Genomic DNA, 223,501 nt, shown 5'->3' on the forward strand with positions numbered 1-223,501 from the left:
CCGACTAAATGGTCAATACCGCTAGATCAGCCTCTTCGATGGGGGCGCAGCAAGACGCGGCCCTTCGTATCGGTTTCGAGCAGCATTTGGGTGCGGCGAACTGGCGAACGCTTAGTTGATCTAAATCAACAGGGTCTGTAGAGCACTCGTCTGCCCGAGGACCCGACTAAGGCGCGTACTCATGGCGTCAATGAGTTCACAGTCCGAGCACCCGCTGCGCGATCGCCACCACCTCGGAAGCCGCGATATCCCGCATGCAACGGTGGTCGTTCATCTTGCAGATCGTGCTCTGGCAGGGCTGGCATGAGAGCACGCTCTTGTCCTGGACCACGGTCGCGGCGAGGCCGTTGAGGGGGGCCCAGAGATAGGGGCTGGTCGGGCCGAAGATGCCCATGGTGGGCGTGCCTAAGGCGGCTGCGATGTGCATCAGGCCGGAATCATTGGAGATGGCGACGCCGGCCGCGGCCATCGCCAGCACGCCGTTGCGCAGATCGTTGCCGGTGAGGTCCCGCACGCCCGGACCGCCCGCGGCGGCGATCTCCTGGGCCAGCCCTTTTTCCGCGGGGCCGCCGACCACCCAGACCTCCAGGCCGCGCTCGGCCAGCAGGCGGGCAGCTTCCGGATAGTAGGTCCAGCGCTTTGAGACGCCGACTGAGCCGGGGGCGAGCGCGACCGCCGCCCCGGCGCTGAGGCCATTGGCCTGCCGCCAGCGGACGATGTCCTCGGCCGAGACCCGCAATTGCGGCACCGGCCATTCCGGGGGCAGGGGGGCGCCATCGGGCTGGGCCAGGGCGGCGTTCTTGTCGATGAAGCGGGGCAGCTTCTTCTCGCCCCAGCGCCAGCGATTGAGCAGGCCGAACCGGAATTCGCCGACGAAGCCGACCCGCTCGGGGATGCCGGCCAGCGCGGGCGCGATGGCCGCCTTCCAGGTCCGGGGCAGCACCAGGGCTGTCCCGTAATTCCGCTCGCGCAGGAGCTTCGCCAGGCCGAACTGGCGGCCAACGGCGAGCCGGCTGCGCGGCAGGTCCCACACGATGCCATCGCGCACGCCGGGCATGTAATCGACCAGGGGGGCGCAGAGGGAGGTGGTGAGGAGATCGACCGGCCGGTTGGGCCAACGTTCGTTCAGGACCCGGACAACGGTGTGATTCCGGACGAAATCGCCGATCCACATATAGGGGATGATCAGGATCGGGCTTGTGTCGCTCCGATCTGCATCTCGGCTAAATTGCGAATCTTGGTTCATTCGTTAATAGGACCGGGAACGCGCTGTTGTGGCGGTTCGGTTACCCGCTCCGGACCTGCAGGTAAAGCCGGGACAGCGCCGACCCCAAAACCGCTTACACTTTGGTGGATCATGCGCTAGGGCAGGACCGGGCCGTGAAAATCGGGCAGGGCAAAACCTGGCAGGGTAGGTGGAATGTTGCTGGTGACCGGTGGGGCCGGTTTTATCGGATCGAATGTCGTCGCTGCGCTGAACGAGGCCGGTCGCAGCGATGTCGTCGTCTGCGATCTCCTCGGGACCGAGGGCAAGTGGCGAAACCTCGCCAAGCGCCAGCTTGTGGATATCGTCCCGCCGGCCGAGCTGCTCGACTGGCTGAAGGGCCGCAAGCTCGACGCCGTGATCCATCTCGGGGCGATTTCCGAGACCACCGCGACCGACGGCGACCTCGTGATCGAGACCAATTTTCGCCTGTCGATGCGCCTGCTGGACTGGTGCACGGCGGATGCGGTGCCGTTGATCTACGCCTCGTCGGCCGCAACCTATGGCGATGGTGCCGACGGCTTTGACGACGACGCCTCACTGTCGGCACTGAAGAAACTGCGGCCGATGAATCTTTACGGCTGGAGCAAGCACCTGTTCGATCTCGCCGTCGCCGAGCGCGTCGCGCGCGGCGAGAAGCTGCCGCCGCAATGGGCCGGCCTGAAATTCTTCAACGTGTTCGGCCCCAACGAATACCACAAGGGCTCGATGATGAGCGTGCTGGCGCGCCGCTTCGATGATGTGAGGGCGGGCCGTGTCGTGCAATTGTTCAAGTCGCACCGCGAGGGCATCGCCGACGGCGATCAGCGCCGCGATTTCATCTATGTCGATGATGTCGTCCGCGTCGTCATGTGGCTGCTTGCGACGCCGTCGGTATCCGGACTCTTCAACGTCGGTACCGGCAAGGCGCGCAGCTTCAGGGACCTGATGCTCGCTGCCTATGCGGCCCTCGGCACCAGGCCCAACATCGAATATGTCGACATGCCCGAGCAGATCCGCGGCAGCTATCAATACTTCACCCAGAGCGAGGTCGATCGCCTGCACCGCGCCGGCTATAACGGCGGCTTCACGACGCTCGAGGATGCGGTGAAAGCCTATGTCGGCGACTATCTCGACCGGCCAGACCGCTTCCGCTGAGGCTTCAAGGACCATGCCGACGCCCATTCTCGATTTCGACGCCCTCGCGCAAGCCATCTCAGGCCGCACGGTGCTGTGCATCGGCGACATCATGCTGGACGAGTTCGTCTATGGCGAGGTGTCGCGGATCTCGCCGGAAGCACCGGCGCCCGTGATCGCCGCCCAGCGCAGCGAGATCCATATCGGCGGCGCCGGAAACGTCGCGCGCAATATCGCGTCCCTCGGGGCGCGCTGCATCTTTGTCGGCCTCGTCGGCGAGGACGATGCGGGCAAGCGGCTCGAAGCGGCACTTGCGGAGCATGCCGGCATCGAAAGCGCGCTGGTGTGCGATCCGTCGCGGCCGACCACGCGAAAAGTCCGCTTCGTCTCCGAGCATTTTTCCACGCACATGCTGCGCGCGGATTGGGAGCAGGCGGTGCCTGCCTCCGACGACATCGAGACCAAGCTGATCGACGCAATCCTGCCGCAGATCGCGCGCGCCGACATCGTGCTGCTCTCCGACTACGCCAAGGGCGTGCTGACCGCGCGCGTGATCCGTCACACGATCGACGCCGCGCGAACGCTCGGCAAGCCCGTGATCGTCGATCCCAAGAGCCTGAACTGGGCGATCTATCGCGGCGCCACGCTGCTCACGCCCAATCGCAAGGAATTTTCGGAGGCGACCCGCAGCCGCGCCGACACGCCGCAGAGCATCGTCGATGCCAGCGAGGACGTGATGCGGCTCGCCGATTGCGAGGCGATCCTGGTCACGCAAGGCGAGCACGGCATGACGCTGGTGCCGCGCAATGGCGAGGCCGTTCATGTTCCGGCTGTCCCCGTGAAGGTGCGCGACGTCTCCGGTGCCGGTGACACCGTCGCCGCCGCGCTTGCGGTGTCGCTCGCGGCGGGCGCGGACTGGGACACGGCGTTGCGGATGGCCAATGCGGCCGCTGCCGTCGCCGTCAGCAAGCAAGGCACGGCCAGCGTGAGCGCGGCCGAGCTGCGGCGGAATATCCTGCCGCACGCTTATCTCGCGGCTGAGGAGAAGATCGTGCTCGAGCCTGATACGCTCGACGCACAGCTCGCGGAATGGCGCCGGCAGGACCTGCGCGTCGGCTTCACCAATGGCTGCTTTGACATCCTGCATCCCGGCCACGTCAAGGTGTTGACCGCGGCGCGCAGAGCCTGCGATCGCCTGATCGTCGGCCTCAACAGCGATGCCTCGGTGCGGCGGTTGAAGGGCGCCGATCGCCCGGTTCAGGACGAACGTGCGCGTGCGGAAGTGCTCGCGGCGCTCGAAGCCGTCGACCTCGTCGTCCTCTTCGAAGAGGATACGCCGATCGATTTGATCACCCGGATCAAGCCGAGCGCGCTGGTGAAGGGTGGCGACTACACCCGCGAGCAGGTGGTCGGCCATGAGGTCGTCGAGGCCGCCGGCGGAATCGTCGTGCTGGTCGACATCCTCGAGGGCTTCAGCACGACCGCGCTGGTCCATCGCGCGCGGGGAGGGGGCAAGTGACGGACCAAGCGACGACGCTCGCCCGGGAGACGACCGGCCAGACGCTGTGGCGGCGCTTTCGCAGCCCGGCGGCGTGGTACGAGACGGCCGACCTGTTCGCAATCCTGACCGTGGCGTCGCTGCCCTGGTCGACCTCGCTCACGGCGATCTTCAACGCTGTGTTCCTGCTCTGCATGGTGCCGTTTCTCGACGTCCGCGCATTCCTGCAATCGCTGAAGCGCCCGATCGCAGCCGCGCCGATCGCGCTCGTCCTGCTCGCGCTGGTGGGCACGCTGTGGTCGGATGCGGCCTGGGGCGCGCGCCTCTATGCGGTCAATCCGACCGTCAAGCTGCTCGTGCTGCCGGTCTTCCTCTATCATTTCGAGCGCTCGCCGCGCGGGCACTGGATGTTCATCGCGTTCCTGGTGTCCTGCGCGCTGCTCTCGGTGATGTCGTGGCTGGTGGCCTTCTATCCCAACCTGACGCTCAAGCCCGATCACCTCGAGCGCGGCATCTTCGTCAAGAACTACATCGACCAGAGCCAGGAATTCGCGCTGTGCGCGGTCGCGCTCGCCTATCCCATCGTGATGCTGCTGCGCGAGAAGCGCTATTGGTTCGCGGGACTATTGATCGCGCTGGCTCTGAGCTTCTTCGTCAACATGGCCTTCGTGGTGGTGTCGCGCACCGCGCTGGTCACCGTTCCGATCATGTTCGGCGTGTTCGCACTGCTGCACCTGCGCTGGCGCAGCATCGCGATCATCTCGGCCGCTCTGCTCGCCGGCGCCGCTCTCGCCTGGCAGGCCTCGCCGCAATTGCGCAAGACCGCGGACACCTTCGCCAGCGACTACACGCGCTATGTCGAAAAGGGCGAGCCGACCTCGCTGGGCCTGCGGCTCGAATTCTGGCGGAAATCGCTCGGCTTCTTCGCGGAGGCGCCGATCAAGGGGCACGGCACCGGTTCGACGCGCGGATTGTTCGAGCAGGTCAAGACCGGCAGCGGCTACCAGGCCTCCGCCGAGGTGATCGGCAATCCGCATAACCAGACGCTCAATGTCGCCGTGCAATGGGGCGTCATCGGCATCGCCGTTCTCTACGCGACCTGGATCCTGCATCTCCTGTTGTTCCGCGGCGATGGGCTGGCCTATTGGGTTGGCCTGCTGGTCGTGGTGCAGAACGTCTTCACCTCGCTGTTCAACTCCCATCTGTTCGACTTCCACGAGGGCTGGATGTATGTCATCGGCGTCGGCGTTGCCGGCGGCATGGTGATCCGGGCCAGACGCGTCGATGCGAAGGTGGGGGAAGCTGGTTCCTGAACGGCCGCGCGGCTGGCAAGTCTTGTACTGGCAAGTCTTGTCGAGATGGGCTATCAGCGCGGTCAGGTTGCACCTAACTGGGATTTCATCGGTCGGCGGATGACGCGTCTTTCGCATCTCACCTTGCGCAATTTCCTGATCGCGCTCCACGACCTGCTGGCGACCACCGCGGCGCTGTTCGCAGCCTTCTACCTGCGTTTCGAGGGCGGCGACGGCTTCTTCGACCGTCTGCCGCTGCTGTTCCAGATCCTGCCCTACTTCCTCGCCTTCAGCGTGGTCGTGTTCTTCCTCTTCAACCTGACCACGACGAAATGGCGCTTCATCTCGCTGCCTGACGCGCTGAACATCATCCGGGTCGCGACTGTGCTGACGGTTGCCCTCCTGGCGCTCGACTACATCTTTGTCGCCCCCAACGTCCGCGGCGCCTTCTTCCTCGGCAAGGTGACGATCGTCCTCTACTGGTTCCTCGAAATCGCCTTCCTCAGCGCGCTGCGCATGGCCTATCGCTATTTCCGCTATACGCGGGTGCGGCGGCATGCGAGGGGCGAGGATGCCGCGCCGACGCTGCTGATCGGCCGCGCCGCGGATGCCGAGGTGCTGCTGCGCGGCATCGAGAGCGGGGCGATCAAGCGCATCTGGCCGGTGGGCGTGCTGTCGCCGTCGAGATCCGATCGCGGCCAGTTCATCCGCAACGTGCCGGTGCTGGGCGACCTTGACGATGTCGAGGACGTCATCGCCGACTTCGCCAAGCGCAACAAGTCGATCGCGCGCCTCATCATGACGCCGTCGGCCTTCGAGCCGGATGCCCATCCGGAAACGATCCTGATGCGGGCGCGCAAGTTAGGCGTGATCGTCAACCGCATGCCCTCGCTGGAGAGCGGCGACGCGCCGCGCCTCACGGCCGTCGCGGTCGAGGACCTCCTCCTGCGGCCGAGCGAAAAGATCGACTATGCGCGGCTCGAAGCCCTGATCAAGGGCAAGGCTGTCATCGTCACCGGCGGCGGCGGATCGATCGGGTCCGAGATCTGCGAGCGCGTCGTGGTCTTCGGCGCCGCGCGCCTCCTGATCGTGGAAAATTCCGAGCCGGCGCTCTACGCGGTCACGGAAGCGCTCGCTGCGCACGGCGCGGCGGCCGCGATCGAAGGGCGAATCGCCGACATCCGCGACCGCGAGCGCATCATCCGCCTGATGGCGGAGTTCAAGCCGGACATCGTGTTCCATGCCGCGGCGCTCAAGCACGTGCCGATCCTGGAGCGCGACTGGAGTGAGGGCGTCAAGACCAACATCTTCGGCTCGATCAACGTTGCCGATGCGGCGCACGGCGCCGGCGCCGAAGCCATGGTGATGATCTCGACCGACAAGGCGATCGAGCCGGTGTCGATGCTCGGCCTCACCAAGCGTTTCGCCGAGATGTACTGCCAGGCGCTCGACCACGATCTTGCCGCAGCCAGCGGCAGTGCCAGGCCGCCGATGCGGTTGATCTCGGTCCGGTTCGGCAACGTGCTGGCGTCGAACGGCTCGGTGGTGCCGAAGTTCAAGGCCCAGATCGAGGCCGGCGGCCCCGTGACGGTGACGCATCCCGACATGGTCCGCTACTTCATGACCATCCGCGAAGCCTGCGATCTCGTCATCACGGCGGCAACGCATGCGCTCGGAACGCAGCGTCCGGACGTCTCGGTCTACGTGCTCAACATGGGCCAGCCGGTGAAGATCGTCGATCTCGCCGAGCGCATGATCCGCCTCTCGGGCCTCCAGCCCGGCTACGACATCGAGATCGTGTTCACCGGCATGCGGCCGGGCGAGCGCCTGCACGAGATCCTGTTCGCCTCCGAGGAGCCGACCCGCGAGATCGGCGTCGCCGGCATCATGGCCGCGCAGCCGAACGAGCCGCCAATGCAGACGCTGCGCAAATGGATCGCGGCGCTGGAGCAGGCGATCGCGCGGGACGATCGAGCCACGATCAAGACGATCCTGAAGGATGCGGTTCCGGAATTCGGGTCGACCGCGGCCTGACCATGCAGTCTCAAGGCAAGATCGTCGTCGCGAGCCAGCACTATCCGCCTGATCCAAGCACGACCGCCGCGATCATGGCGGAGATCGCCTGCCGCGTCGCCGTCGACCACGAGGTCATCGTGCTGTCGGGCTCGCCCGGCGATTTGCCGGCCTCGCAAACCGGCCCGGGCAAGCCGCGCGTAATCGCCATCAAGAATCGGATGGCGGGGAAGGCCGCGCTGGTGCGGCGTGGCGCCTCCGAACTGCTGTTCGCGGCGCGCACCTTCTTCGCGTTGATCCGGGAGCTTAGGGCAGGTGACGTCGCGCTCACCGTAACCGCGCCGTTCATGCTGCCTTACGCGGTCGCGGCCGCGGCAAGATGCAAAGGCGCGCGCTCGGCGCTGATCATGCACGACCTCTTCCCCGATGTTCTCGTGATGGCGGAAATCCTGAAGCCCGGCTCGTTCGTGACGCGGACGATGCGCGCGGCCAACAGCCTGATGTTCCGCGCGCTCAATGCCGTCATCACCATCGGCCGCGATGCGGAGCGGCCGCTCTTGAGCTATTCCGGCATGACGCGGAACAAGATCCGCTTCATCCCCAACTGGGCGACGCTCGTACCCGCGGCACGTCCCCTGGCGCAGGACAATCCGTTCCGCAAAGCGCTTTCCGCGCGATTCATTGTCGGGCTGTCGGGCAATCTCGGCTTCACCCATGATCCGGAGATCGTGTTCGAGGCGGCACGCCTTTTGAAGGACGAGCCGGACATCCACTTCCTGCTGTCCGGCTGGGGCATCGGCTTCGAGCGGCTGAAGCAGTTGCAGGCTGAAGCGAACTTGCCCAATGTGTCCTTCGTGGCGCGGGTCCCGGATGCCGAGCTCGAGGCGTTCCTGGCGGCTGCCAATCTCTGGATCATTCCGTACCGGAAGGACGTGGCGGGGGTGTCGGTGCCGAGCCGGTTCTACAATCTGCTGGCGGTCGGCCGTCCCGTGGCGCTGGTCTCCGAGCCGGAGGCCGAGGCCGCGTTGACGGTGGTGGAGAACGGGCTCGGCTGGGTCGTGACGCCGGGCCGCGCCGATCAGCTCGCCGACGCGATCCGCGCGGCATCCCGCTGCGACGCCGCCGCCATGGCCGAACGCGCGGTGAAGGCGGCAGCGAGATTCGACCGGACGACCGCGATGAACGCCTATGCCGGGCTGATCGACGAATTGTTGCGCAACCCCGATCTGGCGGAGCAACGATGAACGAGCGAAAACCAGTCGTGCTGGTGACGGGGGCGAGCGGCTTTGTCGGCCGCCATGTCGCGCCTGAGCTCTCGCGCGCGGGATGGTCGGTCCGCCGCGCGGTGCGCAGCCCGGAGGGGATCGACGACGAGGTCGTGATCGAATCGATCGGCCCCGATACCGATTGGCAGGCGGCGCTCGAAGGCGTCGACGCCGTGGTCCACCTCGCCGCGCGCGTGCATCACAAGCACGAGGAGCACGCGGTCCAGCTCTACCGCGACGTCAACATCGCCGGCACGCTGCACCTGGCGCGCTCCGCGGCGACCGCGGGCGTGCGCCAGTTCGTCTTCGTCAGCACCGTTCTCGTGCACGGCCGCAGCAATGATGGCCGCACGCCGTTCAGTGAACAGGACATCCTCACGCCGCGCGGCCTCTACGGCATGTCCAAGGCCGCCGCCGAGGCGGGCCTGAGGACGCTGGCGCGCGACAGCGACATGAAGATCTCGGTGATCAGGCCGCCGCTGGTCTATGGCGCGGGCGCCAGGGGCAATTTCGCGCTGCTGACGCGTGCGGTGAACCTGGGACTGCCGCTGCCCTTTGGCGCGATCCGCAATCAGCGCGCGTTCCTGGCCGTGCAGAATCTGTCGTCGTTCATCCTGCGCCGGCTGGCTCACCCCGATCCCACGAGCAATTTCGAGATATTCCTGGTCGCCGACAGGGAACAGGTCTCGACGCCCGAATTCATCGAGCGGCTGGCGAAGGCAGCCGGCAAGCGCTCGCGGCTGTTCGGCATGCCGCCGGACCTGCTCTCAACGCTGCTCAGCGTGATGGGCCGGCAGGATACCCATGACAGCCTGATCGGCTCGCTCGAGCTCAACCTCGCCAAGGCGATTGCAACGGGCTGGCAGCCGCAGGTCTCCCTCGACGAAGGCTTGCGGCTCGCGCTGTCGGTTCAGGACGTCTGAGGGCGGGAGAAGCGGCGCAGCACGAATGCGATCGCGATTGTGCCTGCGAGAAGCGCGAGCAATGTGATCGCCGTCGAGCCGGCGTGAACGGTGACGATGGCAAGCACGGCCAGCACCAGATTGAGCGCCAACACCTCGCCGATCACGCGCGGGACCGTGAAGCCGTTGTCGGTGGCACGCTGGTAGAAATGCGTGCGGTGCGCCGACCAGAATTGTTCGCGCCGCACGATGCGGCGAAACAGCGTGATGGTGGAATCCGCGAGGTAGTAGGCCGCCAGCAACAGCGCCGCCGCCGGCTGCCCGTGCCACGCGAGTTCGAGCAGGCACCATCCAAGGAGGAGGCCAATCGGCAGGCTGCCGACATCGCCCAGGAACACCTTTGCAACCGGACGGTTGAAGGGTGCAAAGCCGAGCATGGCGCCGCACAGCGTTGTGGCGATGAGTACGGCCGGCCAGGACAGTTCGCCGAGCCATCCGAGCAGCAGGAGCGCCGCAGTGACGGGCACCACTTCCGCCACCGTCATCAGGTCGAGCCCGTCCATGAAGTTGACCAGGTTCACGAACCAGACGCCCGCGAACAGGAGGAGGCTGCGCTCCAGCGCCAGCGGCAGGGCTGGGACGATTCGCGCGGTTTCGGGCGAAGTGAACACGACCGCGCCGACGGCGGCGGCTTGCAGCACGAGCCGCACGGTCACCGGCAGCGACTTGATGTCGTCAGCGAATCCGACCAACGCGATCGCGACTGTTGCGGCAACCAGCACCGGCGGGATCGCGATGTTCGCCCAGGCCGCCCAGGCCGACGCGACGAGCAGCGTCGCGGCGATCACAGCGATGCCCGCGCCTTGCGGTGTTGGAATGCGATGCGAGGACCGCGCGTTCGGCCGCGCCAGGGCGTAGCGCTGGAGCAGGGAACGGCTGGTCCAGATGATGAGCGCTGATATCAGCGCGGCGATCGCAGCGGCAAGCAGCGAGGGCACGGCGGCGAGAGCGTCAGTGGCCGGGTTCACTCAGGCACTCCCAGCGGCGCCGAGCCTTGCGCGGCCTTTTCCGCGCTGAGGATCCAGACCAGGCCGCCGATCGCGCCGACGATGAAGAGCACGGCGCCGAACAGCAGCGAGACGTTGACGCCTTCATTGGCGGAAAGCCCGGCGAAACCGAAGGCCAGGCCCATCGTCGCCTCGCGCACGCCCCAGCCGGCGATCGAGATCGGCATCAGGGTGATCAGCATGATCGGCGGAATGAGGAGGAATGTCTGGCCGAAGCTGACCGGTGCGGCAATCGACTGCACCACGCACCACGCAATGACGACGGCGAGCACGTGAACGAGAAGCGACAGAATTGCGACGATCGGTCCGCGCTTGGCGTTGAAGATCACGCGGTTGGCAATCACGGCGCAGGCGTGGATGTGATGGGTGGCCCACCAGGTCTTCAGCCACGACCATTTCAGCGCGCCGAAGATCAGGAAACCGACGCCGCCCGCAAGCGCGGCGAAATCGACGAGCAGCAGCGCCGAGCGTCCGTGCGGATCGGTGATGAGCTCGTAACTCCAGGGCAGGCTCGCGACGACGACGATCGCCAGCGCGACGAGGCCGATCGCGCGGTCGACGAAGATCGAGTAGGTGGCCGCGCGCCATCCGGCGCCGGCGCGCGCGACCAGCCACAGCCGGACCGCATCGCCGCCGATCGCGGAGGGCAGCGTCTGGTTGAAGAAGGCGCCGATCACGTTGTAGCGCATGGCGCGGCCGAGCTCGAGCGGCGCGCCGCATTCGGCGCTGATCTCGCGCCAGCGGACCACGCCGACGAAGATTTGCAGGAACGTGACCGCGATCGCCATGGCGATCCAGAGCAGGCTGGTCGCGGTCAGGCGCGAGAACAGTTCGGACAGATCGACCTTGCGCAGCGCCAGGTAGAGCAGCGCTCCGGAAATCAGGATTTTGGCCGTCGACAGCAGGATTCGGCGCATCTCGCCCGCATGAACAGGGTTTGCGAAGATTTGAGGCAACCCGACGCGAGGCGTCGAATTCGGCCGCTTTGGTATGGTTTTGGCGCCGATCTTGCAATAGCGCTTATCTGGAGCGGTGACGAATAGCGGCGAGGCTATTGCGACGGCCTCGATACCGCGGCTAAAGAAGCGCCGCGGGGCCGGCTTGGGGATCGCGTGGCAACAGATCGCTTGGGAACAGGATGACGGATCAGGCGATTTTGGTCACAGGAGCCGCCGGGTTCATCGGCTTTCACGTCGCCCGGCAGCTCCTGGCCGAGGGCCGGCCCGTGGTCGGGCTCGACAATCTCAACAGCTATTACGATCCGGCGCTGAAACAGGCGCGCCTGGCGCTGCTTCGGAGCGATTCCCGCTTCGCCTTCGTCGAGGCCGATCTCGCCGATCGCGACACCATCGCGGCGCTGTTTGCGCGACATCGATTTGACAAAGTCGTGCATCTCGCGGCGCAGGCGGGCGTGCGCTACTCGATCGACCATCCGCACACTTACGCCGATTCCAATCTCCAGGGCTTTCTCAACGTGCTGGAGGGCTGCCGCAACAACTCTTGTCGTCATCTCGTCTACGCCTCGTCATCCTCCGTTTATGGCGCCAACACTAAACTGCCATTTGCCGTGCAGGACCGGACCGACCATCCCGTGAGCTTCTATGCCGCGACCAAGAAGGCGAACGAACTGATGGCGCAGTCCTACAGCCATCTCTACCGGCTGCCGGTCACGGGCCTGCGCTTCTTCACCATCTACGGCCCGTGGGGCCGGCCCGATATGGCCCTGTTTCTGTTCGTGAACGCCATCATGGCGGAGCGTCCGATCCGGCTCTTTAACCATGGCAAAATGCGTCGCGACTTCACCTATATTGACGACGTCACCCGTGTAGTATCCAAGCTCATCGATCGGGTGCCCGCGGATGACCCGGCTGCCGCAAATGCGCCGTCTAAGGTCTACAATGTCGGTAACCACCATCCGGAAGAGCTGATGCATGTCGTCGGGCTTCTGGAGCAGGAGCTGGGTCGGACGGCAATCAAAGAATTGCTGCCGATGCAGCCGGGAGACGTCTTGGAAACGTTCGCGGATGTCGAGGATCTGACGCGCGACACCGGCTTTGCACCGTCAACGCCGATCGCGCTCGGGGTCCGTAATTTTGTCACCTGGTATCGGGACTACTTCAAGGTTTGAAATGACGATGGACAAACGCATTATCCCCCTGATCATGTGCGGCGGCGCCGGCACGCGGCTGTGGCCGGCTTCGCGCGAGGTGCGCCCAAAACAGTTCCTGCCGCTGTTCGGCACGCGCTCGACCTTCCAGGACACGCTGCTGCGCGTGTCGGATGCCTCGCTGTTCGATCGTCCGATCGTCATCACCAATGCGTCCTATCGCTTCATGGTGCTGGAGCAGCTCGCCGAGATCGGCATCGAGGCCGACGTGCTCCTGGAGCCGATGCGGCGCGATTCCGGCCCCGCGATCGCCGCAGGCGCGGTGTTCGCGCAGAACCGCGCCGGTGACGCGATCGTGCTCGCGCTCGCCGCCGACCACGTGGTGCAGGACAACGCGGCCTTCGTCGCGGCCTGCCGTGAAGGCCTCACCGCCGCGAGCGCCGGGCGCATCGTCACCTTCGGCGTCAAGCCGGAGCGGCCGGCGACCGAATACGGCTATATCAGCCCGGGCGAGGTGATTTCCGGCGAGGTGCACGCCGTCGCGCGCTTCGTTGAAAAGCCTGATGCCGTGAAGGCGGCCGACTACGTCAGTTCGGGCTATCTCTGGAACAGCGGCAACTTCATGTTCCCGGCCACTGTCCTGCTCGACGAATACCGCAGGGTCGACGCGGCGAGCGTCGAGGCGATCTTCAATGCGGTGAGCAATGCCGGCCGCGATCTCGGCTTCGTAACGCTGGAGCCCGAGGCGTTCGGCGCGGCGAAGGCGATCTCGATCGACTATGCGGTGATGGAGAAGACCTCGCGCGCAGCGGTCGTGCCGGTGTCCTGCGGCTGGTCCGATGTCGGCTCCTGGCACGCGGTGTGGGAATTATCGGAGAAGGACGCGCAAGGTAATGCTTCGCATGGCAGTGCGGTGTTCGAAGACTCGCGCAACTGCAACGTCACCACTGATGCAGCGCTGGTCGCGCTCGAAGGCGTCGACGATCTCGTCGTGGTCGCCACCGCAGATGCGGTGCTGGTCTCGCGCCAGAAGGATGCCAACGGCCTGAAGCGCCTCGTGACGAAGCTGAAGGTGGTCGCACCGAAGGTCACCGAGGAGCATCTCAAGGTGCACCGGCCCTGGGGCAGCTACCAGTCCGTCGACAATGGCGAGCGTCATCAGGTCAAGCGCATTGTCGTCAAGCCGGGCGGGCGGCTGTCGCTGCAGAAGCACCATCATCGTGCCGAGCACTGGATCGTCGTCCGCGGTGCCGCCCGGGTGACCGTCAACGAGACCGTCAAGACGGTGCACGAGAACGAGTCCATCTACATCCCGATGGGCGCGGTGCATCGGATGGAGAATCCCGGCAAGATCATGCTGGAACTCATCGAGGTCCAGACCGGAAGCTATCTCGGGGAAGACGACATCATCCGGATTGAAGACGACTATCAAAGGTCGTAACCAGCAAGCTCCGAATCACGCGACCCGGGCCGGAAGGCGCAAGCTTTTGGCGCTAAGGCCCGGGGAACGTGTAACTTTTTGAATCAAATCGTGTCCGGTCAATTCGGCTGACATTCGCCACAAATGTGGCGCCCGTGCTAGAAGCGGCCCGGGGATTTGCGTTGAATCGGGGTTTACTCAGATGAGTTCCAAAGGGTTTGCATCGGCAAAGGCCGGCTTGCGCGTTGGCGTCGTTGGCGCAGGCGTGATGGGCAGCAACCATGCGCGCGTGCTCGCGGGTCTTCCAGGCGTCAGCCTCGTCGGTGTGGTCGATCCGTCGCCAGCGCATCTGACGCGCACCACCGAGCTTGCCAGCTGCCAGGGCTTCGAGACGCTCGACCAGCTCCTCGCCGAAGGTGTCGACGCCGTCACCATCGCCGCGCCGACCCATCTGCATCACGAGGTCGCGCTCGCCTGCATCGCCAGGAACGTTCATGTGCTGGTGGAGAAGCCGATCGCCTCCACGGTCGCGGAAGGTCGCGAGATCGTCGCCGCCGCGCAAAAGGCCGGCGTGACGCTGATGATCGGCCATGTCGAGCGCTTCAATCCGGCGGTGGCCGCCGTCAAGCAGGCGATCGCAGGCGAAGATATTCTCTCCATCGCGATCACCCGCGTCGGTCCGTTCCCGCCGCGCATGTCCAATGTCGGCGTCGTCATCGATCTCGCCGTGCACGACATCGATCTGATCCGCTGGTTCACCGAATCCGACATCGTCGAGGTGCAGCCGCAATTGTCGAGCGCGGTCGCCGAGCGCGAGGACATCGCGCTCCTGCAGTTCCGCACCGCCAATGGCGTACTCGCGCACATTAACACCAACTGGCTGACGCCGTTCAAGGCGCGCAGCGTCACGGTCGCGACCCGCGGCAAATACGTGATGGGCGATCTGTTGACGCGCCAGGTCACCGAGTGCTTCGGCTTCAAGCCGGACGGCAGCTATTCGATGCGGCATCTGCCGGTCGGCCACGACGAGCCGCTCCGCGCCGAGCTGATCGCATTCCTGAAGGCCGTCCGCAACGGCGAGACGCCGGCGGTCACCGGCGACGAGGGCGTCGCCAGTCTCGAGATCGCCACGCAGTGCCTCGAAACGCCGTCGCGGCCAGCGGCCTCGTCGGCTGCCCGCAAGGGCCCGCGCCGCGTCGCCGGCTGATTCCCTTTCCATGTCGACCGCTCAAAACCCGCAAGGCGCCATGAACCAGCATCTGCGTTCCGAACCCATTCCCTTCATCGACGTCGCCTCGCAGCGCCGCCGGCTCGGCGCCTCGCTCGATGCCGCCGTCAAGCGCGTCCTCGACCATTGCCAGTTCGTCAATGGCCCGGAAGTCGCCGAGCTCGAGAAGCAGCTTGCGGCCTACAGCGGCGCCAAGCACGTGATCGGCTGCGCCAGCGGCACCGATGCGATCCTGATGGTCATGATGGCGAAGAATGTCGGCCCCGGCGATGCCGTGCTGTGCCCGTCCTTCACCTTCATCGCAACCGCCTCGCCGGTGGCGCGCACCGGCGCGACGCCGGTTTATGTCGATGTCGATGAAGCCACCTTCAACATGAGCCCGGAGTCGCTGAAGCGCGGCATCGCGACCGCCCGCAAGGCCGGCCTGAAGCCGGTCGCGGTGATTCCGGTCGATTTGTTCGGGCAGCCCGCCGACCACGATTCCATCGCCGAGATCGCCAGGGCCGAAGGCCTGTTCGTGCTCGACGACGCCGCACAGGGGTTTGGTGCGAGCTACAAGGGCCGCAAGCTCGGCACCTTCGGGCTCGCAACCGCGACCAGCTTCTTCCCGGCCAAACCGCTCGGCTGCTTCGGCGACGGCGGCGCGATCTTCACCGATGATGACGAGCTCGCCGCGACGCTGCGCAGCATCCGCGTGCACGGACAGGGCGTGGACAAATACGACAACGTCCGCCTCGGCCTGACCGGCCGGCTCGACACCATGCAGGCCGCGATCCTGATCGAGAAGCTGAAGATTTTTGACGACGAGATCGCCGCCCGCAACAGGGTTGCGGAGCGTTACGCGCGTGGCCTGTCCAACGTTGTCACTGTGCCGCGACTGGCACCGGGCAACACCTCGGTCTGGGCGCAGTACACGATCCGTCTCCCTGAGGGCACCGACCGCGACGGCTTTGCCGCCGCGCTGAAGGCCCAGGGCGTGCCGACCGCGATCTATTACGGCAAGTCGATGCACCAGCAGACCCCCTACAAGCAGTATCCGGTCGCCGACGGCGGCCTGCCGGGCTGCGAGAACCTGTCGCAGGACGTCATCAGCCTGCCGATGCACGCCTACCTGACCGAAGCCGACCAGGAGCGAATCATCGCCGCCGTGCGCGGCGCGATCGCGGGCTGATTTCGCTGTTTTGCCCTCCTTTCCCTCTCCCCCTGTGGGAGAGGGTGGCTCGCCGCGATAGCGGCGAGACGGGTGAGGGGTCTCTCTCCGCACGGAAAGCTGGGAGAGAGACCCCTCACCCGATTGAGTTTGTATCTACCTGCGGCGTGGCCCTCTCCCACAAGGGGAGAGGGCACAGCAATGCACATCGCAAGCCGAGCGCCCGTCTTTTTTGATCACGTCAAACTTCAAAGCCTTATCGTTGGGCTGATAAGTCTCTAAAACAGACGCATGCTCGGACGCATCTTCACGGTTGGTGGTTACACGCTGCTCTCGCGGCTGACGGGATTTGCCCGCGACATCATGCTCGCGGCTATCCTGGGCGCCGGCCCGGTGGCCGACGCCTTTTTCGTGGCGCTGCGGCTGCCCAATCATTTCCGCGCGATCTTCGCCGAGGGCGCCTTCAATGCCGCCTGGGTGCCGGCCTATGCGCATGTCCATGGCGAGCGCGGGGAGGGGGCGGCAAAACTGTTCGCTGACCGCATCTTCACGCTGCTGCTGGCCTCGCAGGTGGTGCTGCTGATCGTCGCTTGGCTGTTCATGCCGCAGGCCATGAGCATTCTGGCGCCGGGCTTTTCCGAGGATGCCGAGCAGCGCAAGCTTGCGATCGAGCTGACACGGATCACCTTTCCCTATCTGCTGCTGATCACGCTGGTGACGCTCTATGGCGGCATGCTGAACGTGATGCAGCGCTTTGCCAGTGCCGCGGCTGCGTCGATCTTCCTCAACATTTCCATGATGATGACGCTGGCGCTGGCCGCCTGGTTTCCCAGCGCAGGCCACGCCGCCGCCTGGGGCGTCCTGATTTCCGGCTTCCTGCAATATTTCCTGCTCGCGGGCGATCTCGCGCGCCATGGCGGCCTGCCGCGCTTTGCGCCGCTCAAGCTCGACGAGGACGTCCGCAGCTTCTTCAAGGCGCTTGGGCCGGCGACGCTGGGATCGATGGGCACGCAGGTCGCGCTGTTCGCCGACACCATCATCGCGACCTTCCTGCCGGCAGGCGCTCTCTCGGCGCTCTATTATGCCGACCGCCTCAACCAGCTGCCGATCGGTGTGATCGGCATCGCGATCGGCACGGTGCTGCTACCGGAGATGTCGCGGCGGATCACCGCCAACGATCATGACGGCGCGATGAAGGCGCAGCGCCGCGCCTTCGATTTCACGCTGCTTTTCTCGGTGCCGTTCGTGGCGGCCTTCATCACCGTGCCCGACGCGATCATGCGTGCGCTGTTCGCCCGCGGGGCGTTCTCGAAGGCCGATGCCGCCGCCGCCGGCGCCACGCTCGCGGCCTATGCCATCGGCCTGATCCCCTTCGTGCTGATCCGCAGCGCGGTCGCGACCTTCTATGCACGCAAGGATACGGCAACACCGGTCCGCGCCTCGCTGACGGGCATCGCCGTCAACGTCGCCCTGAAGGTGGCCTTGATGGGTTCGCTCGCCCAGATCGGCCTTGCGCTGGCGACAGCTGTCGGTGTCTGGACCAATCTGCTGCTGGTGCTGTTCTTCGCCGTGCGGCGAGGCTTTCTCGTGCTGGACCGCGCGTGGCTGATGTCGCTCGCCAAATTCCTGCTGACCGGACTGATCCTCGCCGCCACGTTCTGGCTGATCGCGCGCTTCAGCGGTTCTATGCTGGGCTCGATGCACTTCCGCGATGAGCTGATGCTAGTGCTGCTGGCCGTCGGAGGCACCATTGTCTACGCGCTCGCGATCCTCGTCCTGTTCGGCCGCAGCTGGTTGGTCTCGCTGGTGCGTGGCTAGGCCTGTATCAATCCGGCGGGCCAAAGCCTGCTGCAGCAGGCGAGACACGCCGGAAGCAGCCATCACGTATATGGCTCTCCTCTGGTTCCCGGTACATGGTAACGTTTAACCTCGGTCGAGTTCGAAAGGGTGTGGTCTCACCAACGGTTATGAGATGACCAGACGGGCGAAAAAGACAACCTCGCCGCGGAAGGGGCGGGTTGGTGCTACCCTTGCGTCCCCCAGTTTGCAGGGTCGCGCGCAGGACATTGCGCTGATCGATCACCTGATCGAACGGATCGACCAAGGTGGATCCACGCTTGTTATCAGCGGTGAGCCCGGCATCGGAAAATCTGCGCTCCTCGATGTTGCCAGGCACAGGGCCGGTGAACGCGGCTTCTCCGTCTTGAGCATGACCGGCGTCCTCGCCGAAGTCCATTTGCCGTTTGCAGCACTTGAACAGGCCTTGCGTCCGCTGATGAAAGGGGCCGAGGGCCTTGTCCCTCGCCAGCGATCGGCCTTGCTGGCCGCTTTTGGCATGCATGACGACGCGGGGCCGCCCGATATCTTCCTGGTTGCGCTCGCGACGCTGTCTCTTCTGAGCGAAAGAGCGACGCGCGAGCCTCTGCTGCTTGTTGCCGACGATGCCCAATGGCTGGATCAGGCGACCTTTGAGGTGCTGGCCTTCGTCTCGCGCAGACTGAGCTCGGACCCGATCGTTCTCGTGGTCGCCATGCGCGACTACTTCAAGAGTTCGCTTGGCGACGCCTCCACCCTGAGGCTGCGCCTTTCAGGGCTCAATCAAGCCGACGCCGAGCGCTTGCTGGACGCCAACGCGCCGGGCCTTCCGGCGGAGCTGCGCAGCCGCTTCCTTCGGGAGGCCTCGGGCAATCCGCTGGCCCTTGTGGAGCTGCCCCGCGGAGAACGAGCCGCTGGAGATGCGCCGTGGCTTCCGCTGACCGACCGGCTCGAGCGCGCCTTCTCCAGTCGCTTGTCCGACCTCCCGCACATCGCGCAATTGCTGTTGTTCGTGACGGCGGAGAACGACGGGACATCGCTCCACGAAATCCTTTCCGCCGCCGAAGCCGTGTTGGGCGAGCGCGTGGGTATCGCTGCCATCGCGCCCGCGGTCGCCGCGAAGCTCATCGAGATCAACGGGACGGAGGTGAGGTTTCGGCATCCGCTCGTTCGCTCCGCCATGCACCAGGCCGCCGACCCGGCGACCCGCCAAAGGATCCACGCCGCGCTTGCTGCCGTGATTCACGGTCAGCTCGACCGCCAATTGTGGCATCGTGCCGCAGCAACGATCGGACCTGACGACGAGCTCGCCGGCGAATACGACCTGATGGCGGCTCGCGCGTTGCGGCGCGGCGCCGTGGCGATGGCGATCGAGGTTCTGGAAAGCGCGGCACGGCTGAGCAGCACGGCGAAGGCGAGAGGCGACCGGCTGTTGCGGGCAGCCGAACTCGCCGCCGATCTGGGGCAGCCGGAGCTCATGGAGCGCCTGCTGCGGCAGGCCGACATCGACGAGACGAACCAGTTGGCGCTGGTCCGGATCGCCTGGTGCCGTGAGATCAGCCAGCCCCCGGCGGTCAACGATCCAGCGAAGATTCTCGCATTGATCAGGTTCGCCGCGAAAGCCCACGCCGCCGGCGCGATCGATCTGGCCGCCAATCTTCTTTGGCGAGCCGCGCAACGCTGCTGGTGGAGCAGCGCAAGCGATGAACTCTGCGCAAGGGTTCACGATGCGGCTGCGCGGCTGGAATTGCCTGACGGGGACCCCCGCCTGATCGCGATATCCGCTTACGTCGAGCCGCTGCGGCGGGGGGCGGACTTGTACCTCAAGCTTCAGGGGCTTGCGGGAACGGCGCACAGCGACCCAACCGTTGCGAGCATCCTCGGCAGCACCGCCAATGTCATCGGGACCTTCGACATCGGCGTGAACTTTCTCGCCGAGTCCAGTGCCGTGCTGCGCATGCAGGGACGGCTCAGCGATCTCGCCCGGGTGCTTTTCGCCCAAGGGTGGGCGGAAATGGAAGTCGGTGACTGGCGGGGCGCCATGAGGGAGGCCGAGGAATCCGCCCGGCTTGCCGAAGAGACCGGCGGGCTTCCGTGGATTGCCGCAGCCACGATCTTGAAAGCCAGGCTCGCAGGAATGCAAGGCAATCTGGAGCAATCCGAAGCGTATGCGGCGCAGGCGGAAGCCCTGGCCCTGTCCATCGGCGCGAGTTTCCTGCTGGCCATGTTGCAGATCGCACGAGGCGTATCCGCAATCGGCGCGGGCCGTCATTGGGAGGCCTTTGAGCATCTGCGACGCCTGTTCACGCCGGCCGATCCCGCTTTCAATTTCGGCCTTCAGTTCTTTGGCCTCGCGGATTTCGTGGAGGCCGCCGTGTCGTCCGGTAATGCGGACGAGGCGAGCCGCGTGCTTGATGAGATCGAGCGCGCCTCGGCTCCGACGCCGGTGCCGTGGGTCGGGACGATGCTGCAATATGGCAAGGCGTTCCTCGCTGCGCCGGAAGACGCCGAGCCGTTCTTCCTGCAAGGTCTTGGACTGCAAGGTCTTGGACTGCAAGATCCTGGGCCGGCCGCGAAGAAATGGCCGTTCCTGCGAGCCCGTTTTCTCCTGGCCTATGGCGGATGGCTGCGCCGCCAGCGCAGATCCGCCAATGCGAGGGCTCCGTTGCGCGAGGCACGCGACATGTTCGATGCGCTCGGCGCTTCGCCCTGGAGCGATCGGGCCCGCGAGGAACTGCGAGCGTCGGGCGAAACCAGCCGCCGGCGAACCGAACAGGTGTGGGACACGCTGACCCCGCAGGAGCTTCACATCGCGCAACTCGCCGCCGAAGGTCTCTCGAACAAGGAGATCGGCGCCAGACTGTATCTGTCCCACAGAACCGTCGGGTACCACCTGCACCGGATCTTTTCGAAGGCCGGAATCACCTCGCGGTCCGGGCTCCGCCCCGTTCTCGCAAGCATCAGCCGCCCCGCGGACTGATCGCCGTCCCGTCATCGGACTGGTCATTTGACAGAAGCGGCAGCCCCTCCGCGCGGGCTAGCTGTGCGAGTGCGTCTACCCCCAAGCAAAAGTTGACCATGAAACTGTTCTCTTCACTCGCAATCCTCAGCCTCGGAGCAATCCTCATGACCCAAGCCGCCGATGCGGCCCCAGACGCCGGGACCGACCTCCGGATCGATCCCCAGGTTCGCGCCTTCCTGCGCGAGATCAACAAGGATCCGAGCCCGTTCTGGGAGCTGCCCCAGCCCAAGCCGCAGGACATCCTGACGGAGCTTCAGAACAAGACGCCAGTCGACATGTCGGGGGTGAACACGACCGAGCAGACCATCAGCCAGGATGGTCAGTCCGTGAAAATCTGCATCATGAAGCCCGAGCACGTGACCGGAAAGCCCGGCGTACTGCTGTTCATTCACGGCGGCGTCTGGATCGTCGGCAATTTCCAGAACCATCAGCGTCTGTTGCGCGACCTGGTGGTCGGCTCCGGCCAGATCGGTGTTTTCGTTGAGTACACGTCCCTGCCGAAGGCGCGCTTCCCCACGCAGCTCGACCAGTCCTATGCGGTGCTGAAATGGGTGGCGAGCCACGCCGAAGAGTTCGGCGCGGACGGTAGCCGGATCGCAGTGGCCGGCAATTCGGTTGGCGGCAACATGACCGCGGCATTGTCGCTGATGGCCAAAGACCGCAGCGGACCCAAGATCAGCTATCAGGTCATGATGATCCCGGCGACCGACGCCAGCGTCGACACCGCATCCTACCACGAATATGGCACGGGACGATTTCTCGCCCGCGCCTTCATGAAATACGGCTGGGATCTGTACGCGCCGGACGCAGCGACGCGCAACAACCCCTACGTCTCGCCGCTGCGCGCCAGCCTGCAGCAATTGAAGGGGCTTCCCCCGGCTCTTGTCATCACCGCAGAGAACGATCCGCTGCGCGACGAAGGCGAGGCTTACGCGCGCAAGCTCAAGGAGGCCGGAGTGTCCGTGATCGCGACCCGCTACAACGGGATGATCCACGACTTCGTCCTGCTGAACGGCATCCAGAGCGACCCCGAGCCCAAGGCCGCGATTCGGCAGATGTCGGCGGAGATCAAGGCACATCTCGCGCCTTGATCTAGCCTTTGAAGAGCAGGCGGCGACACCGTCGCCGCTTGCTACGTTTTGATTGATCCCGAACTTATGATTGCGACGTTCTCGCGCAATGCCCCGGTGACTGAATAAGTCCAGTCGGGTGGCGTCTGCAGCGACTTGCCAAGCCCAGTTTTGCGATTCTAGTCGGCTCACAGTCTCAAGGCCGACATCATGGCATCGGTTGGTACAGCCAGAATCGTCAATCTTGGTACTTTTTTATAGCCAGGCGCAACGCATCTACTCGCTACGACCGTGGATCGGAGCGAGCCCGATCCATCGGGCTTGGCGGGAGTTCCGATCGGTGCAGACAACTCAATCGCCGACACAGAGACAGGAGTTCCACACTGCCTGGCATTTTGCGGAAAGCCGGCGCGTGCGCGCTCCCTCACATTTCCACCGAAGAGACAATGACCAGGAGAAAATCTCATGAAGGCGATCGTTGTAACGGAGCAAGCCGCGGGAACGGCCGGTATGAAGCTGGTGCACCGGCCCGAGCCGCAGGCAGCGATAAACGATGTCGTCGTCCAGGTTCATGCGTCGAGATTCATCCCGACTGAGCTTGCGTGGCCCTCGAGCTGGGCCGATCGCCTTGATCGCGACCGAACGCCATCGATCCCTGGGCACGAGCTGGCCGGAGTGGTCTCTGCCCTTGGATATGGAACGACGGGGCTGTCGGTGGGACAACGGGTGTTCGGCCTCGCGGACTGGTATCGCGACGGCACGCTGGCCGAGTACGTGGCAATCGAGGCGCGCAACCTTGCGCCGTTGCCGGGCGACGTCGACTTTACCGTCGGCGCGAGCCTGCCGATCTCGGGCCTCACCGCGTGGCAAGGGCTGTTCCAGCACGGTCGCCTTCAGGCGGGGCAGAGCGTGCTGGCACACGGGGCGGCAGGTGCAGTCGGGTCCATGGTGACGCAACTCGCGCGCGCGGCCGGAGCCTACGTCATCGGCTCCGGGCGTGCGGCCGATCGTCAGACGGTGCTCGACCTCGGTGCGAATGAGTTCGTCGACCTCGACAACGACGCGCTGGAGGACATCGGCCAAGTCGATCTGGTGTTCGATGTCATCGGTGGTGACATCCAGAAGCGGTCCGCAGGACTCATTCGAGCCGGGGGAACACTGGTGTCCATCGTCGGGCCGGCGGAGGCACGGCCTTCCAACGGGCTGGCGATCGACTTCGTCGTCGAGGCTGATCGTGCCCAACTGAGTGAGATCGTCCAGCGGGTGCGGGACGGACGACTGCGGACCAACATCGGCAACGTCTCGACCCTCGACGATGCCGTCGCCGCCTTAAATCCGACCGAGCGACGCAAGGGGAATACGGTTATCCGCGTTCGTCCCTGAGCGACGCACGTCTGTTGATGCGCGCAGCCGGCCGGCTCGTCCAGGTCGGCCGGCTGTTGAGAATGTCCCCGCGGTCACCAGCCGCCCTCTCGGAGCGGCGCGCAAACGTCCGCTTCGGAATGCCCCTCGCGTAGGGGGCATGAACCGTCGCGTCGAATGAGCGAATTCGTCGGAGCGAGGGACTCGCCCTCAAGGTGCAAGTGACCTCCGCGCATCCCTTGATTTTGCACGATTGCCGTGGTATTGGCGCCGCATGATCAAATCGTCGCGCCACTTCAACCGCAACCACATGACCCGCTTCGGCTGGGCCGTGGAAGGAGTCGCGCGCTAGGAATTCGACGACGACATCTTTTCCACCAGGCCCCGCCGGCATCGGACGGGGCCTTTTGTTTGGCCACGCTCCCTGCCGGCACAACAGCAGGAGCATCCGATGCCACCTCAACAGACGAACATCTCATCCGAGATTGAGCGCGATGCCGCGAGGCTTCGCCTCGACGTCTCCATCGTCTTGAGACTGATCAAGCGATACTCGCGTGCGTTTCAGGAGCGGCGCCAGAGCCCACGCGTCTCCTTGGAGGACTTGAGTGACAGGGAGCTGATGGATATCGGCCTGACGCGCGGCGAGCTCGACTACATCACGCCCGAGCACGCTATCGATACGCTGAGAGATCGCGCCACGGATCTTTGGAGGCGGGGCGTGATATAGGTGATCAACCGTCAGAAGCGGAGATACGCTTTGCGAACAAGCGGCAGTCAGCGCGACTACTTCTTAGGAGTGCACCGCGGGACGAGTTCGGCAACTATCGTGCCATCAACCAGACCGTTCCTCACAGGGAAATGACCGGGCTGCGGCGTTTTCGTCGCATCCCGCTCTCACAGGCGAGGCGCCGGGCGAGTCTTCGCGGCCTGTGCCCGCCTAAAGCCGTTTGCCTTGCCACTTTTTCCACGGCAATATGCCCGCAAAACAACCATGAGGACGGGATAAGAAAATGGCGGCTCCCATCAAGTTCGGCGTTGGCCAAAGCGTGCTGCGCAAGGAGGATGACGCGCTCATCCGCGGCAAGGGCCGCTATACCGACGATTATGCGCCGCAGGCCGCACTTCGCTGCCTGATGCTGCGCTCGCCGCACGCGCATGCCAAGTACACCATCGATGCGAGCCGGGCCCGTACGCTGCCGGGCGTTGCGCTGATCCTGACTGCCGATGATGTGAAGGATCTCGGCAATCTGCCCTGCCTGTTCAATCTCGAGACCGATCCGTTCACCGGCCCGCCTTACCCGATCCTCGCCAAGGACGAGGTGCGCCATGTCGGCGATTCCATCGCCTTCGTGGTCGCCGAGACCATCGACCAGGCTCGCGACGCGATCGAGGCGATCGAGGTCAAATGGAGCCCGCTGCCGGCCGTGACCGGCGTCGTCAACGCGGTCAAGAAGGGCGCGCCGCAGGTCTGGCCGGATAAGGCCGGCAACGTGCTGTTCGACGTCTCGATCGGCGACAAGGCCGCGACCGAGGCTGCCTTTGCCAAAGCGGATGCGGTGGCCGAGATCTCCATCGTCAATCCGCGCGTGGTCGCGAGCTTCATGGAGGCGCGCGCGGCGGTTTGCGAATACGACGCCAAGCGCGATCATCTGACGCTGACGGTCGGCAGCCAGGGCAGCCATCGCCTGCGCGACATCCTCTGCCAGAACGTGCTCAACATCCCCACCGAAAAGATGCGGGTGATCTGCCCCGACGTCGGCGGCGGGTTCGGCACCAAGCTGTTTCCGTACCGAGAATACGCCTTGATGGCGGTTGCCGCGCGGCAGCTCAAGAAGGCGGTGAAATGGGCGGCCGACCGCACCGAGCATTTCATGGGCGACGCGCAGGGCCGCGACAATGTCACCACCGCTAAGATGGCGCTGGCCGAGGACGGCAAATTCCTCGCGATGGATTGCGACCTGATGGGCGACATGGGCGCGTATCTGTCGACCTTCGGCCCCTACATTCCGCATGGCGGCGCCGGCATGCTGCCGGGCCTCTATGACATCCAGGCCTTCCACTGCCGGGTGCGCACCATCTTCACCAACAGCGTGCCGGTCGATGCCTATCGCGGCGCGGGCCGTCCCGAGGCGGCCTATGTGATCGAGCGTCTGGTGGACGCGTGCGCGCGAAAACTCGACATGACGCCCGACGCCATCCGCCGCAAGAATTTCATTCAGCCGAAGGCGCTGCCGTACAAGACGGCAACGGGCAAGGTCTACGATTCCGGCGACTTCGCCGCGCATCTCAAGCGCGCGATGGAGATCGGCGAGTGGAAGGAGTTTCCCAAGCGCGCCAAGGCGGCCAAGAAGAATGGCCTGATCCGCGGCATTGGCCTTGCGAGCTATGTCGAGATCTGCGGCGTGATGGGCGAGGAGACCGCCAATGTGCGGCTCGATCCCAGCGGCGACGTCACCGTCCTGATCGGCACACAGTCGAGCGGGCAGGGCCACCAGACGGCTTATGCGCAGATCGTCGCCGAGCAGTTCGGCCTGCCGCCGGAGCGCGTGCACGTGCGCCAGGGCGACACCGACGAGATCGCCACGGGGCTCGGCACCGGTGGCTCGGCCTCGATCCCGTCAGGCGGCGTCAGCGTCGAGCGCGCCACGCGTGAGCTCGGGCAAAAGCTGAAGGAGATCGCGGCGCAGGCGCTAGAAGCCAGTGCCGGCGACCTCGAGCTCTCCGAAGGCGTGGTGCGGATTGCCGGCACCGACCGTTCGATGTCGTTCGCCGATCTCGCCAAGCGCGGGAGCGCCGATCCATCGAAGCTTAACGGCAGCGCGACCTTTGCCAGCGCCGACGGCACCTATCCGAACGGCACGCATCTGGCGGAAGTCGAGATCGATCCGGCCACCGGCATCATCAAGATCGTCAACTACGTGATCGTCGACGATTTCGGCAAGACGCTCAATCCGCTGCTTTTGGCGGGCCAGGTGCATGGCGGCGCCATGCAGGGCATCGGCCAGGCGCTGATGGAGCAGGTGGTCTACGGCGCCACTGATGGGCAGCTCATCACCGCGACCTTCATGGACTATGCGCTGCCGCGCGCGGCTGATGGTCCGGACTTCGTGTTCGAGACCAGCAACGTTCCCTGCACGACCAATCCGCTGGGCGTGAAGGGCGCGGGCGAGGCCGGAGCGATCGGCTCCTGTCCGGCCGTCGTCAACGCCATCGTCGACGGGCTCTGGCGCGAATACAAGATCGACCACATCGACATGCCGGCCACCCCGGAGCGGGTGTGGATCGCCATCAACGAGCACCACCGCCGCCACAGCCTTTAATCTCGAACTCGACCAAATAATCCAAAGTGCGACGATCTATCGCCGCGCGTTGGATGGAATGAACTCTGCCAAACGGTGTTGGCCCAATGTGGGGTCAGCACGATCCTGTCTCAGGGAAAGGGATTTTGCGAATGAAGCGAGTGTTGGTTGTTGGCGGCGCGCTGCTGCTCGGCATGGGCGCGGTTTGGGCCCAGCAGGACTCCGTCAAGGAGGTCCAGACCCTCATGAAGGGCAACGGCAAGAACGCCGGCGCGGTCGCGGCGATCGTCAAGGGCGAGAAGCCTTACGACCAGGCCACGGTAGACAGCGCGCTGGCGCAGTTCGCGGATACTGCCAAGAAGCTGCCGAACCTGTTCCCGGCGAGCGCAAAGGGCCAGAAGCCCGAGGGCGACTACAGCGCCTCGCCGAAGATCTGGGAGGACAAGGCCGGCTTCGACGCCAAGATCGCAAGCTTCGCCAAGGTCGTCGGCGAGGCCAAGGGCAAGATCAAGGACCTGGATTCGCTCAAGGCGACTTTTCCCGCGGTCGGCAAGGAATGCGGCGGCTGCCACGAGACCTTTCGTGTGAAGAACAGCTGACGCGGAGCCGGCAAAAAGTGAGGGCGGATGCGCACGGCATCCGCCCTTTTTGCGTTGTGTGCGGGCGCCTCGGTTGACTCGTACGCGTTTTAGGTCGGACGCGCATCTGGGCGGATCGAAGGCGAGTGCAATTGCTCAGCCGGCTCCCGAAGCTTTTCGAGCGGCAGGCTTGCGAGTCTCTTTTTTGAGTAACCACCCCAAAGCCTTGGCTGGGTTCAACCAGCGCACCTCATCGATCTGTTCGGCGAGCGTCAGCGCGTGAACGGTCAGTACCTCAATGTCCTGAGGATCGACGTCAGCCTTTTCCAGCACGTGTATGCACCGGTTGATCGCCGCCAGATCGAGCTGAAGTTGCTCGACATTGGAGTGGTGATGTTTGGCCCCCACGACTTTCCATGGTCTTCTTGCGCGCACTTTCTTCTCCCCATACGCGGGTCACGCCTTCGTGAGTGCTGTTTGTGGCGGCAACACGAAAATGGATGGACGGAATCGGGGATGTTTGCGGGCGGCCCGTCAAAGGTAGGGCCGCGGCGGGGGAGGCTCGGACCATTGCGTTGAGGTGCCTCGGTTGCCGAGGCATCGATTCGTCGAACCACACCAAAGGCAAAATTTGTTGGCGAGGCCTGGCTGATCGCTGTCGGGGCGCCACGTATGAGCTTATCTTCAACCGCAGCCGCTGCGACGTTGACGAGGGCTGTTGGATGCAGGCGTATCCGAGTCCTGCGCTTCGATCGCAGAGTTCCAATACGCGGCGAGAACTGAATCAAAACAGCGAGGCAGGCCATGGTCAAACCGTTCCCGTCGAAGACGCACATCGGCAACCATATGCTGCATCCTGAAACGCTGATGCTGACCTATGGCTATGATCCGCAATTGTCGGAAGGCGCCATCAAGCCGCCGGTGTTCCTGACCTCCACCTTCGTGTTCAAGACGGCCGACGACGGGCAGGACTTCTTCGATTTCGTCGCCGGCCGGCGCGAGCCGCCGGAAGGGATGGGCGCGGGGCTGGTCTATTCGCGCTTCAACCATCCCAACAGCGAAATCGTCGAGGACAGGCTCGCGATCTACGAGCGCACCGAGAGCTGTGCGCTGTTCTCATCCGGCATGGCGGCCATCGCAACCACGATCCTGGCATTCGTCCGTCCCGGTGACGTCATTCTGCATTCCCAGCCGCTCTACGGCGGGACGGAAACCCTGCTGACGAACACGCTTGCGCGTCTGTCGATCGGCGCCGTCGGCTTCGCCGATGGAGTTGATGAAGCGGCGGTCAGCCAGGCCGCGGAGGAGGCCATGCGCAAGGGCCGGGTCTCGATGATTCTGATCGAGACTCCGGCCAACCCGACCAACGGGCTGGTCGACGTCGCGATGATGCGCCGCGTCGCCGAAGCCATCGGAAAGACCCAGGGACACATTCCGATCATCGCCTGCGACAATACGCTGCTCGGTCCGGTGTTTCAGCGGCCGATCGAGCATGGTGCGGACATTTCCCTGTACTCGCTTACGAAATATGTCGGCGGTCATTCGGACCTGATCGCGGGTGCCGCGCTCGGCGCGAAGGCGATCGTGAAAGGCATCAAAGCGCTCCGGGGCGCGATCGGCACCCAGCTCGATCCGCATTCCTGCTGGATGATCAACCGCTCGCTCGAGACGCTGAGCCTGCGCATGGAAAAGGCCGACAGCAACGCGCGCCTCGTGGCGGATTATTTGCGCGATCACCCCAAGGTGGCCAAGGTCCACTATCTCGGCCATCTCGAACAGGCTTCGCCGGCCGGAATGGTGTTCGCGCGGCAATGCCTGGGGGCGGGCTCCACCTTCTCGTTCGACATCGTCGGCGGCAAGGACGCGGCGGTGAGATTTCTCAACGCGCTGCAAATCCTCAAGCTGGCAGTGAGTCTTGGTGGAACGGAGTCGCTTGCGAGCCTGCCTGCAACCATGACCCATTCCGGCGTTCCCGCCGACATCCGCATCAAAATCGGCGTGCTCGATTCCACGATCCGGCTGTCGATCGGAATCGAAAACCCGTCGGACCTGATCGCCGATCTCGCGCAGGCGCTGAACGCGGCTTGAGGGCGTAACCCCGACATTGCCGAACCCAAGCAACGCAATGAGGTCGGCCATGCCGCCGCTCGCGCGAGCCAAGGTGCCAAGCCGTTGGTCAGGCTGGTATCTCCCGGCAGGTCGAATGGCTCCCGACTTACGCCCCGCGCGAATGGCTCACGATGTCTCGCGGGTCGATATCGCGGCTGGAGGCAACGTAGTCTATCTCGCCGCGCGTCGTGCCGATGTCCATCAACTCCCGGTCACTCAAGCCGGACAACGTGCCGCGCAATCTTTGGCGATCGCGACGTGCCTGAAAGACATCCCAGTACTTCCGGATCAGGCTGCGGACATGCCGGGACGATATGGACGCCCGTTCCGGCCACATTGTACCTTGGATCAGGGTCATTGCGGTGCCTTCGGAGGGTGTTTTTCACCCTGAGAAGGTGCCCGAAGACCGACGCGCGTGCTTGACCGGCAGCTTACATTTTTCCTACCGGCAGCTTATTCTTGCGACGTCCAGCGGGCCAAAAAAGCCCAACCCGGTCGACCCGGAGGGCTCACCCAAGGGATTCGCACCGTGCGCTATCTCTTTGAGGAGTATGCATTCGACGCCGGTCGGCGAGAGCTGCATCGCGGAGCGGATCGGATCTCAGTTACGCCACTGGTGTTCGATCTCCTCGATTACCTGATCCGCAACCGGGAGCGCGTCGTAGGCAAGGATGAACTCATCGATGCCATTTGGCAGGGGCGCTGCGTGTCCGATGCTGCGCTGACGACCCGCCTCAACAGTGCGCGATGCGCGATCGGGGATTCTGGCGAAGAGCAGCGGCTGATAAGAACACTGCCACGCAGAGGCTTCCGCTTCGTGGGTCAGGTCCGGCAAACGCTTGCCGCCGAGGGCGCAGCGGCCGCCGACGGCGGAGCCGAGACGCCGAAACCTGCGCTCTCGCTCCCCGACAAACCCTCGATCGCGGTCCTTCCATTCGCCAACCTGTGCCCGGATCCGGAGCAGGACTATTTTGCCGACGGTATGGTCGAGGACATCATTTCGGGACTGTCGCGTTCGAAGTCTCTTTTCGTCATCGCGCGACATTCGACTCTGGCCTACAAGGGCAGGGCGATCGACGTCAAGCAGATCGGTCAGGAGCTGGGCGTTCGCTACGTGCTCGAAGGCAGTGTGCGCAAGGCCGGCAATCGAGTCCGAATCGCCGGTCAGTTGATCGACGCGGCGACCGGCCTGAATCTCTGGACGGACCGGTTTGACAGTGAGATCGAAGATCTTTTCGACCTGCAGGATCGGCTGACGAGCAGTGTCATCGGCGCAATCTCCCCGCGACTGGAGCGCGCCGAAATCGAGCGCGCCCAACGCAAGCCGACCGACAACCTTCAGGCTTATGACTATTATCTTCGGGCATTTGCCTCGTTCTTCAAATTTACCGAGGAAGCAAGCATCGAGGCTATCGAGCTCGCAAGAACTGCCCGCGAGATCGATCCCGAATTCGCGCGTGCATACGCGCTCGGCGCCCGTTGCTATGTCCTGAGGAATGTTTTCGACTGGATCACTGATGAAGCCCATGAACACAGTGAAGCCGCGCGGCTGGCGAGGCGGGCGGTCGAGCTTGACCCGAACGATCCGTCGGTGCTTGCGATGGCCGGACACGCGCTCTCCCAGGTGGCAGGCGAGGTCGAGGAAGGCGATGCTCTTCTCGTGCGCGCGATCAAGCTGGACCCAAACCTCGTCATCGCACGACATTGGAACGGTTGGAGCCAACTCTGGCTTGGTCGCGGTGACGCCGCAATCGAGCAATTCAACACCGCATTGCGTTTGAACCCGCTTCATCCGCATGGGGGCGCCAATGCCCAGACGGGCTTGGCTTACGCTCATTTTCTTGCTGACCGTCATGATGACGCCTTGGCTTGCGCGGCAGCCGCCATCAGGCTGATACCGATCTTTCCGCCTGCGCAATTCATTCTGGCGGCATGCCATGCGGCGTCAGACCGGATTGGGGAAGCCCGGCGGATTTGCGACCGTGCGATGCAACTATGTCCCAATAAGCGTATCGATGCGTACACACGGCGATACCGCCGACGGGAAGATGTCGAAAAGCTGACGCAAGCGCTCCGGGTTGCCGGCATGCCGGAATGAGCGTGCGCGGCCACCTCGCGGCGTGCGGAATCGAAAAGGCCGGACGCTCCCTCCGGCGCCCGGCCTTCGCGTACGAAGCAGCCTTGAGGTTACTTCGTCACCTGGCCGCGGATCTCGCCGCCCGGATTGGCCGCGGTGTGGATGTTGACGTAGAGCTTGCCGGCGAGCAGATCGGCGGCCTGCGCATCGGTCAGCGTTGCCGAGCCCTCGACCGGGCTGGAGGTCGCGTTCGGGATCGCGACCGCGACGCCAGCGTTCTTGCCGGCCTCGGCCGGCCCGTGGAAGTGGGCGGCTGTTGCCGGGCCGGACAGACCGGAATAGGTGACCTTCCAGGACAGCTTCTTGCTGGCGGCATCATAGTCCAGATCGGCGGTTCCGGTGCCGCTGGTGGTGGTCGCGGGCACCTCGGACTTGCCGTCGAGCGTTGCTTTCAACTTTTCGGCGCCGGCGGGGGCTGCAAAAGCTGCGGCGCCCAGCGCGACCATGGCGATGACGGTCTTGTTCATAACATTCTCCCTGAGACCTCGTTGGCCTGCCAACCTTCCAACATTGGCCGTTTCAGTTTATTCCCGTTTCCGGCCGGGGCGGGCTAAATTCTTCGTGGCTGGAGCCGCGTGGACATCGGTCATAAGTTCGCGGCAAGCAATGAATGGATCTGCATGTTGCAACGAACAATTGTCGTGGCGCTGCTTGCCGCGGTCGCTGCTGCGGGCGTCTATTGGTGGCTCAGCGCGCCGGTGGTGGCGGCCGGTGCCGCTGCCACGCCTGCCCATGTCCCCAATCTCGCCAATGGCGAGGTGATGTTCAACGCCGGCGGATGCGCGTCCTGCCATGCCGTCCCCGACCAGCCCGATCGCACCAGGCTCGGCGGCGGCGTCGCGATCAAGTCGCCGTTCGGAACGTTCTATGCGCCGAACATCTCCTCCGATCCGACCTACGGCATCGGCAAATGGACCGACGCCGATTTCGTCAACGCGGTCATGCACGGGGTCTCGCCGGACGGACAGCATTATTTCCCGGCGTTTCCCTACACGTCCTATCAGCACGCCAGGCGCGAGGACGTGCTCGACCTCTTCGCCTATCTGAAAACGCTGTCGCCCGTCGCAGGCAAGGTGCGTGACCACGACGTGCGCTTTCCGTTCGACATCCGGCGCAACATCGGCATCTGGAAATTCCTGTTTATGGACGGAAAGCCCTTCGTCGCCGACGGCACGAAGTCGCCGCAATGGAATCGCGGCGCCTATCTCGTCAACAGTTTCGGCCATTGCGCCGAATGCCACAGCCCGCGCAATGCGCTCGGCGGCATCATTTCCGGAGAACGCTTTGCCGGCGGCCCCAATCCGGAAGGCGACGGGTGGGTGCCCAACATCACACAGAAGCGTCTCGGCGAGTGGAGCGCGAAGGATATTGCCTATTTCCTCAAGACCGGCGAATTGCCCGACGGCGACAGCGTCGGCGGCGCGATGACGCGCGTGATCAAGAACACCTCGCAATTGCCGGACGAGGATCTCGCGGCGATGGCGGAGTACATCAAATCGCTGCCGCCGGTCGACGGGCCTCCGCGGCCGAAACGCAAGGAAGGCAGCTAGTCTAGGGTATGTAGCGGAAGTATGCGGCTTTTTGGGGAGGCTCAGGGAAGCCCCGGATTTCAACTAGCCGTGGTGGAGGCTTGCCTTCCATAAGTAGTATCGCAAGATCGTTAAGCACATTTCGTGTTGTGGCGAACGTGTTATGATTTAGTCCGAACAGTTCATCTCCAATTAGACTGACATCAATCGTCCAAAGTCCGGGCAAAACAACTGGCCCGGCATCAGGTACATCTCCTGCGCGCGGGATACCTCCGGCAATACGCTTCGATAGCTGCAAGGCCTTGTCGTTCTTGGATGCGTAAAGTGTAAGCCCCTTAGTGACCTTTGCAACGCCGGGAATGTCTTGAACAAACATGTCTCGGTCCACATCGGGGGCGACCATAATCAACTGCGCGATAGCCGTGGGTGATCGTGTCGCTGCGCTATTTGATAGGGCCTCAACTGCGATCAAGTTCCCCATACTGTGAGCTATCACATCGATGTTGTCATATCCGGCTTTGTAAAGATCGTCGATCACGCGAAGAAAGGCCGTGCGCGAAGCCAACGCGCTTTCTTTGTCATAGAGATAGTCCGCGATATCCCCGCGAGACGGCCATGAGAATAAGACTGTGGTGCCTCTGAACTGAAGATCCCAAGTTATCTGCGCTGCCCGGAAGACGGCGTCGCGGAATTTGGTATTGAAGCCATGGACAAACACGAGAGCCTTCTTCTTTTTCGTTGACGCTAGCGTTCTTATCCATTTCGCTTCGTCTGTTTTCTCGATGCTGCGAATAGTAAAATGCTTCGTTGGGTCAAGTGTGTCTCTTCTCAATTCAAATCCGAAGAGCTTAAGGCTCGGGGGCAATTCTATGTTTCCGATGTGGTGTCCTTCAGGCACCCGGACGCGAACGATCCCGACACTCAGATCAGGGTTGCGCTCGCCTGTGTAGCCGCTGACAGCAGCCCAGCCGTTTAAGCTGTAGACAGGAGGTCCATCGCTTGTGAATGCGGGCTGGGGATGGCCTTCGACATCGGGGGGAGCGTCCGACTGTTTGCGGTTCGTTGCATAGAAAAACTCAACGATACGTGTGTCGATTCTGGAGTCTTGAATTGCGCCGCCTTGGGTATCCGGGTCTATTTTTGTGCCGCCGGGTTTAATCGTTGGCCTGATCGGGGCTGCTATCACATCAAAAGGCGCGCGCCATGGCTCATCATCTGCCAGCGTGACGGGCCTAAACCTCTCGATAGAAATCCATTGAACTGAGTTGGAATCAGTGAGGAACTTCCAGTAACTCTCATACTGTGTATTCTGAATCAAAAAAGTCACGCTATTTGGCTCGCGCTCGCGCTCCGATGCCGATAGGCAGCCTCGTAGCCGGTCCGAAAAGCGAGCGTATCTCCCAACGAAATTTTTGGCAGCTTCCGGCTGAACAATTGCCGGCATTCGCTCTGGGGCCTTCCGCGAAAACGCTTCGCAAATTTGAAGGACGTCTCGCTCGGCGACGATCGGTTGCGCGTAGCTGCTCCCGAAGCTCGTTGCGAAAGCAATTGACCAAACAGCCAAGTATTTTAACCAATGCTGGGGCACGGCACACCCCTCAAAATGAAAATGCAAGAGACCGAGCAGGCGTTCGTCGCGGAGTTTCTCTTCGTCCAGTGGGGGCTCCCGAGCGGCCCCGCTCGGTAGTATGCAGTCGTTGTCGGACTTCGGCTGTTGAGAGTTGGGAAGGTCGGGCCTCATTGCCGCGCTCCAGCAAAGGTGTTGCAGCTCTTCACCAATCCAGTTGTGTAACCGACATCGAACCAATGATGGCGCTGCGCGGCGCTGCCATGAGTGAACGAGTCAGGCACTACGTACCCCAAGGCACTCTTCTGCAGGGTGTCATTGCCCAGTGCTTCTGTCGTTCGAATTGCCGCTGCTATGTCGCTCGCGTTGATCTTCGCTTTCTCTTTAATTTTACGCGCCCAAATGCCGGCGAGACAATCGGCCTGCAACTCGAGAAGAACTTGTAACCGGTTTCTCTCCGCCTCCGTTTCCATGCTCTCTTGGAGCTGGCGCACTTTTGGCATAATTCCCAGCAAGTTCTGAACGTGATGTCCGATTTCGTGGGCTATCACATAGGCCTGAGGAAGTTGACAGTCGGCGCCGCTCGAATCGCAGGCATTGAGTTCAGTCTGCATCTCTTGGAAGAACGATAGGTCGAGGTAGACCTTCTGATCATCAGGACAATAGAATGGTCCCATGATTTTCTCGGCTAATCCGCAGGCTGCGTAGGTGGCGCTTGTGTACAGAACGAGACGGGGTGGCCGATAAGTTAGGCGATCGGATGCGAAGATTGCCTGCCAGACCTCCTCCGTGCTGCCCAGAACTCGCGAAACGAAGAGATACATCTTGTCGCGCGGTGCACCGGTCTGGTCGCCCGACTTCGCTGGAAGCTCAGCATAAAGCCACTCGGCTTGCGCGTCATCGCTACTCGTTGTTGCCGTGAATCCTTCACCGAATAGGCGAGCCCGCATGAAGCTGCCAACCTCGATCTCTTCAGTTTGAGCCACGCCATGACGTTGGAGCGGCTGGACGGTTATTGGCTCGTGATAGCCGACCGTCATTTCCGTCGGAGGAGTAAATACAACTGAACCCGGACCAATCTTGTCGACTTGGTTACGGAGGATGGCAGCGGGGTCTATCGGTGCTGGGCGAACTGCCCAGGCTAAGCCGCCTGTGCAAAGCGCCCAGACAGCAACAGCTATCGAAACAAGCGGTCCTTTGGGCATTGCCGGCCCCCGGCGCTCACGATCCGTGCGAAAAGAGCATTCCAGGGTTGTATGTTCAATGAAATGTTTCACACTTTGCGCGCGGCATAAGTGCACGCGGTCGGGCGCCGAATTGTTCCTCCGCGGACCTAAGCGCGTGGGCTACGATGCAAAGGCCCCAACCGCTTGGAGACTATCCGTTTTTTGACCGGACATTGGCGCGATGTCGACGCGGCCGTCATCGATGAAGCGCGTTGAGCCTTGCCAGCGCAAGAGGGTGTCAGCGCTGGATGATGTGCGCGATGGTTAAAATCCGAAGAACTCACTTTGAGCACAATTGGTCCGCTGCGCTGTCTCGGAAGCGGACTTTCCATCCGGCCCTCTGTGAGTGCAAACCCTAGCTTGCGCCAAACGCCTTGAAGGTGATGATGGTGAGGGTGTCCTGGATGCCCGGCAGCACCTGCACCTTCTCGTTGATGAAGTGGCCGATGTCGGTGTCCTTGTCGACGTAGAACTTCACCAGCAAATCGTAATGGCCGGCCGTGGAGTAGATCTCGGAGGCGATCTCGGCTTCGGCAAGCGCGTTGGCGACCGTGTAGGACTGGCCGAGCTTGCATTTGATCTGGACGAAAAAAGGAACCATTGCAGTCACTCCGAAGCATATCTGGCGGCTAATAGGCCAAAACCGGCCGGATTTAGCAAGCGAACTTGCGGGCGACCGGGGTGCGCGCTAGGACGGGGCGATGGCCTCAAAAACGCGGAAAATCGCCCCATGACGACGCCTGTGGCGCTCACCATCGCCGGCTCCGATTCGAGCGGCGGCGCCGGCATCCAGGCCGACCTGAAGACCTTTGCCGCGTTCGGCGTCTATGGCGCCTCCGCCATCACGGCGCTGACGGCGCAGAACACAAAAGGCGTCACCGGCATCCACGCGGTGCCCGCCGACTTCGTCACCGCGCAGATCGATGCCGTGTTTTCCGATCTCGAGGTCGGCGCGGTGAAGATCGGCATGGTGGCGCAGGCCGCCAGCATCGATGCGATCGCAGCGGCGCTGTCGCGCTGGATGCCGGGGCATATCGTGCTCGATCCCGTGATGGTCGCAACCTCGGGCGATCGCCTGCTCGCCGCGGAGGCGGTGGAAGCACTGCGCAAGAAACTGATGCCGCTGGCGTCGGTGATCACGCCGAACCTGCCTGAGGCTGCGGCTCTGCTCGACGAGCCCGTCGCTGCAAGCGAGGCCGAGATCGAGAGCCAGGGGCGCCGGCTGCTGGCGCTGGGCTGCCGCGCGGTCCTGATCAAGGGCGGGCACGGCGAGGGCGCCGAAAGCATCGACTATCTCGTCGATGCCGAGAGCACGATCGCGCTTGCGGCGCCGCGGGTCGCCACCCGCAACACCCACGGTACGGGGTGCTCGCTGTCCTCGGCCGTCGCGTCCGGGCTTGCCAGGGGTGAGGATCTGGAGCGCGCCGTGCGGAACGCCAAGGCCTGGATCAGCGCAGCGATCGCGGCCGCCGACCGCTTCAGCGTCGGCCACGGCCACGGGCCGATCCATCATTTCCACAAATTTTACTGATCCGGGCCGCGAGCGCACCGCCCGCGGCGCGCGCGACCGCTGCCGTTAACCTGTTCGGCCATCGGTTCCGGGGTCTTGCGGAGGCGGCTACGGCGTCATGTCGCCTGATTGTCGCATGCGACTGATATTCGCGGGGAGGGCGAGGCAAGGTCTGATTCGTATCTGAGGGTGCCTCAAGGGTTCAATCTGTCATCCCCCTGTCACGGGACATTGGTTACAGGCTGGCGCATGGGAAGTTACGATGTGAGTGACGAGAGCCCTGAAAGGCGCTTTCGCACGTTGTTCATCTCCGACGTTCATCTCGGAGCCCGCGGTTCTCAAGCCGACCTGTTGCTCGACTTCCTGCGCTACCACGATGCCGACACGATCTATCTCGTCGGAGACATCGTCGACGGCTGGGCGCTGAAATCGAGCTGGCACTGGCCGCAGTCGCATAACGACCTGGTCCAGAAGCTGCTGCGCAAGGCGCGCAAGGGCGCCAAGGTCATCTACATTCCCGGCAATCACGACGAATTCCTGCGCAACTATTACGGCACGCATTTCGGCGGCATCGACGTCGTCGAGAACACCGTCCACACCGGCGTGGACGGCAAGCGCTACCTCGTCATCCACGGCGACATCTTCGATCTCGTGGTGCAGAACGCGCGCTGGCTCGCCCACCTCGGCGACAAGGCCTACGACTTCGCGATCCAGATGAATCGCTTCGTCAACTTCTTCCGGCGCATGTTCAAGGTGCCCTATTGGTCGCTGTCGCAATGGGCCAAGCAGAAGGTCAAGAACGCCGTCAACTATATCGGCGCGTTCGAGCAGGCGCTCGCCGCCGAAGCGCGGCGTCACGACGCCGACGGCGTGATCTGCGGCCACATCCACTATGCCGTGATCCGCGACGAGGCCGGCATCCGCTACATGAACTGCGGCGACTGGGTTGAGAGCTGCACGGCGCTGGTCGAGCATGACGACGGTCATTTCGAGATCATCACCTGGGCGGATCAGGCGCGGAAGCCGGCACCGGTCCCGCAGGTCGCAGCAAGGGCCGCTTGATGCGCATCCTGGTCGCGACCGACGCCTGGCACCCGCAAGTCAACGGTGTGGTTCGGACGCTGACCAAGCTCGCAGACGCAGCCAAGGGGTTCGGCGTCGAGTTCACGTTCCTGACGCCGCAATCGTTCCGCACCTTCGCAATGCCGAGCTACCGCGACGTGCGGCTCGCCATGCCGCGGCCGGCGCGAATCGCGAAGCTGATCGAGGAGGCGCGCCCCGACAGCATCCACATCGCGACGGAGGGGCCGATCGGCCTGATGGTCCGCCGCTACTGCCGCCAGCGCAAGCTGCCGTTCACGTCCAGCTTCCACACCCGCTTTCCCGAATATGTCCGCGCCCGCGTGCCGGTTCCGGAATCCCTGATCTGGCGGGCGCTGCGCCGATTTCACGCGCCCAGCCGCGCCGTGATGGCGGCGACGCCTGCGCTCGCCCGCGAGCTTGGTGAACGTGACTTCGACAACGTCGTGCTGTGGCCGCGCGGCGTCGACACCAGCCTGTTCCACCCCCGTGGGATCGACCTCTGCCTGCCGGCGCCGGTGTTTCTCTCGGTCGGCCGGATCGCGGTGGAGAAGAATCTCGAGGCGTTTCTCGATCTCGATCTGCCCGGCACCAAGGTGATCGTCGGCGACGGCCCGGCGCGGGTCGCGCTGGAAGAAGCCTATCCGGATGCGATCTTCCTGGGCGAGAAGCACGGCGAGGCGCTGGCGGCAATCTATGCTGCGGCCGACGTGTTCGTGTTCCCCAGCAAGACCGACACGTTCGGCCTGGTCCTGCTGGAAGCGCTCGCCAGCGGCCTGCCGGTCGCGGCCTTCCCGGTGAAGGGCCCTCGCGACGTGATCGGCGATGCACCGGTCGGCGCCCTCGATCATGATCTGCGCAACGCCTGCTTCGCGGCGCTCGACGTGTCCCGGCAGGACTGCGTCGAATTCGCCGCCAATTACACCTGGGAGGCCTCGGCGAGGGCGTTTGTGGACAGCATCAAGGCGGTTGGCGCGGTGCTTCCTGGCAGGAATGGGGCGGAGCCGGTTAGTTTCGTAGCCTGAAAACCAAGGTTCATCGCGCGCAGGTGTCTTGCCCCGCGCCTCGTCCGGCGCGATAACATCAGGCATGACCGAACATCTCCTCCCAATCGGCCCTGCCGATATCGAAGCAGCAGCACGCGTGATCGCGCCCTTCGCCATCCGCACCCCGCTGTTGTCCTTTCCCGTGCTCAACGAGCGCGTCGGCGCAAAGGTCTTCCTGAAGCCGGAGATGCTCCAGCGCACCGGCTCCTTCAAGTTCCGCGGCGCCTTCAACAAGGTCGCCTCGATCCCGCAGGACAAGCGCGCCGGCGGCGTCGTCGCGTTCTCGTCCGGCAACCACGCCCAGGGCGTCGCGGCGGCTGCAAAGATCCTCGACATGCATGCGACCATCGTGATGCCCGCGGATGCGCCGCTGTCGAAGCGCGAGCGCACCAAATCCTATGGCGCCGAGGTCGTGCTGTATGATCGCGACCGCGACGACCGCGAGGCGATCTCGCGCGGCATCGCCGAGAAGCGCGGCGCGACATTGGTCAGGCCCTATGACGATCCGTTCGTGATCGCGGGGCAGGGCACCGCAGGTCGTGAGATCGCCGAGGACATGGCTGCGCTCGCCCTCAGTCCCGACATCGTGGTGGCACCGGCCTCCGGCGGCGGCCTGATCGCGGGCGTCGCCACGGCCGTCAAGGCGCGCTATCCGCTCGCCGAGATCGTGGTGGCCGAGCCCGAGGCGTTCGACGATCACGGCATTTCGCTGACCGCCGGCCACCGCGAGCCGCATGGGCCTGCGGGCCGCACCATCTGCGATGCGCTGATGGCCCTGATCCCCGGCGAGATGACCTTTGCGATCAACAGCAAGCTCTTGGCGCGCGGCGTGACTGCATCTGACAAGGAAGTCGGCGCGGCGGTGGCGTTTGCCTATCGCGAGCTGAAGCTCGTGGTCGAGCCGGGAGGTGCGGTGGGCCTTGCCGCGTTGCTGGCGGGACGTCTCGACGTCGCCGGGAAGATCGTCGTCATCGTGCTCTCCGGCGGCAATGTCGATGCGGATCTGTTTGCCGAGCTGGTGGCCTGATCTTCTGAGATTTTGACACGACGAAGGGGCAGGGCGTTGCCGCTCTGCCCCTTCTTCGTTTCGCTTGTGGCGATCAGTGCATGAAGCCGCCGCGGCGATTGTTGCCGCCATTATTCGTGCTCGGCGCCTGGTTCATCGACTGGCGGAAGTTGTTGCCGCCGTTGTTGACCATACGGTTGGTCGTATTTAATTGCGGGCGGTTGTTCTGCTGGTTGTTCTGGACCTGCACTTTGTTCACCGGGTTGTTGTTGAGCTTCACGCCGTTGTTGACGCGGATCGGGTTGTTCTGCGTCTGAACGACGGGCTTCGTATCGACAGTCGAGCCACCCTTGCCGACATTCACCGGCATACTCACGATCTTGCCAGGCGTGCCGTTGGTCGTGCCGTTGGCAGTGCCGGTATTGTTGCTGCGGCCGTTCTGCGTATTGTTGGTCGCGGGCAGGGTGACGATCTTGCCAATGCCGCCATTGTTGGTCGCGTTGGTCGGCGCAGGCAGGGTGACGATCTTGCCCGGGGTCTGCGACGGCGTGCCGTTCGGCTGGTTCGGCTGATTGTTGCCGGCCGGCAGGTTGACGATCTGGCCGCCATTGCCGAGCTTGCCGATGACGTTGCTGTCGATCGGCTTCTGCACGACCGGCAGATTGCCATTCATCTGCCCACCGCCATTGCCCTGCTGCATCAGCGGCATGTATTTGGGCTGGCCGAGATTGCCGACCTTGAACGTCGGAGCAATGTTCTGCGGCGCCAGGAACTTGGTCGCCTGCATCAGGGGGATCAGCTTCGGCTGGGTCTGGAGCTTCAGCGCGGATTGCGCATAGGGGCTGTTGCCGTAGCTGTCATAGAAGCTCTTGTAGCCGAGCGGGGAGTTCGCGAGCACCGCCTTGTGCCAGGCCTGCGTGATCAGCAGGTTCGAGAGCAGCCAGCGGATGTGGTCGCACAGCGGGTCATGCGGGTACATCTGGATGAACTCCTGATAGTACTCCGGCCGTCCCTCGGACACGACGTAGTCATAGGCCTGGCGCGTCGAACGGCCCGGCAGGTTGGAGGCCATCTGCACGACAGGCGCATTCACCGGGGCGCGGGTGGCGGCAACAGCGGTGTCGCCGAAGAAGGTGAAGTCCGAGGTCAGCGACGAGCTTTCCCACGGGATCTGCGCGCCGCTGGTGGTCTGGTTCACTTCCAGACGCACGCGCTTGAACAGCTGCTCGATCGGCACGTTGGGTTCGCGCGCGACGTTGAGGAAGGCCTGGGTGTAGGGGCTGTGGCCGTTGGTGCCGTCCTGTGCTTCCGCACCCGGCGCGGTCGAGTAGCCCACGATCGAGCCGTTCGGCGCATCGACGATGGCGAGGCCGCGGCCGGCGTCGTTGACATCAGGGAACGGATTGTTGCGGCAGGCATCGAGGATGACGATGCGCATGCGGCTCGGGATCGTCTCCAGCGTCGACATCACGTCGACGAGGCGCACCGAGTTGCTCACGAGCTCGGTGGGGTTCGAAACTTTCGCATCGACGGGGACGAGATAGTTCTCGCCGGCGAGCTGCACGCCGTGACCGGCGTAGTAGACCATGGCGACAGTGTTCGGACCCCGCGCGGAAACCTTGGCGGAAAAGTCCTGGACGACGCGGAGCATGTCGTTCTGGGTCAGGTCGGTCGCGGCAACCACCTCGAAGCCGGCGGAGTTCAGGAACTGCGCCATCGACTCTGCGTCATTGTCGGGGTTTTGGAGCTGCGGCGCGTTCTTGTAGTTGGAATTGCCGATCACCAGCGCCACGCGCTGTTCCGGGCCTTGCAGCGCGGTCGGGGCAGGCTGGACCGGGGCGACCTGCGCGGAACCAGGGCCGCAGGCAAAGCCGAACAGGCTTCCCACGAGGCTAGCCGTCATCAGGAAAGGCTTTAGGCGGAACATGGCGTGCTCCTTTGGCACTCATCTCGATGCGAGATTGGTTGCGAGGAAGCTTGGCCGCGTTCGAGCCCGTGGTCCGTGATCGCAATCACCATGATGAGCTGCGTGATCTGAATCACGCTTGGAACCTGCTATGGTGAACGGCCGATGACCGGCCGCGCCGGTTCGGCCCGCGAAAGACCCGCTCTACGATTTCGATCCCGATCCGGTGCGCGTGATGGCGCCGGTCGACGATCCCGATTGCGTCCCCGACGTGCAGCGCGCGGTGCTGGCGGAGATCGAACGCGCGGCCGGCGGCGCCGTCAGCCCCGGCAAGCTCTCGCGCTCGGAATTCTATCGCGCGGCGTCGGCGGGGTTCGGTGTCGTGCAGGTCGGCGACAGCAGGGGCTATGGCTGCTTCCTGATCCGCAAGGGCGTGATCTATAGAGCCCCTTCCGATGGGATCGGAACGGGGCTCCAGATTCTTGTTTGACGCGTTTTCTTGACGCGAACCGGTATCCACTTCTTCGCTTGAAAACGCGCTAGCCGCGACCGATGAGATGGATCGCCGAACGCCAGGCGTGCTGCGACAACGCCTCGAGGTTGCGAACCGCCTCGACGCGAAGGAGGGCAGAGTCTGCGGTCAGTGTTCCATTGGCCACCGCACCAAGCGTCGCGCTGCGGTGGATGCGCAGCATTTCACGGAGTTGTGTCGTACAACGCTCGAACTCGGCGATGGCCTCGTCGGGCGGGTCGGCGCGGGGACCAGCCAAGATGTCGCCGGCATGCGAGGCGGGCGCGAAGTGCGTCGATCCGCGGGGCGGCGCCGCGACGCCGCGCGCAATCGCGGCGGCGCTCCGCATGACCTCGGCACATAGCTCTCCGGCGCGGATGTCCTCCGGCCCGCCTGCCACCGAGCCGAAATTGTTTCCTCCACTTGCGAGGTCCGTCAGTCGAGATGCGTGGTCGAGTGCGTGCAGCGTGCTCGTGAGACGCCGTTGCTCGTCGTCGGTGTCGGGTGGCCCGGCCACATCCGACAGGAATATTTGCGCCTGGCTCACGGCATCGGCCGCTTCCTGCACGGAGACGGTGTCCTTTCCCAGCCGTATCGGTGCAGCGCGGGCCGCCAGTTTCGCCTCGACCGAACTGCACACCGTCAAGAGCACGCGCGCGATCGTGCGCCGTACCGCCTCGACGGCCACGATCGGGGTCTCAAGCGCCGAAGGATCGAGACATCGCGTCAGCGGCGAGCCGCGCTCGGGCAGGATCCGTTCGACCAGCCGCGTAAACGGGTTGATCAGCGGGAGCAGGACCGCGACGCCGACGACGTTGAAGGCTGTGTGGTACCCGGCCAGCAGCGTGACGCCGTCGATCGTGTCCGAGGCGCGCAGCAGCAAGGGCGTTACGACGGGAAAAGCTACCAGCGCGATGAGCGCGGCGATCAGCTTGAAAAGAACGTAGGCGATGGCCAACCGCTTCGCGGTGGCGCTCGCGCCGATCGCGGCGAGCGCGGAACTCGTCGCCGTTCCGATGTTCTGGCCGATGATCAACGCGCAGGCCTGGTCCAACCCGATTGCGCCTGCGAAATAGCCGGACAAGGTCACTGCGATGGCGGCCGTCGACGATTGCATCAGCGCGGTCATGACCAATCCGATCACCACCAGCGCCAGCACGCCGAGCAGGCCCGACCACCATGACGTCCCGGGACTGCCGAGGACCGCGGGCAGGTCCGCCGGGTGCAAACGTTCCGCCAGCCCGCCCATGCCCTGCTGCAGGGTCGTCAGCCCGAACAGCACGAGTCCAAATCCCGCGAGCGCGGCACCGGCGCCGGAAACTCGCCCTCGGCCGAGAAGCTTGGTCAACGCGCCGACGAAGATCATCGGCAACGCCGCGGCCGTTAGCGAGACACGGACGCCGATCAGCGCGACCAGCCAGCCGGTCCCCGTGGTGCCGATATTCGCGCCGAAGACCAGGCTCAACCCTTGCTGGAACGTCAGCAGGCCGGCGCTGACAAGACCGATCGTCGTCATCGTCGTTGCGCTGGAGGACTGCACCAGCAGCGTGACGATGGCTCCCCAAAATGAGCCAAGCAGCGGCGTCGATGCCGCCTTGCCGAGCACCCCGCGCAGCGCGGAGCCGGCCAGCGTCTTCAGGCCCTCCGTCATCACGGTCATGCCGAGCAGGAAGAGACCTACCCCGCCGAGCGTCGAGATCGCCGTGGACATGCATGCTCCTCGCGACAATGCACCACGAATAGCGAAGCAGACAGTACAGCAACAAAGCCCCGATGGGTCGGATCAATCGTTACGCGATCGTCTGCCATCACCCCACTCGGGAGGGGCATCGTCAGCCGCGGGAGGTCATCAGATCGGAAGGCCAGCCGATCCGGACGAGAAGGCCGTCAGGTCCGTTGATGCCGACCTCATACATCCCCCATTCGCGGTGGCGCAGCACGCCGCCCGGCCGGATGATCAGATCGTCCACGCGTGCGGCAATGGCCTCGACGTCGGGCGTGTGAATGAAGACGCCGAAGGGATTGTGCTCGGGCACGCGCCACGGGCCATCGCCGGCTTGCGTGAGATGCACCTCGCAGCCCCACCCCCTCATGATCACGTAGCCGGCGTCACCGCCCGCGCGCGTGAAGCCAAGACGCTCCCAGAACGGTATAGCAGCGGCAACATCGTTGCTCGGAATGATGGCGAAGGCGCCGACGGGCGGGGTTTGAGGCACTCGCTCGCTCCGGAATAAGCGGTTGTCCGCGCAGCTCTCATGCTGCTTTTTCCAGCTTATCGGGAGAGCACGGTGAATCGAAGCGGCGAAAAGTCCCGCACTCGAATTTGAGTGGCCTGTCAGCTCCCGACTGTCTATGGTCGGTTCATGTCTCGCCTTATGTGTCTATTCGTTGCTGTCATCCTGTCTCTGCTGCCGGCCGTCGCGCCCGCTGAGCCCGTTCAAAAGCGTCCTAAGCAGGCTTGGCATGGCTACGGCTTCCTGCCGGGCTATCGCCAGCCGCTGAGCAACAGCATTCCGCTCTACAAGCAGAAGGAGGCGATGCGCCGCATGTCGCGGAGCGATCGCCGCCATTGGTATATCGACCCGGTTCCCCAATATTACGGCTGGGACGGCGAATGGCGCTATTTCGGCCGGCCCGGCTTCGGCGGCGGCCGCTACAATGGCGGCAGCTTCGGGCCGTGCTGGACGCGGACCCCGATCGGCGCGGTCTGGAACTGCGGGTGAGCGGCCTCACATCGATTCGCGGAACGCTTCGCGCGACAGATTTCAAATCGTAACCGAATCCGGTTCGGCTGAAACCAAGCCGTCTTTCCGGTGTCCTAGCTCTTGTCCGGACCTTGCGGGTTCGGATGGAGTTATTGGCATGAATGATCGGTTCAAGGACAAAGTCGTCATCGTTACGGGCGCCGGCAGCGGCATCGGCGCCGCAGCCGCAAGGCGCCTTCACGGCGAAGGCGCCATTGTCGTGCTCAACGGACGGCGCGAGTTCAAATTGGCCGAAGTCGGTGCAGAGCTAGGCACCGATCGCTGCATGATCCGATCCGGCGACGTCTCGATCGCCGAAGACGTCGAGAGTCTGGGTCGCCAACGTGGTGCAGCGCTTCGGGAGGATCGACATCCTCGTCAACTGATCGGTTTCCTGGGCTCGCCGATCCAGCTGTGGCGAGACGTCTTCGCGGTCAATGTCGACGGTGTCCTCTACATGACGCGTGCGGCGCTTCCGCACCTGATCGAAAGCGGCGGCTCGATCGTCAACGTGTCGTCTCTCAGCGGGCTTGGCGGTGACCGGGGCGTGAGCTTCTACAACGCCACGAAGGGTGCCGTCAGCAATCTTACACGCAGCCTGGCGCTCGAATTTGGCCCGAGAGGCGTGCGCATCAATGCGGTGTGCCCATCATTGACCCTCACCGACCTGACGAGGCCGATCATGGAGCAATATCCGGAATTGTTCGTGAAGCTGGTGGAACGTATCCCCCTGGGGCGCGGAGCCCGGTCCGAGGAAGTCGCGAGCGTCATCGCATTTCTCGCAAGCGACGACGCCAGCTTCGTGAATGGGGTGAACCTTCCAGTCGACGGCGGCGTCGACGCATCAACCGGGCAGGCCCCCTTCGCGTAGCGCGGCCAGGTTTGCGAGAGCACCCGTGCAGCAGCCTGGGTCCCGGCTCTGCGCCGCAACTGCCTACGCGTTGCAGCTTGTCCGGAACACGAGAGAGGGTGCGGTGATTCACCTTGCTCCGTCATTGCGAGCGCAGCGAAGCAATCCAGAATCTCTCCGCGGAAAGACTCTGGATTGCTTCGCTGCGCTCGCAATGACGATTTGGAGAGCGCGCGCCCCTTACGAGAAGAACGCGATCTTCTCGGCCTGGGTCATGCGGCGGATTGGCGCCATGGGGTCGTTGGCCGCCGCGCGGGGCTTTTGCAGGATGCCGCTGGCGAGGATGGTGGCCCCGAGCGAGGGCTCGGGCAAGGAGGCAGACAAGGGCGAGGGCATCGGAAGCGTCGCGGTCGGCGCCGCACCGAATGTCGCCGCGGCCGCCATGGCCGGGGCCGGCTGCTCCATCACTTCGGCGGCGGCCTCCGCAATGGCGTCGGTGAGGCGCGCAAGCGAGTCCATCGCGATCGGCGCGTCTTCGGCGGGCTCCTCCGCGGCGGTGGCGGCCGGCTCGGCTGCGACCGGCTCGGGAAGCTCTGCGGCAATGGGCGCTGCGACCTCCGCAGCCATCGGCTCCGGAATGGCCGCTTCCAGCTCGACCGGTTCGGTGATCTCGTCGAACTCCGGATCGGGTGCGGCCATTTCCAGCGCGATGGCATCGAGTATGGCTTCGTCCTCGGCTTCCGCGGCGGCGTCGAGCGAGACCCCGTCAGTCACCTCAGTGAAAGCGGCGGCCTCTGCGACCTCCGCTTCGGGGCCGACGTGATTGCCGGCGATGAACTCCGGCTCGATGGCGACGTCGATCGCGTCCTCGCCAACGGCGCGTGCTTCGGCGGCGCCGGCCGCTTCGACCGCTGCCTCGGGCGCGGGAGTCGCAGCGATGTCCTGCGGCGCCTCCGTAAGAGCCACGGGTGCTTCGGTGGCCATCGCGGCAGGCGCAGCCTCTGCGACGGGCGCTTCCTGCACCGGCGCAGGTGCGGAATGCGCCGCCGCTTGCGGCGCTGTGTCGCCGTCACCATCGAGCTGCTCGACCCGATCCCTGAGCAGATCGAATGCGGCCTTGAGCTCGACGCGGGGGTCGACGGTCGATAGCTGCCCGCAAGCGGCCTCGATGGAGGCGAGCTGCGAATCAATGAGATCGCAGATTCGCCCGTCGGCGCCGATCTCGCGCCAGCGCCAGGAGATCTCCTTGATGATGCGCACGCCGCGCGGAATCGGCGCGAGGCTGGCCTCGATCGCCGCGGGATCGAAGGCGGCGATCGCGATGGTCTCGGCTTCGCGGATGGCGCGGCGGATCTCGACCAGCGCATCGGGCAGGCGATCCTCGACGACCGGTTGTCGCTGTGCCGCAAGGGTTTCTTCGATTTTCGCGACCGCATCGAGCACCATGCGGGTATCCGCATTGCGGTTGCGCTTGGCGTATTCGCCGAGGAACCAGCGGCCGCGCGCGGTCTCCATGAAGGCTTCGCGGATCGCGTCGTAATCCTGCTCGTTCGGCTCGGCCGCACGGGCAGACATAGGCGAGAGGGCGAATGCTTCGTTGGCCATGACAATCTCGTCGCGCAAATCACTACGCGTTACTGTAACGATCACCACGATATCGACCGAATCGCAATTGGTTTGATGGCAGGCGAATCACAAATCCCCACGCAAGCTGCCGTGAAGCGGCGATTCGCCGTGAGTCTCGCGCTGTTCTATTCGGCGGTCTTCGCGGTGTCGGGCACGCATCTGCCGTTCTTTCCGCTCTGGCTGAAGGCGATCGGCATCGACGCAAGCTGGATCGGCCTCATCAACGCGCTGCCGGCGATCACGCGCTTCACCACGCTGCCGCAGATCACCGCCCTTGCCGAAAGGCGACATGCCATTCGCGCCGGCATGATGGTGTCGGTGCTGGCAACCGCGATCGGGTTCACGGCGGTCGGCCTGCAGCAGCAGCCGCTGGCGCTGTTCCTGATCTATGCGCTGACCTGCATGATGTGGACGCCGACGACCCCGCTGACCGATGCCTATGCGCTGCGCGGCGTCGCCCGCTACGGGCTCGATTACGGACCGTTGCGACTGTGGGGTTCGGCGGCCTTCGCCGCGGGCTCGCTCGCCTGCGGCTTTCTCGTCGACCACATCGCGGCGCGCGATCTGATCTGGATCATCGTCGCGTGGGCCGTCGTTGCGGTCGCCGCCAGCCTGCTGCTGCAGCCGCTCGACGATGTCAGGCGGAGGACGACGGAGACGCATGCCGGCAAGGCCTTGCTGCGCGATGGCGGCTTCTGGGCCGTCATCGCGTCGGCCGCCCTGATCCAGGGCAGCCACGTCGCCTACTACACGTTCTCGGCCATCAACTGGCAGCTCCACGGCTTCGGCGGACTGACGATCGCGGGCCTCTGGACGCTGGGTGTGATCGCCGAGATCGTCGTCTTCGCGCTGTCGCCGCGGTTCTCGCTGTATCCGTCCACGCTGATCACGATCGGCGGCGTGAGCGCCGTGGTGCGCTGGATCGTCACCGCGCAGGAGCCGCCGCTGGCGCTGCTCGTGATCGTGCAGCTCGGCCACGGCCTCACCTTCGGCATGACCATCGTCGGCACCATGAATCTGCTGGTGCAGCGCGTGCCATCGCATCAGATCGCGCGGGGGCAGGGCTATTACGCCGCGTGCAACGGCCTGCTGGGTGCGACGACTTCGATCGCGTCAGGTGCGATCTACGCCCGCATCGGCGACAGCCTGTATTACGTGATGGCCGCGATGGCCGCAGCCGGCGCGCTGGTGATCTGGTCGGCGCGGCATCGCCTCAAGGCTCATCCCCAGAGCGAGGAGGCGGGCGGATAGACCAGACTGTCGTCGTAGCGCAGCCCGTGCTCGCGGTCGCGCGCGAGCAGTAGCGGGCCGTCGAGATCGACGAAGCGCGCCTGCGGCGTTACCAGCATTGCGGGGGCGATCGACAGCGAGGTCGCGACCATGCAGCCGATCATGATCTCGAAGCCGAGCGCCTGCGCCGCATCAGCCATCGCGAGCGCCTCGGTGAGCCCGCCGGTCTTGTCGAGCTTGATGTTCACGGCGTCGTAGCGCTCGCGGAGCGGCGCCAGCGATTTGCGGTCATGCACGCTCTCGTCGGCGCAAACCGCGAGCGGCCGCTTGATCCGCGCCAGCGCGCCATCCCTCCCGGCCGGCAGCGGCTGCTCGACCAGGGTGACGCCGACGGCGTCGCAGGCGGCGAGATTCTGCTCCAGATTGGCCTCGGTCCAGGCCTCGTTGGCATCCACGATCAGCTCGGATTCGGGGGCGGCCTTGCGAACCGCCGCGATCCGCTCCGGATCGCCGTCGCCGCCGAGCTTGATCTTGAGCAGGGGCCGGTGCGCCGCCTTGGCGGTCGCCGCCGCCATCGCCTCGGGGGCGCCCAACGAAATCGTGAAGGCGGTGGTGCGCTCGCCCGGCACCGGGCGGTCCAGCAGGTTCCAGGCCCGCAGGCCGGTCGCCTTGGCCTCGAGGTCGATCAGGGCGCAATCCAGCGCGTTGCGGGCCGCTCCGGGCGGCATGGCGGCTTGCAGGGCCTCCCGCGAGAGGCCGCCCGCGAGGGCCGCCTGCATGGCCTCGATGGCGGCAAGGGTTGCCTCGGGGGTCTCGCCATAGCGGGGATAGGGGACGCATTCGCCGCGGCCGGTGAGGCCGTTGCGGCTCACTTCGGCCACGACGGTCACGGCCTCGGTCTTGGCGCCCCGGCTGATGGTGAAACTGCCGGCGATGGGAAATCGCTCGATTCGCGCCGCGAGGGTCGGAACTTTGCTGGAAGTCATTTTGAACTCTGGCGAAATCTGAACCTGCTAGTTACCTCTAGCAACTAACATTAACCAGTTGGGGATACCTTCTCCGGGTAAGGGCGTGTGCGCAACCATCTGATTCTACCCGTTTCTCGCGCCCCGGCACGGGAGCGGACACATTGAGCGGCGATCCGAAGCTGGAACGGATTGCCAAGGGCAACGCGCTGGCACTCTGCGCCACCGGAACCTGGACCGCGAGCTTCGCGCCGGTCCTGGAGCGGATGGTGGCTGACGCCGAAAAGCTCGCCGGCGGCTCGCAAAGCATCTTCATCGACGTCTCCGAGGTCGCCAAGCTCGACACCTTCGGCGCCTGGCTGATCGAACGGCTGCGCCGCAGCCTGACCCAGGGCGCCGTCGAGGCGCAGATCGCGGGGCTTTCCGCCAATTATTCGAGCCTCGTGGACGAGGTGCGGCGGGTCGGGGCGACGCCGGTCGTCGACAGCAGCGCGGTCACCATCACCGGTATGCTGGAGCAGATCGGCCGGGCCGTGGCCGGGGTCGCCGGCACGGTTGCGGGCCTCGTCGACATGCTCGGCGCGGTGCTCGCGGCGGGTTTTCGCGTCCTGATCCATCCGCGCTCGTTCCGCCTGACCTCGACCGTGCACCACATGGAGCAGGTCTGCTGGCGCGCGGTGCCGATCATCGTGCTGATCACGTTCCTGATCGGCTGCATCATCGCTCAGCAGGGCATTTTTCATTTCCGCAGGTTCGGCGCCGATATCTTCGTCGTCGACATGCTCGGCGTGCTGGTGCTGCGCGAGATCGGCGTCCTCCTGGTCGCGATCATGGTCGCGGGTCGCTCGGGCAGCGCCTACACGGCCGAGCTCGGCTCGATGAAGATGCGCGAGGAGATCGACGCGCTGCGCACGATGGGTTTCGACCCGATCGAGGTCCTGGTGCTGCCGCGCATGCTGGCGCTGGTGCTGGCGCTGCCGATCCTCGCCTTCCTCGGAGCCATGGCCGCGCTTTATGGCGGCGGCCTCGTCGCCTGGCTCTATGGCGGCGTCGATCCCGAAGCCTTCCTGCTGCGTCTGCGCGATGCCATCTCGATCGACCATTTCATCGTCGGCATCGTCAAAGCACCGGTGATGGCCGCCGTGATCGGCATCGTCGCCTGCGTCGAGGGTCTCGCCGTGCAGGGCAGCGCGGAATCGCTCGGACAGCACACCACGGCCTCCGTGGTGAAGGGCATCTTCTTCGTCATCGTCATGGACGGCGTGTTCGCCATCTTCTTCGCCTCGATCGGGATGTGACGATGGCGCAAGAAACTCAAAACGCGATTCAAGATCCGATCATCCGCGTTCGCGATATCACCGTGCAGTTCGGCGCGACGCGCGTGCTCGATGGCCTCAACCTCGACGTCAAGCGCGGCGAAATCCTCGGCTTCGTCGGCCCATCCGGTGCCGGCAAGTCGGTGCTGACGCGCACCATCATCGGTCTCGTGCCGAAGGTCGCGGGCTCCATCGAGGTGTTCGGCGTCGACCTCGATTCCTCCAGCACCGCGCAGCGCCGCAGCGTCGAGCGTCGCTGGGGCGTGCTGTTTCAGCAGGGCGCGCTGTTCTCCTCGTTGACCGTGCGGCAGAACATCCAGTTTCCGATGCGCGAGTATCTCCGGGTCTCGCAGCGGTTGATGGACGAGATCAGCCTGGCCAAGCTCACCATGGTCGGGCTCAAGCCGGAAGTCGCGGATCGCTTTCCCTCGGAACTGTCGGGCGGCATGATCAAGCGCGTGGCGCTGGCGCGCGCGTTGTCGCTCGATCCCGATCTCGTGTTCCTCGACGAGCCGACCTCGGGCCTCGATCCGATCGGCGCCGGCGATTTCGACGAGCTGGTGAGGACGCTCCAGCGTACTTTGGGCCTGACCGTTTTCATGGTAACGCACGACCTCGACAGCCTTTACACAGCCTGCGACCGCATCGCCGTTTTAGGGAACGGTAAGATCATTGCGGCAGGGTCGATCGCCGACATGCAGGCCTCGCAGCATCCCTGGCTGAGACAATATTTCCACGGCAAGCGCGCCCGTGCGGTGATGGGCTGAGGTGCCGGAGTAGCTGATGGAAACGCGGGCCAATTACGTACTGATCGGATCGTTCACGCTGGCGGTGATCGCCGCGGCGATCGGCTTCGTGCTGTGGTTCCAGTCGCTGCACACCACCAAGCAGCGCAGCCCCCTGCGCGTCGTGTTCGAGGGCCCGGCGGCGGGCCTGCGCAACGGCGGTAGCGTCAATTTCAACGGTATCCGGGTAGGTGAGGTAGTCTCCGTGAAGCTCGACAACCCGCGGCGGGTTGTCGCACTCGCCATGGTCGAGAACAACACCCCACTGCGCAAGGACACCCTGGTCGGCCTCGAATTCCAGGGCCTGACCGGCGTCGCCGCGATCTCGCTCAAGGGCGGCGAGGAGGCGGCCCCTCCGCCGCCGCTCGACGAGGACGGCATCCCGTCGCTGACGGCCGATCCCAACAAGCTCCAGGACGTCACCGAAGCGATCCGCGGCACGCTCCAGAACATCAACAAGATCGTCGCCGACAATCAGGAGTCGGTGAAGAACTCGCTGAAGAACCTCGAGACCTTCACCAACTCGCTCGCGCGCAACTCCGAGAAGATCGACGGCGTGATGGCCAAGGTCGACGGCGTCATGCACAAGGCCGACAGCCTCATGCTCGGCCTCAACACGCTCGCCGGCGGCAAGGACGGCGGCGAACTGTTCCAGGCGGTGAAGTCGATCCGCGAACTGGCCGAGGATTTCGACAAGCGCTCCGGCGCATTGATGACCGACGGCCGCCGCACCCTCGGCGACATCAGCCGCGCCGTGAACAATTTCGACCGCAATCCGACCCGCGTGCTGTTCGGCGCCAGCAACAGCGCGCAACCGGCTCCGGCGCCCGAGCCGCCGAGGCAGGCGCCCGCCGCGAGCGGCAGGCGGCAGTAGGCGTTTAGTACACGGAGCTCACCTCGTCATTGCGAGCGTAGCGAAGCAATCCAGACTGTTTCCGCGGAAGCAGTCTGGACTGCTTCGTCGCAAGAGCTCCTCGCAATGACAGGCCCAAACAAAAACGGAGGCCGTGAGGCCTCCGTTTTCGATTCACCGCGATTGCGTCTCACCCCAGCCGGCCCGCCGCATGCGCGAGCAGGGTGTAGACCAGACCCGTCTCCGAGGTCAGGTGGCTGCGCAGCTCCTGCGGACCACGGCCGTCGCGGGCGACTTCGTCGAGCAGGCGCTCGAACTCGGCGACGTAGCGGTCGACCGTGCCCTTGAAGTTGCGGTCGGCGCGGTACTTGCGGGCGACCTCGTCAAAGGCCTTCTGGCCTGCAGGCGTGTAGAGGCGCTTGGTGAAGGCCTTGTTCTCGCCGCGCTGGTAGCGGTCCCACATCTCGGCGGCGAGGTTGCGGTCCATCAGGCGGCCGATGTCGAGCGACAGCGACTCCAGCGGATTGCTGCCACCCTGCGGCGCCTGCGGCTGCGGCGCGGGTGCCGCACGGCCACGCGGGGCCTCACGTCCGTTCGGAGCACCCTGGTTGGCGTCAGTGCGGTTCAGGAGGTCCGACAGCCAGCCGTCGCGGCCCTGGTCGTTGTTCGCGGGCGCGACCGGCGGCGCTTCGGTGCGGCGCGAGGCGGCGGGCATGCCGAGGTCCGGCGGCGGCAGCGTCGAGGCGCTGCCGGTGTCGCGGCCGCGGGTCTCGGTGTTGCGCGTTGCGACGGCTGCCAGCAACGGCTCTTCCTGGCGCTGCGCGCTGGCGCGGCCCGTCGTGGAGACGTCGAGGCCACGGCCATGCTGGGCCACGATGCGGTTGAGCTCGGCGAGGGCCTCGATCTGGTCGACGATCACCTTGCGCATCTGCGCAGTGCTCTCGGCGGCCTCCTGCGGCATCTCGAGCACGCCGCGGCGCAGCTCGTTGCGGGTGGCTTCGAGCTCGTTGTGCATCTCGAACGCCATCTGCTTCATGCTGGAGACGAGGTTGGTGAACTTCTCGGTCGACTGCTTGAACATCGTATCCGCCTCGTCCGTGGTCTGGCGGTAAATGTCGTGCATGGCCTCGATGGTCTGGCGGTGCTCCTCCTCGGACGCCACGCGCACCGCCTCGAACTGGCGGGTGATCGCGGCGGAGCCTGCGCCGGCGGTCTCCGCGACGACGCGGGCGATGTCGCGGGCACGCTCTTCGGCGGCGGCCAGCGATTCATCGAGCAGGCCGGTGAAGCGCGACAGACGCTGGTCGAGATCGGCCGTGCGCAGGTCGATGGTCGTGACGAGCGATTCCAGCGCCTGCTTGCGTTCGGCGAGGGAGGCGGTGGTGTTCTTGTTGCTCACCTCGACGACCTGCGCGGCTTCGACCAGCGCCTTGCCGTGCGCGTCGAACTGGGTCGACAGCTCGCCGAGGTCCTGCAGGGCCCGCGTGGTCTTCGTGTTGAAGACGTTGAGCTGGTCTTCCAGGTTCTGCGTCGCAGCGCCGTTGCGCGAGGTGACGTCGTTCATCGCCGAGACGAAGTCGGCGACGCGCGTCACCAGTGCCCGCTCGAGCGAGTTGAGGTTGTCGTGCGCACCGGTCAGCACCTCCTGGAGCAGGATGTTGCCTTCGCGCAGACGCTCGAACAGGGCCACCGTGTCGGTACGCAGGATCTTGCTGGTCTCCTGCATCTCGGTGACGGCCGCGATCGAGACCTGGCGCGACTGGTCGATCGCCGAGCGGGAGGCCTGCTCGAGGTCCTTGAGCGACTTGCCGACCGCGCCGGTGGCCATCTCGCTCGCCGCGTTGATGGTGCGGGCGACTTCGGAGCCGTTGCCCATCATCGTCTGCGAGAACGCATGGCCGCGCGTCTCGATCGACTTCAGCGCATCCGAGGTGACGCGGTCGATGTCGAGCGTGAGCTGGCTGGTCTTCGAGCCGATCGCATCGACCAGCGCGCCGCGCTTGGCGTCGATCATGTTCGACAGACGGTCGGCCTGCTGCTGCACGTAGGTGACGATCTCGTCGGTCTTGCCGGTCATGGCCTGGCCGAAGCTGCTGCTGGCGGCGAGCACCGAACGCTCGACGTCGGCCGAGCTCGACTTGACGCGCGAGCTTGCCTCGTTGGAGGCGCTGATCAGCGCGTTCTGGGCGTTGAGCGCGCTGGTCTGGATGTCGTTGGTGGCGTTGGTCGTGGCCGTGCTCAATGCGCGCTCGATCTCGGTCGAGATCGTGCGGATCTGGCTTGCAGCATCCGCCGACGTCGAAGTCAGCGAGGTCTGCGCCTCACGCGCGCTGTTGAGGATGGTCGAGGCGGTGTCGGCGCCAACCGAGGTCAGCGTGCGCTCGATGTCCGTGGTCAGCGACTTGATCTGGCTTGCCGCATCCGTCGAGGCGGTGATCAGCGTGCCCTGGGCCTCACGCGCGCTGTTGAGGATGGTCGAGGCGGTGTCGGCGCCAACCGAGGTCAGCGTGCGCTCGATGTCCGTGGTCAGCGACTTGATCTGGCTTGCCGCATCCGTCGAGGCGGTGATCAGCGTGCCCTGGGCCTCGCGCACGCCGCTGGTGAGCGCCTCGATGGTGGCGCCGCCGGCGGTCGCCAGCGCGCGCTGCATCTCGGCCGCCAGCGAACGGACCTGGCTGGTCTGTTCGGCCGAGACGGAGAGCAGGGTGCTCTGGGCGTCGCGGGCGCTGGTCGTGATCGTCTCGGCGGTCGACTGGCCGACCTGCGAGAGCGACCGATGCACTTCGACCGCGAGCGACTTGACCTGGGTCGCCGCATCCGAGGACGCGTTGACGAGCGTGGTCTGGGCTTCGCGGGCGCCGGTCATGATGGTCTCGGCCGTCGAGGTGCCGGCCATCGAGAGCGAGCGCTGCACGTCCGAGGACAGCGCCTTGATCTGGTTGGCGGTCTCGGTCGAGGCCGCAATCAGCGCGCTCTGCGCATCGCGGGCGCCGGCGGTGATCGATTCCGCCGTGGTGGCGCCGGCCAGCGACAGCGAACGCTGCACGTCGGCGGTGAGGGTCTTGACGTGGTTGGCGGCGTCCGAAGACGCCGTGACGAGCGTGGTCTGCACCTCGCGGGCGCCGGCCAGGATCGAGGCCGCGGTGGCAGAACCGGCCGCCGACAGCGTGCGTTCGACGTCGACCGCGAGCCCCTTGATCTGGTTGGAGGCATCGCCCGAGGCCGCGACCAGGGTCGACTGAGCCTCGCGGGCGCTGCTCAGGATCGAGTTCGCAGCACCGGTGCCGACCGCGGTCAGCGCGCGCTCAACCTCGGTGGAGGTCATCTTGAGCTGGGCGTTGACGTCGGAGGAGACCGTCATCAGCGACTGCTGGGCGGTGCGCGCACCGGTCTGGATCGTTTCGCTGGTGTTGACGACCAGGTTGGTGAGCGAGCGCTCGGCGTCCTCGACATGCGAGCGGATCGCGGTCGAGATCATCTCGGCGCGGGACATCATGTCCTCGCTGGCCTGACGGCCACTGCTTTCGATGCGGCCGGCGACGGCTTCGACACGCGAGCCGAGCAGGTCCTCGAACTGCGCCACGCGCACGTCGATGTCGTTGGCGACCGAGCCTACCTTGGTCTCGATGGCCTGGTGGATGTCCTGGAAGCGCGCCGTGACCGTGTCGGTCAGGTGCGTGCTGCGGCCGTCGATCATCTCGGCGACGCCGGTGATGCGGCGGTCGACCGCCTCGATCGCCTGCGCGGTGCCGTCGGTGAGCGTCGAGGTCAGGAGGGTGAGGCGCGTGTCGATCGACTGCACGGCCTGCGAGGCGCCGTTCGTCACCGCAGTCGTCAGGTAGGTGAGGCGCGTGTCGATGGATTCGAGCGCCTGCGAGGCGCCGCCCGAGAGCGTCGTCGTGAGGTGCGTCAGCCGCGTATCGATCGACTGGATGGTCTGCGATGCGCCATCGGTGAGCGAGGTCGCGAGATAGTTGAGGCGCGTATCGATCGTCTCGATGGCCTGCGATGCGCCGTCAGTGAGCGACGTCGTGAGGTGGGTGAGGCGGGAGTCGATCGACTGGATCGCCTGCGCGGCACCGTCGGTCAGCGACGAGGCGAGGGTGTTGAGGCGTCCGTCGATGGTTTCGGTCACCGACTTGGCGCGGGTGTCGAACGACTGCTCGAGCGCGGCGACGCGGCCGACGAGCTGGTCGTCGAAAGTCTTGATGTGGCCTTCGATCGTGCCGTCAAGGCTGACGATCTTGTCGTTCAGCGAGGCGTCGAGGTTGGTGACACGTTCGCCGACAGTGGTCTCGAACTGCACCAGGCGCTGGTCGAGCACGGCCGTGATCGCCCCGCCGTTCGAGGTGAAGCGGGTATCGAAATTGTCGACATAGGTCTTCAGGCTCTCGGCGATGTCCTGGGTGCGCTGGCCCATGCGATCGACGATATCACCGCCGAACGTCTTCACGGTGCGGTCGAACTCGGAGATGTGGCGGGTGATCAGCGCGCCGAGCGTGCCGGAGTCGCGGGCGAACCTCTCGACCAGCTCGGTGCCCTGGTTCTTCACCAGCTCGTCGAACGCGCTCATCTGCAGCGACAGCGAGTCGTGCGCGGTCTCGGTCTGGCTGACGACCTTGGCGACGAGGGTGTTGACGGTGGCGTCGAGCGCCTCGCTTGCCTTGTCGCCGGAGGTCATGATGTGGCCGGCGAGCCGGTTGCCGGCATCGTCGATCTTGGCGGAGAGGTCGTTGGAGCGCAGCTCGAGCTCGAGCAGCAGCGAGTCCGACGAATTCTTCAGGCTGTCGTGCACCTGCTCGGTGCGCTCGGAGATGCCGTCGACGATGGCGGCGGAGCGCTGCTCGAACTCGCCGGTGATGCGGTCGATACGCTCGTTCAGCATCTCGTGGACGCGGTCGGCGAGGTCGACGAACTCGTCGTGGACGTGGCCGGTCTTGAAGTTGAGGCTGGTGGTCAGCCGCTCGCTGGCGTCGAGCACGGCGCGCGTGGTCTCGTTGCTGGCCTCCTCGAGGCGGTCGAGCAGGTCGCCGCCGCGCTCGCCGAGCGCGAGGATCATGTTGTCGCCGGCGTTGCTCAGTGCGCCGGTGATGTGGGCGCCGCGCTCTTCCAGCGCGCCGGTGATGCTCTTGGCGACCTCGTCGACGCGCGAGGCGATCGCGTCCGAGATCAGCGCGATGTCGTGGCGCAGATCGATCTGCACGCCGGAGATGGCGCTGCGGACCTGCTCGGCCTGGCCGACCAGATTGTCGCGCTGGTGCGCGATGTCCTGGAGCAGGGAGCGGATGCGCACTTCGTTGTCGGAATAGGCGCGTTCGAGCGCCGCAACCTCGTTGGCGACCAGCGTCTCGAGCTCGCCGGCGCGCGCGATGGCGCGTTCGATGCCGTCGCCCATCGCCGCGACCTCGCGGCGGATGGCCTGGCCGACGGTGACCATGGAATCGGACGCCGAGCCCTCGGGCTCGGAGAAGCGGATCGCGACCTGCGCCATCGCCTGCGCGATCATGCGCATTTCCTGGCCGCGCCAGACCAGGCTCGCCAGGAAGTAGAACAGCATGATCGGCGCGAAGAACATCGCGATCAGGCCGGCGATGACGAGCACGCCGCCGCTCTGGCCCATGGCGGCCTGGATCGAGGGCAGGAAGCCGACGGTGAGCGCGGCGCAGGCTGCGAGCCAGACGCCGGCGAAGATGGTGGCGAAGGTGTAGACGCTGCGGGCAGGGCGGCCTTTCTGAAGCGCCTGGAGCAACTGACCGATGGTCTCGCGGTCATCGTTGGCGGCGCGGCGCGAGGTGCGCGGCTCCTCGATCGTATCGAACACGGTGGTGCGCTCGTTGGCGGCAGGACGCGGCTCGAAGGTCGGCTCGTCGAAGATCGGGGGAGCCGGCGGCCCCACCGGAGCCGACGTTTCGTTGCGCATCGAGGCGTTGCGGCTGGTGTCCGCGGCCGTGTCGCTGATGTTCAGGGCTTCCTGGATCGCAGAAAGCGCAACTTCTGTGGGGTCTTTGACCTTTTTCGGAGTGTTCGCCATGTTCAGTCCGAGCCCTCGTTACTTGTACGCGTCCCCCCGCGAGCCCAGCGCGCTACGCAAGCCCACAGACCGGATCATGCCGCTTACGCGGATTCCCAGCCGTCCCCACCCGGACGGCTTGTCCGCCAATTTCCGCAACATCCTATTGGCAGAGCGTCGCGAATGAAATGCCCGGGATTAAGACAATCTTAATCATCGTTAACAGGATAGCGCCGTAACGCCTTAGCAATAAATGGAATTCTCCACCGGACTCGCCGGATTGCGGCAACTTTTCGTCAATAAACGGGCGGATTTGCGTAAAACGGCCCAAACACTTCGTTAACCATTTCCATGCTTCGGTGGGGGGAACTTGACCGCCGGATCGGCGGACATCGCGCGATGCCGGGGCCTGCGCCATGACGCCTGAACTGCAACGGATGGACTGGATGCCTTCGCCCCCGCTTGCACCCATCGACGGCCCGCTCGACCTCGATCACCTCGCGCGCATGACGCTCGGGGACACCGAACTGGAACAGGAAGTGCTCGCGATGTTCGCCGAGCAGGCGGTCCGCCTGATCGCGGCGATGGCAGCACTGCCGGCCGAGGCCGGCGCACTCGCCCACAAGCTCGAGGGCTCCGCGCGCGGAATCGGCGCCTTTGCGGTGGCCGATGCCGCGGCCAGCCTGGAGACCGCGGTCCGGACCGGCCATGGCCAGCCCCACGCCTTCGCCGCGTTGAAAGAGGCGGTGACCGAGGCTCGCGCCGCCATCGAGGCGATCCTGAAGCCCTAGGGCGACAGGGCGAGAAACCGCGCTCTAGTCTTTTGTTTTGACGCGTTTTCTTCCCGCGAAGCGGGATTCGCGTCGCTTCAAAACCCTATGGCGCCGGGCGGATCGACCCGTTATAGGACAGCCCGGACCCTCCTTCATTCGCAACATCGCGGCAGCACGAGCACACATGGCCAAGATTAACTTTGTCGACCACAAGGGCGAAACCCGTACGGTGGAAGTCGAGAACGGCGCGACCGTGATGGAAGCCGCCATCCGCAACAGCATTCCCGGCATCGAGGCCGAATGCGGCGGCGCCTGTGCCTGCGCAACCTGTCATGTCTATGTCGACGAAGCCTGGCGCGAGAAGGTCGGCAGCCCGACGCCGATGGAAGAGGACATGCTCGATTTCGGTTTCGACGTGCGCCCGAACTCGCGGCTGTCCTGCCAGATCAAGGTCTCCGACGAGCTCGACGGGCTCGTCGTGGCGACGCCGGAACGGCAGGCCTGATCGTCCCTCACTATACTAGAAACTAGGCGCTCGGCGGCGCGACCTCAATACCGCGCTTGTGCCAGGGTCTGAGCTTCTCGATGATCTCAGCGGTGAGCGGTGCGGGCCGCCGCGTCGCCTCGTCGAGCATGACGCCGACCGACATCGCCGATGCGATGCACTTTCCTTCCGAAAACACCACCTGTTCGAAGGTCACCGACGTCCGTCCCAGCTTGACCACGCCGAGGCCGAGCTCGATCTTGTTCGGCCAGTGCAGCTCGGCGCGGAAATGGATGTCGAGCCGCACCATGATCCAGGCGAGGCCCGGCGGCGTCAGCCCGTATTCCGGGCTCTTCATCAGCGTGACGCGGCCGGTCTCGAAATAAGTGGCGTAGACCGCGTTGTTGACGTGCTGGTTCGGATCGAGATCGCCGAAGCGGACATTGTCGCCGAGACGATAGGGATAGTCCTCCAGGCGCGGCGTCGTATCGAGGCGGCTTGGTGCGTTCACCGATTGATCTCCGTCATATCGCATCCCGTTACAGCCCAGTTATACTGACCCGGCAAGTGGGCGCGGCTGCGGGGCGATCCCGCTTTTATGCCTTCCCTGATCCATCCCCGTTGGCTAGACAGGCAGGGTCACTTCTGCCCCCGGGCGGCGTCCAACCGATAACGATCGATAAAGAGACGACATGAGCGACGTGATCAAAACCGATGTGCTGATTATTGGCGCCGGCCCCTGTGGTCTGTTCGCCGCCTTCGAGCTTGGCCTTCTCGACATGAAGGCGCATTTCATCGACATCCTCGACAAGGTCGGCGGCCAGTGCGCCGAGCTCTATCCGGAAAAGCCGATCTACGACATTCCCGGCATTCCGCACGTTTCGGGGCAGGGCCTCACCGACGCGCTGATGGAGCAGATCAAGCCGTTCCATCCGACCTTCCATCTCGGCGAGATGGTGGAGACGGTGGAGAAGATCGGCGATCCCTTGTTTCGCTGCACCACCGACGCGGGCAAGGTGTTCGAATGCAAGGTGGTGGCGATCGCGGCCGGCGGCGGCTCGTTCCAGCCCAAGCGCCCGCCGGTGCCGGGCATCGAGGCCTATGAGGGCACCTCGGTGCACTACGCCGTGCGCAAGATGGAGACGTTCCGCGACAAGAGCGTTCTGATCGTCGGCGGCGGCGATTCCGCGCTCGACTGGACGCTCAATCTGCATCCGCTCGCCAAGCGCGTCACGCTGCTGCACCGGCGCGACGATTTTCGCGCCGCGCCCCACAGCGTCGAGCAGATGCGCGCGCTGGTGGCCGACGGAAAGATGGATCTGCGGCTCGGGCAGGTCACCGCGCTGTCCGGCACCGAGGGCAAGCTGACCGGCGCCACCGTCAAGGGCAACGACAACAGCGTGAGCGAAATTTCCTGCGACACCATGCTGCCGTTCTTCGGGCTGACCATGAAGCTCGGTCCGGTCGCGAACTGGGGCATCGCGCTGGAGAACAATCTGGTGCCGGTCGAGACGTCCGCGTTCGAGACCAACGTATCCGGCATCTTCGCCATCGGCGACATCAACACCTATCCGGGCAAGCTCAAGCTGATCCTGTGCGGCTTTCACGAGGGCGCACTGATGGCGCAAAAAGCCCATCGCTACGTCTATCCGGAGAAGCGGCTCGTGTTCCAGTACACGACCTCGTCCTCCAGTCTGCAAAAGAAGCTCGGTGTCAACTGACGGCACCGGGTTCGGCAGGCAATGCCCCATGTTTCTGGTGCTGGAACCGTTCGCGAAATCGCCGTAGTCTGCGGCCATTGCAGTGGCGGCTTAGCAAGGTGATCATAATGCGGACTCTCTTTTCCAGCTTTCGACTGCTCTCGCCCCTCGCGCTCGCTGTTGCGCTGACGCTTGGCGCGGTTGGGCCGGTAGCCGCACAGGCGCAGCAGCCAACCGCCGCGGGTCTTTGGCAGAAGACCGAGGACGGCAAGACGGTGGGATGGTTTCTCTTCGTCGACCACAACGGCATCTTCGAAGGCGTGATCGCAAAAACCTTTCCGCGCCCCGGCGACGACCCGAATGAGGTCTGTGCGAAATGCACGGATGATCGCAAAAACGCCCCGGTGCTCGGGCTCTCCTTCATCCGCGACATGAAGCGCGACGGCTTGAAGTATGACGGCGGCAACGTGGTCAATCCGCGCGACGGCAACATCTGGAAGGCCAAGATGTCGGTCAGCCCGGACGGGCAGACGCTGACCATGCGCGGCTTCCTCGGTATTTCCCTGTTCGGCAAGGACGAGACCTGGACGCGTCTTCCCGACGCCTACATCGCCCAGGTCGATCCTGCCATCGTCGCCAAATATCTTCCGGCACAGGCGACCGCCGCGACGACGAAGCCGGCGCCCGCGCCCGCGGCGAAGAAGGGCGGCGCGATGATGGCGCCGGCGCCGAAGCAGTAGGGCCCCTCCGTATCCTCGCACTGTCTCTGGAATACTGGATCGCCCGATCAAGTCGGGCGATGACAGTTGAGTGTGTGGCTCGGGCCTGCCTCAGCAGCGACGGTCTTGACGACCGTCAATACGTCCGTGCCTTCTTGCAAGGCGCGTAGAACGTGCCGTTGCCGGCGACGACCCGCTCGAGGCATTGCCGGGGATCGGTGATCTCGCCGTCGACCTGGAAATAATAGGCCTGCGGTCCCAGGCTCAGGACGTAATGTCCCGGCGCAAGCTCGAGCCCTGAATCGCCGGTGTGAAGCTCGTACATCTCGGGCTTCCCCGGGATCGGCGACACCCGGAACGGATAGGAGAAGTTTCGGATCACCCCGACATCTTCTCCGCCGCCTAGATTTTTGCCTGCAGCGTCGGTCGAAAACTCCCTGGCGATCTTCGCGACGACCCGAACCTCGACGCGCTCGGGGATCACGTTCGCGGCGTCCCGCCGAAACACGATGAATTTGACGCGGCCGTTCGGCAGATGCGGGCGATCGGGCTTCTTGAACTCCGGTGAAATCGCGATGCGCATGTCCGGCGCCATCACGCCGGTCGCATTCAACTCCGCCAGCGATTTGTCGTCGATCAATGCGTAGATGCCGTAGTCGGTTGGCAATACGCGCGTCGGGGGAGGCGGGCCAGGGGTGATCATTTCCGGCTTGGCGACCGTGATCGTCGTCTCCGGCTTGGGCGATACCTGCGCGATCTCCTGGGCCTGGGACGAAATCTGCCGGCGCAGCGCGGCGATGTTGTCTCGCTGCGAGACGATCAGGATGACTGCGCCAACGGCAAGCAGGATGGCCGCCGTACGCTTGATCACCGGTAGAAGCGGGCCCGAGATCGCAGGCAGCTTGCTGCGGGATATCTCGATCCTCGATCGCAAAACGGTCGCGTGGCCGGACACCAGAAGACCGCCTGTCTCGGTCGCCTTTGACGACGTGAGCTGTTGTGACGGCAAGCGCTCCAGCGGCGCCTGGTCGCGCGAGAATTTTTCGACCTCCTCGATCGCGACCTCGAGCGCCCGCTTCATCTGGTCGATGTTCCGGGCGTCGGCGTAGGTGAACTGCTCCTGGAGCTTGTAGCGGGCAAGGTCGTAGACCATCTGCCGCCTGGCTTCCGCGTCGTCCTTCGCCGTCTCGAGCATCCGCGAAATCACGAGCGCAAACTGCACTTCGCTTGCGGGCAAGTCGGTCGAATCCTGCTGGCCAGGAAGCAACTCTCTCGAACTCATAGCGCTGACGGTCCAATGCCAGTCACGCCAACACCTGATTTCTCTAATTGAAACAGTTGATTAAAAGATGCGGCCCGCGTCCGCGGCCGTTTCGTACACGTCCTCGCGGAACAAGGAAAGCCTCCAAAACAGCTGCGGCAAATTGCCGACGCGTTGGACATGCAGGACGTGCGCGCCGGCCGGGGCAACGCCGTGCGGCCGTAGTTCCCCGGAATGCGCGCTGGCGCCGGATTTGCATAGCTGTCGCAAAGCCGCTGGGGAGCGAGTCGCCGTCTCCACGCCTGCCGCGACCGTGCGGAAGGCGGACGGCGGTGTCTGTCCCTCGCGGCGCTGATTGCGATCCGCGGAGACGATATGCGACTTGCCAGACTATGTGCGGCGGCGCTGCTGGGGCCGATGGCGCTGCTTGCGACCTCAGCGCTGGCGCGCGACGACGGCCGCTATGCCAACTCGCCGCTAAAACCCTGGTTCGAGAGCCTGCACAGCCAATACGGGCAATGCTGCTCGGATGCCGACGGCTACGTCATAGCCGACGTCGACTGGGAATCCGATCGCGGCCACTACCGCGTGCGCATCGACGACGAATGGGTCGTCGTGCCCGACGGTGCCGTGATCACCGAGCCGAACAAGATCGGTCGAACCATGGTGTGGAAGCACTATGTCGACGGCCATCCGCGCGTGCGCTGCTTCATGCCCGGCAGCATGACGTAGCGGTCGTGGCTAGAATTTGTACGTCACGCTGCCGAGCACCGTGCGGCCGATACCGAGAAAGCAGTCGCCGCGCGCCAGGCACGTGGTGAGGTGACGCTTGTCGAAGAGATTGCTGGCATTGACCTGAAGCCGCCAGGAACCGGTCTCGTAACGAACCATGGCGTCGAACAGCGTATAGTCGGGTGTGCGGAGGGTGTCGGTGCCGTCCCAGGAGGTGCCGATGTAGCGCACGCCGCCGCCGAGCGTGACGCCGGGCAGGCCGAGCAGGGACAGACGGTACTTCGCCCAGAGCGAGGCCTGGTGATCCGGCACGGTCTCGACATGCTTGCCGGAATTGTCGCCGCTTTCCACGCGGGCATCGAGATAGGTATAGGCGCCGATCAGGTCGAGCTCCGGCGTGACGCGCGCCAGCACCTCGAGCTCGGCGCCGCGGATGCGCACCTTCCCGGTCTGGATCGAGAAGCGGTCATCATCGGGGTCGCTGGCCAGCCGATTCCGTTCGGTGGTGTCGAAGATCGCGCCGTTGATCGCATTGCCCGGTGTCGGATTGTACTTGAAGCCGAGCTCCACCATCTCGCCGCGCTGCGGCGCGCACACCGTGGCGCAGACGCCGCTGCCGAACACCGGGTTGAACGACTGCGCATAGGTCACGTAAGGCGTGACGCCGAATGGCAGCTCGTACATCAGCGCGGCGCGGCCGGTGGTCGCCTGGTAGTTTTCGACCGGCGAGGCCTGCGTGTTACTGGTGACGTAGTCGTGGCGCAGCCCAAGCACGGCGAGCCACGGTCCGAGGCGCAACTGGTCCTGAGCGTAAATACCGAGCTGGGTCTGGCGCAGATCCGGTTCGGGAGACATCGTCGGCGCGGGTACGCCGCGGTAGACCGGCGCGTAGAGATCGAACGGCGTCGGGTCTGTGGTGAAGCCTGATTGCGCGTGCTCCCTGAACTCGCGGTAGTCGGTGCCGAACAACACTTTGTGTGCGACCGGTCCGGTGTGCAATTTCAGCTCGGCATTGCTGTCCGAGGTCAGGTTGTCCTTGACCGTCTCGCGGCTCCATACGCTGCGCGCCACGGAGCGTCGGCTGGCGTCGAGAAATGGATAGTTCGGATCGCTTGGATCGACGAAGCTCAGGTCCGGCCACGTCGACCGGTAAATGCCCTCGACATGGGCGTAACGCAGGTTTTGCCGGATCTTCAGACTGTCGCTGAAGCTGTGCTCGAACAGGCTGCTGATCGCGCCGGTCTCGGTCTGGTACTGGTCGAAGCCGGGCTCGCCGGCGAAGCGCCGCATCGGAATGTAGCCGTTGGGGCCGGCAAACAATGTGCCCTCATGCGGCAGGAAGGCCGTGGAGGACCCCGTGGTGTCCTTCTGATAGGTGCCGAGCACCGTCCAGCTGGTGTTGTTGGTCGGCCGCCAGGTCAGTGATGGCGCGAGCACGATGCGGCCGTCCTTGACGTAATCGGTCTGCGTGTTGCTGTCGCGGTATACGCCGATGAAGCGATAGAGCCACTCGCCGTCCTTGGTCAGCTTTCCCGTGGAGTCGAGCTGCACCTGCTTACGGTTGAAGCTGCCATATTGCACGCCGATCTCGTTGGCGGATTCGGCCTGCGGGCGCTTCGAGATCAGGTTCAACAGGCCGGCGGTCGAGGTGTCGCCGTAGAGCACGGAAGAGGGGCCGCGCAAGACCTCGATGCGCTCCAGGGTGTACGGCTCCGGCCGCCATTCGTTGAAGTTGTTGGTGTTCACCATGCGGGTGCCGTCGAGATAGATATTTGGGTCCTGGCCGCGGATGCGCGGATAGTCGCCGCGCGAGTCCGCGCCGTAGGCGTCGGCGAACACGCCGGGGACATAGCGCAGCGCCTCCTGAACGGTGGTCGCGCCCTGGTCGATGATGCGGTCGGCGGTGACCACGGTGATCGACTGCGGTGTCTCACGCAGCGGCGTATCGGTCTTCGTGCCGGTGCCGCTGCGGGTCGCGACGTAGCCGCGGACGGGGCCTGTCGCGGTCTCCGCGCCCGTGCTCGCGCCGGCCGCCTGTGTATCGGCGTTCGATGGTGCGCGCTCGGCCTGGCGACGGCGGCTTGCCGCCTGTGCGGCCTGACGGGAGGGAGACGGACGTGTGCGCGCTGCCGGCCGCGACGATTGCTCGACCACGACGGCGGGCAATTCCTGCGACGATGATTGCGCCTCGGCCGGCGCCGCATCCATCAGGCCTGCCAACAGCGGCAGCGCGCCGCCGATCAATCCTGCCGTCGTTCTGAGATATGTAGTCATTCGCGACCCCATCATTTGCGGGGCGGACGACTAACAAGCGCAGTCGATGGCTTGAAGTGCGGGAGGGGCGCAATGGTCCCTCAATCATCAGATTTGGAATTAGTATTTATATAAGTAGAGCGCGCGCCGCTTGATGGCGGCGCGCGGATGGCCTCATGTGAGGATGGAGAATCGTGTCTCGTCGCGGCGTAGGCCCACGCCGTCTTGATCGACGTGTGCGATTTACTTGCAGTCGCCGCAAGGCATCGTGGATACGCAGGGGCCCGCCTACGCGCGGCCTACCGGCAGGCTCCGTCTGACCCGCGGCGAGAGCGAAACGGCGCCGTTGACCGCACCGGCACGGGCCGCTTCCGTCGCGAGATACTGATTGCCCCATGTCCAGAGCATGCGAACGACCGGTTCGAGCGAGCGCCCAAGCGCCGTCAGGGAATACTCGACCCGCGGCGGGACCTCCGCATAGATCTCGCGATGAATGAGGCCGTCCGCCTCGAGCTCGCGGAGCTGGCGCGTCAGCATGCGTTGCGTGATCCGGGACAGGCGCCGCTTGAGCTCGTTGAAGCGAATCGTATCGTCGAGCAGGTGATAGAGAATCACGCCCTTCCACTTGCCGTCGATCAGATCGAGGGTAGCCTCCACGGGGCATCCCACGGCACAATCATACGTCTTGCCGCCGAGCTTCTGCATGGTTCACTCCGTGATACTAGAGGACTGGCCTGTGCGTAATTGTCAGTCCCCAAATTAGCGCGCATCGTGGCTCTCGCAAAGATCGATATCGGCGCGGCGGCGATGAACGAGCGACCGCTTCGGCTCGCATTGGGTCTCTGCATTGAAATCCTGCGGCGGTTGCCGGCGCGGACCGGGCGCACGCGCGCCGGAATAACCGTGGAAAACAAAGGGAGGGAGCGGTGCGAAGCGTGAGGAGAGGAATTCGACTTGTCATTTTTCTGTCGGCGGCAATCGTCACGGGCGCGGCCTGTGCGGAGAACGGAGGCGGCAACGCGGAAGTCTTTGCGAAGCTCCCTCAGTCGGTCGGCAACATTGCGTTTACGCCGGACAATCAGCTGATCTTCAGTCACCATCCATTCTTCAGTCCCGACGTTCGTGTGGCGCGGCTGACATCGCCGACGACGTTCGAGCCGTTTCCAAATGCGGAATGGAATACGCCACGAAAAGGCACCGATCAGTACCTCGATAACGTCCTGGGTCTTCGTTCCGACGAAAGCGGTGTCGTGTGGATCATCGATATGGGATTCCGTACGCAGATCACGCCGAAGCTGGTCGGCTGGAACACGCGCACGAACAGGCTGGAGCGCATCCACTACATGCCCGAGCCCGTGACCGTGAAAGGCTCGCAGCCGCAGGACATCGTGATCGACCAGAAGAACCGGAAATTCTACATCGCCGACGAAAACATCGGGCCCGGCGGCGATGGCTCTCACGCTGCGATCATCGTCATCGACATGGATACGGGTGCCGCCCGGCGCGTGCTGGACGGCGATCGATCCACCGTCCCTGAAAATGTGCCGATCACCGTGGATGGCAATGATCTGACCGTGCCTGGCAAGGACGGCAAGCCTTCGCTCATTAAGGTCGGCTGCGACGGCATCACGATGGATGCCAGGTCCGAATGGGTCTATTTCGCGCCACTCAGCGGCCGGTCGCTGTACCGCATCAAGGCCACCGACCTCGGCAACGAGAAGCTGCCCGCCGAAGAGCTGAGCGCGCGGGTGGAACGCTACTCGGACAAACCGAACAATGGCGGCCTGTCGATCGACTATGCGGGCAACATCTACCTGACTGCGGTCGAGACCAAATCGATTGGAGTCATAGGAGCCGACCGGAAGTTTCGCACTTATTTGAACGATCCGGACATGGTGTGGCCGGACGGGATTACTGCCTCTCCCGACGGGTACATGTACGTGTCCGCGTCTCAGGTCTCCGCAGCCGCCATGTTCCATGGCGGCAAGGCCGAAAACAAGACGCCGTATCTGATCTATCGGTTCAAGCCGATCGCGGCAGGCTATATCTCACGCTGACGGCGGGAGCGACGACCCCGGCAAGGGCAGCCGGGGTCGAAAACTGTCTCAGCGCTCTTCGCTCGTGGCGTTGGCGCTCGCCAGCCGCTTGACGCGCGGCGACAGCACCGACATCTGCGCGGGCGAGGCGGGCATGCCGGCGACGATCATCGCGGGCGCAGCCGACTGCTCCTCGACTCCGGCGCCGCCGAGAACCTGCACTTGCGTCGTCGAAATCGGAAACGACTTCACTTCGTAAGAGGGAAGCTCGCTGGCAAATGCACCGGCCGAGCTCACAATCATGGCGCCGGCAACGGCAATCATCGAAAGAACGCGCATTGGAAAATCTCCGTGGAAGATGGCAATCGGAGGTTTGGTCGCGGCGATACCGCGCCAGGTTCGCTTGTGTGCGAACATTCGACCGCCGCCGGCGGATCTATTTGATATCGTGATGCGACAGGACGAAACGCGGAAGAAGTTTTCCGCGCCAATGTTTCCGGACGGTTTCGCCAAAGGGCTAGAAGCGGCTCGTCAGCCCGTTTGCAGATCGAGGTGCGGCGATCTGGTCGTCGCGGTGGCCTCGGGAAAGCGCAAGCTCATCGTCGTGCCGCGGCCCGGCGCGGAGGAGATGACCAGCTCTCCGCCGTGCGCGGCCATGATCTCGCGGACGATCGACAGGCCGAGGCCGGCGCCGTCGCGCGCGCTGTTGCCGGTCTGAAATGGCTCGAGCAGCCTGTGCTCCGCACCGTCGGGCAGGCCCGCGCCGTCATCGTCGATCGAGATGTCGCCGCGGCTAACCGTCGCAACGATGCGCCGCGCACCATGGGCGTGGATGAGCGCGTTGCCGACGAGATTGGCAAGCGCACTGCGTACCGCGGCGTCGACGCCTTGCACCAGGAACGGACCTTCTTCGGCGTGTTCCAGCGCAAGCTCTATGCCGGCGTCTAGCGCCGAGGGGCTGAAATCGGCGAGCACGTCCAGCGTGATCTCGGCAAGATCAATCGGTCGCTTCTCGATCGCATGATTTTGCAATCGCGCCAGGTCGAGCATGGCGGAGACCAGCGACGTCAGGCGGCGGACGTCGCGCACCAATTCCGCCCTCAGCGCCGGCTCGGGCACGTCCTCGATTTTCGCGCGCAGCAGCGTGAGCGGCGTGCGTAGCTGATGGGCGGCGTTGCCGAGAAAGCGGCGTTGCATCCTGATGTAGGCGTCGATCTCGCCGAAGGCGCGGTTCAGTGCTGCGACCAGCGGCTTCAGCTCGGTGGGGACTTCGGACAGGGATATCAGGCCCTGCGGGGCCGATGGGTCGATCGCGAGCGCGCGATGCGCCACCCGTTCGATGCCGCGCGAGACGAAACGTGCGGCCAGCATCGAGCCGATGGCAACCGTCGCCGCAAAGGCCAGCGCCAGCGTGATGATCCCGAAAATGCTGCGGGCAAGGAAGTTCCTGGCAATCCGGCCGAAGCGGACCTGGGGGGCGCCGACCATCATCGTAAGCTGCAACGGGCCCCGTTGCGCGACGGCGAGACAGAAGGTGCTCTTCTGGTCGAGCGTGCTGAAGACGGACGAGCCGATCGGCCCGTGATAGGGAAACGCGAAGGGGAGGGCGGGCCGGCGTTCGCTACCGTATTCGCTGACCAGATCGCCAGCGGACACGACGTACCAGAGGTTCGGGCTGTCCGTCCTGAGCTCCTCGAGGGCGGGAGTCGGACGTACCGTCAGGTTCTGCCCTTCGATCACTGTGGCGCGATCGAGAACGGCGACCACAACGCGGCAAGCCCTGAACTCGCGTTCCTCCATCGGGTAGCGCCAGATGAAGACACCGAGCATGATCAGGAAGATCGTCGTCGCGGCGATGCCAAGCGACAGCGCAAACGTTCGGGCAATCGACGTCATCGCGGTGTTGCCAGCCGCAGGATGTAGCCGATGCCCCGCATGCTGCGGATCTCGACATCGCCGCCGAGCTCGGTCAGTTTCTTCCGCAAGCGCGAGACCTGCGCTTCGAGCGTGTTTGGATTCGATCTCGTCGTCGAAGCCGTAGATCTCCTCGATCAGGGCGGCGCGGGTGATGACGCGGTCGCGGCGCATCAGGAGCGCTCCGAGGATCAGCGCCTCGCGCCGGCGCAGCAGGATTTTCGTGTCGGCGACCACCGCTTCGTTGCTGCCGAGATGCAGCTCGACATTGCCGAGCGACAGCACCAAGGGCGCGAGCTGCCGGGGCCGCCGCAACACGGCGCGCACCCGCGCAATGAGCTCCTGCGGCTCGAACGGCTTGCCGAGATAGTCGTCGGCGCCGCCATTGAGACCTTCGACGACATCCTCCTTGGCGTCCTTGGAGGTCAGCATGATGATCGCGGGACGGTCCGCCGATCGGCTCAGCGCCGTCACCACCTGGAGCGCATCTCCATCGGGCAGCATCCGGTCGATGATCGCGAGATCATATTTGAAATTGTCCAGCGCCTGACGGGCATCGGCAATCGAGCCGACGACGTCGACAATGCCGTGCAATTGTCGGAGCAGGCGGCTGACATAGGCGCCGATCTGCGGTTCGTCTTCGATTACGAGGGAGCGCACGCGGGTCGTCCTTGACTCTGCTGGGGCAACAAAACCCTGAGCGTGACGCTCCCTGGCCGAAGTCTGGCGTTCCGGCTCGTGCGCAGGGTTCCCATTAAGGCAGCGAGCTTGGCGAATAAAAGGCAGGAACGCGGGCGCCGACCGGCTCTAGCGCTCAAAGTTTGCGAGCGTGAGCGCGGCCCGGCAATGTTCGGGCAACATTGATCCGGCGGCGCGCCCGGCATGCGCCGCGAATGGATCGGGGCGCTGTCTGCCCCTTGCAATCTTGGGGCAATTTTGCCGGACCACATGCTGTGGCTCCTAACCACACGAGTCGACCAGGCCAGCAAGGCCGGTCCGGGGCCCTGTAAATGAAGCATTTTGACGAAGCTGCTCTCGATCCTGCGGCGAGAGCGCAGCAGACCTTGCTGACCGCCTTCCTCGCCGCGTTCGGCGCAATCCTGGCAATCCCGCAGTCGGCATCGGCGCAGACGGCGTTCACGTTGCCAGCCCCGCCGTTCGACGTGCCGATGCTGCCGTCACCTTCCGGCAACTGGACCGTCATGGTCGGCATCGGCGGAGAGTACACGCCGGATTTCGTCGGATCGAAGAACGGGAAGCTCATGCCGATCCCGATCTTCTCCATTCGCCGTGCCGGATCGGTCGACCAGTTTCGCGGGCCCCGCGACAGCGCCAGTATCGCGCTGTTCGACGTCGGAAATTTTCGCGCGGGCCCTGCGTTCAAATACGTCGCGTCGCGCAGGAGCGATAAATATGCCGAGCTGACCGGCCTTGGCGACGTCAAGGCCGCATAAGAGCTCGGCGGGTTCGTCGAATATTTCCCGGTCGACTGGCTGCGCCTGCGCAGTGAATTGCGCCAGGGCATGGGCGGAAATACCGGCACGGTCGCCGATGTCTCCGCCGACGTCATCGTGCCGCTGATCCAAAGGCTCACGATCTCGGCCGGCCCGCGCTTCACCTGGAAAAGCACCAAGGCGACTGCGCCCTATTTCGGCGTCGACGCCGCGCAGTCCGTGGCGTCCGGGCTGCCGATGTACGATGCCAGAGGCGGTGCGCATTCGGTCGGCTTCGGCGGCCAGATCTCCTATCGCATCAATCCGCAGTGGGAAGTCCATGCCTATGTCGAGTACGAGAAGCTGCTGGGCGACGCCGCAGACAGCCCGCTCGTGAAGCTGCGGGGATCGTCGAACCAGACGACGATCGGCCTCGGTGCGTCCTATTCATTCGATTTCAGGATTCGATAGGTCACCATGCGCCGCATTGCTTTTCTATGGGTTGGCCTGGCGATCGCTTGCATCGCCCTCGGCGCGGCCGCGGCGTTCGAGACGCGCGCGACTCGGCTCCAGGCAATCAAGACCGTCGGCATCGTCTCGGCCATCGGCGAGGAGATGAGCCTGACGCAAGCCGGCCTGATCGCGCTCGGCAACGCCGGGCAAAGCCTCTCGATCAGCGCTTGGGGGCTGGACGAGCTGATCGTCCAGCAGGCGACGAAGCTGCTCGGCGGACGCTTTCGCGTGCAGGCGGTGAGCTACCGACGCGCCGCGTTTGCCGCGATCAGGGATTCGGCGGTTGCGCCCGTCAATCTCCTGCGCAGCGATCCGTTCAAGGAGCTGGTTCGCAGCGATGTCGCGCCCCAGGGGTTGGATGCGTACATCGTCATCACCCGGGCCAGATCGAAGCTCGGCAACGGCCGCAACGTCGAGGGCATCGGGCTCGCCCAATATCGGACGCTGCTTGCGGATTACGGCCTGATCCACGCGCTCTACGAGGTGCGCGTGATCGACGGCAAGTCGTTCGACGTGATCGAGAAGCGGGCGGCCGCGCCGCTCGACAACACGGGGACCATGCGGCTCGCCGGACCCAGCGGACCGATCGACGCGACGTTCGAGGGGCCCGCTGCGAGCGAACGGCTACGCGCGGCGATCACGGATCTCATCACGCGCAGCTTGCCCGTCACGCTGGGCGACATGCACCTGATCGACGGTCAGTGAGGCCGGTTGGTCCGGCTTCTAAAGCGCGATGAGATTGGTATGAATCGTCATCGCGCTTTAGGTTATTGTTTGAGCATGATCTTTCGGAAAACCGCTTTGCACTTTTCCGGATCATGCTCAGGTCACCGGCGCCGGATTGAACAGCGTGAGGTCGTTGTGGATGCCCCAACGGTCCGACCACGGCTTCGTGCGGCCGCTGGCGACATCGAGGATCAGGCGGAACAGGTCCCAGCCGGTTTCCTCGATGGTCTTCTCGCCGGTGGCGATGCTGCCGGCATCGAAATCGATCAGGTCCTTCCAGCGGCGCGCGAGCTCGGTGCGGGTCGCAACCTTGATCACAGGCGCAGCCGCAAGACCGTAGGGTGTGCCGCGGCCGGTGGTGAACACCTGCAGCGTCATGCCGGAGGCGAGCTGGAGCGTGCCGCAGATGAAGTCGGACGCGGGCGTCGCCGCAAATAGCATGCCCTTCTGCGTCGCCCTCTCGCCGGGCGAGAGCACGCCGGTGATGGCAGACGAGCCGGACTTGACGATCGAGCCGAGTGACTTTTCGACGATGTTGGCGAGGCCGCCCTTCTTGTTGCCGGGCGTGGTGTTGGCGCTGCGATCGGCGCCGCCGCGGGCGAGATAAGAGTCGTACCAGGCCATCTCGCGCACCAGCGCGCGGCCGACATCCTCGTTGATGGCGCGGCGGGTGAGGAGCTGGATCGCGTCGCGGACTTCGGTGACCTCGGAGAACATCACGGTCGCGCCGGCACGCACCAGCAGGTCCGCGGCAAAGCCCAGCGCGGGGTTCGCGGTGACGCCGGAGAAGGCGTCGCTGCCGCCGCATTGCAGGCCGATGACGAGGTCGGCGGCCGGGCAGGTCTCACGGGTGCGGGTGTTGAGGATCTTCAGGCGGGCTTCGGCCTGGGTCATGATCGCATCGACGATGGCGCCAAAGCCGTCGAAGGCTTCGTCCTGCATGCGCACGATGGCATCGCTGACGCCCTCCGGCACCAGTCGCTCGGGCGCGAGCTTTTCGCAGCCGAGGCTGATGACCAGGATCTCGCCGCCGAAATTCGGGTTCTGCGCGATGTTCTGCAGCGTGCGGATCGGAACGACCGCATCGGGGGCATTGATGGCGACGCCGCAGCCATAGGCGTGCGTCAGCGGCACGACGTCGTCGACGTTCGGGTATTTCGGCAGCAGCTCGGCGCGGATGCGCTTCACGGCGTATTCCATCGTGCCCTTGACGCATTGCACGGAGGAGGAGATGCCGAGGATGTTCTTGGTGCCGACCGAGCCGTCGGTGTTGCGAAAGCCTTCGAAGGTGAAGCCTTCGAGCGGCGGCAGCGGCGCGGGGACGGCGGTCGAGATTTCCAGCTTGTCGAGGGCAGGGGCCTCCGGCATGCGGATGCGCGCTTCGTCGACCCATTCGCCGGCCAGGATCGGCGACAACGCGTGGCCGATCACCTCGCCGTAGCGGATAATCGGCTGATCTTGCGCGATATCGACCAGTGCCGTCTTGTGCCCCTGCGGCACGAAGGCGCGCAGCGTCAGCCCGCTGGCGAAGCGGGAGCCGGCGGGAAGCCCGAAATCATTGACCACGATCGCGACATTGTCGCGCTCGTTGAGCTTGATGTAGCGGGGCTGCTCTTTCGCTGCGACGTCCTGGTCCATGGGAGGACTCCGAAAGTGTAGGGTGGGTTAGCGTAGCGTAACCCACCAATGTCTTCATCCGCGGAGGCAGAAGAGGTGGGTTACGCCAGCGGACCGCGCGTTGCGCAGCCGCGGGCTAACCCACCCTACGATCGTGGCCTATCAACCCGGATAGGTATAGGCGGTCTTCACCGTGGTATAGAACTCGCGCGCATAGGAGCCCTGCTCGCGGGCGCCGTAGCTCGAACCCTTCCGGCCGCCGAACGGCACGTGATAGTCGACGCCGGCGGTCGGCAGGTTGACCATCACCATGCCGGACTCGCTGTTGCGCTTGTAGTGCGAGGCGTATTTCAGGCTGCTCGTGCAGATGCCCGAGGCGAGGCCGAACTCGGTGTCGTTGGAGATCGCCAGCGCTTCCTCGTAGTTCTTGGCGCGGATGACGGCGGCGACGGGGCCAAAAATCTCCTCACGCGCGATGCGCATATTGTTGTTGGCCTCGGTGAACAGCGCCGGCTGGAGGTAATGGCCGGGCGTCTCGCGCTTGAGCAGCTCGCCGCCGAAGGCGAGCTTTGCGCCTTCGTCCTGGCCGATCTTGATGTAGCGCAGATCCTGGTCGAGCTGGCTCTGGTCGACCACGGGGCCGATATGCACGCCGGCCTTGAGCGCGTCGTCCACCGACAGGCCCTTCAGACGCTCGGCCACCGCCGCGACGAAGCGATCGTGGATGCCTTCGGTGACGATCAGGCGGGAGGAGGCGGTGCAGCGCTGGCCGGTCGAGAAATAGGCGCCGTTGACGGCGACCTCGACGGCGGTCTTCAGGTCGGCATCGTCGAGCACGACCAGCGGATTCTTGCCGCCCATCTCGAGCTGGAACTTCTTCATCGGGTTCGACAGCACGCAGGCCTGCGCGATCTTGCGGCCGGTCTGCACCGAACCGGTGAAGGAGATCGCGGCCACATCCGGATGGTCGAGCAGGGTCTGGCCGACGACGGAGCCGGAGCCGACCACGAGGTTGAACACGCCGGCCGGAATGCCGGAGCGGGTGATGATCTCGGACAGCGCATGTCCCGAGCCCGGCACCAGCTCGGCCGGCTTGAACACCACCGTGTTGCCGTAGCAGAGCGCGGGCGCGATCTTCCAGGCGGGGATCGCGATCGGGAAATTCCAGGGCGTGATCATGCCGACGACGCCGACGGGCTCACGGGTGAGCTCGACGTCGAGGCCGGGACGGACGGAGGCGCCCTTCTCGCCGATCAGGCGCAGCGCTTCGCCGGCGAAGAACGCAAAGATCTGGCCGGCGCGCGCGACCTCGCCGATGCCCTCGGGGAGCGTCTTGCCTTCCTCGCGGGCGAGCAGGCGGCCGAGCTCTTCCTTGCGGGCGAGGATTTCGAGAGAAATCTTGTTCAGCGCGTCATAGCGCACCTGCGGCGTCGACTGCGCCCAGGCCGGGAAGGCGGCCTTGGCTGCCGCGATCGCCTTCTCGGTCTGCGCCTTGTCGGCCTTGGCGTACTCGCCGACGAGGTCGTTGGTGTTGGAGGGGTTGATGTTCTTGGTGACGCCGGAGCCATCGACCCATTCGCCGCCGATGAAGTTCTTCAGGATCGCAGTCATGTAGTCCTCCGAGATTTTCTTAACGCACGAGACAGGGACGCTTGTCGTCAAAGGTCCAGCCGGGGATCAGGTCCTGCATGGCAGTAGCGTCATCGCGGGCGCCGAGTCCATGCTTCTTGTAAAGCTCATGCGCGGTTTCGATGGCCGGGCGGTCGATTTCGATGCCGAGGCCCGGCCGCTCGGGCACGGCGATCTTGCCGCCCTTGATCTGGAGCGGCTCCTTGGTCAGCGCCTGGCCGTCCTGCCAGATCCAGTGGGTATCGATCGCGGTGACCTTGCCGGGCGCGGCGGCGCCGACATGGGTGAACATCGCGAGCGAAATGTCAAAGTGATTGTTGGAGTGCGAGCCCCAGGTCAGGCCGTTGTCGCGGCAGGTCTGGGCGACGCGCACCGAGCCCTGCATGGTCCAGAAGTGGGGGTCGGCCAGCGGAATGTCCACCGCCCCCAAGCGTAGTGCATGGGAGAGCTGGCGCCAGTCGGTCGCGATCATGTTGGTCGCGGTCGGCAGGCCCGTGGCACGGCGGAACTCGGCCATGATCTCGCGACCCGAGAAGCCGGCTTCGGCGCCGCAGGGATCCTCGGCATAGGCCAGGATGCCGTGCATGCCCTTGCAGAGGCTGATCGCCTCGTCGAGCGACCATGCGCCGTTGGGATCGAGCGTGACGCGTGCGCTGGGGAAGCGCTTTGCGATGGCGGTGACGGCCTCGATCTCCTGCTCGCCGCGGAGCACGCCGCCCTTGAGCTTGAAGTCCGCGAAGCCATAATGGTCGTGGGTGGCTTCCGCGAGCCGCACCACGGTCTCCGGCGTCATCGCCTCCTGGTGGCGCAGGTTGAACCATTCGGGCTTGCCGGTCTCGCCGCTGACGTAGTCAAGCTTGCTCTTGCGCCGGTCGCCGACGAAGAAGAGATAGCCGAGCGTCTCGACGCTCTTGCGCTGCTGGCCTTCGCCGAGCAGTGCGGCGACGGGCAGGTTGAGGTGCTGGCCGAGCAGGTCGAGCAGTGCGGACTCGATCGCCGTGACCGCATGGATCATCACGCGCAGGTCGAACGTCTGCTTGCCGCGGCCGCCGGCATCTCGGTCGGCGAACGCCGTGCGGACGTCGGCAAGGATGTTGTTCATCGCGCCGACGGTCTTGCCGATCACGAGATCGCGGGCATCCTGGAGCGTCTGCCAGATCTTTTGCCCGCCCGGTACCTCGCCGACGCCGGTGTGTCCGGAATTGTCGGTGAGGATGACGATGTTGCGGGTGAAGAACGGCGCGTGCGCGCCGCTCAGATTGAGGAGCATGCTGTCGCGGCCCGCGACCGGGATCACCTGCATCGATGTGACGACCGGTGCGCCGGAGACCTCAGTCTGGGCCATCGCACGCTCCTCCCTGTTGTTGTCTGTTATTCTGCAGCTTGTTGTGACGATCGGATGGCGGGGAGATTCTTCACCAGCGCGGTCAGCTCCGCAACCTCCTGCTCGGTGAGATCGGTCAGCGGCGGGCGGACCGGGCCGGAATCGCGGCCGATCACCTTCATGCCGGCCTTGATGATCGAGACCGCATAGCCCTTCTTGCGGTTGCGGATTGCGATCAGCGGCAGGATGAAGTTCTTCAGGCCGGCATGGATCGTCTCATGGTCGCGCTTGCGCACCGCGGCGTAGAAGTTGGTGGCGAATTCTGGAACGAAGTTGAACACGGCCGAGGAATAGGTCGTCACGCCCATGTCGAGATAGGGCAGCGCGAAGGTTTCCGCGGTCGGCAGGCCGCCGATATAGGTGAGGCGGTCGCCGAGCTTGGTGTAGACGCGGGTCATCAGCTCGATGTCGCCGATGCCGTCCTTGTAGCCGACGAGGTTCGGGCAGCGCTCGGCGAGGCGCGCCAGCGTATCGGGCTGCAGGATGGCGTTGTCGCGGTTGTAGACGATGACGCCGATCTTCACGGCGGCGCACACGGCTTCCACGTGGGCGGCAAGGCCGTCCTGCTCGGAATGGGTCAGATAGGGCGGCAGCAGCAACAGGCCGTCGGCGCCGGCCTTTTCCGCGCCGATCGCGATCTCGCGCGCGGTGGCGGTGCCGTAACCGGTGCCGGCGAGCACGGGCACGCGGCCCTTGGTCTCGTCGACGGCGATCTTGACCACCTGCGGAACCTCGGTCGGCGTCAGCGAGAAGAACTCGCCGGTGCCGCCGGCGGCGAACAGGCCGGCAACGTCATAGCCGCACAGCCAGTCCATGTTGGCGCGGTAGGTCGCCTCATCGAACGAATAGTCCGCCTTGAAGGGCGTGACGGGGAAGGACAGGAGGCCCGATCCGATCTTCTGGGCCATTTCCTGCGGGGTCATCTTGCTCATGGGCGCTGCTCCCTTAATTTGCGTGTTGTGGAGGACGCGGGCCGAAGCCTGCGCGTCCATGCGCCGTTGTTTAGGAGACCGTTCGATGCGCGTCCAAGCCAAAGCCTATATTGACCGATGCGGATTGAGCATCAATCGTCCGCTACCTCCGCGGAGGACAATTCGCCTGCGATTTTGACCAGAGCGGAGAGCAGCGGGTTCTCGTCGTCGCGGCGCCAGACCATGAACAGCTCGACGGGGACGCGGGTGCGCAGCTTCAACGGCCGCAGTCGCACGTCGGAGATCTTCAGGCTCGCAGCCGCGGCCGGCACGATGGCAAGGCCGAGGCCGGCGCGGACCATGGCGAGGATCGAATGGATCTGGCTCAGATGCTGCACATAGCGCGGCAGCACGTCGGCGCGGGTGAACAGCGCCACCAGCAGATCGTGGAAATATCGGCTCTCATAGGGCGAGTACATCACGAAGGGCTGGTCGTCGAAATCCTTGATGGTGATGGTCTCGGCATTCGCCAGCGGATGCTTCTTCGGGATCGCGGCGAGCAGGGGCTCGGCGACGACACGGCGGCTGGCCACTTCGGGGCGCGCGATCGGCGGCCGCAACAGCCCGGCGTCGATCTGGCCGGAGCTGAGCGCCTCGAACTGATCACCGGACACCATCTCCTTCAGCGAGAAATCGACCTCGGGCAGCTTGGCGCGGCAGGCGGCGACGAGCTCCGGGAGGAAGCCGTAGGCGGCAGCCGCCGTGAAGCCGATTTTCAGCGAGCCGGTTTTGCCGAGCGCGATGCGGCGGGCGACTTGCGAGGCGCTTTCCGCAAGCTTCAGGATGCGCCTTGCCTCGGGCAGGAAGCTGCGCCCCGCCGGCGTCAGGCGCACCGAGCGGCTGGTGCGCTCCAGCAGCGGCGCGTCGATGATGTGCTCGAGCACCTGGATCTGCCGCGACAGCGGTGGCTGGGTCATGTTCAGTCGCGCGGCGGCGCGGCCGAAATGCAGTTCTTCGGCCACCGTGACGAAACAGCGGAGCTGGTTGAGGTCGAACATCGATACATGCCTTAGATGGATAAGGCGTTTCCCCGGCACTTCTAGCATCGATCATCCCGAAAACAAAGACGGCGGCTGAGGAGCCGCCGTTGAGTTGCCTGGTCAAGCTCCCGCGGGAGCCCTCAGGAGGAACGTTTGAGCACCACCCGCTCGATCTTGCCGACCACCACGAGATAGGCGAACGCGGCCACCAGCGCATTGGCGCCGACGAACAGCAGTGCGCCGTTGAATGAGCCGGTCGCGGCCAGGATGTAGCCGATCACGATCGGGGTGCTGATCGAGGAGAGGTTGCCGAAGGTGTTGAACAGGCCGCCGGAGACGCCGCCGGCTTCCTTGGGCGAGGTGTCGGAGACGACCGCCCAGCCGAGTGCGCCGATGCCCTTGCCGAAGAAGGCGAGCGCCATGAAGCCGACCACCAGCGCCTGTCCGTCGACATAGTTGCAGGCGATGATCGACATCGACAGCAGCATGCCGCCGACGATCGGGATCTTGCGCGCCATGGTGAGCGAGCCGGTCTTGCGGAGAATGGCGTCGGAGATGACGCCGCCGAGCACGCCGCCGATGAAGCCGCACAGCGCGGGCAGCGTCGCGACGAAGCCGGCTTGCAGGATCGACAGGCCGCGCTCCTTGACGAGGTAGACCGGGAACCATGTCAGGAAGAAATAGGTCAGCGTGTTGATGCAGTACTGGCCGAGATAGACGCCGAGCATCATGCGGTTGGAGAGCAACTGGCGGATGTGATCCCACCCGGAGCCGGACTCGGGCGCACGCTCCTGCACCAGATCGTTTTTGGGCGCGTCGAGATCGACCAGCGCGCCGCCTTCCTTGATGTAATCGAACTCGGCCTCGTTGATGCCGGGATGCTCCTTCGGGCCGTAGACGGTCTTGATCCAGACCAGGCCCATGATGACGCCGAGCCCACCCATCACGAAGAATACGAAGCGCCAGCCGTAATCATGCGCGATCCAGCCCATTAGCGGCGCGAAGATCACGGTGGCGAAATACTGTCCCGAATTGAAGAAGGCCGATGCGGTGCCGCGCTCATTGCCGGGAAACCAGGCGGCGACGATGCGGGCGTTGGCGGGGAACGAGGGCGCTTCCGCGACGCCGACAAGGAGGCGAAGTGCGAACAGCACGATGATGGCGGCGCCGGCGCTGAGGAAGCCGACCCAGCCCTGCATCATCGTGAACAGCGACCAGACGATGATGCTGAAGGCATAGACGAGGCGCGAGCCGTAGCGGTCGAGCAGCCAGCCGCCCGGCACCTGCGCCGCGACATAGGACCAGCCGAAGGCCGAGAAGATCCAGCCCATGGCGACGGGATCGAGATGCAGCTCTTTCGAGAGTGCGGGGCCCGCGATCGACAGGGTGGCGCGGTCGGCATAGTTCACGGTCGTGACCAGGAACAACATGGTCACGATGAACAGCCTGACGCGAGACCTCCTCACGTCCGCTGCGGACGACACCACTGCGCTCATCACGCGCCTCCTTAGAACTCGAAATTTCCTCACCGCGACTCCTAGAGGCGCGCGCGGCAAAGTGTCCAAGTTCAAGGGAGTATCGATCGATGCCGTTTTTGGATCGATGGAACGGCAGGTGCGGGGAACGATCGTGAGGTGACGAGAATGTGCGATCGTGATGCGCGAGGTCGTGCTCCGCACACCACTGTCATTCCCCGCGAGAGCGGGGAATCCAGTACGCCGCAGCCTCTCGATTCAATCACCGCTGTCACGGAGTACTGGATCGCCCGCTTTCGCGGGCGATGACACCGAGTATGTGGGAGCAGTATCGTGCTATTGCTGCGTGCCCAGCAGCGGCGCCAACAGTCCGCGCGTCACGCCGGGCGGCACAGCATCGAGGCCGAGCACGCTGCTTGCGGCGGGCAGTGCTGCGTCCGCCATCGCGGCGTGGCCTTCCGCGCTTGGATGCACGGCGCCGCCGTAGACGGCGGAGAGCACGCCCCAGGTGGCGTCGTGGATGTCGGTCGGCTGGCTCGCCGCCGGCAGACCTTGCGGATAGGTCATCGCGGCAAAATAGCTGTCATTGGCATCGCGGACCCAGCGCGCGCGCGGCAGGTAGGCGCGATACTCCGAGGCGCCGCGGCCGCACAGCATCGGCTGGCTCGCCGCGCTCACGATATCGGGATTGAAGCTCTGGCCGTTCTCGGCGAAACACGTGCGGTCGAATTCGGGATCGTTGCCCGCATGGGCGCAGAAGCCGTGATCGGCGAACACTGCCTGGTGCGAGTCCACAAAGGTCATGCGATCGGCTTCGGGATCGCGGCACAGTGCGCCGCGCGTGCAGGTGGCGAGCCCCTTCAGCTGCGGCAGGAATTCGGTGTCGACGAAGGTCGAGACGCGAGCGAGGCGCTGCGGATCGGCGTTGAAGGACGGATGGATGTCGAACCCGGCGCGGCCGCCGCGGCAGGGCACGCCGCCATCGGCGAGCGCTGGATTGGCGTAGGAGACATAGACCACGTGCGAGAGGTCGCCGCTGACGAGCGGCTTCAGCGCCTCGCGCAGCTTGGCGAAATTCTGCGGCAGCTCGCGCGCCAGTGCATCGCGGGAATCGTCGACGCTCGCCATTACGCCGGAGCGGCGGAACAGCGCGCGCTCGGTCGCGGTGTCGACGATGACGTCGGCGACGAGGCCGGAGAAATAGACGTCGTTGGCGCCGACCGAGAGCAGCACGAGATCGAGCGTGCGGTCCGGCTGGCGCTTTTTCGCCGCGGTGAGCGCCTCACGCAGCTCGGCGACCTGGGCGTTCACGCTGGTGTTGCAGACGCCCGTCTTGCCGGGCGGGCATTCGCGGGCGCGCTGCGAGCCCAGCAGACCGTCGCCGATGCTGGCGCCGGTGCAGGCGAGTGGCAGAAAGGTCACCGCGATGTGGGTGTAGCGCACCGCGAGCGCGAGAGCCGTGCGGGCCTGGTAGCTGTAGAGCGAGCGGTGGCAGGGCGAGTTGAACCAGAGCGCGCCGTAATGCTGCCAGTTGGCGAGCGTGTCGGGTGCTTCGCAGGCGCGGCCACCTTTATAGCCGGCACGGCTCGGCCGGTAGTATTGCGCACCGGCGGTACCGAGATAGGAGCGGAAGCAGAAGCCCTCGTCCGACAGCGCCAGCGGCCGGTCCGGGTTGCCTTCGCCGGAGGCGATGCTGTCGCCGAGCCCGGCGACGAAGATGTCGCGGACCTGGATCTCGGCCTGGACGCGCTGGGTCGGATCGGAGCCGGAGGAGACGTCGACGCTCGCGACCGTCTGCTTGCCGTAGCGGACGCGCAGGTTGATCGGCTCGGCGCAATCGAAAGTCGAGGTCTGCGGCCCGTCGCCGTCGTCGAACGACCAGGCGCAGGTGGCGCCGACCGGCACTGCGCCGGTCAGGCGCACGGTCACCGGATGATCGGTCGGGGTGAGGTAATTCTCTTTTACGTTGTCGCGGGTGCAGGGCTGGTTGACCCGGCCCTGGAGGTCGATGCAGAGCCGGTTGACCATGTTGCGGGCCCAGCCGCGGCCCTCGCTCTGGAGCTCCAGCGACTGCTCGGCGGCGAGGATGCTGCGGTTACGCGCGTTCTCGACATGGAGCTGGAAGTCGCGCTCCTCGCGGAACAGGCGGAAGCGGTTGCGCACCTCCCAGGATATTTGCATCGCACCGGCGCCCTGCGCGGCGGCGCGCTCGAGCGGCAAAGACGTCAGAATCCCGGCAAGCAGCAGGAGGCCTGCGGGAAGGGTACGAAAGGAAAAAGGGATCATGGCCCGCGTGTTCAACGGCAAAGTTGAGGCGGAAATAAGAGAGCATTGCTGCGCCGCCCGCAACCTCTGTCTGACGGTCGCCCGCCCGCCTTACCGCTTGCTGGCCTGTCGCAACGACCGCTCGCGTTCCATCGCTGCTACCTGCTTGGGCAGGTTGCCTTGCGCGCAGGCCTCGGCCAGCCGCCGCCGCTCCTGCCAGGGCTCCACCACGTTCATCCAGAGCTCGCGCGCGCCCATGATGGAGATGGCGAGGCCGAACGGGATCACGAAATAGAGGATGCGGAAGACCAGCAGGGTCGCCAGAAGCTGCTCGCGGCCGAATTCGGGCAGCGCGACCAGCATGGCGACATCGAACACGCCGATCGAGCCGGGCGCGTGGCTGGCAAAGCCGATCAGCGTCGCCAGGATGAACACCACCGCCAGCGACATGAAGTCGATCGACGGATTGGCCGGCATCAGCAGGTACATCGCCGTCGCGCAGAAGCCGAGATCGACCACGCCGATCAGGATCTGGACCAGCGTCAGCGGCGCCGAGGGCAGCACCACCTTCCAGCCCTTCTGGCCGAGCTCGCGGCGCTTCTCGCCCATGCAGAGCCAGACCAGATAGGCGCCAATCGAGGCGAGGCCGCCGAGCCCGATCAGCCGGTTGATCGACGACGGCAGTTGATCCATCGATGAGGCGGCATCCGGATGGATGATCATGCCGATCGAGAGCACGAAGATGTTACCGAGCCAGAAGGTCAGGCCTGACAGGAAGCAGATCTTCGCGACGTCGATCGCGTTCAGCCCGTAGTCCGAATAGATCCGGAAGCGGATCGCGCCGCCGGTAAAAACGGTGGCGCCGATGTTGTGGCCGATCGAATAGGACGTGAAGCTGGAGAGTGCTGCGATGCGATAGGGCACATGCTTCTTGCCGATCGTTCGCAGTGCAAAATAGTCGTAGAAGGTCAGCGTACAGAACGCGAAGACGACGCAGATCGCCGCCAGCCCGATATTCCCGCGGGGAATCTCGGTCAACGCGGTCAGGATGACGCCGGTATCGATGTCCTTGAGGGTGCGCGCAAGCGTGGTGATCGCGAAGGCGATGATGAAGACGCTCGCGGCAACACCGAGCCGTCGCCAGCCGATCCATCTCTTAAAGCCGCGCTTCAGCGCGGGCAGCAGTCCGTGCATTCATCCTCCCGGCGGGGGGCAAGACCGATCGGCCAGACTTGACCGGTCGGGCGCGATCACTGCCCGAAATGGGCTTCGACCGCTAGGCATGTTGTAGCTCATTTAAGGCAAAAACAGCGACTTGTGCAGCCCTTGACAACGATAGGTTCTGCGTTCGACCGATAGGTTCTGCGGTGGACCGCCGCTTTTGTCATATGTGGTTCATATCGGGCGCGCGTTAAGCATATGAGTCGGGGCAGCTGCCCGGAACGCGCGTCCGCATCTTGACATGATTTCGTGTCCGCCCGCAGTCGGCATTGTTCCAGCGCAAGCGATGCGAGCTTTTTTGGAACGTCGGTACCGTGCGCTGGTTAGCGCTCCATCAGCAATCGAACATGGCGGAATAATCGGCTTTTCGTGCGAGCCGACGCCTCCGTGTTCCCGAAACCGAGAGGATCGGAACGATGGGACTGTTCACAAAAGATATCAAAACCATGAACGACCTGTTCGTGCACCAGCTTCAGGACATCTATTATGCCGAGCAGCAGCTCACCAAGGCGCTTCCGAAAATGGCAGATAAGGCCACCGATCCGCAGTTGAAGCAGGGCTTTTTGACGCACCTCGAAGAAACCAAGCAGCACGTCAAGCGGCTCGAGGAAGTATTCAAGATGCACGGCACGCAGGTGAGGGCGGTCGACTGCCCGGCCATCGACGGCATCATCGAGGAAGCCGACGAGACCGCCGGTGAAGTCGCCGACAAGGCGGTGCTGGACGCCGCCCTGATCAACGCGGCCCAGGCCGCGGAGCATTACGAGATCGTCCGCTACGGCAGCCTGATCGCCTGGGCCAAACAGCTCGGCCGCAACGACTGCGCCACCGTGCTCGCCAAGACGCTGGAAGAAGAGAAGGCGACCGACAGGAAGCTGACCGCGCTCGCCGAGAGCAAGGTGAACCTGCGCGCGGCGAGCTAGGACCGGGCGTAGCTGCGAAAAAGGCGTCGCGCGGTCATCCGCGCGGCGTTTGCATTTGACGCATCCATAATTCGATCATTGTCGAAGCATGAATGCTGGCTGGAAGCGTATGTTTCGCATGGGGCTGCAACCGAGGTGGCAGCATGCGAGCCAGCACCATCAAATATGAACCCCTCGACAATGGAGCCGGCGCGCAGCGTGCCGGCTCGCGCCTTGCGACCTCCCTCACGCTTGCCGCGATGAGCCTCGGCTATGGCGTGGTGCAACTCGACGTCACCATCGTCAACACCGCGCTCGACGCGATGGGTAAAACGCTCGGCGGCGGCGTCGCTGAGCTGCAATGGGTGGTCAGCGCCTACACCATCGCCTTTGCCGCCTTCATTCTGACCGCAGGTGCGCTCGGCGACCGCATCGGCGCCAAGCGCATCTTCATGGCGGGGTTCGCAATCTTCACCGCGGCCTCGCTCGCCTGCGCGCTGTCGCCCAACGCCATCGTGCTGATCGCAGCACGGCTGGTCCAGGGGCTGGCGGCGGCGATCCTGGTGCCGAATTCCCTGGCGCTGCTCAATCATGCCTATGCGGACGACCGCGAGCGTGGCCGTGCCGTGGCGGTCTGGGCCGCCGGAGCGAGCCTGGCGCTGACTGCCGGTCCCTTCGTCGGCGGCGCGCTGATCACGCTGGTTGGCTGGCGCGCGATCTTCCTGGTTAACCTGCCGATCGGTCTTGCCGGCTTGTGGCTGAGCTGGCGCTACGCCAGCGAGACCACGCGGTCGCGCTCGCGCGAGATCGATCTGCCCGGCCAGCTCGCCGCGATCGGTGCGTTGGGCGCGCTCGCCGGCGCGATCATCGAAGCTGGCGCGTTCGGCTGGAGCCATCCAGCCGTGATCGCAGCATTCGTTGCCTCAGCCGCATTCGCGGTGCTCTTCGTCTGGCGCGAGAGCCGCACCGTGCAGCCGATGCTGCCGCTGTCGCTGTTCAGTCACCGGCTGTTTACCCTGACCACGATCGTCGGCCTCCTCGTCAACATCGCGATCTACGGCCTGATCTTCGTGCTGAGCCTGTATTTCCAGAGGATCAACGGGCTGTCGGCCTGGTGGACCGGGCTTGCCTTCGTGCCGATGATGGGCGCGGTGTTGCCGCTCAACCTGCTGGCGCCGCGTCTGGCCGAGCGCATCGGCTCGTGCCCGACCATCGTGGTCGGCGCCTGTATCTCGGCGCTCGGTTGTCTCGGGCTGCTCTGGACCGAAGCCGGGACCAGCTACTGGGCGATCTTTGCGCAGATGATCGCGATCAGCGGCGGACTTGGCCTGCTGGTGCCGCCGCTGACCTCCACCTTGCTCGGCAGCATCGACAAGGCGCGCTCCGGCATCGCCGCCGGCGTCCTGAACGCGACGCGGCAGACCGGCAGCGTGCTCGGCGTCGCGCTGTTCGGCTCGCTGGTGGCCTCGGACAGTGCATTCATGACGGGCCTTCACCAGTCGCTAATCATATCGGCGGCCGTCCTGCTGCTCGCCGCCGCCGTGATCGGCCTCGGCGCAAATGCACCTGACGCAAAGGCGCAAGGGCACTCAATGTGAGCGATCCCACACATTCTCTGTTCACCATTCCCGAAACCGGCACATAGCCGGTTACCGACTGTCCATCTCTGCCGGTTCTAGTGCGGTTGGAATAGGGACCGGCAATGTATCAAGTTCTTTACTGCCTGACGGATCAGCATGATTGGCGACTGGTCGCACTCGGCGGAGCGGTATGTCTGCTCGCCAGCGCGGCGGCGATCAGCCTGTTCCACCGCGCGCGTGCGGCGCGCGGGGGAGCTCGCGTATCGTGGGTCGCGCTTGATGCCGTCGTCGCCGGCGGCGGCATCTGGGCAACCCATTTCATCGCGATGCAAGCTTACGGTCCTGGTGCGGGCGGCGCTTACAACATTCCGTTGACGGTCCTGTCGCTGATCTTCGCGATCGCGGTCACCTTCATCGGGCTGAGCATCTCGGTGTCGGTGACGCGGGCGGGCCTGGTTGCGCTCGGCGGCGCCGTCGTTGGTGGCGGCGTTGCCGCCATGCATTACACCGGCATGATGGCGCTCGAGATTCCCGCGCACATCGGCTGGACGACCGGCACAGTGACGGTCTCGATCGTGCTCGGCATCGTCCTCGGGGCGCTTGCCCTGGTGGTTGCGGGGCGCCGCGACAGCCTTGCGGGCGCGCTCGGCGCGACGGTGCTGCTGACGCTTGCCATCGTCTCGCATCATTTCACCGCCATGGGCGCCGTGGAGCTGACGCCGGATCCTGCGGTCGTGATCAGCGGCCTGTCGATCCCGCCGGCCTCATTGTCGATCCTCACCGCCAGCGCCGCCGCTGCGATCATCGCGATCGCGCTCGCGGCGGCTCTGCTCGACCGCCGCGCCAAGGGCGAACTGGGACGCCAGCAGGTCGTGCTGGATACCGCGCTCGAGAACATGTCGCAGGGACTGTGCATGTTCGATGCGGACGGCAAGATCCAGCTCTTCAACGAGCGCTACGCGGCGCTGCTCGGCCGCACCGACATTCCGCTCGCCGGCCGCCTGCTCGTCGACGTGTTGCGGGAAGAGCAGGCCAAGGGCCAGTGGCAGGGCGATGCGGGCGAATTCTTCGCGCGCCTCGTGGCCGACGCGCGCGAGGGCCGCACGACCAGCCAGGTCGTCACCCGGTTCGGTCGATCCATCCGCGTCGTCAACCAGCCGATGCAGGGCGGCGGCTGGGTCGCGACTTTCGAGGACATCACCGAATGGCTGGAGGCGCAGGCCAAGATCTCGCACATGGCGCGCCATGACGCGCTGACCAATCTGCCGAACCGCGTGCTGTTCCACGAGCAGCTCGAGCAGGGACTGGGCCGGGCGAAGTCGGGCGACCAGCTCGCGGTGCTGTGCCTCGATCTCGATCACTTCAAGGACATCAACGACTCGCTCGGCCATCCCATCGGCGATGCGCTGCTCAAGGAAGTCGGTCGCAGGCTGAAGGCCACTGTCGGCGCGAGCGACACCGTGGCGCGCCTCGGTGGCGACGAGTTCGCCGTGGTCCAGATCGGGCGCTCCGAGGAAGCCGCGGCGCGAGCCCTTGCCGGCCGCCTCGTCGAGGTGATCTCCGCGCCTTACGAGATCAACGACCATCAGATCGTGATCGGCGTCTCGATCGGCATCTCGCTGTCGCCGCAGGACAGCGATAATCCGGACGAGCTGTTGAAGAACGCCGACCTCGCGCTGTACCGCGCCAAGGCGGACGGCCGCGGTACCTATCGTTTCTTCGAGACCGGCATGGATGCGCGCGCGCAGGCGCGGCGGCTGCTGGAGATGGACTTGCGGGCAGCGTTGCTGCGCGACGAGTTCGAGGCGTACTACCAGCCCATCCGCGACGTCGCCAGCGGTCGCGTCGTCGCCTTCGAGGCGCTGCTGCGCTGGAACCATCCGCAGCGCGGCCTGATCGCCCCCATCAACTTCATTCCGGTGGCCGAGGAGACCGGCCTCATCGTTCAGCTCGGCGAGTTCGTGCTGCGCAGCGCCTGCAGTGACGCCGCCACCTGGCCGGACGATGTCGATGTCGCCGTCAACCTGTCGCCGGTGCAGTTCAAGAGCCCGAACCTGATTGCATCCGTGACCGATGCGTTGGCCGCCTCGGGGCTCGCGGCGCGGCGGCTCGAGCTCGAGATCACCGAATCGGTGCTGCTCCAGAACAGCGAGGCGACGCTGACCACCCTGCACGAGCTGCGGGCCATGGGCGTGCGGATCTCGCTCGACGATTTCGGCACCGGCTATTCGTCGCTGAGCTACCTGCGCAGCTTCCCGTTCGACAAGATCAAGATCGACCGCTCCTTCGTGTCGGAGCTTGCGACGCGCGAGGATTCCATGGCGATCATCCGCGCCGTGACCGGCCTCGGGCGCAGCCTCGGCATCGTCACCACGGCGGAAGGCGTCGAGAACGACGCGCAGCTCGAGCTGCTGCGGCGCGAGGGCTGCACCCAGGCGCAGGGCTATCTTTTCAGCAAGCCGCGGCCCGCATCCGATGTCGCGTTGATGCTGAACCGGCCGCGGCTGCTCGCCTCGGCCTGATGTCTAGCCGCGGCGCAGCGCGAAATGCGCGCCGCAAAACGCCATCACGGCGCCAAGACATAGCGCGGCGAGCCCGGCGAGCACGCCCGAGACGGACGGGATCGGGCTCGGCGCCGAGGCCACCTGGCCCGCACCGGCAAGCAGCAGCACGCCGACCGCGATCAGGAACTGCCGCATCCGCTGCGGGATCTGTCCGGAGACGGCGCTCTGCATCAATGTCGCCGTGAAATAGCCGCCGGAGAAACCCACCGTGGCAATCAACCACCAGGCGATCGCTGCGCCCGCGGGTATGAATTCATGCGAGTCGGAATGCCAGAGCCCGCCGAGGTCGAGCCCGTAGCGCGCACCCAGCATGTGCACCGCGAGCGCGAGCAGTACGCCGGAGATCACGGCGGTACCGAGAATCAGGCGGCGCGGAAAAAAGGTCGTCTCAGCCATGCCCCGCTTGTAGGATGGGCGAGGGCGATCGCGCAAGCCGATCGCAGGCGGGCTTGCGCCGACGGGATTGGGGATGCAGGTTTCGGGAACGCAAGGCCCGTCGGTCACGAGCTACGCCTACAAGGCGTCGCTGATCGGCTCGGCGCATCGTTTCGAGCTGACGGACGCGGGCCTGTCCTGGCACATCGCCGGCCGCTCCGGCCTGTGGCGCTATGACGAGATCTCGGCGATCCGGCTGTCGTTTCGCCCGGTGTCGATGCAGCAGCACCGCTTTCGCGCCGATGTCAGCCACACCGGCGGCGGCCGCATCAGGATCCTGTCGACGAGCTGGCAGACCGCGGCGCTGATGGCGCCGCAGGACAACGGTTTTCGCGATTTCATCATCGAACTGCACGCGCGGATGGCGCAAGCCGGCAGCCGCGCCGAATTGACCGCAGGCCTCGGCCGCAAGACTTATGCGGCGGTGCTGGCCTTCCTGGCGGTGCTGACGGTGGCGATGACGGGGCTTCTGATCCGCGCGCTCATGATCGGGGAGTTCGCTGGCGCCCTGTTCATCATCGGCTTTGCCGCACTGTTCGCCTGGCAGGTCGGTGGCTTCGTGCGGCGCAACCAGCCGCACAGCTACAGTTTCGATCGTGTGCCGAAGGCCTTGCTGCCTTAGGTGCAATCGGCCGCAATCAAACGTGACTTTGCGCTCCTGCGCCGGTGTCGAATCGTGCTGTCATGCCAACCATGGATCGCAACAGGCAGCAGCCTACAGCGGATGAGATCGTCGAAATCAACCGTACGCATCTGATCGATACGCCGCTCCGGCCGGCCGATCTGTTGTTCATGTTCGGCACCCGCGAGGACGTTGGCTTGCGCGCCGACACCGCCGCGACGCTGTGGCGCGAGGGCCTTTTCCGCAGGTCGATTGTCAGCGGTGGCGTGACGCCGGGCTCGGAGCAATCTGAGTGCACCATCATCAAGGCAGCGATGGTCGCGGCCGGCATTCCCGCGGACCTCATCCTCGAGGAACATCGCGCGATGAACACCGGCGAGAACGTGATTTTCTCGCTGCCGATCATTGATGCGGCGCTTGGACTGCGAAACATCCGGAGCGTGATCTGCCTCGGCAACACCTGGACGGCGCGCCGCTACCCGATGACGCTGCACCGGCACTGGCCTGACGTCGAGAAGATGCTGCTCACCGTCGACAGCTTTGCGACGCCGCGCGCGCTCTGGCACACCAATGTCGAGTTTCGCCGGCGTGTCCTGCACGAATGGGACAAGATCGAGCCGTACAAGGCGAGGGGCTTTATCGCGGAATGGCCGGCGACCTGAGCGGCGAAGGGCCGGATCTTTGTTGCGACGCGTTTTCGAACCGGTATCACTTCGCTCGCAACGCTCTGGCTTACTCCGTCGAGTCGAAATCCTCTTCCTTGGTGCCGAGCAGCGACACGAGTGTGCGCAGGCCGGAATCGAGCTGCTCGAGCGAGGGCGGGGCGAGCGCGAGCCGCACCGCGTTCGGTGCATGTCCGTGCGCAATTGCAAACGTCGAGGATGGTGTCAGTGCGATGCCCCGCCGGGCTGCTGCGGCGACGAAGGTCTGCGAGCGCCAGTGTGGCGGCAGCGTCAGCCACAAATGATAGGAGCGCGCGTCGGCCGCGATCTGGTAGCCGGCAAGCAGCCTTGCCGCGGTCTGCTGCCGGCGCGCAGCGTCGATCCGTTTCAGCCGCGTCAGCTCGGCGACGGTGCCGTCGGCCATCAGCCGCTGCCCGGACGCCAGCGCGTGGCCCGAGGCGATCCAGCCGCCGGTCCGGACCGCGCTCATCACGCTCTCGCGCAGATGCGGCGGGGTCACGAGGATGCCGAGCGCGAGGCCCGGTGCGACCTTCTTGGACAGGCTGTCGATCACGATGCAACGGTCCGGCCCGAGCGCTGCCAGCGGTGTGTCGTCGGCGAGGAAGCCGTAGACGGCGTCCTCGATGATGGTGAGATCGAGCTTCTCGGCAACGCGCATGATGTCGGCGCGCCGCGTCGCGTTCATGGTGACGCCGAGCGGGTTCTGGATGATGGGCTGGAGATACAGCGCCGACAGATGCGCTTCGCGATGCGCTTTCTGGATCGCATCGGGCCGTGCGCCGTATTCGTCCATCGGAATCGGGACCAGCGTCACGCCGAGCCGCGCCGCGATGCTCTTGACGTAAGGGTAGGTCAGCGCCTCGACGCCGCAGCGGCCGCCGGTGGGAACGAGGGCGGCGAGCGCGGCGGCGAGCGACTGCTTGCCGTTGGCGGTGAAGACGATCTGCTCGGCCTGCGGCGTGAAATCCTTGCGCGCGAGATAGGCGACGGCCGCATTGCGCGCGCTCTTGGTGCCGGTGCTGGTCGAGACGCGCAGGGCGGATTCGAGCGCGTCGACGCGCTCGAGCCCGGCAAGGCTCTTGGCGATCATCGCCCATTGCTGCGGCAATAACGGATAATTGACCTCGAAATCGATCCGCGCGTCGCGCGGCTCGCTCAACGCCTCGACCTTGCGCTTGATGTCGCCGGAGATGAACGTGCCGCGGCCGACCTCGCCGACGACGAGCCCGCGGCGAAGCAACTCCGTATAAACCCGGCTCGCGGTCGAGACCGCGATGCCGCGGTCATAGGCAAAGTTGCGCTGTGGCGGCAGCCGGTCGCCGGGCCTTAACGTGCCTTTAGTGATATCGGCCGCAATGGCATCGGCAAGCTTCACGTATTCGAACTTGGACATTATTGCACCGAGAGCAATGTTTTACTTGCTCCGAGTAGTGTACTGGAGCATTTAAGTTCCATCAAGTTCCGCGATTGAGCCGAGGAGAGCGAGAGCAATCCGAGGGCAAATGAGGTGCAGGCGCTCACAGCGTCCGCGCCAACGGCACCTGCTTCGCTGCGCGGACAATAGGCCGGAGAAGAAAAATGACCACGATCTCGCAAACTGCCGGGCGGAGTTTACGCCCATCCTCGTCGGGCGGATTTTTCAGCACGCTCGCCAACGTTGCCCATGCGCTGTTCGATCGCCTGGAGCGCCGCTCTGCCGTCAAGACGCTGAACGAGCTCGACGACCACGCCTTGCGCGACATCGGGATCACGCGCAGCCAGATCGAGGACGCCGTCTACGGGCAGTTCAAGGCCGAGCTGACGCGGTATCTGTGAGTTTGTTCGGCCGCCACGCCCGCAAGTCCGGGCGTGGTGACAATGCCTCCGCTCGCAATGACAGCGTTTGTTGTGGCGCTCAGTGCCTGACCACCAGCACCGAGCACTTGGCGTAGCGCACGACGTGCCCGGCATTGGAGCCGAGGAAATAGGTGCGCATCGCCGGCCGGTGCGAGGTCATCACAATCAGGTCGGCCTTCATGTGCATGGCCTCCTCCAGGATCTCATGATAGATGCCGCCCTGTCGCACCACGCTGGAAATGCGCCCCGTCTCGATGCCTGACTCCCGCGCGACGATGGCGAGTGCTTCCTCGGAGGTCTGGCGCTGCTGCTCGTCGAAATCGGCCGGGACGTATTCGGCGAGCATCACCGGCGTCATCGGCAGCACGTTGAGCAGTCGTATCGATCCGCTCCAGGTCTGCGACAGCGTTATCGCGGTCGCGAGCGCCGGCTTGGCCAGATCGGTGTCGGCGAGGTCGATGGGCACGAGGATGGACTTGAACATCTGCGTCTCCCAATTGACCAAGCTAGGATCAACCGGTCGAGACGGCGCGCCCCGCGCGTCTCAACCCGATCGAAGCAGCTTGGGGCTGACGAACAGCACCAGTTTGCCGCGGCGGTAGGCCACGTCACCCCAATCCTTGACGTCAAAGTCGAAGATCGCAAGCCCCGACGTGGGCAGATTGTGAGCGAGCGCCTTGGCGCCGGCCGGATCGCCGCCGCCCATCAGCATCAGCGCGGCCTCGTGCATGCCGGGATTGTGGCCCACCAGCAGCAACTGCTTCGGGTTGGCCGGAACAGTTGCAGTGCGAATGGATTCCAGGATCTGGGCGGGATCGGCGCCGTAGAGTTCGGGCAGGACCTCCACCTGCGGCGCTGCGACGCGGTCCTTCATCGTCTCCCAGGCAATGTCCCAGGTCTGCCGGGCCCGGACGGCGTGCGACACCAGCACGGCCGCGGGGAAGGGGGGATGGGTGGCGAGCCAATCCCCGATCTGCGCGGCATCCTTGTGGCCGCGGTCGTCGAGGCGACGATCCTGGTCACGGCCGCTCGGCGCGTCAGTCTCGGTCTTGGCGTGACGCAGCAGCATCAAACGGCGCATGGCATTCTCGAATCGTTACGCGTCCAGATAATCTACAGGCGCCGGTTGAGGACAAGGTGACAAGGGCCCGATCGGTCCTTTAAGGAAACGACATGAGCGAGACTTTCACAAGCGTGTCCCAGGAAGAAGCCGGCTTTCGTGAACGCACGCGACTGTCGTTTGATCTCGACGCCGACATCTGCGTGATCGGGGCCGGGCTTGCCGGGCTCTCCATCGCGCTGGAGGCAGCCCGGCTCGGAGCCAGCGTCGCGGTGCTCGAGGGCCGCCATATCGGCTGGAACGCCTCCGGAAACCAGCTCGGCACCGTGATGCCGGGCTTTGCGCTGCCGCTCGCCGATTTGATCGAGCGCATCGGCTTCGAGGACGCGCGCGAATTGTGGACACTGGCGAAGGAGGGCGCCGAGTTCGTCCGGGCCAACGCCACCGAAGAGAACATGCCCGGCATCGGCCCGAGCGATGGCGTGCTGGAGGTCTCCAACGTCGATGCCGGCGACCGGCTGATCAGCCGGTTGCAGATGCTCCACGAGGATTTCGACACGGAGGTCGAGGGCTGGCAGGTGGATCGCGTCCGCGAGGCGCTCAAGACCGACCGTTACTTCCACGGCGTCTATTATCCCCGGGCGTTCCAGGTCGACGGCCGCAAATATGTGCACGGCCTCGCAGCGCTGGCGCGGCGGGCGGGAGCGCGCATCTTCGAAGATACGCCGGTCGTCAGCATCGATCATTCCGGCATCCGCAAGCGCATCGTCACGCCCTCGGCGCGGCTGCGCGCCACCCACATCGTGCTCGCGGGCAACATCCACCTCGGCGCGCCCTTGAGGCGCCTGTCGGAGACGCTGCTGCCGGTCTGGCGCTATGCCGGGATTACCGCCCCGCTCGGCGAGCGCGTGCACGAGATCGTGGCGTTCAAGGGATCGGTGATGGATTCCGACGGGGTCGACCATTTCCGTGTCGTCGACGGCGACCGCCTGATGTGGGAAAGCCCCGAGACCACCTGGGCCGCGCGTCCGCAGCGCTTTGCGGGCGCGGTCAGGCGGCGGATCAGATCGATTTTCCCCCAGTTCGGCGATGTCGAGATTACCGACATGTTCGGCGGCGCCACCGGCCAGACCGTGCACGGCATGCCGCAGATCGGCCAGTTGCGCAAAGGCCTGTGGGTGGCAAGCGGGTTCGGCCGCCAGGGCATGAACACCTCGGCCATGGCCGGGCAGCTGATCGCGCGCAGCATTTTGTGGGGCGACGACCGCTGGAAGCTGTTCTCGCCATTCGAGCTGGTCTGGGCGGGCGGCACGACCGGACGGGTCGCGGGCCAATTGGTGGGAGTCTGGGGCAGGGCGAGTTCCGCCGCCGCAGGCTCGCTTGCTCGCTACCGCGAGCGGGCGCGGGTTAAGGACCGGGAACGCGAGGCGCGGCTGGCCGAAGCCAACCGGGCCGCCGGCACCGGTCCGCGCCGTCCGCCGCCGGGCGTCCGGCCGCGGCCGGCCCCTCCGTCGAAACCTGCGGCTGAGCGCGTGGAACCGGTTCCGCAGGACGACATCGTCTCGCAATAAGTTGAGAAAAACCCCGGCCGGACGTGTAACGTCGGCCGTTAGAGCCCGTATCTCAGGGCGTGGACTCCCCGCGCACGGAGAATGAGATGTTTGATCGCCGCATCCTGCTGACGACTGTTGCCGGCCTGTTCGGCCTTTCGGCCTTCCGCTGGCTGAGAGGAACGCCTGCCGAGGCTGGAGAGAAGGCCACGCAAAAATTCGAGATCGAGAAGACGGACGCCGAGTGGCGCGCCCAGCTCACGCCGCAGCAATATGAAATCCTCCGCAAGGAGGGCACCGAGAGGCCGGGCTCCAGCCCGCTGCTCAAGGAGCACCGCAAGGGCATCTTCGCCTGCGCCGGCTGCGACCTGCCGCTGTTCTCGTCCGAGACCAAGTTCGAGAGCGGCACGGGTTGGCCGAGCTTCTACCAGCCGATCGAAGGCAATGTCGGCAAGACCGAGGATCGCACCTTCGGCATGGTGCGCACCGAAGTGCATTGCCGGCGCTGCGGCGGCCATCTCGGCCACGTCTTCGACGACGGTCCGAAGCCGACCGGATTGCGCTATTGCATCGACGGTTTCGGGCTGGTCTTCCACCCGGCCGCCGCGTCGGCAACGTAGGTTTCGCTGGAGTCATTCCGGAGCGATGCGCGAGCATCGAATCCGGAATCTCGAGCTTCTCAGGTGCGCAATTGCGCACCTGAGTTCGGTCCCTTGGACCGCGCCGGGATGACCCGATGCCCCGGCAATTGTTGCCGGCCCGGCAATTGTGCCCCGGTCATCGGACCGGGGCCTCCCCATTCAAGTCCTTGATTTCCTGAGAATACCCGCATTGGCATAGCCCTTGCGACTGTCTCTTCCGACTGCGGCCATGGTCGACCGGCCGCCGAGATCGGATCTGGAGACAAAGTTATGGGTATCTTCGATGCAATGAACACCTCGGTGGGTGGCCTGCAGGCGCAGTCCTACGCGCTGCAGAACATTTCAGGCAACATCGCGAACTCATCCACCACCGGTTACAAGGGCATCGGCACCAGCTTCGTCGATCTCATCCCCGACGCCTCGGTCCCGAGCAAGCAGGTCGCGGGCGGTGTGACGGCCAACGCCAAGGCGACCATCACCACCCAGGGTACGATCTCGTCCTCCTCCGTCGCGACCAACATGGCGATCACCGGCGACGGCTTCTTCTCGATCCAGAAGGCGACTAACGTCGTCGACAACTTGCCGCAGTTCAGCGGCGTCACCTATTACACCCGCCGCGGCGACTTCCAGCTCAATTCCAACGGCAATCTCGTCAATGGCGCCGGCTACTATCTGATGGGCGTCACGGTCGACCCCAAGACCGGCAACCCGACCGGCAATGTGGCGTCCGTCCTGAAATTCCAGAACAACTTCATCCCGGCACAGGCGACAACCTCGATTCAGTACGCCGCGAACCTGCCGAGCGTGCCGAACACGGGGGCGAGCTCGACCGCGGCGAGCGGCACGCTGCTGGCGGCCGGCGGCCTGAACCCGTCCGATTTCGCCGCCAACCCGCTGATTGTCGGCTCGCCGCCGCCGCCCTATTCGAATGCGACGGTCTCCGGCGCGGCGGCCACCGGCAATCTGCGCTCGGCCTATACGGCGACGACCGCGACTGGCTCGGTGGCACTGCTGGACAGCGCTTCGGCGGTGGCAACTGGCAGCACGTCTCTCGATGCGGGCTTGGCCACGCACCTCAACACCAGCCTTCTCACCAACCTGGCCGGCAAGTCGTTGACGGTCAACGGCCAAACAATCAACTTCGACAACACCGTCTCGGGCGTTTCGACGGTTGCGGGCCCCCCGGCGGTCACTACGATTGGTCTGAAGTCGCCCACCAGCGCACTGATGTCGGATGTCCTCAGCGCGATCGCGTCTGGAGCCGGCGTTCCCGCCTCCAGCGTGACTATGAATGCCAGCGGCAACATCCAGATCACGACCAGCACCACGGCCGACGTGACGATCGGCGGCACTGCGGCAGGATTGCTCGGCGTCAGCAGCGTGACGCGCGGCGGTAACGTGCTGTCCACTCCCGCGATTACGAGTGGTACACAGCTCGGCGGCACCGCGACGCCCGGCGGGGCGGAAGTCCTCTCGACGCCCTTCGTGGTCGGCAACACGATCCAGGTCAACGGCACGGGAGCTGCCAATACGATCACCTTCGTGGCCTCCGGCGCTACCCCTCCGAACCAGATCAACATCACCGACTCCATAGCGACTCTGCTCAGCCAGATCGACACGCTCAGCGGTGCGAGCGGTTCTTCGATCAGCAACGGCGTGATCACCCTGAATACCGGTATCGCCAATCCCACCTTGACGGTGACGAGCCCCAACAACAGCAGCGCCTTCGCCGCGCTCGGCTTCACGTCGTCAATCTCCAAGAACCGCGGCGGTGGCGGCACTGCCGGCACCGGCGGCGTGATCGGCAACGATATCGCCACGTTCACCAAGGAATCGATCAGCGGCGGTGCGGTCACCGCCTACAACGCCGCGGGCACGCCGGTGAACCTGCAGCTGCGTTGGGCCAAGACCGACAGCGCCTCGCTGGGCACCGGCCATTCCGACACCTGGAACTTGTTCTACCAAACCGATCCGAATGCGACGGGCACGACGGTCGGCTGGGTCAACACCGGGCAGGCCTTCACCTTTGCCAGCGACGGCTCGCTGACCTCGCCGAGCGGATCGGGCATCACCATCAACAACGTCAGCGTCGGCGGCCAGTCGCTCGGCTCGGTCGCTTTCAACATGTCCTCGGGCGGGCTGACGCAATATGCCAGCACCAGCGGCGCGGTGACGATCAACACCATCACGCAGAACGGCTACGCCGCCGGTCAGCTCCGCTCGGTTGCCGTCAACAACAGCGGCCTCGTGGTCGGCACCTTCTCCAACGGCCAGAACCTCAACCTCGCCCAGGTGACGCTGTCGCACTTCAACGGCACCAATTACCTCAAGGCCCTCGACGGTGGCGCCTACGCCGCGACCGAACAGTCGGGCACAGCGATCGACGGCGCGTCGGGCAGCATCAGCGGCTCGTCGCTGGAAGGCTCGAACACCGACATCGCCGACGAATTCACCAAGCTGATCGTGACCCAGCAGGCCTATTCGGCCAACACCAAGGTGATCACGACAGCGAATTCGATGGTGCAGGATCTCTTGAACGTGTTGCGCTGATCGGCGCGTGACGTAACCAAAGGCGGCTAGTGATATGGGTTTGAGTTCAGCCCTCGCCAGTGCGATGAGCGGTCTGCGTGCCAACCAGGCCGCGCTCTCGATCGTCTCCTCGAACGTCGCCAACTCGCAGACGCCGGGTTACGTCGTCCAGAGGCCGAACCAGATCGAGGTCACCACCGGCGATTTCGGCTCGACGGCGATGACGACCGGCGTCAGCCGGGAGCTCGACACCTTTGTGCAGAACCAGCTGCGCACCGAGACCGGCGGCAGCGGTTACGCCGACCAGATGGCCAACATCCTGAAGCAGCTTCAGAGTGTCTACGGCACGCCCGGCAACAGCGGCACGCTCGAAACCGCGCTGAACAATTTTACCACGGCGTTGCAGGCGCTGTCGACCAGCGCGGGCTCGTCGTCGGCGCAGACGGTTGCCCTCGGCGCGGCGCAGGCCCTGGCCCAGCAGCTCAACGTGACCACCAAGGGCATCCAGTCGCTGCGCTCCAATGTCGAGCAGGACCTCGGCACCTCGGCACAGCAGGCCAACGCGGCGATGCAGCAGATCGCCGACATCAACACCAAGCTCCAGGGCCTGTCGGCCAACGATCCCTCGGCCGCGACGCTGATGGACCAGCGCGATCAGGCCATCAACACGCTGTCGAAATATGTCGACGTTCGCGTCACCACCGACGGTTCGAATCAGGCCAACATCTACACCACCACCGGTATCCAGCTGGTCGGCGCCGGGCTCGCCTCGCAATTCACCTTTGCCTCTGCCGGCGCGCTGTCGGCGACCTCCCTCTACAACAGCGATCCCGCCAAGTCCGGCGTCGGTGCACTCAACATCAAGCTGCCGAACGGCTCGCAGCTCGACGTCGTCGCCAACAACGTGGTCTCCTCCGGCCAGATCGCGGCTGATCTCAAGCTGCGCGACCAGACGCTGGTGCAGGCGCAGAACCAGATCGACCAGCTCGCCGCCACGATGTCGAGCGCGCTGTCGGACAAGACCACAGCCGGCAGCACGGTCTCAGGCCCGCCGGCCGGATTCGATCTCGACCTTGCCGGTGCGCAGCCGGGCAATACGGTCAACATCACCTACAAGGACACGGCGACCAACACCCAGCGCCAGATCACGCTCGTCAACGTGACCGACCCGGCGGCGCTGCCGCTCCAGAACGCCACCAATGCCAACCCGATGCGGGTGGGCGTCAATTTCTCCGGCGGCATGAGTGCGATCGCCGCTGCGCTCAACACCGCGCTCTCAGGCTCGCACCTGACGTTCTCCGCCGCTCCGTCTCCGGCGACGGCCACGACGCTGCGGGTGACTGATGACAATACCGGCCTTGCCCAGGTCAATTCGGCCTCGACCACCAAGACGATCTCGTCGCTGACCTCGGGCAGCCCGCAGCTGGCGGTGTTCACCGACGGCGGGCAGGCGCTCTACACCGGTGCGATCACCGCCTCGGGCTCGCAGATGATCGGCCTTGCCGGGCGCATCGCCGTGAACACGCAGCTGGTCAGCGATCCCACGCGGCTGTCCGTCTACAACACCTCGCCGGTGACGCCCGCCGGCGATACCACGCGCTCGGACTATCTCTATTCGCAGCTCACCAATGCGGTGTTTTCCTATTCGCCGACGACCGGCCTCGGCTCGGCGAACCAGCCCTTCACCGGCAGCGTCTCGAACTACCTCCAGCAGTTCCTGAGCATCCAGGCCAACGCCTCGACCCAGGCCACCCAGCTCCAGCAGGGCCAGAGCGTCGTGGTCTCGACGCTCCAGGCCAAGTTCGACTCGACCTCCAGCGTCAATCTGGACTCGGAGATGTCGAACCTGATCCAGCTCCAGAATGCCTATGCCGCCAACGCCCACGTCATGTCGGTGGTGCAGAACATGATGAACACGTTGATCCAGGCTCAAGTGTAACCAGTACAGGGTTCTGAAAGATGTCGATCAGCAGCATCAACTACTCTTCGTCGGTCCTCGGCGCGCAGATCCGCAACATCAATCAGCAGCTCACCGACCTGTCGACGCAGCTCGCGACCGGCAAGCTGTCGCAGAACTATTCCGGGATGGGCACCAACGAGGGCTTTGCGATCGCCGGGCGCTCGCAGCTCTCCAACATCGCCGCCTATACCGACACGATCACGAACGTGAACGTGAACATCAACCTCGCCAATACCGCGCTCCAGTCGCTCACGACGATCCGCAACACGGTGCAGACCGGCTCCGCGAGCACCGCGCAGGATCTCAACGTCAACGGACAGACCGTCGCGCAGAACACGGCCGCTTCGCAGTTCAGCTCGATGGTCGGCGTTCTCAACACGCAGTCGGGCAACCGCTATCTGTTCTCCGGGACCGCGTTCAACACGCAGTCGGTTGCCAATGCCGGCGACATCATCAACGGCACGACCACGCAGGCGGGCTTCAAGACCGTCATGGCGGAGCGCCAGGCCGCCGACCTCGGTGCCAACGGCATGGGACGGCTGGTGCAGACGCAGCCGACGCCGAGCTCGGTGCGGGTATCCGAGGACGTCGCCGGATCGCCGTTCGGAATGAAGATCGCGGCGGTGTCCTCGACGCTGACGGGTGCGACGGTCACCGGCCCGAGCGGCTCGCCGGTGTCGTTCTCGGTCGATCTCAACGGCCTCAACCCGAACGACGGCGACAAGCTGAGCGTCCAGTTCACGCTGCCGGACGGCACCACCGGGCAGGTCGACCTGACCGCGTCCACGGCCACGCCGACGCCGATCGGCAGCTTTGCGATCGACGCGACGACCCCGGCCAACACGGCCGCGAACCTCAACACGGCATTGAACACCGCGATCACGAAGCTCGCCAACACTTCGCTTGTCGCGGCATCCGCGATCACGGCCGGCGACAATTTCTTCAACACCGCAAGCTCCGCGATCGGTGCGCCCGTCAACAACCAGGCGGCGCCACCGGCTCCGATCAGCGGCGCAACGGCGCTGTCCGGCGCGAGCCCCTCGAATTCGATCTCGCCGGGCTTCGCCGCCGGTGACACCATCACCGTGAACGGCACCACGCTGACCTTCGTCAGTTCGGGCGCGACCGGCAACCAGCTCAATGTCGACGACAGCATCCAGACGCTGATGAGCAAGATCGACCAGATCACGGGCACGTCGAAGCCTTCGACCGTGCATGGCGGCTCGATCACGATCAACACGGACGACGCGGCGAGCCTCAACATCACGACCTCGAACTCGGGCGCACTCAACGCGCTCGGTTTCGGCTCGACCCCGGTCACCGCGACGCAGCCGCCTTTGCGCGTCGGTTCTTCACCGGCGAGTTCGGCGACGACGCTGGTCAACGGCTCGGCCAACACGGTGAAATGGTACACCGGCAATGACGGGCCCGGCTCGCCGCGCTCCACGGCGATGGCGCGGGTCGATGATTCAGTCACGGTGCAATATGGCGCGCAGGCCAACGAGGACGCGATCCGCCAGCAATTGCAGGCGATCGCCGTATTCGGGACGTTCTCAACCTCGCCGACCAGCCAGTATGCGGGCGGGCAGGTCTCCGCGCTGAGCCTGCGGGTGACGCAGTCGTTGACGAAGCAGCCCGGCCAGCAGCACATCGAGGACATCCAGACGGACCTCGCGATGGCCCAGAACACGATGAAGGACGCAGGCACGCGCCAGACCCAGGCCAAGGCGCAGCTGCAGTCCATCATCGACCAGGCGGAATCGGCCTCGCCGGACCAGGTGGCGAGCGAGATCCTGTCGCTGCAGAACGCGCTTCAGGCGTCCTACCAGGTCACCTCGAACCTCTCGCAGCTCTCGCTCGTCAAGTTCCTGTAAGCGCGCATTAAGACGCCGTTAACCATGCCTCTTTACCTTTTGGTGAGGAGTTGAGCGGGGCGGGGGCCGTCGATGTCGGACAAGATGCAGCTGGTGGTGGCCACGCCGTGCTTCGGCGGGCAGGTCTCGAGCATTTATGCAAGCTCGATCTTCGCGCTCCAGCGCGCCGTGCACGGCATGTCCAATCTCGAGCTCAAGGTGCTCTTGCGCGACGGCGATGCGCTGATCACGCGCGCGCGGGCCAATCTGGCCGCGATGTTTCTCGACGATCCAAAGGCGACCCATTTCCTGTTCATCGACGCCGACATCGGCTTCAAGCCCGAGCAGGTGTTCCGGCTGATCGAATGCGGCGCGGATGTCGTCGCCGGCTGTTATCCGATCAAGCGGGTCAACTGGGACAAGGCCAGGCGGGCGATCGAGTCCGGCCGCGCGGATGTGCCGGCGGCCGCGCTCGATTATGTGCTCGAGATCGAGGATCCCGACCGCATCGTAGTGGTCAACGGTTTTACCCGCGTGCGCTACGCCGGCACCGGCTTCCTGATGATCCGCCGCCACGTGCTGGAGGCGATGTGCCGCCACCCCAACTATGCCGACCTGCAATTCTTCCGCGAGCATTCGCACGACACGCTGGCGGCGAGCCAGAACCGCTTCGCGCTGTTCGAATGCATGATCGATCAGGCGACGGGGACTTATCTTTCCGAGGACTTCGCCTTCTGCAAGCGCTGGACCGACATCGGCGGCGAGATCTGGGCCGACATCGAGAGCTCGCTGGATCACGTCGGGCCGTCGGTGTTCCACGGCGACATCGCCTCGCAATTCGCAGCCGCGCCCGCGGCAGCTGCCGATGCGGCGTGAGCCTTCCGGGATGAGCGCCGGCGCATCCGGTCTGTCGGTCCCCGAGCGCACATTCGACGGCGGCTCGCGCTACCGCCTGCGCGATCTCTTCACGCCATTGGACACGCTGCTCGTCTCCGGCGGAGATCCGCGGCTGGCGCTCGACGCTGGGGATCGCGTCAATGCCTATGGCTGTGCGGCCTCGCCGGAACCCGAGATCTGGAATTTCGCCTCCTCGACGGCATCGACGATCTCGCAACTCGCCTATGACCGCGCCGCGCTGGCGCGCGAAGAGCTGATGCACAGGTGCCTGTTCGATGAGGTCGAGATCGCCTTCGATACGCGCTGCGAGGCCATGCGCGAGGAGTTGCGCGGCCATCTCCAGCTCTCGCCGCGCGTCGACGTCGTGTTCTCGCCGTCCGGGACGGATTCTCAGCTCCACGCCCTGTTCCTGGCGCGTGCGGTGCTCGGCGCCCCGCCCGTGACGATCGTGGTCGGCGCCGACCAGACCGGTAGCGGCACGGCCCATACCGCGCGCGGTCACCATTTCAGCTCCATGACGGCGAGCGGCCTTGCCGTGCGCAAGGACGGCGCGGTTGCCGGACTCGCCGGCGCCAGCGTGACGTTGCCGCTGCTTCGGGCCGGGCCCGGGATCGCGATGCGCGCCGACACCGATGCCGCGGTGCTGGAGGCGATTGAAGCGACGATCGCGCAAGGTGCGCCCGTGCTGCTTCAGATCTTGGATTCCTCGAAGCTCGGCTGGCGCGCGCCGGGCGTGGCCTGTCTCGACGAGATCGCGCGGCGCTGGCCGCGCAAGGTTCAGGTCGTCGTCGACGCCTGTCAGGCGCGGCTCGGCCGCCGCCGGCTGCGCTCCTATCTCGACCGCGGCTATATGGTGCTGATCACCGGCTCGAAATTCTTCGGTGGCCCTGCCTTCAGCGGCGCGCTGCTGGTGCCGAAGGGGCTTTCGCGGTCGCTCGACCGGATTGAGGGGATTGCGCCGGGCTTCTTCGACTATGCCGGCCGCTGCGATTGGCCGATGGCCTGGACGGCGCTGCGCTCACGCTTCGAGCCCCGGCCGAATTTCGGACAATGGCTGCGCTGGGAGGCGGCGCTTGCGGAAATCGGCAGCTACTACGCCGTGCCCGGAGCTTTCCGCGTCAGGGCGCTGGCCGAGCTTGCCGCCGGCATCGACAGCATGATCGCGCTGTCGCCGTCGCTTCAACCCGTTCCAACGGCGACCGAGAAGACTGCCGGAGACGACGAGGAGTTCGCGTACGCCACGATCTTTCCGTTCATGCTGCTGCGCGACGGCAAGCCGGTCTCGATGGCCGAGACCAGCGCCGTCCACCGGGCGCTGCGGCGTGACGTGAACGAGGAGATCAGCGGCAGCGCGGCGGACCGGCAGGTCGCCGTCCAGCGTAGCCTGATCGGCCAGCCGGTCCGGCTGGAGCGGCAGGACGACGCGCCGCAGGCCGTGCTGCGCCTCTGCGTCGGCGCCCGGCTCGTGACCGAGGCCTGGTCGCCGGATATGGCGCAGGCACGACGCAATGTGCAGCACCTGCTCGATCGCATCGCTCATGTCGTGGTGAAGATCGAGCTGCTGCTTGGCCGCGGCGCAGCCGCAACCGCGCCGGAAAAGTCCGCGTTCGAGGTATGAGATGCAGCATCCAGTTTCCGCGCCGATCGGCGTGACCGTGCCAAACTGTGCCGACCGCATCGGCTTTGCGCAGCTGACGCGCCAGGCGTTCGAAGGTGTCGATCTGCAGCCACTGCGCGATCAGCTCGTCACGCGGATCACGGAAGGAGCAGCGCACGCGGGCGAAGGCCTTGACCTATCGCTGATCGTCCAGCTACTCGGCGACAAGGCGGCGGGGCTGGCGATCCAGTCGGAGGTGCTGACCTTCCATCAATTGTTTCGCACGCCCGCTGCGGCTCCGAAGCCCAGCTTGCGCGTGCTCGCCCTTGCGGCCGACATCGACATGGGCGGCAACACGCCGATCGATTTCCTGCTCGAGGGCTCCGACATCGAGCTGTTGACGCTCTACGTGGTCAAGGGCTCCGGTCTCCCGGAGAATTTGCCCGATCACGACGTCGCCATCGTGATCGCATCCGATTCCGAGGAATGCCGGGAACCGCTCGCCCTGATCGAAAAGGCGGCGCCGTGCTGGCCGCGGCCGCTGCTCAATCGCCCCGATCTCATCGGCAACCTCGATCGCGACAAGCTGTATCGGCTGCTGGCGGGCATCCCTGGTCTCGAGATTCCGTCGACCATCCACGCGACGCGCGCGCAATTGACGGATCTCGCGCAGGGCCGGATCGCTTGCGAGGACATCGCCGGCGAACTACGCTTTCCGATGATCGCGCGGCCGCGCGGCACGCATGCCGGTGTCGGGCTGGCGAAGCTCGACGATGCGCCGGCACTCGCGGCCTATCTCGCCGAGCGCGAGGAGCAGGATTTCTTCGTCGCGCGTTTCGTCGATTATGTGAGCCCCGACGGGCTCTACCGCAAATACCGTCTCGCCATGGTCGACGGCAAGCCCTACGCCTGCCACATGGCGATCGCCGATCGCTGGGACATCTGGTATCTCAACGCCTACATGGCGTTCAGCGAGGAGAAGCGGGCTGAAGAGGCCGTCTTCATGCTGGACTTCGACCACGCCTTCGCCGCGCGCCACAAGGCCGCGCTCGACGAGATGAGCCGGCGCGTCGGCCTCGATTATTTCATCGTGGATTGCGCCGAGAACCAGGACCGCGAGCTGCTGGTCTTCGAAGCCGACAACACCGCCGTCGTGCACAACATGGATTCGCCGGTCGTGTTTCCGTACAAGTCACCGCAGATGCGCAAGATCTTTGCCGCGTTCACGGCGATGCTGTCGCGGCACGCAAGAGAAGGCAAGGCGAGCGCAGCATGAACGAGATCATCCGTAACGCGCAAAGCTCCGTCGCGCAGGCTTCGCTCGATCCGCAGGACTGGAGCGAATTTCGCACGCTCGCCCATCGCATGCTGGACGAGGCGATCGACGGCATCGCCAATGTCCGCGCGCGGCCGGTGTGGCAGCCGATTCCCGACGGCATCCGCGCGGCATTGAAGGCCGACGTGCCGCGCGAGGCGAGCGACCTTGCCGATGTCTATCGCGAATTCGCCGAGCATGTCGCGCCCTATGCGACCGGCAACGTCCATCCCGGGTTCATGGGCTGGGTGCATGGCGGCGGCACCGCGGTCGGCATGCTCGCGGAGATGCTCGCGGCTGGCCTCAATGCCAATCTCGGCGGACGCGATCACATGCCGATCGAAGTCGAGCGCCAGATCGTCGCGTGGATGCAGCGCCTGTTTGATTTCCCGGAGCGCGCGAGCGGCATCTTCGTCACGGGCACGTCGATGGCCAATTTGATGGCGGTGCTGGTGGCGCGCACGAGCGCGCTCGGCACGCTGGCGCGGCAGCACGGCATCGGCAATGACGGCGCGCTGCTCACGGCCTACACGTCGCAGGCTGCGCATGGCTGTGTCTCCAGGGCGATGGACATTGCCGGGCTCGGCACCGATGCGCTGCGCAAGATCGATGTCGATGCCGATCATCGCATCGACGTCGCCGCGTTGCGCGCGCAGATCGCGATCGATCGCGAAGTCGGCTTCAAGCCGTTCCTGGTGGTCGCATCTGCCGGCACGGTGGATATCGGCGCGATCGACGACCTCAAGGCGATCGCTGAACTGTGCCGCGAGGAAGGAATCTGGTTTCACGTCGATGGCGCCTTCGGGGCGCTCGCGATCTTCTCGCCCGAACTCGCGCCCATGCTCGGCGGCATCGAGCTCGCCGATTCCATTGCGCTCGACTTCCACAAATGGGGGCAGGTGCCCTACGATGCCGGCTTCCTGCTGGTACGCGACGGCGAGCAGCACCGGCAGGCCTTTGCGCAGCCGGCGGCCTATCTGCGCCGCGAGGCGAGGGGGCTTGCAGCGGGCGCGGTCTGGCCCTGCGATCTCGGCCCAGACCTGTCGCGCGGCTTCCGCGCGCTGAAGACCTGGTTCACGCTGAAGACGTTCGGCACCGACCGGCTGGGCGCGGTGATCGCGCGAAGCTGCGCGCTGGCGAAATATCTGGAGACGCGCGTGCTGGCCGAGCCGCGGCTGCAATTGTTGGCGCCGGTGAATCTCAACATCGTCTGCTTCCGCTACCGCGCCGACGATGCGGTCAATCGCGAGATTGTCGCCGATGTCCAGGAGTCCGGCGTTGCGGCGTCCTCGAGCACGACGCTGGACGGCAGGTTCGCGATCCGCGCTGCCATCGTCAATCATCGTACCGACGAGACGGACATCGACGCGCTTGTCGCTGCGGTGCTGGAGTTCGGCGCGCGGCGGACCGGCGGTGGTCTGATCGAGGTCGAGGCGCCGCCGCTGGCGGCGCAGTGACCAGGAACGCGGCTGAAACGACAACGGCCCCGGTGATGATCCGGGGCCGTTGTCGTTTGGGCAGGCTGATGCGTGCCGATCAGGCGGCCGAGCTGACGTCGCTCTTGGGATGCGTCGCTTGGTACTGGTCCCGCAGCTTCTCTTCATAGGCGATCAGCTTGCGGGCATCCTTCAGCGCCCGGTAGAGATCGCCGCTCATGATGTTGTTGTTGATGCTTTCGATGATCGGCCAGGCGCTCGGCACCGCAGTGACGATGTCGCGCACCAGGTTGAAGTAGGTGCCGTGCTGGCTCTGCGGATCCGGCGAGATGTACATGAGCTGGACCGCGAGATAGACGAGCTTGGCCGGCGTGTCGGCGGTCTCCGGCGTGAGGATGTCGCGCTCGCGCAGGATCGGCACGTTCTCGCCGTCGATCAGGAGGCGGGCGCGCTGGTCGGTGTTGGTGATCACCGAATTGCCGACGATGATGCGTTCGTGCGGTTTGAGCTCAACCTTGAGAGCCATGCCTGTTCTCCATCAACCCTTTTACAACGATCCGTCGCGGCGTTCGTGCGATGAGGGCGATCGTTCGTGATTTGGAGCCGATCCTTGCGCAACATGGTTAACAGGTCGTAAACGACGGCGGCGGGGACGGAAAATGCAACAATTTCAAGGCCGATAGCGGCATGTCCAGCCGTCTGCCGCGGCCTCGAAGGGCGCTTTCAGCGTCGCGGCGGGAAAAGTGCGGGTTTCATTTCACGGATTGTTAGAGGCTTGGACGCACGGTCCGGCGGTCGTCTGATCAATTTTGGTCAGATAGGACGCGTAGCTACCAGAAAGGTAACAGTATGTCCGTCGTTCTCTCCGCATCGGTTCGCCAGAACCTGCTCTCCCTCCAGTCCACCGCCGACCTCCTCGCCACCACCCAGTCCCGTCTTTCGACTGGCCGCAAGGTGAACTCGGCTCTGGATAATCCCACCAACTTCTTCACCGCCCAGGGCCTTGATAACCGCGCCAGCGACATCGGCAATCTGCTCGATGGCATCGGCAACGGCGTTCAGGTTCTCCAGGCAGCCAACACCGGCATCACCTCGCTGCAGAAGCTGGTGGACAGCGCCAAGTCGATTGCCAACCAGGTGCTGCAGAGCCCGACGGGCTACTCCACCAAGTCGACCGTGACCTCGACCGCCATCACCGGCGCAACCGCCAACAACCTGCTCGGCACCGGCTACACCAACAACACGGTCGCCGGCACCGCCGTGCTGAACGACAACACCGGCACTGCGGTCAACATCACGGCCTCCACCCAGCTGGTCGGTACCGCCGGTGCGGGTTCCGACGACCTCGGCACCGCCATCACCAACGGCTCGGTCCTGACGGTCAACGGCAAGACCATCACGTTCTCGACCGCGCAGACCACTTCGACCACGGACACCGCCGGCAACGTCACCATCGGCATCGGCACGGGCAGCACCTTGACGGTGCAGAGCGTGCTGACTGCGATCGACGGCATCACCGGCACCGGCACCGCCTCGACCGTCGCGGCTGGTAAGCTCACGCTGAGCACCGGCACGACCTCGGATCTCACGATCGCGGGTTCGGGCAACGTGCTCGCCGCGCTCGGTCTCACCGCCGGCACCACCGCCCGCGTCCCGCCCGCCATCTCCGGCCAGACGCTGACGATCGCAGCCACCGGCGGCGGCACGCCCACCAGCATCACCTTCGGCACCGGCACCGGCCAGATCTCGACGCTGAACGGGCTCAATTCGGCGCTGGCGGCCAACAACCTGCAGGCCTCGATCGACTCGACCGGCGTGATCTCCATCACGACCACGAACGACGCGGCCTCCTCGACGATCGGTACGCTCGGCGGCTCGGCCTTTACCGCCACCGGACCGTTCCACAGCGCTGCCATCGCGGCTCCGGTTGCCGATCCGACCTCGCAGACCCAGCGTGCAGGCTTGGTTGCGCAGTACAACAACGTGCTCGCGCAGATCAACACGACCGCGCAGGATGCCTCCTTCAACGGCGTCAACCTGCTCAACGGCGACACGCTGAAGCTGACGTTCAACGAAACCGGCAAGTCGACGCTGAGCATCACTGGTGTGACCTTCAACACCGCGGGTCTCAACATCTCGACCCTCGCCTCGGGCACCGACTTCCTGGACAACGCTTCGGCCAACAAGGTCCTGACCTCGCTCAATGCCGCCAGCAGCACGCTGCGTTCGGAAGCATCGACGCTGGGTTCGAACCTGTCGGTCGTGCAGATCCGCCAGGACTTCAACAAGAACCTGATCAACGTCCTGCAGACCGGTTCGTCCAACCTGACGCTGGCCGACACCAACGAGGAAGCGGCCAACAGCCAGGCGCTGTCGACCCGCCAGTCGATCGCAGTCTCGGCGCTGTCGCTGGCCAACCAGTCGCAGCAGAGCGTGTTGCAGCTCCTGCGCTGATACGCGGCGAAAATCGTCAAACAAGGCATTACGGCGGGGCTTTTGCCCCGCCGTTTTTTTTGCGCGTGATGCGGCGTGAGCCGGGTTTCAGGGAACCCTGACCGGTTAATACCTTGTTAACCCTGTGGCTTAAGCGGCCATTAACCTTAATTTAAAGGAGTGCGCCTAGAACTAGACAAAAGCCCATTTGCCAGACCGGCGGGCTCCGATTCGTACGCGTCGCGCTCCAAGAGGAAGATCTGCCAATGTCCAACATCGTTCTCTCGGCATCAGTCCGCCAGAACCTGTTGTCGCTGCAGTCGACAGCCGACCTGCTCGCTACCACGCAGGAACGTCTTGCAACCGGCAAGAAGGTCAACACGGCGCTGGACAATCCGACCAACTTCTTCACCGCACAGGGGCTCGACAATCGCGCCAGCGACATCAGCAATCTCCTGGATGGCATCAGCAACGGCGTGCAGGTGCTGCAGGCCGCGAACACCGGCATCACCTCGCTGCAAAAGCTGGTCGACAGCGCCAAATCGATCGCCAGCCAGGTGCTGCAGAGCCCGACAGGCTATTCGCCCAAATCCAACGTGACGGCGGCCGCGGTCCCCGGTGCGACCGCCAACAACCTGCTGGGCACGGCATACACCAACAACACGGTCACCGGCACCGTCGTCAACAATGACGATACGAGCGGCGCGGCGCCGATCACGGGCGCGACCAAGCTGGTCGGTACCGCCGGTGCGGGTTCCGACGATCTCGGTACGACGATTACCAACGGTTCGGTCCTGACTGTCGACGGCAAGACGATCACCTTCTCGACCGCGCAAACCACCTCGACCACCGACTCCTTCGGCAACGTCACGATCGGCATCGGTGCCGGCAGCACACTCACGGTGCAGTCGGTACTGAGCGCGATCGACGGCATCACGGGTACGGGCACGGCCTCGACCGTTTCCGGCGGCAAGCTCGTGCTCAGCACGGGCACGAGCCAGGATCTGGCGATCTCCGGCTCGGGCAACGTGCTCACGGCGCTCGGCCTCACTGCCGGCACCACCGCCCGCGTTCCGCCCCCGCTCAGCGGCAAGACGTTGACGATCGGCGCGACCGGCGGCGGTACCGCCACCAGCATCACCTTCGGCGCCGGCGTCGGGCAGATTTCCACGCTCAATCAGCTCAACGCGGCGCTGGCGGCGAACAACCTGCAGGCGACGATCGACACGACCGGTCATCTCAACATCGTGACCTCCAACGACTCGGCGTCCTCGACGATCGGCGCAATCGGCGGCACGGCCGCGGCGAGCGGCCAGCCCTTCTATGGCCTGATCGCGCAGGCGCCCACCGTCGACCCGGATTCGCAAGCCACGCGCGCCAATCTGGTCGGGCAGTACAACAACGTGCTCGCGCAAATCAACACCACGGCGCAGGACTCTTCCTACAACGGCGTCAATCTGCTGAACGGCGATACGCTCAAGCTCGTGTTCAACGAAACCGGGCGTTCGACGCTGAACATTCAGGGCGTCACCTTCAACGACGCCGGCCTCAACCTTGCTCCCTTGACCTCGGGCGTTGATTTCCTGGACTCGAAATCGGCGAACGCCATTCTGACTTCGCTCAACTCGGCCAGCACCACGCTGCGTGCCGAGGCGTCGACGCTCGGTTCGAACCTGTCGATCGTGCAGATCCGTCAGGACTTCAGCAAGAACCTGATCAACGTGCTGCAGACCGGCTCGTCGAGCTTGACGCTTGCGGACACCAACGAGGAAGCGGCCAACAGCCAGGCGCTCTCGACGCGTCAGTCGATCGCAGTCTCCGCGCTGTCGCTCGCCAACCAGTCGCAGCAGAGCGTGCTTCAGCTCCTCCGCTAAGCGCGACGCTGATGTACACGATGAATCATTGAACGGCGAAGCCTAGGCTTCGCCGTTGTTTTGAGCGAGATCGCTAACTGTCGATTAGCTCAGATCAGCGCATGATGGATGCAATCGTTTACAGTGCGAGCACTCGGATTTAGCCTTGAGGTGAAGGTGGATGCCGCGACCCGTAATTGTCCGGAGATCGTCCGCACTCTCACGTAAGCAAATCTTAAGCGGTGCTGCCTAGGGTTGGGAAAGAAATCCTTAAGCCTGTACAACGGGCGAGGAAACCTCCAGGGTGATCGATGTCGAGTTCTGCTGCTTCGGCCTACGCGCGTGTAGCCACGACCACTGCGTCTCCTCGCGATATCGAGGCGCAGACGCTCCTGAAGGCCGCCAACAAGCTGCAGGACGCCATCAACAGTGCCGATCCCTTCAATGAGCAGACGACGCAGGCGTTGATGTTCAACCGCAAGCTCTGGACCATCTTCCTGAGCGAGGCGATGCGCGACACCAATCCGCAGCCGCTCGACGTTCGGCAGAGGATCGCCAATATCAGCGTGTTCGTGCTGAGCCAGACTGCTGCGCTGCTGATGAGCCCGCAGCTCGATCACTTCCGCCCGCTGATCGAGATCAATCGCAATATCGCCGCCGGTCTTTCGGGACGGTCGTAACGCGACCGGTTTCGAACGACCTCGATGAAGCCGTCGCGACCCCCGGCGTGAGCGTCAGGCGCTGCGATCGGTGCTGAGTGGACGCGGGGGCTCGGACTTCATGTCCAGTGCGTGGAAATAGGCCCGCCGCCGCAGCATCGCTTCGTCCGGAAACTGATCGACAACCGCATCGGTCCTTTCGTTCACGACCTGGAACACGAAGGACGCGGCGGGCTGGTTGAAAACGACCTGGCGTGAAACGCTGTCGTTGGTGCTCTGCAAATCATTGCGCGCAGCCGCGCTCGTATCGCTCGCGGCGACCGTCTGGCTCACCGGCAAATCAGTTTGCACGGCCTCGTTCGCCGCCGCATTGGACGTCGTTATGATCTGCACGGGGGCCGGTATCCCCACCGGCCTGATGCTGAAATCTGTACTCATGGCAGCCTCCTGGTTGCCTCGTCTGAGTCAAATCCCAACCCCTCTCAATACGCAACCATGGAACACCAGGATTGAAGACCGGGTAAGGAAACGTGACTAACCGCGCGACGATATCGCCGCGCGGTTTTTCGTAAAATTGCAGGGAGTTTTCGCGCGCGCGCTCAGAGCGAGCGGCTGACCGCGAGCGGGGTGATGTGGCGTGGGCCTGGAGCCGCGCGGCGTCCCGCCGCCGTATAGGTGTTGGGCACGTTGCGCTTCTGGATCTCGGCGTTGACGCCGCGCACCACGCTCTCCGAGACCGCGTGTGCGGTCGCGAGCACGGTGAGATTGACCTGGAGCATCGCGCGGAACGCGTCGTGATGCCGATGCAGCGTCGAGAGCAGCTCGGGCGCGGATTTCGCGAGCTGGGCCTGGTTCGTCTTCAACTCGCTGACGGCGCTGACATAGTTGCGCGACAGCTCCTGCTTCTTGCTCTCGAGCGTCATCGCTTCGCGGACCTGGCCGGCGCGGACGAGCTCGGTCTCGCGCTCGACCAGTCCGAGCAGGGCGTTCATCGCATCCATCAGCTGCTCGGCGACCTTGCGAGCCTCGGCGTTGCCGGGTGCGGTGTTCGGGCGCTGCGCTTGCACCGGCTGACGTGAGGCGTTGAAATGGTTCATCTCGGTTGACCTTATGCCGTGCGGATCGTTTTCGCCTGCTGCATGATGAGGGTGCGGTAGACTTCGGTGGCGACACCGACGCCGCCGGCCTTGGCGAAGTTCTTGGAATATTGCTCGGTCAGCATCGAACGCCACACGCCGGTGCCCGGGGTGTCGCCGAACGGACCTTCGCCCTTCAGGCCCGAGGTCATCTGCGAGAACATGCTGTTGAGGAACATCGCCTCGAAATCGGTGGCGGTTTTCTGCGCCTTCGACTGCTGCTGTGGCGAGACCTTCTGCAACGCGGCGGCGAGCTCGAAGTCGGGCCGGCCGTTGCGGCTCTCCACCGAGAAGGCCGAGGAGGTGACGACGTGGGGGGTGTTGATCATGCTGGTCTGCATCACATCACCTCGATGTCGGCTTCGATCGCGCCGGCGGCCTTGATCGCCTGGAGGATGCTGATGAGGTCGCGCGGGCCGATGCCGAGGCCGTTGAGGCCGTCGACGAGCTGCTGAAGCGAGACGCCGTCCTTGACGACGGCGAACTTCTTGCCGTCTTCGGTGACGCTGACGCCGGTGCGCGGCGTGACCACGGTGCGCCCGCGTGACAGCGGGTTGGGCTGGCTGACCTGCGGGCTCTCGGAGATGGTGACGGTGAGGTTGCCTTGCGCCACCGCGACGGTTGCGACGCGAACGTCGCGGCCCATCACGATGATGCCGCTGCGTTCGTCGATGACGATCTTGGCGGCGAGATCAGGATCGACCTGGAGCTGCTCGATCTCGGTGAGGAAGGCGACGACGTTGCCCTTGAACTCCGGCGGGATCGAAAGCTGCACCGTCGAGGGATCGATCGGCTCGGCGGTCTTGACGCCGAGATAGTCGTTGATCGCGGCCGCGATCCGCTTGGCCGTGGTGAAGTCGGCGTTGCGCAGCGCGAGCCGCACGTTCGGCAGCCGATTGAGCGCGAACTCGATCTCGCGCTCAATGATGGCGCCGTTGGCGATGCGGCCGACGGTCGGAACGCCGCGCACGATTTTCGCCGCTTCGCCTTCGGCCTGGAAACCGGAGATCGCGAGCGAGCCCTGTCCGACCGCGTAGACATTGCCGTCGGCACCTAACAGGGGCGTGACCAGCAGGGTGCCGCCGCGCAGATCCTTGGCGTCGCCCAGCGCGGAGACGGTGACGTCCATGCGCGTGCCCTGGGTGGCGAAGGCCGGCAGATTGCCCGTGACCATCACGGCGGCGACGTTGCCGGTGCGGATGGTGGCGCCGCGGATGTTGACGCCCATGCGCTCGAGCATCGCTTGCAGCGACTGCTTGGTGAAGGGGATGTTGTTGAGCGTATCGCCGGTGCCGTTGAGGCCGACGACGAGGCCGTAGCCGATGAGCTGGTTCTGCCGCACGCCCTCGATATTGGCGAGGTCTTTGATGCGCGATGTCGCGCTTGCAGACGTGACCGAGAGCGCCAGCGCTGACAGCGCGGCGCAGGCCACCCCAACAATCCTCACCCAACGAACGCCTGGCATCCTCTGCTCCCCGAGGCTCCTCACATCTCGGACCATCCACGACACTCCCATGACGAGCTGGTCCGACGCTTTCCTTGCGAGTGCTGTGCCAACGCGGGGCAGCGGGGTTACGCGATTGAATAGGTTGAATAAACCTGTTTCCACCGGTGTCAGGGAGCGTTCTCCCTGAGGAGCGAAACTGCCGCCTGTCGGCAGATTTTGCCGGGCCGTTTACGCGCCGTTAACCATAAGACGGTGAAGGTGACGGCATCGATCACCCGGATTCCTGCGATGCGCATCTACGGACCGAACGGCACCACGCTTGGTGCGCCGGCCAGCCAGGCCAGGCGGACGAGCTCCGGAACCTTCGTGCTGCCCGACACCTCGTCGGCGCAGGAGACGCGGGGCGCTGCCGCACCGAAGGCCGCCGCGAACATCGACGGGCTGCTCGCACTGCAGGGCATCGAGGAAGATCCGGTCGAGCGCCGCAAGCGCTCGGTCGCCCGCGGCAGGACCGCGCTCGACGTGCTCGACGATCTCAAGATGGGACTACTGTCCGGCAATCTCGACGCCTCGACCGTGATGCGGCTGCGCGATGCCGCGGCGAACCTGAAATCATCCTCGGGCGATCCTGGTTTGGATTCCCTGCTGTCCGAGATCGAGCTGCGCGTCGAGGTCGAGCTGGCCAAGGCCGGGCAGGCTTAGGCCGCTTCGTCCTTCTGCAGCGTGTCGTAGCGGCGCTGGGCGGCGAGCACGTCCTTCAGATTCTGCTCGGCCCAATCGCGCAGGGGATCGACGGCGGCCGCGAGCGTCACCCCGAGCTGCGTGATCGAATACTCCACCGTCACCGGTACAGTTGCGATGGCGTGACGCTTGATCAGGCCGTCGCGCTCGAGCGACTTGAGAACCTGGCTCAACATCTTCTGCGAAATGCCTTCAATCGTTCGGCGCAACTGATTGAAGCGCATCGGCTCCTCGCGCAGCAGCAGCAGGATCAGCACCGCCCATTTGTCGCCGACGCGGTCGAGGATCTGGCGCGTGGGGCAGTTCGCTGCATAGACGTCTGGCTTCATCGTCAACTCCTCACGATCCGTTTGGCCCCTTGCCGGCTCGCGCGCCGGTGACGGGTCCCGGTTACTCTTGCGTAATCAGGTAAGCACAAAGTGCTCTCTTAACACCAGCATCCTTTGCGATATCTAGTAACTGATAGTTACCAAAAGAAGCAAAGGAGCCTTCCATGAAAATCGCAGTCGCCGGTGCCTCGGGCCGGGCCGGGTCGGAGATCACCAAGGAACTGTCGCGCCGCGGCCATGCCGTCACCGCCATCGCCCGGAACCCCGAGAAGATCGCGGCCTTGCCGAACGTCACGTCCACCAAGGGCGACGTGCTCGACCAGGCTGGCCTTGCCAAGCTGTGGGCGGGGCATGACGTCGCCGTGAGTTCCGTGCACTTCCTGGCCAGCGACCCGCTCAAGCTGATCGGCGCGGCGAAGGCGTCCGGCGTTGGTCGCTACCTTGTTGTCGGCGGTGCCGGTAGCCTGGAAGTCGCTCCCGGCGTCAAACTGGTTACAACCCCCGGTTTTCCCGCCCAATACAAGGCCGAAGCGGAGGCGGGCGGGGCTTTCCTTGAGCTGCTGCGACAGGAAAAGGACCTGAACTGGACCTTCATCTCGCCGTCGGCCCTCTTCATCGAGGGCGAGCGAACCGGCAAGTTCCGGCTCGGGACCGATCAGCTTCTCGCAGATGCGAACGGGAAAAGCTGGATCAGCTTCGCCGACTACGCCATTGCGCTCGTCGACGAGATCGAGCGGCCGGCCCATCCGAGGCAGCGTTTCACGGTCGGTTACTAAACCTTCGGCCGCCCCCGGGTTCTCCAGGATAAACCTTCCTGTGCAAGGGCTTGGGGGCGCTAACCGAACGATCAGGGAAATATTGTCTGTCACAGGAGGCCGCTATATAAGCCCGGCTTAACGGACCCCGTTCCGTTGCGAGTCGTTGCTTAGACAGATAGGCCGCCCTTGGAAAAGTTGAAAAACTACCGACCGACCGAAAAAGAGCCTTTCATGAACGACCGGCAGAAGGAGTACTTCCGTTTGAAGCTCCTCGCCTGGAAGGATGAGATCCTCAAAGAGTCCAAGCTCACCCTGCAGGCTCTGCAGGAGGAGAACGTGAACCACCCCGATCTCGCCGATCGGGCATCGTCCGAAACTGACCGCGCCATCGAACTCCGCGCCCGCGACCGCCAGCGCAAGTTGATCGCCAAGATCGACGCCGCGCTCCAGCGTATCGAGGACAACACCTACGGCTATTGCGAGGACACCGGCGAGCCGATCTCTTTGAAGCGGCTCGAAGCCCGGCCCATCGCAACGCTCTCGGTGGAAGCGCAGGAGCGCCACGAGAAACGCGAGAAGGTCTACCGCGACGAATAGAGTCCGAGCCGCAGCGATGCGGCTCTTTGTTTTTGGGCTCACGGTGCCGCTTGAGCGCCGCTGGTTTGGCGCGTAGATTCGCGCCGCTATGATGATTTGCACTTTCAATATCGCTTCGGTTTTCTTCCTGGGCTGAGCGCAGGCGCCTCCGTCGCGGAGGCATCGCGTCCCGCGAGTTCCACCCGCGGATTCCCAACCGATTGAGCCGGCCGGTTCCGCAACGAGCGGACGACGAGGGCTGGCGAGCAATTGAGAGACATCATGACTGCCAATCCCCGCGCGCTCGACGACGCGCAAATAGATCAATTCATTCGCGAAGGTTTTATCCGGATCGACAATGCCTTTCCCCGCGACCTGGCGGAGGCGGCGCGTGCCATCATGTGGCGCGACCTACCATGCAGCGAGGACGACCCGTCGACCTGGACGCGGCCGGTGATCCGGCTGCCGGGCTATGGCGATCCTCCGTTCCGCGACGCAATTAATACGGCCGTCCTCCATGGCGCATTCGACCAGATCGTCGAACCTGCACGGTGGCGCCCGCGCCGCGACATCGGCACCTTTCCGGTGCGCTTTCCACATCCAGACGATCCAGGCGACGCCGGCTGGCATGTCGATCTCAGCTTTCCCGGTGCGGATTGCGACCCGAACGAGACGCGCGCTTTCTCGGCCTGGCGCGTCAACATTACTTCGCGCGGACGGTCGCTGTTGCTTCTGTTCCTGTTCTCCGACGTCGGCGAGGACGATGCACCGACGCGCATCCGGGTCGGCTCGCATGTTCCGATGGCGCGCTATCTGGCGCCGGCAGGCGAGGCGGGCATGGCACGCATGGTGCTGGACGAGATGGGAGCCGATTGTCCCATTGCGCTCGCGACCGGTGCCGCCGGCACTGTCTATCTCTGCCATCCCTTCCTGGTTCATGCCGCGCAGAGGCACCAGGGGACGCGGCCGCGTTTCATGGGCCAGCCGTCGCTTCCTCTCGCAGAGCCTTACAGGCTGGAGCGGCCCGATGGCGTCTACTCTCCGGTCGAGACCGCAATCCGGATGGCGCTCGGCTACGCCTGAGGCGCGCAGCTTCGGTTTGGTCATGTCGTGGTGCCGGTTCAGGCACCACGACATGGCGCTCATCGTCGCGATCGCGAAAAATGAATCGCGATCAATGGGCTAGAGTCACTTCCTCCGAGCTCACGTAAGTTCGGATGAGAAACAGCATTCACTTCAGGTGCGGGAGGTTTTGCGAGTCGCGTCAACGAGATCGACTCGAATGCTGAGGCAACGATCCGGCAGCTTCACACATCGCTGCAATCAGACTTGGCTGCAATCAGGCTTGGCTGCAATCAGGCTTGCTGCGACGCCACAAGGCGCGCATCGCCATAAAGCCTTGACCAGCTCAATATTTCCTTAAACGCCGGCAACAGGCCGTAGGCCGCATCCGTCAACTCGTACTCGACCCTCAAGGGTTTCTCCGCGAAGACGGTTCGCGACACCAGGCCGTCCTGCTCGAGTTCGCGCAGCTGCGTGGTCAGCATGTGCTGGGTGATGCCGCCGATCGATCGCCGCAACGCGCCGAAACGGACGGCGCCGTTCATCAGCGCGAACAGGATCTCCAGCTTCCACTTGCCGCCAAGCGCATGGATGGCCCGCTTGAAGTCGGCGAGCAGGGCAGGGTCGGGGCTGCAATCGCAGTCGCCGTCGCAAACGCTGGTCAGGTTTTCCATACCGGTCTCGAAATCCATTCTACTTGTTCCCCGGGAGATAGTGACCAGATGCGGCCTTGAGCAGGGTGGCGGAACCAATTCGCCCAGCCTGCGCAATGAGGGGAATTCGGCAATGAGCATTGTTCTGGTCACCGGCGGGTCCGGCTTCGTCGGCATCCATGTCGTCTTGCAGCTTCTGGCCGCCGGCCATCAGGTGCGGACCACGGTGCGCCGCCCGGACCGGCAGGCCGACGTGCTCGCCATGTTGCGCGAGGGCGGAGCCGCGTCGCCGGAAAGCCTGTCCTTTTTCACCGCCGATCTCACCGCGGACGACGGCTGGCACGACGCCGTCGCCGGCTGTGATTACGTGCTCCATGTCGCCTCGCCATTGTCGACCAGTGTTCCCAAGGACGAGAACGAGATGATCATCCCGGCCCGGGACGGCACGCTGCGGGTGCTGCGTGCCGCACGCGAGGCCGGCGTAAGGCGGGTCGTCGTCACCTCGTCGCTGGGCGCGATCGGCTATGGCCATCCGGCGCGCGACAGTCCGTTCGACGAGACCGACTGGACCAATCTCGACGGCGCCGACGTGCAGCCCTACATCAAATCCAAGACGCTGGCCGAGCGGGCGGCCTGGGATTTCGTCGCGCGCGAGGGCGGTGGGCTCGAATTGTCCGTCGTCAATCCCGCCGGCATTTTTGGCCCCGTGCTGGGGCCGGACTTCTCCGGCTCGATCGAGATCGTCAAATCGCTGCTCGACGGCGCCATGCCGGCGGTGCCGCGGGTCTATTTCGGCGTGGTCGACGTGCGCGACGTGGCCGATTTGCACCTGCGCGCCATGACGGCGCCCGAAGCGAAAGGCGAGCGCTTCATCGCGGTCTCCGGTGAGACGATGTCGATCCTCGATATCGCCAGGGTGCTGCGGCGGGAACTCGGGCCCAGGGCGCGCCGGGTTCCGCGGCTCCAGGCCCCGGACTGGCTGGTGCGGCTGGCCGCGAACCGGATTCCGCTGCTGCGCGCGGTCGTGCCGATGCTTGGGAGGGTTCGGCATGCCACCAGCGCCAAGGCGAGGTCGCTGCTCGGCTGGCAGGCCCGTTCCAACACTGAGGCGATCCTCGCGACGGCCGAGAGCCTGATCCGGCTCGGTCTCGTCAAGGGCTGAGGGCGCCCCGTGGGCCGCCCTTGGCCCGCGCTTGTCACGCCGCGGCGGGGATGCTGAAGTGCCGACCTCAATTGCGTAGCGTGGGAGCAGGCGCCAATGGACAAGATTCTCAAAGCCGCAAAGGCGATTGCGCTCGCGCGCCGTAACCGCGCGCCGCTCGCGGCCCTGGACCATCCGCCGGCCGACGAAGCCGAGGGCTATCAGGTCCAGCGCGCGCTGCATGATCTGCTGCTGCCGCATGTCGGGCCGCTCGTCGGCTACAAGATCGGCTGCACCAGTCAGGTGATGCAGGACTATATCGGCATCCCGCATCCCTGCGGCGGCAGCGTGTTCCAGAAGGGCGTGCACGAGAGCGGGGCCAAGCTCGCGGCTGCCGACTATGTCCGTGTCGGCGTCGAGTGCGAGATCGCGGTGCGATTGAAGCGCGACCTCGCCGCCGGCGAGGCGCCGTTCACGGCCGAATGGGTCGGCGAGGCCGTTGAGTTCTATCATCCCGCGATCGAGATCGTCGACGACCGCTATGTGAAGTGGGAATCGATGGGCGCGCCGACGTTGATCGCCGACGATTTCTTCGCCGCCGGCTGCGTGCTGGGTGAGGCGGTGCCGCGCTCGTCGGTGCCGGATCTGAAGGTGGTCAAGGGCCGCGCCATCGTCAATGGCGAAGAGGTCAGCCACGGCACCGGCGCCGACGTGCTCGGCCATCCCCACAATGCACTCGCCTGGCTCGCCAACCACCTCGCCGCCGAAGGCAAGGGTCTGTACGCGGGGCAACTCGTGCTGACGGGGAGCCTGGTGAAGACGCTGTGGCTGAAGGCCGGCGACAAGGTGCGGATGGAGCTGGACGGGCTGGGCGTGGTGGAGGCGGAGTTTACGTGAGGCTCCTACGGCAATCCCCGCCGTCAGTCGTCCCAATCGCCTTTACAAAATACATGCGGCCTCCGGCAGGGGAGCTACCGGAGGCCGCGTAGTACATCGTCGTTCGCGCCTAGGTTCGCGAACACGATGTGGGAGCTCGGGAGAGGCTTAGAAGGGCAGCAGCACGTCCATGACCTGCTGACCGTAGCGCGGCTGCTGCACGTCCGTGATCTGGCCGCGGCCGCCATAGGCGATGCGGGCCTGTGCGATCTTGCTGGAATCGATGGTGTTGTCGCTCTGGATGTCTTCGGGGCGGACGATGCCGGCGACGATGAGTTCGCGGATCTCGTAGTTGACGCGGATCTCCTGCTTGCCTTCGACCACGAGGTTGCCGTTCGGCAGCACCTGGGTCACGACCGCGGCGACGTTGGTCTGCAAGGCCTCCGTGCGATTGACCGAGCCCTTGCCGTCGGCGGAGGATGTCGAGTCGGTGGTGAGAAGGCGGCCGGGCAGGATCTTGAGCGGCTGCGTGATCGTCTGGCTGCCGATAAAATCGGTAATCCCCGAATCCTCCTTGGCGGTGCGGCTGCGTTGGGTCTCGTTGGCGATGTTGGCCTTGTCGGTGATGTTCACGGTCACGGTGAGGAGGTCGCCGACATGGGTCGCGCGCTGATCCTTGAAGAAGGCCCGGCTGCCGTTGCGCCACAATGAGTTCGGATTGTAGGAGGCGACTTCCGGCTTCGGCATCGGCATCTGCACCGGCTTGTAGCCGGGCTGCGTCGTCGGATTGTCGATCGCCGACAATTTCGGTTGCTCGCCGATCTGCGACAGGCGGTCGATCGAGGAGCAGCCGCTCGCCATCGCGCAAACTGCCAGCAGCAGACCGGAGATCGCGACGCGACGAAGACGGGAAGCCGAACTGAACCTGGACATGACTTACTCTGACTTGGCTGGAGCTTGCGGGACGCGAACTTGCGGGATCTGGGCCTGAGCGATCTGAGCTTGAGCGGCTTGGGCCGGAGACGCGGGGGCCTGGACCAGGCTCTGGGCGAGCGCTGCAGCAGCGGCCGCGGGGGTGGGCGCTTCGTCGCGCTTGAGCGAGGAGGTCTGCTCGACCGCAGGCGCCATCGGCGCGGACTGGCTCGCGCCCTGGATCGTCACCTGGCCGCGACCGGTGACAATGCCTGCCAGCGTGCGCTTGGTCTGGAGATTGAGCACGCTGACGGTGTCGCCCTCGGCGCCGCTTTCGAGCGCCTTGCCGCGCGTGGTGAGGTAGATCCCGGGGACCTGGTAGATGACGGTGACGCTCTGGTCGCGCGACACGAAGTCGGGCTTGACGATGTCGGCGACGCGGATCGGCATGCCCGCCCGCATCGGCCGGCGCAGCTGCATGCCGAGCGTGCGATCGCGCGAGGCGGGCTCGCCGGTGACCTCGGCCTTGGGCCGGCGCTCCAGCGCGATGTCGGAGGACTTGAGGAGATCGGCGCGGTCGATGTCGCGCGTCAGCACGGCCACTTCCACCGTCTCGATAGCGGTGCCGGTGAAGCGCAGCTTGGTCGGCGTCGAATTGTTGTCGTTGTTGATCTCGAAGGCGATGTCGAAACGGCCGTTGCGGGCGTCATAGCGGGTTGCGACCGGCTGGAGCGCACCGGTGTTGGAGGCGTCGAGCCGCATGTCGGCGACGCCGCGGTCGAACGTGACGGCGATGTTGGCGGCTTCCCCAAGGCCGAAGCGGCGCTCGAGCGCCGAGGCCACCGCGGTTTCGAGGTCCTTGTTGGCGAGCGTGCGGGCGAGGCGGGTGACCTGGACTTCCTTGATGTCGCCGGTCATTACGCCGATCACCTGTTTTGCGCGCAATACCGACAAGACATGCGCGACCGGCAGCGCGCCGGTGGTGCCGAGATCGGGCGAGCGGTAGACCGGGATCAGCGCGGTTGAGCCGGCATTGTCGATGAGATCGCCGACCCGCACCACGTCCGAGGTCACGGTGACGCTCGCGCGCAGCGTCGGCGCTGCGATGAAATCGTCGGCGGCCTGCGCCGGCAGCGCCAGCAGCAGGAAAGCGGAGATCGCGGCGAGGGTGGTGCGGATCATCGTCATCACCTCAGCGGAACAACGCCGTGGTCGATTGCATCATCTGGTCGGCCGCGCTGATGACCTTGGCGTTCATCTCGTAGGCGCGCTGCGCGGCGATCAGGTCGCTCATCTCCGAGACGACGTCGACATTGGCCTGCTCCAGGCTGCCCTGCGTGACCTTGCCGTAGCCTTCGGAGTTCGCGGTGCCGTCCTGCGGCGGGCCGGAAGAGGGCGTCTCGACGAACTGATTGTTGCCGACAGGCTGGAGGCCCGCCTTGTTGATGAAGCGGGTCACGCCGATCTGGCCCTGAACGGCCGACGTCGACGAACCCGGCAGCGTCACCGAGACCTGGCCCTGCTCGTTGACGGCGAGGCCGGAGGCGTTGTTCGGGATGGTGATGGTCGGCTGCACCGGGTTGCCCTGCGCGGTGACGACGCGGCCCTGGTTGTCCATCTGGAAGGTGCCGTCGCGGGTGTACTGGAAGGTGCCGTCGGGCATCAGGATCTTGAAGAAGCCCTCGCCCGAGATCGCGAGGTCGAGGTCGTTGCCGGTCTGCGACAGCGTGCCCTGCGTCATGCTGCGCGGGGTGCCGACGGTCTTGACGCCGCCGCCGATGTCGACGCCGACCGGCACGATGGTGCCCTGGTCCGAGGCTTGCGCGCCGACGCGGCGGACGTGCTCGTAGATCAGGTCCTGGAACGCCGCCGTCTGCTTCTTGAAACCGGTGGTGCGCAGGTTGGCGATGTTGTTGGAGATGACCTGGACGTTGAGTTCCTGGGCCGCCATTCCGGTCGCAGCGGTGTGGAGCGCTTGCATGTCAGTGATCCCCTAATCAGGCCGGAACGTCGGCGAGCTTCTCGATCGCCGATTTGTGGAGGTCGCTCTGCTGCTGGAGCAGGTTGGCGATGGCGGTGTAGCTGCGCATGACTTCGACCATGCGGCTCATCTCGCCGACCGAGTTCACGTTGGACTTCTCGATGTAGCCCTGGCGCACGGTCGACCTGGTGATGGCCTGCGGGGTCGCGGAGCCGACGTCGTAGAGGTTGGCGCCGAGCTTGGTCAGCTTCGCCGCGTCGTCGAACGCAGCCATGCGGATCTTGCCGCGGATCGAGTCGGTCTTGGCGGTGCCCTCGAGCACCGTGACGGTGCCGTCGGGTGCGACGTTGATGTCGTGGTCGGTCGGCTGGAAGGTGATCGGGCCGCCGGTGCCGAGCACGAGGTTGCCGTCGGAGGTGACGAGCTGGCCGGTGCTGTTGAGCGAGAATTTGCCGTCGCGGGTGTAGCGTTCGCCGCCATTGGCCTGCACCGCGAAGAACGCGTTGCCGTCGATCGCCATGTCGAGCGGGTTGTTGGTCGGCTCCATCGGCCCCTGGCCGACGTCGCGGAAGGTGCCGCGGTCCTGCACATAGGAGACCCGGCGGTCGGACGCGATGAAATTGTCCTCACGCGCGTTCGAGTTGAGAAACTCCTCGAACAGCGAATGGTCGGCCTTGAAGCCGTTGGTGTTGGCATTGGCGACGTTGTTGGCGATGACATCCATCTGCCGTTCCAACGTCATCTGCCGTGACAAGCCGATCAGAAGCGCGTTCTGCATCGGAAATCTCCCCTGAGTGAGCCTGCCACCTCGCTCTCCCAAGCGCCTTGGCCGACCCGTGAACGAGACCGCCAGGTTCTCCCAAACCCTCCGGCCTCGGTCCTCTCTCAGCGAAAGCCGTGCCAACTCGAAAAATGGCGTAATTTCAATGTCTTGTCGATTTTTGAGGGGCGCGGGGAGGCGGCAGAAAGGTTCTGTTAGCCATGTTTGCCCGGCAGATTTTTCCTAGTGGAGGCCCAATCGAAAGATTCCGTTAACCATTATTACCGTAGCGTTTGCGTGTAAGAGGAGCGCACTGCGCTGGGGCATTTGTATCGCGTCACTGTCTGCCAGGAGGCTTCGCTCTTTCGACCCTTTATGAGATGAGCGAGCCTATCGACCATGGCAGACAATGAAGCGGAAGGCGGCGGAGCCGCCGAAGGCGCGGAAGCCGCCCCGCCGAAGAACAAGCTCAAGCTCATCATCATGGCCGTCGGCCTGCTCGCCGTCCTCGGTGGCGGTGCCGCGACCTGGTTCTTCTTCTTCCGTCATGGCGACGACGAGCATCACGCCGAGGCGGCGCCGCCGCCGAAGCCGCCGGCCTTCGTCGACGTGCCCGACATCATGGTCAACCTCGCCGGCGCGCCTGGTGAGCGCGTGCAATATCTGAAGCTCAAGGTCGTGCTGGAGCTGAAGGAAGAGAAGCAGATCGAGGCGATCAAGCCGACGATGCCGCGCATCACCGACATCTTCCACACCTATGTGCGCGAGCTGCGCTCCTCCGACCTCAACGGGTCCGCCGGCGTCTTCCGCCTCAAGGAAGAGCTGACCAAGCGCGTCAATGCGGCGGTTTCCCCGATCCAGGTCAGCGCGGTGCTGTTCAAGGAAGTCGTGATCCAGTGAGCATGACGGGCTAGGGATCATGGCGAGCACCGACCAACCAGACCAGGATGCAATTGCCGCCCAATGGGAGGCCTCGCTTGATTCCGAGGATCCCGCGGAGGCCGCGAAGGCTGCTGCCGAAAACGAACTATCCGAGACCATGGCCCTGCAATGGGCGGCCATGGTCGAGGACGGCAGCCGCGATCTCGGCGCAGGCAAGAATTCCGGCGAGCGGGTGCTGTCGCAGGAGGAGATCGACAATCTTCTCGGCTTCGCGGTCGGCGACGTCACGCTCGACGACCATTCCGGCATTCGCGCGATCATCGATTCGGCGATGGTCTCCTACGAGCGTCTGCCGATGCTCGAAATCGTCTTCGACCGCCTGGTTCGGTTGCTGACGACCTCCTTGCGCAATTTCACCTCCGACAACGTCGAAGTCTCGCTCGACCGCATCACCTCGGTGCGCTTCGGCGACTACATGAACTCGATCCCGCTGCCGGCCGTTCTCTCGGTGTTCAAGGCCGAGGAGTGGGAAAACTTCGGCATGGCGGTGGTCGATTCCAGCCTGATCTATTCGATGATCGACGTGCTGCTCGGCGGCCGCCGCGGCGCCAGCCAGCTCCGCATCGAGGGCCGGCCCTACACCACGATCGAGACCGAGCTGGTCAAGCGGCTGGTCGAGGTGGTGCTGGCCGACGCCGAGCAGGCGTTCCGGCCGCTGTCGCCGGTGACCTTCACGATCGACCGGCTCGAGACCAATCCGCGTTTCGCCGCGATCAGCCGTCCTGCCAACGCCGCGATCCTGGTGCGCCTGCGCATCGACATGGAAGATCGCGGCGGCAACATCGAGCTGCTGCTGCCTTACGCGACCATCGAGCCGATCCGGGGCGTCCTGCTCCAGATGTTCATGGGCGAAAAATTCGGCCGCGACACGATCTGGGAGGGCCATTTCGCCACCGAGATCAACCAGGCCGAGATCGCGGTCGACGCCGTGCTCTACGAGGCCGAAATCCCGCTCAAGCAGCTGATGCGGCTCAAGGTCGGCGACACCCTGCCGCTCGACATGCGCGCGGATGCCAACGTGACCGTGCGTTGCGGCGACGTCACCCTGACCGAGGGGCGGATGGGCCGGGTCGGCGACCGCGTCGCGATACGGGTGACGAAACCCCTGCGCAAGCCAAGTACGACACTTGCGATGTTCGAGAAGGTGGACGAGCAGAACAAGATGATGGAGGCCCCATGAACCACTCCCTGGGAATGGCGATCGAGACGCTGGTGGCTATCCTGCTGATGCTGACCATCGTTTACTGTGTCATGCTCAACAAGCGGCTGACGCGGCTGAAGGCGGACGAGCATTCGCTGAAGGCGGTCATCGGTGAGCTGATCACCGCCACCGAGATCGCCGAGCGCGCGATCGGCGGGCTGAAGCTCGCCGTGCGCGACGTCAACGAGAACCTCGGCAGCCAGCTGGCGGCGGCGACGCAGATGTCGGACCAGCTCTATAAGCAGCTCGGCGAAGCCGACAATGTGGTGCGGCGCCTGTCCAAGATCGCGATCGCCGCGCGCCCTGCGGCGAGCCCGGAAGCGGCCGCGGTGCCCGCGGCCAAGCCCTCATCGGCGAAGGCGGTGGCGGCTGCGGCCGAAGCCTTCTCCGAACGACGACGATCCAACGGCCTTGCGGCATAAAGTCAGGGTATGAAATCCTTTCGTAACATCCGCGTCATTCCGGTCGTCCTGGTCGCCGTCGCAGGGCTCGCCACGCTCAAGGTCGTGGGCCTCGTGATCAATGGCGGCTATGTCTTCGACTACCAGCCGAGCCAGATCAAGAAATCCTGGGCGCAGGAGAATCTGAACTTTCCGACCGGGCGTGAAGACCCCGATATTACGGGATCTACCCACGGCGCGCCTAAGGAGGCGCCCAAGCCCGCCGCGCCCGAGACCAAGCCCGAGGGCACCGTGGTCAAGATGGACGAGGCCCAGCCGCAGGTCTCGGCCTCTGAGCGCGCGATCCTTGAGCGCTTGCAGGCACGCCGCCAGGAGATCGAGTCCCGCCAGCGCGAGATCGACATCCGCGAGAGCCTGCTGAAGTCGGCCGAGAAGCGCATCGAAAACAAGGTCGAGGAGATGAAGGCGGTGGAATCCCGCATCTCCGCGACCCAGGCCGAGCAGAAGGCCGCCGAAGCCCAGCGCATGAAGGGCCTCGTGACCATGTATGAGGGCATGAAGCCCAAGGATGCCGCGCGGGTGTTCGACCGGCTCGAGATGGGCGTGCTGATCGAGATCGCCTCGCAGATCGCGCCGCGAAAGATGTCGGACATCATGGGCGTGATGTCGCCGGAGGCCGCCGAGCGGCTGACGGTCGAGATGGCCCGCCGGGCCAATGGCGGCGGCGATCAATCGGCCGCGGCCGGCGATCTCCCCAAGATCGACGGCAAGCCGACGCAAAAGCCGAATTGATGGCTCCGGAGGCGCGGCGCCCTGCTGCAGCCTGCGCGCAATCGCGCGGTCGTTCGGCCTGTACGCGGCTAGACGCCTTGCGTATCTAGTTCGCGAACCGCTGTTGAACCCTGGGACCCGTCGCGCTCAGCGGCTTCTCGACGGGAAGGAGGGTCTCGCAGTGCTGCCTGATCAGCGCAGCCTTCGTCGTGCGAGTCACGAGATGAAGGGTGCTGTGGCAGCAAGAGCACTCGTACACCTTTAGTGCATAGCCCCGCGCGATTGGAAAGACGGCTACGACCGCTCTTGCCTGGCTACATACAATGCAGTTGGCTTCTCCGCTCATTGATTGCTCCCCCAAAAAAGTTGACCAATCGCATTCACATCGCAATGATCACATTTGATTCAGAGTCGTTGATGGACCGCAACACCTCTGAGGTTGTGCGAGCCTACTTGGCAACTAAGTACGCAGATCAAACGCGCCGGGGAGTGGGGGCCGCGAGCTTGCCGTCCTTGCCGCACGAAGCTCGTCGGCTCGCGTTGCAGATGCAGCTGAAGCAAGCGGCATCTTCTGAGGCTGCGATGAGTTGACGCGTGCAACTGTGAACTGGAGTACAGTGGTGCTGGAGAGTTCGTCCTAGGCTCCCGCCATCGGCAATCAGCCGCGCGGGCGGAAGCCATGAATTACTCGTCCGTAGCAGAACGCGCAATCGAAGCCGTCAATCGGCTGCTCATCGCGGCGATGACGTTGGCCTGGACATCCGCGCTTGACCATCAGCATGCATTGCCGCCGCAAGAAGAGGATGGCGACACTGACGATGCTTGTCCCGAGCGGGACAGCTCCGCCGCATCGGATGGCACGGGAAAACAACACTAAAGATCCAGTTGCCCTGCGGACATCACACGATCAGATCGTGCGGCACGTGGGCGTGAGCTGAGCCTGCACCGTGAGCCGGATCAATATGCGGCGGGGACGGTTCAGGCATCGACGCCGCCCTGAATCCGTGGACGATGCCAGCATGTTCGTGATGACCGGACGGGTCCCAAGGATCTTCCCATCCCGCGCTGAGCTCTGAATGGTGGCCATGCAAAGCGCCATCCTTGATGGCGTAGGGTTCGACCGCCGCGTGCCAGGGCGGGGGCGCAATGTCACCCGAACCGTCAGAGCCGTGCTGCTTGAAATGAAATGAGTCCCCGAGGTGAACCGAAGCAACTCTAGGAAGGCCGTTCTCGGCTATCGGCTCCCCATGATGATGCTCGCGCACGTGATTTTCGTGGTGTGACGTCTCGATGGAGTCTGGGCCGGACTCGACGCTTGGGTCGACCGTGGACGGTATGACCGGGCCGCTGTCCTTGGCGGCCACGCTCTCTGGAACGGGCGCGATCTCCTTGCCGTTGTCGAACGGTGTCAACTTGTCGAATACGAACCTATTCTCCGCGACTGCCGTGGGATGAAGCTGGTTGACGGGCTGCACGTGGCTCACCGCGGAGGCCACGTTCCCGCTGGTGGGCGCGTCCGATCGCGTGTTCGTATCGTCGGGCTGAACGAACTGGGTGTGCCCGACCCGCACAACCCGTTCGCAATCGGCATCGAATGTGCACCCGCTCGCCTTCGCAGCTTGCCCGGGCCCTTCTCCGTCGATCAGGGCGGCTCGCTCATGGACGGTTTCGCCTGATGAGGGGCTGGTCGCCGTCGTCGGGCTACCGGTCGCGTCGTTGCCCGCGCCCGGTTCCAGATTGGCCGGCGCGGCTGCCATCGCATGACCCGACGTTTCCAGCGCGAGCATGAAATCCGACGTCTGGACGGTGGAGAAGCCATCGAGATGGATTTCCACCAGACTGGAATCGCCGATGCTCAGGCTTTGATCCGTCGGATTGACGTAAACGATGGTCTGGTTCGCCGAGCTGTCGTAGAGCCAGGCGATCGTATGTGCGGGCACCGTCGTGCTGGAGGCGTCGAGTGCCAGAACGGAGAGGGTGAGCGCGCCGAGCGCTATCAGGTCGCCCCGCTCAGAGTCTGCCTTGAAACCAGAGATGATATCAGGGCGCGCTGCACTGGAATTCGACGTCGAGGCAAAGACGAAATGATCGTCTCTGGAGCCGCCGGCAAGAAGGGTCTGTTCGTGCCCGTCGTGAGAGGTGTCGCGACCGCCGTTTGTGCCGATCTTGCCATGATCCGGACTTTCGCCGGAGGCGCCGATGCCATCCGTGTTCGCGTCATGGGTGCTCGCAGCCACCGTCGGACCGGCGGCAAAGGCTCTCGCAGCCGCATTGTCTTCGGGGGGCGCGGTGGCGTGGGGCGGATCGGCGGCATTGAGAGCTGCCGCGTGGCCGAAATGGTCGCGATCGTCGGCGCCGTGGATTGTGATGGCTATGGTCTGTTCCGTCCCATCGATGGTCGTGACCGTGAAGGTGTCGGTCAAAGTCTCGCAGGAAGGAAGCGCCTGCACGGCACAGTTGGTGGTGTCGAGCGTGTAGGTCCACACACCGGCGGCGGTCATCGTGAAAGTGCCGTAGCCGCCTGCGCTCCGTGTCGCACAAGTGACCGGCGTGAACGTGTTCGGCGCGTTGTCGACGTCGGTGTCAGTCAGTCTGCCGCTCGCCGTCGGCTTGCCGTGTTCCCTGCAATCGGGCTCGGTCACCGAGCCAGTGATGCAGCCATGGATGATGGCCGGATCGTTCGTGCCGTGGATGGTGATCGTCACCACCTGCGCGGTGCCGTCGATGGTGGTCACGGTGAAGGTGTCGGTCAGGGTGTCGTAGACGTTCAGCGCCTGGACGACGCAATTGGTGTTATCGAGCGTGTAGGTCCAGACGCCGTCAGCCGTCATCCGGAAGCAGCCGTAACCATGGTCGCTCGCCCTTGGCGAGGTCACCGGCGTGAAGCTGTCGGGAGTATTGTCGACATCCGTATCTGCAAGCTTGCCGGTCGCGATCGGAGTCCCGGGCTTCCAACACGCGGCTTCCGTCACGGTGCCGGTCGTCGTCCCGGAAATGATGGCAGCGTCGTTGGAGCCGTTGATCGTGATGGTAATCAACTGCGGGGTCCCGCCGATGCTGGTCACCGTGAAGGTGTCGGTCAGCGTCTGGCCGACGTTCAGAGCCTGCACTGCGCTGTTGGATTGATCGAGCGTGTAGCTCCAGACGCCGTCGGCGGTCATGGTGAAAGTGCCGTAACCGTGCGCACTCTTCGTCGGGGAATTGACGGCCGAGAAAGTGTTGGCGGGGTCGTCGACGTCGATATCCGAAAGCTTGCCGGTTGTGACAGGTGGGCCGGTTGTGACAGGTGGGCCGGATGGGGCATTGGCGACGCCGCCGGATTCGATTGACAAGCCGGTCGTCGTGCCGGAGATGATCGCCGCGTCGTCGGCTCCGTTGATGTTGATCGTGAAGGCCTGTTGAGCCGAAAGCGATCCGTCGGACACGGTGATCACAAAGCTATCGGTGGTCGGCGTCTTCAGCGCGTTGATCGCGCCACTGTTGGGAACGAAGGCATAGGCGCCAATCGAGCTGTTCAGATAAAGCGTGCCATACGAGCTGGTCTTCGATACGTCGTAGATCGCTCCCTCCAGCGCGGTAGCGCCCGTAGCGCCTCCGCTGATGCCGAAAGTCAGCGCGGCGCTGGAGCTGCTGGCGCTGAAGGTTCCCCTCGTTGCGGCGAAGACGTCGAACGCGACCGTGTCGAGTTCAAGCGGGCCCGCCTGCACATTCAAGATCGGCGGCGTCCGCACGGGTGTCACGGGCGTGATGATGTCGGGCACCGTGACGATGATCGGCTGCAACGGCAGCAGTGCGCTTGGCGCCGCGGGCGCTATGAAATTGATCGGCTCCAGCGGCAGAGATTCGACGAACGGAGGCGTGCCGGACCCGTTCTTGCCAAATCCCTTCGAGAAATTTTCGAGCGCCTCCTGCTGGGCCACCCGCAACTCCTCCATGCGGGTCGCGCTGTTGTCGAGCTGATTCACGGTAAGCCCGGAGCCGACCTTGCTCAGCACGACCGTTTGTCCGGGGTCCTCGACGATGATGTGCCGCGGGATTGATTCCTTGGTCGTGAGCTCGAACGTGCCGTGTGCAAAGTCCTTGTATGTAATCGTATCGTCGTCCAGGAACGTTGCGTTCGGGTCTGCGGCCCTGACCTCTTTGATCATCGAGAAGAGCAATGCCGTGAGCGACAGCATCCCGAAACGGCCGGCAGAGGCTCGCTCATGAGATTGAATAGCGGGTACATCAGGAGGATTGCTCTTCGCCGTCTTCACGCGGCGATGCAGGCCCGCAGCGGCTTCGCGCTCGCCCCCGTGCTCTGCAGTGGACGTGACGGCCATTTTTCAACCTCGATTGCCCTAGCGGTCGGCCTCAGGCGTCGCCCTATGCCGCCGCGTCTTGGCCGGCTTGCCGCGTCACGCGATCGGGAACAATTTTGTGCCGGCAACCTCAGCTATGCCCGCTAAAAACTTGTCGTTTCTGAGAATTCCGCCCAGGTGGATCACGGCAGAATTGCTGTCGTTTCGCCCGACGGTACCGCTTTCAGCGCCAAAAGCTGTTTGAAATTGCCCGGCGCGGATAGTGACTCTTTTGGACACGGTGATCAGCCATTCGGATTACCCCGGAATAACCATTTTGGCTGTCGTGGTTTGCTGCGGCTGGTCTGCCATTATCCCCGATGGCTTTCGTCGGCGCTGTCGGAGCCGTTCGGATGCTCGAGGATCATATCTTCGAAAAGGAGGAAGCCATGGGCACTCGTGCAGCGATTGTTCTCGTGGCAGGTCTCGTCCTTGCGCTGGCCGCTTCGTCACCCCGCCCGGTTCAGGCGCAGGACGATTCCCCGCGGCGTGCCGTGCTGGACTCGTCGTCAAAGCCAATCGGGAAAGTTGTGACAGCCGATGGCTCGGTCATCATCGAGCATGCGGGCGCCGCCATTGTCCAGGCAAACGTCGGGGCCGAATCCATCCAGACGAAAGTCGGTGATCCCGTCTATTTGGGCGATGTGGTTCGAACCGGTGCCGACAGTCGGGTCGGCATCAATTTCGTCGATGGAACTTCGTTCAACTTGTCGAGCAACGCCCGCATGACATTGGACGAATACGTCTACGAGCCGGGTGGAAAGTCCAATTCGACAGCCTTCAACCTGACCAAGGGTACGTTCGTTTTTGTTGCCGGCCAGGTTGCGAAGACCGGTGACATGAAGATCGAAACGCCGGTCGCGACGATGGGCATTCGAGGCACTACACCTCACGTCGAAATCTCGGACGACGGAACCACCAGGTTTTCCACTCTGATCGAAGAGGGCAAGAACAAATATACGAAGAAGCCCGGCGCAGCGGGGCCACGCCAACCCGAGCAAAGGGCCGAGCAAAGGCTCAATCTGAACATCTGTCGCGGCTGCTAGAGAATTGGTCCGAGCCCGTGCAATCGCCAGATCTCAGAAGATCGGGAGCCTGACATGAAACCAGGATCCTCCGTTGCCGAAGGCGGACTGGCGCTTGTCGTCCTGATGCTGGTCGGCTTGCCGGTCGTGGCCCAGAACTCCAGCGTGAAGGACAGCTATCTCAGCAATATCGAACTGTGCAACGGGACGGGTACCACCTCGCTCGATGCCCGGATCGGTGCCTGCACGACTTTCATACAGGCGCGTCCAGATTCGTCGGCAGCTCTGGCAATCGCGTATAACAATCGCGGCAACGCCTACACGGCAAAGGGCGACTACGACAGCGCCATCAGCGACTTCGATCAGTCGATCGCACTCAATCCGACATACGCAAAGGCCTTCAACAACCGCGGCGTGGCTCACTTGAGGAGACGTGAATATGAGCTCGCGATCGAAGCCTTTGATGATGCGATCAAGCTCGATCCCGGCTATGGCGCTGCCTTCGTCAACCGCGCCGGAGCCTACCTGAAGAAGAACGACCACCAGCGCGCGGCGCATGATTACGACGAGGCAATCCGTCTCCAGCCCGCCTCGCGGGCGGCATGGAGTGGACGATGTTGGACCAGGGCGGTTCTCGGTGCCTCGCGAGAAGCGCTGGCGGATTGCGACAGAGCGCTTCAGTCGGGATCGACCAGCGCTGCCGTGTACGACTCGCGTGGGCTGATCCACCTGAAGATGGGTGAGTTCGGTGCGGCGATCGATGACTACAATGCTGCCTTGCGAGTCGCCCCCGAACTGGCGAGCGCGCTTTTTGGTCGCGGGCTTGCCAAGCTGAAGCAAGGCGATGCGATCGGCGGAAAATCTGACATTTCGACTGCAAGGACAATTCAGAAGAACATCGGCGACGAGTTCGCGCGTTATGGCGTCGATTACGACTGAGTTGGCCCGGTGAGGCGGAACGAATCGGAGGTGAATATGGATGCAAGGTTCGCGCTCATTCAAGCTCACGACGATAGCATTCGTCGCTATCAGCGGTTGTTGAACACACAGCTGACCGATCTCGAGCGTGAGTACATCGAGAGCCGAATCTCGGAAAAGCGATTGACCTTGCAGTCAATTCGCGAAGCGCGAGGCAAGTTGAATGCCTTGCCGGCCAATCGCGGGGTTTGATTGGCATTCCTGACGGGTGCGGACGAAGGGGGTGTTAACACCTCCTTAACCACTTGCTCCCCAGATTTCGAAGCACGAACGCCCGAGCCCGCAAGCAGGCGTCGCGACGCACTGTGCCGGGTGAATTCGTCATTACAGCATTAACAAGTCCTTAATTGGCAAAACCTACAGTCGACGGCACGGGCCGGCGCCAGTGCCGGCATGGACCGCCGAATTGGAAGAAACGCCGCCAATGGCGCAGAAAGCTGCCGCTGGATTTATGTCGCGAGCCGGCGCTTTGGCGCGGGGGTTGTCGCGCCATGTCCGCAAGGCGCCCGTGTTGGCGGCCTGCCTGCTTATCGGCCTTGGTGCGCCCGCCCGCGCCGCCGATGTGGTCCGGGGCGAGGCGACTTTCTCGGCCGGTGGCGGCTTTGCCCGTCTGGTGATCAAGCTCGGCGAGGACGTTCCCTCCGAGGTGACGACGGCCGGCTCCATTCTCATCATTCGCTTCGACCGGGCGGTCGACGTTCCCGTCGATCGCGTTCCGGAAGGTGCGCCCGACTACGTTAATTCTGCCCGCCGCGATCCCGACGGCAGCGCCATCCGCCTGTCGCTGGCGCGGCGCGTCACCGTCAACACCATGAATGCCGGCGAGCGCACATTCATCGACCTCTTGCCGGAGGGCTGGAAGGGGCCGCCGCCAAGCCTGCCCATGGACGTGGTCAAGGAACTGGCCGAGCGTGCGCGTGTCGCCGAACGTGCCTTGCGCGCCCAGCGCGCCGTGGCAGAGACCAAGAAGCGTCCGCAGATCCGCGTGCGCGCCTCGGTGCAGCCGACTTTCGTGCGCTTCGTGTTCGAGATGCCCGACGGCGTCGGCGTGTCCTCCGTGCTCAACGAGCAGAAGCTGACGCTGGCGTTCAATGCCGGCCTCAATTTCGATCTGGCGGACGCCGTCGTCGCCGCGCCCCCGAACGTCGCCTCGATCAAGCAGAAGTCCGACATCGACCAGACCAGTGTCGAGATCGCGCTGATCGGCGATTCGGACGTGCACTCCTTCCGCGACGAGAAGAATTACGTCGTCGACATCTCCTTCCAACCCGACAAGGGCAAGACCGCCGCGACGGCTGAGGCGGTGATCGCGCAGGCGAAGCCTGTGGCCCAAAGCCATGGACCGGCTTCGGAAAAGCCGGCGGCCGAGAAGCCGAAGGAGGTCCATCGCGAGATCGCGCCGCCGACGTCCGAGACGATCGCGCGCGAAGCCAAGATCGAAGCCAAGATCGAAGCCAGGATCGAAGCCGGGATCGAAGCCAGGATCGAAGCGAAGCCCGAGGTGAAGCCGGAAGCTCCGGCGGCGATGCCGTCGGTCGAGGCACCGAAGCCCGCGCCGGCTCCCGCGGCGGAAGCACCGCACGCCGCGGAACCGCCCAAGGACCTGTCGAAGCCTGCGGCGCCGGCAACGGAAGCTGCGGTCGCGCCCGCCAAGCCCGCGGTGTCCGAAGCGCCCAAGGAGGTCGTGAAGGAGGCTGCGAAAGAGCCGGTCAAGGACAACGTCAAGGCCGCACCTGCCGAGGCGCCGGCCGCGCCGCAGCCCACCGTGGCCAGCGTCGATGTCCGCCGCGACAGCGATGGCTTGCGCGTGATCTTCCCGTTTCAGGTGGCAACGCCTGCGGCGGCGTTCCGCCGCGGTGATACGGTGTGGCTGGTGTTCGATACGCCGAAGCCGATCGACGTCGAGGCGATCCGCAGTCGGGGCGGTGCGATGATCGGCGAGGTCAGCCGCATGCCGCTCGACAAGGGGCAGGCGGTCCGCATCCGTCTCACCCGGCCGCTGGTCTACTCGCTGACGAGCGAGGAGGTCGGCAAGGAGACCAATTGGCTCCTAACGCTCGCCGACAAGATCCAGGCGACGCCGCTGCCGCTGATGATGTCGCGCAACATCACCGACCCCGCACTCGCCAATATCGCGATCCCCTTCGCCAATCCGGGCCTGTTGCACAAGCTGACCGATCCCGACGCCGGCGACACGCTCTATGTCGTCACCGGGCAGCGGCCGGTGCGCGGCTTCATCAAGCGGCAGGATCTCGTCGATCTCTCGCTGCTGGAATCCGCGCACGGCATCGCGATCCGGCCGAACTCCGACGAGGTCGGCGTCGAGGTCGGATCCGACAAGGTCATTCTCGGCAAGAAGGGCGGACTGACGCTGTCGCCGGTCGATATCTCCGCCGAGCGCGCGCCGACCGCGGTGCGGCCGGTCTTCAGTCCGGAAGGCTGGCGCAAGGGCCAGTCGGAGGATTTCTGGACGCGCCAGGGCAGTCTGATCACGGCGATCGCGGCCGTCGAGCCGGCGCAGCGCTCGCTGCCGCGGCTCGATCTCGCGCAGTTCTACATGTCGCGCGCCATGTACCACGAAGCCAAGTCGGTGACCGACCTGATGCTGGCCGATCCCCTCAACAAGGAGGAGAGCGGCGCGCTGATCATGCATGCGATCGCGAACATCTTGATCGGCCGGCCGGCGCAGGGCTTGAAGGACCTCGCCAATCCCGTGATCGGCAACAGCCACGATTCCCAACTCTGGAAGGCGCTCGCCTATGCGCGCCAGGGCAAGTGGGCGGATGCGCGCGAGAAGTTCAAGAACGTCGAATTCGCCATCGCCTCGCTGCCGATCGACCTCCAGCGCATCGTGACGATGGAGGCGATGCGCGCCTCGCTCGAGGTGAAGGATTATGCCGGTGCCTCCAAGCGCCGCAGCGAGATCGAGGTGGTCGGCATATCGCCAGAGGCGGCGCCCGGCTTCGCCGTGCTGCGCGGCCGGCTCGCCGAGGCGCTCGGCCACGACAAGGACGCGCTCGACGACTACAAATTCGCGGTTGCCTCGAACGATCGTCAGGCGGCGGCCGAGGCCAAGCAGCTCGAAGTGGCGCTGCGGCAGAAGCGCGACGAGATCAGCAAGGAAGACGCGCTGCGTGAGCTCGAGACGCTGTCGATGACCTGGCGGGGCGACTCGATCGAGGTCAAGACGCTCCAGATGCTGTCGCAGATGTATGCCGAGAACGGGCGCTACCGGGACGCGCTCAGGGCGGCGCGCACCGCGACAAGGCTCCAGCCGAACGCCGAGGCCTCGCGTCAGGCGCAGGACCTCGCCTCCGACCTGTTCACGCAGATCTTCCTGGGGCCCAAGGGCGACGAGCTGCCGCCGGTCGAGGCGCTCGGGATGTTCTACGAGTTCCGCGAGCTGACGCCGATCGGCCGCCGCGGCGACGAGCTGATCCGCCGCCTTGCCGACCGTCTCGCCTCGATCGACCTGCTCGACCAGGCCGCCGAGCTGTTGCAGTACCAGGTCGACCATCGCCTCGAAGGCGCAGCCCGCGCCCAGGTCGCCGCGCGCCTGTCCATGATCTACCTCGCCAACCGCAAGCCCGACATGGCGATCTCGGCGCTGCGCGCGAGCCGTATCAGCGATCTCTCTGGCGAGCTGCGGCAGCAGCGGCTGCTGCTGGAGGCGCGCGCGCAAAGCGACGTCGGCCGCCACGATCTCGCGCTCGACATCGTCTCCAACGTTTCCGGACGCGAGGTGCTCCGCCTGCGCTCCGACATCTTCTGGGCGGCGCGGCGCTGGCGCGAATCCGCCGAGCAGATCGAGCTCTATTACGGCGACCGCTTCCGCGACTTCAAGCCGCTCAACGCGGTGGAGAAGAGCGACATCATCCGCGCTGCCGTCGGCTATGCGCTTGCCGACGATTCGATCGGCCTGTCGCGCTTCCGCGAGAAATATGCGCCGCTGATGAGCGAGAGTGCGGACCGGGTCGCCTTCGACATCGCGAGCAAGCCGGCAGCGTCCTCCAGCGCCGAATTCGCCGAGATCGCCAAGCTCGCTGCCAGCGTCGACACGCTCGACGGCTTCCTGCGCGAGATGAAGCAGCGCTTCCCCGACGCAACCGCCCGCGCGCCGGCCTCGCCGCAAGCCAAGGACGAGGCCGACCACACCGGCTCGCTGCCCACGATCCCCGTCGTGCGGCAGATCAAGATGACGCGGTAGGAACCCTGCTACCACGAGGCCTCTCGACAGGTGCCTGTTGAAGCGGCAACCTGCGCGTCTTCATGCCGGGAGAGCGTCGATATGAGCAAGCCTGCCAAGACCGAAGCCGAACTCATCGCCATGGCGCGGGCCGAATTGAAGGTCCATGCCGATGGTCCGGATGACCTCGTCATCTCGATCGTCCGCGACGGCGATAGCTGGGAATTCCGCGCCGATGCCGACCAGGCCGCGACGGATAAGCCGGGCTTCCCCGAAAGCGTCGCCATGCTGGTGCAGATCGGCGATCACCTCAGCAAGCAGTATGACGTGAAGGGGTAGGGGCGCTGTCGACGCCGTCTCACTGTACGCCACGTTCTCGGTGTCATCGCCCGACTTGATCAGGCGATCCAGTATTCCAGAGACCGCAGTGATGAAATCGAAAGGCCGCGGCGTACCGGATGCCCCGGTCAAGCCGGGGCATGACGGCGGATGGAGCCGCAGCTATCCGCCCCCGTAACTCTGCACCAGGCTTCCCGCCACCAGCGACCAGCCATCGACCAGCACGAAGAAGATCAGCTTGAACGGCAGCGAGATCGTTGCGGGCGGCAGCATCATCATGCCCATCGACATCAGCACGGAGGCGACGACGAGGTCGATGATCAGGAAGGGGAGAAACAGCAGGAAGCCGATCTCGAAGGCGCGCTTCAACTCGGAGATCATGAAGGCGGGGACGAGGATGCGAAGCGCGAGGTCATCCGGCGTGGCCGGCGGCGGCTCGCCCGAGAGATCCAGGAACAGCTTGAGGTCCTTCTCGCGCACGTTCTTCTGCATGAAGCCGCGCAAGGGGACGGAAGCGCGCTGGAGTGCGTCCTCGACGCCAAGCTGGTTGGCGACGAGCGGGCGGATGCCCTCGTCGTAGGACTTCTGCAGCACAGGTCCCATCACGAAGAAGGTGAGGAACATTGCGAGCGCGATGATCACCGAGTTCGGCGGCGCGGTCGCCGTGCCCATCGCGGTGCGCAGCAGCGACAAGACGACCACGATGCGCGTGAATGACGTCATCATGATCAGGATCGACGGCGCGATCGACAGCACCGTGAGCAGCGCGATGAGCTGGATCGCGCGCTCGGTGACGCCGCCCCCCTGACCGCCGAGATTGATGCTGATGTCCTGCGCATGCGCAGGCATCGCGAGCGAAGCCGCGGCGATCAGGACAGAAAGAAAAACAACTCTACGCGGGAGGGCCGGCAGCCTCACGAAGACGGCTTCGGACGGCCGAGCAGCGAGGCCATCTCGTCTTCGAGATTTTCAAAGCTGGTCTTCTCCGCGGCCGGCTTTGCGGGCGGAGCCGGGGGGGCCGGCGGCTCGCTGCGTGCGGCGCGGGGCGGTGGTGGCGCGGGCGGCTCGGGCGCAACCGGAGGCGCGACTGTCTCGCCGGCGGGGCGGCGCAGCGCGGCTTCGAGCCGCTGCGCCATCTCGGCGAGATTCTGCTCGGCGTTCGAGGGCGCGGCAGGAGCGGGGGCCGGCGGCGGAACGGCCGGAGCCTGCGGCACGGGCGGAGGAGGCGGTGGCGCGGCCGCGCGCTCGGCGCGCACCGGGGGCACTTTCACCGGCTCGCTCTGCCGCGGGGGACGTGGCATCAGCGGAGGCTCGCTGCGGGCGATGCGCGGCGGAACCGGCTCGGGGCGTGCCTCGCGCTCGGGGCGCGGCGGCAGGATCGGCTCGGGCGGAAAGCCCGCCAGTGGCGGTTCGTTGCGGCGCTCGGCCAGTGCGGGAGCGGGCCGGCGTACCTCGTCGGCGAAGGAGGGACGCGGCCGCGGCGGCGGCTCGGGCATTTGCGGTTCGGGATGATCGAGCAGTTCGGGCCGCGGAGCTTCGTCGGTCCAGCTGCTGGTATCGGGCATCGGGGCAAGGCGCGGCGGCTCGGCGGCATTGGAACGCTGCGGAAGCTGGTCGCGGCCGGGCGCGGCGCGCACGATATTGGGCTCGACGACGATGTCGGTGGGGCCGCCAATCATCAGAAGATGCTCGACATTGTCACGCCGGACCAGCACCAGGCGGCGCCGGCCATCGACCGCGGCGGCATCGATCACGGCAAGCCGGGGCATTCGGCCGCGCTGGGTGTTGGCACCGAGCCGGCTGGAGGCGAATCGGCGAACCAACCATGCGGCGACGCCGATCAACGCCAGAACGACGATGAACGCCACGATGAAGGTGATTGGGCTGCCTTGCATACTTGTCCCCGACAAATGGCGCTTTTCTCGTGCCCATGGTCAGACGCGCCAACCATCGGCGTGGGATGCCCCAAACTGCGATTTCTTAACGTCCCACGGCAAGTTTTGCCGTCCCCAGCTCTTAATAACCTATGAATCGCTCGATCCAAAACGACTTCTTGGCCTGTGCATGGCCCGCCAAACGGTTGGGTTAATGCCGCTTTTGGATGCGTAGAATCACGGGGGCGCAAACTGGTGTTCCGTCAAGGGACATGCATCGACGCCACCTTTAACCACCTGTTAACCATACACGCGGCAAATTCTGCCTAGCTTCGGGCCTTTGGTCCGAGAGGCGGAAGGAGCCGCAACGATGTCCATCAACGACCTCCCGGTACTGTCGGCGCTTCGCACCAAGATGCAGTGGCACCAGGAACGCCAGCGCGTCCTGTCCGAGAACGTCTCCAATTCCGACACGCCCAAATTCCGGCCGCGCGACCTGGTCGAGCCGAAGCTCGACAAATCAGGCGCCGTCACTGGCTCGATGGGCCCCCTGGCGCTCACCCGCACCAGCGGCTCCCACATGACGCCATCCGGCGCGGCCTCGGGCTTCGACCAGAACAGGAATGCGGGTTTCGAGACCCGTCCCGCGGGCAACGCCGTCAATCTCGAGGAGGAGATGATGAAGGCCGCCAGCAACCAGATGGACTACGCGGCGGCGACCTCGCTCTATTCCAAGAGCCTGCATCTGCTCAAGACCGCGATCGGCAAAGGCTAGAGCATGATCCGGAAAAGTGTGCGGGCGGTTTTCCCTCGCGACAAACGCGGAACGCGTTTACGCGGAGATCATGCTCAAGAGCTGAGGGAAGCGCATCATGGCGAATGACAGCAGCGACTTTGCCCGCTCGATGGCGATCGCGACCTCCGGCCTGCGCGCGCAGGCCGGGCGCATGCGGGTGATCTCGGAGAACATCGCGAACGCGGATTCGACTTCGCAGACATCAGGTGGCGATCCCTACCGGCGCAAGGTGCCGACCTTCTCCTCCGCGCTGGACCGCACGCTCGACGCGCAGGTCGTCACCCTCGGCAGGATCAAGCCGGACCAGTCGAACTTCCGCACCAAATACGAACCGAGCAATCCGGCCGCCGACGCGACCGGCAACGTCAAATATCCCAACGTGAACTCGGTGGTCGAGATGACCGACATGCGCGACGCGCAGCGGTCCTACGAGGCCAACCTCAACATCATCAGTGCGACGCGCCGGATGATCCAGCGCACGCTCGACATCCTCAAGAGCTGAACAGGACATTTGAGCCATGGCATCACCGACAATCGCAGCCAATACTTATGCCAACCTCGCCCGCGTGCTGGAGAACAGCGGCGCCGGCAAGGGCAGCGAAGCGAGCGGGCAGTCCTTCGCGTCGCTCCTGAAAGACGCTGTCGGCGGCGTCATGGAGTCCGGCCGCAAGTCCGACGCCCAGACCGTGGCGATGGCCGCCGGCAAGGCCAACGTAATGGACGTGGTGACGGCGGTCGCCGACACCGACGTCGCGGTGTCCACGCTGGTCTCGGTCCGCGACCGCGTGATCGCGGCATATGAAGACATCATGAAGATGCCGATCTGAGTTTTGGCGCTCGCGCTCGCCCCAATCGTCATTGCGAGCGCAGCGAAGCAATCCTGAATCTTTCCGCTGGCGACAGTCTGGATTGCTTCGCTGCGCTCGCAAAGACGGGGATAAGCCTTTGCTTCGCTCGGAACAGCGGTGAGGAGGCGAGAAATGAACAAGGAATTCTGCACATGACCGGACCTGAAACCCTCGACGTCGCGCGTGATGCGATCTGGACCATCGTGATCGTGTCGTCGCCGCTGATGGTGGTCGGCCTCGTGGTCGGCGTCGTCGTGTCGCTGTTCCAGGCGCTGACGCAGATCCAGGAGCAGACGCTGATCTACGTGCCGAAGATCCTGGCCATCTTCGCCACGATGCTGCTGGCGCTGCCGTTCATGGCCGACGCACTCCATTCCCACATGATGCGGATCTCGTCGCGAATCATCGGCGGCTGAGGCACAATGCGCCCGTCATGCGCATCGACGTCTCGCTGCTGCCGGCGCTCGCCGCTTCTTTCATGCTCGCCTTCGCCCGGGTCGGTGCGATGGTGATGCTGTTGCCGGGGCTGGGCGAGACCAACATTCCGACGCGGATCAAGCTGGCGATCGCGCTGCTGCTCACGCTGATCATCCTGCCGCTGCATCGCAACGCCTACCACGTCGACATGGGCTCGATCGCGCCGCTGCTGGTCATGATGCTGCATGAGATCGTGATCGGCATCGTGCTGGGGGCGACCGCGCGCGTGACGTTGTCGGCGCTTCAGGTCGCGGGCGCCGTGATTGCGCAGCAGATGGGGCTCGGCTTCGTCACTTCGGTCGATCCGACACAGGGACAGCAGGGCGTGCTGGTCGGCAATTTCCTGACCATGCTCGGGGTGACGCTGCTGTTTGCCACCGACAGCCATCATCTGGTGATCGCAGCGCTGAACGACAGCTACACGATCTTCGCGCCCGGCGAGACCGTATCGAGCGGCGACGTCGCTTCGCTGGCGACGCGCGCCTTTGCCGCCGCGTTCAGCCTGGGCTTGCAACTTTCCGGACCGTTCCTTGTGTTCGGCCTCGTCTTCAATATCGGGCTCGGCGTGCTGGCGCGGCTGATGCCGCAGATGCAGGTCTATTTCGTCGGCGTGCCGCTGTCGATCTTCGTGGGCTTCCTGGTGCTCGCCGTGGTGCTCACCGCGATGATGGGCACGTATCTCGACTATTTCATCGGTGTTATGCACCAGATGATGCCGCTTAAATAGGTGATCGATGGCAGACGACAACGATCCCGACAGTCAAACAGAAGACCCGACACAAAAGCGTCTCGAAGAGGCGCTCGAACGCGGCGACGTCGCCAAGAGCCAGGAGATCAACACCTGGTTCATGATCGCGGGCGGCACGCTCGTGGTCTCCACCTTCTCGGGCTCGGTGGGCAGCGGGCTGGTGACGCCGATGCGCAACCTGCTTGCCAATTCCTGGATGATCAAGACCGACGGCAGGGCTCTGCTCGCGCTGATGCAGCAGATCGAGGTCGCCGTGCTCGCAGCGATCGGCGTGCCCCTGCTGATGCTGGTGCTGGCGGCGATTGCCGGCAACGTGCTCCAGCACCGCCTGGTCTGGTCGGCCGAATCCCTGAAACCCAAATTCAGCAAACTGTCGCCGGCCGAGGGCCTCAAGCGCATCTTCGGCAAGCAGGCGGCCGCGAACTTCCTCAAGGGGCTCGGCAAGCTGATCGTGCTCGGCGCGGTCATGACCGTGGTCCTGTGGCCGGAGCGCCATCGCATGGAGGCGATGGTCAGGCTCGATCCGGCCGCCATGCTGGGCGCCAGCACCAGCCTGACCATTCATCTGCTCGGCGCAGTGGTCGCGGCGCTCGCGATCATCGCCATTGGCGACTATTTCTTCCAGTATCGCAGTTGGTTCCAGCGGCAGAAGATGTCGCTCCAGGAGATCAAGGAAGAGTTCAAGCAGTCCGAAGGCGACCCGCACATCAAGGGCAAGCTCCGGCAATTGCGCCAGCAGCGCTCCAAGAAGCGCATGATGGCGGCGGTTCCCAAGGCCTCCGTGATCATCACCAATCCGACCCACTATTCGATTGCGCTGTCCTACGAGCGCGGCATGTCTGCGCCGATCTGCGTCGCCAAGGGCGTCGACAACCTCGCCTTCAAGATCCGGGAGATCGCGCGCGAGCACGACATCCCGATCGTCGAGAACGTGCCGCTCGCCCGTGCGCTCTACGCCACCGTCGAAATCGACCAGGAAATCCCGACCGAGCACTACCATGCGGTCGCCGAGGTCATCGGTTACGTCATGCGGCTGAAACACGGATTCGGTGCCGGACGCGGATAAAATGCCCGAAAAGTACCGGAAATGGCCGTAATCTGGGAATCAGCGTACCTTTCGCCCTTGCTGCCCTTGCGCCTGCGGGTCCGATTCAGGCAGGGAGGACCCCACGCGCCCCGTAGCGCGTTGATTCTCTGCCGACAGGCTGTGCCAGCTTGAAATGACTGCCGAGACCGACCACGACCTCACACGCGAGCCCGTTGCGGCGCACGAGCCGTCGCCGCGATCGGGCAGCATTGCGCTGGTGCTGCTGGTGGCCGCCGGCCTCGTCGCCGTCGCCGTCGGGCTGATGACGCTCGGGCGCGCGCAGGCGCAGCCCTATATCCTCGGCATCCTCGCCGTGCTGGCGATGGTCGGCTTGTTCAACCTGTTCGCCTTCGCCGCCGGCATCATCCGCTTCGTCGACCGTAGTCTCGACGATCCCGTGATGGGGCGCATTGCCGACCACGCCTTCGACGGCCTGGCCGTGACCGATCCCCGCGGCCACGTGGTCTATTCCAATGCCGCCTATCTGACGCTCACCGGTGCCAGCGGACCGCAGGAGGTGCGGCCCGTGGAGCGCGTCTTCATCGGCAACCCCGACGTCTCCGAAGCCGTGTTCCGCCTGCTCAAGGCCGCGCGCGAAGGAAAACGGCAGCAGGAAGAGGTGCGCATCTCCGGCCATGACGGCAGCCAGGGCCGCTGGCTGCGCATGCGGGTGCGCCCGCTCGGCACCGGGAAGCGCGAGGCGAAATACGCGGTGTGGTCGATCGCCGACATTACCCGCGACCGCGAACGCCAGGAGGACGTGTTCCAGGAACTCCAGCACGCGATCGAATATCTCGATCACGCGCCCTGCGGCTTCTTTTCGGTCAATCCGGCCGGCGAGCTCGCCTATGTCAACGCGACGCTGGCGAACTGGCTCGATTACGATCTCGCCGAGATCGGCTCGGGCGGGCTGAAGCTCACCGACATCGTCTCCGGCGATGGCGCCTCGCTGCTCACCGCGATCGTTGCGGTGCCGGGTGAGGTGAAGACGGAAGTCTTCGACATCGACCTGCGCATGCGCACCGGTAAGACCATGCCGGTGCGGCTCTATCACAAGCTCGCCTTCGGCGCCGACGGCGCGCCGGGGCCGTCGCGCACGCTCGTCATCAGCCGCGCCCGCGACGAGCGCAGCGATCCCGACCGCGCCGCCGAAGTGCGCTTCATGCGCTTCTTCGACCACACGCCAATGGCGATCGCGACCGTCGACCGCGGCGGCAACGTCGTGCGCGCTAACGCGCGCTACGCCAAGCTCGGGCAGGCCCTCGGGCTCGACAGCGCCAGCAAGTCGATCTTCCGCGCGGTCAATTCGCGCGACCGGCACCTTTTGATCACGGCCATCAACCAGGCCGCGGAGGGCCAGGCCGACGTCGCGCCGGTCGAGGTGGCGCTCGAAGGAACCAAGGAGCGCTGGGGCCAGTTCTTCGTCACGCCGGTGGATGCCGCCGAGAACGACGCCGAAGCCGCCATCGTGCACATGCTCGAGACCACCGAGCGGCGCGCGCTGGAGAACCAGATCAACCAGTCGCAGAAGATGGAGACGGTCGGCCAGCTCGCCGGCGGCATCGCCCACGACTTCAACAACGTGCTCTCCGCCATCATGATGGCGAACGACTTCCTGCTGAACGCGCACAAGCCGACCGATCCGTCGTTCCAGGACATCATGCAGATCAAGCAGAACGCGACGCGCGCCGCGACGCTGGTGCGGCAGTTGCTGGCGTTCTCGCGGCGGCAGACGCTGCGGCCGCAGGTGCTCGACCTCGGCGATGCGCTGTCCGATCTCGCCATGCTGCTGCGCCGGCTGATCGGCGAGAAGGTCAAGCAGGAGACCATCCACGGCCGCGATCTCTGGCCGGTGAAGGTCGACGTCTCCCAGTTCGAACAGGTGATCGTCAACCTCGCGGTGAACGCGCGCGACGCCATGCCCGACGGCGGCAAGCTGATCATCCGCACCGCCAACGTCACGGCGGAAGAAGCGGCCAAGCTCGCCTACAAGGGCATGCCGGCTGCGGACTATGTGCGGATCGAGGTCGCCGACACCGGCACCGGCATCCCCGCCGATATCCGCGACAAGATTTTCGAGCCGTTCTTCTCGACCAAGGAAGTGGGCAAGGGCACCGGCCTCGGGCTCTCCACCGTCTACGGCATCGTCAAGCAGACCGGCGGCTTCATTTACGTGGACTCGGAACCGGGGCAGGGGACTTCGTTCCATATCTTCCTGCCGCGCCATCACGCCGAGCCGGAGGTGCAGGAGCAGCCCGCAGCAGTGGTCGGCGCGGCCAATGGCGCCGCGAAGGAGACCGCGCCTGCGGCGGCGGAGGCCAAGCCGCGCACCGATCTCACCGGACAGGGCACCATTCTTCTCGTCGAGGACGAAGAGGGCCTGCGCGCGCTGAACGCACGCGGCCTGCGCTCGCGCGGCTACACCGTGGTGGAGGCCGAGAACGGCGTCGAGGCCATGGAGGTCCTTGAGGAGCAAAGCGGTGCGATCGATCTCGTCGTCTCCGACGTCGTGATGCCTGAGATGGACGGCCCGACGCTGCTGAAGGCGATGCGCGAGAAGAATCCCGACATCAAGTTCATCTTCGTCTCCGGCTACGCCGAGGACGCCTTCGAGAAGAGCCTGCCGGAAGGCCAGCAATTCGACTTCCTGCCAAAGCCGTTCACGCTCAGCCAGCTCGTGGCGGCCGTAAAGGAGACGATGGCAAAGGCGGGATGACGGCGACGACCACTGTCGATTTGCGAGAGTTCCTCGAAACGACGAGGAAAAAGCGGCATTCCTGTCGTAAACCCGCCGGTAACCCGCGACCGCAATTCCTCTGGCTCCCCGGCCAAACCCCCGCCAAATATGGGCTTTTGCCACATCCCCGCGACTGAGGGCCGCAGCCATAAGTTCCGAAACCGGCTTCACTTTTCGGGAAGTCTGCCCATCTTAGGAGCACGTCCCCATGCCGGGGATTTGGGAAACGCACATGACTTTCTCGCAACGCTCCCGCACTCTCTTCAAGACCCTCGCCGTCATGCTGGCGCTTGCGCTGCCGACTGCGCTGGTGATTTCGTCCGCCGACGCCCGCGTCGGTGGTGGCATGTCGTCGGGTTCGCGCGGCTCGCGCACCTATTCGGCGCCGCCTTCGACCACGACCGCGCCGGGCTCGACCTCGCAGTTCAACCGCACCTATACCCAGCCGGGTGCCGGCATGAATTCGGCTGCCGCCGCACCCGCCCGTGGCGGCCTGTTCGGCCGCGCCGGCGGCTTCATGGGCGGCCTTGCGGCCGGCTTCCTCGGCGCAGGCCTGCTCGGCATGCTGTTCGGCGGCGGCCTGTTCGGTGGCCTCGGCGGCCTGTCGTCAATCATTGGCCTGATCATCCAGATCGCGCTCGTGGTGTTGGTGGTGCGGCTGGCGATGTCCTGGTGGCAGCGCCGCCACTCGCAGCAGGCGGCCTATGCCAATGCTGATGCAGGCAGCGGTCAGGGACCGCAGCCGAACTATCGCAGCGGCCTCGGTGGCGGTAGCGTCGGTGGTGGACTTGGCGGTGGTCTCGGCGGCTTCGGCTTCGGCGGCGCCAACAACGCACCGCTCGAGATCAAGCCGGATGACTATGAGGCGTTCGAGCGCCTGCTCGGCGATGTCCAGGCCGCCTGGTCGAACGAGGACGTGGCAAAGCTGCACACGCTCGCGACGCCGGAAATGGTCTCCTATTTCGAGCAGGACCTCGGCCAGAACCGCGCGCGCAACGTCGTCAACAAGGTGACCAACGTCAAGCTGTTGCAGGGCGACCTCGCGGAAGCCTGGCGCGAAGGCGAGACCGAATACGCCACGGTGGCGCTGCGCTTCGCCCTCACCGACAAGACGCTGGACCGCAACAGCGGTGCGGTTGTCGCCGGCAGCGAGCAGCCGGCCGAGGCGACCGAGATCTGGACCTTCGCCCGCCGTCCGGGCAGCGGCTGGGAATTGTCGGCGATCCAGCAGACCAACTGATCGTACGCAGATTAAAGACAAGGGCGTCGTGCTTCGGCACGGCGCCCTTTTTCTTTGAGCCGCTTATGTCCCGATACGGCCGACCATTTTGCGCGAAGCACTTAATTGCTTGTTGCCCGCGCAGAGCTCCCGCAATTTCGCGCCTGCCGGTTAGAGAGGGAGATATTCGGTGAGCCAGTCTGTCGCGCGCTCCAGGACAAATCACGAAACCATTGCCAGGAATTCGTCCCTGCCGCTGGAGGCGATCGAAACGGCGTATGACCGGATCGAGGCCGAGCGCGACCGCAATTGCTGGATCTATCTTCGCCCGCGGGAGGAGGCGCTCGAAGCATGCCGGAAGCTCGTGGCGCGCGCGCGGACGGGCGAAAATCTTCCGCTGCTCGGCATTCCCTTTGGTGTGAAGGACAATATCGATGTCGAGGGAATGCCAACCACTGCCGCATGCCCGGCGTTCAGCTACACGCCCTGGCATTCCGCTCACAGCGTCGAACGCCTCACCGCGGCCGGCGCAATTTGCCTCGGAAAGACCAATCTCGATCAGTTCGCCACAGGCCTGTCCGGCGCGCGTTCGCCCTATGGCCCCTGCGCGTCGGTTGCCGATGCGCGCTATATTGCGGGCGGCTCCAGTTCCGGGTCCGCGGTCGCCGTCGCGGCCGGGCACGTCGCGTTCGCGCTCGGCACCGATACCGGCGGGTCCGGCCGCATACCTGCCGGCTTCAACAACATCGTCGGAATCAAGCCGACCGTTGGGCTGGTGTCATCACGCGGGCTGGTGCCGAATTGCCCGACGATCGATTGCGTCTCGGTGTTCTGCAATACCGTCAGTGATGGCGAGGCAATCCTCGAAATTATCGAAGGGTTCGATTTCGAAGATCCCTACAGCCGCCTGCCCAGGGCCTTTTCTTTCGCCAGCGGGGCGGTGCCATCCTTCCGCTTCGGCCGCATCGCGTCCGCCGATCTCGAATGCTTCGGCATGCCGGAATGCGGCGAGCTCTATGAGCGCGCCTGCGAGCGTTTCACGCAGATCGGGGGAACGGCGATCGAGGTGGACCTCGCGCCGTTCCGCCAGGCCGGGGAGTTGATGTTCAGCGGACCCTGGGTCGCGGAGCGGCACTCGGCCATCGCTTCGCTGATGGACATCGATTCTGGCTCCCTGCTTGATGTCACGAGGACCGTGCTGGGCTCGGCCGCCGGCTATTCAGCGATCGACACATTTGGTGCCATTCACCGGCTGCACCGGCTTCGCCGCGACGCCGAGGCGATCTTTGCGGGTATCGATGCGCTGGTGGTCCCGACCGCACCGCGGCCGTTCACGCTGGAGGAGATGGATCGCGATCCGATCACCCTCAACAATCGCCTCGGCTACTACTCGTACTTTGCCAATCTGCTTGATCTCTGCGGCGTGGCGGTTCCGAACGCGACATTGTCGAACGGCATGCCCATGGGCGTGACCCTTCTGGCGCCGGCCTGGCATGATCGCGCGCTGATCGGACTGGCGCGGCGGTTCGAGGCCAGTGCAGGCCGAGCGGCGTTCGAATTGAAGTCTGGCGGCTGACGGACGGAATTTATTCCATCTCTTGCTCGAGCGTCGAAAGATCCAGGATCGAAATCACGGATCTGTCGTACCTGATCACGCCTTCCTCCTGGAGCCGCGCGAGCTGTACTGTCACCCATTGGCGGGTGGATCCGATGAGATTGGCGAGATCGCCGTGGGTAAACGGCATCCCGATGACGACCTCGCCGTCGCGCTTCACGCCGTAGACGTGCGACAGGAAGATCAACAGGCTATGCAGCCGCTCGGTCACCGAGCGCGTCCCGAGCATCTGGGCCATCGCCGAATAGCATCGCGCCTTGAATGCCAGGGCATCCAGCAAGGCGACGGCGATCGCCGGCGATTCCAGCGCAAGCCGCCGCAGCGCCAGTCCCGGCATGAACGTCAACAGGCTGGGTTCGGCCGCAACCGATGACCACATATGCGGGCCCGTTCCGAATATATCGGGGCCGCCAACGAAGTTGCCGGGAAACCAGTAGGCGAGCGTGACCTCGCGCCCCGACGGCGCCGCATAGTAGCTGCGTATGCGTCCCTCGCTGATCAGGTAGATCCCAGCCTGTGTGTCGCCCTGAGACCAAACCAGTTGGCCGGCTTCCAGGGCCTTCTCGCGTCCGATCGCACGCAGCCGATTGCAATCAGCCCGGTTGAGACCGTCCAGCAAGCCGGGCAGCGGCCTGACGAGATTGTCCGACTCGGCCAGCATCACACCTGCCGCTATCGCGCTATTCGCCCTGTGCATCGCCGGCTCCACCGTGAGACCCGGCATCGATTATTCAAGAACCATGCCAGCGAGCTGCGGGCTGCTTCGCGATTTCCAAGTTCTGGGCGATCAGCTCGCGTCCGACTGATTGAACGCCCGCAGCCCTTCTGCGCGGATGACGTCGAGACAATCCTTCTTGAGGGAAAGATAGGTTGGCTCGACCATGACAGAACTCGACCGCGGGCGCGGCAGCTTGACCGCGACTTCGCGCAGGATGCGGCCGGGCCCCGCGCTCATGATGAGAACACGGTCGGCCAGCACGATGGCTTCATCGATGTCATGCGTGACGAACACGATCGTCGCCTTGATCCGGTCGCGCAGCTCCAGCAGATTGTCTTGCATCACCGCCCGGGTCTGCGCATCGAGGGCCCCGAAGGGCTCGTCCATCAGCAGCACGCGGGGCTGATTGGCCAAGGCTCGCGCGATCGCCACGCGCTGTTGCATGCCGCCGGACAGCGTGTTCGGATAGGCGTCGGCGAAACGCTTGAGACCGACCGTCGCGATCAGATCGTCGGCGATGGCATTCGCTTCCATCCTGGACTTCCCAAGCATCCTGGGGCCATGGGCGATGTTCCTGCGGACCGACTTCCAAGGGAAAAGATGCGGCTGCTGGAACACCATGCCGACATCGGGTCGCGGGCTGTAGACACGCGAGCCCTCTACCAGGATGTCGCCCTCAAACGGCACTTCCAGTCCGGCGATCGTATTGAGCACCGTCGACTTGCCACAACCGGAGGGCCCGACGATGCAAACGAACTCGCCAGGCGCCACGTCGAAGGACACGCGATCCACCGCGATGGTCTGCCCGCGGCGGGTGTCAAAAACGATGCTCAGGTTTGAGACTTGAATGGCCGGTTGTCTCCGCACCGATTCGACGGGGGCTGGCGAACTTGCCAGAGCCAGTTTCATGATCGATCGAGCTCCCGACATCAACGCCACCAGACAGTACGTTCCGCAAGAGCTGAAAACAGCCGGTCGGCAATGAACGAAATCAACCCGAGCGCTGCGAGCCCGCCCATGACCTGGCCCGTTTGCAAATTCTGCTGCGCAATCTCGATCCTGTAGACGATGCCGGCGAAAGCGCCTGCGAGTTCGGCCGCGACGAGCGTGTAAAAGGAGATGCTGACGGCGGTGCGCAACCCGACCACGATGTAGGGAAGCGCGCCCAGCAGCACGATCTCCTGGAGCATCTGCCGCCGGGGCGTGCCAAGTATTAGCGCCGCCCTGATCAGGCCGCGGTCAACCTTCTGCACGCCGATGTGGGTCGAAAGCCAAACCGTGAAGAACACGCCCCATACGACGAGGAACAGTTTTCCCGCCTCCGACAGGCCGAACCAGAGGATGACGATCGGCACGAAAGCAATCGGCGGAATTGGCCGCAGGATATGGAATAGCGGAGACAGCAAGCTCGAAATAACAGGGAATTGGCCGGTGAGGATACCGAGCAGGATGCCGAGCAGGCCGCCTACGATGAACCCCGTGGTGACGCGAAAGAGGCTGGCCAGTAGATCGCCAAGGAACTGTCCGCTTCGTATCCACTCAAGGACCGCCGCAGCTACCACTGTCGGCGGCGGAAACAGCACCATGTTGACGGCCCCGGAACGGGAGACCAGTTCCCAGAGGCCGACGAACAGGGGAAGCGAAAGCGCCCCGACCAGAATATTGATGCGGCGAAGACGAACTGAATCCGGCCGCCGACCGCGACCGTCGGTGCGGAGAGCAATTTCTTGTCCTGCTGAGGTGCCGTCCTGCATGGCTGTGCGGGTGCCTATTTCCACGAGAGCGTGACGCGTGCGGGGTCGACCTTCTTCAGCGGCTCGGCGACGACGACCTTGCTGAAGTCGGGCATCACCGCTCCCGGAGGATGGTTGCCGCTCTCGAGGCGCCATGCGGAGTGGGTCTTGAGAATCTCGATCAGCCGGTCGTCGAGACGCACCCGGTAAACATAGTCGGCCCAGATCGGAGCGAGGTCGTCCCGCTTCATGCCGACCGCGTCCGCCACGACCGTGATCGCTTCATCCGGGTGTGCTTTCATCCAGACCTCGGCGTCGATCAGCGCGGCGATGAACTTCTCAACCAGCGCAGGGTTGGCATCCAGATAGGGTCTCGTGACGACGATGTTGAACGTCTCGGAGTAAGTGCCCGTTGTATCGAGCTCAGCGACGGCTTCGCCGAGGGCCTTCTTGGCGTTGGCGATGTGGGGTTCCCAAGTGTCGATCGCGTCGATGCTTCCTGCTGCAAGTGCCGGCAGCATCTCCTGCGGCCGCAGGTTGACGAGGGTGACATCCTTGGGAGTCAATCCCGCCGACTTCAGCAAAGTCGCCGTGTAGACCTCGCTGCCGGTGCCGGCAGTGAATCCGATTCGCTTGCCGCGAAGATCTGCCTTGGTCTTGACGCCGGCCTTGGCCACGACGACCGTCTTGAGGTCGGAATATTCCATGCCGGCGACGAAGGCGATAGGCTGGTTTGCCATCGCCGAAGCGGTGACCGGCGCCTCCGCCGTCGTCGCGATGTCGGCGCCGCCCCCGATCACGGTGTCCAGGCACTGCTTGCCGGACGTGAAGTTCGAGACGGTGATGTCCAGTCCCTTCTTTTCGAAAATCCCCTTCGATTTGGCGACGATCGCAAGGCCGGAGATCGGTCCGAGGTTTTGCGCAAGCCGGGCTTTGAGCAATTCCGCGGCCGAGGCGCAGCCCGGACCAATGGCGAGGTAGCAAAGCGCGGCATAGCCGGCGATTGCCGCAATTGGGCGGACGGTGTTCCAGTGCATGACGATCTCCCCTCGCGCCGCGCCGGGCGGCAGCCCCGATGTGATCGCGGATACCGCCCTGAACGGCTCCGCAACGGACTCCCGCGTCCTCCCCTGGGCGATCGCTTGAGGATCGGCCCCGCGTTGGTATGCTCGCCCGGCGCTACGGTCTCGGGAAGCAATTAATCGACATGGCCCTTGGGGCGACCGGTCGCGGGCCGCCGCTCGAGGCAACGCCCGTGCGGCGGATGGCCGCCGGAATAATGTCTGTCGTGACGGGTTCATGTCAGCAGATCAAAGACCGTCAGCCAGAAGCAATCGCAGGAACAATCTGCAGGAACAATCGGGAGGATAGGATGAGCATTTTTGCCAGGGTCATCGTGCCAGCAGGCGTTGCGCTCGCGCTCTTCGCAAGTCCATCGGTGCAGGCGCAGTCAGCCGACATGACCTTCTTTGTGACTTCGAGCGGGCCGGGCAAGGGAGCCGATCTCGGCGGCCTTGAAGGGGCCGATGCGCAGTGCCAGAAGCTCGCACAGACGGTCGGCGCCGGAACCAAGACCTGGCATGCCTATCTATCGACACAGGCCGCGGACGGTAAGCCGGCGGTCAATGCCAAGGACCGCATTGGCAAGGGACCCTGGCAGAATGCAAAAGGCGTCGTGATCGCCAAGGACGTCGCTGAACTGCACAGCGCCAACAAGGTCAACAAGGATAGTTCGCTGACCGAGAAGGGCGAGGTGGTCAACGGCTTTGGCGACCAGCCCAACCGTCACGACATTCTCACGGGATCGCAGCCTGACGGTACGGCGTTCGCGGGCGCCGATGACCGCACCTGCAAGAACTGGACGTCGAGCACGCAAGGCGCGGCGATGCTCGGCCATTCCGATGTCAACGGCCCGGCGACCAATCCGACGGTGAAGTCCTGGAACGCCGCCCATCCCTCGCGCGGATCGGAGGGCGGTTGTTCGCAGGCCGACCTGAAAAGCACCGGCGGCGACGGGCTGCTGTATTGTTTTGCAGTGAACTGAGGACGTCTGCTCTCGCCTCATCGTCATTGGGGGCCAACGGGTCCGCGCCAAGCGCGGCCCAGTTGGCTCGCAATGACGGAGCGTGGGGTTGCGTGCTACACTGATGAGCACGCAATCACGGATCCCTCCCATGAAATACGAGCTCTACTACTGGCCCGAGATCCAGGGCCGCGGTGAATATGTGCGGCTGGCGCTGGAGGAGGCGGGGGCCGCTTATGTCGACGTTGCGCGCGGCCCGCGCGGCACCGCTGCGATGATGAAGATGATGGATGCGCATAAGGGCACGCCGCCCTTTGCGCCGCCGTTCCTGAAAGCGGGCAAGCTCGTCGTCGGCCAGACCGCCAACATCCTGTTTTATCTCGGCGCCCGCCACGGACTCGCGCCGAAGACGGAGGCGGGCAAGCTCTGGGTGCACCAGCTTCAGCTCACCATCACCGACCTCGTGACCGAGATCCACGACACCCATCACCCGCTCGGGCCTTCGATGTACTATGAAGATCAGAAGCCGGCGGCCAAGAAGCGCACGGCCGAGTTCTGGGACGAGCGCGTGCCGAAATATCTCGGCTATTTCGAAGAGCTTCTCGCCGGCAATGGGGGTGCCTATGTCACCGGTCGCAGGCTGACTTACGTCGATCTCTCGCTGTTCCAGATCGTCGATGGGCTGCGCTACGCCTTCCCCAAGCGCATGAAGGCGTTCGAGGGAAATATCCCGGGCCTCGTCGCCCTGCACGACCGCATCGCCGCGCGGCCGAACATCAAGGCCTATCTTGCGAGCGAACGCCGCATTCCCTTCAACGAGCAGGGCATTTTCCGCCGCTACAAGGAATTGGACAATTAGCCGGTCCGGATAGCGGCTCACCACACGCCGGGCAGCAGGCGATAGCGCACGCGCGTCATATAGTCGGAATAGCCCGGCAGGCCCTCGCGCAGCGTGCGCTCCTCGATGCCGATGCGGACAGCAAACAAAACGACGATGACCGGCGCTATCGCAAGGCCCCACCACGAGCCCAGCAGCAGCGGCACGCCGGCGAAGAACAGGATCATGCCGCTGTACATGGGATGGCGCACATGCGCGTAAGGCCCCGTCGAGACCACGCGCTGTGCGCGTTCGGCCTGGAGCTTCACCACGGGCGCGGCGAACGAGTTCTCGCGGAACACCCACAGGATGAACAGCGTCGAGAGGACGAACAGCAGGAGACCGAGCGCCTGGAACGCAACCGGCACGTCGGAGGACTGCGTGCGCCGGTCGAGCCCCATCGCGGCCAGCCAGGCCAGCATCGCAATGACGAAGACGATCATGAAGGCCTTGTCGGCGGCAGGCTGGTCCTTTTGTAGGACCGGCCGCAGACGTTCGGCGAGCAGCGCCGGATCGACCCGATAAAGCCACCAGCCGCAGAGCGGGCCGAGCAGGGCGCAGGTGGCGAGGAACACCCAGGCCGAAGGCCAATGCATCGTCCCGGCGCAAGCGAACAGCAGCGCGCCCATGCCGGCGGTGGTGATCGTGTTCTGCAACAGCAGTTTTGCGATCATGTTCGATCTGATTCCGTCACACGCCGGCGCATTGATAGCATTCTTCGGGCAAACATGCGGCCGGTGCGACAGGGTTGGCTTCAGATCTTGATGGGCGATGTAAAGGCCGCCACGAGCCGAACCAGATCCGCCTGTCGTTTGGTTCCGGTCTTCGTGAAGATCCTGGTGAGATGGGTCTTGATCGTCGTTTCGGCGATGCCCATGCTTCTGGCCACGTCAGGAACCCCGCCGATTTCGACGATGGCCAGGAAGACGCGCAGCTCGGCCGGCGTCAGCTTGAAGAGCTTCCGGATGAGGTCGGGCGCGACGATCGTCTCGAGCGCTGCCTTGCTGACGAACAGGACGGCGCAGGCCTCATAGCCGGCCCCGAACATTTGCCGGCGTCCAGCGGTGAGCGGCAGGAGATTCCCGACATAATGCGAGCCGTTGCGGGCCGTCAGATGCAGCGAGATGTTCGCACTCATCATCGACCGGTCGCCGAGAGCCGTGCCCGCCAGCGCCTGCCGCAGCATCCGATCGGCATTCAGGTCCGACGTCACGAGCCGGCCATGGACCGAACGAAGGACGTCGGCCTCGTCCAAAATCTCTCGCGCGCTTACATTGGCGTGCGTGACATGACCGTCGGCATCGAGCAGCAGAACGGCGGTGCGCAGAGCGTCGAGCGTGCGGACCGACGTCGTCTCCAATGCATTCTGCTGCTGCAGCTTCTGTCTGACGAGCATGGCCCGTTGCATGTGCGGCGTCAGGTGAGAGATCGTCTGATACATCCTGCGATCGACAGGCCCGCCGCCCTTCATGATCGAGAGACGGGATATTCCCTCGGCAGACTTGCCGAGCAGGATGTTGGCGGCGTCCTCGAGACCCTGCGGCCGCGCCCATTCGTTGTAGAACGTGGTCGTCCGGAATTCGCCGACGTCGATCCAGTCCCTGATCGTCTGGATTTGGCCGACCGCGGCGTGGAGCACGCTACGCGACGGATCGAATGGCTCGTAGGTTTCGATGTAGGACTGAACATAGGCGGGTTCGACACCGACGGCATGCGAGATCACGGCCTCGCCGGCTGCCCCGATCCAGACCAGACCACCGCTCTGGCCGCCCGCCATGTCGACGATGCTGCCAAGTGTCGCCGTCCATCGGGAATCGTCGAGCGCTGCATCGTAGATGTCCGTCACCAGCGAGAGCAGCTTTTCATTCAGTTCCATAGGCGTGTCCATGAACGGATGGATGGGCTCGTTCAGCCTCACAGATGAGCACGCCGGATGTGGAAATTTGATGAGCCGGATCACACTTGAAGACGCTCTCGCAGCCCTGGCGGGCGCTGAGCGAGATGCCGGGAGGAACGGGCCGGACGGACGTGGCGCGGGAACAGTCAGGCCGAAGGCCAGTGCATCGTTCCGGCGCAAGCGAACAGCAGCGCGCCCATGGCCGCGGCGGTGATCGTGTTCTGCAACGGCAGTTTTGCGATCATGCGCAGGTCAGCCGCGCACGATATTGGTCCCGCTATCCGGCGAAGATGCGGCCGGACACGCGAAAAGCCCGATCGACCGGATCGGGCGTTTCATCTTTGACCGGCCCTGATCAGGCGAGCTGATCGATCCGCGTGCCCTGACCCGGCGGCAGCGGCGCGGGCGGCGGCGGCTTGTAGGTCGGGTCGTTGTCCTTGGTCTTCTGGTCGTCCTGCTGCTTGGTCGCGTCGTAGCTCGGCACCACGATCGCAATCGGCGGCGGCGCAACGGTAGAGACGCTCATCCACAAATCCTCACACATGGAAACAATCGACCTTGCGCTGCGAGGAGCGAAGCTTCCGTCAAGCCAATCGTTAAAATGCGAGGGAGTTGGTGCGGTGGGATGCCGTTCTTGGTCCCGCGAGTGCACGATTTGAGTGGACCGCGGCTCTCTCCTCGTCATTGCGAGCGCAGCGAAGCAATCCAGAATCCCGCCGCGGGAAGACTCTGGATTGCTTCGCTGCGCTCGCAATGACGGAGCGTGTGGAAAGAGCGAGTGCCGTCTACTCGTCCTTGCCGCGCGTGATCGCGATGGACGCATCCGTCTTGGTACGGGTGCATTCCATGTTGAGCCGGCGGTAGCGCATGACGACCTTGTCGCCGCGCAACAGTCCCATCCGCTTCAGGCAGCGTGTCGCGCCCGTCGTGGTGTCGTCCTTCGTGACGGTGAAGACGATCGCCGCCATCGACCCCACCAGTGAAAAGAACTCCGGTGTCGGCTTGCGATCGCCCTTGGCATAGAGCTCGATGGAATATTTGTCGCCGCGGCAACCCACGGACAGCTCCTTGGCCGCGGGGTGCGAGAGGTAGACGATGTTGGCGGCCCGGAAATTCACCTTGAGGCGCTCGACCTGGTTCGTCAGCTCCTTGGCGCTGTCATCGCAGCGATCCGCGCGGGCAGGCGAGGCGAGGGTCACAAGGCCGGTGATGGCGGCGGCGACCAGGATCGCGCCGCGGACGTTCAGTTTGAAAATCATGATGAAAAGCCCCTTAGGCCGCGCATTCAACCTTCGTCGCGCGCCGAGCGCAAGGGGTGCACCCAGAGCCTGCCGGGGACGGTCGTCGCCACCTTGCGTCCGGCCGACGGCAACCAAAAAGGGCCGTCGTGACGCCGAATCGGGATGCCTCGGCCGCGCCAGAACGCCTTCCATTCGCGGCAAAAAAGCTTAGAACGCTTCTACGCTTAGAGGCCCGCGAGGGCTCCAAAACCCCGAGATTTGCCCATGAACGCTCCCACCGCCTTCCCCGACCCCGCAAAACCCGTTCCGCCCTACAAGCACACCCCGCTGTTCCCGCTTGGCAAGGACGAGACGCCCTACAAGAAGATCACGGCTGAGGGTGTCAGGGTCGAGAAGGTCCTGGGGAAGGACATGCTGGTGGTGTCGCGCGAGGCGCTGCGGGCGCTGTCGGAGGCGGCCTTCGGCGACATCAACCACTATCTGCGCCCCGGCCATCTGAAGCAGCTCCGCGCAATCCTGGAGGACGGCGAGGCGAGCCCGAACGACAAGTTCGTCGCGCTCGACTTCCTGAAGAACGCCAACATCGCGGCCGGCGGCGTGCTGCCGATGTGCCAGGACACCGGCACCGCGATCATCATGGGCAAGAAGGGCTGCAACGTCATCACCGACGGTGACGACGAGGCGGCGCTGTCGGAAGGCGCGCGCGACGCTTACCTGCGCCGCAATCTGCGCTACTCGCAGGTCGCGCCCTTGTCGATGTACGAGGAGAAGAACACCGCCAACAACATGCCGGCGCAGTGCGAGATCTACGCCGAGGGCGACGACGCCTACAAGTTCATGTTCATGGCGAAGGGCGGCGGCTCTGCCAATAAAAGCTTCCTGTTCCAGGCCACGCCCTCGGTGCTGACCAAGGACCGGCTGCTAGCCTTCCTGAAGGAGAAGATCCTGACGCTGGGCACCGCGGCTTGCCCGCCCTATCACCTCGCCATCGTGATCGGCGGCACCTCGGCCGAGCTGTGCATGAAGACGGTGAAGCTCGCCTCCGCCCGCTATCTCGACGCGCTGCCGACCCACGGCTCGCCCGACGGCAACGCCTTCCGCGACGTCGAGATGGAGAAGGAAATCCACAAGATGACGCAGTCGCTCGGCGTTGGCGCGCAGTTCGGTGGAAAGTATTTCTGCCACGACGTGCGCGTGATCCGCATGCCGCGCCACGGCGCCTCGCTGCCGATCGGGCTCGGCGTGTCCTGCTCGGCCGACCGGCAAGTGCTCGGCAAGATCACCAGGGATGGCGTCTATCTCGAGGAGCTCGAGCACAACCCGGCGCAATATCTGCCGCAGGTCGAGCAGTCGCTCGGCGGCGAGGTCGTCAAGATCGACCTCAACCAGCCGATGAAGGACATCCTGGCGACGTTCTCGAAGTACCCGACCAAGACGCGGGTCTCGATGACCGGCACCATGATCGTCGCGCGCGATAGCGCGCACGCCAAGCTGCGCGAGCGCCTCGAAAGGGGCGAGCCGCTGCCGGACTATTTCAAGAACCATCCGGTCTACTACGCTGGTCCCGCCAAGACGCCCGAGGGCTACGCCTCCGGCGCGTTCGGCCCGACCACCGCGGGTCGCATGGATTCCTTCGTCGACCAGTTCCAGGCGGCAGGCGGTTCGATGGTGATGGTGGCCAAGGGCAACCGCGCGCCTGCCGTGCGCGAGGCCTGCAAGAAGTACGGCGGCTTCTATCTCGGCTCGATCGGCGGTGCGGCGGCGAACCTCGCCGAGCACTGCATCAAGAAGGTCGAGGTGCTCGAATATCCCGAGCTCGGCATGGAAGCGATCTGGCGCATCGAAGTCGTCGACTTCCCGGCGTTCATCATCATCGATGACAAGGGGAACGACTTCTTCAAGGAGCTGAATTTGGGCTAGCGCTCCGCGCAGTTGAACGGCGGTCCGCCGCTGATGGTGCGCTTCAGCGCGGCACCACATACTGCGTCGGCGCGCCATTTTCGGGCCCATCGAACATCACGAGCACGCGCCATGGCTCGCCGCTGATGTCGCTGAGCACCAGCAGGGTCTCTGCCTTGGCGGTGCTGTCGGCGACGCTGAGCGTGTGGGTCGTTCCAAGCTTGCCGCTGCTGGTATCGTAGAAGACGACGGCGGGCGAGATCTGCTGTTCGTTGACCGGCCCGGTCAAGAGCAGCAAGCCGCCTGACACGGCGGCGATGTCCCTGATACCGGTCATTGTACCAAGCGGCAGCGGCGGGTCGATGAGCTTGGCCTTGAGCGGCATGTTCTCGGTGAAGACGGCCTTTGCGTCGACCGTGAGAATATAGGCATTGCCGCCTTTGGAGGGACCACGGAAACCAAGATACATCAGGTCCCCTTTGACCGCGATGCCCTCGATGTTGGCGCCGTTGTCGCCGAGGGGCTTGTCGTAATCCGCGGGCAGTGCGTCCTTGATTGCACCGCGCAGGCGCGTCACAGATGCTTCGACGCCGATCACCTCGTCCGCGGAGATCGGGAAGGGTGGCTCTCCAGTGAGCTTGTCGACGGGAAAGCGAAAGAGGTGATAGCTCGTCGGATTGCTGTCGTCGGGATGATGACGTTTGCGGCCGTGCGATCCGACCACGTAGAAATAACCGTCATCGTAAGCGGTGCCCTCGGCATCCGGATCGCCGCTGGCCTGATCGCTCAGCAGGCGGATTACCTTGCCGGGATTGATCGTTGTGCCTTCGATCGCAAAGAACTGCGCGTATTTCTTTTCGTCGTTGACGACGAGGCAGGATTTGAGGGGCGGGGATGTGGTCGCGCACGCCGCTCCGCTGATGTTGGTGCGGGCATCCGCGTTCTTCTTGAACGGCTCGCTCAGTTGCCACGCCGGCGACCGCGGCTCGAGCTCATCGGCACTCGCCGGCGCTGCTCCGGCAAGTGCGGCCACGGCGGAGGTCAGGAACAGGTGGATGCGATTGCGAGCGGGGAGGGAGACCATGCAAATTCCCCTTCTGCTGCAAGTGTGTTGAGATCAATAAAAATCTTTAGTTGTATGCTGTATCCTGCTCGTGAAGCCGGCTGTGGTCAACGACCTGAGCGCCTTGGCCCCGTGGCCAATGACCGCAGCCCGTTAGCTGCAATTCGTAACCTGGTTCGAGCACAGCGAGCGCCACCAGCCGCGGACGCCGTCCTGGCTCTCGACGAGGCCCCAGAGCCCGCTACAGGCAAAGATGCGCTTCGGGCTGCCGTCGGTGTCGATTGGGCCGCCGAGCTCGCGCTGGGCCGGCATCCATTTGGCATCGACGAACGGCGCCTGGAAAAGTCCGCCCACGCGCGTCGCGCCATTGGCGTAGGATGCGCCGACCTTGTTGGACGCGACCCAGCCGCGCCCCGCATAGGGTTTTGGCGCGCTGCGCGGATATCTCTTGTCGTCCTCGTAGTCCTTGCCCGGCGGTTTTGCGCCTTCGATCAGAAACCAGCCATCCTTGAAGCCGATGATGCGGAATTCGGTGAGCCAGCCGCCGTCGGGCGTGTTCTCGGCACCGCCAAGCTTCAGCCGGTAGGGCGGCGGCAGCGTGCCGAGCACGCGCGCTTTCGCCGAGGGCTCGGCGCGCACGTTGAGGCCATCAGGATCTTTGTCGATAGACCAGGCGCCGAGATCACACGGCTCGGTCCCATCGGGCAGCGTTGCGCGTCTGGCGGCGAGATCGGCGTGGAGCTTTGCGAAGTCAGTGTCGTCGTTATCAGGGTCCGGCGCGCTGCGCGGCTTCAGCTCGGCCGAGACCCCGCGCGTCGCATCCGGCGTCAGCGTGACGACGAGGGCCTGGCGCGCAGCGAACACGCTTGCCGGTGTCTTGGGATCATTCGACGAGGCTGGATAGACGGCGAGGGTGCCGGTCGAGCCTTCGGTCCGATAGGACGTGCCGGCGACATAGCCCGCCGGCACCATGGCGAGCGCGCTTGCGCGCCACGCCGGTTCGGTGTCATCCGCGCGCGCCGATTGTGTCGCGACACACAGGATCGCTGCCGCGATGAGACGGAGCACGCGCACGGTTCGCAACGTGCCTATGCGCGCGCGCCCGTGAACGGAAAGCTGCCCATCGGGCCGATGCCCATCTCGCCGCTCATGCTGTCGCCAGAGACCGTTCCGATGAACTCGAGCGTCAAAGGCATCGGATTGGTGATCGAGACTTTCCAGTTGACGGCGTCGCCGCTGATGGTGCCGTCGAAGATCTCGGCCGAATTGCCGTCGGCGCCCTGCGTTCCGGTCAGTGTGCCGCCGGAGTTCAGCAAGGTCAGCGTGGCCTTGCGCTCGCCCATGGGCGTCGTCATGGTCAGAGTCCAGTTGCCGTCCACGGCCATTCGTGTCTCCCATAAATCCCGGCGGGCAGCGACGATCCGCGGCCCGTCCCTGGCCGAGCGTATAGCGCAACTCGCAGCAGCTGCCTAACCCTCCCTTGGAGGCATTTAGGCGCGGGCGGCGGCACGGCGCCGGCTGGTGACAATGAGGCGAAGCACGACATACTGCACGGCAAAGGCGAGGATCTTGGCGCCGCCTGCGACCACCGTGATGTAGAACGCCCATAGCTTCAGATCGCCGGTGGAGGCGACCGCGATCATGCCGGCGCCGATCACGAACATCAGCAACGCCCAGGCATAGCCCGCGGCCGTCACATATTCTGGAACGGTCTCGACGACGATCGGCGGCATGTAGCGCAGCATCCAGCCGCGCTTGAGCATGATGGCGCCGATAGCGAAATGCGCGATCGAGGGCTTTGCCAGCATGAAGCGGGGATCATTGGTCAGCAGCGTGACCGTGCCCAGCACGACGACGAGCGCGAGGCTCGCATAGGTCATGTAATTGAGCTGCTGCCCCTTCACGCGCGCGTAGATCACCTGCGCGATCGCTCCGGCAATCGCCACCGACGTAGCCAGGACGACGTTGTCGGTGATGAGGTAGATGACCAGGAAAACGATGGCGGAGAGAAAGTCGGAGGCGAGGCGGGCGAATACGTCCTTCATCGTCTGTCCTGTTCAGCGAGTGTTGGGCATTGCGCTGGCCGGCGCACCGTACTTGATCTGGCGATACTCGGGATACCATTTTGTGAAGTAGATCGCGCTGTTGCGGGCGGCGAAGGCGACCGCAAGGCCCGACCAGAGCGGCAGGCCGGGGACGTAGAGCAGCGCGATGTTGGCGGCCATCATCAACAGCGCAGCGGCGGTCCAGGCGCCGGTGATGACGTAGTTGGCGGTGAGGAAGCCAGGCATCGCCGCCGTCTCTGCCGGGACGGTTTCAACCGCATATTGCAGCGTGAACGGGTGGCGGACCAGCATCGAGCCGAGCGAGATGACGAAGATGCCGATATCGACCGACAGCTTGACGCCCAGCGTGCCGAGCTTCGGGTCGATCAGCGCGAGGTAGAGACCGATTGCGGCGAATACGATCGCCGAGCCCATCGCCAGGATTTTCACGGAGCGGCCGCGCGCGACATCGACCGTGATGGTGGCGAGGCAGATTGCAGACGCGGCGAACACGCTGATCGTGGCCGACGTCACCAGCATCAGGAAAGTGTAGGCGCCGTAGGGCGCGAGGATCAGGAAAATCGCCATGAGCCGCCTCGGTCTGGCTAATCTTTACGATGTAAAGATACATAAAGCAGGAGCGATGCCAGGTCAAGCGAAATCTTTACAGTGTCAAAATAACGTAGGTGACTTCCAAAAAATGAAGTGCTGCAATGGCTTGGTCGGACGCCTCGTCGGCGAATTCCGCCCAGGGCAGGCGTGACAGGATCGGCAGCGCGGCGGCGAGCAGGAGGCCGACCGAGAGCAAGATACCGCCGTTGAAGATGACATGGCCGCTCCGTCGTAGCCGGATCATCCGGAGTGCGAGCGCGGCGCAGGCCAAGGCGAGGACGGCAAGGCAATCTGTGGTGATCGAGGGCATGTGCAGGCCTCTTTGGTGACATCCGCGATGTCATTCCGGGGCTCGCGACGTCGTCGCGCCCCGGAATGACGAGGCGAGAGTTACTGCGCACCCACCCAATTACCGTGAAAGCCGTCGGGCACGCGGTGGCCGAGCTGCACCAGCGCGACGGGGCCGGCTTCGACATCGGTGGCGTTGAACACGGCGAGGTCACTGCGGTTCTCCCGCGCGCGCCAGACCACCGCCAGCAGCCAGCCGTCGCCTTCCGCTGCATCCGTCGCGCGTTCGACGAACACCGGCTCGGAGATGGTATCGCCGGCCGGCAGCAGATAATGACCGAGCCGTCTGCCGTTGTCGTCGACATGGACGATGCCCGACAGCGCGCCGAACATCGGCAGCCGCGGATTGGCGCAGGCGTACCAGCCGTGATGGCTTTTCAATCCGGCGCGGCGGTCGTCGATGCGGGGGAATTCGCCGGTGAGATCGTCGAGATAGGTCTGCTGGAAGCGGTCGGTCTTTCCTGAGAGATCGAATGTCCAGCGGCAATGGCGGGCGCGTGATTTCTCCGGATCCGTAGGCCGGCCATCGGGATGCGGAAACAGCGGCGCTTCCTCGAACTGCATGACGTCGGCGATGATGCGGTTGCCGTCCTCCCACGCATTCATGATGTGGAAGACGTAGCAGGCTTCACCGCGGAACCAGACGATGTCCTTGGCCGTGCCGTTGCGCTTCATCACGCCGACATAGGCGCCCTTGTCCGGCTCCCAGGCATAAGGCGGCCGTCCGCTCATCGCGCGCTCCATGCTGCCGGTGATCGGGAGGATCGGAAACAGCACATGGTTCTCGGTGACGATGAAGTCGTGCACCATGCTGGCATAGGGCGCCTCGAAACGTTCGAAGCGCGTCGCCTTGCCGGAGGCGTCGATCGATCCGTAGGAGAGGGCAGACGTCAGCGGACCCGCGGCGTTGTAGCCGAAGAACACGAGCTCGCCGGTGACAGGGTCGACCTTCGGATGCGCCGTGAAGCTGCCGGCGACGCGACCCTGATAATTGTGATAGCCGCGCGTTGCCAGCGTGCCCGGCTCGATCTCGGTCGGCAGATGCGCTTCTTCCAGTGCCAAGAGCTTGCCGGCATGAAAGATGATGTTGGTGTTGGCGACGCCGCCGTCGGTGAGGTTTTGCGGCGCATCTGGCAGCTTGCGGCCGAAGCCGCCGAACAGCGCGCGGCCTGCATCGTGCTCGGCCAGCCATTTCGGCGTGCGGACCCAGCGGTTGCGATAGCTGGCGCGGCCGTTCTCGAGGTGGAAGGCGTGCAGCATGCCGTCGCCGACGAACCAGTGCGCACCGGGCGCATCGAACTGCGGATTGGGACCGTTGCGATAGAGCACGCCATTCAGATCGCGCGGCAATTCCCCGACGATTTTCAGGAAGGGCGCGTCGGCCTCGAACGGAATCGGACCGAGGTTATGGCGGCGCTCGGTGACGGCGTCGTGCTGCACGGCGTATCCCTTCCTATCTTTACATCGTAAAGATCGAATAATGCCGATCACTGCATTCGTCAAGTGAAATCTTTACACTGTCAATATTGCGTCATATAGCTTGCAAATGGCCAAGAACGACACCAAGAGCGAAGCAGCGCGCAAGCCGCGTACCCCGAACAAGACATCGTCGGCCGCGAGCGCACAGGCGCGTTCCGCACGCCGTCCGGCAGTAGCGAAGACGGAGACGCCGTATCATCACGGCGCCCTGCGCGAGGCGCTGCTCCAGGCCGCCGAACGGGTGCTGGAGCGCGACGGGCTCTCCGGCCTGACCTTGCGGGCGGTGGCGCGGGAGGCGGGCGTCTCGCATGCCGCGCCGACCCATCATTTCGGCGATCTCACCGGCCTGCTCAGCGAGCTCGCGGCCGTCGGCTTCCGCCAGTTCAACGCGGCGATGGCCTCGTCCTGCGACGCCGCCACCACGCCGCTGGAGCGCGCGCTGGCGCGGCCGAAGGCCTATGTCGCCTATGCGCAGGCCCATCCGGGCATGTACGGCATCATGTTCCGCACCGAACGGCTGGACTATTCCAGGCCCTCGCTGCACGAGGCGGCCGAGGCCTCCTTCGCCGGCCTTGCCAATGCCATCGGCATGATGCGGCAGGAGCAGATCAGCGGCGACGCACTGACGCTGAACCAGGGCGCCGCGATCGCGCGCGCCTGGTCGATGGTGCACGGCTTCACCATGCTGCTGCTCGACGGCCGTCTCGAGGACATTTTGGGGCGTCTGCCCGAGGGGACGACGACCGAACAGTTGCTCGAGGCGATGCTGACGGCGCCCATCACGGCGAAGCTGCCGGCATAGCGCCTTCGGGCGGGCGCTGCCCTAGCGCATCGTCGCGAGTTCGACCGCACGTCCACGCGTGCCGACAATCTTCACCTCGTCCTTGCCGCAGGTGAAGCTGCGGGCGAAATCGTCCGCCGCCTTACGCGCGAGCTCATTGGCGGTGGGGTTGGCGATGGCATCGACATAGGCGACGTGGCAGACCGGCCCCGGCGGCAGCCGCGTCACGACGAGCATGGCCTTGGTGTTCGGCCGTCCCTGCTTGTCGGGATCGGTGCTATCGGCGATGTGCCAGCGCTGGATCATGGCGAACGACTTCGTGCCCGCGCTACGCCATTCGACGGTGGCCTCCGATGAATTGAATGGCGCGAACCAGACCTTTGCCGGTTCCTCCGCTGCGGCCTTGCGGTTGCGGCCGACCGAGACGATTTCGCGCAGATCATCCTCGGCGATCAGCACGATCAGGCCGTCTTTTCCCGGGCAGACCCGCGTGTTGCTGCCGTCGAGCTCGCTGGGCTCGCCGATCTGGCGGCAGTCTTTTGGCGCTGTGGAGGAATAGGTGCTGCCCATGGATTGGGCGGCGACGTGACCCGCGCTCAGGCAAGTCAGCAGCACGGTCAGACAAAGGAACGCGATACGCCTCATGACGACGCCTTGATACAGAGGGAACTCCCTCCATCAGACGTCTTCACTGTGGGCAAGGTTCAAACAGAGGCGGGATGTACCTGACAGCGGCGCGGAATCGTTCTAGAAGGGCGCCTTCCGCTGCGCTTACCGCGCTTCGTCCGCGACATCTCATTCGATCATGCCAGCCATCGCTTCCAGCAAATCCTATCGTGTCGGCCGTTCCAAGACCGGACTTGGCCTCTTCGCCACCATGCCGATCAAGAAGGGGACCCGGATCATCCGTTATTTCGGACCGATCCTGGACTCCAGAATTCCCGCGCATGACGAGATCGAGAACAAATATCTGTTCGAGCTCAACAACCGCTGGACCATCGACGGGTCGGTGCGCAAGAACCTCGCGCGCTACATCAACCATTCCTGCCGCCCCAACGCCGAGTCCGACGTCCGGCCGCGCGAGCGCAAGGTCTTCATCCGCGCCATCAGGAACATCGAGCCGGGCGACGAGATCAACTACGATTACGGCACCGACTACTTCAAAGCCTATCTGAAGCCGATCGGCTGCAAATGCCCTTCCTGCGAGGCCAAGCGCAAGAAGCTGCGCGCCGAGGCCCGCGCCGAACGCGCCAAAGTGAAGGCGCGCACGGAAGCCAAGGCCAAGAAGGCGGGCGCGAAGGCCGACAAGAAGAAGCTCAACGGCCATGCCGTTGGCAAGAAGAACGGTCGCGCGCGGGCATAGCCATTAACCGCGGTGTCATGCCCCGCGATAGCGGGGCATCCAGTACGCCGCAGCCCATCCGCATCCGTCTACTGTCTCGGAATACTGGGTCGCCCGGTCGAGCCGGGCGACGACAGCGAGTGATGTGGTCTCACGCCGCCACCACGTTCCCGCTCTTCCGCAATCCCACATATTGCAGCTCGGCAAATACACCGGTCGCAATCGCCTGCGCGACGACCATGAGCTCGCCGCCGATGTTCGGCGACACCGCGCCCGAGAACAGCAGCGCGATGCTGCCGACCGTCCAGGCCGCGTTGCCGACCACGACCAGCAGCATGAGCGGCCTCGCCACGGAGCCACGCGAGGCAAGCCAGCCGACCAGCGCGGTGTAGGCGATCAGGAACAGGCCGGTCTCGCGCAGCAGCGCTTCAGGCAGGTTGAACAGCGGTGCGAACGCGCCGGCGCCGAAGGTGAAGCCGAGGGCGGCGACGCCGCTGAAGATGGCGTCGGCGAGAAGCGCGCGGCGCAGGAAGGTGGATGCGTCGATCATTGTGGTCTCCATGGTTGGGTTGGGCTTGGGGGTGAATTCAGTGCCGTCCGCGCCACCAGGCGCGGAGCAGGCGGGCGATGCGGAGCGGGCAGAGGCTCTTGCCGACGCCGTGCTCGAAGGCTGTGACCTGCGCGACGACATAGTGGCCGGTCGAATGCACCAGCGGCTCGGGCATGTTGAGGCTGCGCGCCAGCATGCGGGTCGCGAGCGTCACGGCCCAGGGAACAAGGTGGTCTGCGATGGTCCGGTAGATCAGCAGCGCGATCATGGTCATCTCCTGTTGCGACCGAAGATGCGCCAGGGCGGGGGGCAATTCGATTACCTCGCGGGTAAAAAATACGCCCGTTCGCGGCAGTCCTAAGGTGTTCGATGCTGTTCGCGAGGTGCGCTCAGGCTGGTCACCGTGCGCAGTCCCGAGACCGTCGCTCTACTGGAAAGATGGGCCGGTTACTTGAAGAAGCGTTTCGGCAGGCTCTACCGGCAAGACATCAGGCGCCCTAACGGGCGTGGCAGTTGGTTGAGCGTGTGTCGCTTGCCAAGCGATGCTCTTGTTGCGCAGGAGCTGCAATCGAAAATTTGGAAGGCTGTAGACGCGTGGGCGACTGTGGGCGGGGCAACTTTTTGCAGAATGATCGGTTAAAGAATGATCGCTCTCAGCCTCCTGCGATCGCGCGATGGACGAGCGCGATGACCTCGTCGGCTTCCTGTTCGGTACTGTCAAAACGAGCCACGAACCGGATTACGTCCTGGCCCCGTCGCGCGAATTGCAGCCCGCTCGCTGCAAGACGGTTGATGGCCAAAGCGGGCAGGTTGATGAAAACCAGATTGGCTTCCACTGGCGCAATGAGCTGGACGTCGGGCAGCGCAGCGAGACCCGCTCCAAGACGCGCGGCCACGGCATTGGCCTTCGCCGCGAGCCGCAGATAAAGCCGATTCTCGATGTAGGCGAGCAGCTGTGCAGACGCAAAGCGCATCTTCGACGAGGTCTGGCCGGCGCGGCGAAGCCGATAGGACAGGGATTCGACGAGATCCTGGTCGAACACCACAATCGCATCCGCCGACATCGCCCCGTTCTTGGTCGCCCCGAAGGACAGGATGTCGACGCCAGCGCGCCATGTCATGTCGGCCGGGCAGCAATCGAGCCGCGCCAGCGCGTTGGCGAACCGGGCGCCATCCATGTGCAGCGACAGATTCCTGTCGTGGGCGATTGCTCCGATTTCGGCGATCTCGGCGAGGGGATAGATTGTTCCATATTCGCTGGCCTGAGTGATCGACACCGCATCGGGCTGGGAGCGATTGCGGACTCCCCAGGCCGCCTGGCCCAGCGCCTGGCGCAGGCTCGACGGCTCGATCCGAAAGTTTCGGCCGGACATGGCGACGAGCTTCGCGCCGCCTGTGAAGGCTTCGGTCGCGCCGCCTTCCGCGGTGTGGATATGCGACTCTTCGTGACAATAGATGGCGCCATAGGGCCGCGCGCAGCTCGCGAGTGACAAGGCGTTGGCCGCCGTACCGGTCGAGACCGGGAACACGGTGACCGCGGTCTCGAACAGCTCCGAGAAGCGCGCATTCAACAATCTCGAATAATCGTCGTCCCCATAGGCGGCGGCCGGGCCGCGATTGGCCTCGGCGATCGCCCGCAGAATCTCGGGGCAGACCGGCGCGACATTGTCGCTGCGGAAATTCGGGAGCGTCGGGGCTGCTTCGTTCATACCGTCCTGTCCTGCCGTCATATCACGGTTGATCCTGCTTGTTGATGCGCCGATTGATCAGGAGCAACGGGATTGCGGTGACGAGGATAAGCACCGCGGCCGCGGCGGCCGCTAGACCCGCGCCGGTGCCCTCGATGGCATGGTACATCACGACGGTCGTGGTGACCCAGCCGCTCGCATAGAGCACAATGGTCGCGCTCAACTCGGATGCCGCGGTGATCCAGACCAGCACCAGGCCGCCGACAAGGCCGCTGGCCATCAACGGCACGGTCAGGGTCGCGAAGGTTTTGCTTGGCGAGACACCGAGATTGATCGAGGCTTCCTCGAGCGAGGGATCGAGCTGGTGCACGATTGCCGAGGACGACCGGATCGCGAAGGGGAGCTTGCGGACGACATAGGCGATGACCAGGATCAGCCAGCCGCCGGTCAGAATCAAGGGACCGCTGTTGAACGCGATGATGAGCCCGATCGCCAGGATCGTGCCCGAGACCGCAAACGGCACCATGCCGACGAAATCTAGCAATCCCGACAGCCGCGAGCGGTGCCGGGCCACGACATAGCCGATCGGAGCGCCGATCAGCATGGTGACGACGGCCGCGATGCTGGCGAGCGTCAGCGTGTTGAGCAGCGGCCGATAGGAGCCCGACAATAGGGTGGCGTAATTGCCCAATCCGAACTCCCAGGTCAGGACAGGGCCGCGAAAGCGCAGGAAGGAGATCATCAACACGGCCGCGAACGGCAGCAGCGACGCAATCACAATGCCCCAACTCACGATCGTGGCCGTGAGCCGCAGTCCCGGCGTCAGAGGCAGCTTCGCGGGCGCGCTGCGGGCATTGGTCGAAAACCGGCGCTTGCCGAGGTAGTGCCGCTGAACGAGCAGTGCGATCGCCGTGCAGGCGATCAGGAGCACGCTGAGTGCGCCCGCCGCGGCCGGATTGGCATCAGATTCGCCGGCGAACAGCTTGAAGATGTCGACGGCCAGGAACGGCCGGTCCTCAGCCAGCACCGCTGGCACGCCGAAATTCTCCAGTGCCTCAATGAACACCAATAGTCCGCCGGCAAGGATCGCCGGCATCACGATGGGCAGCAGCACGGTGCGGATCACATAGGGCCGTGAGCCGCCGAGATTGCGGGCTGCCTCCTCCATCGAGGCGTCGACTGCCTGGAAGCCGGCCAGCACGGGCATGACGACGTATGGATAAAGCGTCAACGTGAACACGATGACGATGCCGGGCACACCGTAGATCGATCCGATCGGGATGCCGATCCCGCGCAGGGCGGTGGTGACGACGCCAGCATGGCCGAACAGCAGCACGAGGGCGTAGGCGCTGACGAACGAGGGCAGGACCAGCGGCAAGGACGCAAGCGTCAGCAGCAGCGCGCGGCCCGGTATGTCGATCCGGGCAAGACAGAAGGCGAGCGGGATGCCGATCGCGCATGCGAAGGCCGTCGCGAGCGCGGCGCAGAGCAGACTGTTGCCGATGCTGCCAAGATAGTAGCGGCTCTTCACAATCGCCGCATAGTTCCCAAGTGTCAGGCCGCCCGTGCCGTCGATCCGAAAGCTTGCATCCAGGACGAGCGCCAGCGGGTAGAGCAGAAACACCGCGAGCAGCACCAGCGCCGCCAGCGTCACGATGGTGGCGAAGCGTTTCATGGCGTCGGATACGCCGTGATCTGGGCAGGGTCGTAGGCAAGGGTGAGCGGCGCGCCGGGCAAGAGATCGAGCGCCTGGCCGCCAAGCGCCGCAATCCGAATCTGGGTGCCGTCCGGCAGGGTTGCGTGGAGGCGTTGTACCGGGCCGAGAAATTCACGCAGCGCCAGACGCGCATGCACAAGCGAGCCACCGGAACCGTCTCGCAGCTGCAGGGCCTCCGGCCTGACCGACAGCAACACCGGCGCACCCGGCGCTGCGACCTCGCCTCTGACCGTGAATTCCGTTCCGGCTGCTGCGACAGGAGTGTTACGGCCGTCGAAAGCTCCCGCGATGCCCGGCACCATATTGGTCGAGCCGAGGAATTCGGCGACGAAGGCAGTCTGCGGCATCCGATAGATGCGCTCCGGCGTGTCAACTTGCTCGATTTTGCCGTGACGCAAGACGGCGATGCGGTCGGAGATGGCGAGTGCCTCCTCCTGATCATGCGTCACGTAGATCGCAGTCAGGCCGAGCGCCTGCTGCAGCTGTCGGACCTCGATCCGCATTTCGGTGCGCAACTGCGCGTCGAGGTTGGACAGCGGCTCGTCGAACAGGAGCACGGCGGGCTCGATCACGAGTGCGCGGGCGATTGCCACGCGTTGCAGCTGACCGCCGGAGAGCTGGTGTGGTGACCGCGGACCGTAACCTGCAAGGCGCACCCGCTCGAGCGCCTTGTCGACGCGCGATGCGATCTCGGCAGCCGGAACCTTCCTGGCCTTCAGCCCGTAGGCCACGTTTTCGGCGACGGTGTGGTTCGGGAAGATCGCGTAGTTCTGAAACACCATGCCGGTGTCGCGGCGATGCGCGGGCAGAGTATCGATGCGCCGGCCGTCGAAGCAAATGGAGCCGGATTCGACGTCGACGAAGCCTGCGATCATGCGCAGCAACGTCGTCTTCCCGCAGCCTGACGGCCCAAGCAGCGTGAACAGCTCGCCATGCTTGATGTCGAGCGAGATGTCGTCCACGGCCCGCACCGCGCCGAAGGTGCGGGTCAGGTTTTCAATCCGGATCGCGGTCATCGGATCAGCGCGTGTTCTGGATCGTGGTCTTCAGCCGCGCGAGGGTGTCGCGACGGGCCGCTTCCCATTTGGTGTCGTCATAGGGCAGCACCTTGACCGCCGAGAACGGCAGCATCCCCGGTGCGACTGCCTCGAGCTCGATATCCTGACGGGCAGGGCGCCGGAACGTCGCCTTCAGCAACATCTCCTGGACTTCCTTGCTGGCCAGATAGTCGACCAGCCGTTTGGCAGGCTCGGGGTTCGGTCCGCCTTTCAGGATGGCCGCGCCTTCGACGCCCGCATAGGTGCCCTCGGCCGGATAGGCAACGCTGACCGGCGCACCGTTATGGGCCCACAGGAAGCCGGCATATTCGAGCGTGATGCCAAGCGGATATTCGCCGCTGCCGATCCCGTCGAAGACCTGGGTCGAGCGGTTGAGCACCTTCGCATTCGCAAGCAGCCCGTCCATCTTGGTCCAGGCTGCGTCGTCCGCGCCCCACAGCGAGAGAAGCGTGGTCGCGGCCGCATACGAGAATCCGGAATTGGCAGGGTCGGTAAAGGCGAGCTTGCCTTTCCATTTCGGATCGAGGAGGTCTGCCCAGGCTTTGGGCCCGCTGGCCTTGTCGATCGCCTTGGTGTTCTGGCCGATCACAACGACCTGGATGTTGGTGCCCAGCCAAAGGTCGTTTGGATCCCGAAATTGCGCCGGCACGGCTTCGCGGCCCTTCGCCGCGTAAGCCTGAAGGTGCGGGCTCGCCAGCCGCAGCAGCGTCGCACTGACGCCCCAGATCACGTCGCCCTGCGGATTGGCGGCCTCGGACGCGACGCGGCGCACCAGCACACCTGATCCGGTCGAGACCACGTCGACCTTGATTCCGGTCGCCTTGGCGAAGCCTTCGGCTACAAGCTTGTTCACGGTGTCGTCGTTGGCCGAATAGAGCACGACGCTCTGCTGGGCCGAGGCCAGCCCGGCCGCGAACAGCGATGCCGCGAGCGTCACGACTCGGGCGAGGATGGAGGCAGGAGATCTCATCGTGGTTCGCCCTCGTGGGTTCAGCGATTGCTCATGCGGTTGCGGCGAGGTACTCGGTGGCCGCCTTGAGCCCGGCGCCGGGTTCGATCGGCAGGCCGAACTTCGTGAGTGCGTCTTCGAGATGCAGAAGGTCGGTCAGAATGGTCCCCGCGCTCAAAGCACCCATCGTGCCAAACCGGATGACACGGCCGGAGAGACGGTTGCGGGCGCCTGCGATCACCGTGCGGTGATCCTGGTAGAGCTGCCGCACGATGGCTCCGCCTTCGAGCCCGTCGGGGACTTTGAAAACCACGACCGTGTTCGAGCGTGGCTCATCGCGGCAAAAATCTGCGAGTCCGAGCGCCGCGCCGCCGGCGCGCAACGCGGCGGAGAGCTTCTTGTGGCGCGCGAGCACGTTGGCGAAGCCTTCCTCGTGCATCATCGTCAAGGCCTCACGCAGGCCATAGATGAGGCTCACCGGTGCCGTGAACGCGGTCTCGTTCTGCTCCGCGGATTTCAGCGCGCGACGGAAATCCCAATAGAAGGCCGATCGCTGCTCGTCCTGCCCGATCACGCGCCACGCCTTGGCGCTGACGCTGGCAAGTGCGAGGCCGGGCGGGCACATCAAGGCCTTTTGCGAGGCCGAGACGACGATGTCGACGCCCCATTCGTTCTGCCGCATCGCGATGCCGCCGAGACCGCTGACGGAATCTGCGATGAGCAGCGTTGGCCGGTCGCGCACGAGTGCGCCAAGCGCCGCGAGATCGGCCACGATCCCGGTCGAGCTCTCATTGTGCACGACGACGACGGCGCGATAGGGGTGCTCGCGCAACCGAGCCTCCACCGCGGCGACATCGATCGCCTGGCCCCATTCGATCGCGACCGTGTCGACGGTGATGTTCATGGCCTTGGCGATCGTGGTGAAACGCTCACCGAACTGACCATGCTCGACTACGAGGATCCGATGGCCCGGTCCGGCCACGTTGACGAGCGCAGCCTCCATAACGCCGGTTCCGGAGCTCGCAAAGAACAGGATGCGGTTCGTCGTGCCTAAAATCGGGCGGATCATCTCCTCCGCCTCGCCGATTGCAGTCCGGCATTCGGGTCCGCGATGGTTGACCACCACCCGAGCCATCGCCTGCCGCACCCGCTCGGGCACTTCGGTTGGACCGGGAAGCCGAAGACGGTATCCCGTCGAGGCAATGGCGCTCGGAGTGTCTGTGGTCGTCATAGCTTGAAGTCACCGTTTTGACGCATGTAGGGAACGAGGCCGCCCGCGCGCAGGATCGCCAGCATGATCGGCGGCAGCGGCTCCGGGCTGAGGGTCTCACCGCTGCGTTCGTTGCGGATCGCGCCGGTGCCGTCGGAGATCAGGATGTCGCCCTCACGAATTCCGCCGGTTTCGCAGACAAGCGGCAGCAGGCCGTTGTTGATCGCGTTGCGGTAGTAGGTGCGCGAGAAGCTTCGCGCCAGCACCGCCGGAATGCCGGCCCCGAGCACGGTTGTGACGGCAACCTCCATCGCCGAGCCGCAACCGAAATTCTTGCCCGCCACCAGGATGTCTCCGGTTTGCACAGAAGCTGCAAAGGTCGGATCGACATGCTCGAACAGGAATTGCCTGAGAACGGCGGGGTCGAGGCTCTCCCGCTTGCGGGTCGAGCTGATGATGGAGTCGGTGTTGACGTCGTCGCCGACAAGTCGCGCGCGTCCTCGCAGGGCTGTCATCGTGACACCTCGCGAGGATCGGTCACGACACCGCGGGTCGCGGCGGCTGCGCAAGCGGCCGGGGAGGCGAGGTAGATCGATGCCTTGGCGTTGCCCATGCGGCCCTTGAAGTTGCGGTTGGCGGTCGAGATCACCGAAACCCCGTCTCCGGGGATCACCCCGCAGGTCCCGCAGCAGGAGCCGCAGCCCGGCTCGACCACGGTTGCGCCGAAGCCGACCAGGGCGTCGAGCGTGCCATCGGCCGCCATGGCGTCGCGGACCTCGCGCGATGCCGGCGTGACCACGAGCTGCACGCCGGGCGCGACGCCTCCACCCGCCTCGAGCACGGCGAGGGCTTGATGGAAGTCGCGTAACCTGCCGCCGGTGCAGGTGCCGAGATAGACCATCTGTACCGGCGTGCCGGCCGCATCCTCGAGCGCCACGACCTGATCCACCAGATGCGGCAACGCGATCCGCGGCGTGAGGGCGTCGAGCGCGATCTCCACGGTCCGGCTGTAGTGCGCATCCGGATCCGCTGCGACCGGTTCGAAAGCCTGGCCGGTGCGGCCCTGCAGATAGGCGACGGTTTCAGCATCGACCGGGAAGATGCCGGTCTTCGCGCCCATCTCGACCGCAAGATTGCTCAGGACGAGGCGGTCCTCCAGCGCGAGGGTGGCGACACCCGGTCCTGCGAATTCGAGTGCCTGATAGGCGGCACCGTCAGCGCCGAGCATGCCCGCGAGGGCCAGTGCGATATCCTTCGCATAGACGCCGCTCGGCAGTTGTCCGGTCAGGACGACGCGGATCGAATCCGGCACGCGCAGCCAGATCCGGCCACACAGCATGACCGCGGCAAGATCGGACGAGCCGATCCCGGTCGCAAAGCAATTCAGTGCCCCGTATGTCACGGCATGGCTGTCGGCTCCGACGACCAGACCACCCGGCAGAGCGCGGCCCGTCTCCACGATGAGCTGGTGACCGATTCCTTCACCGGCTTCATGCAGCGTGACGCTGAACCGCCTGGCGAAGTCCCGCATCACGCGGTGCAGCTCGATCGTCTGCGGGCTTGTCGGCGGCACGTAATGGTCGAGCGCAAAGACCAATCGGGCGGCATCGCGCACGTTCTCTCCGCCCATCGCCTTGAAATAGTCGAGCGCCATCGGGACCGAACCGTCGGTGCCGAGCGCGCAATCGACCTCGCAGACCACGAGGTCCCCGGCGTGCGCATCCTGCCCGGATTTTCGAGCGAGGATCTTCTCGGAGATCGTACGCCCGGCCATCGCTAGACCTCTGGCATCTCGCAGCCGAGACGTCGGAGGGAGGCGTCGACCCAGCTACGATCGAGCGTACCGGCTTCGATCGCCGCCATTTGCTTCGTCTCGGCAGACTGCTTGGCTTCGGCTGCCTCGATCACCGCTCGGCAATCGTCGATGGCGACGGCTAGCACGCCGTTGTCGTCGCCCAGCACCAAATCGCCGGACTGGATGACCAAGCCGCCGATCGCGATCGGTCCGTTGATCTCGCCCGGACCGTCCTTGTACGGACCGCGATGGGTGACACCCGCCGCGAAAACGGGAAGGGGGTTTGCCCGGATCGCAGCGGCATCGCGGATCGCGCCATGGATAACGATGCCGGCGACGCCGCGCCGGGCGGCCTGCGCGAGCATCATCTCGCCGAAGATTGCGTTGCTGAGGTCGCCGCCCGCATCGACCACGATGACGTCGCCGGCAACCGCGATGTCGAGCGCTTTGTGGACCATCAGATTGTCGCCGGGGCGCGTCTTCACGGTCAAAGCGGGACCGGCCATGCCGCCAGCCGCATGCATCGGCCGGAGCGTGGCGCCGCCCGCGGCCATGCGCGACATCACATCGCTGATGTTGGCGACCGGAAGGGCGCGAGCCCGTTCGACCCATTCGCCTGCGACAACACGCTTGCGGGAAAGGATCCTGAACCCTACGGCCATATCAACCCCATTGAAAATGGAACGGCGTTACGCATAGTGTAACGGTGACGAGCCGAGGTCAACCGAAAATCGGCAGGACAGGGATTTTCGATGCCCAAGACGCAAGGGGTCGCCGCCGTGCAACGGGCGTTGGCGATCCTGGATACCTTCGCTGGAGCCGGGTCGCGCAGCCTGGCCGACATCGCCAAGATCACGGGCTTGGCGAAACCGACCGTGATGCGCTCGCTGGTGTCGCTGGATGAAGCCGGCTACGTCGTCCGCCTCAGCGACGGCCGCTACGCGCTCGGCGCAAAGACATTCCAACTCGGCACCACCTATCGGGCCAATTTCAATCTCGAACAGCATGTGCTGCCGGTCCTTCAGCGGCTAAGCCAGGAGACGTTGGAGAGCAGTGCGTTCCACGTGCGTGAACGCGATAGCCGGCTCTGTCTGTTTCGGGTGGATTCGCCGCAGCTCGTGCGCGACGTCGCGCGGCCCACAAATCTCGCGCCACTCGATTTGACCTCGACGGGACAAGTGCTGCGGACGGCGCGCTGGGCAGACCGCACGGATGGCGGCGTGCAGGTCTTCGTCAGTTCCGGAATCTACGACGCTGTGACGGCCTCCCTCTCCACCGCCGTTTTCGGCCACGACGGAGCGCTGGTGGGCGCCATGACCGTGAGCGGCCCAATCGAACGCATCCGTCAGGCCGACCTCCAGGCGCTGGCGTCCCGGCTCACCGACGCCTCGTATCGGCTCTCACTTGTGCTCGGCGCGCCATTGCCTCGCGAGGTCGGCGCGCCGCGGATCATCAGTCTGCCATCGGCCGAAACAGGCTCTCCCTGACGCCGCCCCGGTCGGGGCAGGGCACTAGACTCCGCTCAGGTCTTGTACAGACTGTAGAGACTGGACTCAAAGCTCGCCTCCGCAACTCTGAACCCGGTGACGATGTCCTCGCGAAAGTTGAGCCATTCGGCGTAGATCTTGCGAAACTTGGGGTTCTTCTCCGCTTGTTCGGCGTAGAGCGAGAACGCTGCGCGATATCCGCCTTCCATGATCTCGCGGGAGAACGGATGAAAGCTCGAGTTTGCTAACGCCCACGACGCCGAGCTTGGCCTGAACTACAACAATGAAGATCTCAAGGAGGGATTGCGCCGCCTTACGGGCGACAAAGGCGCTGACATCATTTTCTCGCCAGCAGTTTCTTAGCCGGCGCCGCGCGCGATCCCCATGCGATTGCGTTGGTCGTCCGACGATACGCGGTTTTGCGGAGGCGGTGAGGAATGCACACGTAAAGAAGTGAGTTAGCCGGTTGCGCGCGGGAGCATGCCCTTGGCGGTAATCTCCGCCGAAAGCTCTTCGATCGTCTTGCGTTGTTCCATGGCGGCTTTGCGGATCAGCGCAAAGGCGGCTGGTTCTGCGAGCGCGTGCGAGTGCATCACCTGGAGAACGGCGGCGAGCACGACGCGACGCGACCGAAGACGCTGCTCGAGCTTGAGCACCTGCTGCTTCAATTCGCTAGTGCGTTCGCTTCGCTCGATTGCCATGACGAGCGCCGCGTAGATGCCGGCCGAGCGCAACGGCTTGACCAGGAACGAGGCCGGATCGAGCTCGAACACTAGCTTCAGCCGGCTTGGCGTTTCGGTGCCGAGCAGGGCGATGACCGGGCAGCGTCCCAGGAACGCGCGTCGTGCCGGTTGCGTCAAAGGCAGGAACTCGTCATCGATCAACGCCAGATCCGGCGCGAAGTCGATCGCCTCTGTCGGCTCCCACGCGATGCTGTCGACCCCAAGACGCTCGAACTGGCGTCGCACGATGGTTGCGTCGCGTTCGTCCTTGATGGCGACGATTGCCTTACGCCCGCGCAGCGAAAATGAAGACGGTCTGCTCATTTTACAACCCGCAAATGCGGCGCATTCGGCAATGCGCCGCCCGCCGAGGTCTCCCTCGAAGGGCTGACGGCAACGTCGAGCTGCGTCAGGTAAGGATCAGGCTTAACAGGCGCGTCGGCTTCCCAGAAGATATCAAACTGTCCTCGCGGATTGGAAACGGCAAGCCGCGGTGTAAGGACGCAATGATTGTTGCCGCCGTCGATCCAGACCGGTCCTTGCGGCGAATTGTAGCGATGGCCGGCCGCGGCGCGCCGCACCTCGGCGATACTCGATGTGCCAGCGCGCTGCAACGCGCGCGCTAGCAGATAGACGGCGACATAGGCGGACTGCCCGTCGACCGAGGGGCTGCTGTCGTCGCCATAGCGCGCCTTCCAGCGTGCAACGAATGCGCGGTTCTCCGGCAGGCGGATGCTCTCGAAATAGGCCGATGACGTGATGCAGCCGGCCGACGCCGGTCCGACGATCGACAGTTCCGGTTCACACAGGCTGCAGCTCAGCATCGGAATCTCAAGCCCGGCGGCCTTGGTGCCGGCGTGGAAGGCGCGAATGAAATCGTAGCTCGAGCTTCCGACCAACGTGTTGAAGACGATCGGCGGCTTGCGGCGGACGATCTCGTCGACGATGTGCCCAACGGCGCTTTCGCCGAGTTCGAGCAGCCGTTCGGCCAGGATGTGGCCGTCTGCCGCGCTGACCAACTCCCGGGTGACGCGATTGGTCTCCCATGTCCAAACGTAATTGGAGCCGACGCAGAAGATCTCCCGTGACAGATTGTCGAGCACGTACCGGACGAGCGGCAGGACGTTGTGATTGGGCGAGGCGCCGACATAAATGACGTTGTCGGAGCACTCGAAGCCCTCGTAGCGCGCTGGATACCAGAGCAGGCGATCGGTGCGCTCCACGATCGGAAGAACTTGTTTGCGCGACGCTGACGTGTAGCAGCCGATGATGTGCTCGACGCCGACATTGCGAATGAGATCGTCGCAGACCGTATGGTATTCGGAGATGATGCCGCGAGGATCGCGGATATGAGGGGCAATCGAGAAGCCGAACTCCGTCTGGTTGTTGATCTCGTCGACCGCCATCATCGCGCTCTTGAGGATCTCGCGGCCCATGGCCTGATATGGCCCGGACTGCGAGCAGATGATGCCAACGGGAACAGACGGTTTTGTCATTGACGACTTTCGGTAGTGCAACGCGAAGATGAAATCATCATCGGCGATGACAGTGCAAGTGGCTTGCCGTTTTGCTGCGCAGCACTATCGAAATTTAGGCAGAGAGCATCGTTGACAATGCGATGGGCAGTTACTTAGACTTTTCTCCTACAGGGCTACCTGTCGAACCTCGCGTGCGCCGATCTGGCCGATGACGTCCAGCTCCTTGCACTAAGTGCTTCGTTCGATTGCGGCCCCTAAGCGACAGATCATAGCCGCGGCATTTGAGCCATTCGTCGCCTCATTCGGGAGGGACGGGTGGCTTTTTTCGTTTGCCGCCAAGGAAGCTGGCGATGCGTCCGCGTCGCCAGAACGGTGACGCGTGCGCGGAGACGACCGCGCGTCACATCGAGTGTGAGGATGAAGAACGATGGCGGCAACAGATCTCCACTATCTCGGACTCGTCGACGTCGGGCGGAAGATCCAGGCGAAGGAGCTGTCGCCGGTCGAAGCGACCAAAGCGATGCTCGGGCGGATCGAGAAGCTCGACGGCAAGCTCAAGAGTTTCGCTTACGTGATGGCTGACTCGGCGCTCGCGGACGCTGCCACGGCCGAGAAGGAGATCGCTTCCGGCAAGATCAAGGGGCCGCTGCATGGTGTGCCAGTGGCGGTCAAGGATCTCTGCTGGGCCAAGGGCGCGCCGGCGGCCCATGGCATGACCCTTCATCGCGATTTCCGTCCCGCCGAGGACGCAACGGTGGTCGCGCGGTTGAAGGATGCCGGCGCCATCATCCTCGGCAAGCTGCAGCAAACCGAGGGCGCCTACGCCGATCATCACCCGAAGATCGACCCGCCGAAGAACCCGTGGAACGCGGATCTCTGGCCGGGCGCATCCTCGAGCGGCTCCGGCGTCGCCACCGCTGCGGGCCTCTGCTTCGGCTCGCTCGGCACCGATACGGGCGGATCGATCCGCTTTCCGTCCGCAGCCAACGGCGTCACCGGGCTCAAGCCGACCTGGGGACGCGTCAGCCGCTACGGCGCATTCGAACTTGCGGCGACGCTGGATCATATCGGCCCGATGGCAAGGAGCGCGGTCGATTGCGGCGCCATCCTCGGCGTGATCGCGGGTCAGGACCCCAAGGACACGACGTCGGTTCCGCTGCCCGTGCCTGACTATCTCGCCAGTCTGTCCGGCGACCTTCGCGGCGTGACGATCGGCGTCGACCGGCGCTGGACCAGCGAAGGCACCGATGGCGATGCGGCCAAGGTGTTGACCGAGGGTCTGCGTGTAGCGGCCGATCTCGGTGCGAAGATCAAGGAGATCACGTTCCCCGATCCCAAGGCGGTCATCGACGACTGGTTCCCGCTCTGCGGCATCGAGGTCGCCGTCGCGCACGAGGACACTTATCCCGCGCGCAAGGACGAGTACGGCCCGGCACTCGCTGGTCTGCTCGATCTCGGTCGGCAGCAGTCCGGCATGGACTATCAGAAGATCGTGCTCCGGCGCGAAGCGTTTCGTGGCGCCGTCCGCCTTCTGTTCGAATCGGTCGATCTCCTCGCAGTGCCGGCCCAGGCATTCGCCGCGCCCACGCTCGCCAAGATGGCGTCGCTCGGCGAGGACGCATCGCTGATCGCAGGCTTGCTTCGCTTCACATGCCCGTTCGACATGACGGGAAGCCCGACCGTGACGCTACCCGGCGGCTTCGCCGCGAATGGCGGTCCGGTTGGCTTCCAGTTCGTCGGTCGTCATTTCGATGAGGCCGCCCTCGTTCGCGCGGGCGATGCGTTCCAGCGCGTTACCGACTGGCACAAGCGTCATCCCGGGATCTGAGTTGAGGAGCCGATCATATGCCCGCAGAAGACTGGTTGAAGAATTCCATCATGGCCAGGCGTGCGGTCGCCAAAGGCGCGACCGGGGCGACGCATAGCCTGACGATCGAAGAGCAGGGCGGCTTCCACTACGTCTACGGTCCCTATGCAAAGCCGACCCTGTCGATCGACCCCGGCGAGGTGGTGGTTGTCGAGACGGAGGATGCGTTCGGCGGTGTGCTCACCAGCGAGAGCGACAGCCCCACCGCCAAACTGAACTTTCCCTATCTGAACCCGCAATGCGGGCCGATCGCGGTTAAGGGCGCCAAGAAGGGCGATTGCGTCGCGATCTACATCCGCGACGTCGAGACCCGCGGCGAGCAGCCGGCCGGCACGACCTGCATTATTCCTGAGTTCGGCGGACTCGTCGGGACAAGCTCGACGGCACTGCTCAATCCGCCATTGCCGGAACGCGTGAAGAAGCTGCATGTCGACAGGAACGGCGTGCGCTGGAACGACAAGATTACGCTGCCCTACGAGCCGTTCATCGGTACCATTGGCGTCTCGCCGGAGATCGAGGCGATCTCCTCGCTGCAGCCGGATTACCACGGCGGCAACATGGATCTGCCCGACGTCGCCCCCGGCGCGATCATCTATTTCCCGGTGCATACCGACGGCGGGATGCTCTACGTCGGCGACTGTCACGCGACGCAAGGCGACGGCGAACTCTCCGGCGTGGCGCTGGAGCAGCGCGCGACCGTCACGTTGCAGGTCGACCTGATCAAGAACTGGAGCTTCGCCTGGCCGCGGCTCGAGACAAAGGACTTCATCATGACGATCGGCAGCGCCCGCCCGCTCGAAGACGCGGCCCGTATCGCCTATCGCGAACTCGTGCGGTGGATGGCGGCCGATTACGGCTTCGACGAGATCGACGCCTACATGCTGCTCAGCCAGGCCGGCCGCATGCGCCTCGGCAACATGGTCGACCCAAAATACACGATGGGCGCATCGATCCTGAAGAATTACCTCAAGCCATGACATTCAGCCGCTTTCAGAAACAGGGGATATCACGATGAGTTCGGGACGCAAGTTAGGGATGGTTTTGCTCGGCGCCATGCTCGGTACCGCAGCGGCAATGACCGTTGCTCGGGCCGCGGAACCACCGTTGAAGGTGGGTCTGCTCGAGGACGTGTCGGGCGATCTCGCCTTCATGGGCATGCCGAAGCTGCACGGCTCGCAGCTGGCCGTCGAAGAGATCAACAAGAGCGGCGGCATCCTGGGGCGGCAGATCGAGCTGATCCATCTCGATCCGCAGGGCGACAACGCCCGTTATCAGGAATTCGGCCGACGTCTGCTCAATCGCGACAAGGTCGACGTGCTGATCGGCGGCATCACATCGGCCTCGCGCGAGGCGCTGCGTCCCATCGTCGACCGCACCTCGACGCCTTATTTCTACACCAACCAGTATGAAGGCGGCGTCTGCGACGCCAGCATGATCAGCATGGGCGCGGTGCCCGAGCAGCAATTCTCGACGCTGATCCCGTGGATGGTCGAGAAGTTCGGCAAGAAGGTCTATGTCATCGCGGCCGACTACAATTTCGGTCAGATCTCGGCGGAGTGGAACCGCAAGATCATGAAGGATCTCGGCGGCGAGGTCGTCGGTGAGGAGTTCATTCCCCTCGGCGTGTCGCAGTTCGCGCAGACGATCCAGAACATTCAGAAAGCGAAGCCGGATTGGCTGCTTACGATCAATGTCGGCGCTGCCCAGGATTCGTTCTTCGAGCAGGCGGCTGCGGCCAACCTCAATCTGCCGATGGGATCGTCGATCAAGGTCATGCTCGGCTTCGAGCACAAGCGGTTCAAGCCGCCGGCGCTTAACAACATGCATGCGACTGCGAATTGGTTCGAGGAGATCGACACGCCGGAGGCTACCGAGTTCAAGAAGCGCTGGCACGTGAAATTCCCTGACGAGCTCTACATCAACGACATGGGCTACAATGCCTATAATGCGCTCTACATGTACAAGGCGCTGGTCGAGAAGGCGAAGTCGATCAAGCTCGACGACATGCGCAAGGTCATCGCGACCGGCGATGCATGCATCGACGCTCCCGAAGGCAAGGTGTGCATCGATCCGAAGAGCCAGCACACCTCGCACCGCATGCGCCTGATCTCGGTCGGGCCGAAGCATGAGGTGAAGGTCGAGAAGGACTATGGGACGATCCAGCCGTACTGGCTTGGCGAAATCGGTTGCGATCTCACCAAGAAGAACGACAAGGACCAATACACGCCGAGCCATCTCCCGAAGAAATCGTGACGCCCGACCGGCACGGATTTTGCTCGTATTGAGAGTTGCGTTCTTTGAAAAGGCCGGCGCCGCAACGATGCGGCGCCGGGATCGACAAAGGGACCAAGATGTCGGCTGAAGTATTCTCGGTATTCTATCAGTTCGCCGACGTGTTCGCGTTCCTCATTCTCTCGGCCGCAGGTCTCGCCATCGTGTTCGGCATGATGGGCGTCATCAACATGGCGCATGGCGAGTTCATCATGTGCGGCGCCTATGTCACCGTCGGCCTGGTGAATCTGGGCGTTCCGCTCGCGATTGCCCAGATCCTGGCCGCGCTGACGGCGGGGCTCATCGGTGTCGCCGTCGAGTTCCTGATCGTGCGGCGCTTCTACAAGCGGCCGCTGGATTCTCTGCTCGCCACTTGGGGGCTCAGCCTCATCGTGACGCAATCGATGCTCCTGATTGTCGGTTCAGCCGTGCGGGGCATCGGAACGCCGGAAGGAAGCTTCGCAATCGGCGGCTATACGTTTTCGACCTATCGTCTGGTTCTGTTCGGTTGCGCGGTGGCGGTGCTGGGCGGTCTCTACATCGTTTTCATGAAGACGCGCTTTGGTGTGATCGCCCGGGCGACGATGCAGAATGCGGCGATGGCGAAGGCGCTGGGCGCGCGAACGGGCCGAATCTATTCGATCAGTTTCGGGATCGGCACCGGCCTTGCCGGACTTTGCGGGGCGCTCTACGCGCCAACGATGACGCTGATACCGACCATGGGGGCGACCTTCGTGGTCGAAAGCTTCGTTACGGTCGTCATTGGAGGGGCAAACGTGCTGCTCGGAACAGCGCCGGCCGCTGTGTTCTTGGCGATAATCCGGATGGCGCTGAACGCGAGCTACGGCCAGATCATCGGACAGATTGGCATGCTGGTCGCCGTTATTTTGATCATTCGGGTGTTGCCCGAGGGGCTCTCCAGCGTTCTGGTTCGTCGTGGGCGCTAAAGGGAATTTGTGATGTTCAAGCTGCTGGAAGGTCCGCAGACGCTCGGACGTGGCAAGATCTTCTGGTCCTGCTTCCTTGCAGTGCTCGCGGGCGCACTGACATATCCGCTGTTCGCCGACTCCTATGATGTGGGGAATTTCGCCTATTTCCTGATCTGGATATTCATGGCGCTCGGCCTCTGCCTGATGTGGGGCTATGGCGGGATGCTGTCGTTCGGCCAGACCTTGTTCTTCGGCATCGCCGGTTACGGTTATGGCGTGCTCGCGATTAACATGGGCGGCGGCACCGCAACGATCGCCGCGCTTGCGCTGTCCGTTGTCCTTGCGATGGTGGCGGCCGGCATCCTCGGCTATTTCATGATCTGGGGGGGCATCAACGGCATCTTCTTCGGGATCGTGACGCTGTCTGCGACGCTGGTGCTTGCCTTCTTCCTCGGCCAGACGGCGGGGCCGGAATGGCACATCGGCCCGGCGCGGCTGAATGGCTTCAACGGCATGAAGGGCATGGACCCGCTCGTCGTCGGCGACTTCTATATCGAGGGATCGGCGCTTTACTACGTCATGATTGCGCTGATCGTGATCGTCTATCTCGCGTTGCGCATGCTGGTGAATTCGGGCATCGGCAACGTCATCGTGGCGACGCGCGAGAACCCTCAGCGCGCCGAGATGCTGGGTTATGACGTCCGGAAATACCAGCTCCTGACCTTCGTGATCGGCAGCGGCCTCGCAGGGCTGAGTGGTGCGCTGTATACGTCCTGGGGCCAATTCATCACGCCGTCCAGCATCGGCCTGCCTGCGGCGGCGATGCCCATCGTATGGGTGGCTTTCTCCGGACGGAGCGATCTGACCGCAACTCTGGTCGGATCGTTCCTGCTGCTGTTCGGCTTTCAGACCATCACGGTCTACAGCCAGCAGGCAGCACTCGTGCTGATGGGGGCGCTGCTGCTCGCCACGGTGATGCTGGCGCCGCAGGGTTTTGTGCTCGGCATCGGCAAGCTTGCTGGCGACTGGTGGAGCGGGCGTCGGCGGCGCGATGATAGCCGCGTCATGGCGGAGGCTGGTCGCTTGCAGTCGGAAGAGACCTGATCATGGCGCTGGTCGAAGTCAAAGGCGTATCCAAGCGTTTTGGCGGATTGACCGCAGTCGCCGACGTCGACCTCACGGTCAACGCCGGCGAGGTCCACTGCCTGATCGGACCCAATGGCGCCGGCAAGAGCACATTGTTCAAGCTGATCGTGGGTCTCTACCCGCCGAGCCAGGGCAGCATCCTGTTCGATACCGTCGACATCACCAAGGAGCGTCCCTACGCACGCGTACAGCGAGGCATGAGCATCAAGATGCAGGCTCCGAGCGTGTTCAAGGAGCTGCCGGTTCGGCAAAACATCCAGACTGCGCTCCAGGCACGACTGTCCGGCGCGGAACGCATCGCCGAGGAGGATCGCCTGCTGACTCTGCTCAACCTGGGGCCGGACAGCGATAAGCTCGCGGGTGCGCTGTCGCATGGCCAGCAGCAATGGCTCGAGATCGGGATGGCGCTGGCGCTGAAGCCGCAGCTCCTGCTGCTGGACGAGCCGACTGCCGGCATGTCGCCGGAGGAAACCTTCAAGACCGGCGAGCTGATCAAGTCGTTCAATGCAGAGGGCATGACGGTCCTTGTCGTCGAGCATGACATGGCCTTCGTGCGCCAGGTCGCCCAGCGCGTCACGGTGCTGCATCTCGGCAAGATTTTCGCACGCGGCGATCTCGAAAGCATTTTGCAGGACGCGAAAGTCGCGGAAATTTATCTCGGTAAGACGCATGCTCACTGAACCCAAGCCCACTGACCGGATTCTGGACGTATCGGAATTATGGGCGGGATACGGTGCGACGCCGATTCTGCAGGGCGTCACCATGTCGGTCTCCCGCGGCGAGATTGTCGGCGTGATCGGCCGTAACGGTGTCGGCAAGTCGACTCTGATGCGGTGCCTGATCGGTTTGCTGCAAACCTGGCGTGGCACGATCAGCTTCATGGAGCAGGACGTAACAAAGCTCGAAGCCGACGCGCGGGCGAGGGCGGGCTTCGGCTACATCCCACAGGGACGCGATGTCTTTCCGCAGATGACCGTCGAGGAAAACCTGCAGGTCGGGGAGTTGATCGGCGGTCCCGGCGGCAAGAAGCTGCCTGAACTCGTCTATGAGTATTTTCCGCGACTGAAGGAACGCCGGCGGCAGGCCGCAGGCACGATGTCGGGCGGCGAGCAGCAACAGCTCGCCATAGGCCGCGCGCTGATCGGCAATCCGTCCTTGATGATCCTGGACGAGCCGTCCGAGGGTATCCAGCCCTCGATCGTCCAGCACATCTGCGAGGCGCTGAGATCGTTCCGGAACGAGCTCGGGACCACCATCATCTTCGTCGAGCAAAACCTCGACACGATCCTGGCAATCGCCGAGCGTTGTTACATCATGGAGAAGGGCAAGATCGCGCAGTCGCTGGCGGGTGGCGAGGTTAACGAGGACAATGTCCGCGAGCAGCTCCTGCTCTGAACGGCCGCATGGCATGTTTTCAAGTCGTCAATAGGGAGGGAATGGACATGGATCTGGGACTCAAGGGAGCAAAGGTTCTCGTCACCGGCAGCACCAAGGGGATCGGCAGGGCGATCGCCGACACATTCGCGGCGGAAGGCGCGGATGTCGGCATCTGCGCGCGCAACCAGGCCGACGTCGACAGCGCAGTCGCCGCGATCAAGGCGAAGGGCGTCGCTGCCTTTGGTCGTTCGGTCGATGTCTCCAACGGCCCGGCGCTCAAGGCCTGGGTCGAGGACATGGCCTCGAAGCTTGGCGGCATCGACGTTGTGGTCGCCAATGTCAGTGCGCTGTCGATCGGACAGGACGAGGAGAGCTGGGAGAAGGAATTCTCCACCGACATGATGGGCACCGTGCGGCTGGTCAATGCGGCGATGCCGTATCTCGAGAAGAGCAAGGCTGCGGCGATCGTGACCATCTCCAGCGTTTCAGGGCGGGAGGTTGACTTCGCGAGCGGCCCCTACGGCACGTTCAAGGCCGCCATCATCCACTATACGCAAGGTCTCGCCTTCCAGCTTGCCAGCAAAGGCATCCGCGCCAATTCGGTGTCGCCGGGCAACACCTATTTCGAGGGCGGTGTCTGGAATCAAATCAAGGACGGCAATCCCGAGCTTTACAAGACCGCGCTGGCGCTGAATCCGACCGGCCGCATGGGCACGCCGCAGGAAATGGCGAACGGTGCGGTGTTCCTTGCCAGCAAGGCAGCGAGTTTCATCACGGGGACCAACCTCGTGGTCGACGGTGCCCTCACGCGCGGCGTGCAGTTCTAGGCGCTCCCTGAGTAGGGCAGTCACGAAACCGGGCCGTCTGCGGTGCCGGTGGGCGAAGCCGTTTCCGACAACAGCAGGACAGTCAGATGTCAGCAGATCCAATTCACTACAAGTCGATCATCGAAATCTCCGAGCTGTTCCGCCGCGGCGAGCTTCTACCTTCGAAAGTGACCGAGGTGATGCTGGGCCGGATCGCGAAGCTCGATCAAAAGTTTCACGGCTACGCGCTCGTCCTCGCCGAGCGGGCCATGGCGCAGGCGAAGCGCTGTGACGCCGAGCTTGCCAAGGGCATCTGGCGCGGGCCGCTGCACGGCGTGCCGATCGGATTGAAGGATCTCTGCTACACCACTTTCGCGCCGACCGCTGGAGGTACCACGATCCACGCTAGGTTCGTCCCCTCCTTCAACGCGACGATCGTGGACCGGCTCGAACACGCCGGCGCCGTCACGCTCGGCAAGCTAAAAATGACCGAGGGCGCCTATACGAGCCATCATCCCGACGACCAAGCGCCGCTCAATCCCTGGGGGACCGATTACTGGGTCGGCTCCTCCTCAAGCGGATCGGGCGTGGCCACTTCGGCGGGACTTTGCTTTGGCTCGATCGGCAGCGACACCGGCGGCTCGATCCGGTTTCCGTCGGCGACGTGCGGGCTGACCGGGATCAAACCCACCTGGGGACGTGTGAGCCGCCACGGCGTCTTCCCGCTGGCTGACTCTCTCGACCACGTCGGGCCGATGTGCCGGAGCGCAGCCGATGCCGCGGCCATGCTCGGCGTCATCGCGGGTGCAGACGTCAATGATCCGACCGCCCTTCAGGCGCCGGTGCCGAACTATCTGGCGGGGATCGGTGACGGCGTGCGGGGCTTACGGATTGGCGTGGACCGCAGCTACACGCAGGACGGGATCGATCCGCAGGTGGTCGCCGCCTTGCTGGAAGCGGAGCGTACGCTTGCGGACCTCGGCGCCGATATTCGTGAGGTCAAGTTCCCAGCTTACGAGAAGCTCGTGAGCATGTGGATTCCGATGTGCTCCATCGAGACCGCAGAGGCGCATCTCGAGACCTATCCGTCGCGGAAGTCGGAATACGGTCCCGATCTGGCGCAGCTGATCGAGCAGGGCAGATCGATCAGCGGCGTCGAGATCGCTCAGATCCATCATGAGCGGTTGAAGTTCTGCGGCAGCCTCGCGGCGCTGTTCGGCGATATTGACCTGCTCCTGATTCCCACCATGCCCGTGCCGATCCCAACGCTGACCAAGATGGGCGAATACGGCGCCGATCCGAACGTGCTGCTCAGCATCCTGCGCTTCACGGCGGTATTCGACTTCTCGGGCAGCCCGACCATCACGCTACCGAACGGCATCGCGTCGGACCGATTGCCTCTCAGCATGCAGCTCGTCGGTCCGCATCTGTCCGAAGATATGCTTGCCCGCGCCGGGTATGCTTTCCAGTCAGTGACGGATTGGCATACACGACGCGCCCTTGGCGAATGAAGATCTTCGGAATTCTAGGATGCCTATCCGAAAATCAATCATGGGTCGAGTTCAGAGAGGGGAGACGCCGAGCACGTCGAAACGAAAATTCGTCAGCGGAACTGATGGCCACGACCCTCGGCACGGTGTTCGAGTGGTACGACTTCTTCATCTACGGCTCGCTCGCCGTGTTCATGAGCTCGGTGTTGTTTCCGCCGGACAACCCGACCGCCGACGTGCTTGCGTCGCTCGGCGCCCTTGCGGCCGGCTTCGTGATCCGGCCAATTGGCGCCGTGGTGTTCGGTCGCATCGGTGATCTGGTCGGTCGAAAATATACCTTCCTCATCACCATCGTGATGATGGGATGCGGCACGGCGCTGATCGGCTTCTGCCCACCTATGCCAGCGTGGGTCACGCTGCATGGATCTCGCTGGTCTTGCTGCGATTGATCCAGGGCCTCGCGGTCGGCGGCGAATATGGCGGTGCCGTCGTCTACGTTGCGGAGCACTCGCGTCCGGACCGGCGCGGGCTGCTCACCGGCTGGATCCAGATCGCATCGTCGGTCGGGTTGGCTCTCCATCGCGGTCATCATCGGGACGCAGAGCGTCATGAGCGAGGCCGATTTCAAGGCCTTGGGGATAGCGCGCTCCCCATTGGATGATCGGGTGCTTGCCGCCAGGACCGAAGGGAGCGCGTCGTGAAGCCTTGGTCCGTTCCTGATGTTGAACAGATCCGCGCTGGCATGGCCGGCTGTCTGTACTGACGTTCGCAACCGCACAAATCGAGATAGGGCCAGGGTTAGATCCGGCCCCGCGACGCGATCCGCCATTGACAGGTCGGCGGAGATGATAGAATTATAACAGGATAAGTTGCAAAAATAACAATATGTCACCATCGTACCAGCGTCTAGCGGGGCGACGGGAGGAAAGTTTGGAACTGTCCGGTTCGGTTGCAGCAGAACCTCGGTCGTCGACCTCGCTTGTGATGGTCAGTGGCATCAACAAGCGCTTCGGCGGCGTGCGAGCGCTGCGTGACGTCAACCTCGAGGTTCGCGCCGGCGAGGTCCATGCGCTACTGGGCGAGAACGGCGCGGGAAAATCTACCCTGATCAAGATTCTCAGTGGTGTTCATGCCCTCGACAGCGGCACGATCGAGATCGCCGGCAGGCCGGTGGAATTCGACAGCCCGGCGAAGTCGCGCGAGGCGGGGATCGCTGTCGTTTATCAGGATCTCAGCCTCGTCGAATCCTTGAGCGTTGCCGACAATCTGTTGCTCGGCCGTGAGCCGCGTGCGCGTTTCGGCTTCGTCCGGCAGCGCGCGCTGATGGCCAGGGCCGAGGCGTTCCTGAACGCGCTCGGCATTCCCCTGGATGCGAGTGCGGCTGTCGGCTCGCTGCCTTTCGCCTATCGCCAGATGACGGAGATCGCCAAGGCGCTGATGGGCGAGGTCCGGCTTCTGATCCTCGACGAGCCGACCTCCTCGCTGACATCGGATGAGGTCCGGATCCTGTTCGATGCGATCGGGAAGGCGACGCGCCGCGGAGTCGGCGTGATCTATGTGACCCATCGGCTCAATGAGGTGTTCGAGATCTCGCAGCGCGTCACGGTGCTGCGCGATGGCGCTAACGCAGGCACGTTTGTCACCGCCGAGACCGACATGAAGCGGCTGGTGAACGCGATCGTCGGAACCGATCGATCGGCACCCACGGGCCCGCGCACCGAACCTGTCGCGAAGCGTGAATTGGATCCGTCGCCGGTTCTGTCGCTGTCCGACGTATCCAACGACCGGCTTCGCGCCGTCGATCTGTCCGTGCTGAAGGGCGAGATCCACGGCCTCGCCGGATTGGTCGGCAGCGGCCGCACGGAGATTTTGGAGACCGTGTTTGGCCTCCGGCCGCTCGAGAGCGGCGCAATCGAGATCGAGGGCCGGCGATGGCTGCCGAGAGGGCCTGCCGATGCGATCGAGCAGGGCATTGCGCTGGTGCCGGAAGACCGGCATGTGCAGGGTCTGGTCCTGGACCATTCGATCGAGCGAAACGTCACCTTGCCGCGAATTCCCCATTTCTCGCGCTGGGGCTGGATGCAGCAACGCGCCGCCGCCAGGCGTGCGGAAACCGCGGTCGCCAGGCTTTCGGTGAAAGCGCCGGGCGCGTTCAGCCTGGTCAGGACGCTCTCCGGCGGCAACCAGCAAAAGGTCGTGTTCGGAAAATGGAATGATCCGCGGCCGCGCGTGCTGCTCCTGGATGAACCGACGGTCGGCGTCGACGTGGGCGCACGCGAGGAAATCTATGCCGTGATCCGGAATGCCGTCCGCGACGGCAGCGGGGTCCTGGTCGTCTCGTCCGATCTCGTCGAATTGATCGAGCTCTGCGACCGCATCTCCGTGATCGTCAACGGGCGTGTGGCTCGTACGCTGTCGCGTGGCGAGATCGATGATGCCGAAGAGCTGCATCATCTCCTCCAGATGTACCAGGCCTCCGGGCCGGGCCACTTGCAAGAGCTTCCCGCATGACCGAACTGACTGCTCCCAACGTGGTCGCCTCGTCGACCCGATCTGATCGCCGCCGCAAGATTCTCCAGAATTTGCTGCGGGGCGAGCGGCCGTACATGCTGTACATCGCCTTCGTGATCCTGCTGGTCGTGTTCAGCCTGTCTTCGCCCTGGTTTCTCTCGGTCGACAATTTCCTGAACATCGGGCGCCAGACCACGCTGGTGTCGATCATCGCAGTCGGCATGACCTTCATCATCATCGCGCGTCAGATCGATCTGTCGGTTGCCTCGACATTGGCGCTGTCAGGCATGGCGGCTGCTCTCGCGATGAGCCAGATCAACAACAGCTGGATCGTGGGTGCCGTGGCCGGGCTCGGCACCGGCGCGCTGGTCGGGCTGCTCAATGGCATCCTGACCACGCAGCTATCGATCCCGTCGTTCCTGGTGACGCTGGGCTCGCTGAGCATGGCGCGGGGACTGGCGATGATGGTAACCAACACCAAGCCGGTGATCATCACCAACGAGACCTATTTCGCGATCTTTGGCGAAGGCACGTTCCTCGGCATACCGGTTCCGATCGCCTGGACTTTGGCGGCGATGATTATTGGCATCCTGCTGCTGCACTACAATGTGTTCGGCCGGCGCATCTATGCGGTCGGCGGCAACCCGACCGCGGCGCTCTATTCCGGCATCAACACCAAACGGATCACGACTGCGGCCTTTGTCCTGACCGGCACGCTGGCCGGATTGGCGGCGCTGGTGCTGTCGGCGCGTTCACATGCTGCGCGGCCAGATGTCGTGCAGGGCATGGAACTCGACGTCATCGCCGCGGTGATCCTCGGTGGCTGCAGCCTGTTCGGCGGGCGCGGCTACATCCTGGGGACGCTGTTCGGCAGCTTGATCATTGGCACGCTCAACAATGGCCTTGTTCTGCTCGGCGTGAGCTCGCCGATGCAGCTCGTGATCAAGGGGGCGATCATCGTTGCCGCGGTTGCTTTCACGAAACGCTAGTCGACGTCAGGCGCGGCGCATGAACAACAAGTTCATTGCGCTGCGCGGGTAGGGGCAAGGTCGCTGGCCCTCCGGTGAATCGGCGACCAAAAAATGGAGGAAACAATGAAGCCAATCTTGCTACAAACCTTGCCTTTGACTGCGTTGGTGGCCGCTGCCGCCCTCTCGATGATCCCGTCGGCTCGCGCCGAAGTGCCCGCGACCTGCGTCAAGGGTGTCGATCTCGCGAAGCTCGGGCCGAAGTCGATCGTCGGCCAGGGACCCCACGGCGAAAAGGCGGCTTCCCCCGAGGTGCTCGCGCTGTCGGAAGCCGACGCCGCCAAGATCAAGGAGAAGAACTTCAAGGTCGGCATCTCCATGCAGACGGTCAACCTCGACTGGTCGCAGCTCCAGATCCAGGGCATCACCGATACGCTGAAGAAGTACGGCGTGACGGTGACGGGCGTCGCGTCCGCCGAATATCAGGTGGACAAGCAGATCGCCGATATCGAGAACACGATCCAGCAGCATCCGGACGGCATCATTTCGATTCCGGTCGATTTCACCGCGACCGCGCCGACCTACAAGAAGATCGCCAAAGCCGGCATCAAGCTCGTGCTGATGGACAGCATCCCGACTGGTCTGAAGCATCCCGAGGAATATGCGACGATGGTCTCGGCCGATAGCCAGGGCAATGGCCAGATCGCGGCACAGATCCTGGCATCCTGCGTGGCGCAGGGCGGCACCATCGGTCTCGTCAATTTCGGCGTCGACTATTTCAGCACCAACGAGCGCACCAAGGGCGTGCGGGAGTGGATGAAAGCAAACCGGCCCGACATCAAGATGAAGCAGGTTGACTTCACCGATCCGCCGAAGGTCTCGCAGATCGCGGGCGACTTCCTGACCGGCAATCCCGACGTCAAGGGACTGTACGCGGTGTGGGATCAACCGGCGCTCGACACGCTGAGCTCGATGCGGGCTCAGGGCATCGATATTCCCATGACGACGGTCGACCTCGGTCTGCAATCGGCGATCGAGATTGCCAAGGGCGGGCCGCTGAAGGCGACCGGCTCGCAGCGTCCCTACGACCAGGGCGTCGCCGAGGCGATGGCGATGATGAACGCGCTGCTGGGTAAGGAAACGCCCGGCTGGGTCGGTGTGCAGTCGCTGCCGGTCACGCAGTCGAATGTGCTGGAGTCCTACAAGACCGTATTCAAGAAGGACCCGCCGGCCGAGCTGACGGATGCCTGCAACAAGGCGAAGCCCGCCTGCAACTAGCCTGAAATAGCGATGTGCGATCCACCGAGACCGCGCATCGCTCAGTAAGCCTGATCCGGGCGAACCAGCCCCCGTCCGGATCAGGCCGTGCTGGTGACGTATTCGACGGGAAGGCTGCGGAAGTGCTTGCGCGTGTCTGCCGACACGGAGCCACCGACGATGATCCGCGAGAATGAGCTGACGTCGGAGAAGAACGCCGGCTTGAGGCTGCCGAGCTTGCTGGCGTCGACCACGAGGATGCTCTCCATCGCGGTAGCGATGACGGCCTGCTTGATGGCGACTTCGTGAAAATTCGAGCAGCTGGCGCCGCGGGTCCAGTGCAGGCCGCCGGCCGAGATGAAAGCCTTGTTGACCCCGAGCCGCCGCAGGTAGGACAGGCCGTCATCCGAGGAGAACGACTGCGACGACGGATGGTAGAGCCCGCCCATCAACATCACCTGCGTCGCTGGCCGGTGGGTGACGATCGAGGCGACATTCAGCGAATAGCAGATCACCGAGAGAGGCATGTCCTCGGGCAGGCAATCCGCCAGCGACTGCATCGTGGTGCCGCAGTCGATGAAGATGGTGTCACCTTCCTTGATCGAGGCGGCTGCGGATCGGCAGGCGAGGCGCTTGTCCTGTGTGTGCTGGTCGATTTCCTGTTCGAATGTGTACTTGATCCCGGTCGGCGACGCCGCGTTGACGACGTAGCCGCCGAGCAGGGCGAGCGCCGCCTCGGGCCCGGCAAGGTCGCGCCTGACGGTCATCTCCGACACCTTCAGCAGCTCTGCGGCGTCCTTCAGATGCAGTGCGCCGCTCGTCTCGACGGCGCGTCGCAGCCGTTGCAGCCGTTGGACGCGGGTCTCGCTGGGGCGTGCGGTCGGTGTTTCAGTCATTTTAGTCACCGAGCTTGCTTATCCGGTTGACAATGATCTTACAATGATGTGAGTTTAGCAACGTCAATCTGTTACAATAATAACATTTGGCCCAAAGGGTGTTTCGCTGTCGGCGACGGGACGCAGCAGAAGCGCCGGCGGCCAAGGGATGGGAGGATCGCATGTTGCAATCGGCACATTCAGTCTATCTGCCGTTTCAGCCGATTCGCTAGCATTGCGCGGCGTACCGATGGCGCAGGGCGTCTTGATATCAAATCCATCCGCGGTGCCGGCGCAGCCCCATGCGCGGGATCACAATCATCCGCATCCGATCGCGCGCAACAGCGGCCGCGCGCTCGAGATGGACTGGGTCGATGATATCCGGATCAATTTGTCCGCCGCCGAGCGCCGCGTTGCGAGCCTGCCGGGCCGGCGCACCGTCAAGAAGGACGCGCAGGCGGGGTGGTTGCTCAAGGCGATCACCTGCATCGACCTGACGACACTCAACGGCGACGATACGGCCGAACGGGTGAAGCGCCTCTGTGCCAAGGCGAGGGCTCCGATACGAAGTGACCTCCTCGAGGCACTCGGTTTTGCCGGGCGCCGGCTGCACACGGGCGCGATCTGCGTCTATCACCGCTTCGTCGCAACCGCGGTCGAAGCGCTCGATGGGTATGACATTCCGGTCGCTGCGGTTTCGACTGGATTTCCGGCAGGCCTCGTGCCTCACGATCTAAAACTCAAGGAGATCGAGGCGTCCGTCAGGGACGGTGCGCAGGAGATCGACATCGTCATCACGCGTGAGCATGTGCTGACCGGAGATTGGCGCGCTCTCTACGCCGAGGTCCGGGATTTCCGCGCAGCCTGCGGCGATGCGCATCTGAAGACGATCCTCGCAACCGGCGACCTCAAAACGCTGCGCAACGTCGCCAAGGCGTCGATGGTCTGCATGATGGCCGGCGCGGATTTCATCAAGACCTCCACCGGCAAGGAAGGCGTCAATGCCACGCTGCCGGTGACGCTGGCGATGCTGCGCATGATCAGGGTCTATGAGGAGCGGACCGGCTTCAAGATCGGCTTCAAGCCGGCCGGCGGAATCTCGACGGCGAAGGATGTGCTCAACTACCAGTTCCTGATGAAGGAGGAGTTGGGACGCGATTGGCTCGAGCCGGATCTGTTCCGCGTCGGCGCCTCGAGCCTGCTCGCCGACATCGAGCGCCAGCTCGAGCATCACGTCACCGGCCGCTACTCGGCCTTCAACCGTCATCCCGTGGGCTGAGCATGAGTATCGCACATTACTTTGAGACCATGGATTATGGTCCCGCTCCCGAGGCGGACGGCGAGGCGCGCGCCTGGCTGAAGCGGCACGACGCGACGTTTGGGCATTTTATTGCCGGTAAATTCGTCGCGCCGGCTTCGGGCAAGCATCTGACGACGATCGAGCCAGCCACCGGAAAGACGCTGGCCAAGATCGCGCAAGGCATCGCAGCGGATGTCGAGGCTGCAGTCGGCGCCGCGCGATCGGCGCAGTCGTCATGGGCAAAGCTCGGTGGTCACGGTCGTGCCCGTCATCTCTATGCGCTGGCGCGCATGCTGCAACGTCATGCTCGTCTGTTCTCGGTATTGGAAGCGATTGACAATGGCAAACCGATCAGGGAAACCCGCGATCTCGACGTGCCGCTCGCCGCGCGCCACTTCCTGTATCACGCCGGCTGGGCACAATTGCAGGACCGCGAATTCGCCGACCATGTCCCGGTCGGTGTGATCGGCCAGATCATCCCCTGGAACTTTCCGCTGCTGATGCTGGCCTGGAAGATCGCGCCCGCGCTGGCGACCGGCAACACCGTGGTGCTGAAACCGGCAGAGTTCACGTCACTCACCGCGCTGCTGTTCGCCGAGCTCGCGGCGGAAGCCGGCCTGCCGCCCGGCGTGTTGAATGTGGTGACGGGTGATGGCGCCACCGGCGCGTTGCTGGTCGAAAATCCCGGTGTCGACAAGATCGCCTTCACGGGGTCGACCGAGGTCGGGCGGTTGATCCGTCAGTCGACCGCAGGCAGCGGGAAGTCGCTGACGCTCGAGCTCGGCGGCAAGTCGCCGTTCATCGTGTTCGACGACGCCGATATCGATGGCGCCGTGGAAGGCGTGGTCGATGCGATCTGGTTCAACCAGGGCCAGGTCTGTTGTGCCGGATCGCGGCTTCTGCTGCAGGAAGGGATCGCAGAGACATTCCGCAAGCGCCTCATCCGCCGCATGGAGACGCTGCGCGTGGGTCCGCCGCTCGACAAGGCGATCGACATGGGCGCGGTGGTCGCACTGGTGCAGCTCGAGCGGATCAAGGCGCTGGTCGAAACCGGCGTCAAGGAGGGCGCCGAGAAGTATCAGGCGCCGGGGCCGATCCCCGCTGAGGGATGCTTCTATCCCCCGACCTTGCTTTGGAACGTACATCCGTCATCGACCGTGGCGATCGAGGAGATCTTTGGCCCGGTGCTGGTCGCGATGACGTTCCGCACGCCGGACGAGGCGGTGATGCTCGCCAACAACACGCGCTATGGCCTTGCCGCCAGCGTGTGGAGCGAGACCATCGGGCTGGCGCTCGATATCGCGCCGAAGCTTCAGGCCGGCGTGGTCTGGGTCAATGCGACCAATTTGTTCGATGCCTGCGTCGGCTTCGGCGGCTATCGCGAGTCCGGCTTCGGTCGCGAGGGCGGCCGGGAAGGTCTCTACGAATATCTCAAGCCGAAAGCCTGGAGCGGGCGGAAGGCGCGGGCGAAGGTGCCGCCGCCATCCCCGGCGGCTTCTAACGACGGCGCCGGATTTGGCACGCCGTCGATCGACCGAACCGCCAAGCTGTTCGTCGGCGGCAAGCAGGTTCGTCCCGACGGAAATTATTCGCGCGCGGTGCTGTCGCCGAAGGGGAAGCACCTCGGCGAAGCCGGCGAGGGCAATCGCAAGGATATCCGTAACGCGGTGGCCGCCGCGCGCTCGGCCGAGGGGTGGGCGCGGGCGACGACGCATAATCGCGCCCAAATCCTCTACTACCTTGCCGAGAATCTGTCCGCGCGTGGCGACGAGTTCGCCCGGCGCGTCGGTGATATGACCGGCGTTTCGCCCGCCAAGGCGCGCGCGGAGGTCGAGGCGAGTATCGAACGGCTGTTCAGCTATGGGGCCTGGGCCGACAAATACGAGGGGACGATCCATGCACCGCCGTTGCGCGGCGTGGCGCTTGCCATGCACGAGCCGATCGGCGTGGTCGGGGTGGCCTGTCCGGACGAGGCCCCGTTGCTGGGCTTCATCAGCCTGGTGGCACCGTTGATTGCGATGGGCAACCGCGTCGTCGCCGTCCCAAGCGAGCGGCATCCGCTTGCAGCGACCGATTTTTATCAGGTGCTGGAGACGTCGGATGTGCCGGCAGGCGTCGTCAATATCGTCACCGGCGAGCGCGATGCGCTCGCAAAGGTCCTTGCCGAGCATGACGACGTCGATGCGCTCTGGGTGTTCGGCTCGCAGGAGGCCTCGACGGCTGCGGAGCGGCTGTCGATCGGCAACCTCAAGCGCACGCTGGTCGACCACGGGCTGGCGCTCGATTGGTACGACCGGGTGGCGAGCGAAGGTCCGATCCTGCTCCGCCACGCGGTGCAGGTGAAGAACATCTGGATTCCCTATGGGGACTAAAGACGTCACCTTGCGGTGATACAGGTTGGCATCCGGACCATCAGAGTTCGGGCGATTTTTTGAAGACAAGGGAGGGACGCAACATGCTCAAGGGCATCAATCCACTGCTCAATGCCGACGTGCTTTATGCCTTGCGCGCAATGGGGCACGGGGACCGCCTCGTGGTGTGCGACACCAATTTTCCTGCCGACTCCATCGCGCGCCAGACCGTGTTCGGCGAGCTGCTTCGCATCGACAACGTCAGTACGGCAAAGGCGATCGAAGCCATCCTCTCGGTGCTGCCGCTCGATACGTTCGTCGACGATGCCGCAATCCGCATGGAGATTGTTGGCCAGCCCCAGGAGGTGCCGCCGGTGCAGCGCGAGGTGCAGGCCGCGATCGACCGCGCCGAGGGACGCTCCTGGCCGCTGGTCGGGGTCGAGCGCCATGCCTTCTATGAAAAGGCCAAGACGGCCTACTGCGTGATCGCCACGGGAGAGCGGCGCTTCTACGGCTGCTTCCTGTTTTCCAAGGGCGTCATCGCGCCGGACGGAGAGTGACGACCATGAGCAAGACTGGCGTCGCAGTGCTCGGCATCTTCGTCGTCGATCTGGCCTTCCGGGCCGGCAACATGCCCGCGATCGGTGAAACGGTCGCCGGCTCGGGATTTGCCATGGGACCAGGCGGCAAGGGGTCGAACCAGGCCGTGGCCGCTGCGCGCGCAGGCGCAGATGTGACCTTCATCTCCCGGATCGGCCGCGACGCTTTCGGTGATCTTGCCATCAAGACGTGGGAAACCGAGGGCATTCGACCGCGCGTCGCCAGGACTGCGGAGGCGCCGACCGGCGCGGCCTTCATCTATGTCCACGAGACACGCGGCGACAACGCCATCATCGTGGTGAGCGGAGCGGCCGACGGTCTCAGCCCCACCGACGTCGATGCGGCGGCGGATGCGATCCGCACCAGCCGCGTCTTCGTGACCCAGCTCGAGCAACCGGTCGCGGCCGCGCAGCGCGGGCTCGAGATCGCGCGCGCTGCGGGCAGCATCACCGTGTTCAACCCGGCACCTGCGGTCAAATTCGACGATGGCCTGTTTGCCTTGTGCGACTACGTCGTTCCCAATGAGACCGAGGCGGAAGCGCTGACGGGGATCGCGGTGAGCGATCTTGCCGGCGCCCGCCGCGCCGGCGAAGCGTTGGTGGCCAAGGGAGCGGGCACCGCGCTGATCACGCTCGGCGAACGCGGGGCGCTGTTTCACGGGCGAGATCGCTCGCTACACGTGCCCCCGTTCGCCGCCGGCAAGGTGGTCGAAACCGCGGGCGCGGGCGATGCATTCGTCGGCGGCTTCGCTGCAGCGCTTGCGGGCGGCGCCGATCCCCTGGAAGCGGCGCGCTTCGGTTCCGCCACGGCGGGGATTTCCGTGACGCGCGCGGGGACTGCGCCTGCCATGCCGCGGCGCGCTGAGATTGAAGCCCTGTTGAAGAAATGATCTGCTCATGATGCGGAACGATCCGATCAAGCATGTCTTCATCTGGCCGGCGGTGCTCGTCGTGCTGGCGATCTCGATCTTTCCGCTGATCTATTCGTTGACCACGAGCTTCCTCAGCTATCGCCTGATTCCGCCGATCCCGCCGCGGGTCGTGTGGTTCGGCAATTATGCTACGCTCCTGCAAGAGCCGCGCTTCTGGAATGCGATCTTCACGACGACGCTGATCGCGCTCATTGCCGTCGGGTTGCAATACGTGATCGGGTTTGGCGTTGCGCTCGCGCTGAACGCGCGCGTTCCGGGCGAACGGCTATTTCGCGTGGCCTTGCTGCTGCCCATGCTTCTGGCGCCGGTTGCCGTCGCGCTTGTTGCTCGCATGATCTTCAATCCGACCATGGGGCCGCTCAACCAGTTCCTTTCCATGTTCGGCATGGCGAACCTGCCGTTCCTCACCAACGGTCATTGGGCGCTCGCCTGCATCATCGCTGTTGAGATCTGGCAGTGGACCCCGTTCATCATCCTGATGATGCTGGCTGGCCTGCAAACGCTCCCCGAAGATGTCTACGAGGCGGCCGAGCTCGAGAACGCCAGCGCCTGGCAACAGTTCTGGGGCATCACCTTTCCGATGATGCTGCCGATCTCCGCCGCGGTCGTCTTCATCCGCCTGATCGAGAGCTACAAGATCATGGACACCGTATTCGTGATGACGGGCGGCGGACCGGGTGTGGACACCGAGACCCTGACCTTGTTCGCCTATCAGGAGGGTTTCAAGAAGTTCAATCTCGGCTACACGTCGGCGCTCAGCTTCCTGTTCCTGATCGCCATCACGATCATTGGCGTCACTTATCTGGCGCTGCTGCGGCCGCATCTGGAGAAGCGCCGATGAGCGGGCAGGGCCTTACCGGACTGTCGCGCTGGAGCCGCCGCCTGGTCGCGGCCGGTGTCTTCGCATGGTGCCTGATCACGGCGTTTCCGCTCTATTGGGTGGTCGTGACGGCGTTCAAGACCCCGCCGGGCGTGGTCGGCGGCCCGACCTATATTCCGTTCGTCGATTTCACGCCGACCCTGCAGCCCTTCATTGATCTCTATCAGGGTATCCGTGGCGAGTTCTTCCGGACCTTTTTGAACTCGACAATCGTTGGCTTGTCGGCGGCAGCGATCGCGACTGCCGTCGGCGCAATGGCGGCCTACGCGCTGGTGCGGTTCGAATTCAGGGTGCGCTTCGGCGCCGGTCTGATCTTCTTCCTGCTCGCGCTCGGCGGCTATCTGCTGTTCAACAATTCGCTCGGCTTCACCCGCGCCCAGGCGCTGCTGCTGGCGTTCCCGATCGCGCTTGTCGCTTCAATCCTGTCCAACCGCCTGCCGCTGCCGGGGCCGATCCTCGGCAATGAAGACATCCTGTTCTGGTTCGTCAGCCAGCGCATGTTTCCGCCGATCGTCACGGCTTTCGCGCTGTATCTCCTCTACAGCGAAATCGGCCGGCTCGGCTTCCAACTCATCGACAGCTATGTCGGCCTGACGCTGTGCTACGTCGCGTTCTCGCTGCCGATCGTGGTCTGGCTGATGCGCGACTTTTTCGAGGCCATTCCGATCGAGGTCGAAGAAGCCGCGATGGTCGACAACGTGCCAAGTTGGCGCATCTTCCTCGGCATCGTGGTGCCAATGTCGATGAACGGACTGCTGGCGACTTTCATGATCACGCTCGCCTTCGTCTGGAACGAGTTCCTGTTCGCGCTGTTCCTGACCAATTCCAGATGGCAGACGCTGCCGATCCTGGTGGCGGGACAGAACAGCCAGCGCGGCGACGAATGGTGGGCGATCTCGGCCGCGGCGCTCGTCGCCATCATTCCGATGATGATCATGGCAGGTCTGCTCAGCCGCATGATGCGGTCGGGCCTGCTGCTCGGAGCAATCAAATAGCAAAAACCTATGTAGGGAGGACTGGACGATGTTGCGACGGACGTTTCTGATGCTGACCACCTCGCTCGCGATGGCTTGCACCGCGAGCCAGGCGAACGCTGCTTGTAGCCCGGATTACTCCGGCGTCACCCTGACTGTGGCGTCGCAGACCGGACCGTATATCGCCTCCGCGCTCAAGCTCGGCGCGGACGAATGGACCAAGAAGACCTGCGGCAAGGTCAATGTGGTCGAGTTCCCCTGGTCGGAGCTCTACCCGAAGATCGTTACATCGCTTACCGGATCGGACGCGGCGTTCGATCTGGTCAGCTTTGCACCGGCCTGGCTGCCCGACTTCGTCACCTATCTCAGCGAGATGCCGAAAGAGATGCAGTCCGGCAAGGATTGGGACGATGTCGAGCCGGCCTACCGTGAGCGCCTGATGGTGTGGGAAGGCAAGATCTATTCGCAATCGATGGACGGCGACGTTCACACCTACACGTATCGCACCGACCTGTTCAGCGACCCCAAGGAGAAGGACGCCTTCAAGGCCAAGTACGGCTACGACCTGGCGCCACCAAAGACCTGGAAGCAATATCTCGACATCGCGGAGTTCTTTCAGCGCCCCGACAAGGGACTCTGGGGTACGGCGGAGGCCTTCCGTCGCGGTGGCCAGCAATTCTGGTTCTTCTTCAGCCACGCGGCGGCCTATACCAACAACCCGAACTATCCGGGCGCGATGTTCTTCGACCCCGAAACGATGGATGCCCAGATCAACAATCCGGGCTGGGTGAAGGGATTGGAGGAATATATTCGCGCTTCCAAGCTTGGCCCGCCCAATGCGCTGAACTTTTCGTTCGGCGAGGTCAATGCCGCCGTGGCCGGCGGCCAGGTCGCCGAGTCGATCGGTTGGGGCGACACCGGCGTGATCGCCGCCGACCCCAAGCAATCGAAGATTTCCGGCAAGGTGGGCTCTGCGGTGCTGCCCGGCTCTGACGAGATATGGAACGCCAAAACCAAGAAGTGGGACAAGTTTCCGGCAGTGCTGCCGGCACCCTTCATGGCGTTCGGAGGCTGGCAGATTGCCGTGCCAAAGGTGGGCAAGAACCAGCAGGCGGCATGGGATTTCGTCAAGACGCTGACAAGCCCTGAAGTCTCCGGCAAGGCCGCGATTACCGGCGGCACGGGTGTCAATCCATACCGCAAGTCGCACACCACGAATTTGGAGTTGTGGAGCAAGATCTTCTCGCCGACGGAAGCCAAGGAATATCTCGGCGCCCAGGCCGACTCCATTAACGGCAAGAACGTTGCGCTCGACATGCGTTTGCCCGGCTATTTCTCCTACACCGAGGTTGTGGAGATTGAGCTTGGCAAGGCGCTGGCCGGCCAGACCACGCCGCAGGCCGCGCTGGACGCGGTCGCGAAGGAATGGAATCGCCTGACCGACGAGTTCGGCCGCGCGAAGCAGCTCGCCGCCTATCGCGCGGCGATGGGCCTCTCACCGAAGAACTAGCTTCCCGCGGAGACTGCCCCGGATGATGCGTGAGCATCATCCGGGCTTTGTTGGCCGTCGATATAGGGACGGAAAAAGGAATCCATGGCGCACGTCGAGATCGAGAACGTCAGCAAGGCATATGGGCCCTACAAGATCATCGAGGGGCTTAATCTGAGTGTGGCCGACGAGGAGTTTGTCGTGCTTGTCGGACCGTCCGGCTGCGGCAAGACCACGACGTTGCGCATGATAGCGGGACTGGAGACGGTCACTAGCGGAACCATTCGTATCGGTAATCGCGATGTGACGCAGCTGCGCCCAGGCTTGCGTAATTGCGCGATGGTGTTCCAGAACTATGCGCTCTATCCGCATATGACTGTTGGTGAGAATATCGGCTACGGCATGAAGGCGCGGGGCGAGTCGCGCGCCAATATCGCGAAAGCCGTCGAGGACGTGGCGCGGGTTCTCGACCTCGAGCAATACGTGGACCGTCGGCCCAAGCAGCTCTCCGGTGGGCAGCGTCAGCGCGTGGCGATCGGCCGTGCCATCGTGCGCAGCCCGGACGTGTTTCTGTTCGACGAGCCATTGTCAAACCTCGACGCCAAACTCCGCATCGAGATGCGGACCGAGATCAAGGCATTGCATCGCCGTCTCGCCAAGACGATCGTTTATGTCACACACGATCAGGTCGAAGCGATGACCATGGCCGATCGGGTCGTGGTGATGAATCGCGGCCGCATCGAGCAGGCGGCTGATCCGATCACGATCTATGAGAAACCAAGCAATCTCTTCGTCGCGGGCTTCATGGGCGCGCCCAGCATGAATTTCATCCACGGGGAGATTGCCGCTCGCGATGGTGCACTGATCTTCACCGAACCCTCGGGTACGGCGTTGAGATTGCCGAAATCCCGAGAGGCGGCCTATGCAGGGAGCATCGGCAAGCCGGTTGTGCTCGGCGTGCGGCCCGACCACGTGCTGCGGCAAGATGCGCCATCGGGCTCCTCCGTCCGCATGATGGTGAAAGACGTGGAGCCGCTCGGGCCGCATACTCTCGTGATTGGAACCGTGGGCGCATTTCCATTCACGGCGCAGATGCAAGTCGGTGTTTCTGCGGCGCCGGATCGCCCAATAGATGTCGCCATCGATCTGGAGCGAACGCACCTTTTCGACAAGGTTTCCGGGAAGGCCGTTTCATAGTCGGCGGTCCTCTGGCGGTGCAGGTAATCCCTAATCTTTACTTCCAGCGTGCGCATGCCTCATCGCGGTCACTTGCGCTGCGGCGAGCTCGCACGTGATGCGGGCGACGTTGCACCCTTCTTCGCAAACTTTGCTCGTCCGGTATTGGTGTCGAGCAGAGTCCGCGAAAAGAGATTAAGCGATTTCAGCTGGTTACATGCCAATATTCATTACCTCGCGGGTAATGGAAGGGCTGAGATCCGCATGCTAGGTTTTCGAGCATGAACGCACATGCATCCACGGCACAGGCCGAACGCAGCCAGCCCGTCCATATCGGCGATCATTTGCGCGAATGGCGGCAACGCCGCCGCATGAGCCAGCTTGATCTGGCGGGCGAGGCCGAGATTTCCGCGCGGCATTTGAGCTTCGTCGAGACCGGCCGCGCTGCACCCTCGCGCGACATGGTGCTCAGGCTAGCCGAACGTCTCGAGGTACCCTTGCGCGAACGCAACGTGCTGCTGGTCGCGGCCGGCTATGCGCCGGCGTTTCCGCAGCGCCCGCTGGAGGATCCCGCCTTGAAATCAGCTCGCCAGGCGATCGACCTCGTTCTCAGGGCGCATGAGCCCAATCCGGCGCTGGCCTATGACCGGCACTGGAATCTGGTTTCCGCCAACCGCATGGTGGCGCCGCTGCTCGACGGCATCCCGCAGCGGCTGCTCGGCCAGCCCTTCAACGTGCTGCGGCTCGCGTTTCACCCTGAAGCGCTGGCGCCGCGCACGGTCAATCTTGCGGAGTGGTGCGGGCACCTGCTGGAGCGGCTGCACCGGCAATGCGAGGCAACGGCCGATCCCGAGTTGATCAAGCTCTATAACGACCTCAAGAGCTATCCCATCCCGGCGCGCTCGGGGCCGCTGTCGAGCGACAATGTCGCGATTCCCTTCAAGCTGCGCCATGGCGTAGAGATACTAAGTTTCTTCTCCACCACCATGGTGTTCGGCACACCTGTGGACATCACGCTGTCGGAGCTGGCGCTGGAGACGTTCTTCCCGGCCGACGAGCGCACCGCCGAGCGGCTCAAGCAGATGGCAGCAGCTATGACCTAGCGCCCTTGCCTCGGGACGGGTTCGGCTTATCTTCGGCTTATGTTGAGTCAAACCCGCATCGCCCGAAGGAGGCGCTATGAGCACGTTGAAACCGCTCCAGATCGATGTCGTCTCCGACGTGGTGTGTCCCTGGTGCTATATCGGCAAGCACCGGATCGAGAGCGCGCTGGCGCTCGTGCCCGACGTCCCGGTCAAGCTGAATTTCCGCCCCTTCTTCCTCAATCCCTGGGTGCCGCGCGAGGGCATCAGCCGCGAGGCCTATCTCACCCAGAAGTTCGGCTCGGTCGAAGCCTATAAGGGCATTGCCGGCCGCGTGGTCGCAGCCGCGGGCGAGGAGGGCCTCGTCTACAAGCCCGAGCTGGTCGCGCGCCAGCCCAACACGACTGACTGCCATCGCTTGATCCTCTGGGCCGATGCGATCGGCAAGGCGCCCGAGATGAAGCAGCGGCTGATGGAGCTGTATTTCCGCGACGGCGGCGACCTCACTGACGTGAACGTGCTGGCGCAGGCGGCCGCCGACGTTGGCCTCGATGCCGACGACGTGCGCAAGCGCCTCGCCACCGACGAGGACGTCGCGCGCGTGTCGGCCGACGCGCAGGAGGCCGCCGAGAAGGGCATCTCCGGCGTGCCGACCTACGTGTTCGCGCAGAAATACGCCGTCTCCGGCGCGCAGGATCCGAACCTGCTCGCCCGCGCCATCCGCGAGGTCTCGGCGGAGATCAACGCGCAGGCGGCAGAGTAGCTTTCGCTTATTTGCGGAGCAGACGCACCACGTGTCGCGCGGCCTCGTGCGCGACGTTGAGGCCAACCAGCGCCGCGTGAATGAGCGCGACGACCGGATCGTGACGCCGCAGCGGAATCAGCACGTCGCCGATGGCGAAGCGTCCGCGCCAGATCGGGTTGATCATGGGGTGGTCGGCGCTCGCCGTGGAGTCCGCGCTGGCGATGGCCGGATCGGCGCAGAGATGGCGGGTAAGGTCGAGCGTGAGGTGCACGCCCGGCGAATATCTTGCAAAGCGTTCGTCGATACCGAGCTTGAAGAAGAAGGCGCGGTCCTGGTGGCGTAGCACGATGCCGGCCGCCACCGGCGTCGTGCCGGCGCGCAGCGTGATGACCTCGCACTGCGCAGTCTCTGCCAGCGCGGGAACCGCGCGGCGAACGAAAGTCGCATCGCCCGCATGCTGGATCAGCGCGGTGCCGCGCTTGCCTTTCCAGCCACTGACCTCGAGTTGCAGGAATGTTTCGAGCGCCGGCCCGATCTCGTCGGGCTTGCGCGCGACCGCGAAGGCGACGGGCCCGTGCTCTTCGAGGCGATGGCGCTGGCGACGCAGCTCCTTGAGTTTTTTGGCGCCGAGCGCGCCATGCAACAGCGTTTCACCATCCTGCGTCGCGTCGAGGCTGGCGCGGGTGTAGGAGGAGAGGATACGCGGCTTCAGGCCGTCGCGATTGAGAACGTCCTTGAGCGAACTCATCGCCGCGCCGTCGAGTGCAACGTCGTTGAGCACGAGCGCATGTGCTCCGGCCTCGCGCGCCTGCTGCAACAGGCGCGTGGCCGCTTCGATCGGCGCGTCGCGGTCGATCAGCGGGCTGCACAGGGTGCCGTAGGGATGCGCGCTCACCAGCGCGGGCAGGGGGATCTTCCAGGCGCGCCAGAGCGAGACCACCGGCATCAGCCCGATCAGCCGCGCCGACGCGCCGTCGAATGCGGGCAGCGCCGAGGCGTCCGTGCGGCCGCGTGCGGCCTCGCTCACGGCGAGCTCCCAGCCCGGCAGGTAATAGCCGTTCGGCTCGATCACGCGCTGGGCGAGCGCGCGCCATTGGCCGGGATCGATGGACGTGAGGGGGACGAGCGCGCGCGTTGCCGCGGCAGCCCTTGCCGATGCCGGATTGATCGCTGCCTGATGCGCGATATCGACCACGTCCCGTCGTTCCCCGTTCAGAAGGTCATGCTTAGCGCAAAGATTGGAAAATTCCGTTGGGACGCCGCTTCAATTCGAATGGTAATATTAACGTCTCATTGAGCATTCGGGCCGCCGCGGCGTGCCATGATGGAAGCTCTCGACCTGGAGGATCACAATGATCGCCACACCTTTCACGCCGATGGCGTCGCTCCTTGGTGGCGCGTTGATCGGCCTGTCCGCCGTGCTCCTGATGTGGGCGACGGGACGGATCGCCGGTGTCAGCGGCATCGCGGCGCGGCTGTTTCCGCCTTACGAGGACCGCGAGTTCGCCGGCCGGCTCGCTTTCGTCGCCGGCCTCATCGCCGCGCCCATCCTGGTGCGCATCGTCTCCGGAAGCCTGCCGGCGCAATCGATCGCGGCGGGAACGCCGGTGCTGATCGTCGCCGGATTGCTCACGGGCTTCGGCGCGGTCTGGGGCAGCGGCTGCACGTCCGGCCATGGCGTCTGTGGCCTGTCGCGGCTGTCGCTGCGATCGCTGGTCGCGACCATCACCTTCATGTCGGCGGGCATCGCCACTGTCTACGTGATGCGGCACTGGGGCTGACGACGATGACAATCCTCATTCAATTCGCGATCGGCCTCGTCTTCGGTATCGGGCTCATCGTCTCCGGCATGTCGAATCCGGCCAAGGTGCTGAACTTTTTGGACGTCGCCGGCATTCCCGCCGGAACGTGGGATGCGAGCCTCGCTTTCGTGATGGCAGGTGCGGTCGCGGTAACCTTCATCGGATTCAGCCGTGTCTTGAAGCTCGCGCGACCGTTGTTCGCTGACCGCTTTTACCTTCCGACGCGAAAGGACATCGATCCGAGAATTGTCGCCGGTCCTGCCATCTTCGGAATCGGATGGGGGCTCGCCGGCTTTTGTCCGGGCCCTGCGCTCACCGCGCTCGGATTCGGCTCGGCGTCCGCTTTCATCTTCGTCGCCGCGATGTTTGCCGGCATGGTGCTCGCCCGCTTCATCGCGCAGCTCCCGTCGTCAACGCGCTTCGTCGCGCCGGCCGATCCGCTCGAAACCTGACATGGACAGGACCGGGCGAGTGGATCTCGTCCGGTCCTGCCCTGCGACAGCTTCAGTGACTACCAGCGGTCCCCGCCGACACCGACGCCCACGCTGACGCCGGGCGCTCGAATGCCGACGCCACCGCGCGGACCATCGTCCCAGTCGCGATACGTGCGGCGCTCGTAATAGCGATCGCGCGGCATGGCGTTGTAGGAGTCGCGCACGATCACGCGCGAGCCGCCACGGGTGCGATAGCAATTGCCGGCGTCATCGCAGACAAGCCGGACTTCCTGGACGAGCTCAGGGTTGGCGTATTCGCTGGTCGTATAGAAGATATCGGCGGCCTTCGCGCCGCTCGCCGCAGCGAGGGCGCCGACGCCAGCCAGTAGTGCGATCATGAATGTCCTCATCGTGTCCTCCTCCGAAACTGCCCTCGGGGGTAACAAGAAGGGGAGGCGGTGATCGTTCCGGGGCGAATTACAGGTTTTTCCCGGAACCGGAGCGCGTGTCGGCGTGATTTGTTCCTAGATCGGCTCGTAGGTTTCCGTCCCGCAGATGTCGTCGGCTTCCGCGCGACGGCGATCGACCACTTTTCCGCCTGAGATCGTCACGATGTAAATCTGGGTGCCGAGTGTGGAGCCGGTGGCGGAGGTGAGCTGCGCGCTGACGCAGGCGGTCCAGCCCTGTCCCCGCACCTCCCGATGGGGCGGGGCGACGTGCACCTCCCGCGGATAGGACGTGTTGAGGAAGACTACGTTGATCTGCTCGCGGACCACGCGTTTGACGTCAGGGGGCGCTTCGGGGGGCGGCTGCTCGGCTTCCTTCAGGCGCATGAACTCGGGCACCGGCGCGCGGCTGTCGGCGAAGCCGCAAGAACCGAGTGCGAGGGCGCTGGCCAGCAGCGCCGCATGAGCAACAATCCGCAACATCCGTGAAGATCCCCTGCGGGCCAACAGATAGGCAGGAATGCGATCCGGCAAAGTCCCGGCCGATCAAGATTTGCTGAAATCCCGGCCCCCCGGCATTTGCTATTACGGGATTGCAGGCTAATTTGTGCCCCAGACGAGGGGGATTGCATCAATGCGGATTTTGGTCATCGCGGCCGCCGTGCTCGCACTAACGGCTGCGTCGGCGCAGGCGCAGGGCCGCAGCAGAGGCCAGCCGAACGAAGCGAAGTCGGACAATAAGCCCAAGGTCGACGAAAAGGCCTACAAGGCCGCGCTCGAGCGCATTCCGGAGCCCAAGGAGAAGTACGACCCGTGGGGCGGAGCCCGTCCGGCTGAACCTGCCAAGAAGCCCAAATAAATGAGGGGGGCGTTGGCGAGCCGTCTGTGTCAGTCGGCCGCCGCCATCGTGCTCCTCTTGTTTTCCTCGTGGCCAGGCATCGCCTGGGAGAGCTGGGGTGGCGATCCCGGCGGCTCACGCTTCTCGCCTTTGCGGGAGGTCACGCTCGACAATGTCGGCAATCTGGTTCGGGCCTTCGAATTCCATACCGGCGATCTCGCGGCGCGGCCGCCCGAGGTGATGCGGCGAACCAAATTCCAGGCGACGCCATTGTTCGTCGAGGACAGCCTGATCTTCTGCTCGCCCTTCAATGAGGTGATCGCGCTCGATCCTGGCACGGGCGCGCAGAAATGGCGCTTCGATCCGAAGATCGCGACCAATCAGCGGCCCGCCAATCGCTATGTCTGCCGCGGCGTGACCTACTGGATCGACGATGAGGCGCCCGCGAATGCCGCCTGTCGGTCGCGCATCTTCATGGGCACGAACGATGTCCGCCTGATCGCGCTCGATGCAAAGACCGGGATTCCCTGCGCCGGTTTCGGCACTGGCGGTGAGGTCAGGCCGGATATCGGCATGAAGCTGGACTGGCCCGGCGAATTCCAGATCACCTCGCCGCCGGCGGTCGGCCGCGGTGTCCTCGTGATCGGCTCCGCGATCGGCGACAACCGCCGCGTCGACGCGCCAAGCGGCGTGGTGCGCGCGTTCGATGCGCGCAGCGGCCAGCCGCGCTGGACCTTCGAGCCGCTCAAGCGCGACGGTGTCGAAGCTGGTCACGCCAATGTCTGGGCGCCGATGTCGGTCGACGCGGCCCGCGGGCTGGTTTTCCTGCCGACATCCTCGCCGTCGCCGGACTTTTGGGGCGGCAAGCGGCCGGGCAACAACGAACACGCCAATTCGGTGGTCGCGCTGCGCATCGAGACCGGCGAGCTCGTGTGGGCATTCCAGACCGTGCATCACGACGTCTGGGATTACGACCTGGCGTCGCAGCCGACGCTGACGCGTATCGACACCGGAGACGGCCAGCGCGATGTCGTGATTCAGCCGACCAAGCAGGGATTTGTCTTCGTGCTCGACCGCGATACCGGCAAGCCGGTGTGGCCGGTGGAAGAGCGCGTGGTGCCGCAAGGCGGCGCGGAAGGTGAACGACTATCGCCGACGCAGCCATTCCCGACGCATGTGCCGCCGCTGACATCGCAAAGAATCTCGACTGAGGATGCGCTCTCGCTCCTCCCTGGCCTGGGTCGCTCCGCTTGCGAAAGGCAATTCGCGGAGGCACGTAACGAGGGGTTGTTCACCCCACCCTCGACGCAAGGCACGGCGGAGTTTCCCTTCACCGGCGGCGGCGTCAACTGGGGTAGCGCAGCCTTCGACCCGGTCAACCAGATCCTCTACGCCAACACCGCCCGCGCCGTTCATCTCATCAAGTTGATCCCGCGTGCGGAGGCGGCTGGATTCGATCCGCCTCCCGGTCATGATTTCGGCCAGCAGAAGGGCGCGCCGTTCGCGATGTCGCGCGCGGTGGTGATGTCGCCGCTCGGGCTTCTTTGCAACAAGCCGCCTTGGGGCGAGATGGTCGCAGTCGATCTGAAGGCCGGCAAGATCCTTTGGCGTTCGACGGTCGGCACCACGGAAGACCTTGCGCCGCTCGGCGTGCCGCTGCCGTGGGGCGCGCCGCTCGTCAACGGGCTCGCGGTCACCGCAGGCGGTCTCGTCTTCACCGGCGCGATGGATGCCTATCTGCGCGCCTTCGATGCGCGAAGCGGCCGAGAGTTGTGGCAAGGCCGGCTGCCGGTGCCCGGCGTCGCCAACCCCATGACCTATCTCTGGAAGGGCGAGCAATATGTCGCGATCGGCGCGGGCGGCCACTCCGAGGTCGGCACCTCGATCGGCGACAGCGTCGTTGCATTTCGCCTGGCGCGGCCGGGTGAAGGGCCGTCGCTGTGGTCGCGCACCATCGATCGTCCGGGCGGACGATTCTGGGTGTCGTCGTCAGCAATTGCGCTCGCGATCATCGTGCTGACCATCGCGAGCCTGCGCTGGCGTCGTCGACGTCGTATAAAGCAAGCATGATGCTGCGTTGTGTATGCGATGCGAACGGTTGTTCACATCGTGCGTGCTATCGTACGAAAGCGAGGCCGATGCGCCTGTCATTGCGCCATACGGTGTGGCAATTCCGTACGAAATTGTCGCGCGCGATCGAGAACGTGAATGATTTCGGCAATATGACGGGGGAATCGAGCTCGATCGCCGCGCCGCCTTCTGACATGTTTCGCACCGTGCACGCGATGCCGCTGCTTTCAAAGGTGATCGTTCCGCCCTTGAAAACACGGTAACGCTGCGCTGCACGTTTCTCGATCATCGGCATTAATCCATAACGATGATTGTGAAGTAGTGCATAGAAATTACGTTGAAATAAACTCAATACTGGCGCTACTTGCACAGCGCTTCAGACTTCGTTTACGACGTTGGAGCGGTGAGTCACTTCCCGCCGACTTCCCTCACAAGCCCTTCCTTTATGGCGTTACGCGCCGATGGAGATATTGATGAAGACCACGCTTTCGCTTCTGTTCGCTGCAGCGCTCTCGCTGTCATCGATGCCCGCCCACGCCGTCAAGTGGGACCTCTCGACCATGACCTGCAAGCAGTTCCTCGAGAGCGGCGAAGACAACATCGCGGTCGTGCTGACCTGGATGGACGGCTGGTACAAGGGCGACGAGGACAACGCGATCATCGACACCGAGGTGTTCATCGAGAACGCCAAGAAGTTCGGTGCCTATTGCGGAAAGAATCCGACCGTCAGCGTCGTCACCGCGGCTGACGAAATTCTCGGCAAGTAATTCCTGAAGCTGACCGAAGCGCGGACGCAATCGCGCTTCAGTCCCTCGCTTCGATGCGAAATTGATTGGAGAGCCGCGGAGCGCCTTGCGCGCTCACGCGGCTCTCTTCTTTTTGGATGATGCTCAGCCCGGCAGCATCGCGAACGCGCTCGACACCATCGCCACCTGCTTGTTGTCGGAGGCCGAAAGCAGCGTGACACGGCCAAAACTCATGGTGCGTCCGAGCCGCACCACACGCGCGTCGGCGAGCACATCCGAGGAGGAGACCGCGCGCATGAAATGCGTGGTCTGGTCGACCGTCGTCATCGGACGATAGCCGCGATTGGCGGCGAGGTTCGCGATCACCATCGCGGTATCGGCAAGCGCCATCAGCGCCTGGCCGCACACCACGCCGCCGTTGCGGCAGAGCCGCTCCGAGAATGGCATGCGCAGGAGCGCGCCCGGCTGCCAGTCCGCCACGTCCGACGGCGGCAGGTGCTCGAGGCGCTCGACGGCGAGGTTGAGATCCTGGACCCAGGGCGCAAAGACCTCGCCGAGTATGCGTCTGGCCTCAGCGATGCCGAACCCGGCTTCTGGCTGCGATGGCATTGCTGTCGGTCCCCCCGTGTTGCTGGATGTTTCGGCCATTCTGCGCGCATCGGCGCGGCAAAGTCACCCGGTCTTCGGTCGGCTCTGTCGGCTTGAAAATGCCTGACTTGGGCCGATATGATACTGGGCTTGGGAACGGTTGGGCGATGTTGCGTCGGTGTGTCCTTGTGTTTGGGTTGATAGCGCTGGGTCTCGCGCTGGACGGGTGCACCAGATGCGGCCCGATTTGGGACGACTGGCTGCAGGCGCCGAAATCGTGCAGATCGGACCGGCTCTAGCGCGCCATTCGGGCCCTGGCGGGCCGTTGACAAGAACGACAAGGCGCGGTTGACCCGCCCTTCATGGATGATCAAGGAGTCAATGATGAAGCTTTTCCGTATGGCGGCGGTGCTGCTGGCCGTGCTGGCGGGACCGGCCTACGCGCAAATGCCCAATCTCAATTTGCTGCAGGAAGGTCCGGGCAAGACCCCCGAGGAAAAGGCCGCGGAAGCCGAGCGTGACAAGGCCTACAAGGAAACGCTGAAGAAGATTCCGGACTCCAAGGCGTCCAACGATCCCTGGGGCAACATGCGCTCCGACCCGCCGAAGCAGGCGGCTGCGCCGAAGGCATCGGCCGCAACCAGCGCGCCTAAGAAGAAGTCCGGCACGACCGCCAATTGACCTTGTCCCCGATCGGAGGCGGCTGATGCCTCCGGCCGGGACTCCTCTTCGGCCGGCCTGCTTCCTACATCTCCGAGAGTGTATTGCGTTGAGGAGGAGCGGCATGGCCGATCGTCCGCGGGATCTCGCCGAGCGGATGGCGCGCCGGCGCAAGATGGGCGGCAAGCCGGGCGAGCGCGGCGGCGACGGCTTCTTGCGTGAGACTTTCACTCTGCCGCGCCCGGCGGCGCGGGCGAGGGCGGAGGCTTTCTTCACCCGCTACCCCAAGGCCGGCTATATGAGCGCGGTCGAGACTTGGCGCGAACTGCCGGGCGGCGACATCGAATTCACCATGCGGCGGCTGCCCAGCGCCGACTAGGCCTCAAGTCTCCTCGAAGGATTCCGCGATGATGCGGATCCGGAACACGGGCTCCTTGGCCTCGTCCAGCAGCTCCATGTGCCATTCGGAGTTTTCGTTGAGCTTGCGCGCGAGGCCGGCGGCCATGTCGGCGCAGATGCTGGTCATCATCTTCCAGGCCGCATCGCGATCGGCAAATTCCGTCGCCTGGTCCGCGCAGCCGGAATAGCGGCCGTTCCGAATTCGAAAGAAGTAGAGCGGCATGGCTGGCACCGGTCACATGATGGTCCCGCCTCCCGGGCCATGGGCGCGCGCAGTGCAGTCCCAAACCTGGGACAGATCAATTCCGGGCCGCTACGGACGACACCTCGCGCGCGTGGCTGCGGAACCCGGCTCAGGCGGTTTATTCATGCGGTCTTGCGCCCGATCGCCTTCAGCTCCCGATCGATGCGCAGCTGGACGCGCCGGATCGCCAACAGATCGATCTTCGTCTCGGTCTTGCCCGTCCTGGTCTCGTCACCGATGCGGAACTGCCACTGCCAGACTCCGGGAAGCGCCGTCTTGGCAACGGTGAACTCAACGCCCCTGTGATTCATGGTCACCTCCACGATTCACCCTCCATCACCGGTGAACATGTTGGGCGTCACCCTATTCCTGCGACAAGCGAAATTTGGCGGTAAGCCTTGGATAATTCACGGTAATCTTTGGAACCGCGCGCGGTCCGAAACAAACGAAATTAGGTTCCGAAAACCGTGCACGGAATCCGGGCAAGGCATGGCAAATTCATCCGGTCTTGCCGTGCAACCATCCGCGCCGAGGAACTCTGTTCATGGTCGGAGAACCCCGGAACGCGAGATCCGCGCATTTGACACATCGCTGCGAAGCGCGGTCCGGATCCCATCCCGTATCTTGTGGAACCCAAAGCGGCGCGCGTTGCTGCCGCCATTCGAAGCGAACAGGTGTGGTCGATACTTTTCCACTTTTGCGTGTCATGTATCTATGCTCTGCTTGTGAACGACGGTTCGAACGCGATGTCACGAAGGGGAAGGTGTGAGCTGGCTGAGACATCTTGTGCTGCGCTGGGGTGCACGGAATTTCTCGCTGACCTGTCCCCATTGCCGGCATCCCGCGTCCTCATCGAGCTTCAAGCGCGCGCGTTTCATGCTCGGTGACGAGAAGCTCGTCTGCGAAGAGTGCGGCGAGACCAGCGTCGTCACGTTCTGGCGTTTCGAAGGACTATCGAGCCGGCCCGATTGCACTGAAGCGAGGCGGCGCGCGCCGCTGTCCGATTCGCGGCACTGATCCGACGCCGGCGGTGTGCGTCGAAGTCCACTCCATGCGCGCTGCGGCATATGCCTTGCTTGGCCTCATGACGGCAAACAACATGGGCGCGTCATGCTCGGCATTCCCCGCCGCTACTCTCATTTCGTCTTCGGTGTCATCCAGTCCGGCCTGACCTCGCTGATCGCGGCGGGCATCGCCAGCTTTCCCGCTTCTGGCGCGACGGTCTTCCTCGCGCACTGGATGATGTCGTGGCTGATCGCGTGGGCCGCGATGCTGCCGATCGTGCTGCTCGCGGCCCCTGCGATCCGCGCCTTCTCGCTGCGGCTGACGCGAGAGGAGAGGGCTCGGTGAGGCGGCCGGCAGGCATAAAAAAACCCGCTTGGGGAGAGCCAAGCGGGTGAAAGGTTATTGGAGGCTGAGGTGCTGGGCTGCAACACCGTAGCCAGACGACCCTAGCCGGTTGAGCTTACGACAGCCTGACAGGGCCGGCAGATCGGCTTTCAACCTGCCGCGCGTCCGCGCCCGCAAACAGAAAACCCCGCTCGGGGCAGAGCGGGGTCCTCGACTGTGTATGGAAGCCCGGTGTTGGTCCACCGGGCACAGCCAGACTAGGAGACCAGGCTTACGGGTGCCTGACGGCCGACACCGAAATCCGCGTCGGGAGGCCGCAGACTGGCCCCGCACGCGTCCCAATTTGGCCACCCGATCGCACCACTGGAGCCACACCCCTCGGCGAGATTTCGTATCGTCGGCGACGCCATGGGGGAAACGTGGTGCGCCGGCAGCGGGGTGGCATCATGGATAACGTAGAGCGGTCATTCGCCGCCGCGACGGCGGCTGGCTTCGTCGTGCTGGTGATCGGCCTCGTGCTGCTGGCGCTGCTGTAAGGCGTACCGGCGGACGGCAGCCAAGGCCGGACCGGGCTAAAGCAGGCGCTTCGATCCTGGGTGGGCACCCAGGACGCCGCCGCGCCCTTTCAAAACATGGAAAACAACCCCATGCACAGTAGGGGGTCGGGCGATTTCGTTGTGCGATCAATGGCTTAGTTGTGGTATTTAAATACCTTAAATGCCACGCAATGGCTCCGGGGCGCACCCCGAGCGCAATGCCGGATCCTCGACATGAACAGGGGCTGGCTCTGCCGGCCCAATTCTGCGGCGCGCATTCCCGACGGCCGGTACGACGGCTAGCCGCCCATCGCGGCGCAGCCTTGGTCAGATCGGAAGCCCGTCGGCAGGCTCAGTGGACCTTGATCTCACCGAGGGGAAGGCGGAGTTCGGCGGCGCGCTCTTCGCGATCCTTCTTGCGAAACTCGTTTTCCTTCCGCTCGAACTTCACCATTTCCTCGTGCGCCGCCGCCAGGAGGTGATTGCGCCTGACAGCATTGGGGTGCGCGTCTTCCGTCATGTTCCTGGTCCCCGTCGTTGCGATCCGATCTCGAAGAAAGCCGGGCATCGCAGAAAGGTTCGATGCCGCAGGATTGCGGAATTATGACGGCGCACGGCGGCTGCGTCTTTGATGCGCGTCATCTTCAGTCGAAGGGTGACGAATGCGGAGGATCGGCAAAAATCAAAAAGGCCGCCAACCGAGGCGGCCTCTCATCATCTTTGAATCACTTGATCTTTGAATCGCTTGCCCGCTAGCGGCAGGGCTTCTAGCGGCAGGGCTTCTAACGACAGGGCTTGCCAATCATCTGGGCATGCCGACTGTGGCAGCCGTCGTGCAACTGAGACTTCCTCGTCACCTTTGCGCCGACCTTCGGGGCGCCCGATGCCGTCGCGGCATTCGAAATCTGGGCTTGCGCCGGCACCGAACCGGCGAGGACAGACAGCGCCAGAGCGATCTTGAGGATTGCCTTCATCGTGCCTCCCGAGGTTGTTCGAACGGTACGCAAAGTAGCGCTACTAATGTTAGCGTTACATATTGTAGCGCTACATTCAAGTTCGATCAGAGGCATGACGACGAGCCGCCGTCCTTGCGGCGGACCGAGATGGGGCAAAGTGAGGTAGATCGCAGATGAGGCGGGGCGAGCGCTCCGCGGAATGGACCGATCAGGCGGCCTCGGTCCGTCGCGACGTGCACGCCCTTATGGCGAGCCGTGGCGGCCTATTGCTTCGTTGTCGGTGGCTCGAAGATGAGGGCGGCTTGGAACACCCGCCCGGCGTCGGTGCGGACTTCGATCGCAACGTCTGTTCGATCCTCGTGTCCCGCCAGGTCGCGCGCAAGGCCGCTCAATGTCTGCGTCGCCTCGATCTCTGCTTCGCGCTGGGTTCGAAACTCCAGTCCCTCATCGTCGGCATAGAGGCCGGTGTCGTCTCGGATATCGAAAAAGTACCGGACCATGGCGCCGCCTCTCAGAGAGAGTATCGGCGCCAACCCTGCCTTGTGAGGACTGTTCCTATTTAATTTCGGCGGCTGCAATCCGGGTGCTGTCCCAACCCCGCGGCGCGGTTGGCGTCCCGTTGGCCGACGAGAATTCCAAGGCCGCCGCTTGCAGGTTGGGCAATCGCAGACCTGGACGCGGAGCGCCGTTGAACCAGGTCAATCATAGCTGCCTTTACGGACGGTCTCGATCCGCCTTGCATCCTCCTACACCTGTGGCGGCGTCACCCTTCCTTCGTCTCTCGTCAGGGCGGCCAGCCTGTCCAATTGGCTAGCCACGCCAGTGAGGCTCCGGGCGATGTTCTTCAACAGGAAGGCCCTGTCCGCCGAAACCCCGGATGCTTGAGAGAGGACCTTGTAATGATTTGCGAGTTCCTCGCATTTAGCAGCGTCGATCATAATTGAGCCCATCTATGAAACAGGTCAACAGCTCAACCCTAATACGGTTCCCACGCGGGGCGCTGACGACCCTTGGCGTTGCAATGCCTCGCATCCTACCACAGCTATTCGTCGTCAGGTTGTGTTCTGCGCCACAAATCGCGTCACTCCCGAAATCAAAGGCCACCACGCCAGGAAACAGGCTCGTCCCTGAAGACGGCCCCGGCCGGTGGGGCTTGATAGGGGTGAAGGCCGGGGCCGCTTGGGGATGCTTGGCCCTTGGCAAAGACCAAGCGAATCCGAGTTTAGTCGACCCCCACCGCGCCTCTGTTCGTTTCAGCACATAATTGCCAAATTTTCCTGCCCCGCATTCGCATGCGCAAATGCATCTCGAGGACCGGTACGGTTTCTCTGTCGTCTTCGATTGGCAGACCACGGAGACGTGCGTATTGCCTGACCGGCACCCTCGCAGGGCAGATTTTTTCATTCGGATGGGTGGCATCGGTTGGATGATGTCCGACCGAGAGCGCAAGGGCCTGGCGATCATCGAAACAGCTGCGCCCGATGTCTATGCGGGCGCGCGGCAGTCAAGTCCGCCGCATTGCCAAAAATTCCCGCGACCGATGGGCCGCGGCATACTCCCGTCCGGCTTCCTCGGTGCGCTCCGGATCGGGAGACGGGAGCGGCTTTGGGAGGGACTGATTTTCGGTCACCTATCTCGGTGTCTCAAACGCAGCTGTGGCAACTCTGACACCGGGACTGCCGAATGAGCTCACAGGAAATCCGTGCAATGAGCGATCCCCGGTAAGGTTGCAATCGCACCCGGTGCGCGCGCCCAGGCTCGGATCGCCAGGTTGGCCGCCTTCAAAACCGAGGGGCGCAAGATTTGAAGCGCATCGCGGATCGTTGCGCTCAGGGGCTGCCGACGGATCCGTGTGCGCAGCCGGGCAACCCGCAATGCACGCACCATCGTTTCAGGATCGGGAAGTCCGCGCTTATCCTCCAGAAGGCTCCAGGCGAGGTGCTTGAGTTCGATGGTCTCCTGGTCGATCTGAGGGAACGATCCCAATGCCGTGATGCTCGCGTGGTTGGTCGTGTCGTAGAACACAAGACCGTCGTCGATCGCCACCATGTCGCCCTGGCAGGCGAGATCGAGAAAGAACAGTTGGTCCACGCCCCAACTGATCGACTTGTAGTTTCGCATCAGGCAACCGGCCCGGATGACATTGCCGTTGATCAGCAGGGTCGACGGGACAATCCCAAGCAATCGGGTCTTGCCCGCCAGATAGAGATCCGCCAGGCACTGCTGGCCCGAATACAGATAAACCTGGCGTCCTCGCCGGTACCTTATGCCGCTGTCCTGAACGAGATGAGATGTGGAGGTCATGAACGCAGCGGCGGGGTACGTCCTCGCCAATTCCGCAAAAGTCGCAAGCGATCCTGGCGTGAGCCAGTCGTCATCGTGCAGCACTTTGATCCAGTCGCCGCGACATGCGAGCATCGCGTTGTTGGTATTCTCAACCTGGCCCCGGCCGCGGTGGTTCTCGATAACGCGAATGCGCGGGTCGCTCCGCGCGTGCTCGGACAGGATGCTCCAGGTCGCGCCTTCCGGACCTTCGTCGTCGCTGATCACCATTTCCCAGTCGGCGTGCTCCTGCTGCAGCACGCTTTGAATCGCACGGCGCACCATCTCCGGTCGGCGGAAGGTGGGTATTGCCACCGAAATGAATGGGCGGTGTTCCGAACTCTGGGAGTGACCTTGCCCCGCGGGTTTAATCCAGTTTGAAGTTCGTTCTGGCCCACGACAAGGACCAGAGCATGAAGCGCAGCCGCTTTTCGGAAGAGCAGATCATCGGG

210 protein-coding genes and 4 pseudogenes are annotated in these 223,501 nt (G+C 64.4%); 122 read left to right on the forward strand and 92 right to left on the reverse strand.

Annotated features, from left to right (window positions below; translation table 11 throughout):
- Positions 1–196: 196 nt before the first annotated feature.
- On the reverse strand, positions 197–1,246 hold the full coding sequence (waaF, locus tag CT676_RS09925) for a lipopolysaccharide heptosyltransferase II (RefSeq protein WP_135214516.1): 1,050 nt from the start codon (positions 1,244–1,246) through the stop codon (positions 197–199).
- A 174-nt stretch (positions 1,247–1,420) separates the two neighbouring features.
- Between waaF and rfaD the strand changes: the two genes are divergently transcribed.
- From rfaD to CT676_RS09955, 6 genes are all read left to right on the forward strand, one after another.
- A complete protein-coding gene (gene rfaD / locus CT676_RS09930; RefSeq protein WP_135214517.1) occupies positions 1,421–2,401 on the forward strand; it encodes an ADP-glyceromanno-heptose 6-epimerase in 981 nt (326 codons plus the stop codon).
- Positions 2,402–2,414: 13 nt separating this feature from the next.
- Positions 2,415–3,899 (forward strand): D-glycero-beta-D-manno-heptose-7-phosphate kinase, encoded by a 1,485-nt coding sequence (gene rfaE1 / locus CT676_RS09935; RefSeq protein ID WP_135214518.1) that lies wholly within the window; start codon positions 2,415–2,417, stop codon positions 3,897–3,899.
- Positions 3,896–5,191, forward strand: coding sequence for an O-antigen ligase family protein (locus CT676_RS09940; RefSeq protein ID WP_135214519.1), 1,296 nt, complete (start codon positions 3,896–3,898; stop codon positions 5,189–5,191). The genes rfaE1 and CT676_RS09940 overlap by 4 nt, the downstream gene beginning before the upstream one ends.
- 99 nt (positions 5,192–5,290) lie before the next feature.
- Positions 5,291–7,204, forward strand: a complete 1,914-nt coding sequence (locus CT676_RS09945) for an SDR family NAD(P)-dependent oxidoreductase (protein WP_167768007.1) — start codon at positions 5,291–5,293, stop codon at positions 7,202–7,204.
- 2 nt (positions 7,205–7,206) lie between these two features.
- Complete coding sequence (locus CT676_RS09950; protein WP_167768008.1) at positions 7,207–8,427, forward strand: glycosyltransferase family 4 protein; 1,221 nt, start codon at positions 7,207–7,209, stop codon at positions 8,425–8,427.
- Complete coding sequence (locus CT676_RS09955; RefSeq protein WP_135214522.1) at positions 8,424–9,371, forward strand: NAD-dependent epimerase/dehydratase family protein; 948 nt, start codon at positions 8,424–8,426, stop codon at positions 9,369–9,371. The genes CT676_RS09950 and CT676_RS09955 overlap by 4 nt, the downstream gene beginning before the upstream one ends.
- Here the strand turns inward: CT676_RS09955 and CT676_RS09960 are convergent.
- A complete protein-coding gene (locus CT676_RS09960; RefSeq protein ID WP_135214523.1) occupies positions 9,359–10,378 on the reverse strand; it encodes a glycosyltransferase family 4 protein in 1,020 nt (339 codons plus the stop codon). The genes CT676_RS09955 and CT676_RS09960 overlap by 13 nt on opposite strands.
- Positions 10,375–11,334, reverse strand: a complete 960-nt coding sequence (locus CT676_RS09965; protein WP_135214524.1) for a lysylphosphatidylglycerol synthase transmembrane domain-containing protein — start codon at positions 11,332–11,334, stop codon at positions 10,375–10,377. Before CT676_RS09965 ends, CT676_RS09960 begins: the two co-directional genes overlap by 4 nt.
- A 221-nt stretch (positions 11,335–11,555) precedes the next feature.
- Here CT676_RS09965 and CT676_RS09970 point away from each other — a divergent pair, with 221 nt between their 5' ends.
- The 11 genes from CT676_RS09970 (at position 11,556) to CT676_RS10020 (ending at position 27,489) form a co-directional block, all read left to right on the forward strand.
- The gene (locus CT676_RS09970) at positions 11,556–12,545 is read left to right on the forward strand and encodes an SDR family NAD(P)-dependent oxidoreductase (protein ID WP_135214525.1); all 990 of its coding nucleotides are present in this window, start codon (positions 11,556–11,558) and stop codon (positions 12,543–12,545) included.
- A 7-nt stretch (positions 12,546–12,552) separates the two neighbouring features.
- Positions 12,553–13,965: a mannose-1-phosphate guanylyltransferase/mannose-6-phosphate isomerase gene (locus CT676_RS09975; RefSeq protein WP_167768009.1), complete on the forward strand. Its 1,413-nt coding sequence runs from the start codon at positions 12,553–12,555 to the stop codon at positions 13,963–13,965.
- A gap of 181 nt (positions 13,966–14,146) precedes the next feature.
- Complete coding sequence (locus tag CT676_RS09980) at positions 14,147–15,151, forward strand: Gfo/Idh/MocA family oxidoreductase (RefSeq protein ID WP_135214527.1); 1,005 nt, start codon at positions 14,147–14,149, stop codon at positions 15,149–15,151.
- 40 nt (positions 15,152–15,191) lie between these two features.
- The gene (locus CT676_RS09985) at positions 15,192–16,343 is read left to right on the forward strand and encodes a DegT/DnrJ/EryC1/StrS family aminotransferase (protein WP_167768022.1); all 1,152 of its coding nucleotides are present in this window, start codon (positions 15,192–15,194) and stop codon (positions 16,341–16,343) included.
- 270 nt (positions 16,344–16,613) lie between these two features.
- Positions 16,614–18,140 (forward strand): murein biosynthesis integral membrane protein MurJ, encoded by a 1,527-nt coding sequence (gene murJ, locus CT676_RS09990; RefSeq protein ID WP_135214529.1) that lies wholly within the window; start codon positions 16,614–16,616, stop codon positions 18,138–18,140.
- A 226-nt stretch (positions 18,141–18,366) separates the two neighbouring features.
- On the forward strand, positions 18,367–21,117 hold the full coding sequence (locus CT676_RS09995) for an AAA family ATPase (protein WP_135214530.1): 2,751 nt from the start codon (positions 18,367–18,369) through the stop codon (positions 21,115–21,117).
- Between the two features lie 146 nt (positions 21,118–21,263).
- Complete coding sequence (locus CT676_RS10000) at positions 21,264–22,250, forward strand: alpha/beta hydrolase (RefSeq protein ID WP_244623130.1); 987 nt, start codon at positions 21,264–21,266, stop codon at positions 22,248–22,250.
- A 444-nt stretch (positions 22,251–22,694) separates the two neighbouring features.
- Positions 22,695–23,612 carry an NADP-dependent oxidoreductase gene (locus CT676_RS10005; protein ID WP_135214532.1) on the forward strand — a complete coding sequence of 306 codons (918 nt, stop codon included), beginning with the start codon at positions 22,695–22,697 and terminating at the stop codon, positions 23,610–23,612.
- A gap of 430 nt (positions 23,613–24,042) precedes the next feature.
- A complete protein-coding gene (locus tag CT676_RS10010; RefSeq protein ID WP_135214533.1) occupies positions 24,043–24,318 on the forward strand; it encodes a DUF1127 domain-containing protein in 276 nt (91 codons plus the stop codon).
- Positions 24,319–24,601: 283 nt separating this feature from the next.
- Complete coding sequence (locus tag CT676_RS10015) at positions 24,602–26,911, forward strand: xanthine dehydrogenase family protein molybdopterin-binding subunit (RefSeq protein ID WP_135214534.1); 2,310 nt, start codon at positions 24,602–24,604, stop codon at positions 26,909–26,911.
- 131 nt (positions 26,912–27,042) lie between these two features.
- Positions 27,043–27,489 (forward strand): cytochrome c, encoded by a 447-nt coding sequence (locus CT676_RS10020; protein ID WP_028153044.1) that lies wholly within the window; start codon positions 27,043–27,045, stop codon positions 27,487–27,489.
- A 135-nt stretch (positions 27,490–27,624) separates the two neighbouring features.
- Here CT676_RS10020 and CT676_RS10025 read toward each other — a convergent pair whose 3' ends face one another.
- Positions 27,625–27,903 carry a hypothetical protein gene (locus CT676_RS10025; RefSeq protein WP_135214535.1) on the reverse strand — a complete coding sequence of 93 codons (279 nt, stop codon included), beginning with the start codon at positions 27,901–27,903 and terminating at the stop codon, positions 27,625–27,627.
- Positions 27,904–28,272: 369 nt separating this feature from the next.
- Between CT676_RS10025 and CT676_RS10030 the strand changes: the two genes are divergently transcribed.
- Positions 28,273–29,556 carry a cystathionine gamma-synthase family protein gene (locus tag CT676_RS10030; protein ID WP_135214536.1) on the forward strand — a complete coding sequence of 428 codons (1,284 nt, stop codon included), beginning with the start codon at positions 28,273–28,275 and terminating at the stop codon, positions 29,554–29,556.
- Between the two features lie 127 nt (positions 29,557–29,683).
- Here the strand turns inward: CT676_RS10030 and CT676_RS10035 are convergent, their stop codons facing one another.
- On the reverse strand, positions 29,684–29,935 hold the full coding sequence (locus tag CT676_RS10035; RefSeq protein WP_085405857.1) for a DUF1127 domain-containing protein: 252 nt from the start codon (positions 29,933–29,935) through the stop codon (positions 29,684–29,686).
- A gap of 171 nt (positions 29,936–30,106) precedes the next feature.
- Between CT676_RS10035 and CT676_RS10040 the strand changes: the two genes are divergently transcribed.
- Positions 30,107–31,675 carry a winged helix-turn-helix domain-containing protein gene (locus CT676_RS10040; protein WP_135214537.1) on the forward strand — a complete coding sequence of 523 codons (1,569 nt, stop codon included), beginning with the start codon at positions 30,107–30,109 and terminating at the stop codon, positions 31,673–31,675.
- A gap of 89 nt (positions 31,676–31,764) precedes the next feature.
- On the opposite strand, the gene CT676_RS10045 is transcribed toward CT676_RS10040, so the two are convergent.
- Entirely contained in the window at positions 31,765–32,181 is a 417-nt protein-coding gene (locus CT676_RS10045) for a CHRD domain-containing protein (protein ID WP_014493929.1), read from the reverse strand.
- A gap of 153 nt (positions 32,182–32,334) precedes the next feature.
- On the opposite strand from CT676_RS10045, the gene CT676_RS10050 reads away from it, so the two are divergent.
- On the forward strand, positions 32,335–33,264 hold the full coding sequence (locus tag CT676_RS10050; protein ID WP_135214538.1) for a cytochrome c: 930 nt from the start codon (positions 32,335–32,337) through the stop codon (positions 33,262–33,264).
- 1 nt (position 33,265) lies between these two features.
- Here the strand turns inward: CT676_RS10050 and CT676_RS10055 are convergent, their stop codons facing one another.
- The 3 genes from CT676_RS10055 to CT676_RS10065 form a co-directional block, all read right to left on the reverse strand.
- Positions 33,266–34,984, reverse strand: coding sequence for an alpha/beta fold hydrolase (locus CT676_RS10055; RefSeq protein ID WP_135214539.1), 1,719 nt, complete (start codon positions 34,982–34,984; stop codon positions 33,266–33,268).
- A complete protein-coding gene (locus tag CT676_RS10060) occupies positions 34,981–36,015 on the reverse strand; it encodes a neutral zinc metallopeptidase (protein ID WP_244623132.1) in 1,035 nt (344 codons plus the stop codon). Before CT676_RS10060 ends, CT676_RS10055 begins: the two co-directional genes overlap by 4 nt.
- 376 nt (positions 36,016–36,391) lie before the next feature.
- A complete protein-coding gene (locus CT676_RS10065; RefSeq protein WP_014493934.1) occupies positions 36,392–36,637 on the reverse strand; it encodes an Lrp/AsnC family transcriptional regulator in 246 nt (81 codons plus the stop codon).
- 129 nt (positions 36,638–36,766) lie between these two features.
- On the opposite strand from CT676_RS10065, the gene thiD reads away from it, so the two are divergent.
- The 4 genes from thiD (at position 36,767) to CT676_RS10085 (ending at position 40,699) form a co-directional block, all read left to right on the forward strand.
- Positions 36,767–37,567, forward strand: a complete 801-nt coding sequence (gene thiD, locus CT676_RS10070) for a bifunctional hydroxymethylpyrimidine kinase/phosphomethylpyrimidine kinase (RefSeq protein ID WP_135214540.1) — start codon at positions 36,767–36,769, stop codon at positions 37,565–37,567.
- 228 nt (positions 37,568–37,795) lie between these two features.
- On the forward strand, positions 37,796–38,608 hold the full coding sequence (locus CT676_RS10075; RefSeq protein WP_135214541.1) for a UDP-2,3-diacylglucosamine diphosphatase: 813 nt from the start codon (positions 37,796–37,798) through the stop codon (positions 38,606–38,608).
- A complete protein-coding gene (locus tag CT676_RS10080) occupies positions 38,608–39,651 on the forward strand; it encodes a glycosyltransferase family 1 protein (protein ID WP_135214542.1) in 1,044 nt (347 codons plus the stop codon). The genes CT676_RS10075 and CT676_RS10080 overlap by 1 nt, the downstream gene beginning before the upstream one ends.
- 64 nt (positions 39,652–39,715) lie before the next feature.
- Positions 39,716–40,699 (forward strand): threonine/serine dehydratase, encoded by a 984-nt coding sequence (locus CT676_RS10085; RefSeq protein ID WP_135214543.1) that lies wholly within the window; start codon positions 39,716–39,718, stop codon positions 40,697–40,699.
- A gap of 73 nt (positions 40,700–40,772) precedes the next feature.
- Here the strand turns inward: CT676_RS10085 and CT676_RS10090 are convergent, their stop codons facing one another.
- Entirely contained in the window at positions 40,773–42,605 is a 1,833-nt protein-coding gene (locus CT676_RS10090) for a caspase family protein (RefSeq protein ID WP_167768010.1), read from the reverse strand.
- 214 nt (positions 42,606–42,819) lie between these two features.
- Between CT676_RS10090 and CT676_RS10095 the strand changes: the two genes are divergently transcribed.
- Positions 42,820–43,074 carry an RbsD/FucU domain-containing protein gene (locus CT676_RS10095; RefSeq protein WP_244623133.1) on the forward strand — a complete coding sequence of 85 codons (255 nt, stop codon included), beginning with the start codon at positions 42,820–42,822 and terminating at the stop codon, positions 43,072–43,074.
- 49 nt (positions 43,075–43,123) lie between these two features.
- On the opposite strand, the gene CT676_RS10100 is transcribed toward CT676_RS10095, so the two are convergent.
- The gene (locus tag CT676_RS10100; protein ID WP_135214545.1) at positions 43,124–44,806 is read right to left on the reverse strand and encodes a Na/Pi symporter; all 1,683 of its coding nucleotides are present in this window, start codon (positions 44,804–44,806) and stop codon (positions 43,124–43,126) included.
- Positions 44,807–44,927: 121 nt separating this feature from the next.
- A complete protein-coding gene (locus CT676_RS10105; protein ID WP_135214546.1) occupies positions 44,928–45,311 on the reverse strand; it encodes a VOC family protein in 384 nt (127 codons plus the stop codon).
- Between the two features lie 147 nt (positions 45,312–45,458).
- Here CT676_RS10105 and CT676_RS10110 point away from each other — a divergent pair, with 147 nt between their 5' ends.
- Both CT676_RS10110 and CT676_RS10115 read left to right on the forward strand, forming a co-directional pair.
- Complete coding sequence (locus CT676_RS10110) at positions 45,459–45,818, forward strand: hypothetical protein (RefSeq protein WP_135214547.1); 360 nt, start codon at positions 45,459–45,461, stop codon at positions 45,816–45,818.
- A 139-nt stretch (positions 45,819–45,957) separates the two neighbouring features.
- The gene (locus CT676_RS10115) at positions 45,958–46,710 is read left to right on the forward strand and encodes an SDR family oxidoreductase (RefSeq protein WP_244623134.1); all 753 of its coding nucleotides are present in this window, start codon (positions 45,958–45,960) and stop codon (positions 46,708–46,710) included.
- A gap of 219 nt (positions 46,711–46,929) precedes the next feature.
- Here CT676_RS10115 and CT676_RS10120 read toward each other — a convergent pair whose 3' ends face one another.
- Positions 46,930–48,294, reverse strand: coding sequence for a hypothetical protein (locus tag CT676_RS10120; protein ID WP_167768011.1), 1,365 nt, complete (start codon positions 48,292–48,294; stop codon positions 46,930–46,932).
- A 75-nt stretch (positions 48,295–48,369) separates the two neighbouring features.
- On the opposite strand from CT676_RS10120, the gene CT676_RS10125 reads away from it, so the two are divergent.
- Positions 48,370–49,566 carry a major facilitator superfamily domain-containing protein 6 gene (locus tag CT676_RS10125; protein ID WP_135214549.1) on the forward strand — a complete coding sequence of 399 codons (1,197 nt, stop codon included), beginning with the start codon at positions 48,370–48,372 and terminating at the stop codon, positions 49,564–49,566.
- Here CT676_RS10125 and dgcA read toward each other — a convergent pair.
- Complete coding sequence (gene dgcA, locus CT676_RS10130) at positions 49,536–50,531, reverse strand: N-acetyl-D-Glu racemase DgcA (protein WP_135214550.1); 996 nt, start codon at positions 50,529–50,531, stop codon at positions 49,536–49,538. The genes CT676_RS10125 and dgcA overlap by 31 nt on opposite strands.
- Positions 50,532–50,674: 143 nt before the next feature.
- On the opposite strand from dgcA, the gene CT676_RS10135 reads away from it, so the two are divergent.
- From CT676_RS10135 to CT676_RS10145, 3 genes are read left to right on the forward strand one after another with little or no spacing between them, the layout of a single operon-like run.
- Positions 50,675–51,808: an ABC transporter permease gene (locus CT676_RS10135; protein ID WP_063982228.1), complete on the forward strand. Its 1,134-nt coding sequence runs from the start codon at positions 50,675–50,677 to the stop codon at positions 51,806–51,808.
- A 2-nt stretch (positions 51,809–51,810) separates the two neighbouring features.
- The gene (locus CT676_RS10140; protein WP_167768012.1) at positions 51,811–52,593 is read left to right on the forward strand and encodes an ABC transporter ATP-binding protein; all 783 of its coding nucleotides are present in this window, start codon (positions 51,811–51,813) and stop codon (positions 52,591–52,593) included.
- Between the two features lie 16 nt (positions 52,594–52,609).
- Positions 52,610–53,485: an MlaD family protein gene (locus CT676_RS10145; RefSeq protein WP_135214552.1), complete on the forward strand. Its 876-nt coding sequence runs from the start codon at positions 52,610–52,612 to the stop codon at positions 53,483–53,485.
- A gap of 169 nt (positions 53,486–53,654) precedes the next feature.
- On the opposite strand, the gene CT676_RS10150 is transcribed toward CT676_RS10145, so the two are convergent.
- A complete protein-coding gene (locus tag CT676_RS10150) occupies positions 53,655–59,495 on the reverse strand; it encodes a negative regulator of septation ring formation (protein WP_135214553.1) in 5,841 nt (1,946 codons plus the stop codon).
- A gap of 395 nt (positions 59,496–59,890) precedes the next feature.
- Here CT676_RS10150 and CT676_RS10155 point away from each other — a divergent pair, with 395 nt between their 5' ends.
- Positions 59,891–60,265 carry an Hpt domain-containing protein gene (locus CT676_RS10155; protein WP_135214554.1) on the forward strand — a complete coding sequence of 125 codons (375 nt, stop codon included), beginning with the start codon at positions 59,891–59,893 and terminating at the stop codon, positions 60,263–60,265.
- A gap of 166 nt (positions 60,266–60,431) precedes the next feature.
- The gene (locus tag CT676_RS10160) at positions 60,432–60,752 is read left to right on the forward strand and encodes a 2Fe-2S iron-sulfur cluster-binding protein (RefSeq protein WP_014493954.1); all 321 of its coding nucleotides are present in this window, start codon (positions 60,432–60,434) and stop codon (positions 60,750–60,752) included.
- Positions 60,753–60,774: 22 nt separating this feature from the next.
- Here the strand turns inward: CT676_RS10160 and CT676_RS10165 are convergent, their stop codons facing one another.
- Complete coding sequence (locus tag CT676_RS10165) at positions 60,775–61,242, reverse strand: thioesterase family protein (protein WP_071912132.1); 468 nt, start codon at positions 61,240–61,242, stop codon at positions 60,775–60,777.
- Positions 61,243–61,423: 181 nt separating this feature from the next.
- On the opposite strand from CT676_RS10165, the gene CT676_RS10170 reads away from it, so the two are divergent.
- Positions 61,424–62,452: an NAD(P)/FAD-dependent oxidoreductase gene (locus CT676_RS10170; protein ID WP_135214555.1), complete on the forward strand. Its 1,029-nt coding sequence runs from the start codon at positions 61,424–61,426 to the stop codon at positions 62,450–62,452.
- Positions 62,453–62,559: 107 nt separating this feature from the next.
- Positions 62,560–63,171 (forward strand): DUF2147 domain-containing protein, encoded by a 612-nt coding sequence (locus CT676_RS10175; protein WP_063982234.1) that lies wholly within the window; start codon positions 62,560–62,562, stop codon positions 63,169–63,171.
- 115 nt (positions 63,172–63,286) lie between these two features.
- Here the strand turns inward: CT676_RS10175 and CT676_RS10180 are convergent, their stop codons facing one another.
- Entirely contained in the window at positions 63,287–64,387 is a 1,101-nt protein-coding gene (locus CT676_RS10180; protein WP_244623135.1) for a hypothetical protein, read from the reverse strand.
- 399 nt (positions 64,388–64,786) lie between these two features.
- Here CT676_RS10180 and CT676_RS10185 point away from each other — a divergent pair, with 399 nt between their 5' ends.
- Positions 64,787–65,143, forward strand: a complete 357-nt coding sequence (locus tag CT676_RS10185) for a hypothetical protein (protein ID WP_028158285.1) — start codon at positions 64,787–64,789, stop codon at positions 65,141–65,143.
- 9 nt (positions 65,144–65,152) lie between these two features.
- Here CT676_RS10185 and CT676_RS10190 read toward each other — a convergent pair whose 3' ends face one another.
- Both CT676_RS10190 and CT676_RS10195 read right to left on the reverse strand, forming a co-directional pair.
- Positions 65,153–67,417: a TonB-dependent siderophore receptor gene (locus CT676_RS10190; RefSeq protein ID WP_135214557.1), complete on the reverse strand. Its 2,265-nt coding sequence runs from the start codon at positions 67,415–67,417 to the stop codon at positions 65,153–65,155.
- Between the two features lie 267 nt (positions 67,418–67,684).
- Positions 67,685–68,101, reverse strand: coding sequence for a helix-turn-helix domain-containing protein (locus CT676_RS10195; RefSeq protein WP_135214558.1), 417 nt, complete (start codon positions 68,099–68,101; stop codon positions 67,685–67,687).
- A 221-nt stretch (positions 68,102–68,322) separates the two neighbouring features.
- Between CT676_RS10195 and CT676_RS10200 the strand changes: the two genes are divergently transcribed.
- Positions 68,323–69,453 carry an L-dopachrome tautomerase-related protein gene (locus tag CT676_RS10200; RefSeq protein WP_205124595.1) on the forward strand — a complete coding sequence of 377 codons (1,131 nt, stop codon included), beginning with the start codon at positions 68,323–68,325 and terminating at the stop codon, positions 69,451–69,453.
- Between the two features lie 48 nt (positions 69,454–69,501).
- Here the strand turns inward: CT676_RS10200 and CT676_RS10205 are convergent, their stop codons facing one another.
- The 4 genes and pseudogenes from CT676_RS10205 to CT676_RS45190 all read right to left on the reverse strand — a co-directional run.
- Entirely contained in the window at positions 69,502–69,771 is a 270-nt protein-coding gene (locus CT676_RS10205) for a hypothetical protein (RefSeq protein ID WP_244623136.1), read from the reverse strand.
- Between the two features lie 192 nt (positions 69,772–69,963).
- Positions 69,964–71,328 carry a HAMP domain-containing sensor histidine kinase gene (locus CT676_RS46245; protein WP_135214560.1) on the reverse strand — a complete coding sequence of 455 codons (1,365 nt, stop codon included), beginning with the start codon at positions 71,326–71,328 and terminating at the stop codon, positions 69,964–69,966.
- On the reverse strand, positions 71,325–71,417 hold the full coding sequence (locus tag CT676_RS45185) for a hypothetical protein (protein WP_244623147.1): 93 nt from the start codon (positions 71,415–71,417) through the stop codon (positions 71,325–71,327). The genes CT676_RS46245 and CT676_RS45185 overlap by 4 nt, the downstream gene beginning before the upstream one ends.
- A gap of 310 nt (positions 71,418–71,727) precedes the next feature.
- Positions 71,728–72,006, reverse strand: a pseudogene (locus CT676_RS45190) (response regulator); the annotation flags it as partial.
- Between the two features lie 542 nt (positions 72,007–72,548).
- Between CT676_RS45190 and CT676_RS10220 the strand changes: the two are divergent.
- Positions 72,549–73,250: pseudogene (locus tag CT676_RS10220) on the forward strand (MipA/OmpV family protein).
- Positions 73,251–73,256: 6 nt separating this feature from the next.
- Positions 73,257–73,997, forward strand: coding sequence for a hypothetical protein (locus CT676_RS10225; protein WP_135214561.1), 741 nt, complete (start codon positions 73,257–73,259; stop codon positions 73,995–73,997).
- 117 nt (positions 73,998–74,114) lie between these two features.
- On the opposite strand, the gene garD is transcribed toward CT676_RS10225, so the two are convergent.
- From garD to CT676_RS10270, 8 genes are all read right to left on the reverse strand, one after another.
- Positions 74,115–75,656, reverse strand: coding sequence for a galactarate dehydratase (garD, locus tag CT676_RS10230; RefSeq protein WP_135214562.1), 1,542 nt, complete (start codon positions 75,654–75,656; stop codon positions 74,115–74,117).
- Between the two features lie 141 nt (positions 75,657–75,797).
- Positions 75,798–77,246: an aldehyde dehydrogenase family protein gene (locus CT676_RS10235; protein ID WP_063982243.1), complete on the reverse strand. Its 1,449-nt coding sequence runs from the start codon at positions 77,244–77,246 to the stop codon at positions 75,798–75,800.
- A gap of 19 nt (positions 77,247–77,265) precedes the next feature.
- Positions 77,266–78,609: a glucarate dehydratase gene (gene gudD, locus CT676_RS10240; RefSeq protein ID WP_085405880.1), complete on the reverse strand. Its 1,344-nt coding sequence runs from the start codon at positions 78,607–78,609 to the stop codon at positions 77,266–77,268.
- A 26-nt stretch (positions 78,610–78,635) separates the two neighbouring features.
- Entirely contained in the window at positions 78,636–79,580 is a 945-nt protein-coding gene (kdgD, locus tag CT676_RS10245; RefSeq protein WP_038952797.1) for a 5-dehydro-4-deoxyglucarate dehydratase, read from the reverse strand.
- 131 nt (positions 79,581–79,711) lie between these two features.
- Entirely contained in the window at positions 79,712–80,617 is a 906-nt protein-coding gene (locus CT676_RS10250; RefSeq protein WP_063982246.1) for a LysR substrate-binding domain-containing protein, read from the reverse strand.
- 122 nt (positions 80,618–80,739) lie between these two features.
- Complete coding sequence (locus CT676_RS10255) at positions 80,740–82,095, reverse strand: MFS transporter (RefSeq protein ID WP_063982247.1); 1,356 nt, start codon at positions 82,093–82,095, stop codon at positions 80,740–80,742.
- 315 nt (positions 82,096–82,410) lie between these two features.
- On the reverse strand, positions 82,411–84,360 hold the full coding sequence (locus tag CT676_RS10265) for a hypothetical protein (RefSeq protein ID WP_135214563.1): 1,950 nt from the start codon (positions 84,358–84,360) through the stop codon (positions 82,411–82,413).
- A 90-nt stretch (positions 84,361–84,450) separates the two neighbouring features.
- Positions 84,451–85,533, reverse strand: coding sequence for a YbhN family protein (locus tag CT676_RS10270; RefSeq protein WP_135214564.1), 1,083 nt, complete (start codon positions 85,531–85,533; stop codon positions 84,451–84,453).
- A gap of 443 nt (positions 85,534–85,976) precedes the next feature.
- Between CT676_RS10270 and CT676_RS10275 the strand changes: the two genes are divergently transcribed.
- The 3 genes from CT676_RS10275 to CT676_RS10285 all read left to right on the forward strand — a co-directional run bounded on the left by CT676_RS10275 (position 85,977) and on the right by CT676_RS10285 (position 90,564).
- Positions 85,977–86,483 carry a ferritin-like domain-containing protein gene (locus CT676_RS10275; RefSeq protein WP_135214565.1) on the forward strand — a complete coding sequence of 169 codons (507 nt, stop codon included), beginning with the start codon at positions 85,977–85,979 and terminating at the stop codon, positions 86,481–86,483.
- Positions 86,484–86,626: 143 nt separating this feature from the next.
- Positions 86,627–88,060 (forward strand): MFS transporter, encoded by a 1,434-nt coding sequence (locus tag CT676_RS10280; RefSeq protein WP_135214566.1) that lies wholly within the window; start codon positions 86,627–86,629, stop codon positions 88,058–88,060.
- Positions 88,061–88,164: 104 nt separating this feature from the next.
- Positions 88,165–90,564 carry an EAL domain-containing protein gene (locus tag CT676_RS10285; protein WP_135214567.1) on the forward strand — a complete coding sequence of 800 codons (2,400 nt, stop codon included), beginning with the start codon at positions 88,165–88,167 and terminating at the stop codon, positions 90,562–90,564.
- A 3-nt stretch (positions 90,565–90,567) separates the two neighbouring features.
- On the opposite strand, the gene CT676_RS10290 is transcribed toward CT676_RS10285, so the two are convergent.
- A complete protein-coding gene (locus tag CT676_RS10290; RefSeq protein ID WP_135214568.1) occupies positions 90,568–91,002 on the reverse strand; it encodes a hypothetical protein in 435 nt (144 codons plus the stop codon).
- A gap of 73 nt (positions 91,003–91,075) precedes the next feature.
- On the opposite strand from CT676_RS10290, the gene CT676_RS10295 reads away from it, so the two are divergent.
- Positions 91,076–91,663: a hypothetical protein gene (locus CT676_RS10295; RefSeq protein WP_135214569.1), complete on the forward strand. Its 588-nt coding sequence runs from the start codon at positions 91,076–91,078 to the stop codon at positions 91,661–91,663.
- 62 nt (positions 91,664–91,725) lie between these two features.
- Positions 91,726–92,325 carry a YdcF family protein gene (locus CT676_RS10300; protein ID WP_135214570.1) on the forward strand — a complete coding sequence of 200 codons (600 nt, stop codon included), beginning with the start codon at positions 91,726–91,728 and terminating at the stop codon, positions 92,323–92,325.
- 70 nt (positions 92,326–92,395) lie between these two features.
- On the opposite strand, the gene CT676_RS10305 is transcribed toward CT676_RS10300, so the two are convergent.
- Positions 92,396–93,739, reverse strand: a complete 1,344-nt coding sequence (locus CT676_RS10305; RefSeq protein ID WP_135214571.1) for a PLP-dependent aminotransferase family protein — start codon at positions 93,737–93,739, stop codon at positions 92,396–92,398.
- 185 nt (positions 93,740–93,924) lie between these two features.
- Between CT676_RS10305 and CT676_RS10310 the strand changes: the two genes are divergently transcribed.
- Positions 93,925–94,161, forward strand: a complete 237-nt coding sequence (locus tag CT676_RS10310; protein ID WP_071912174.1) for a DUF1127 domain-containing protein — start codon at positions 93,925–93,927, stop codon at positions 94,159–94,161.
- Positions 94,162–94,240: 79 nt separating this feature from the next.
- Here the strand turns inward: CT676_RS10310 and CT676_RS10315 are convergent, their stop codons facing one another.
- Positions 94,241–94,666: a universal stress protein gene (locus tag CT676_RS10315; protein WP_071917342.1), complete on the reverse strand. Its 426-nt coding sequence runs from the start codon at positions 94,664–94,666 to the stop codon at positions 94,241–94,243.
- Positions 94,667–94,726: 60 nt separating this feature from the next.
- Positions 94,727–95,263, reverse strand: a complete 537-nt coding sequence (locus CT676_RS10320) for a histidine phosphatase family protein (protein ID WP_135214572.1) — start codon at positions 95,261–95,263, stop codon at positions 94,727–94,729.
- Between the two features lie 92 nt (positions 95,264–95,355).
- Here CT676_RS10320 and CT676_RS10325 point away from each other — a divergent pair, with 92 nt between their 5' ends.
- From CT676_RS10325 to CT676_RS10365, 9 genes are all read left to right on the forward strand, one after another.
- Positions 95,356–96,813 (forward strand): FAD-binding oxidoreductase, encoded by a 1,458-nt coding sequence (locus CT676_RS10325; RefSeq protein ID WP_135214573.1) that lies wholly within the window; start codon positions 95,356–95,358, stop codon positions 96,811–96,813.
- 86 nt (positions 96,814–96,899) lie between these two features.
- Positions 96,900–97,412: a peptide-methionine (R)-S-oxide reductase MsrB gene (gene msrB / locus CT676_RS10330; protein ID WP_028148532.1), complete on the forward strand. Its 513-nt coding sequence runs from the start codon at positions 96,900–96,902 to the stop codon at positions 97,410–97,412.
- Between the two features lie 291 nt (positions 97,413–97,703).
- A complete protein-coding gene (locus CT676_RS10335; protein WP_028148531.1) occupies positions 97,704–99,983 on the forward strand; it encodes a flagellar hook-basal body complex protein in 2,280 nt (759 codons plus the stop codon).
- 34 nt (positions 99,984–100,017) lie between these two features.
- Complete coding sequence (flgK, locus tag CT676_RS10340; protein WP_135214574.1) at positions 100,018–101,901, forward strand: flagellar hook-associated protein FlgK; 1,884 nt, start codon at positions 100,018–100,020, stop codon at positions 101,899–101,901.
- A 20-nt stretch (positions 101,902–101,921) separates the two neighbouring features.
- Positions 101,922–103,796, forward strand: coding sequence for a flagellar protein (locus tag CT676_RS10345; RefSeq protein WP_135214575.1), 1,875 nt, complete (start codon positions 101,922–101,924; stop codon positions 103,794–103,796).
- A gap of 72 nt (positions 103,797–103,868) precedes the next feature.
- Positions 103,869–104,651, forward strand: coding sequence for a hypothetical protein (locus tag CT676_RS10350; RefSeq protein WP_135214576.1), 783 nt, complete (start codon positions 103,869–103,871; stop codon positions 104,649–104,651).
- Positions 104,641–106,290 carry a hypothetical protein gene (locus CT676_RS10355; RefSeq protein ID WP_167768013.1) on the forward strand — a complete coding sequence of 550 codons (1,650 nt, stop codon included), beginning with the start codon at positions 104,641–104,643 and terminating at the stop codon, positions 106,288–106,290. The genes CT676_RS10350 and CT676_RS10355 overlap by 11 nt, the downstream gene beginning before the upstream one ends.
- 1 nt (position 106,291) lies before the next feature.
- On the forward strand, positions 106,292–107,545 hold the full coding sequence (locus CT676_RS10360; protein WP_135214578.1) for a hypothetical protein: 1,254 nt from the start codon (positions 106,292–106,294) through the stop codon (positions 107,543–107,545).
- Positions 107,542–109,041, forward strand: coding sequence for an aspartate aminotransferase family protein (locus CT676_RS10365; RefSeq protein ID WP_135214579.1), 1,500 nt, complete (start codon positions 107,542–107,544; stop codon positions 109,039–109,041). Before CT676_RS10360 ends, CT676_RS10365 begins: the two co-directional genes overlap by 4 nt.
- A 79-nt stretch (positions 109,042–109,120) precedes the next feature.
- Here the strand turns inward: CT676_RS10365 and flbT are convergent, their stop codons facing one another.
- Positions 109,121–109,546: a flagellar biosynthesis repressor FlbT gene (gene flbT, locus CT676_RS10370; RefSeq protein WP_028148524.1), complete on the reverse strand. Its 426-nt coding sequence runs from the start codon at positions 109,544–109,546 to the stop codon at positions 109,121–109,123.
- A 323-nt stretch (positions 109,547–109,869) separates the two neighbouring features.
- Here flbT and CT676_RS10375 point away from each other — a divergent pair, with 323 nt between their 5' ends.
- From CT676_RS10375 to flaF, 3 genes are all read left to right on the forward strand, one after another.
- A complete protein-coding gene (locus tag CT676_RS10375) occupies positions 109,870–111,474 on the forward strand; it encodes a flagellin (RefSeq protein ID WP_135214580.1) in 1,605 nt (534 codons plus the stop codon).
- A 245-nt stretch (positions 111,475–111,719) separates the two neighbouring features.
- Positions 111,720–113,327 (forward strand): flagellin, encoded by a 1,608-nt coding sequence (locus CT676_RS10380; RefSeq protein WP_135214581.1) that lies wholly within the window; start codon positions 111,720–111,722, stop codon positions 113,325–113,327.
- Positions 113,328–113,617: 290 nt separating this feature from the next.
- The gene (gene flaF, locus CT676_RS10385) at positions 113,618–113,986 is read left to right on the forward strand and encodes a flagellar biosynthesis regulator FlaF (RefSeq protein WP_014493991.1); all 369 of its coding nucleotides are present in this window, start codon (positions 113,618–113,620) and stop codon (positions 113,984–113,986) included.
- 54 nt (positions 113,987–114,040) lie between these two features.
- On the opposite strand, the gene CT676_RS10390 is transcribed toward flaF, so the two are convergent.
- From CT676_RS10390 to CT676_RS10405, 4 genes are all read right to left on the reverse strand, one after another.
- Positions 114,041–114,403: a hypothetical protein gene (locus tag CT676_RS10390; protein ID WP_028148520.1), complete on the reverse strand. Its 363-nt coding sequence runs from the start codon at positions 114,401–114,403 to the stop codon at positions 114,041–114,043.
- Between the two features lie 161 nt (positions 114,404–114,564).
- Complete coding sequence (locus CT676_RS10395) at positions 114,565–115,062, reverse strand: hypothetical protein (RefSeq protein ID WP_028158316.1); 498 nt, start codon at positions 115,060–115,062, stop codon at positions 114,565–114,567.
- Positions 115,063–115,073: 11 nt separating this feature from the next.
- A complete protein-coding gene (flgJ, locus tag CT676_RS10400; protein WP_028148518.1) occupies positions 115,074–115,442 on the reverse strand; it encodes a flagellar assembly peptidoglycan hydrolase FlgJ in 369 nt (122 codons plus the stop codon).
- Complete coding sequence (locus tag CT676_RS10405; RefSeq protein ID WP_135214582.1) at positions 115,442–116,566, reverse strand: flagellar basal body P-ring protein FlgI; 1,125 nt, start codon at positions 116,564–116,566, stop codon at positions 115,442–115,444. The genes flgJ and CT676_RS10405 overlap by 1 nt, the downstream gene beginning before the upstream one ends.
- 270 nt (positions 116,567–116,836) lie before the next feature.
- Between CT676_RS10405 and CT676_RS10410 the strand changes: the two genes are divergently transcribed.
- Positions 116,837–117,250, forward strand: a complete 414-nt coding sequence (locus CT676_RS10410; RefSeq protein WP_135214583.1) for a flagellar assembly protein FliX — start codon at positions 116,837–116,839, stop codon at positions 117,248–117,250.
- Here the strand turns inward: CT676_RS10410 and CT676_RS10415 are convergent.
- Positions 117,247–117,618 carry a helix-turn-helix domain-containing protein gene (locus CT676_RS10415; RefSeq protein ID WP_135214584.1) on the reverse strand — a complete coding sequence of 124 codons (372 nt, stop codon included), beginning with the start codon at positions 117,616–117,618 and terminating at the stop codon, positions 117,247–117,249. The two genes, CT676_RS10410 and CT676_RS10415, sit on opposite strands and share 4 nt — an antisense overlap.
- Positions 117,619–117,782: 164 nt before the next feature.
- On the opposite strand from CT676_RS10415, the gene CT676_RS10420 reads away from it, so the two are divergent.
- From CT676_RS10420 to CT676_RS10430, 3 genes are all read left to right on the forward strand, one after another.
- Positions 117,783–118,394 (forward strand): NAD(P)-dependent oxidoreductase, encoded by a 612-nt coding sequence (locus CT676_RS10420; RefSeq protein ID WP_135214585.1) that lies wholly within the window; start codon positions 117,783–117,785, stop codon positions 118,392–118,394.
- 213 nt (positions 118,395–118,607) lie between these two features.
- Positions 118,608–118,973 carry an RNA polymerase-binding protein DksA gene (gene dksA, locus CT676_RS10425; protein WP_008554760.1) on the forward strand — a complete coding sequence of 122 codons (366 nt, stop codon included), beginning with the start codon at positions 118,608–118,610 and terminating at the stop codon, positions 118,971–118,973.
- Between the two features lie 261 nt (positions 118,974–119,234).
- Complete coding sequence (locus tag CT676_RS10430) at positions 119,235–120,035, forward strand: phytanoyl-CoA dioxygenase (RefSeq protein ID WP_135214586.1); 801 nt, start codon at positions 119,235–119,237, stop codon at positions 120,033–120,035.
- A 272-nt stretch (positions 120,036–120,307) separates the two neighbouring features.
- Here CT676_RS10430 and CT676_RS10435 read toward each other — a convergent pair whose 3' ends face one another.
- Positions 120,308–120,706 (reverse strand): helix-turn-helix domain-containing protein, encoded by a 399-nt coding sequence (locus CT676_RS10435; protein ID WP_175627373.1) that lies wholly within the window; start codon positions 120,704–120,706, stop codon positions 120,308–120,310.
- Positions 120,707–120,800: 94 nt separating this feature from the next.
- Here CT676_RS10435 and CT676_RS10440 point away from each other — a divergent pair, with 94 nt between their 5' ends.
- Both CT676_RS10440 and CT676_RS10445 read left to right on the forward strand, forming a co-directional pair.
- Entirely contained in the window at positions 120,801–121,829 is a 1,029-nt protein-coding gene (locus tag CT676_RS10440; RefSeq protein WP_038943400.1) for an aldehyde reductase, read from the forward strand.
- A gap of 96 nt (positions 121,830–121,925) precedes the next feature.
- Positions 121,926–122,705: a fumarylacetoacetate hydrolase family protein gene (locus CT676_RS10445; protein ID WP_135214587.1), complete on the forward strand. Its 780-nt coding sequence runs from the start codon at positions 121,926–121,928 to the stop codon at positions 122,703–122,705.
- A 147-nt stretch (positions 122,706–122,852) separates the two neighbouring features.
- Here CT676_RS10445 and flgH read toward each other — a convergent pair whose 3' ends face one another.
- The 4 genes from flgH to flgF are packed head-to-tail and all read right to left on the reverse strand — an operon-like array spanning position 122,853 to position 126,355.
- A complete protein-coding gene (flgH, locus tag CT676_RS10450; protein WP_028148510.1) occupies positions 122,853–123,617 on the reverse strand; it encodes a flagellar basal body L-ring protein FlgH in 765 nt (254 codons plus the stop codon).
- Positions 123,618–123,620: 3 nt separating this feature from the next.
- On the reverse strand, positions 123,621–124,778 hold the full coding sequence (gene flgA, locus CT676_RS10455; protein WP_167768014.1) for a flagellar basal body P-ring formation chaperone FlgA: 1,158 nt from the start codon (positions 124,776–124,778) through the stop codon (positions 123,621–123,623).
- 10 nt (positions 124,779–124,788) lie between these two features.
- Entirely contained in the window at positions 124,789–125,577 is a 789-nt protein-coding gene (flgG, locus tag CT676_RS10460) for a flagellar basal-body rod protein FlgG (protein WP_014494004.1), read from the reverse strand.
- Between the two features lie 16 nt (positions 125,578–125,593).
- Positions 125,594–126,355, reverse strand: coding sequence for a flagellar basal-body rod protein FlgF (gene flgF / locus CT676_RS10465; RefSeq protein ID WP_135214589.1), 762 nt, complete (start codon positions 126,353–126,355; stop codon positions 125,594–125,596).
- 381 nt (positions 126,356–126,736) lie between these two features.
- Here flgF and fliL point away from each other — a divergent pair, with 381 nt between their 5' ends.
- The 5 genes from fliL (at position 126,737) to CT676_RS10495 (ending at position 130,529) form a co-directional block, all read left to right on the forward strand.
- Positions 126,737–127,237, forward strand: a complete 501-nt coding sequence (gene fliL, locus CT676_RS10470) for a flagellar basal body-associated protein FliL (RefSeq protein ID WP_135214590.1) — start codon at positions 126,737–126,739, stop codon at positions 127,235–127,237.
- A 19-nt stretch (positions 127,238–127,256) separates the two neighbouring features.
- A complete protein-coding gene (gene fliM / locus CT676_RS10475) occupies positions 127,257–128,459 on the forward strand; it encodes a flagellar motor switch protein FliM (protein ID WP_135214591.1) in 1,203 nt (400 codons plus the stop codon).
- A complete protein-coding gene (locus CT676_RS10480) occupies positions 128,456–128,902 on the forward strand; it encodes a DUF6468 domain-containing protein (RefSeq protein WP_063982280.1) in 447 nt (148 codons plus the stop codon). The genes fliM and CT676_RS10480 overlap by 4 nt, the downstream gene beginning before the upstream one ends.
- A 9-nt stretch (positions 128,903–128,911) precedes the next feature.
- Positions 128,912–129,673, forward strand: coding sequence for a hypothetical protein (locus CT676_RS10485; protein ID WP_014494009.1), 762 nt, complete (start codon positions 128,912–128,914; stop codon positions 129,671–129,673).
- Between the two features lie 658 nt (positions 129,674–130,331).
- A complete protein-coding gene (locus CT676_RS10495) occupies positions 130,332–130,529 on the forward strand; it encodes a hypothetical protein (protein ID WP_028170574.1) in 198 nt (65 codons plus the stop codon).
- 22 nt (positions 130,530–130,551) lie between these two features.
- Here the strand turns inward: CT676_RS10495 and CT676_RS10500 are convergent, their stop codons facing one another.
- Complete coding sequence (locus CT676_RS10500; protein WP_135214592.1) at positions 130,552–133,974, reverse strand: VCBS domain-containing protein; 3,423 nt, start codon at positions 133,972–133,974, stop codon at positions 130,552–130,554.
- A gap of 75 nt (positions 133,975–134,049) precedes the next feature.
- Positions 134,050–134,232 carry a hypothetical protein gene (locus CT676_RS10505; RefSeq protein WP_135214593.1) on the reverse strand — a complete coding sequence of 61 codons (183 nt, stop codon included), beginning with the start codon at positions 134,230–134,232 and terminating at the stop codon, positions 134,050–134,052.
- 113 nt (positions 134,233–134,345) lie between these two features.
- Here CT676_RS10505 and CT676_RS10510 point away from each other — a divergent pair, with 113 nt between their 5' ends.
- From CT676_RS10510 to CT676_RS10530, 5 genes are all read left to right on the forward strand, one after another.
- Complete coding sequence (locus CT676_RS10510; protein ID WP_080586591.1) at positions 134,346–135,038, forward strand: FecR family protein; 693 nt, start codon at positions 134,346–134,348, stop codon at positions 135,036–135,038.
- A 105-nt stretch (positions 135,039–135,143) separates the two neighbouring features.
- Positions 135,144–135,956, forward strand: a complete 813-nt coding sequence (locus CT676_RS10515) for a tetratricopeptide repeat protein (protein ID WP_244623137.1) — start codon at positions 135,144–135,146, stop codon at positions 135,954–135,956.
- 36 nt (positions 135,957–135,992) lie between these two features.
- Positions 135,993–136,187, forward strand: a complete 195-nt coding sequence (locus CT676_RS10520) for a hypothetical protein (protein ID WP_135214595.1) — start codon at positions 135,993–135,995, stop codon at positions 136,185–136,187.
- A 232-nt stretch (positions 136,188–136,419) separates the two neighbouring features.
- A complete protein-coding gene (locus CT676_RS10525; RefSeq protein ID WP_135214596.1) occupies positions 136,420–140,202 on the forward strand; it encodes a tetratricopeptide repeat protein in 3,783 nt (1,260 codons plus the stop codon).
- 81 nt (positions 140,203–140,283) lie between these two features.
- Positions 140,284–140,520, forward strand: coding sequence for a hypothetical protein (locus CT676_RS10530; protein WP_028148501.1), 237 nt, complete (start codon positions 140,284–140,286; stop codon positions 140,518–140,520).
- A gap of 162 nt (positions 140,521–140,682) precedes the next feature.
- Here the strand turns inward: CT676_RS10530 and fliP are convergent, their stop codons facing one another.
- Complete coding sequence (gene fliP / locus CT676_RS10535; RefSeq protein WP_063982286.1) at positions 140,683–141,438, reverse strand: flagellar type III secretion system pore protein FliP; 756 nt, start codon at positions 141,436–141,438, stop codon at positions 140,683–140,685.
- Positions 141,435–142,415 (reverse strand): flagellar biosynthetic protein FliO, encoded by a 981-nt coding sequence (locus CT676_RS10540; RefSeq protein ID WP_135214597.1) that lies wholly within the window; start codon positions 142,413–142,415, stop codon positions 141,435–141,437. The genes fliP and CT676_RS10540 overlap by 4 nt, the downstream gene beginning before the upstream one ends.
- Positions 142,416–142,764: 349 nt before the next feature.
- Between CT676_RS10540 and flgB the strand changes: the two genes are divergently transcribed.
- The 9 genes from flgB to atzF all read left to right on the forward strand — a co-directional run bounded on the left by flgB (position 142,765) and on the right by atzF (position 151,882).
- Positions 142,765–143,169 carry a flagellar basal body rod protein FlgB gene (gene flgB / locus CT676_RS10545; RefSeq protein WP_063982288.1) on the forward strand — a complete coding sequence of 135 codons (405 nt, stop codon included), beginning with the start codon at positions 142,765–142,767 and terminating at the stop codon, positions 143,167–143,169.
- Between the two features lie 97 nt (positions 143,170–143,266).
- The gene (gene flgC, locus CT676_RS10550) at positions 143,267–143,692 is read left to right on the forward strand and encodes a flagellar basal body rod protein FlgC (protein ID WP_028148498.1); all 426 of its coding nucleotides are present in this window, start codon (positions 143,267–143,269) and stop codon (positions 143,690–143,692) included.
- Between the two features lie 16 nt (positions 143,693–143,708).
- Positions 143,709–144,017, forward strand: coding sequence for a flagellar hook-basal body complex protein FliE (fliE, locus tag CT676_RS10555; RefSeq protein WP_135214598.1), 309 nt, complete (start codon positions 143,709–143,711; stop codon positions 144,015–144,017).
- 173 nt (positions 144,018–144,190) lie between these two features.
- A complete protein-coding gene (gene fliQ / locus CT676_RS10560) occupies positions 144,191–144,454 on the forward strand; it encodes a flagellar biosynthesis protein FliQ (protein WP_014494021.1) in 264 nt (87 codons plus the stop codon).
- Positions 144,455–144,471: 17 nt separating this feature from the next.
- Positions 144,472–145,242 carry a flagellar biosynthetic protein FliR gene (gene fliR / locus CT676_RS10565; RefSeq protein WP_028148497.1) on the forward strand — a complete coding sequence of 257 codons (771 nt, stop codon included), beginning with the start codon at positions 144,472–144,474 and terminating at the stop codon, positions 145,240–145,242.
- Between the two features lie 7 nt (positions 145,243–145,249).
- Complete coding sequence (flhB, locus tag CT676_RS10570) at positions 145,250–146,329, forward strand: flagellar biosynthesis protein FlhB (RefSeq protein ID WP_135214599.1); 1,080 nt, start codon at positions 145,250–145,252, stop codon at positions 146,327–146,329.
- A 154-nt stretch (positions 146,330–146,483) separates the two neighbouring features.
- Complete coding sequence (locus tag CT676_RS10575) at positions 146,484–149,066, forward strand: PAS domain-containing protein (RefSeq protein WP_135214600.1); 2,583 nt, start codon at positions 146,484–146,486, stop codon at positions 149,064–149,066.
- A gap of 229 nt (positions 149,067–149,295) precedes the next feature.
- Entirely contained in the window at positions 149,296–150,327 is a 1,032-nt protein-coding gene (locus CT676_RS10580) for a TIM44-like domain-containing protein (RefSeq protein ID WP_135214601.1), read from the forward strand.
- A 169-nt stretch (positions 150,328–150,496) separates the two neighbouring features.
- A complete protein-coding gene (gene atzF, locus CT676_RS10585) occupies positions 150,497–151,882 on the forward strand; it encodes an allophanate hydrolase (protein ID WP_135214602.1) in 1,386 nt (461 codons plus the stop codon).
- 10 nt (positions 151,883–151,892) lie between these two features.
- On the opposite strand, the gene CT676_RS10590 is transcribed toward atzF, so the two are convergent.
- The 4 genes from CT676_RS10590 to CT676_RS10605 all read right to left on the reverse strand — a co-directional run bounded on the left by CT676_RS10590 (position 151,893) and on the right by CT676_RS10605 (position 155,409).
- Entirely contained in the window at positions 151,893–152,618 is a 726-nt protein-coding gene (locus CT676_RS10590) for a Crp/Fnr family transcriptional regulator (RefSeq protein ID WP_063986244.1), read from the reverse strand.
- A gap of 90 nt (positions 152,619–152,708) precedes the next feature.
- Positions 152,709–153,548 (reverse strand): ABC transporter ATP-binding protein, encoded by an 840-nt coding sequence (locus CT676_RS10595; protein WP_193560876.1) that lies wholly within the window; start codon positions 153,546–153,548, stop codon positions 152,709–152,711.
- Positions 153,549–153,568: 20 nt separating this feature from the next.
- Positions 153,569–154,393 carry an ABC transporter permease gene (locus CT676_RS10600; RefSeq protein WP_244623138.1) on the reverse strand — a complete coding sequence of 275 codons (825 nt, stop codon included), beginning with the start codon at positions 154,391–154,393 and terminating at the stop codon, positions 153,569–153,571.
- Between the two features lie 14 nt (positions 154,394–154,407).
- Complete coding sequence (locus tag CT676_RS10605) at positions 154,408–155,409, reverse strand: NrtA/SsuA/CpmA family ABC transporter substrate-binding protein (RefSeq protein ID WP_167768015.1); 1,002 nt, start codon at positions 155,407–155,409, stop codon at positions 154,408–154,410.
- 335 nt (positions 155,410–155,744) lie between these two features.
- On the opposite strand from CT676_RS10605, the gene CT676_RS10610 reads away from it, so the two are divergent.
- Positions 155,745–156,416 (forward strand): lectin, encoded by a 672-nt coding sequence (locus CT676_RS10610; RefSeq protein WP_135214605.1) that lies wholly within the window; start codon positions 155,745–155,747, stop codon positions 156,414–156,416.
- Positions 156,417–156,546: 130 nt separating this feature from the next.
- Complete coding sequence (locus CT676_RS10615) at positions 156,547–157,254, forward strand: glutathione S-transferase (protein WP_135214606.1); 708 nt, start codon at positions 156,547–156,549, stop codon at positions 157,252–157,254.
- Positions 157,255–157,271: 17 nt separating this feature from the next.
- Here CT676_RS10615 and CT676_RS10620 read toward each other — a convergent pair whose 3' ends face one another.
- The 5 genes and pseudogenes from CT676_RS10620 to CT676_RS10640 form a co-directional block, all read right to left on the reverse strand.
- Positions 157,272–157,946: an isoprenylcysteine carboxylmethyltransferase family protein gene (locus tag CT676_RS10620; protein ID WP_135214607.1), complete on the reverse strand. Its 675-nt coding sequence runs from the start codon at positions 157,944–157,946 to the stop codon at positions 157,272–157,274.
- A gap of 80 nt (positions 157,947–158,026) precedes the next feature.
- A complete protein-coding gene (locus CT676_RS10625) occupies positions 158,027–159,148 on the reverse strand; it encodes a helix-turn-helix transcriptional regulator (RefSeq protein ID WP_135214608.1) in 1,122 nt (373 codons plus the stop codon).
- 170 nt (positions 159,149–159,318) lie between these two features.
- A pseudogene (locus CT676_RS10630) lies at positions 159,319–159,414 on the reverse strand (isoprenylcysteine carboxylmethyltransferase family protein); the annotation flags it as partial.
- A 110-nt stretch (positions 159,415–159,524) separates the two neighbouring features.
- Complete coding sequence (locus tag CT676_RS43945) at positions 159,525–159,695, reverse strand: hypothetical protein (protein ID WP_166090739.1); 171 nt, start codon at positions 159,693–159,695, stop codon at positions 159,525–159,527.
- Positions 159,696–159,954: 259 nt separating this feature from the next.
- Positions 159,955–160,428 (reverse strand): hypothetical protein, encoded by a 474-nt coding sequence (locus CT676_RS10640; RefSeq protein WP_071912253.1) that lies wholly within the window; start codon positions 160,426–160,428, stop codon positions 159,955–159,957.
- A gap of 246 nt (positions 160,429–160,674) precedes the next feature.
- Here CT676_RS10640 and CT676_RS10645 point away from each other — a divergent pair, with 246 nt between their 5' ends.
- Positions 160,675–162,330 (forward strand): fumarate hydratase, encoded by a 1,656-nt coding sequence (locus CT676_RS10645; RefSeq protein ID WP_135214610.1) that lies wholly within the window; start codon positions 160,675–160,677, stop codon positions 162,328–162,330.
- Between the two features lie 43 nt (positions 162,331–162,373).
- On the opposite strand, the gene CT676_RS10650 is transcribed toward CT676_RS10645, so the two are convergent.
- The 7 genes from CT676_RS10650 to CT676_RS10680 form a co-directional block, all read right to left on the reverse strand.
- Positions 162,374–163,393, reverse strand: a complete 1,020-nt coding sequence (locus CT676_RS10650; protein WP_135214611.1) for a DUF3616 domain-containing protein — start codon at positions 163,391–163,393, stop codon at positions 162,374–162,376.
- 132 nt (positions 163,394–163,525) lie between these two features.
- Positions 163,526–164,446: an SH3 domain-containing protein gene (locus CT676_RS10655; protein ID WP_135214612.1), complete on the reverse strand. Its 921-nt coding sequence runs from the start codon at positions 164,444–164,446 to the stop codon at positions 163,526–163,528.
- Between the two features lie 14 nt (positions 164,447–164,460).
- Positions 164,461–164,757: a hypothetical protein gene (locus CT676_RS10660; protein WP_071912259.1), complete on the reverse strand. Its 297-nt coding sequence runs from the start codon at positions 164,755–164,757 to the stop codon at positions 164,461–164,463.
- A gap of 105 nt (positions 164,758–164,862) precedes the next feature.
- Complete coding sequence (locus CT676_RS10665; RefSeq protein ID WP_014494042.1) at positions 164,863–165,417, reverse strand: septation protein IspZ; 555 nt, start codon at positions 165,415–165,417, stop codon at positions 164,863–164,865.
- Between the two features lie 12 nt (positions 165,418–165,429).
- Entirely contained in the window at positions 165,430–166,005 is a 576-nt protein-coding gene (locus CT676_RS10670) for a hypothetical protein (RefSeq protein WP_071912261.1), read from the reverse strand.
- 76 nt (positions 166,006–166,081) lie between these two features.
- Entirely contained in the window at positions 166,082–166,345 is a 264-nt protein-coding gene (locus CT676_RS10675; protein ID WP_135214613.1) for a hypothetical protein, read from the reverse strand.
- A 74-nt stretch (positions 166,346–166,419) separates the two neighbouring features.
- Complete coding sequence (locus CT676_RS10680) at positions 166,420–167,817, reverse strand: carotenoid oxygenase family protein (protein WP_135214614.1); 1,398 nt, start codon at positions 167,815–167,817, stop codon at positions 166,420–166,422.
- 106 nt (positions 167,818–167,923) lie between these two features.
- Here CT676_RS10680 and CT676_RS10685 point away from each other — a divergent pair, with 106 nt between their 5' ends.
- Entirely contained in the window at positions 167,924–168,658 is a 735-nt protein-coding gene (locus tag CT676_RS10685) for a WHG domain-containing protein (RefSeq protein ID WP_135214615.1), read from the forward strand.
- Positions 168,659–168,679: 21 nt separating this feature from the next.
- Here CT676_RS10685 and CT676_RS10690 read toward each other — a convergent pair whose 3' ends face one another.
- Complete coding sequence (locus CT676_RS10690) at positions 168,680–169,282, reverse strand: hypothetical protein (RefSeq protein WP_167768016.1); 603 nt, start codon at positions 169,280–169,282, stop codon at positions 168,680–168,682.
- A 160-nt stretch (positions 169,283–169,442) separates the two neighbouring features.
- On the opposite strand from CT676_RS10690, the gene CT676_RS10695 reads away from it, so the two are divergent.
- The gene (locus CT676_RS10695; protein WP_135214617.1) at positions 169,443–170,000 is read left to right on the forward strand and encodes an SET domain-containing protein; all 558 of its coding nucleotides are present in this window, start codon (positions 169,443–169,445) and stop codon (positions 169,998–170,000) included.
- Positions 170,001–170,130: 130 nt separating this feature from the next.
- Here CT676_RS10695 and CT676_RS10700 read toward each other — a convergent pair whose 3' ends face one another.
- The 10 genes from CT676_RS10700 to CT676_RS10745 form a co-directional block, all read right to left on the reverse strand.
- A complete protein-coding gene (locus CT676_RS10700; protein WP_135214618.1) occupies positions 170,131–170,529 on the reverse strand; it encodes a hypothetical protein in 399 nt (132 codons plus the stop codon).
- A 37-nt stretch (positions 170,530–170,566) separates the two neighbouring features.
- Positions 170,567–170,797 carry a hypothetical protein gene (locus CT676_RS10705; RefSeq protein WP_135214619.1) on the reverse strand — a complete coding sequence of 77 codons (231 nt, stop codon included), beginning with the start codon at positions 170,795–170,797 and terminating at the stop codon, positions 170,567–170,569.
- A 385-nt stretch (positions 170,798–171,182) separates the two neighbouring features.
- The gene (locus CT676_RS10710) at positions 171,183–172,238 is read right to left on the reverse strand and encodes a beta-eliminating lyase-related protein (protein ID WP_135214620.1); all 1,056 of its coding nucleotides are present in this window, start codon (positions 172,236–172,238) and stop codon (positions 171,183–171,185) included.
- Between the two features lie 22 nt (positions 172,239–172,260).
- Entirely contained in the window at positions 172,261–173,892 is a 1,632-nt protein-coding gene (locus CT676_RS10715; RefSeq protein ID WP_135214621.1) for an iron ABC transporter permease, read from the reverse strand.
- Positions 173,889–174,950, reverse strand: a complete 1,062-nt coding sequence (locus CT676_RS10720) for an ABC transporter ATP-binding protein (protein ID WP_135214622.1) — start codon at positions 174,948–174,950, stop codon at positions 173,889–173,891. Before CT676_RS10720 ends, CT676_RS10715 begins: the two co-directional genes overlap by 4 nt.
- A gap of 4 nt (positions 174,951–174,954) precedes the next feature.
- The gene (locus tag CT676_RS10725) at positions 174,955–175,962 is read right to left on the reverse strand and encodes an extracellular solute-binding protein (protein WP_080703959.1); all 1,008 of its coding nucleotides are present in this window, start codon (positions 175,960–175,962) and stop codon (positions 174,955–174,957) included.
- Positions 175,963–175,993: 31 nt separating this feature from the next.
- The gene (locus tag CT676_RS10730; RefSeq protein WP_135214623.1) at positions 175,994–177,172 is read right to left on the reverse strand and encodes an alanine--glyoxylate aminotransferase family protein; all 1,179 of its coding nucleotides are present in this window, start codon (positions 177,170–177,172) and stop codon (positions 175,994–175,996) included.
- Entirely contained in the window at positions 177,169–177,666 is a 498-nt protein-coding gene (locus CT676_RS10735) for an alpha-IPM isomerase (RefSeq protein ID WP_135214624.1), read from the reverse strand. The genes CT676_RS10730 and CT676_RS10735 overlap by 4 nt, the downstream gene beginning before the upstream one ends.
- Positions 177,663–178,925, reverse strand: a complete 1,263-nt coding sequence (locus CT676_RS10740; protein ID WP_135214625.1) for an aconitase/3-isopropylmalate dehydratase large subunit family protein — start codon at positions 178,923–178,925, stop codon at positions 177,663–177,665. Before CT676_RS10740 ends, CT676_RS10735 begins: the two co-directional genes overlap by 4 nt.
- A 2-nt stretch (positions 178,926–178,927) precedes the next feature.
- A complete protein-coding gene (locus CT676_RS10745) occupies positions 178,928–179,608 on the reverse strand; it encodes an RraA family protein (protein ID WP_135214626.1) in 681 nt (226 codons plus the stop codon).
- Between the two features lie 90 nt (positions 179,609–179,698).
- Here CT676_RS10745 and CT676_RS10750 point away from each other — a divergent pair, with 90 nt between their 5' ends.
- Positions 179,699–180,433 (forward strand): helix-turn-helix domain-containing protein, encoded by a 735-nt coding sequence (locus CT676_RS10750; protein ID WP_049807412.1) that lies wholly within the window; start codon positions 179,699–179,701, stop codon positions 180,431–180,433.
- A gap of 35 nt (positions 180,434–180,468) precedes the next feature.
- Here CT676_RS10750 and CT676_RS43950 read toward each other — a convergent pair whose 3' ends face one another.
- A complete protein-coding gene (locus CT676_RS43950; protein WP_167768018.1) occupies positions 180,469–180,642 on the reverse strand; it encodes a hypothetical protein in 174 nt (57 codons plus the stop codon).
- A 22-nt stretch (positions 180,643–180,664) separates the two neighbouring features.
- On the opposite strand from CT676_RS43950, the pseudogene CT676_RS10755 reads away from it, so the two are divergent.
- Positions 180,665–180,784: pseudogene (locus CT676_RS10755) on the forward strand (NADPH:quinone oxidoreductase family protein); the annotation flags it as partial.
- A gap of 107 nt (positions 180,785–180,891) precedes the next feature.
- Here the strand turns inward: CT676_RS10755 and CT676_RS10760 are convergent.
- Both CT676_RS10760 and CT676_RS10765 read right to left on the reverse strand, forming a co-directional pair.
- Entirely contained in the window at positions 180,892–181,479 is a 588-nt protein-coding gene (locus CT676_RS10760) for an ANTAR domain-containing protein (protein WP_085404250.1), read from the reverse strand.
- Entirely contained in the window at positions 181,476–182,651 is a 1,176-nt protein-coding gene (locus tag CT676_RS10765) for a transporter substrate-binding domain-containing protein (RefSeq protein WP_135214627.1), read from the reverse strand. Before CT676_RS10765 ends, CT676_RS10760 begins: the two co-directional genes overlap by 4 nt.
- A gap of 409 nt (positions 182,652–183,060) precedes the next feature.
- Between CT676_RS10765 and CT676_RS10770 the strand changes: the two genes are divergently transcribed.
- The 14 genes from CT676_RS10770 to CT676_RS10830 all read left to right on the forward strand — a co-directional run bounded on the left by CT676_RS10770 (position 183,061) and on the right by CT676_RS10830 (position 197,276).
- Positions 183,061–184,461: an amidase gene (locus tag CT676_RS10770; protein WP_135214628.1), complete on the forward strand. Its 1,401-nt coding sequence runs from the start codon at positions 183,061–183,063 to the stop codon at positions 184,459–184,461.
- A gap of 17 nt (positions 184,462–184,478) precedes the next feature.
- Positions 184,479–185,477, forward strand: coding sequence for an acetamidase/formamidase family protein (locus CT676_RS10775; RefSeq protein WP_135214629.1), 999 nt, complete (start codon positions 184,479–184,481; stop codon positions 185,475–185,477).
- Positions 185,478–185,553: 76 nt separating this feature from the next.
- Positions 185,554–186,753 (forward strand): urea ABC transporter substrate-binding protein, encoded by a 1,200-nt coding sequence (locus tag CT676_RS10780; protein ID WP_244623148.1) that lies wholly within the window; start codon positions 185,554–185,556, stop codon positions 186,751–186,753.
- 98 nt (positions 186,754–186,851) lie between these two features.
- Positions 186,852–187,718, forward strand: a complete 867-nt coding sequence (locus CT676_RS10785) for a branched-chain amino acid ABC transporter permease (RefSeq protein WP_135214630.1) — start codon at positions 186,852–186,854, stop codon at positions 187,716–187,718.
- 12 nt (positions 187,719–187,730) lie between these two features.
- Positions 187,731–188,804, forward strand: a complete 1,074-nt coding sequence (locus tag CT676_RS10790) for a branched-chain amino acid ABC transporter permease (protein WP_135214631.1) — start codon at positions 187,731–187,733, stop codon at positions 188,802–188,804.
- Positions 188,805–188,806: 2 nt separating this feature from the next.
- On the forward strand, positions 188,807–189,526 hold the full coding sequence (locus tag CT676_RS10795) for an ABC transporter ATP-binding protein (protein ID WP_135214632.1): 720 nt from the start codon (positions 188,807–188,809) through the stop codon (positions 189,524–189,526).
- Positions 189,516–190,241 (forward strand): ABC transporter ATP-binding protein, encoded by a 726-nt coding sequence (locus CT676_RS10800; protein WP_135214633.1) that lies wholly within the window; start codon positions 189,516–189,518, stop codon positions 190,239–190,241. The genes CT676_RS10795 and CT676_RS10800 overlap by 11 nt, the downstream gene beginning before the upstream one ends.
- Positions 190,242–190,288: 47 nt before the next feature.
- Complete coding sequence (locus CT676_RS10805; RefSeq protein WP_028151197.1) at positions 190,289–191,050, forward strand: SDR family NAD(P)-dependent oxidoreductase; 762 nt, start codon at positions 190,289–190,291, stop codon at positions 191,048–191,050.
- Between the two features lie 86 nt (positions 191,051–191,136).
- Positions 191,137–192,540 (forward strand): amidase, encoded by a 1,404-nt coding sequence (locus CT676_RS10810; RefSeq protein ID WP_135214634.1) that lies wholly within the window; start codon positions 191,137–191,139, stop codon positions 192,538–192,540.
- 104 nt (positions 192,541–192,644) lie between these two features.
- Complete coding sequence (locus tag CT676_RS46250; protein ID WP_343287538.1) at positions 192,645–192,968, forward strand: MFS transporter; 324 nt, start codon at positions 192,645–192,647, stop codon at positions 192,966–192,968.
- On the forward strand, positions 192,884–193,180 hold the full coding sequence (locus CT676_RS46255) for an MFS transporter (RefSeq protein ID WP_343287539.1): 297 nt from the start codon (positions 192,884–192,886) through the stop codon (positions 193,178–193,180). Before CT676_RS46250 ends, CT676_RS46255 begins: the two co-directional genes overlap by 85 nt.
- Positions 193,181–193,449: 269 nt before the next feature.
- Positions 193,450–195,030 (forward strand): sugar ABC transporter ATP-binding protein, encoded by a 1,581-nt coding sequence (locus tag CT676_RS10820; protein WP_135214635.1) that lies wholly within the window; start codon positions 193,450–193,452, stop codon positions 195,028–195,030.
- Entirely contained in the window at positions 195,027–196,019 is a 993-nt protein-coding gene (locus CT676_RS10825; protein WP_028151194.1) for an ABC transporter permease, read from the forward strand. Before CT676_RS10820 ends, CT676_RS10825 begins: the two co-directional genes overlap by 4 nt.
- 105 nt (positions 196,020–196,124) lie before the next feature.
- Positions 196,125–197,276: a substrate-binding domain-containing protein gene (locus CT676_RS10830; RefSeq protein ID WP_135214636.1), complete on the forward strand. Its 1,152-nt coding sequence runs from the start codon at positions 196,125–196,127 to the stop codon at positions 197,274–197,276.
- Between the two features lie 80 nt (positions 197,277–197,356).
- Here CT676_RS10830 and CT676_RS10835 read toward each other — a convergent pair whose 3' ends face one another.
- A complete protein-coding gene (locus tag CT676_RS10835) occupies positions 197,357–198,151 on the reverse strand; it encodes a DeoR/GlpR family DNA-binding transcription regulator (RefSeq protein WP_085404259.1) in 795 nt (264 codons plus the stop codon).
- 340 nt (positions 198,152–198,491) lie between these two features.
- Between CT676_RS10835 and deoC the strand changes: the two genes are divergently transcribed.
- The 10 genes from deoC to CT676_RS10885 all read left to right on the forward strand — a co-directional run bounded on the left by deoC (position 198,492) and on the right by CT676_RS10885 (position 209,676).
- The gene (gene deoC / locus CT676_RS10840) at positions 198,492–199,409 is read left to right on the forward strand and encodes a deoxyribose-phosphate aldolase (RefSeq protein ID WP_244623149.1); all 918 of its coding nucleotides are present in this window, start codon (positions 198,492–198,494) and stop codon (positions 199,407–199,409) included.
- Positions 199,410–199,411: 2 nt separating this feature from the next.
- Entirely contained in the window at positions 199,412–201,802 is a 2,391-nt protein-coding gene (locus CT676_RS10845; RefSeq protein ID WP_135214638.1) for an aldehyde dehydrogenase family protein, read from the forward strand.
- Between the two features lie 83 nt (positions 201,803–201,885).
- On the forward strand, positions 201,886–202,341 hold the full coding sequence (locus CT676_RS10850) for an RbsD/FucU family protein (protein WP_014494077.1): 456 nt from the start codon (positions 201,886–201,888) through the stop codon (positions 202,339–202,341).
- Positions 202,342–202,346: 5 nt separating this feature from the next.
- Positions 202,347–203,270 carry a ribokinase gene (gene rbsK / locus CT676_RS10855; RefSeq protein ID WP_135214639.1) on the forward strand — a complete coding sequence of 308 codons (924 nt, stop codon included), beginning with the start codon at positions 202,347–202,349 and terminating at the stop codon, positions 203,268–203,270.
- 7 nt (positions 203,271–203,277) lie between these two features.
- Entirely contained in the window at positions 203,278–204,153 is an 876-nt protein-coding gene (locus CT676_RS10860; RefSeq protein ID WP_135214640.1) for a sugar ABC transporter permease, read from the forward strand.
- Positions 204,150–205,187: a carbohydrate ABC transporter permease gene (locus CT676_RS10865; RefSeq protein WP_135214641.1), complete on the forward strand. Its 1,038-nt coding sequence runs from the start codon at positions 204,150–204,152 to the stop codon at positions 205,185–205,187. The genes CT676_RS10860 and CT676_RS10865 overlap by 4 nt, the downstream gene beginning before the upstream one ends.
- 49 nt (positions 205,188–205,236) lie before the next feature.
- Entirely contained in the window at positions 205,237–206,676 is a 1,440-nt protein-coding gene (locus CT676_RS10870) for an extracellular solute-binding protein (protein ID WP_321576352.1), read from the forward strand.
- Between the two features lie 84 nt (positions 206,677–206,760).
- Positions 206,761–207,852 (forward strand): sn-glycerol-3-phosphate ABC transporter ATP-binding protein UgpC, encoded by a 1,092-nt coding sequence (gene ugpC / locus CT676_RS10875; RefSeq protein WP_135214643.1) that lies wholly within the window; start codon positions 206,761–206,763, stop codon positions 207,850–207,852.
- A gap of 260 nt (positions 207,853–208,112) precedes the next feature.
- A complete protein-coding gene (locus CT676_RS10880; protein WP_135214644.1) occupies positions 208,113–208,934 on the forward strand; it encodes a helix-turn-helix transcriptional regulator in 822 nt (273 codons plus the stop codon).
- A gap of 76 nt (positions 208,935–209,010) precedes the next feature.
- Positions 209,011–209,676, forward strand: coding sequence for a DsbA family oxidoreductase (locus CT676_RS10885; protein ID WP_063982333.1), 666 nt, complete (start codon positions 209,011–209,013; stop codon positions 209,674–209,676).
- 7 nt (positions 209,677–209,683) lie between these two features.
- On the opposite strand, the gene CT676_RS10890 is transcribed toward CT676_RS10885, so the two are convergent.
- Positions 209,684–210,853, reverse strand: a complete 1,170-nt coding sequence (locus CT676_RS10890; RefSeq protein WP_135214645.1) for a GNAT family N-acetyltransferase — start codon at positions 210,851–210,853, stop codon at positions 209,684–209,686.
- A 157-nt stretch (positions 210,854–211,010) separates the two neighbouring features.
- Here CT676_RS10890 and CT676_RS10895 point away from each other — a divergent pair, with 157 nt between their 5' ends.
- Both CT676_RS10895 and CT676_RS10900 read left to right on the forward strand, forming a co-directional pair.
- Entirely contained in the window at positions 211,011–211,439 is a 429-nt protein-coding gene (locus CT676_RS10895) for a YeeE/YedE family protein (protein WP_135214646.1), read from the forward strand.
- 5 nt (positions 211,440–211,444) lie between these two features.
- The gene (locus tag CT676_RS10900) at positions 211,445–211,912 is read left to right on the forward strand and encodes a DUF6691 family protein (protein WP_135214647.1); all 468 of its coding nucleotides are present in this window, start codon (positions 211,445–211,447) and stop codon (positions 211,910–211,912) included.
- A gap of 59 nt (positions 211,913–211,971) precedes the next feature.
- On the opposite strand, the gene CT676_RS10905 is transcribed toward CT676_RS10900, so the two are convergent.
- Together CT676_RS10905 and CT676_RS10910 are read right to left on the reverse strand one after the other, a co-directional pair.
- The gene (locus tag CT676_RS10905; RefSeq protein ID WP_135214648.1) at positions 211,972–212,304 is read right to left on the reverse strand and encodes a hypothetical protein; all 333 of its coding nucleotides are present in this window, start codon (positions 212,302–212,304) and stop codon (positions 211,972–211,974) included.
- Between the two features lie 114 nt (positions 212,305–212,418).
- Complete coding sequence (locus CT676_RS10910) at positions 212,419–212,823, reverse strand: hypothetical protein (RefSeq protein WP_085404268.1); 405 nt, start codon at positions 212,821–212,823, stop codon at positions 212,419–212,421.
- A 151-nt stretch (positions 212,824–212,974) separates the two neighbouring features.
- Here CT676_RS10910 and CT676_RS10915 point away from each other — a divergent pair, with 151 nt between their 5' ends.
- Together CT676_RS10915 and CT676_RS10920 are read left to right on the forward strand one after the other, a co-directional pair.
- Positions 212,975–213,199: a hypothetical protein gene (locus CT676_RS10915; protein ID WP_085404269.1), complete on the forward strand. Its 225-nt coding sequence runs from the start codon at positions 212,975–212,977 to the stop codon at positions 213,197–213,199.
- Positions 213,200–215,248, forward strand: a complete 2,049-nt coding sequence (locus tag CT676_RS10920) for a pyrroloquinoline quinone-dependent dehydrogenase (RefSeq protein ID WP_135214649.1) — start codon at positions 213,200–213,202, stop codon at positions 215,246–215,248.
- 46 nt (positions 215,249–215,294) lie between these two features.
- Here the strand turns inward: CT676_RS10920 and CT676_RS10925 are convergent, their stop codons facing one another.
- The gene (locus tag CT676_RS10925; protein WP_244623142.1) at positions 215,295–215,543 is read right to left on the reverse strand and encodes a PilZ domain-containing protein; all 249 of its coding nucleotides are present in this window, start codon (positions 215,541–215,543) and stop codon (positions 215,295–215,297) included.
- 178 nt (positions 215,544–215,721) lie between these two features.
- Here CT676_RS10925 and CT676_RS10930 point away from each other — a divergent pair, with 178 nt between their 5' ends.
- Positions 215,722–216,015 carry an HdeA family protein gene (locus CT676_RS10930; protein WP_014494092.1) on the forward strand — a complete coding sequence of 98 codons (294 nt, stop codon included), beginning with the start codon at positions 215,722–215,724 and terminating at the stop codon, positions 216,013–216,015.
- 123 nt (positions 216,016–216,138) lie between these two features.
- On the opposite strand, the gene CT676_RS10935 is transcribed toward CT676_RS10930, so the two are convergent.
- Complete coding sequence (locus CT676_RS10935) at positions 216,139–216,603, reverse strand: PaaI family thioesterase (protein ID WP_135214651.1); 465 nt, start codon at positions 216,601–216,603, stop codon at positions 216,139–216,141.
- A gap of 363 nt (positions 216,604–216,966) precedes the next feature.
- On the opposite strand from CT676_RS10935, the gene CT676_RS10945 reads away from it, so the two are divergent.
- Both CT676_RS10945 and CT676_RS10950 read left to right on the forward strand, forming a co-directional pair.
- Positions 216,967–217,263, forward strand: a complete 297-nt coding sequence (locus tag CT676_RS10945; RefSeq protein ID WP_081369444.1) for a hypothetical protein — start codon at positions 216,967–216,969, stop codon at positions 217,261–217,263.
- A 103-nt stretch (positions 217,264–217,366) separates the two neighbouring features.
- The gene (locus CT676_RS10950) at positions 217,367–217,621 is read left to right on the forward strand and encodes a hypothetical protein (RefSeq protein ID WP_167768019.1); all 255 of its coding nucleotides are present in this window, start codon (positions 217,367–217,369) and stop codon (positions 217,619–217,621) included.
- A gap of 3 nt (positions 217,622–217,624) precedes the next feature.
- On the opposite strand, the gene CT676_RS10955 is transcribed toward CT676_RS10950, so the two are convergent.
- Together CT676_RS10955 and CT676_RS10960 are read right to left on the reverse strand one after the other, a co-directional pair.
- Positions 217,625–217,864 (reverse strand): hypothetical protein, encoded by a 240-nt coding sequence (locus tag CT676_RS10955; protein WP_028152656.1) that lies wholly within the window; start codon positions 217,862–217,864, stop codon positions 217,625–217,627.
- 143 nt (positions 217,865–218,007) lie between these two features.
- Complete coding sequence (locus CT676_RS10960) at positions 218,008–218,196, reverse strand: hypothetical protein (RefSeq protein ID WP_063986254.1); 189 nt, start codon at positions 218,194–218,196, stop codon at positions 218,008–218,010.
- Between the two features lie 454 nt (positions 218,197–218,650).
- On the opposite strand from CT676_RS10960, the gene CT676_RS10965 reads away from it, so the two are divergent.
- Both CT676_RS10965 and CT676_RS10970 read left to right on the forward strand, forming a co-directional pair.
- Positions 218,651–218,902: a hypothetical protein gene (locus CT676_RS10965; protein ID WP_148312138.1), complete on the forward strand. Its 252-nt coding sequence runs from the start codon at positions 218,651–218,653 to the stop codon at positions 218,900–218,902.
- A gap of 93 nt (positions 218,903–218,995) precedes the next feature.
- Entirely contained in the window at positions 218,996–219,235 is a 240-nt protein-coding gene (locus CT676_RS10970; protein ID WP_167768020.1) for a DUF2798 domain-containing protein, read from the forward strand.
- Between the two features lie 888 nt (positions 219,236–220,123).
- On the opposite strand, the gene CT676_RS10975 is transcribed toward CT676_RS10970, so the two are convergent.
- The 4 genes from CT676_RS10975 to CT676_RS10995 all read right to left on the reverse strand — a co-directional run bounded on the left by CT676_RS10975 (position 220,124) and on the right by CT676_RS10995 (position 223,421).
- On the reverse strand, positions 220,124–220,291 hold the full coding sequence (locus tag CT676_RS10975; protein WP_094184405.1) for a hypothetical protein: 168 nt from the start codon (positions 220,289–220,291) through the stop codon (positions 220,124–220,126).
- Between the two features lie 262 nt (positions 220,292–220,553).
- Positions 220,554–220,745 (reverse strand): hypothetical protein, encoded by a 192-nt coding sequence (locus tag CT676_RS10980; RefSeq protein ID WP_085404274.1) that lies wholly within the window; start codon positions 220,743–220,745, stop codon positions 220,554–220,556.
- A 245-nt stretch (positions 220,746–220,990) separates the two neighbouring features.
- Positions 220,991–221,227 (reverse strand): hypothetical protein, encoded by a 237-nt coding sequence (locus tag CT676_RS10985; protein WP_063986255.1) that lies wholly within the window; start codon positions 221,225–221,227, stop codon positions 220,991–220,993.
- Between the two features lie 1,189 nt (positions 221,228–222,416).
- Complete coding sequence (locus CT676_RS10995; protein WP_135214654.1) at positions 222,417–223,421, reverse strand: glycosyltransferase family 2 protein; 1,005 nt, start codon at positions 223,419–223,421, stop codon at positions 222,417–222,419.
- Between the last annotated feature and the right edge of the window lie 80 nt (positions 223,422–223,501).

Origin of the sequence: Bradyrhizobium sp. MOS001 (assembly GCF_004634465.1) — a bacterium.
Classification (GTDB): Bacteria; Pseudomonadota; Alphaproteobacteria; order Rhizobiales; family Xanthobacteraceae; genus Bradyrhizobium; species Bradyrhizobium barranii.

What these genes read in the sequence shown, in the direction of transcription:
- CT676_RS10830 (WP_135214636.1), top strand. Translation starts at nt 196,125, where the DNA reads ATGAAGCCAATCTTGCTACAAACCTTGCCTTTGACTGCGTTGGTGGCC.
- CT676_RS10110 (WP_135214547.1), top strand. Translation starts at nt 45,459, where the DNA reads ATGTCTCGCCTTATGTGTCTATTCGTTGCTGTCATCCTGTCTCTGCTG.
- flgK (WP_135214574.1), top strand. Translation starts at nt 100,018, where the DNA reads ATGGGTTTGAGTTCAGCCCTCGCCAGTGCGATGAGCGGTCTGCGTGCC.
- CT676_RS46255 (WP_343287539.1), top strand. Translation starts at nt 192,884, where the DNA reads ATGCGGCACGGCGCTGATCGGCTTCTGCCCACCTATGCCAGCGTGGGT.
- CT676_RS10380 (WP_135214581.1), top strand. Translation starts at nt 111,720, where the DNA reads ATGTCCAACATCGTTCTCTCGGCATCAGTCCGCCAGAACCTGTTGTCG.
- CT676_RS43950 (WP_167768018.1), bottom strand. Translation starts at nt 180,642, where the DNA reads ATGGAAGGCGGATATCGCGCAGCGTTCTCGCTCTACGCCGAACAAGCG.
- CT676_RS10055 (WP_135214539.1), bottom strand. Translation starts at nt 34,984, where the DNA reads ATGAGGCCCGACCTTCCCAACTCTCAACAGCCGAAGTCCGACAACGAC.
- CT676_RS10000 (WP_244623130.1), top strand. Translation starts at nt 21,264, where the DNA reads ATGACCCAAGCCGCCGATGCGGCCCCAGACGCCGGGACCGACCTCCGG.
- CT676_RS10895 (WP_135214646.1), top strand. Translation starts at nt 211,011, where the DNA reads ATGATCGCCACACCTTTCACGCCGATGGCGTCGCTCCTTGGTGGCGCG.
- CT676_RS10285 (WP_135214567.1), top strand. Translation starts at nt 88,165, where the DNA reads ATGTATCAAGTTCTTTACTGCCTGACGGATCAGCATGATTGGCGACTG.
- CT676_RS10915 (WP_085404269.1), top strand. Translation starts at nt 212,975, where the DNA reads ATGCGGATTTTGGTCATCGCGGCCGCCGTGCTCGCACTAACGGCTGCG.
- CT676_RS10775 (WP_135214629.1), top strand. Translation starts at nt 184,479, where the DNA reads ATGCCCGCAGAAGACTGGTTGAAGAATTCCATCATGGCCAGGCGTGCG.
- CT676_RS10355 (WP_167768013.1), top strand. Translation starts at nt 104,641, where the DNA reads ATGCGGCGTGAGCCTTCCGGGATGAGCGCCGGCGCATCCGGTCTGTCG.
- CT676_RS10350 (WP_135214576.1), top strand. Translation starts at nt 103,869, where the DNA reads ATGTCGGACAAGATGCAGCTGGTGGTGGCCACGCCGTGCTTCGGCGGG.
- CT676_RS10320 (WP_135214572.1), bottom strand. Translation starts at nt 95,263, where the DNA reads ATGCGCCGTTTGATGCTGCTGCGTCACGCCAAGACCGAGACTGACGCG.
- CT676_RS10660 (WP_071912259.1), bottom strand. Translation starts at nt 164,757, where the DNA reads ATGGCCGTGGACGGCAACTGGACTCTGACCATGACGACGCCCATGGGC.
- waaF (WP_135214516.1), bottom strand. Translation starts at nt 1,246, where the DNA reads ATGAACCAAGATTCGCAATTTAGCCGAGATGCAGATCGGAGCGACACA.
- CT676_RS10955 (WP_028152656.1), bottom strand. Translation starts at nt 217,864, where the DNA reads ATGCCGCTCTACTTCTTTCGAATTCGGAACGGCCGCTATTCCGGCTGC.
- CT676_RS10620 (WP_135214607.1), bottom strand. Translation starts at nt 157,946, where the DNA reads ATGATCGCAAAACTGCTGTTGCAGAACACGATCACCACCGCCGGCATG.
- ugpC (WP_135214643.1), top strand. Translation starts at nt 206,761, where the DNA reads ATGGCGCACGTCGAGATCGAGAACGTCAGCAAGGCATATGGGCCCTAC.
- fliM (WP_135214591.1), top strand. Translation starts at nt 127,257, where the DNA reads ATGGCGAGCACCGACCAACCAGACCAGGATGCAATTGCCGCCCAATGG.
- CT676_RS10005 (WP_135214532.1), top strand. Translation starts at nt 22,695, where the DNA reads ATGAAGGCGATCGTTGTAACGGAGCAAGCCGCGGGAACGGCCGGTATG.
- CT676_RS10250 (WP_063982246.1), bottom strand. Translation starts at nt 80,617, where the DNA reads ATGTTCGACCTCAACCAGCTCCGCTGTTTCGTCACGGTGGCCGAAGAA.
- CT676_RS10770 (WP_135214628.1), top strand. Translation starts at nt 183,061, where the DNA reads ATGGCGGCAACAGATCTCCACTATCTCGGACTCGTCGACGTCGGGCGG.
- CT676_RS10685 (WP_135214615.1), top strand. Translation starts at nt 167,924, where the DNA reads ATGGCCAAGAACGACACCAAGAGCGAAGCAGCGCGCAAGCCGCGTACC.
- CT676_RS10315 (WP_071917342.1), bottom strand. Translation starts at nt 94,666, where the DNA reads ATGTTCAAGTCCATCCTCGTGCCCATCGACCTCGCCGACACCGATCTG.
- fliQ (WP_014494021.1), top strand. Translation starts at nt 144,191, where the DNA reads ATGACCGGACCTGAAACCCTCGACGTCGCGCGTGATGCGATCTGGACC.
- CT676_RS10100 (WP_135214545.1), bottom strand. Translation starts at nt 44,806, where the DNA reads ATGTCCACGGCGATCTCGACGCTCGGCGGGGTAGGTCTCTTCCTGCTC.
- fliE (WP_135214598.1), top strand. Translation starts at nt 143,709, where the DNA reads ATGGCATCACCGACAATCGCAGCCAATACTTATGCCAACCTCGCCCGC.
- rfaE1 (WP_135214518.1), top strand. Translation starts at nt 2,415, where the DNA reads ATGCCGACGCCCATTCTCGATTTCGACGCCCTCGCGCAAGCCATCTCA.
- CT676_RS46245 (WP_135214560.1), bottom strand. Translation starts at nt 71,328, where the DNA reads ATGACGTCGATTGCCCGAACGTTTGCGCTGTCGCTTGGCATCGCCGCG.
- CT676_RS10710 (WP_135214620.1), bottom strand. Translation starts at nt 172,238, where the DNA reads ATGAACGAAGCAGCCCCGACGCTCCCGAATTTCCGCAGCGACAATGTC.
- CT676_RS10690 (WP_167768016.1), bottom strand. Translation starts at nt 169,282, where the DNA reads ATGAGGCGTATCGCGTTCCTTTGTCTGACCGTGCTGCTGACTTGCCTG.
- CT676_RS10440 (WP_038943400.1), top strand. Translation starts at nt 120,801, where the DNA reads ATGAGCATTGTTCTGGTCACCGGCGGGTCCGGCTTCGTCGGCATCCAT.
- CT676_RS10265 (WP_135214563.1), bottom strand. Translation starts at nt 84,360, where the DNA reads ATGATCCCTTTTTCCTTTCGTACCCTTCCCGCAGGCCTCCTGCTGCTT.
- fliR (WP_028148497.1), top strand. Translation starts at nt 144,472, where the DNA reads ATGCGCATCGACGTCTCGCTGCTGCCGGCGCTCGCCGCTTCTTTCATG.
- dgcA (WP_135214550.1), bottom strand. Translation starts at nt 50,531, where the DNA reads ATGACTTCCAGCAAAGTTCCGACCCTCGCGGCGCGAATCGAGCGATTT.
- CT676_RS10050 (WP_135214538.1), top strand. Translation starts at nt 32,335, where the DNA reads ATGTTGCAACGAACAATTGTCGTGGCGCTGCTTGCCGCGGTCGCTGCT.
- CT676_RS10735 (WP_135214624.1), bottom strand. Translation starts at nt 177,666, where the DNA reads ATGACAGCCCTGCGAGGACGCGCGCGACTTGTCGGCGACGACGTCAAC.
- CT676_RS10650 (WP_135214611.1), bottom strand. Translation starts at nt 163,393, where the DNA reads ATGGTCTCCCTCCCCGCTCGCAATCGCATCCACCTGTTCCTGACCTCC.
- CT676_RS10020 (WP_028153044.1), top strand. Translation starts at nt 27,043, where the DNA reads ATGAAGCGAGTGTTGGTTGTTGGCGGCGCGCTGCTGCTCGGCATGGGC.
- CT676_RS10290 (WP_135214568.1), bottom strand. Translation starts at nt 91,002, where the DNA reads ATGGCTGAGACGACCTTTTTTCCGCGCCGCCTGATTCTCGGTACCGCC.
- CT676_RS10225 (WP_135214561.1), top strand. Translation starts at nt 73,257, where the DNA reads ATGCGCCGCATTGCTTTTCTATGGGTTGGCCTGGCGATCGCTTGCATC.
- CT676_RS10860 (WP_135214640.1), top strand. Translation starts at nt 203,278, where the DNA reads ATGATGCGGAACGATCCGATCAAGCATGTCTTCATCTGGCCGGCGGTG.
- CT676_RS10765 (WP_135214627.1), bottom strand. Translation starts at nt 182,651, where the DNA reads ATGACAAAACCGTCTGTTCCCGTTGGCATCATCTGCTCGCAGTCCGGG.
- CT676_RS10900 (WP_135214647.1), top strand. Translation starts at nt 211,445, where the DNA reads ATGACAATCCTCATTCAATTCGCGATCGGCCTCGTCTTCGGTATCGGG.
- CT676_RS10790 (WP_135214631.1), top strand. Translation starts at nt 187,731, where the DNA reads ATGTTCAAGCTGCTGGAAGGTCCGCAGACGCTCGGACGTGGCAAGATC.
- CT676_RS10160 (WP_014493954.1), top strand. Translation starts at nt 60,432, where the DNA reads ATGGCCAAGATTAACTTTGTCGACCACAAGGGCGAAACCCGTACGGTG.
- CT676_RS10150 (WP_135214553.1), bottom strand. Translation starts at nt 59,495, where the DNA reads ATGGCGAACACTCCGAAAAAGGTCAAAGACCCCACAGAAGTTGCGCTT.
- CT676_RS10195 (WP_135214558.1), bottom strand. Translation starts at nt 68,101, where the DNA reads ATGCAGAAGCTCGGCGGCAAGACGTATGATTGTGCCGTGGGATGCCCC.
- flgA (WP_167768014.1), bottom strand. Translation starts at nt 124,778, where the DNA reads ATGATCCGCACCACCCTCGCCGCGATCTCCGCTTTCCTGCTGCTGGCG.
- CT676_RS10935 (WP_135214651.1), bottom strand. Translation starts at nt 216,603, where the DNA reads ATGCCATCGCAGCCAGAAGCCGGGTTCGGCATCGCTGAGGCCAGACGC.
- CT676_RS10125 (WP_135214549.1), top strand. Translation starts at nt 48,370, where the DNA reads ATGGCAGGCGAATCACAAATCCCCACGCAAGCTGCCGTGAAGCGGCGA.
- CT676_RS10615 (WP_135214606.1), top strand. Translation starts at nt 156,547, where the DNA reads ATGAAATACGAGCTCTACTACTGGCCCGAGATCCAGGGCCGCGGTGAA.
- flbT (WP_028148524.1), bottom strand. Translation starts at nt 109,546, where the DNA reads ATGGCTCTCAAGGTTGAGCTCAAACCGCACGAACGCATCATCGTCGGC.
- CT676_RS10395 (WP_028158316.1), bottom strand. Translation starts at nt 115,062, where the DNA reads ATGAACCATTTCAACGCCTCACGTCAGCCGGTGCAAGCGCAGCGCCCG.
- CT676_RS10405 (WP_135214582.1), bottom strand. Translation starts at nt 116,566, where the DNA reads ATGCCAGGCGTTCGTTGGGTGAGGATTGTTGGGGTGGCCTGCGCCGCG.
- CT676_RS10880 (WP_135214644.1), top strand. Translation starts at nt 208,113, where the DNA reads ATGAACGCACATGCATCCACGGCACAGGCCGAACGCAGCCAGCCCGTC.
- CT676_RS10795 (WP_135214632.1), top strand. Translation starts at nt 188,807, where the DNA reads ATGGCGCTGGTCGAAGTCAAAGGCGTATCCAAGCGTTTTGGCGGATTG.
- CT676_RS10420 (WP_135214585.1), top strand. Translation starts at nt 117,783, where the DNA reads ATGAAAATCGCAGTCGCCGGTGCCTCGGGCCGGGCCGGGTCGGAGATC.
- CT676_RS10665 (WP_014494042.1), bottom strand. Translation starts at nt 165,417, where the DNA reads ATGAAGGACGTATTCGCCCGCCTCGCCTCCGACTTTCTCTCCGCCATC.
- CT676_RS09945 (WP_167768007.1), top strand. Translation starts at nt 5,291, where the DNA reads ATGACGCGTCTTTCGCATCTCACCTTGCGCAATTTCCTGATCGCGCTC.
- CT676_RS10515 (WP_244623137.1), top strand. Translation starts at nt 135,144, where the DNA reads ATGCTGGTCGGCTTGCCGGTCGTGGCCCAGAACTCCAGCGTGAAGGAC.
- CT676_RS09970 (WP_135214525.1), top strand. Translation starts at nt 11,556, where the DNA reads ATGACGGATCAGGCGATTTTGGTCACAGGAGCCGCCGGGTTCATCGGC.
- CT676_RS10610 (WP_135214605.1), top strand. Translation starts at nt 155,745, where the DNA reads ATGAGCATTTTTGCCAGGGTCATCGTGCCAGCAGGCGTTGCGCTCGCG.
- CT676_RS10235 (WP_063982243.1), bottom strand. Translation starts at nt 77,246, where the DNA reads ATGACTGCGATCCTGAAGAACTTCATCGGCGGCGAATGGGTCGATGGC.
- fliL (WP_135214590.1), top strand. Translation starts at nt 126,737, where the DNA reads ATGGCAGACAATGAAGCGGAAGGCGGCGGAGCCGCCGAAGGCGCGGAA.
- flgF (WP_135214589.1), bottom strand. Translation starts at nt 126,355, where the DNA reads ATGCAGAACGCGCTTCTGATCGGCTTGTCACGGCAGATGACGTTGGAA.
- CT676_RS10760 (WP_085404250.1), bottom strand. Translation starts at nt 181,479, where the DNA reads ATGAGCAGACCGTCTTCATTTTCGCTGCGCGGGCGTAAGGCAATCGTC.
- CT676_RS10920 (WP_135214649.1), top strand. Translation starts at nt 213,200, where the DNA reads ATGAGGGGGGCGTTGGCGAGCCGTCTGTGTCAGTCGGCCGCCGCCATC.
- CT676_RS10730 (WP_135214623.1), bottom strand. Translation starts at nt 177,172, where the DNA reads ATGACGACCACAGACACTCCGAGCGCCATTGCCTCGACGGGATACCGT.
- CT676_RS10670 (WP_071912261.1), bottom strand. Translation starts at nt 166,005, where the DNA reads ATGGCGATTTTCCTGATCCTCGCGCCCTACGGCGCCTACACTTTCCTG.
- CT676_RS10310 (WP_071912174.1), top strand. Translation starts at nt 93,925, where the DNA reads ATGACCACGATCTCGCAAACTGCCGGGCGGAGTTTACGCCCATCCTCG.
- CT676_RS10030 (WP_135214536.1), top strand. Translation starts at nt 28,273, where the DNA reads ATGGTCAAACCGTTCCCGTCGAAGACGCACATCGGCAACCATATGCTG.
- CT676_RS10530 (WP_028148501.1), top strand. Translation starts at nt 140,284, where the DNA reads ATGAGCAAGCCTGCCAAGACCGAAGCCGAACTCATCGCCATGGCGCGG.
- CT676_RS10745 (WP_135214626.1), bottom strand. Translation starts at nt 179,608, where the DNA reads ATGGCCGTAGGGTTCAGGATCCTTTCCCGCAAGCGTGTTGTCGCAGGC.
- CT676_RS10280 (WP_135214566.1), top strand. Translation starts at nt 86,627, where the DNA reads ATGCGAGCCAGCACCATCAAATATGAACCCCTCGACAATGGAGCCGGC.
- CT676_RS10430 (WP_135214586.1), top strand. Translation starts at nt 119,235, where the DNA reads ATGACTGCCAATCCCCGCGCGCTCGACGACGCGCAAATAGATCAATTC.
- CT676_RS10700 (WP_135214618.1), bottom strand. Translation starts at nt 170,529, where the DNA reads ATGATCGACGCATCCACCTTCCTGCGCCGCGCGCTTCTCGCCGACGCC.
- CT676_RS09975 (WP_167768009.1), top strand. Translation starts at nt 12,553, where the DNA reads ATGGACAAACGCATTATCCCCCTGATCATGTGCGGCGGCGCCGGCACG.
- CT676_RS10960 (WP_063986254.1), bottom strand. Translation starts at nt 218,196, where the DNA reads ATGAATCACAGGGGCGTTGAGTTCACCGTTGCCAAGACGGCGCTTCCC.
- dksA (WP_008554760.1), top strand. Translation starts at nt 118,608, where the DNA reads ATGAACGACCGGCAGAAGGAGTACTTCCGTTTGAAGCTCCTCGCCTGG.
- CT676_RS10905 (WP_135214648.1), bottom strand. Translation starts at nt 212,304, where the DNA reads ATGAGGACATTCATGATCGCACTACTGGCTGGCGTCGGCGCCCTCGCT.
- CT676_RS10870 (WP_321576352.1), top strand. Translation starts at nt 205,237, where the DNA reads ATGCTGACCACCTCGCTCGCGATGGCTTGCACCGCGAGCCAGGCGAAC.
- rbsK (WP_135214639.1), top strand. Translation starts at nt 202,347, where the DNA reads ATGAGCAAGACTGGCGTCGCAGTGCTCGGCATCTTCGTCGTCGATCTG.
- CT676_RS10850 (WP_014494077.1), top strand. Translation starts at nt 201,886, where the DNA reads ATGCTCAAGGGCATCAATCCACTGCTCAATGCCGACGTGCTTTATGCC.
- CT676_RS10865 (WP_135214641.1), top strand. Translation starts at nt 204,150, where the DNA reads ATGAGCGGGCAGGGCCTTACCGGACTGTCGCGCTGGAGCCGCCGCCTG.
- CT676_RS10975 (WP_094184405.1), bottom strand. Translation starts at nt 220,291, where the DNA reads ATGACGGAAGACGCGCACCCCAATGCTGTCAGGCGCAATCACCTCCTG.
- CT676_RS10605 (WP_167768015.1), bottom strand. Translation starts at nt 155,409, where the DNA reads ATGCACTGGAACACCGTCCGCCCAATTGCGGCAATCGCCGGCTATGCC.
- CT676_RS10145 (WP_135214552.1), top strand. Translation starts at nt 52,610, where the DNA reads ATGGAAACGCGGGCCAATTACGTACTGATCGGATCGTTCACGCTGGCG.
- CT676_RS10695 (WP_135214617.1), top strand. Translation starts at nt 169,443, where the DNA reads ATGCCAGCCATCGCTTCCAGCAAATCCTATCGTGTCGGCCGTTCCAAG.
- CT676_RS10720 (WP_135214622.1), bottom strand. Translation starts at nt 174,950, where the DNA reads ATGACCGCGATCCGGATTGAAAACCTGACCCGCACCTTCGGCGCGGTG.
- CT676_RS10510 (WP_080586591.1), top strand. Translation starts at nt 134,346, where the DNA reads ATGCTCGAGGATCATATCTTCGAAAAGGAGGAAGCCATGGGCACTCGT.
- CT676_RS10325 (WP_135214573.1), top strand. Translation starts at nt 95,356, where the DNA reads ATGAGCGAGACTTTCACAAGCGTGTCCCAGGAAGAAGCCGGCTTTCGT.
- CT676_RS10590 (WP_063986244.1), bottom strand. Translation starts at nt 152,618, where the DNA reads ATGCACAGGGCGAATAGCGCGATAGCGGCAGGTGTGATGCTGGCCGAG.
- flgC (WP_028148498.1), top strand. Translation starts at nt 143,267, where the DNA reads ATGGCGAATGACAGCAGCGACTTTGCCCGCTCGATGGCGATCGCGACC.
- CT676_RS43945 (WP_166090739.1), bottom strand. Translation starts at nt 159,695, where the DNA reads ATGAGCGTCTCTACCGTTGCGCCGCCGCCGATTGCGATCGTGGTGCCG.
- flhB (WP_135214599.1), top strand. Translation starts at nt 145,250, where the DNA reads ATGGCAGACGACAACGATCCCGACAGTCAAACAGAAGACCCGACACAA.
- gudD (WP_085405880.1), bottom strand. Translation starts at nt 78,609, where the DNA reads ATGGCCCAGACTGAGGTCTCCGGCGCACCGGTCGTCACATCGATGCAG.
- CT676_RS10275 (WP_135214565.1), top strand. Translation starts at nt 85,977, where the DNA reads ATGGGACTGTTCACAAAAGATATCAAAACCATGAACGACCTGTTCGTG.
- CT676_RS10075 (WP_135214541.1), top strand. Translation starts at nt 37,796, where the DNA reads ATGGGAAGTTACGATGTGAGTGACGAGAGCCCTGAAAGGCGCTTTCGC.
- CT676_RS10435 (WP_175627373.1), bottom strand. Translation starts at nt 120,706, where the DNA reads ATGGATTTCGAGACCGGTATGGAAAACCTGACCAGCGTTTGCGACGGC.
- CT676_RS10015 (WP_135214534.1), top strand. Translation starts at nt 24,602, where the DNA reads ATGGCGGCTCCCATCAAGTTCGGCGTTGGCCAAAGCGTGCTGCGCAAG.
- CT676_RS10980 (WP_085404274.1), bottom strand. Translation starts at nt 220,745, where the DNA reads ATGAAGGCAATCCTCAAGATCGCTCTGGCGCTGTCTGTCCTCGCCGGT.
- CT676_RS10345 (WP_135214575.1), top strand. Translation starts at nt 101,922, where the DNA reads ATGTCGATCAGCAGCATCAACTACTCTTCGTCGGTCCTCGGCGCGCAG.
- CT676_RS10080 (WP_135214542.1), top strand. Translation starts at nt 38,608, where the DNA reads ATGCGCATCCTGGTCGCGACCGACGCCTGGCACCCGCAAGTCAACGGT.
- CT676_RS10625 (WP_135214608.1), bottom strand. Translation starts at nt 159,148, where the DNA reads ATGGAACTGAATGAAAAGCTGCTCTCGCTGGTGACGGACATCTACGAT.
- CT676_RS10575 (WP_135214600.1), top strand. Translation starts at nt 146,484, where the DNA reads ATGACTGCCGAGACCGACCACGACCTCACACGCGAGCCCGTTGCGGCG.
- CT676_RS10925 (WP_244623142.1), bottom strand. Translation starts at nt 215,543, where the DNA reads ATGCCGATGATCGAGAAACGTGCAGCGCAGCGTTACCGTGTTTTCAAG.
- CT676_RS10305 (WP_135214571.1), bottom strand. Translation starts at nt 93,739, where the DNA reads ATGTCCAAGTTCGAATACGTGAAGCTTGCCGATGCCATTGCGGCCGAT.
- CT676_RS10750 (WP_049807412.1), top strand. Translation starts at nt 179,699, where the DNA reads ATGCCCAAGACGCAAGGGGTCGCCGCCGTGCAACGGGCGTTGGCGATC.
- CT676_RS10495 (WP_028170574.1), top strand. Translation starts at nt 130,332, where the DNA reads ATGAATTACTCGTCCGTAGCAGAACGCGCAATCGAAGCCGTCAATCGG.
- CT676_RS10205 (WP_244623136.1), bottom strand. Translation starts at nt 69,771, where the DNA reads ATGCGCGTTCTTTCGATGATTGCCGTTGCCGGCGCCATGATTGTGAGC.
- CT676_RS10520 (WP_135214595.1), top strand. Translation starts at nt 135,993, where the DNA reads ATGGATGCAAGGTTCGCGCTCATTCAAGCTCACGACGATAGCATTCGT.
- garD (WP_135214562.1), bottom strand. Translation starts at nt 75,656, where the DNA reads ATGGACCAGGACGTCGCAGCGAAAGAGCAGCCCCGCTACATCAAGCTC.
- CT676_RS10910 (WP_085404268.1), bottom strand. Translation starts at nt 212,823, where the DNA reads ATGTTGCGGATTGTTGCTCATGCGGCGCTGCTGGCCAGCGCCCTCGCA.
- CT676_RS10525 (WP_135214596.1), top strand. Translation starts at nt 136,420, where the DNA reads ATGGCGCAGAAAGCTGCCGCTGGATTTATGTCGCGAGCCGGCGCTTTG.
- flaF (WP_014493991.1), top strand. Translation starts at nt 113,618, where the DNA reads ATGTCGAGTTCTGCTGCTTCGGCCTACGCGCGTGTAGCCACGACCACT.
- CT676_RS10060 (WP_244623132.1), bottom strand. Translation starts at nt 36,015, where the DNA reads ATGCCCAAAGGACCGCTTGTTTCGATAGCTGTTGCTGTCTGGGCGCTT.
- CT676_RS10785 (WP_135214630.1), top strand. Translation starts at nt 186,852, where the DNA reads ATGTCGGCTGAAGTATTCTCGGTATTCTATCAGTTCGCCGACGTGTTC.
- CT676_RS10805 (WP_028151197.1), top strand. Translation starts at nt 190,289, where the DNA reads ATGGATCTGGGACTCAAGGGAGCAAAGGTTCTCGTCACCGGCAGCACC.
- CT676_RS10085 (WP_135214543.1), top strand. Translation starts at nt 39,716, where the DNA reads ATGACCGAACATCTCCTCCCAATCGGCCCTGCCGATATCGAAGCAGCA.
- CT676_RS10045 (WP_014493929.1), bottom strand. Translation starts at nt 32,181, where the DNA reads ATGAACAAGACCGTCATCGCCATGGTCGCGCTGGGCGCCGCAGCTTTT.
- CT676_RS10930 (WP_014494092.1), top strand. Translation starts at nt 215,722, where the DNA reads ATGAAGACCACGCTTTCGCTTCTGTTCGCTGCAGCGCTCTCGCTGTCA.
- CT676_RS10715 (WP_135214621.1), bottom strand. Translation starts at nt 173,892, where the DNA reads ATGAAACGCTTCGCCACCATCGTGACGCTGGCGGCGCTGGTGCTGCTC.
- CT676_RS10375 (WP_135214580.1), top strand. Translation starts at nt 109,870, where the DNA reads ATGTCCGTCGTTCTCTCCGCATCGGTTCGCCAGAACCTGCTCTCCCTC.
- CT676_RS09955 (WP_135214522.1), top strand. Translation starts at nt 8,424, where the DNA reads ATGAACGAGCGAAAACCAGTCGTGCTGGTGACGGGGGCGAGCGGCTTT.
- CT676_RS10740 (WP_135214625.1), bottom strand. Translation starts at nt 178,925, where the DNA reads ATGGCCGGGCGTACGATCTCCGAGAAGATCCTCGCTCGAAAATCCGGG.
- CT676_RS10825 (WP_028151194.1), top strand. Translation starts at nt 195,027, where the DNA reads ATGACCGAACTGACTGCTCCCAACGTGGTCGCCTCGTCGACCCGATCT.
- CT676_RS10175 (WP_063982234.1), top strand. Translation starts at nt 62,560, where the DNA reads ATGCGGACTCTCTTTTCCAGCTTTCGACTGCTCTCGCCCCTCGCGCTC.
- deoC (WP_244623149.1), top strand. Translation starts at nt 198,492, where the DNA reads ATGGACTGGGTCGATGATATCCGGATCAATTTGTCCGCCGCCGAGCGC.
- murJ (WP_135214529.1), top strand. Translation starts at nt 16,614, where the DNA reads ATGCTCGGACGCATCTTCACGGTTGGTGGTTACACGCTGCTCTCGCGG.
- CT676_RS10360 (WP_135214578.1), top strand. Translation starts at nt 106,292, where the DNA reads ATGCAGCATCCAGTTTCCGCGCCGATCGGCGTGACCGTGCCAAACTGT.
- CT676_RS10945 (WP_081369444.1), top strand. Translation starts at nt 216,967, where the DNA reads ATGAAGCTTTTCCGTATGGCGGCGGTGCTGCTGGCCGTGCTGGCGGGA.
- CT676_RS10640 (WP_071912253.1), bottom strand. Translation starts at nt 160,428, where the DNA reads ATGATTTTCAAACTGAACGTCCGCGGCGCGATCCTGGTCGCCGCCGCC.
- CT676_RS10365 (WP_135214579.1), top strand. Translation starts at nt 107,542, where the DNA reads ATGAACGAGATCATCCGTAACGCGCAAAGCTCCGTCGCGCAGGCTTCG.
- CT676_RS10155 (WP_135214554.1), top strand. Translation starts at nt 59,891, where the DNA reads ATGACGCCTGAACTGCAACGGATGGACTGGATGCCTTCGCCCCCGCTT.
- thiD (WP_135214540.1), top strand. Translation starts at nt 36,767, where the DNA reads ATGACGACGCCTGTGGCGCTCACCATCGCCGGCTCCGATTCGAGCGGC.
- CT676_RS10485 (WP_014494009.1), top strand. Translation starts at nt 128,912, where the DNA reads ATGAAATCCTTTCGTAACATCCGCGTCATTCCGGTCGTCCTGGTCGCC.
- CT676_RS10035 (WP_085405857.1), bottom strand. Translation starts at nt 29,935, where the DNA reads ATGACCCTGATCCAAGGTACAATGTGGCCGGAACGGGCGTCCATATCG.
- CT676_RS10270 (WP_135214564.1), bottom strand. Translation starts at nt 85,533, where the DNA reads ATGCACGGACTGCTGCCCGCGCTGAAGCGCGGCTTTAAGAGATGGATC.
- CT676_RS10390 (WP_028148520.1), bottom strand. Translation starts at nt 114,403, where the DNA reads ATGAGTACAGATTTCAGCATCAGGCCGGTGGGGATACCGGCCCCCGTG.
- flgH (WP_028148510.1), bottom strand. Translation starts at nt 123,617, where the DNA reads ATGTCCAGGTTCAGTTCGGCTTCCCGTCTTCGTCGCGTCGCGATCTCC.
- CT676_RS10065 (WP_014493934.1), bottom strand. Translation starts at nt 36,637, where the DNA reads ATGGTTCCTTTTTTCGTCCAGATCAAATGCAAGCTCGGCCAGTCCTAC.
- CT676_RS10010 (WP_135214533.1), top strand. Translation starts at nt 24,043, where the DNA reads ATGCCACCTCAACAGACGAACATCTCATCCGAGATTGAGCGCGATGCC.
- CT676_RS10500 (WP_135214592.1), bottom strand. Translation starts at nt 133,974, where the DNA reads ATGGCCGTCACGTCCACTGCAGAGCACGGGGGCGAGCGCGAAGCCGCT.
- CT676_RS10645 (WP_135214610.1), top strand. Translation starts at nt 160,675, where the DNA reads ATGAACGCTCCCACCGCCTTCCCCGACCCCGCAAAACCCGTTCCGCCC.
- CT676_RS10600 (WP_244623138.1), bottom strand. Translation starts at nt 154,393, where the DNA reads ATGCAGGACGGCACCTCAGCAGGACAAGAAATTGCTCTCCGCACCGAC.
- CT676_RS46250 (WP_343287538.1), top strand. Translation starts at nt 192,645, where the DNA reads ATGGCCACGACCCTCGGCACGGTGTTCGAGTGGTACGACTTCTTCATC.
- CT676_RS10595 (WP_193560876.1), bottom strand. Translation starts at nt 153,548, where the DNA reads ATGAAACTGGCTCTGGCAAGTTCGCCAGCCCCCGTCGAATCGGTGCGG.
- CT676_RS10480 (WP_063982280.1), top strand. Translation starts at nt 128,456, where the DNA reads ATGAACCACTCCCTGGGAATGGCGATCGAGACGCTGGTGGCTATCCTG.
- flgJ (WP_028148518.1), bottom strand. Translation starts at nt 115,442, where the DNA reads ATGCAGACCAGCATGATCAACACCCCCCACGTCGTCACCTCCTCGGCC.
- CT676_RS09985 (WP_167768022.1), top strand. Translation starts at nt 15,192, where the DNA reads ATGAACCAGCATCTGCGTTCCGAACCCATTCCCTTCATCGACGTCGCC.
- rfaD (WP_135214517.1), top strand. Translation starts at nt 1,421, where the DNA reads ATGTTGCTGGTGACCGGTGGGGCCGGTTTTATCGGATCGAATGTCGTC.
- CT676_RS10445 (WP_135214587.1), top strand. Translation starts at nt 121,926, where the DNA reads ATGGACAAGATTCTCAAAGCCGCAAAGGCGATTGCGCTCGCGCGCCGT.
- CT676_RS10725 (WP_080703959.1), bottom strand. Translation starts at nt 175,962, where the DNA reads ATGAGATCTCCTGCCTCCATCCTCGCCCGAGTCGTGACGCTCGCGGCA.
- CT676_RS10835 (WP_085404259.1), bottom strand. Translation starts at nt 198,151, where the DNA reads ATGACTGAAACACCGACCGCACGCCCCAGCGAGACCCGCGTCCAACGG.
- CT676_RS10090 (WP_167768010.1), bottom strand. Translation starts at nt 42,605, where the DNA reads ATGTTCCGCCTAAAGCCTTTCCTGATGACGGCTAGCCTCGTGGGAAGC.
- CT676_RS09950 (WP_167768008.1), top strand. Translation starts at nt 7,207, where the DNA reads ATGCAGTCTCAAGGCAAGATCGTCGTCGCGAGCCAGCACTATCCGCCT.
- flgG (WP_014494004.1), bottom strand. Translation starts at nt 125,577, where the DNA reads ATGCAAGCGCTCCACACCGCTGCGACCGGAATGGCGGCCCAGGAACTC.
- CT676_RS10985 (WP_063986255.1), bottom strand. Translation starts at nt 221,227, where the DNA reads ATGGTCCGGTACTTTTTCGATATCCGAGACGACACCGGCCTCTATGCC.
- kdgD (WP_038952797.1), bottom strand. Translation starts at nt 79,580, where the DNA reads ATGAGCAAGATGACCCCGCAGGAAATGGCCCAGAAGATCGGATCGGGC.
- CT676_RS10255 (WP_063982247.1), bottom strand. Translation starts at nt 82,095, where the DNA reads ATGAGCGCAGTGGTGTCGTCCGCAGCGGACGTGAGGAGGTCTCGCGTC.
- CT676_RS09965 (WP_135214524.1), bottom strand. Translation starts at nt 11,334, where the DNA reads ATGCGCCGAATCCTGCTGTCGACGGCCAAAATCCTGATTTCCGGAGCG.
- CT676_RS10415 (WP_135214584.1), bottom strand. Translation starts at nt 117,618, where the DNA reads ATGAAGCCAGACGTCTATGCAGCGAACTGCCCCACGCGCCAGATCCTC.
- CT676_RS10580 (WP_135214601.1), top strand. Translation starts at nt 149,296, where the DNA reads ATGCCGGGGATTTGGGAAACGCACATGACTTTCTCGCAACGCTCCCGC.
- CT676_RS10335 (WP_028148531.1), top strand. Translation starts at nt 97,704, where the DNA reads ATGGGTATCTTCGATGCAATGAACACCTCGGTGGGTGGCCTGCAGGCG.
- CT676_RS10705 (WP_135214619.1), bottom strand. Translation starts at nt 170,797, where the DNA reads ATGATCGCGCTGCTGATCTACCGGACCATCGCAGACCACCTTGTTCCC.
- CT676_RS10115 (WP_244623134.1), top strand. Translation starts at nt 45,958, where the DNA reads ATGAATGATCGGTTCAAGGACAAAGTCGTCATCGTTACGGGCGCCGGC.
- CT676_RS10970 (WP_167768020.1), top strand. Translation starts at nt 218,996, where the DNA reads ATGCTCGGCATTCCCCGCCGCTACTCTCATTTCGTCTTCGGTGTCATC.
- CT676_RS10295 (WP_135214569.1), top strand. Translation starts at nt 91,076, where the DNA reads ATGCAGGTTTCGGGAACGCAAGGCCCGTCGGTCACGAGCTACGCCTAC.
- CT676_RS10185 (WP_028158285.1), top strand. Translation starts at nt 64,787, where the DNA reads ATGCGACTTGCCAGACTATGTGCGGCGGCGCTGCTGGGGCCGATGGCG.
- CT676_RS09980 (WP_135214527.1), top strand. Translation starts at nt 14,147, where the DNA reads ATGAGTTCCAAAGGGTTTGCATCGGCAAAGGCCGGCTTGCGCGTTGGC.
- CT676_RS10885 (WP_063982333.1), top strand. Translation starts at nt 209,011, where the DNA reads ATGAGCACGTTGAAACCGCTCCAGATCGATGTCGTCTCCGACGTGGTG.
- CT676_RS10190 (WP_135214557.1), bottom strand. Translation starts at nt 67,417, where the DNA reads ATGACTACATATCTCAGAACGACGGCAGGATTGATCGGCGGCGCGCTG.
- msrB (WP_028148532.1), top strand. Translation starts at nt 96,900, where the DNA reads ATGTTTGATCGCCGCATCCTGCTGACGACTGTTGCCGGCCTGTTCGGC.
- CT676_RS10810 (WP_135214634.1), top strand. Translation starts at nt 191,137, where the DNA reads ATGTCAGCAGATCCAATTCACTACAAGTCGATCATCGAAATCTCCGAG.
- CT676_RS10095 (WP_244623133.1), top strand. Translation starts at nt 42,820, where the DNA reads ATGGCGCCGGTCGACGATCCCGATTGCGTCCCCGACGTGCAGCGCGCG.
- CT676_RS10140 (WP_167768012.1), top strand. Translation starts at nt 51,811, where the DNA reads ATGGCGCAAGAAACTCAAAACGCGATTCAAGATCCGATCATCCGCGTT.
- CT676_RS10300 (WP_135214570.1), top strand. Translation starts at nt 91,726, where the DNA reads ATGCCAACCATGGATCGCAACAGGCAGCAGCCTACAGCGGATGAGATC.
- CT676_RS10120 (WP_167768011.1), bottom strand. Translation starts at nt 48,294, where the DNA reads ATGGCCAACGAAGCATTCGCCCTCTCGCCTATGTCTGCCCGTGCGGCC.
- flgB (WP_063982288.1), top strand. Translation starts at nt 142,765, where the DNA reads ATGTCCATCAACGACCTCCCGGTACTGTCGGCGCTTCGCACCAAGATG.
- CT676_RS10540 (WP_135214597.1), bottom strand. Translation starts at nt 142,415, where the DNA reads ATGCAAGGCAGCCCAATCACCTTCATCGTGGCGTTCATCGTCGTTCTG.
- CT676_RS10950 (WP_167768019.1), top strand. Translation starts at nt 217,367, where the DNA reads ATGGCCGATCGTCCGCGGGATCTCGCCGAGCGGATGGCGCGCCGGCGC.
- CT676_RS10845 (WP_135214638.1), top strand. Translation starts at nt 199,412, where the DNA reads ATGAGTATCGCACATTACTTTGAGACCATGGATTATGGTCCCGCTCCC.
- CT676_RS10170 (WP_135214555.1), top strand. Translation starts at nt 61,424, where the DNA reads ATGAGCGACGTGATCAAAACCGATGTGCTGATTATTGGCGCCGGCCCC.
- CT676_RS10780 (WP_244623148.1), top strand. Translation starts at nt 185,554, where the DNA reads ATGCTCGGTACCGCAGCGGCAATGACCGTTGCTCGGGCCGCGGAACCA.
- CT676_RS10800 (WP_135214633.1), top strand. Translation starts at nt 189,516, where the DNA reads ATGCTCACTGAACCCAAGCCCACTGACCGGATTCTGGACGTATCGGAA.
- CT676_RS10410 (WP_135214583.1), top strand. Translation starts at nt 116,837, where the DNA reads ATGCGCATCTACGGACCGAACGGCACCACGCTTGGTGCGCCGGCCAGC.